119 protein-coding genes, 6 tRNA genes and 1 riboswitch (1 of these 126 only partly in view) are annotated in these 166,852 nt (G+C 44.1%); of the genes, 68 read left to right on the plus strand and 57 right to left on the minus strand.

Going from position 1 to position 166,852, the window contains the following annotated elements:
- From BSHG_RS15090 to ribD, 4 genes are all read right to left on the minus strand, one after another.
- Positions 1-635, minus strand: partial view of an outer membrane protein assembly factor gene (locus BSHG_RS15090; RefSeq protein ID WP_005784370.1) — the 5' portion only. It extends 2,002 nt beyond the left edge of the window; 635 of the gene's 2,637 nt are visible here — the first part of the coding sequence; it begins with the start codon at positions 633-635; its stop codon lies off the left edge, out of view.
- A gap of 23 nt (positions 636-658) precedes the next feature.
- Positions 659-1,393 carry an isoprenyl transferase gene (locus BSHG_RS15085; protein ID WP_005784372.1) on the minus strand — a complete coding sequence of 245 codons (735 nt, stop codon included), beginning with the start codon at positions 1,391-1,393 and terminating at the stop codon, positions 659-661.
- A 4-nt stretch (positions 1,394-1,397) separates the two neighbouring features.
- Positions 1,398-2,756: a DUF6242 domain-containing protein gene (locus BSHG_RS15080; protein ID WP_008658303.1), complete on the minus strand. Its 1,359-nt coding sequence runs from the start codon at positions 2,754-2,756 to the stop codon at positions 1,398-1,400.
- A 138-nt stretch (positions 2,757-2,894) separates the two neighbouring features.
- On the minus strand, positions 2,895-3,935 hold the full coding sequence (gene ribD / locus BSHG_RS15075; RefSeq protein ID WP_005801596.1) for a bifunctional diaminohydroxyphosphoribosylaminopyrimidine deaminase/5-amino-6-(5-phosphoribosylamino)uracil reductase RibD: 1,041 nt from the start codon (positions 3,933-3,935) through the stop codon (positions 2,895-2,897).
- A gap of 53 nt (positions 3,936-3,988) precedes the next feature.
- Here ribD and prmC point away from each other — a divergent pair, with 53 nt between their 5' ends.
- The 8 genes from prmC (at position 3,989) to BSHG_RS15035 (ending at position 11,433) form a co-directional block, all read left to right on the plus strand.
- Positions 3,989-4,825: a peptide chain release factor N(5)-glutamine methyltransferase gene (gene prmC / locus BSHG_RS15070; protein WP_008658304.1), complete on the plus strand. Its 837-nt coding sequence runs from the start codon at positions 3,989-3,991 to the stop codon at positions 4,823-4,825.
- Positions 4,822-5,286 (plus strand): regulatory protein RecX, encoded by a 465-nt coding sequence (locus tag BSHG_RS15065; RefSeq protein WP_005784379.1) that lies wholly within the window; start codon positions 4,822-4,824, stop codon positions 5,284-5,286. Before prmC ends, BSHG_RS15065 begins: the two co-directional genes overlap by 4 nt.
- A 95-nt stretch (positions 5,287-5,381) precedes the next feature.
- The gene (pyrE, locus tag BSHG_RS15060) at positions 5,382-6,020 is read left to right on the plus strand and encodes an orotate phosphoribosyltransferase (RefSeq protein WP_005784381.1); all 639 of its coding nucleotides are present in this window, start codon (positions 5,382-5,384) and stop codon (positions 6,018-6,020) included.
- Between the two features lie 99 nt (positions 6,021-6,119).
- Positions 6,120-6,530 carry an SRPBCC family protein gene (locus BSHG_RS15055; RefSeq protein WP_005796501.1) on the plus strand — a complete coding sequence of 137 codons (411 nt, stop codon included), beginning with the start codon at positions 6,120-6,122 and terminating at the stop codon, positions 6,528-6,530.
- Positions 6,531-6,535: 5 nt separating this feature from the next.
- Entirely contained in the window at positions 6,536-7,879 is a 1,344-nt protein-coding gene (gene argH, locus BSHG_RS15050; protein WP_008658306.1) for an argininosuccinate lyase, read from the plus strand.
- Positions 7,880-8,023: 144 nt separating this feature from the next.
- Positions 8,024-8,096 (plus strand) — tRNA-Gly (locus BSHG_RS15045).
- Positions 8,097-8,110: 14 nt separating this feature from the next.
- Positions 8,111-8,194: transfer RNA gene (locus BSHG_RS15040), tRNA-Leu, on the plus strand.
- 869 nt (positions 8,195-9,063) lie between these two features.
- Positions 9,064-11,433 (plus strand): glycosyl hydrolase family 95 catalytic domain-containing protein, encoded by a 2,370-nt coding sequence (locus BSHG_RS15035; RefSeq protein WP_008658307.1) that lies wholly within the window; start codon positions 9,064-9,066, stop codon positions 11,431-11,433.
- A 139-nt stretch (positions 11,434-11,572) separates the two neighbouring features.
- On the opposite strand, the gene BSHG_RS15030 is transcribed toward BSHG_RS15035, so the two are convergent.
- From BSHG_RS15030 to BSHG_RS14980, 11 genes are all read right to left on the minus strand, one after another.
- Entirely contained in the window at positions 11,573-11,773 is a 201-nt protein-coding gene (locus BSHG_RS15030; protein WP_008658309.1) for a DUF2007-related protein, read from the minus strand.
- A gap of 148 nt (positions 11,774-11,921) precedes the next feature.
- Positions 11,922-13,577, minus strand: a complete 1,656-nt coding sequence (locus BSHG_RS15025) for an AMP-binding protein (protein WP_005784390.1) — start codon at positions 13,575-13,577, stop codon at positions 11,922-11,924.
- Positions 13,578-13,594: 17 nt separating this feature from the next.
- Complete coding sequence (locus BSHG_RS15020; protein WP_005784392.1) at positions 13,595-14,149, minus strand: helix-turn-helix domain-containing protein; 555 nt, start codon at positions 14,147-14,149, stop codon at positions 13,595-13,597.
- Between the two features lie 59 nt (positions 14,150-14,208).
- Positions 14,209-14,982: a pyrroline-5-carboxylate reductase gene (proC, locus tag BSHG_RS15015; RefSeq protein WP_005796496.1), complete on the minus strand. Its 774-nt coding sequence runs from the start codon at positions 14,980-14,982 to the stop codon at positions 14,209-14,211.
- Positions 14,983-15,094: 112 nt separating this feature from the next.
- Positions 15,095-16,219: an aspartate aminotransferase family protein gene (locus tag BSHG_RS15010; RefSeq protein WP_008658315.1), complete on the minus strand. Its 1,125-nt coding sequence runs from the start codon at positions 16,217-16,219 to the stop codon at positions 15,095-15,097.
- A gap of 9 nt (positions 16,220-16,228) precedes the next feature.
- Positions 16,229-17,197 (minus strand): N-acetyl-gamma-glutamyl-phosphate reductase, encoded by a 969-nt coding sequence (gene argC, locus BSHG_RS15005; RefSeq protein ID WP_008658317.1) that lies wholly within the window; start codon positions 17,195-17,197, stop codon positions 16,229-16,231.
- Entirely contained in the window at positions 17,194-18,399 is a 1,206-nt protein-coding gene (locus BSHG_RS15000; RefSeq protein WP_008658319.1) for an argininosuccinate synthase, read from the minus strand. The genes argC and BSHG_RS15000 overlap by 4 nt, the downstream gene beginning before the upstream one ends.
- A 13-nt stretch (positions 18,400-18,412) precedes the next feature.
- A complete protein-coding gene (locus BSHG_RS14995) occupies positions 18,413-18,991 on the minus strand; it encodes a GNAT family N-acetyltransferase (RefSeq protein WP_005784400.1) in 579 nt (192 codons plus the stop codon).
- A 33-nt stretch (positions 18,992-19,024) separates the two neighbouring features.
- On the minus strand, positions 19,025-19,498 hold the full coding sequence (argR, locus tag BSHG_RS14990; RefSeq protein ID WP_005796492.1) for an arginine repressor: 474 nt from the start codon (positions 19,496-19,498) through the stop codon (positions 19,025-19,027).
- Positions 19,499-19,823: 325 nt separating this feature from the next.
- Positions 19,824-19,896 (minus strand) — tRNA-Pro (locus tag BSHG_RS14985).
- Between the two features lie 12 nt (positions 19,897-19,908).
- Positions 19,909-19,981 (minus strand) — tRNA-Phe (locus BSHG_RS14980).
- Positions 19,982-20,421: 440 nt separating this feature from the next.
- Between BSHG_RS14980 and BSHG_RS14975 the strand changes: the two genes are divergently transcribed.
- Complete coding sequence (locus tag BSHG_RS14975) at positions 20,422-21,657, plus strand: sensor histidine kinase (protein ID WP_014298213.1); 1,236 nt, start codon at positions 20,422-20,424, stop codon at positions 21,655-21,657.
- 92 nt (positions 21,658-21,749) lie between these two features.
- On the opposite strand, the gene gadC is transcribed toward BSHG_RS14975, so the two are convergent.
- Entirely contained in the window at positions 21,750-23,348 is a 1,599-nt protein-coding gene (gadC, locus tag BSHG_RS14970; RefSeq protein WP_005784405.1) for a putative glutamine/gamma-aminobutyrate antiporter GadC, read from the minus strand.
- A gap of 216 nt (positions 23,349-23,564) precedes the next feature.
- Here gadC and BSHG_RS14965 point away from each other — a divergent pair, with 216 nt between their 5' ends.
- A complete protein-coding gene (locus BSHG_RS14965) occupies positions 23,565-24,302 on the plus strand; it encodes a potassium channel family protein (protein WP_005784407.1) in 738 nt (245 codons plus the stop codon).
- A gap of 91 nt (positions 24,303-24,393) precedes the next feature.
- Here the strand turns inward: BSHG_RS14965 and BSHG_RS14960 are convergent, their stop codons facing one another.
- Positions 24,394-25,395: a malate dehydrogenase gene (locus BSHG_RS14960; RefSeq protein ID WP_008658324.1), complete on the minus strand. Its 1,002-nt coding sequence runs from the start codon at positions 25,393-25,395 to the stop codon at positions 24,394-24,396.
- 220 nt (positions 25,396-25,615) lie between these two features.
- On the opposite strand from BSHG_RS14960, the gene BSHG_RS14955 reads away from it, so the two are divergent.
- The 4 genes from BSHG_RS14955 to BSHG_RS14940 all read left to right on the plus strand — a co-directional run bounded on the left by BSHG_RS14955 (position 25,616) and on the right by BSHG_RS14940 (position 28,767).
- Positions 25,616-26,455 carry a S1 RNA-binding domain-containing protein gene (locus tag BSHG_RS14955; protein ID WP_005796486.1) on the plus strand — a complete coding sequence of 280 codons (840 nt, stop codon included), beginning with the start codon at positions 25,616-25,618 and terminating at the stop codon, positions 26,453-26,455.
- 102 nt (positions 26,456-26,557) lie between these two features.
- Positions 26,558-27,211, plus strand: a complete 654-nt coding sequence (locus tag BSHG_RS14950) for a DUF4476 domain-containing protein (RefSeq protein ID WP_005784413.1) — start codon at positions 26,558-26,560, stop codon at positions 27,209-27,211.
- Between the two features lie 14 nt (positions 27,212-27,225).
- Entirely contained in the window at positions 27,226-27,894 is a 669-nt protein-coding gene (locus BSHG_RS14945; RefSeq protein WP_005784415.1) for a DUF4476 domain-containing protein, read from the plus strand.
- A 9-nt stretch (positions 27,895-27,903) separates the two neighbouring features.
- On the plus strand, positions 27,904-28,767 hold the full coding sequence (locus tag BSHG_RS14940) for a hypothetical protein (protein ID WP_008658329.1): 864 nt from the start codon (positions 27,904-27,906) through the stop codon (positions 28,765-28,767).
- A gap of 119 nt (positions 28,768-28,886) precedes the next feature.
- Here the strand turns inward: BSHG_RS14940 and BSHG_RS14935 are convergent, their stop codons facing one another.
- Positions 28,887-30,809, minus strand: a complete 1,923-nt coding sequence (locus tag BSHG_RS14935) for a biosynthetic peptidoglycan transglycosylase (protein ID WP_008658331.1) — start codon at positions 30,807-30,809, stop codon at positions 28,887-28,889.
- 38 nt (positions 30,810-30,847) lie between these two features.
- Here BSHG_RS14935 and BSHG_RS14930 point away from each other — a divergent pair, with 38 nt between their 5' ends.
- On the plus strand, positions 30,848-32,200 hold the full coding sequence (locus tag BSHG_RS14930; protein ID WP_032497340.1) for a MutS family DNA mismatch repair protein: 1,353 nt from the start codon (positions 30,848-30,850) through the stop codon (positions 32,198-32,200).
- Positions 32,201-32,278: 78 nt separating this feature from the next.
- Positions 32,279-32,839 (plus strand): hypothetical protein, encoded by a 561-nt coding sequence (locus BSHG_RS14925; protein WP_005784421.1) that lies wholly within the window; start codon positions 32,279-32,281, stop codon positions 32,837-32,839.
- 173 nt (positions 32,840-33,012) lie between these two features.
- Here the strand turns inward: BSHG_RS14925 and BSHG_RS14920 are convergent, their stop codons facing one another.
- The 11 genes from BSHG_RS14920 to BSHG_RS14875 form a co-directional block, all read right to left on the minus strand.
- Positions 33,013-35,181 carry an alpha-galactosidase gene (locus tag BSHG_RS14920; RefSeq protein WP_008658340.1) on the minus strand — a complete coding sequence of 723 codons (2,169 nt, stop codon included), beginning with the start codon at positions 35,179-35,181 and terminating at the stop codon, positions 33,013-33,015.
- A gap of 113 nt (positions 35,182-35,294) precedes the next feature.
- Positions 35,295-37,532, minus strand: coding sequence for a glycoside hydrolase family 31 protein (locus BSHG_RS14915; protein WP_008658341.1), 2,238 nt, complete (start codon positions 37,530-37,532; stop codon positions 35,295-35,297).
- A 107-nt stretch (positions 37,533-37,639) separates the two neighbouring features.
- A complete protein-coding gene (locus tag BSHG_RS14910; RefSeq protein ID WP_005796471.1) occupies positions 37,640-39,355 on the minus strand; it encodes a RagB/SusD family nutrient uptake outer membrane protein in 1,716 nt (571 codons plus the stop codon).
- Between the two features lie 16 nt (positions 39,356-39,371).
- Positions 39,372-42,542: a TonB-dependent receptor gene (locus BSHG_RS14905; protein WP_008658344.1), complete on the minus strand. Its 3,171-nt coding sequence runs from the start codon at positions 42,540-42,542 to the stop codon at positions 39,372-39,374.
- Between the two features lie 208 nt (positions 42,543-42,750).
- Positions 42,751-43,680, minus strand: a complete 930-nt coding sequence (locus BSHG_RS14900) for a FecR family protein (protein ID WP_008658346.1) — start codon at positions 43,678-43,680, stop codon at positions 42,751-42,753.
- 94 nt (positions 43,681-43,774) lie between these two features.
- Positions 43,775-44,335, minus strand: coding sequence for an RNA polymerase sigma-70 factor (locus BSHG_RS0220165; protein WP_008769331.1), 561 nt, complete (start codon positions 44,333-44,335; stop codon positions 43,775-43,777).
- Between the two features lie 440 nt (positions 44,336-44,775).
- Positions 44,776-46,098 (minus strand): TolC family protein, encoded by a 1,323-nt coding sequence (locus tag BSHG_RS14895; RefSeq protein WP_005784436.1) that lies wholly within the window; start codon positions 46,096-46,098, stop codon positions 44,776-44,778.
- A 48-nt stretch (positions 46,099-46,146) separates the two neighbouring features.
- Positions 46,147-47,247: an efflux RND transporter periplasmic adaptor subunit gene (locus tag BSHG_RS14890; RefSeq protein WP_005801569.1), complete on the minus strand. Its 1,101-nt coding sequence runs from the start codon at positions 47,245-47,247 to the stop codon at positions 46,147-46,149.
- A 108-nt stretch (positions 47,248-47,355) separates the two neighbouring features.
- Positions 47,356-48,600, minus strand: a complete 1,245-nt coding sequence (locus BSHG_RS14885) for an ABC transporter permease (RefSeq protein ID WP_005784442.1) — start codon at positions 48,598-48,600, stop codon at positions 47,356-47,358.
- A gap of 2 nt (positions 48,601-48,602) precedes the next feature.
- Positions 48,603-49,862: an ABC transporter permease gene (locus tag BSHG_RS14880; protein ID WP_005784445.1), complete on the minus strand. Its 1,260-nt coding sequence runs from the start codon at positions 49,860-49,862 to the stop codon at positions 48,603-48,605.
- A gap of 14 nt (positions 49,863-49,876) precedes the next feature.
- Positions 49,877-50,593: an ABC transporter ATP-binding protein gene (locus BSHG_RS14875; protein WP_005796460.1), complete on the minus strand. Its 717-nt coding sequence runs from the start codon at positions 50,591-50,593 to the stop codon at positions 49,877-49,879.
- A gap of 178 nt (positions 50,594-50,771) precedes the next feature.
- On the opposite strand from BSHG_RS14875, the gene BSHG_RS14870 reads away from it, so the two are divergent.
- Entirely contained in the window at positions 50,772-51,752 is a 981-nt protein-coding gene (locus tag BSHG_RS14870) for an ROK family protein (RefSeq protein WP_005784451.1), read from the plus strand.
- A gap of 754 nt (positions 51,753-52,506) precedes the next feature.
- Here BSHG_RS14870 and rplS read toward each other — a convergent pair.
- Entirely contained in the window at positions 52,507-52,860 is a 354-nt protein-coding gene (gene rplS, locus BSHG_RS14865) for a 50S ribosomal protein L19 (RefSeq protein ID WP_005778830.1), read from the minus strand.
- Between the two features lie 156 nt (positions 52,861-53,016).
- On the opposite strand from rplS, the gene BSHG_RS14860 reads away from it, so the two are divergent.
- The 7 genes from BSHG_RS14860 (at position 53,017) to BSHG_RS14830 (ending at position 68,307) form a co-directional block, all read left to right on the plus strand.
- Positions 53,017-53,805: a 5'-nucleotidase C-terminal domain-containing protein gene (locus tag BSHG_RS14860; protein ID WP_005784454.1), complete on the plus strand. Its 789-nt coding sequence runs from the start codon at positions 53,017-53,019 to the stop codon at positions 53,803-53,805.
- 39 nt (positions 53,806-53,844) lie between these two features.
- On the plus strand, positions 53,845-54,717 hold the full coding sequence (locus BSHG_RS14855; protein WP_005801566.1) for a bifunctional metallophosphatase/5'-nucleotidase: 873 nt from the start codon (positions 53,845-53,847) through the stop codon (positions 54,715-54,717).
- Positions 54,718-54,784: 67 nt separating this feature from the next.
- Positions 54,785-57,775: a glycoside hydrolase family 3 N-terminal domain-containing protein gene (locus BSHG_RS14850; RefSeq protein ID WP_008658357.1), complete on the plus strand. Its 2,991-nt coding sequence runs from the start codon at positions 54,785-54,787 to the stop codon at positions 57,773-57,775.
- A gap of 29 nt (positions 57,776-57,804) precedes the next feature.
- Positions 57,805-60,858 carry a glycoside hydrolase family 3 N-terminal domain-containing protein gene (locus BSHG_RS14845; RefSeq protein WP_032497341.1) on the plus strand — a complete coding sequence of 1,018 codons (3,054 nt, stop codon included), beginning with the start codon at positions 57,805-57,807 and terminating at the stop codon, positions 60,856-60,858.
- A gap of 616 nt (positions 60,859-61,474) precedes the next feature.
- The gene (locus tag BSHG_RS14840; RefSeq protein ID WP_005813489.1) at positions 61,475-64,666 is read left to right on the plus strand and encodes a SusC/RagA family TonB-linked outer membrane protein; all 3,192 of its coding nucleotides are present in this window, start codon (positions 61,475-61,477) and stop codon (positions 64,664-64,666) included.
- 15 nt (positions 64,667-64,681) lie between these two features.
- Complete coding sequence (locus BSHG_RS14835) at positions 64,682-66,652, plus strand: RagB/SusD family nutrient uptake outer membrane protein (protein WP_005784466.1); 1,971 nt, start codon at positions 64,682-64,684, stop codon at positions 66,650-66,652.
- 194 nt (positions 66,653-66,846) lie between these two features.
- Complete coding sequence (locus tag BSHG_RS14830; protein WP_005784467.1) at positions 66,847-68,307, plus strand: arylsulfatase; 1,461 nt, start codon at positions 66,847-66,849, stop codon at positions 68,305-68,307.
- A gap of 123 nt (positions 68,308-68,430) precedes the next feature.
- Here the strand turns inward: BSHG_RS14830 and BSHG_RS14825 are convergent, their stop codons facing one another.
- Positions 68,431-69,057, minus strand: coding sequence for a porin family protein (locus tag BSHG_RS14825; RefSeq protein ID WP_005784469.1), 627 nt, complete (start codon positions 69,055-69,057; stop codon positions 68,431-68,433).
- A 17-nt stretch (positions 69,058-69,074) separates the two neighbouring features.
- Positions 69,075-69,707 (minus strand): DUF4136 domain-containing protein, encoded by a 633-nt coding sequence (locus BSHG_RS0220170; protein ID WP_005784472.1) that lies wholly within the window; start codon positions 69,705-69,707, stop codon positions 69,075-69,077.
- A gap of 177 nt (positions 69,708-69,884) precedes the next feature.
- Here BSHG_RS0220170 and BSHG_RS14820 point away from each other — a divergent pair, with 177 nt between their 5' ends.
- Entirely contained in the window at positions 69,885-71,183 is a 1,299-nt protein-coding gene (locus BSHG_RS14820) for a S28 family serine protease (protein ID WP_264758384.1), read from the plus strand.
- A gap of 158 nt (positions 71,184-71,341) precedes the next feature.
- Here the strand turns inward: BSHG_RS14820 and BSHG_RS14815 are convergent, their stop codons facing one another.
- Complete coding sequence (locus BSHG_RS14815; protein WP_005784476.1) at positions 71,342-71,692, minus strand: MarR family winged helix-turn-helix transcriptional regulator; 351 nt, start codon at positions 71,690-71,692, stop codon at positions 71,342-71,344.
- 9 nt (positions 71,693-71,701) lie between these two features.
- Positions 71,702-74,182 (minus strand): FAD-dependent oxidoreductase, encoded by a 2,481-nt coding sequence (locus tag BSHG_RS14810; protein WP_008658362.1) that lies wholly within the window; start codon positions 74,180-74,182, stop codon positions 71,702-71,704.
- 66 nt (positions 74,183-74,248) lie between these two features.
- On the opposite strand from BSHG_RS14810, the gene BSHG_RS22980 reads away from it, so the two are divergent.
- Positions 74,249-74,392, plus strand: a complete 144-nt coding sequence (locus tag BSHG_RS22980) for a hypothetical protein (RefSeq protein ID WP_005784480.1) — start codon at positions 74,249-74,251, stop codon at positions 74,390-74,392.
- 108 nt (positions 74,393-74,500) lie between these two features.
- Here BSHG_RS22980 and BSHG_RS14805 read toward each other — a convergent pair whose 3' ends face one another.
- Entirely contained in the window at positions 74,501-75,865 is a 1,365-nt protein-coding gene (locus BSHG_RS14805; RefSeq protein WP_008658364.1) for an ACT domain-containing protein, read from the minus strand.
- A gap of 304 nt (positions 75,866-76,169) precedes the next feature.
- Here BSHG_RS14805 and BSHG_RS14800 point away from each other — a divergent pair, with 304 nt between their 5' ends.
- The 15 genes from BSHG_RS14800 (at position 76,170) to BSHG_RS14735 (ending at position 99,095) form a co-directional block, all read left to right on the plus strand.
- Positions 76,170-77,513 carry a sigma-54-dependent transcriptional regulator gene (locus tag BSHG_RS14800; protein ID WP_005796447.1) on the plus strand — a complete coding sequence of 448 codons (1,344 nt, stop codon included), beginning with the start codon at positions 76,170-76,172 and terminating at the stop codon, positions 77,511-77,513.
- A gap of 344 nt (positions 77,514-77,857) precedes the next feature.
- Positions 77,858-77,938: a K(+)-transporting ATPase subunit F gene (gene kdpF, locus BSHG_RS23760; RefSeq protein WP_077687938.1), complete on the plus strand. Its 81-nt coding sequence runs from the start codon at positions 77,858-77,860 to the stop codon at positions 77,936-77,938.
- 15 nt (positions 77,939-77,953) lie between these two features.
- Positions 77,954-79,660 (plus strand): potassium-transporting ATPase subunit KdpA, encoded by a 1,707-nt coding sequence (gene kdpA / locus BSHG_RS14795; protein ID WP_008658368.1) that lies wholly within the window; start codon positions 77,954-77,956, stop codon positions 79,658-79,660.
- 21 nt (positions 79,661-79,681) lie between these two features.
- Positions 79,682-81,730 (plus strand): potassium-transporting ATPase subunit KdpB, encoded by a 2,049-nt coding sequence (gene kdpB, locus BSHG_RS14790; protein WP_005784488.1) that lies wholly within the window; start codon positions 79,682-79,684, stop codon positions 81,728-81,730.
- Between the two features lie 11 nt (positions 81,731-81,741).
- Positions 81,742-82,317, plus strand: coding sequence for a K(+)-transporting ATPase subunit C (locus BSHG_RS14785; protein WP_005784490.1), 576 nt, complete (start codon positions 81,742-81,744; stop codon positions 82,315-82,317).
- Between the two features lie 9 nt (positions 82,318-82,326).
- On the plus strand, positions 82,327-83,076 hold the full coding sequence (locus BSHG_RS14780) for a hypothetical protein (protein ID WP_008658370.1): 750 nt from the start codon (positions 82,327-82,329) through the stop codon (positions 83,074-83,076).
- A gap of 95 nt (positions 83,077-83,171) precedes the next feature.
- Positions 83,172-84,299 carry a sensor protein KdpD gene (locus BSHG_RS14775; RefSeq protein WP_005784495.1) on the plus strand — a complete coding sequence of 376 codons (1,128 nt, stop codon included), beginning with the start codon at positions 83,172-83,174 and terminating at the stop codon, positions 84,297-84,299.
- 28 nt (positions 84,300-84,327) lie between these two features.
- Positions 84,328-85,767: a sensor histidine kinase gene (locus BSHG_RS14770; protein ID WP_008658371.1), complete on the plus strand. Its 1,440-nt coding sequence runs from the start codon at positions 84,328-84,330 to the stop codon at positions 85,765-85,767.
- A 158-nt stretch (positions 85,768-85,925) separates the two neighbouring features.
- Positions 85,926-86,489: an RNA polymerase sigma-70 factor gene (locus BSHG_RS14765; RefSeq protein WP_005784499.1), complete on the plus strand. Its 564-nt coding sequence runs from the start codon at positions 85,926-85,928 to the stop codon at positions 86,487-86,489.
- Between the two features lie 53 nt (positions 86,490-86,542).
- Positions 86,543-87,553, plus strand: coding sequence for a FecR family protein (locus BSHG_RS14760; protein ID WP_008658372.1), 1,011 nt, complete (start codon positions 86,543-86,545; stop codon positions 87,551-87,553).
- A 118-nt stretch (positions 87,554-87,671) separates the two neighbouring features.
- Positions 87,672-91,085: a TonB-dependent receptor gene (locus BSHG_RS14755; protein ID WP_008658374.1), complete on the plus strand. Its 3,414-nt coding sequence runs from the start codon at positions 87,672-87,674 to the stop codon at positions 91,083-91,085.
- A gap of 23 nt (positions 91,086-91,108) precedes the next feature.
- A complete protein-coding gene (locus BSHG_RS14750) occupies positions 91,109-92,596 on the plus strand; it encodes a RagB/SusD family nutrient uptake outer membrane protein (protein WP_005784504.1) in 1,488 nt (495 codons plus the stop codon).
- Positions 92,597-92,719: 123 nt separating this feature from the next.
- On the plus strand, positions 92,720-95,113 hold the full coding sequence (locus BSHG_RS14745; protein WP_008658375.1) for a hypothetical protein: 2,394 nt from the start codon (positions 92,720-92,722) through the stop codon (positions 95,111-95,113).
- A gap of 172 nt (positions 95,114-95,285) precedes the next feature.
- Positions 95,286-98,234 (plus strand): glycosyl hydrolase 115 family protein, encoded by a 2,949-nt coding sequence (locus BSHG_RS14740; RefSeq protein WP_008658376.1) that lies wholly within the window; start codon positions 95,286-95,288, stop codon positions 98,232-98,234.
- Positions 98,235-98,339: 105 nt separating this feature from the next.
- Positions 98,340-99,095, plus strand: coding sequence for a NigD-like protein (locus BSHG_RS14735; RefSeq protein WP_005784510.1), 756 nt, complete (start codon positions 98,340-98,342; stop codon positions 99,093-99,095).
- A gap of 955 nt (positions 99,096-100,050) precedes the next feature.
- On the opposite strand, the gene BSHG_RS14730 is transcribed toward BSHG_RS14735, so the two are convergent.
- Positions 100,051-100,707, minus strand: a complete 657-nt coding sequence (locus BSHG_RS14730) for a lipocalin family protein (protein ID WP_005784511.1) — start codon at positions 100,705-100,707, stop codon at positions 100,051-100,053.
- 576 nt (positions 100,708-101,283) lie between these two features.
- Positions 101,284-101,357: transfer RNA gene (locus tag BSHG_RS14725), tRNA-Met, on the minus strand.
- A 224-nt stretch (positions 101,358-101,581) separates the two neighbouring features.
- Between BSHG_RS14725 and BSHG_RS14720 the strand changes: the two genes are divergently transcribed.
- The 5 genes from BSHG_RS14720 (at position 101,582) to BSHG_RS14700 (ending at position 109,315) form a co-directional block, all read left to right on the plus strand.
- On the plus strand, positions 101,582-101,968 hold the full coding sequence (locus BSHG_RS14720; RefSeq protein WP_008658377.1) for an START-like domain-containing protein: 387 nt from the start codon (positions 101,582-101,584) through the stop codon (positions 101,966-101,968).
- Positions 101,969-102,044: 76 nt separating this feature from the next.
- Positions 102,045-103,955, plus strand: coding sequence for an LptF/LptG family permease (locus tag BSHG_RS14715; RefSeq protein ID WP_005801540.1), 1,911 nt, complete (start codon positions 102,045-102,047; stop codon positions 103,953-103,955).
- 4 nt (positions 103,956-103,959) lie between these two features.
- Positions 103,960-105,174 (plus strand): bifunctional 3,4-dihydroxy-2-butanone-4-phosphate synthase/GTP cyclohydrolase II, encoded by a 1,215-nt coding sequence (locus BSHG_RS14710; protein WP_005784515.1) that lies wholly within the window; start codon positions 103,960-103,962, stop codon positions 105,172-105,174.
- A gap of 82 nt (positions 105,175-105,256) precedes the next feature.
- Positions 105,257-106,450 (plus strand): pyridoxal phosphate-dependent aminotransferase, encoded by a 1,194-nt coding sequence (locus BSHG_RS14705; protein WP_005796424.1) that lies wholly within the window; start codon positions 105,257-105,259, stop codon positions 106,448-106,450.
- A 129-nt stretch (positions 106,451-106,579) separates the two neighbouring features.
- Positions 106,580-109,315 (plus strand): glycoside hydrolase family 78 protein, encoded by a 2,736-nt coding sequence (locus tag BSHG_RS14700; RefSeq protein WP_008658379.1) that lies wholly within the window; start codon positions 106,580-106,582, stop codon positions 109,313-109,315.
- Positions 109,316-109,397: 82 nt separating this feature from the next.
- On the opposite strand, the gene BSHG_RS21415 is transcribed toward BSHG_RS14700, so the two are convergent.
- The gene (locus BSHG_RS21415) at positions 109,398-109,568 is read right to left on the minus strand and encodes a DUF362 domain-containing protein (protein ID WP_005784522.1); all 171 of its coding nucleotides are present in this window, start codon (positions 109,566-109,568) and stop codon (positions 109,398-109,400) included.
- A gap of 159 nt (positions 109,569-109,727) precedes the next feature.
- Between BSHG_RS21415 and metA the strand changes: the two genes are divergently transcribed.
- The 3 genes from metA to BSHG_RS14685 are packed head-to-tail and all read left to right on the plus strand — an operon-like array spanning position 109,728 to position 113,439.
- Entirely contained in the window at positions 109,728-110,645 is a 918-nt protein-coding gene (gene metA / locus BSHG_RS14695) for a homoserine O-succinyltransferase (protein ID WP_005796420.1), read from the plus strand.
- Positions 110,642-112,468 carry a peptidase U32 family protein gene (locus tag BSHG_RS14690; RefSeq protein WP_008658382.1) on the plus strand — a complete coding sequence of 609 codons (1,827 nt, stop codon included), beginning with the start codon at positions 110,642-110,644 and terminating at the stop codon, positions 112,466-112,468. The genes metA and BSHG_RS14690 overlap by 4 nt, the downstream gene beginning before the upstream one ends.
- Positions 112,465-113,439: a hypothetical protein gene (locus tag BSHG_RS14685; RefSeq protein WP_005784529.1), complete on the plus strand. Its 975-nt coding sequence runs from the start codon at positions 112,465-112,467 to the stop codon at positions 113,437-113,439. The genes BSHG_RS14690 and BSHG_RS14685 overlap by 4 nt, the downstream gene beginning before the upstream one ends.
- 152 nt (positions 113,440-113,591) lie before the next feature.
- Here the strand turns inward: BSHG_RS14685 and BSHG_RS14680 are convergent, their stop codons facing one another.
- From BSHG_RS14680 to BSHG_RS14655, 6 genes are all read right to left on the minus strand, one after another.
- Entirely contained in the window at positions 113,592-115,979 is a 2,388-nt protein-coding gene (locus BSHG_RS14680) for a TonB-dependent receptor (protein WP_008658383.1), read from the minus strand.
- 110 nt (positions 115,980-116,089) lie between these two features.
- Positions 116,090-116,686, minus strand: a complete 597-nt coding sequence (locus tag BSHG_RS14675; protein ID WP_032497444.1) for a response regulator transcription factor — start codon at positions 116,684-116,686, stop codon at positions 116,090-116,092.
- A 7-nt stretch (positions 116,687-116,693) separates the two neighbouring features.
- Positions 116,694-118,283 (minus strand): NAD(P)/FAD-dependent oxidoreductase, encoded by a 1,590-nt coding sequence (locus BSHG_RS14670; protein ID WP_008658385.1) that lies wholly within the window; start codon positions 118,281-118,283, stop codon positions 116,694-116,696.
- Positions 118,284-118,327: 44 nt separating this feature from the next.
- Positions 118,328-118,699, minus strand: a complete 372-nt coding sequence (locus BSHG_RS14665) for a GxxExxY protein (protein WP_005784536.1) — start codon at positions 118,697-118,699, stop codon at positions 118,328-118,330.
- A gap of 55 nt (positions 118,700-118,754) precedes the next feature.
- Entirely contained in the window at positions 118,755-120,122 is a 1,368-nt protein-coding gene (gene radA / locus BSHG_RS14660; RefSeq protein WP_008658386.1) for a DNA repair protein RadA, read from the minus strand.
- A 658-nt stretch (positions 120,123-120,780) separates the two neighbouring features.
- Positions 120,781-121,830 carry an asparaginase gene (locus tag BSHG_RS14655; protein ID WP_008658388.1) on the minus strand — a complete coding sequence of 350 codons (1,050 nt, stop codon included), beginning with the start codon at positions 121,828-121,830 and terminating at the stop codon, positions 120,781-120,783.
- 493 nt (positions 121,831-122,323) lie between these two features.
- Between BSHG_RS14655 and thrA the strand changes: the two genes are divergently transcribed.
- From thrA to BSHG_RS14635, 4 genes are all read left to right on the plus strand, one after another.
- Complete coding sequence (gene thrA / locus BSHG_RS14650; protein WP_005784545.1) at positions 122,324-124,759, plus strand: bifunctional aspartate kinase/homoserine dehydrogenase I; 2,436 nt, start codon at positions 122,324-122,326, stop codon at positions 124,757-124,759.
- A gap of 11 nt (positions 124,760-124,770) precedes the next feature.
- Positions 124,771-125,982 (plus strand): cofactor-independent phosphoglycerate mutase, encoded by a 1,212-nt coding sequence (locus BSHG_RS14645; protein WP_008658390.1) that lies wholly within the window; start codon positions 124,771-124,773, stop codon positions 125,980-125,982.
- A gap of 142 nt (positions 125,983-126,124) precedes the next feature.
- Entirely contained in the window at positions 126,125-127,426 is a 1,302-nt protein-coding gene (gene thrC / locus BSHG_RS14640) for a threonine synthase (protein ID WP_008658391.1), read from the plus strand.
- A 415-nt stretch (positions 127,427-127,841) separates the two neighbouring features.
- Positions 127,842-128,789, plus strand: a complete 948-nt coding sequence (locus BSHG_RS14635) for a DMT family transporter (RefSeq protein ID WP_032496653.1) — start codon at positions 127,842-127,844, stop codon at positions 128,787-128,789.
- On the opposite strand, the gene BSHG_RS14630 is transcribed toward BSHG_RS14635, so the two are convergent.
- From BSHG_RS14630 to BSHG_RS14620, 3 genes are all read right to left on the minus strand, one after another.
- Positions 128,743-129,366, minus strand: a complete 624-nt coding sequence (locus BSHG_RS14630; RefSeq protein ID WP_005796404.1) for a thiamine diphosphokinase — start codon at positions 129,364-129,366, stop codon at positions 128,743-128,745. The two genes, BSHG_RS14635 and BSHG_RS14630, sit on opposite strands and share 47 nt — an antisense overlap.
- Complete coding sequence (gene pnuC / locus BSHG_RS14625) at positions 129,353-129,925, minus strand: nicotinamide riboside transporter PnuC (RefSeq protein ID WP_008658392.1); 573 nt, start codon at positions 129,923-129,925, stop codon at positions 129,353-129,355. The genes BSHG_RS14630 and pnuC overlap by 14 nt, the downstream gene beginning before the upstream one ends.
- A 3-nt stretch (positions 129,926-129,928) precedes the next feature.
- Positions 129,929-132,148, minus strand: a complete 2,220-nt coding sequence (locus BSHG_RS14620) for a TonB-dependent receptor (protein WP_005801528.1) — start codon at positions 132,146-132,148, stop codon at positions 129,929-129,931.
- Positions 132,148-132,243: riboswitch (TPP riboswitch) on the minus strand. Its footprint overlaps the gene before it by 1 nt.
- A 117-nt stretch (positions 132,244-132,360) precedes the next feature.
- Between BSHG_RS14620 and BSHG_RS14615 the strand changes: the two genes are divergently transcribed.
- A complete protein-coding gene (locus BSHG_RS14615; protein ID WP_008658395.1) occupies positions 132,361-133,266 on the plus strand; it encodes a mechanosensitive ion channel family protein in 906 nt (301 codons plus the stop codon).
- A gap of 69 nt (positions 133,267-133,335) precedes the next feature.
- Here BSHG_RS14615 and BSHG_RS14610 read toward each other — a convergent pair whose 3' ends face one another.
- Positions 133,336-133,575 (minus strand): hypothetical protein, encoded by a 240-nt coding sequence (locus tag BSHG_RS14610; protein ID WP_005778611.1) that lies wholly within the window; start codon positions 133,573-133,575, stop codon positions 133,336-133,338.
- Between the two features lie 127 nt (positions 133,576-133,702).
- Here BSHG_RS14610 and BSHG_RS14605 point away from each other — a divergent pair, with 127 nt between their 5' ends.
- The 8 genes from BSHG_RS14605 (at position 133,703) to BSHG_RS14570 (ending at position 150,251) form a co-directional block, all read left to right on the plus strand.
- Positions 133,703-134,290, plus strand: a complete 588-nt coding sequence (locus BSHG_RS14605) for an RNA polymerase sigma-70 factor (RefSeq protein WP_005801526.1) — start codon at positions 133,703-133,705, stop codon at positions 134,288-134,290.
- A 61-nt stretch (positions 134,291-134,351) separates the two neighbouring features.
- Positions 134,352-135,350: a FecR family protein gene (locus BSHG_RS14600; protein WP_005813444.1), complete on the plus strand. Its 999-nt coding sequence runs from the start codon at positions 134,352-134,354 to the stop codon at positions 135,348-135,350.
- Between the two features lie 5 nt (positions 135,351-135,355).
- Complete coding sequence (locus BSHG_RS14595; protein WP_008658405.1) at positions 135,356-137,959, plus strand: glycosyl hydrolase family 95 catalytic domain-containing protein; 2,604 nt, start codon at positions 135,356-135,358, stop codon at positions 137,957-137,959.
- Between the two features lie 95 nt (positions 137,960-138,054).
- On the plus strand, positions 138,055-141,336 hold the full coding sequence (locus BSHG_RS14590; RefSeq protein ID WP_008658407.1) for a TonB-dependent receptor: 3,282 nt from the start codon (positions 138,055-138,057) through the stop codon (positions 141,334-141,336).
- A 12-nt stretch (positions 141,337-141,348) separates the two neighbouring features.
- The gene (locus BSHG_RS14585; protein WP_005801521.1) at positions 141,349-142,917 is read left to right on the plus strand and encodes a RagB/SusD family nutrient uptake outer membrane protein; all 1,569 of its coding nucleotides are present in this window, start codon (positions 141,349-141,351) and stop codon (positions 142,915-142,917) included.
- Between the two features lie 18 nt (positions 142,918-142,935).
- Positions 142,936-145,863, plus strand: a complete 2,928-nt coding sequence (locus tag BSHG_RS14580; RefSeq protein WP_008769358.1) for a glycoside hydrolase family 2 TIM barrel-domain containing protein — start codon at positions 142,936-142,938, stop codon at positions 145,861-145,863.
- Between the two features lie 12 nt (positions 145,864-145,875).
- Positions 145,876-148,659 carry a beta-galactosidase gene (locus BSHG_RS14575; RefSeq protein ID WP_008658411.1) on the plus strand — a complete coding sequence of 928 codons (2,784 nt, stop codon included), beginning with the start codon at positions 145,876-145,878 and terminating at the stop codon, positions 148,657-148,659.
- An 11-nt stretch (positions 148,660-148,670) separates the two neighbouring features.
- A complete protein-coding gene (locus tag BSHG_RS14570; RefSeq protein ID WP_008658413.1) occupies positions 148,671-150,251 on the plus strand; it encodes a glycoside hydrolase 43 family protein in 1,581 nt (526 codons plus the stop codon).
- A 195-nt stretch (positions 150,252-150,446) separates the two neighbouring features.
- Here BSHG_RS14570 and BSHG_RS14565 read toward each other — a convergent pair whose 3' ends face one another.
- The 4 genes from BSHG_RS14565 to BSHG_RS21430 form a co-directional block, all read right to left on the minus strand.
- Positions 150,447-150,623: a DUF4250 domain-containing protein gene (locus BSHG_RS14565; protein WP_005784603.1), complete on the minus strand. Its 177-nt coding sequence runs from the start codon at positions 150,621-150,623 to the stop codon at positions 150,447-150,449.
- A 95-nt stretch (positions 150,624-150,718) separates the two neighbouring features.
- Complete coding sequence (locus BSHG_RS14560) at positions 150,719-151,942, minus strand: hypothetical protein (protein WP_008658414.1); 1,224 nt, start codon at positions 151,940-151,942, stop codon at positions 150,719-150,721.
- A gap of 33 nt (positions 151,943-151,975) precedes the next feature.
- Positions 151,976-154,315, minus strand: a complete 2,340-nt coding sequence (locus BSHG_RS14555; RefSeq protein WP_008658415.1) for a TonB-dependent receptor — start codon at positions 154,313-154,315, stop codon at positions 151,976-151,978.
- Positions 154,305-154,463 (minus strand): hypothetical protein, encoded by a 159-nt coding sequence (locus BSHG_RS21430; protein WP_005796358.1) that lies wholly within the window; start codon positions 154,461-154,463, stop codon positions 154,305-154,307. The genes BSHG_RS14555 and BSHG_RS21430 overlap by 11 nt, the downstream gene beginning before the upstream one ends.
- A 182-nt stretch (positions 154,464-154,645) precedes the next feature.
- Between BSHG_RS21430 and BSHG_RS14550 the strand changes: the two genes are divergently transcribed.
- Positions 154,646-155,653 (plus strand): helix-turn-helix transcriptional regulator, encoded by a 1,008-nt coding sequence (locus tag BSHG_RS14550; RefSeq protein WP_008658416.1) that lies wholly within the window; start codon positions 154,646-154,648, stop codon positions 155,651-155,653.
- A 430-nt stretch (positions 155,654-156,083) separates the two neighbouring features.
- On the opposite strand, the gene BSHG_RS14545 is transcribed toward BSHG_RS14550, so the two are convergent.
- From BSHG_RS14545 to BSHG_RS14535, 3 genes are all read right to left on the minus strand, one after another.
- Positions 156,084-156,156: transfer RNA gene (locus tag BSHG_RS14545), tRNA-Lys, on the minus strand.
- 94 nt (positions 156,157-156,250) lie between these two features.
- The gene (locus BSHG_RS14540; protein WP_014298223.1) at positions 156,251-157,390 is read right to left on the minus strand and encodes an AI-2E family transporter; all 1,140 of its coding nucleotides are present in this window, start codon (positions 157,388-157,390) and stop codon (positions 156,251-156,253) included.
- A gap of 62 nt (positions 157,391-157,452) precedes the next feature.
- Positions 157,453-158,052: a thymidine kinase gene (locus BSHG_RS14535; RefSeq protein WP_005784663.1), complete on the minus strand. Its 600-nt coding sequence runs from the start codon at positions 158,050-158,052 to the stop codon at positions 157,453-157,455.
- Between the two features lie 4 nt (positions 158,053-158,056).
- Between BSHG_RS14535 and BSHG_RS14530 the strand changes: the two genes are divergently transcribed.
- The 5 genes from BSHG_RS14530 (at position 158,057) to BSHG_RS14510 (ending at position 161,966) form a co-directional block, all read left to right on the plus strand.
- Positions 158,057-158,896, plus strand: coding sequence for a hypothetical protein (locus BSHG_RS14530; RefSeq protein ID WP_005796354.1), 840 nt, complete (start codon positions 158,057-158,059; stop codon positions 158,894-158,896).
- Between the two features lie 19 nt (positions 158,897-158,915).
- Entirely contained in the window at positions 158,916-159,590 is a 675-nt protein-coding gene (gene rsmI / locus BSHG_RS14525; RefSeq protein ID WP_005784666.1) for a 16S rRNA (cytidine(1402)-2'-O)-methyltransferase, read from the plus strand.
- 35 nt (positions 159,591-159,625) lie between these two features.
- Positions 159,626-160,483 (plus strand): hypothetical protein, encoded by an 858-nt coding sequence (locus BSHG_RS14520; RefSeq protein WP_005784668.1) that lies wholly within the window; start codon positions 159,626-159,628, stop codon positions 160,481-160,483.
- A gap of 89 nt (positions 160,484-160,572) precedes the next feature.
- Positions 160,573-161,265, plus strand: a complete 693-nt coding sequence (locus BSHG_RS14515; RefSeq protein WP_005784670.1) for a YjjG family noncanonical pyrimidine nucleotidase — start codon at positions 160,573-160,575, stop codon at positions 161,263-161,265.
- 56 nt (positions 161,266-161,321) lie between these two features.
- Positions 161,322-161,966 (plus strand): MarC family protein, encoded by a 645-nt coding sequence (locus BSHG_RS14510; RefSeq protein ID WP_005778522.1) that lies wholly within the window; start codon positions 161,322-161,324, stop codon positions 161,964-161,966.
- A gap of 103 nt (positions 161,967-162,069) precedes the next feature.
- Here BSHG_RS14510 and BSHG_RS14505 read toward each other — a convergent pair whose 3' ends face one another.
- Positions 162,070-163,665: a SusD/RagB family nutrient-binding outer membrane lipoprotein gene (locus BSHG_RS14505; RefSeq protein ID WP_008658424.1), complete on the minus strand. Its 1,596-nt coding sequence runs from the start codon at positions 163,663-163,665 to the stop codon at positions 162,070-162,072.
- An 11-nt stretch (positions 163,666-163,676) separates the two neighbouring features.
- Entirely contained in the window at positions 163,677-166,643 is a 2,967-nt protein-coding gene (locus BSHG_RS14500; RefSeq protein WP_080559906.1) for a SusC/RagA family TonB-linked outer membrane protein, read from the minus strand.
- Positions 166,644-166,852: the final 209 nt, after the last annotated feature.

Below are 166,852 nucleotides of genomic sequence, written 5' to 3' on the forward strand. Positions count from 1 at the left end.
TTGCCGGCAAAAGTGATGGCATGTACTTTTACCTTTTCTTTCTTATCGATGTCAATATCGACTAATACCTGATTTTCATTGGCAGGATCATCTCTTTGGGTGATAGTGATTTCAGCATTCTTAAATCCCTTATCGTCGAAATAGCGTTTACTTAAAACTTTCGCACGGTCTACCAGGTTCGGAGTGATCTGACTACCCTTTATCATGCCCAGTTTGGTTTGCAGGTCTTCACGTTCCGACTTTTTCACACCGTGATAGCGTATATCGGAAATACGTGGGCGTTGGGCCAAAGTGATCTTTAACCATATTTTATTACCTTCTATTTTTTCAGCGGTAATCGATACATTAGAGAACAGACCATGACGCCAGTAGCGTTTGATTGCACCTGTGATTTCATCTCCCGGTACAGTAATGGTTTGTCCTACAGAGAGTCCGGACAGTCCGATAAGAACATAATCTTCGTAGTTCTTGACACCTTCGACTTTGATGTCGGCTATTTCATATTTTTTCGGTGTCCCGGAATACATGATAACGGGTTTTGATTCGTCAGTGTTAGCATCTTGTGCTACGCCCGGCAATGCAAAGCAAAACAGGCTGATAAACGTTACGAATATGAAGGAAATACGATAATGCATTTATGTTATAATTAAGTTTTGAGTTAACTGATTTGTTCGCTGGTTTTTCCGAATCTGCGTTCGCGTTTCTGGTAGTCACAGATAGCCTTGCACAATTCTTCTTCCTTAAAGTCGGGCCAGAAAGTTTCACAGAAATAGAGCTCCGAATAAGCACATTGCCAAAGCAGATAATTGCTTAAACGAACCTCTCCGCCTGTCCGGATCAGCAAATCCGGGTCGGGCATAAAGTTGGTTGTCAGATGTGTCCGAATACTTTCTGAAGTAATTTCTTCAGGGTTCATTTCTCCATTTTGTACCAATGTGGCAATCTGCCGTGTAGCTTCGGTTATTTCCCATCTGGCAGAATAACTGAGGGCAAGTATCAGGCACATACCTGTATTCTTGGAAGTATGTTCTACACAAGCATTCAGGCGCTCCCGTACATTCTCAGGTAGTTTGTTGATGTCTCCGATGATACGGAAACTGATATTGTTTTTCATAAATGTTTCCTCTTCGATAGAGTCGAAAAGGAGGCTCATCAATGCAGCGACTTCATCCGAAGGCCGGTTCCAGTTTTCTGTAGAAAAGGTATATAAAGTAAGGAATTTGATTCCTAACCTGGCCGCCTCTTCAGTAATGATATGCACAGTCTCGGCTCCGGCCTGATGTCCAAAACTCCGTTCGTGTCCGCGTAGTTTGGCCCACCGTCCGTTACCGTCCATGATAATTGCTACATGCTTAGGTATCCGGTTTAAATCTATTTGTTCTTTATAGGACATTTCGTTAGTTGTTGTTCTGTCTTTTAAAACCAAATTTATTGATTCGTCCGCGCCATACTTCGTTGGCACCACCGTTACTCCATATTACCCAGATAAAGTTATTTTTGTCTACTACGATTGAGTAATTGTTTTCTCTGTCTTTGAATTCGGCCGGCAGGAAGATTTTCTTGTTGGCTTTATACCAGGCAATACCTGCTTCCGATGTATAGATTGTTTCAAAATTTCCTCCGAATGCCAGAAAAGCATTATCATAATAGAAGAAAGACGGATTATCCAGTTTCGGACAATAGGCGGTACTCGAGGAAGTTTTTAGAGGTATCCAAAGCAAACCGTCTTGTGAGGTCCATGCGATGGAAGTTGTATCGTTTGCATTACGGTTGTTACCCATTACGGCTATTGTCTGGATTCCTGTTGCTGTCAGGTAAGAAGTTGCAGACAAATTCTCCAAGGGGAAGTCCGCACCTACTGTTTCGGAACCAATGTTCCACGCTGTTGCTTCAGGATTAGTTATGGCAAATGTAGATTGATCACCATTATTAATAATACCGGCAATTCCGGAGATACCCAGCAGATTACCTTCATTTTTCGGGAAAGGGGCGATCAGCATCTCTACTTTACCGTTTTTATTCAAATCGGTTGCAACATTCCATAATGCTCCATCAGATGAAACGTATGCACTTTCACCGTTTGTGGCATATAGTTTTCCGCCGAAAGAAATAATGGAGGAAAGCTTGATGTTGTCCGGAAGCCCTGTTATGGATACTGGTGTCCAGCTTCTTCCTTTACTGATAACATCTCCGGATGATTTGTATGCAGTCGTATTCGATGTATAGATCAAGAGATCTTCATTCAGGGTAACTGATTTCTGATATCCGCTATAGTTTGCGAAGTTATCTGTCATTTTGGTCCAGTTCATGGAATCCGGGTCCTGTTGATGTACGCGTACCGAAATAGTATACTCTTTGGTATATTGCATGTCGGCAGCCCACACTTTTATTCTCATCGGTTTTTGCATAGTGCCTCTGAAGTCGATAGAATCGGAATAGTTGAACAGAGTATCCTGACCCTCTGCGTTTTTGGCAGTGATTATTCCGGAAGTTGTGGTCAGTGTCTTGATAAGAATACGGTCAATAATTGTATCGGAACCTACAGGTAGTGAATCCTGGTTATAAATAAGTCCTACTCCATCGGGACCAAGTTGGTCAATTGTAAATTTATAGTTCACCCCATGTATGGTGTCAAGTGCAAATGCGTGTATGGTAGCATCCGGGCTATATTCAATTTCTTCTGTGTCAAGGCACGAAGTAACGGCAAACGATACAAGGAAGAAACTTACAATTACTGATAAAAACTTTATTCTCATTTGAAAGATTGTGTTTATTTACAAGTTGCAAAAATAGGAACATTTTTCTCTATATTGAACATTGAAGGGAAGTTTTATATAAAATTATAGATAATCTGCTCGATTTTGTCGATATAAAACTCCTTGAATGCAGCGAATTTAGGTATTTCTCTTCAAGTAATGCCTGAAGGTCGTACAGAAATGTTTTTCTTCCGAATAACTAATTTTATCGCTTATTTCAGGTGCTTTAACACCGGAATAAAGCAGTTTATCGCTCTTTTCTATGATGACTTCATCCCATATTCCGGAACGGATAAATGACTCCAGAAGAATCCTTCCTCCTTCTACCATCAGCGACTGTAGGTTGCGTTGATAGAGGGCAGACAATATTTGTGGCAGAATATCTGTCTGGTAATTGAGTGTGATGTATTCCAGGTTTTCTTTTCCGGAACGGGGATGTTCCGTAAAAACGAGCGTAGATACGCTGTTATCCGACAAATGGGAGGTTTGAGGGAGTGAATGATTACGGTCCATCACTATTCGCACCGGATTGTGTCCGTACCAGTTGCGTACCGTGAGTGCCGGATTGTCCAGTAGTGCGGTTCGCGTACCGACCATGATAGCGTCCGACTCTGCTCTTTTTTTGTGTACCAGCATGGAAGTGAGAGGAGTCGATAATATGACAGGTTGTCCTTCCGTACGTTCCAAGTCGATGAAACCATCGGCTGATTCTGCCCATTTCAAAACGATGTAAGGGCGGTGAAGGGTATGGAAAGTGATAAATTTCCGTATAAGTTCGCGACATTCCGGTTCCAGAACTCCGACAATGACTTCGCATCCGGCATCCCGTAACTTTTGGATTCCTTTGCCTGCTACTTTGGAAAATGGGTCTTGGCATCCGATTACAATCCTGGGAATTTGTTTCTCTATGATTAAATCAGCGCATGGGGGAGTTTTTCCATGGTGGGAGCAAGGCTCGAGACTTACATATATAGTACTGTGTTTCAGTAAAGACGGATCCTTTACAGAGCGGATCGCATTGACTTCGGCATGTGCTTCTCCGCAACGGATGTGATAGCCTTCACCGATTATTTGTCCCTCACATACGATGACAGCTCCTACCATTGGATTGGGAGATACGTTGCAAAGACCGTTTTTTGCCAGTTGGATGCAACGCCTCATGTATTTTTCTTCTTTCATCTTTTAGGCTGATAGCTATATTATTTGTACTTTTGCACCCCAAAATAAGGAGAATGAACCACGTCACCACTTATATCCGCCAGGCTTTACACGATATTTATCCACCGGGAGAACTCAGGAGTCTTACAAAAATCATTTGTTGTGATCTGCTGGGTCAGGATGCTATTGATTATTATCTGGGCAAAGATATAACATTATCTGTAAACGAGCAGTGTGATTTAGAAAGCATTGTCGAACGATTGAAGAAAAACGAGCCGATCCAATATATTCAGGGCGAAACCTGTTTTTATGGGTCTATGTTTCGGGTAGCTCCGGGTGTGTTGATTCCTCGTCCTGAAACTGAGGAGCTGGTTGATCTGATAGTGAAAGAAGCTGCAACCGGTACCCGTTTGCTGGATATAGGAACCGGTAGCGGGTGTATTGCCATCAGTCTGGCTAAACATATTCCGCAGGCTGTGGTCACCGCATGGGACGTATCGGAAGAGGCTCTTGCCATTGCCGGGGAGAATAATCGGGAATTGAAGGCCGGAGTGCATTTTGAGAAAATGGATGTTCTGTCTGCAGAACCTGTTGGTGATGATCAATATGATATGATTGTCAGTAATCCTCCTTATGTTACAGAGAGCGAAAAAAACGAAATGGAACCCAATGTGTTAGATTGGGAGCCCAGACTGGCCCTTTTTGTGCCGGACAATGATCCGTTGCGCTTTTATCGGCGTATCGCATCTTTAGGAAGAAAAATGTTACGCCTGCACGGCAGGCTCTATTTTGAGATCAATCGGGCTTATGGTGAAGAGGTTCTCCAAATGCTTCACGAACAAGGGTACGAAGAACTCCGTTTGATAAAAGATATATCGGGTAATGATCGAATTGTAACCGCCAAACGATGAATACAATAACAGAAGAAGAAGCGTTAAATCGCATGGCTGCCTATTGTTCCGCAGCCGAACATTGTAAAGCCGAAGTGAATGAAAAACTCCAGAAATGGGGCTTACCTTATGAAGTGATTAACCGAATCATCGATCGTCTTGTTGTCGAGAAGTTTATTGATGAAGAACGTTATTGCAGAGCGTTTGTCAACGATAAGTTCCGTTTTGCCAAATGGGGTAAAATGAAGATTACACAAGCTCTGTATATGAAAAAAATTCCTCGTGAGGTAACTTACAGGTATCTGAATGACATTGACCGGGAAGAATATCTTGCGATTTTAGGAGATCTGATAGCAGCAAAACGTAAAAGTATACATGCCAAAGATGAATTCGAGCTGAATGGGAAATTGATTCGTTTTGCCATGAGTAGAGGATTTGAAATGGACGATATCCGTCGCTGTGTGCAGGTAGAAGAAGAGTAAGTGACAAATAACAAAAAAATAATACGGATTCTTCTTTTTAGTCTCGTTCCATTTCCGTATTTTTGCATCCTGTAATTATCATAGTTAGTTTAGTTATGAAAAATTTAGAGAGATTATTCGCCGAGAAGTTGTTGAAGATTAAAGCTATTAAGCTTCAACCGGCAAATCCGTTTACATGGGCTTCCGGATGGAAATCACCGTTTTACTGCGACAATCGTAAAACCCTTTCTTATCCTTCTCTTCGTAGTTTTGTTAAGTTCGAGATTACACGTTTGGTTCTGGAACGTTTCGGACAGGTAGATGCTATTGCCGGAGTTGCGACGGGGGCTATCCCTCAAGGGGCTTTAGTGGCTGATGCATTGAATCTTCCGTTTGTGTATGTTCGCTCTACCCCGAAAGACCATGGTCTGGAAAATCTTATCGAAGGCGAACTTCGTCCGGGAATGAAAGTCGTTGTTGTGGAAGATTTAATCTCTACCGGTGGAAGCAGTTTAAAAGCTGTAGAAGCTATTCGTCGGGATGGTTGCGAAGTTATTGGTATGGTAGCTGCTTATACTTACGGATTTCCTGTTGCCGAACAGGCCTTTAAAGATGCTAAAGTGCCTTTGGTAACATTGACTAATTATGAAGCTGTGTTAGATGTTGCACTTCGTACCGGTTATATTGAAGAAGAAGACATTGCAACGTTAAACGAATGGCGCAAGGATCCGGCTCATTGGGAAACCGGAAAATAAAACTGATTTTTTTGATGATTAAAATATAGAAAGAAGAGCCATTCGGACAGAATCTGTTCGGATTGTTCTTCTTTTTTCTTTATAAGTAAGATAAATAAGATGACTAAATTTGAAAGTAGTGTCAAGGTGATACCTTATAGCCAGGAACGTGTGTACGAGAAACTTGCCGATCTTAGTAACCTGGAAGCTATTAAAGATCGTTTGCCCGAAGACAAAGTGAAAAATATGAGTTTCGATACTGATACACTTAGTTTCAATGTGGATCCTGTAGGACAACTGACCCTGAGAATTATTGAACGGGAACCCAGTAAATGTATTAAGTTTGAGACTACCAATTCGCCTCTACCTTTTAATATGTGGATTCAGCTTGTGGCTGTATCCGAAGAAGAATGTAAACTAAAGGTAACTATTGGGCTGGAAATCAATCCGTTTATGAAAGCGATGGTACAGAAACCTTTGAATGAAGGATTGGAAAAGATGGCTGATATGTTATCTATGATACAATATTAATAGCTATGGCACAGAAACTTTGGGAAAAATCAGTTGAGGTAAATAAGGATATAGAGCGATTTACCGTTGGACGTGACCGTGAGATGGATCTTTATCTTGCAAAGCATGATGTACTTGGTTCGATGGCTCATATCACGATGCTCGAAAGTATCGGATTGCTCACAAAGGAAGAATTAGCTCAGTTGCTGACCGAACTGAAAGATATATATGCTTCTACGGAGAGAGGCGAGTTTGTAATAGAAGAAGGAGTTGAAGACGTGCACTCGCAGGTAGAACTGATGCTTACGCGTCGTTTGGGTGATGTCGGTAAGAAGATTCATAGCGGGCGTTCTCGTAATGATCAGGTGTTGCTTGATCTGAAACTTTTCACTCGTACTCAGATCAGAGAAGTAGCAGAGGCTGTAGAGCAATTGTTTCATGTTCTGATTCGTCAAAGTGAGCGTTACAAGAATGTTCTGATGCCGGGTTATACTCATTTGCAAATTGCGATGCCTTCTTCGTTCGGGCTTTGGTTTGGAGCGTATGCTGAGAGTTTGGTAGATGATATGCTTTTCCTGCAGGCTGCTTTTAAGATGTGCAATAAGAATCCTTTGGGCTCCGCTGCCGGATATGGCTCTTCATTCCCGCTGAACCGCACGATGACTACGGAATTGCTGGGATTCGATTCTTTAAACTATAATGTAGTGTATGCCCAGATGGGACGTGGAAAGATGGAACGCAATGTCGCTTTTGCCTTGGCTACGCTTGCAGGAACGATTTCTAAATTGGCTTTTGATGCTTGTATATTCAATAGCCAGAATTTTGGTTTCGTGAAGTTGCCGGATGAATGTACAACCGGATCAAGCATTATGCCACATAAAAAGAATCCGGATGTGTTCGAACTGACACGTGCCAAATGTAATAAGTTACAATCGTTGCCGCAGCAGATTATGATGATTGCCAATAATCTGCCTTCCGGATATTTCCGTGATTTACAGATTATAAAGGAAGTCTTTTTACCGGCTTTTCAGGAGTTGAAAGATTGTCTGCAGATGACTACCTATATCATGAATGAAATTAAGGTGAATGAGCATATCCTCGATGATGATAAATACCTTTTTATTTTTAGTGTAGAAGAGGTGAATCGTCTGGCACGTGAAGGTATGCCATTCCGGGATGCTTATAAGAAAGTAGGGCTGGATATTGAAGCCGGTCACTTTTCGCATGACAAGCAAGTACATCACACCCATGAAGGAAGTATTGGCAATTTGTGTAATGATGAGATTTCCGCATTGATGCAACGTATCATCGAGGGTTTCAACTTTCAAGGTATGGAACAGGCGGAGAAGACCTTGTTGGGGCGTAAATGATCCATCCAGACCATGCATAGAGTTATCTCTTTTGCATGGTCTTTGATTATAAAATATCCTTTTCCACCTTTATTGAAATATTTTCATCGGAAAAAGTTTGGCAGAAAGGTAGAAACTACTTATCTTTGCACCCGTTGAAAAAATGCGGAAATAGCTCAGTTGGTAGAGCATAACCTTGCCAAGGTTAGGGTCGCGAGTTCGAGTCTCGTTTTCCGCTCTCTTTGAAAGGATGCTCGAATGGTGGAATGGTAGACACGAAGGACTTAAAATCCTTTGGCCATTGCGGCTGTGCGGGTTCAAGTCCCGCTTCGAGTACGAGCGTCTAGTCAGAAGCCTTGTAAGCCAAATGCTTACGAGGCTTTTTAAATTTATTACAGGCAATATATAGAAATAGTTCATGTTCTACGTGCGTATATTAGCTTCTCTTACAAACATACATTTCGATCTTCCATCTTTTACCTTTTTATACTTACTCCCTTAATAGTCAATGTGATGAATGGGTGGAAAATCGCGTTTTTAGTCCGTTTATCTTCTACTCGTATCTTCCATCTTCCACCTGAATATTAGAGAACCTTATAATCGATAATATGCTGATTTACAATATTAAGAAGCATGTTGATTAACTAAATACGTTGTTTAAAGCATCTTGTTTTCTTTTATTGTTTAGTCGAAAATACTCTGTTCTTTATCCTGTCCCTGCTGTCTGTGTTCACGAGCCCACGTATCTGTGCCCATAGGTCCGCATACCGGAGACCATGAGCTCGCGTACCAGGGCTGAGATAAAGATATTGAGATTCATTATAATAGACTTGAATACAATGTCTTAAGAGTAGGGGCAAATATAGTTGTTTGGTTTATGATTTGTAAAGAAGAAAAGAATCGTTATGCTCTATCGGGATGGTAATTGGGATAAGGTTATATTGATTAAGATCATTTTCTTTTTAATTCCGATCCATAAATTGAGACTGGGATTACGTATCACACTTCTAATGTGAATTACTTTAGTCGGGTTATTGTATTCTCTTTTGAAAATACTTCTGAGGATCTTTATGCTTTTAGGCTATTGCATGGACTTTCTTGAGATTCTTCTTCTTTTTTATACCTAAAAAAGTACTACTTTTGTAATAAGCCTTTGTCTTTTTGTAAAAAGGATATTGATACTTTTATATATGTTCTAATTATCAGTGATTTGTATTACTGAGAAGTATAATCGACTGTTAAACACACACGCATTAAATATGAAGTTAAAGTTTCTCTTTCTGTTTCTAAGCTATAGCTTATCGATACATTCGCAAAATAACTTATTGTATGCTGACTCGTCAAAAGATTCGCTTTTTTTTGAACAAAAAAAGGCACTGCTTACGGCAACATGGCATAAACCTTTCAGTTATAGCAGTATTCAGAGCAATCATGCTCCTTTAGGCCCCTATATGGGGAATGGAGATGTAGGGGTAGTGGCATTTACATCGGACAATAGTCAGACATTAAAGATATCGAAAGTGGATTTTGTTACGGATGGCTGGACAGACTGGGCAGGCAGTGGTCCGGCTGCTTTGCCCATTGGCGGGGTGAATATCACTGTAAACTCTCCGGTATATTCCGGCTTTGTCACAGTCAACCGGGCGGACCCTTCCGGATTTAGTTATCAGATGGACCAGTTAAATAGTGAGTTACGAATGACTACTGCTACTGCTCAGCAGGTTAAAATGGTCAGTTGGATGGGAGTGAATGAAAATATGATAATAACTGAGTTGACCACCTCTTCAAAAACTCCGGTTCCTATTTCGGTAGATACTTATGCTGATAATCAATCTGCTTCTTATACAACTACAGCACAGGTGAATGGACAAATAGCTCAAGTCACTCGGCAAACGAAGACTGATGCGGTGAGATGGATTTCCTGTGCCGGTATATCCACTAAAATAGTGGGAGTTATGTCTAAACCGGAATGCCTGTCCGAGTCGATGGTCCGATCAAATTTTCAGCTGACAGCTTCCGATACGGTTCTCGTTGTGGTATATGTTTCGGGAGGTGGAAAAGGAAATGATCCGCAACTGCCAACGGCCTATAACAAACTGTTGACTTTAAATAAAGCGGATGTGACTCAATTGAAAATGGCGAAAAAAGCATGGTGGAAAGATATGTGGACCCGTTCGTATGTGGAAACGAATGACGAGTTGTTGAATCGTCACTACTTGTCGTCCATTTATTTACTGGCTTCTGCCTATAACGAACATTCACCGGTATCCGGTGGCATGTATGGAGTCTGGAATATGGATGACAAAATGATGTACCATGGTGATATCCACCTGAACTATAACAGTCAGGCGGGATTCTATAGTGCTTTTTCATCCAATCGTCCGGAAATAGCCTTGCCTTTCTATAAAACGATAGAGTTGCTGATACCCGAAGGAAGACGGCGGGCAAAGGAAGAAATGGGAATTATGCATCCATCATGGGAAGGAAAGTCTTGCAGGGGAATACTATTTCCTGTGGGGGCCTTGGGTATCGGGGTATTTTATAATTATTATTGGCAACAAACCATGAATGCTCCGTTCAATGTTCCTCTGTTCAGTTGGTATTATGAATACACCGGTGATTTGAACTTTTTACGGTATCGGGCGTATCCTTATATTCGTCTTTGTGGCGATTTTTATGAAGACTATATGCAGAAGGAGACATACGGCAAATCATATCGTTATACCATAACGACAGGAGGACACGAGGATTCGTGGGATCTGAACCCTCCTTCCGATTTAGCTTTTGTGAAACAGACGTTCGGTTTGTTAGTGAGGTACAGTAAGTTGTTGGGAGTAGATCAAAAACGACGGAAGAAATGGAACGACATTTTGTCTCATCTTCCGGAGTATAAGGTGATAATGCCGACCAAAACACCTAATCAAGGCTTGCCTGTCTATGCGAAGAACGAGGCCGGATGGGATTTGCCAAGCCATGCCATACAGCTGCATGCTGCCTATCCCTGTGAAATACTGAATTTACATTCGGACTCTACAGCCTTGCAGATAGCCCGAAACACATTGTATTATTATGAGGTTTCTCAAAAGGGATTTACCAATACGATGAACGAATTGGGATTGAGTGCTTTTGTGATGGGGGCCCGTATCAGATTTGATCCCGATCTCTTATTGGAAAATATGAAGACTTTGATAAAAACGGCCGGAACTAATTTTCTGATTATCGACGGGCATCATTGTACTGAGAAAACTGCTGTTATAGAGACGGTAAACTCAATGATGCTCCAAACGGTGGAGGGTGTCATCTATCTTTTTCCATGTTGGACACAAACACCGGCTGCGTTTACGAGGCTTAGAGCAAAAGGAGCCTTTCTCGTTTCTGCCGATTATGACGGAACGTCAGTGGGCGGTCTGAAAATCTTTAGTGAGAAAGGAGGTATATGCAGACTGAGCAATCCTTGGAGGGGAAGAAAACTTCGGGTCACCGAGAATGGAAAACCCGTCTCCGTGAAAGAACAAAACAATGTCTGTTCATTTATTACCCGAAAAGGAAGCACTTATACGATAGTAGGTCTTTAACGGTACGAAGCGTCATTCTTTTGTGAGAACAAAAGTGGTACTAATGGAATATAAGTGCTGTCAATCAAAAAAAAAGCCGGAATGCAACACGATACATTCCGGCTTTACTTTCCTAATCAAACCTAATCTAACAAACCATTTATGAAGTTGTCCGGCCGCCGATTACCCGCATCGCTGCCGTGTAATATTCACATGGAACGGAAAGCAATATGCTGCCTATACCTTTGTCTTTCATAGCCACTTCGATAGATGCGGCTTTCAGGAGGCTTTTGACACTTGCTACTTCCCATGGACTGCCCGCGAACACTTCAATCTGAGAAATCTTTCTGCTTACTATCATTTGCTCTTAATTGTTTAATGGTTACGGATGCAAATATAGCAGGTTGTTTGTTCATTTAAGAACAATTTCTGTTCAGATTATAACACTTTTGTTGCAAACGTTTGCTCAATTTCGTATTTGATTGTTTTTTGTTGTTTTTGAGACATGATTATTTCTCGTCATTCTTCCGAATTTCCACTCGTCGGATTTTACCGCTAATGGTCTTAGGCAATTCGTCGACAAATTCGATGACGCGTGGATATTTATAAGGAGCTGTGACTTTTTTCACATGATTCTGGAGCTCTTTTACCAAGTCTTCCCCTTTGCGTTCACGATACTCTTTGGCCAGAACGATGGTAGCTTTCACTACCTGTCCGCGTATTTCGTCGGGAACGCCGGTTATGGCACATTCTACTACGGCGGGATGTGTCATCAATGCACTTTCCACTTCGAACGGACCAATACGGTAACCGGAACTTTTGATTACGTCATCGGCGCGTCCCACGAACCATAGATAACCGTCTTCATCTTTCCAGGCTACGTCGCCAGTGTAGTATATTCCGTCGTGCCATGCTTCGTGTGTACGCGAGGCGTCCCGATAGTATTCTTTGAACAGTCCCAGTGGCTTTCCTTTGTCAGTCCGGATTACGATCTGTCCTTGCTCTCCGGCTTCTACCGACCGTCCTTCGTAATCGATCAGATCAACATTGTATTGTGGATTGGGCACCCCCATACTTCCCGGTTTGGGTTCCATCCATGGGAAAGTGGCTACTGTCAGTGTAGTCTCGGTCTGCCCGAAGCCTTCCATCAGTTTGATGCCTGTTAACTTTTTGAATGTGTCGAAAACAGCCGGATTCAAGGCCTCACCTGCAATGGTGCAATATTCCAATGACGAAAGGTCATATTTCGTCAGGTCTTCGTGGATGAGGAAACGGAAAATGGTGGGAGGGGCACAGAGTGAAGTGACATGGTAATTTTGTATCTTTTCCAATATATCGGCAGGAGTGAACTTTTCATGATCATACACGAATACATTTGCTCCGGCAATCCATTGTCCGTAGAGCTTTCCCCACACTGCTTTTCCCCAGCCGGTGTCGGCAATGGTGAGATGGAGGCTGTTTTCTTTCAGATTGTGCCAGAAACTACCGGTTACGATATGCCCCAATGGATAAGTGAAGTCGTGTGCAACCATCTTAGGCTCTCCGGTTGTTCCGCTGGTGAAGTACATCAGTGAAATGTCATCGTTGGTGTTCGGATGTTCCGGCTTTACGAAAGGCGCCGCATGCTCGATGCCCTGATGGAAGTCATCAAATCCTTCGGGTATTTCGGGCCCTACGCTAACTAAATGCTTTACAGTAGGAGAGTCCGGCATAGCATCTATTATGTGTTTGGTGACCACTTCTTCTCCGGCAGCCACAATCATTTTTATGTCGGCTGCATTGCAACGGTATACAATGTCTTTCTTGGTTAGCAGGTGTGTAGCCGGAATAACGACTGCCCCTAGTTTGTGCAGGGCAATGATGCTGAACCAGAATTCATAGCGTCGTTTCAATATCAGCATGACCATATCACCATGTCCGATACCCAGGCTCTGAAAATAAGAGGCTGTCCGGTCAGTATATTGTTTCATATCCGCAAAAGAGAACTGGTGGTGTTCACCTTTGTCATTAGTCCATAATAAGGCCGGTTTGTCTGGTTGTTCGGCAGCCCAGGCATCCACTATGTCATATCCGAAGTTGAAGTTGTCCGGAACGTGTATCTTTAAGTTTTTCACAAAGTCTTCCTGTGAACTGAAGGAAGTTTGAGATAAAAATCTATCTATCATCTTGTTTATTTAAATAATTACATGATTACTGCCAGGAAACGTACTGTTTTCCCGTCGAGTGCTTTCATTCCATGAGGTAGTTTTGAATTGAAGTACAGGCTGTCCCCTTCGTTTAATATCAAGTCTTTTCCATCTATACTGATCATCATGCGGCCTTCAAGTACCAGGTTGAATTCCTGTCCGCTATGACTGTTATAGTGTATCGGCTCGATGTCGGGTTTGGGTTCGACAGTTACAATGAACGGGTCGGCATTCCGGTTCATAAAACCTGCTGCCAGTGACTGGTATTTATAAGCCTTTGTGCGCTCAATACTGGTTCCTTTTCCTGCACGGGTCAGGAAGTAACTACTCATCTTGGGCTCTTCGCCAAACATCAGAGCGTCGAGAGCGATTCCGTATTTACGTGCGATTTTTTGCAGCATACTCACTGAAATGTCGTAATCTCCCGTTTCCGCGAGGCGATATTCTTCCGCTGAAATCTCGCAATCACGGGCGATGTCTTCGGCCGTCAGTTCGAGTACGTCACGTAATCCGCGCAGACGTTCTGCTATTTGTTTAATTTGGTCGTCCATATCAATTTTAGTGTTTAGTGATTATTTGTTTTATATTTTGTGATTACAGTGTCCGGCCACTATCTTGATGCTTTCATTGCTTTAATGATGGCAGAGGTGAATCCATTATGCTCCAGTTCGTTGATGCCTTTAATGGTAATTCCGCCGGGTGTAGTCACTTTGTCGATCTCAACGCTTGGATGGGTGTCATTGTTCAGTATCAGTTCGGCGGCACCTTTTACAGATTGGGCAATCATATCCATGGCATCCGATGGCCGGATTCCCATTTCGATGCCCGCTTGCATGGCAGCCTGAATATATTTCAGTACGTAAGCGATACCGCAGGAAGTCAGGGCGGTAGCCGCTTCCAATTTGTCTTCAGGCAAAATCATTGCCATACCCATCTCGCTGAATAGATTGACCATCAGTGCTTCTAATTCTTGGCCGGCATTTCGCGAAGCAATCAGTGTCATGCTCTGTAATTCACTGATAGCTGTGTTGGGGACAATACGGAACATAGGCATTTCAGGTTCTACTACATCATGAGCCAATTGTTCGAAACTGATACCGGCAGCAACAGAGACCAGAATCTGTTTGCTTCTTAGTTTCATTTCTCGGAGTACACCTCTGATCAGCCAAGGTTTCACAGCTAGAATCACGATATCAGCACCAGTAGCAGCTTCAGCATTATTGCGAGTGATAGCAATAGAAGGAAATTCTTTCTTTAGTGCTTCCAGCTTTCCAATGCTGGGGTTGGATACTATTATATCGGAAGCCGGAATCAGCTTACCTTTTGCCAGTCCGCAGGCAATGGAGCCCCCCATATTTCCTGCACCAATGATAGCTACTTTCATATTATATAATTATTTAGTCTGTTTCTGACAAAGGTATAAGTAAAAAGTGAAAATACGAGCAAACGTGGCAGGTATTTTCACTTTTTCACTTTCCTTATAAGGATGCTGATTATTAACCGAGTACTTTTCTTAGCCGGGCGAGGAATTCATCGGCTTCCTCTTTGCTGAGGCAGAGAGGAGGCAACAATCGGATTACGTTCGTACCGCTGGCACCGGTAAATACTTTTTGTTCGTGGATCAGGCGGCTCCGGATTTCCTTTACCGGTTGGTCAAATTCCATTCCGATCATTAATCCGCATCCGCGCACTTCTTTGATTTCCTTGAATTTTTTCAGTTCTTCCAGCAGATAGGAGCCGATGTTGGCTGCATTTTCTACTAAATTCTCCTGTTCGATGACATCCATTACTGCCAATGCAGCCGAGCAAGCCAGATGATTGCCCCCGAAAGTTGTTCCAAGCATGCCATATACGGGTGTAAACATAGGACTGATCAGTACTCCGGCCATCGGGAATCCGTTTCCGATTCCTTTGGCAACTGTAATAATATCCGGTTTGATTCCGGCATATTGGTGAGCGAAGAATTTGCCACTACGTCCGTAACCGCTTTGTATTTCATCCAGAATCAGGATTGTTCCGTGTTCTGTACAGGCTTTGCGGAGCTCTTGCAGGAATTCGGGAGTCGGTATTTTGATACCGCCAACTCCCTGTATGCCTTCAATGATGACAGCACAAATATCTTCTTTTGCCAATTCGGCTTTCGCAGCCTCTATGTCATTTAGCGGAAGGTAGGTGATGTGTCCGTTGGCATTGATCGGAGCTATAATTTTAGGATTATCTGTGGCCTCGACTGCTAGTGAAGTGCGTCCGTGAAAAGCTTTCCCAAAAGAGATCACTTTGGTACGTCCGTTATGGAACGAAGCCAGTTTCAACGCGTTTTCATTTGCTTCGGCACCACTGTTTATCAGGAATAGGGAATAATCTTCATACCCGGATATTTTTCCGAGACGTTCGGCTACCTGTTGTTGCAGCTTGTTGATTACGGAGTTTGAATAGAAGCCCAGGGTTGCCACCTGCTTGCTAATCATGTCAACATAATGGGGATGAGCATGTCCGATAGAGATAACGGCATGGCCTCCATAAAGATCCAGGTATTCGGTTCCATTCTCGTCCCAGACGTGACAACCCTTTCCTTTTATTATGTTTATATCGAAAAGTGGATATACATCAAATAAGTTCATTGTTTCTTCTTAGAATGCAGAGGGCTTGAGGCGCAGGCCTACCGTTTCCTCCAGGTTAAACATCAGGTTCATGTTGTGGACAGCCTGTCCGGATGCACCTTTCAATAAATTGTCGATGCAAGAAATGATCAGTAATTTATCGCCGTGTTTTTCCAGGTGAATCAGACATTTATTGGTATTTACTACCTGTTTGAGGTCTATGTTTTTATCAACGATGTGGACAAACGAATCTTTGGCATAATATTCCTCATACATGCGTACGATCTCTTCCAATGCTACTTTTGTTTTCACTACCAAAGTGGCAAAGATGCCGCGGGGGAAATCGCCGCGATAAGGGATAAAATCAATTTCCGCATCAAAACTGTTCTGGAGTTGTTTCAGCGATTGCTTGATTTCAGGAATGTGCTGGTGTTCGAAAGCTTTGTATACACTCATATTGTTGTTACGCCAACTGAAATGACTGGTTGCACCGGGTTTTACTCCCGCTCCCGTGCTTCCTGTAATGGCGTTTACCATTACGTCCTCATTTAGCATCAGGTGTTTTGCCAGTGGGAGCAGTCCCAGCTGGATGCAAGTTGCGAAACATCCCGGATTAGCCACATGCTTTGCTGTGCAGGTTGCACGACGATTTAGTTCCGGCAGACCGTATATGAAGTCATGATCCGGTGAAGCTATGCGATAATCCATTGAAAGGTCTATAATTTTCAGTTCCTCCGGGATATTATGGCTTTCCATAAATTTCTTCGTATCCCCATGGGCTGTACAGAAGAACAGTACATCGATATCTTCCAACGGAAGTTCGTCTGTAAAAGTCAGGTCACACTCTCCGTAAAGTCCCTCGTGTACATCAGTAATTTTGTTTCCGGCGTTACTGGTACTGTTGATAAATACGATTTCAGTCTCGGGATGATTGATAAGCAGGCGGATAAGTTCGCCTGCTGTATATCCTGCTCCACCAATGATTCCTGCTTTTATCATACCTCTTCGTCCTTATGGTTAGCATAGTAAACACGTAGTGGGGTAGAAGTCACCTTGATGAAGCCTTTTGCATCTTCGGCCGTCCAACCCTTTTGCATTTCTCCATATTCACCAAACTTGGTCTTTACCAAGTCGTCTTGTGATTCTACACCGACAGTAGAGAATGACAACGGACGGAGCTCAAGGATGGCTGTACCGTTCACATTACGTTGTGATTCTTGAAGCATTGCTTCGATATCACGCATCACCGGTTCCAGGTATTGGCTTTCATGAAGGAACATACCATACCAGTTAGCTACCTGATCTTTCCAATATTGTTGCCATTTGCTCAATGTGTATTTCTCAAGGAAACGGTGTGCACCGATGATCAACATTGGAGCGGCGGCTTCGAATCCTACACGTCCTTTGATACCGATGATAGTATCACCTATATGCATATCACGGCCAATACCGTAAGCAGCACCTATCTCTTCCACTTTTTGGATGGCGGCAATTTTATCTTCGAACACTTCTCCATTCACGGCGTGAAGTTCACCATTCTTAAATTCAAGGCGCAGAAGTTCACTTCCCTCTTTCGTTACTTGCTTCAGGTAGGCCGTTTCGGGCAATCCTTGTGCACTGTCCAGAATTTCTCCGCCGCAGATTGAAGTCCCCCATAGTCCGACATTATAAGAGTATTTTAGTTTTGTAAAGTCTGCTTCGAAGCCATTTTTGTTCAAGTAGTCGATTTCTTCCTGACGGCTGAGTGCCATATCGCGGGTCAGCGTAATAATTTCTACGCCCGGAGTCATGACAAGGAATGTCATGTCGAAACGAATCTGGTCGTTACCGGCCCCTGTCGAACCGTGTGCAATGGCTTCCGCACCAATCTCTTTCGCATAGCGTGCGATGGCCAATGCCTGGAAAATACGTTCGGAGCTGACAGAAATAGGATAGGTACCGTTACGTAGTACGTTACCGAATATCATATACTTCAAACTTTTTTCGTAATATTCCTGAGTGACGTCGAGTGTGACATATTTCACAGCACCCAGTTTGTAGGCATTCTCTTCATTCTGTTTCAGTTGTTCTTCGCTGAAGCCACCTGTGTTGGCACACGCTGCATACACTTCATATCCTTTTTCCTTGGCCAGGTACATTACAGTGAAAGAGGTATCGAGACCTCCGCTGAATGCAACCACTACTTTCTTTTTCTGTTCCATAGTGCTGTATATTTTAAATGTTATTTCTTTCTTGTTCTTTTTTTATGTTATGCGGATCTGTCGGATCATATAGCATAGCGGTGCAGATGCAGAATTTACGGTCCTTCGCCATCAGTATTTCATGGTTTATGCACCCTTCACATCCTTTCCAAAAGGCTTCGTCGTCGGTCAGCTCGTTAAAAGTGACCGGTACATATCCCAATTCCGTATTCATTTTCATCACGGCTGCGCCGCTGGTCAGACTGAATATTTTAGCTCTGGGCCATCGTAAACGAGCCAATTGGAAAGAGGCTTGTTTGATACGTTTGGCCAGTCCTAATCCTCGGAAGTCAGGGTGTACGATCAATCCTGAAGTAGCAACGTATTGCTTGTTTCCCCATGATTCAATGTAGGTAAATCCGGCAAATACATCTCCGCAAAGAGCTATGATTGCTTTTCCTTCTTTCATCTTGGTGGCTACGTACTCGTGTGTACGTTCTGCTATTCCGGTTCCGCGTACTTTTGCTGCGTTTCTGATTGTCTCCAAAATAGTGTCAACGTAAACCTCATGCGAGGCGTCGGCTACCATAACATCTATTTGTTGAGTGTCCATTGTTGATTTAGTATAGAGTATAATTGTTGTTAGTTAGTTGATATTCGGAATAATGAGAGACAAGAAATGTCGTACGGCAGTGGGCGTTGCCCCTTCACGTAGTACCAACATAATGGTATCGTCTCCGGCAATTGTTCCCAAAATGGTGTCAGATTCACGGTTGTCGATGTCGTAAGCCATGCTGCTGGCATAGCCGGGGCGAGTTTTGATTACTGCGATATTTCCGGAAAACTGAAGGGAAATGAAGCCATTGTTCATCAACATTTCACTGGCACTCTGGTCGCCGACACGTTTGTACATGATGTCGTTGGGTAATACATATACATATTTTCCGTTCATGCTGGCGGCTTTGGCCACTTTCAGTTGTTTCAGGTCACGTGAAAGAGTAGCTTGTGTCAGTTCAAATCCTTCCTGACCTAATTCTTGCAAGAGTTCTTCCTGTGAACCTACTTCCTTACTGGAGATAATCATTTTGATGGCGTCTAACCGGTTTGCTTTCTTCTTCATCTTGTATAATTATTCTAAGAATGACGCAAAAGTATGCAATATTTTGGAAATAGTATGCATAAAAAGCTGTTTTTTTACTCTTTTTATACATAAAAATAGCATGTGATGTAGAAATATGCAGAATTTGGATTGGAAGTGATATATAATTTAGGGGGGAGTAATTTTTGGGGTGAAAGTAAAAAGAGGAATTTAGATTGATCCGGGAATTCTCTCAAAATTTAGGTATGATCCCAAATTTTCAAACTGAGCTACAATCCGTTAATTCCGATTCTTTTTCTTAAAAACAAACAAGCCACTCAAATAGAGTGGCTTGTTTGTGCGAATGTCGGAATGAGGCGACTCGAACGCCCGACCCCTACGTCCCGAACGTAGTGCGCTACCAACTGCGCTACATTCCGCTACTTGCAAAGTGGTGCCACCAGGAATCGAACCGGGGACACAAGGATTTTCAGTCCTTTGCTCTACCAACTGAGCTATGGCACCTTTGTGATTGCGGGTGCAAAGATAGGTATAATTTTTAATACTGCAATAGTTTGGCAAAGAAAATATGAAATATTTGTCCAAAGGGAGTGGAAATCTTTTTTCTTGTTTTGATTTTACGATGATCTTACGTCTTTCTTCAACGAAAATGATATTAATACGTTTCTGTCGGTGAATTAATGAAATTAGGAATGGACAGCAGACAAAGAAGATGTATGAAAATCTGTAAGACTTAGTATCTTTGGGTTAGAGACTGTATGAATATGCATAGATGCAACCGGAAGAAAAGGTTTCTTAAAATGTGGTCATCCTCAATAAAATAAACGTTTGTCTTTATTATATGTATAATGCTATTTCCTTATCTTTACCGCAAAATTATGTAGCGGGTAACTGCGGACATGTTCATAACAAACAAAACAAATAAGATTTTCAGTTAGAAGTATATGATGATCTACATTATCTTTAGCGTCTTTATAATCATTATTCTTTTTATTTGTGCCAGATATTGGTATTTGTGGAGAAAGATAAGTGTGCAAAAGAACGAATGGGTGGCTCAAACCAAGGAATCAGATACGATTTTACGTAGTATGAACGCTTGCTTTATCTTGATAAATAGTGACTTGGTGGTGATAAGGACCAATTATTATGATTTGAGTGGAATCTCAGAAGAGCCTGCGTCCTCCGGTAGAGTCGGTGATCTGCTGAATTGTAAAAACGCTGTTCGTAGTGGCGGAGGATGCGGGGCACATAAAAATTGCGAAAATTGCATGATTCGCCATACTATTGAGAATGCATTCTGCCATAAAAAGGGTTTCCATAAATTAGAAGCATCCATGAGGCTGCTCAGTTCGGATCATCAACAGATTATTCCTTGTGATGTTTCTGTCTCGGGTACTTACTTGAATAATGAAGGTCACGAACAGATGTTACTGACTGTCTATGATATTACTGAATTGAAGAATATGCAGCGGTTGCTGAATATTGAAAAAGAGAACGCTGTTTCTGCCGAAAAGTTGAAATCTGCTTTTATAGCTAATATGAGTCATGAAATTCGTACCCCACTGAATGCGATTGTCGGTTTTTCCGGTTTGCTGGCTTCTGCGGATGATGATACGGAAAAAAAGATGTATCTGGATATTGTAGCGGAAAACAATGATCGTTTATTGCAGATAGTGACGGATGTACTCGACCTTTCAAAAATAGAGTCGGGTAGCCTGGATTTCCATTATTCCGAATTTGATGTAAACGATTTGTTGTGTGGTCTGCATGGCATTTTAAACATACGTCTGAAAGACAAGCCCGAAATTAAACTGAATTGTGAGGCAGGAACAGATGAATGGATCATTTATTCCGAGCAACATCGTATCGTACAGATAATCACAAATCTGGTACATAATGCGATGAAGTTTACCCACAGTGGGGAGATTTGTTTCGGATGTCGTCCCCAAGGAGAGGACGAGATTTACTTTTATGTTTCTGATACAGGTATTGGCATTCCTGCCGGAGAACAGGATAAAATATTCGACCGATTTACCAAATTGGACCATGAAGTACCCGGAACAGGGCTGGGACTGACTCTTTCACAAACTATCGTACAGAATCTGGGGGGAGAAATGGGAGTCGAATCGGAAGTGACAAAAGGATCTACCTTCTGGTTTACCCTTCCTTTGAAATCCTGAGCAGATTTATGAAAAATAAGAGGTTGTATCCGGTAGAATATAGAATAAACTTTCGGATACAACCTCTTTCATTCAGGTAGATAGATACACTTTTAACTTTGTTTCTGTGGGGTGTCCTTATCGGATGAAACAGAGCCGGAACCTGTCGATGGGGCAGAAGTTGTACTACCGACAGTGGTAGTGCTGCTTGTTGCCGGACCGGCGGTAGTTGCTGTTGCCGGAGCAACTTGTGGTTTAGCTTGTGTTTCCCAGTGGAACGGTTCGAAAGTACTGTTCGGGTCAGCCCATGATGGCTTTTTAGCTGCATAAATGATAAACGGAGCAATCACAACAACCAAAGCACCGATAATCAATACAGAGAACCATACCGTGTTGCTACCTGTAGAAATCTGGCTGGGCGGGATAAAGCTGAGGATAAACGCCAGTAATGAACCGAGGAAACCGAGGCCGCCGACGATCCACATCAAGCCGTTACCTTTTTTACCGATACGGAACGGACGGTTAGCTTTCTTCATATTATAGCGCAGGTAGATGGCACCAGAGAACATGAGTAAGTACATCACCAGATAAAGAATAACTGTCAGCTGTGACAAGATCTGATAGAAGCTCTGTACGGAAGGCATAACCACAAACAGAAGGCTCAATACGGTAACAGCACCACCCTGAACGAACAGGATATTTTTCTGTACACCCAATTTATTGGTTTTCTGGAAGAACGGAGGCATATAACCGGCCTTACCTACGGCAAAGATACCTTTGGACGGACCGGCAACCCATGTCAATACACCTGCCAACACACCGAATGCAAGAGCAATGGCGATGATCGGTGATAACCAGGATGCATGGATATATCTAAAATAGTTGTCGAAGCCAACAAGTAAACTCTGTGTCAGGCTGATATCTTTGGCCGGGATAATGATACCTAGTGAGAATGTACCCAAGACGAAGATGATTACAGTAATAAGTGCACCGATAAATACTGCTTTCGGATAGTTCTTTGAAGGGTTTTGCATATCCTTTACGTGGATACCGCCCATTTCCATACCGGCATAAAAGAGGAAGATACTTGCCGCTAATACCACGTTATCGAAATTCGTAAGGTCGGGGAAGAAGCTGCTATGGAAGTCAAGGTTGGAATGCCCTCCGGATGCCAAGTAAACAATACCCAGGATAATCAGCAGGGCAGCGGGGATGATGGTTCCCACCATACCGCCTATTTTAGCTACTTTACCTACCCATCCCATTCCTTTCAGTGAGATGAAGGTAGCCAGCCAATAAATGATAAGCACAACGGCCAGTGTATAGTATTTGTTGCTGGCCAGTGTCATGTCGTGTGTATCATTCATTCCGATGAAAGCGATAGATACAGCACCGAATGTCAATACAGTCGGATACCAGATCGTACTTTCAATCCATTGTACCCAGATGGCAAGGAATCCCAATTTCTTTCCGTACGCTTCGCCTACCCAACGGAACACACCACCCTGTTTGTCCTGGAACATGGCAGCCAATTCCGCCGCAACGAGTGATGTCGGAATAAGGAATACGATAGCTGCGAAAAGATAATAGAAGGCCGAACTCATTCCATATACGGCCTCGGCAGGAAGTCCGCGTAGGGATACTACTGCCGTTACGTTCATGATCGCCAGGGTGAATACCCCTAGTTTCACTGCTTGTTTAATATTTGCCATAAGTTAAGGTTTTAAGTGAAAAATATTTTTAAGTCAGTGTCTATAACAACGTTTAACGTGAGATGTTTTAGTTTACTAACGTCAAACTTGGTTAATTAACATCGGTGAAGAGTGAAATCACCGGTTCCTCTATTGAATCCGGGTGGGTATCAAACAAATCGTGTAGGACTCTTGTTCCTTCTGCATAATAAAATAACCTATAAAATATCAGCGCTTATGAAAATGGCTCTTTCTGATTTTGCTTTGCGGAAGAAAGGGATTTACGGCATTTTACATGTCATCATCCTGCTGCTTTCCCTGTTTCTGGTCATCAGCATCTCGATAGATACGTTTAAGGGTATCCCTTTTTATACCCAATCGGTTTATATGAAAGTTCAGCTATGGATTTGTGTCTTATTTCTGTTCGATTTCATTCTCGAGTTGTTTCTTTCGAAAAATAAGTGGCACTATCTTAGTACGCATTTCATCTTTTTGTTGGTGGCGATACCTTACCAGAATATTATATCCTATATGGGATGGACTTTTTCACCCGAAGTGACTTATATGATTCGTTTTGTTCCTTTGGTTCGAGGCGGCTATGCGATGGCTATTGTGGTGGGGTGGCTTACTTATAATAAGGCTTCCGGACTGTTTGTTTCCTATCTGACTATGTTGCTTGCTACTGTTTACTTTTCAAGCCTGGCTTTTTTTGTACTCGAACACAAGGTCAATCCCCTGGTGACCGGTTACGGAGATGCGCTTTGGTGGGCGTTTATGGATGTGACTACGGTAGGTTCCAATATTATTGCTGTCACCGTGACGGGACGTGTACTTTCGGTGTTGCTGGCGGCACTGGGTATGATGATGTTCCCGATCTTTACGGTTTATGTCACCAGCCTGATTCAAAAAAAGAACAAAGAGAAAGAGGAGTATTATAAACAATTGGAGGCAGCTGACGAAAGTAAGCCAAAATAACTGTTCAGGAATAAGTATGCCTAAAAAATACTGCCCATCTGCACGTAGCAGACAGGCAGTATCCCAACTAATTAAACTTTGTATGATGTCATCAGTTAATATGCTTGTTCAGTTCATGCCATTTATTGATTTCCGGAAGGATACCCATAGCGATCACTTCATCACGTAATTTGCATAAGTGAGCGTAGCTCTCTTCCATTTCTTTTTGCTCTTCGGGAGTTCCCTGTATTTCCTTATAGCTCACACCTTCTTTCGTGATAGAAGTCTCCATTGCCATCAGGATATGATCGAACTTTTTGTCGGATACGTACGTTCCTGCCGGCCAGCGGAAAGGTTGTCCGCCCATGGCTGCTGCAATCATTTCGATAGACAGATAGGCCGGACTTTGGAATGAAGAGCGCCCGCGCAGGTCGATGATATGCTTTCCACCTTGGATGACGCGTACTTTCAGGTCTTCCCAATCCTGCATAGGCATACGTGGAGTATCTATAATTTTAGTAAGCGCTTCACCTTGTACTTTGGTGGTAGAAGCGAATACGGCCATCTGTTCTCCGTGTCCGCCATACGTACGGCAATTCACTATTTCAGATGCGGGAATATGAAGGTATTTCACTAGTTCGTTTTGCAGACGTGTACTGTCCAAAGCTGCTAATGTTGATACTTGTGACGGTTTCAGTCCGGCATAGAGTAAGACAATCAATCCGGTGATATCGGCAGGATTGAATACGACAACCACATGTTTTACGTCCGGGCAATATTGGCGGATATCTTTACCAAACTGGGCGGCGATTTCTGCATTACCTTTCAGTAAATCTTCACGGGTCATGCCTGCTTTACGGGCAGCACCACCGGAGGACACAATGTATTTGGCTCCCGACAAAGCTTCTTTGATGTCTGAAGTGTAGGTCAGGTTTACTCCCTCGAACGCACAGTGATACAACTCTTCAGCCACGCCTTCCAAAGCGGGTGCATAGGGGTCGTACAGGCAGATGTTCGGAGTCAGTTTCATCATTAAGGCAGTCTGTGCCATGTTAGAGCCAATCATTCCGGCAGCTCCTACAATCGTAAGTTTTTCGTTGGTTAAGAATTCCATAATTTATATCTTTTTTAATTCGACAATTGCTTTGTTTTTTTGTTTCCGATGCAAAGATAACTTGTTTATGTGCAGGTTGTTTATCGAAAAAAGTTTTGCGCTATAATGAAAAGTTATCATTTGCCAATGATAACAAGCAGATGCGGCAATATGTTTTTCGGCGGCTAATCATTCTTACGTCTGTTTTTTATTTATCTTTGCAGTAAACAGAATGAAGATTATGAGCATTGAATTAGGAAAATTCAACCAGCTTGAGGTAGTCAAGCAGGTCGATTTCGGTATGTATCTGGATGGGGGAGAAGAGGGAGAAATCCTGTTGCCCACCCGCTATGTACCCGAAGATTGTAAGTTGGGAGACTGGTTGAACGTCTTCCTTTATCTGGATAATGAAGAACGGTTAATAGCTACTACATTGACACCTTTGGTACAAGTAGGGGAGTTTGCCTGCCTGGAAGTATCGTGGGTCAACCAGTTCGGAGCTTTTCTTAACTGGGGATTGATGAAGGATCTGTTTGTCCCTTTCAGCGAGCAGAAGATGAAGATGCAGGTAGGGAATAAATACGTTATCCATGCCCATATTGATGATGAAAGTTTCCGGATCGTAGCTTCGGCCAAAGTAGACCGTTACTTATCTAAAGAGAAAGCTTCTTATCAGCCTGGTGAAGAAGTGAACATCCTTATATGGCAGAAGACAGACCTCGGGTTTAAGGCTATTATTGAGAATATGTATAGCGGCTTGCTGTATGATAGTGAAATATTTCAGACTTTACATACCGGCGATGTACTGAAAGCATACGTCAAGCAGGTACGCGAAGATGGCAAGATAGATCTGATTCTCCAGAAGCCGGGCTTTGAAAAGATAGATGATTTTTCAAAGACACTTCATCGCTACATCACAGAGCATGGGGGATGGATTGGACTTACAGATAAGAGTCCTGCCGAGGAGATTTATGACACGTTCGGTGTCAGTAAGAAGACATTCAAGAAGGCCGTTGGCGATTTGTACAAGAAGCGTCTGATTCTTCTTCATGAAGACGGCATCGAGTTGGTACGTCCCTAAGTTGAATAGGGAAAACCCTACGTATGAATAGATAGAATCATTAGGGTGGGGAGTTTCCTCACCCTATTTTTGTGATATTAGAAACAATAAAAACTAAACGACATGCGAAAAGTAATCATAACTCTTTGTTTCTTGTTTGTTGCATTTGTTGCACAAGCCGGAAGAATCAGTGGAATAAATATCCAAAGCTCAGGTGAGGCGATTCTTGTCTTTGTGGATGGCGAGCAAATCTGCACTCCGACGGAGACTTGTTTCATTGCTAACTATTCGGGCAGGCACCGGATAGAAGTATATGCAGTACGTTATATACCACGTACCGGACAAAGTGTGAAAGGCGACTTGCTGTTTCAGGAATGGGTCTCAAATCCCGGTATGAATATCAGGGATATTCGGGTGGGCTATAATGATCGTCCTGATTTCTGTCCCGATCGTCCGGTGCGTCCCGGCTATGATGTAGTGATGAACCGTACAGAGTTCGACCGTTTTCTGAGAACTGTGAAAGACAAACATTTCGACTCAGACCGTAACAAGCTGATTGAAACTACACTTGTTTCGACAGGCTTCACTTCCGACCAATGTCTCCAATTAGTAAATCTGTTCAGTTTCGATAGTGAAAAGATAAAACTGATGCAGGCTATGTATCCACGGATTGTTGATAAACCCAATTTCTATCTGGTCATCGAAAGCCTCACTTTTCAGTCGGATAAAAACAAGATGAACGAATTTGTGAGAAAATACCATAATCAACGTAACTAAAACCTATAAGAATTATGAAAAAAATACATGTTTCGGCGATATTAATCTTGCTTGTTGTTATGAGTAGTTGTGCAGGCTTGATCTTAAACTTCAAAAACAGTCAGCTAATGAGTATCCAGAAAGGAATGACACAACAGGAAGTGAAGGCGATTCTTGGAAAGCCCAATTACAGACGCTTTGATGGAGCAATGGAAGAGTGGGAATATCGCGGGTATCTTTCCAAAGCAGGGCATTCAGTGATTTGTGTTAACTTTATCGACAACCGTGTTGTTGGGTTGGATTCGTTTAGAGACGGTGCACCGACTGCTCCTCCTGCCCCTTCCTTTTCTTTAGGCATAGGCGGTACAGTCACTGCTTCGGACATAGCTCCCGCTTGTGACTATAGAGCCATGAGAAACGATGAGTTTGCCCGCTTTTTAAATGATGTAAAGAGTAAAACTTTTGATTCGGACCGGACAGATTTCATTGAGAAAGCAACCCGCTCTACCGGATTTACATCAGAGCAATGCTGCAGATTGATAAAACTTTATAGCTTTGATGATGATCGGACTAAGGTACTGAAGATACTTTATCCGAGCGTAGTGGATAAAGATAATTTTTCCGCAGCAATAGACGGATTGGATTTTCTGTCGAATCAGGATACGGTGAAGAACTTTGTGAGGAACTATAATAGAATTAAATAGACTTAAGATATGAAACGAATATTGATATTCTTTTTGGTCATAGGAATCACTGCTATAAGCAGTGTGAGTATGGCAGCCATGAGCAATAGCCGCATTCGCAAGGAGACTCGTTTCCTGACCGATAAGATGGCCTATGAACTGAACCTGAGCACAGGGCAATATAATGATGTATACGAAATCAATTACGATTTTATTTACTCCATTCGTTATCTGATGGACGATGTGATAAGGGGAGAAGAGTGGGCACTCGATAAATACTATCGTACCCTGGACATTCGTAATGATGATTTGCGTTGGGTGCTGACTGCTTCACAGTATCGCCGTTTTATAGGGGTCGATTATTTTTATCGACCGGTTTATGCCAGTGGTGGCAGTTGGAGTTTCCGTATCTATATTCGGTATACAAACCATAATCATTTCTACTTTGGCAAACCGTACCACTATAACAGCTATTGCGGTGGACACTATCGTACTCATTATCATAACAGCTATTATCGCGGACGCTATCGACATGATTTCTATTCGGGTTCGCACAGTATAAGAGATCATCGAAATTATAACACGCATCGCCGTTCCGATTTCGGATCGGTAACCATACGTTCCAATTCGGGACGGAGAGATGAGGTGAGAAGAGGAGTGTCCCAAAGAGAAAGCTCAGCTTCACGGGATAACAACAGAGTGACTCCTGGGAATGCTACCCGTACCGGCAGAGAAACCAGAAGTACGGAAAATAACCGGAGGACGAATACTGTCCGGAAGAGTGAAAACATATCTACTCCTCATAGAGTAACACCGGAGCGTACGGATAGCAAACGTAGCAATAGCCGTAGTACTTCATCCCGCTCTGCAGAGAGGGGGAACAGAGAAAGATAAGTGCTATTTGCCTTTCCTTTCTGTTTCCGTATTATTTCTTTAAAATTTCAGGAGTTGAACCAGTCAGGATAAGAGGTCAGAACATCTACCTCTTGTCTTGGCTTCGAGGCTTTGGTAAACTATTGTATGCTGTCTCTTTGCAGATCTTTCTTTGCCTCGCCGGTTACATTAATTTCCGGGCGGATGCTGTCGGCTGCCACTTCACTGATGATTCCTTTTTTCACTAATCGTTCGGTTATTAAACGGTAATAGCCTTCCAGGCTCTCCTTCAGTTGCATATCATTGTTAAACGAATTCCGGAAATGCTTCGGCTTTGGAATAATGGAAGCCAGAAAAATAGATTCTTCGGCTGTCAGTTGAGACGGTCGCTTTTTAAAATAATAGGTTGCTGCTTCCTGCACCCCATAAACGAGCGGTCCCCATTCTACTATATTCAGATATACTTCGTACATTCGTTCTTTGGAGGTAAGGCGTTCTGTTTCTATCAGCCAGACAATCAGAGCTTCTTCCAGTTTACGGGCTATGTTTTTGTTTCGATTCAGAAATACGTTTTTCACCAACTGCATGGTGATGGTACTCCCTCCGCGGGCAAAACGTTTCACTTTCAGATCTTGTATCAACGCTTCGCGCATGGCTTCAGGAAGGAATCCCCGGTGGAAGTAGAAAGCTCCGTCTTCACTTTGCATCACAGACATTTGCAACAACGGAGAGATGCTGTCCAATGGTGTGAAATGTTCCCAGGAAGGGCCGATTGGAAAAGTACGTACCGGTTGGCCGTTTTCGTAAGCCGTATAGATAAATTCTTCCGACATTTTACCAAGATCTGTGACCCCGTAGTTTACAATGCAGAAATTCCTTTCCTTCAGTTCCGATTCCAATTTCAGACTGTCCAACAGGGCAAAATTTGCATCTAGAAAAAAGTGATAGGCCAATTCGCCACTTGTCTTTATACCTTCCAGGTTACTGAATAATCCTTTGGGAAGTGAACCGAACAATTGGTCTGCCGGAAACCAGGGTTTGTCTACGGCTGCTGTGAAATGCCATTGCTGTTTTTTCTTTTCGGCTTTCAGGTAAGGGTGAAACTGCATTTGATTGAACCGTATCACAGTAGTACTATCCAGTTCGGCGGATTCTTTGCCTACAAGAATCCGGTAAGATACTTGACCACGATCCAAATTGACCGTTTCAGGAGAAAGAGCCTTGTGATATACTTCGAGTCCACTGACAGCCGCTTGCCCGGTCAACTGAACTTGTCCGCCATTCTTTTCCGATTTTGTCAGGCTATAAGTCAGGGTATCCAGACGAATATCGGCATCGAAACGGCGTTTGAGGTAGGGTAGGATGATTTTGTTGTTCTGTTGTGCATAGAGTTCTGCTTTCAGGGTATGGCTGCTTCGGTTTACTTTTCCGCAGGCGGTCCAATGTTGGGTTGTCGAGTCTTCATGTACTTCGATATCCGAGCGAAAATGATTTTGCCGGACCGTTAGTTTGGGAATATGGATGTTTACGAAGTTACGGTCTTTCCGTTCAGCAATGTCTATTTGACACAAGGTCCCGTTTTCCGGTAGGAAGCCATAGAAAAGATTCAGTATCCGGTTTATTCTGTGGGCATAGTCGGTCTGAACCTGACCGGATGAAGTCTCCCGTTTTCTTTTCAAGAAGAGAAAATCATAATTCGCCATGCTGTCTGCTTTTATAAATGAGGCCTTCAGTTGGTCGACGGTTACATTACGCACTTCAATTTTTCCCCGAATCAATTTCCAAAAGTTGAGGTGCATGTTCAAAGTATGCAGGGTGAGAAGGGTATCCCGGTTGCGGGGAACTATAGAGAGATTTTTCAGTTCGATTTCGTTTAATCCTTTCATTCGCAGGTCCTCATAGCAGATAGATAATCCGTATTTTTGTTCGGCATATAGTATTCGTTTGTCGGCCGTCCGGCAGAGAATTCCGTTACGTCCCAGATATAAACCTGCCAGTACGAGGATCAGGACACTTCCTGTAATGATGAGAGCAATGCTCCCTTTCGTGCGATATTTTCCCATTTCAATATGTAAACTATGGATTTATCGGCTGCAAAGTTATACAATTCCCGGAAAAATATTATATCTTTGGGAAATCTATCATAGGAGGTACCGTGAAAAAGTTGCGAACAGATCGACAGACCCTCAATGACTTAGGAATTGTGGAAAGTACGTATGGCGAGAAAACTCTTTTCTCGCTCTTTGACATGACGGAAAGTGATGGAGGAAAGAGGTGTCTGGAAGAGTGGCTGGTTCACCCTTTGTCTGATTGGAAAGCATTGCACGAAAGGCAGGAAGCGATCCGCTATCCGGACTTTCCGGAGATACGTATTTGTAGGGAAGAACTGGATTTCATTGAGTTTTATCTCAGCCAGGGAGATCGTCCGACGAGAGTGAGCTATTTGGAATCTGCCTTTTCATATATCTTCCGGCATTTCAGGGCTACTCCCGAGCGTTATGTCATCCGTAGGGGAACGAAGTTGCTTGAAAACGTTTTGTTGGAGCTGAAAACTTTTGCAGATCATGTGACGGAACTCTCTCCCCGGTTGATCCGTAACATTGCCGCCACTATCTCAGAGATCTATCAGGCTACAGAATTGGGAAAAATGGTTGATTCCTGCGGGCAGGAAGATAGCTTTTACCGGACCGACCGTTTGGATTACATTTTCCGTTATCGACGAAATCATACCATTGCAGCTCTTCTTTCTATTGTATATCAACTGGATGCCATTCGTACCGTGCATCGGACAGCAGTGATGAAAGGTTGGTGCTTTCCTTCTTTTACTAATGATAGCAAGTTTATGCTGTGCAATTTCTATCATCCGCAAGTGAAAGATGCTGTAGCGAACGATTGGGAGATGGAGAATGGGAATATCTGCATCTTTACCGGGTCGAATATGGCGGGTAAATCCACGACTTTGAAGGCAATAGCATCTGCTGTATGGTTGGCTCATGCCGGATTTCCGGTACCGGCTTCCTCGATGGTTTGTCCTATGTTCGATGGTATTTTTACTTCTATCAATCTGCCGGATTCTCTGAGAGATGGTCGCAGCCATTTCTATGCGGAAGTATTGAGAGTAAAAGAGGTGCTGGAACAGATTAACAAGGGGCATCACTGTTTTGTACTTTTCGATGAATTGTTTAGGGGAACCAATGCGCGGGATGCTTTTGAGGCATCGGTTGCCGTAGCAGAGGTGTTGAAAGCAAAGGCATATAGCCGTTTTTTGATATCTACACATATCATAGAATTGGCCCGTAAATTGGATGGAGATGACGCCTGTTGTTTTTATTATTTAGAATCTGCGATAGTGGATGACGAGTTGATATGTAACCATAAAGTGAAGCCGGGTATTTCAGAGTCAAGAGTTGGATATTGGATTGTGAAGAAAGAACTTGCCGGATTTGAGAAATAATGTAACTGACTCTTATAGGAAAAATTGTGAATAATAGATATATTTGTAGATTATTTTAATTTAAAAACAACGACAAGTATGAGAATTAAATTATTATTTTTGATAAGCATTCTGTTCTGTACAGGTAGTTATGCACAAGAGACGGTTACCGAACCTGATTTTATAGGTGAGGTGTTAGTGTTAAATCCGGATAACAGCACGACTCCGCTGGAAAAAGCTACTGTTAAAATCAAAACAAAAGCCAATGCTTCGATATATTTGGTAGGTATGGGTAAAGTGAAAACAAAGATAAATGTAGATGGTCCTAGCGCTCAGGTACGATTACATCAGGGAGATGATTTTAAGTTGATTGTGAGAGCTGTGGACAACAATACCGATCCAATGTCTATTATTAATATCTTTCAGTTTGAAACGGGTAAGAAAGTACGTAAGGCCGAGTTATCTTCTTTGAGTACATTTGGAGGAGCCTCTAGCAATAATCTGGAACTACTTCCGTATACAGCTAAAAAATATGGAGAAAGTTCTTATCTGATCACATTGAAAGAAAAGCCGGTGGGCGAATATGGGATAACGGTTCGTAATCCTAATTCTTTGGATGAAAAAAATATCATTGTGGCTTCATTTGGAATCGATCAATAATAAACACTTATAGCCGGATTGCTATTACTGCAAATGTAAATGTGTCAAAACTCGTATTCACCATAGATTACACCGATTTACACAAAACGATTTTAAATCTACTGATAACCAATAATATTTATCTATGTAAATCTGTGTAATCTGTGGTGAGTTATGAAACAACCTCTTGTCGGCTACTGCTGTTCCAACTCAATGACAGCGCTACTGTAATCACCGGATAAACCAATAGGCAAGCCTTGATTCATCAGGAAATCGCCACTGAAAGATTGTCCGTTGGCTGACCCTGTTGCAGCACGGCTTCCCGGATAGATGTTCAATTCTTTCACGTTGTATTTCTTGTCGGGAATCAGACCTTTGAAACGCATCGGAGCACTAACTTCACCGATATGTGATTTTAATTGGTAAGCATAGAATACGGCACGACTTTTGTCCGGCAATACATACATCATGGAGGTGCGGTTACCTTCGTAAGGAGATAAAATACGGTACAGGTCGCCTGTAAACACTATGTTACGGATACTTTCGTAAGTCTTGATAGCCTCTTTGGCAAAGATTACTTCTTTTTCATTCATGGTGGACGGTTGTAAATCCATTCCCAAAGCTCCCTGCATAGCTACGTCAAAGCGGAATTTCAGTGGAGTAGTGCGCCCGGTCTGATGATTCGGACTGGCAGAAACATGGCAACACATTGCTATCGAGGGAAAGAACTGTGAATTGCCCCATTGAATAAGGATACGTTGCAAGGCATCGGTATTATCGCTGGGCCAGTATTCCTCGAAGTAGCGCAGTGAACCGTAATCCAGACGGCCTCCTCCACCAGAGCAAAGCATAAAGTGTACGTCGGGATGTGAATCGCGTACTTTCTTAAAAACATTCAGTAATCCCCGTCCGTATTCGATCCATATGTGTGACTGTTCGTCGGCAGGTAAATAAGTGGATCCCGGGTTGGTTACAGCACGGTTACAGTCCCATTTCACAAAAGCTATCTGAGGGTTATCTTTCAGAATGTCGTGTACACTCTTATATACAAACTCTTGTACTTCGGGATTCGACAGGTCGAGTACCAGTTGCCGGCGAAAGAGAATATGTTCACGTCCCAGTTGCTGGATTACCCAGTCAGGATGTTTATCGAATAGTTCACTTTGGGGGTTTACCATTTCAGGTTCCACCCAGATACCGAACTTGATATCATTATCCGTACATTGTTTTACCAGCCATCCCAGTCCGTTGGGAAGTTTTTCTTTGTTTACCACCCAGTCGCCAAGTCCTGCGTCATCATTGTTGCGGGGATGTTTCTGTCCAAACCATCCGTCGTCCAGCAGGAAGAGTTCGAAGCCCATCCCTGCAGCATCTTCTATAATTGATTTCAGTTTGGGTTCGTTAAAGTTGAAGTAAGTGGCTTCCCAGTTGTTCATCAGGGTATAACGTGAATTTTCTCCGTGGCGTAAACCATATTTACGTGCCCAACGGTGGAAATTACGACTGACCTGTCCGTTTCCTTTTGTACTGTATGTGTAGAGGAACGAAGGAGTTTGGAATACATCGCCTTTTTTAAGTTTGTAGTGTGATGCGTACGGATTCATTCCGGCAAGTACACGGAGTTCCTGATTGTTGTTTTTTTCAAATTCCAACTTAAAGTTGGCAGGCCATGCCAGAGCCATCCCTATCACTTCTCCATTGTCTTCAGTCATCCGTCCGTTCAGGGATAGCAGACACATGGGATGAGCAAAGAATGTGGCACGGGTTCCTAATTTGGAATCTATCACTTTGATGCCTTCTGTCAGTTCTACTTCACTCATGTTGCATTCTCCGGCCCAGTCACCGGCAAAGTGAGTGAGTCGGTAGGAGGAAGATTTAAAGGAGAGCTGTGCGGAAGCAAACTGGTAAAGTGTTACCGGTTTCTTTTCAGTATGCTGATATATAGTCCATTGTTCTATAAGGTCGCTCTCTTCGTATGCCTTATAGAAAAGTTTCACTTGAAAAGGATATAGCGGGTCTTTCAGTGAAATCGTAGTCAGTGTTATGCCGGGTTCCGGAGACTCTTGTTTCACGTTTTCAAAGTTCAGTAGTGTAGAGGTATTACCGTCTGCATGTACTGCATGAAGGGCCACTTCGTTTTGTTCTCCCATTCCATAAGTCGAATATGCCGGAAAGTTATTGCCCTGTTTCTGTAATACATCGGTGTCTGCCAGGCGTGGGCCATAATAAACTTGTCTTAGTGATTGATTGGCAACCCTGAAAACAAGTGCTGTGTTGCGTGTCGTAATCTGAATCAGTTCTTGCGCTGGCAGTGAACAAAAACTCAGGACAAGGCCGATTAATATAAATGTTCTTTTTAGCATTGTACTTTATTTGAGGGCCTTATCCCGCTACTTTCCCAATTGGCGGGTAGGAATTACTATTGGTTTTTCCAATCTGCTTTGTGGGGGGAGGAGAGTGGGAAAAGGCCGTATTATTATTGTATTTTGATTACAATCGGTTTATGGATATCCATTACCTTAATAGGTACGATAACTCCGTTTAATTCTTGATTGGGAGTTGTTCGAGCCTTTTTGCCGTTTACCGATACACGGGCCTGTACCGGAATCCCCGGCAGTTCGATCCGGTAGGCACGTTTTCGGGGCTGTCCTTCATAAGTCCCTTCTACCGGAGATACAGTGATGATCGTCTGTCCCCCTGATTTCTGATAGTTGAGGCGTGTGGTGGCATACTTCCCTTGCAGGTAGTCTTGGGTCAGTCCGTCGTCTTCGTACAGGATATAAGTATTGTTTGCTCCTTCTTTGCCCGGATAACAACGTACGATCAATTCTGTGAGCGGGGTGGAACACATTCGTTCCGTATAAGGCTGCATCGGCAGAGGACAACCTCCCTTGATGAACAATGGAAATTGTTCCAGCGGGCTTTTCGTTTTGATCACTTGCCCGCCTTCTTGTCTTTCTCCGGTGAAGAAATTATACCAGTCGGTTCCACCGGGCAGCCAGACCTCTTGTGTGGCTATCTTTTTTTCTCCTTCTCCCTTGGCGGTGATGGGAGCACCCAACAAGAGGTCACCGAAGAGAAATTGTCCCGGATACTGATAGGCTTTTTCTTCGTCCGGATATTCAATGTACATTCCCCGGTTAAGTGGCAACATATCTGTATGGCATTGGCGGACGGAAGAGTAGATGTAGGGCATCAGTTGAGAGCGTAGGTGGTAAATCCGGTGCATTGCCTTTTCTGCTTCTACGCCCCAGAGCCAGGGACGGCGGTCGAGTTTTTCGTCGTACACCGAGTGGATGCGGAGTGAAGAATTCAGCAATCCGAACTGTGTCCAGCGAGTGTAAAGTTCCGGGTCGGTTCCGTCGTAGAATCCGCCAAGGTCATGTGCCCAGAAGAAACAACCTGCATTGCCGCTGGTGGTAGTCAGGTCGACCTCAAAGCGGAGTAAGTCCCAGTTGCCCACAGCATCACCGGAGAATTGAATCGGGTGACGATGGTCGCCCCATCCGGCCCAACGGCTGAAACCTGCACCGCGAAGGTGGTTACCGGACGAATAATTATAATAGATGTGATTCATCCAGGGAAGATGTTTCATATTTGTTCCCCGTACCAGAGGATATAGATAATCTTGTTGCCAGTCGAGCCACCAGAAGGCTACTCCCATGGAATCACTTTCCTGATGAGCATGTTTCATGAAAGCATTCATATAGTCACGGTCACCTGCGTCAAACAGGGGTACACCTGTTTGCTGGGTATCGACTCCCAAATCTCGTACAAAAGCTTGATAACTATCTTCGTGCGGACGGATGCCGTCGTGTGGATGTTCGTTCAGTACTACGTAGATATGATCGTCTTTGAAGTCTTTTATCAGTTTCTCCGGTTCGGGAATCAGTTTACGGTTCCAGCTATAGCCTGTCCAACCCCGTGTGCCGGCATGTCCGGTTCCGACTTTGGCATTTTGTGTATGCCATCCCATATCGAACACCATGATATCGAGGGGAAAGTCGTGTTCACGATATTCCCGTACCAACTGGCGATAATCTTCGTCTGTGTAGTTCCACCAGCGGCAATACCAAGATCCGTGTACATATTTGCGGGTCATCGGTGATGGTCCGCTGACTGCCTGAAGTGATTTCAAGGCTGCCTTGTAGTCATTGCCGTAAACAAACAAATACAGATCCTGAACATGGTTACGGTCACGTGTCGCCACCCATCCGTTTTTTAGGACTTCCTTACCGGTATCGTTAATCAGATACCAGCCGTCCCGGCTCAATAACCCTTCCTGGCGGTCGATGGGACCTTCTACGTCATCAAGCGTTGTCACTGCTCCCAATAGATTCCGGCTTTGGCGGCTGGCTATGTACCAACGTTTTTCTTTAGGGGAGTCTCCGTTTCGGAAATAGACAAACAAGTTGGTTTGTCCGAAGGGAAATCCGTCATTGTAATACTCGACACGCATGGCGGGAGTGGTCATGATGTAACGGTTGCCTTCTTTACGCTCTACTTTTACTTCGGTACATCTGGGGGTACGGTCTACAGCGAAGAGGGTAGAGTCGTTCAGGAACTTTCCCTGCTGTGCGTATTCCATACGTACCAGATGGTCGGTGATAAAGGTAAAACGGCTATTGCCTATGACTACTGGGTTTGAACTGGAGGATGGCAGGCAAAAGAGTAGCCCGGCTATCCAAAGGATGGTTCGTTGGATGTTTCTCATGTCGTTTTTATTTTTGTTAAATGAACTGTTCAGGTTATCTCTATATCTTCTTTTTATCCGGTAGACCCTCGTATATTCGGACAAGGGTCCACCGGATGTTTCTCCCTTTATGGATTCTGTTCCAAGACTCCCGGATATGAATCGATCTCACGTTGAGGGATGAATTCGATTGCTGCCGGATCGTCAGCTGAAATGGTCAGGCGGACCGAAGTTGCGGCTCCACGGTCGTGAGTGCCCGGATAGGTACGGTTCATGGTCAGTCCGTTGCGGAAGATGTCGAAGCGGCGATGCCCTTCGAAAGCCAACTCCTTGCGGCGTTCCTCCAATACATATTCCAACATGGTTTTACCGGGTTTCATGTCACCGGCCGAAAGTGCGGGTATGTGTGCCCGGGTACGGATTACGTTGAGGTCTGCCAAAGCATCACCCAATGCCGGTTCTTTGGCATAGGCTTCCGCACGGTTCAGGTACATTTCGCCCAGACGGAGAACAGTTGGTGACCACAGCTGGGGTTGGTTTTCTTGTTTGGAGCATTTGTATACGTAGTACTTCGGATAGTCATTGCGTTTTGCCATCAGATTTTGGATGGTCACGTAATGTTTTTCGTATGTGCCCGGGGTGGGATTGTCTTTACCCGATTTCAGTCTCGATTCTACGTAATAGCCTCCGGCATCCTGCTTCATGGTCAGTGTGTCTTTGTATTCATACTTCGACAAATAGGCATCTTTGATCCGGTAGTTTCCGTTTTCTTCTATGATTTCGTTCCAGCGGTAATACTTTCTGGGGACTCCATCTTCTTCGGAGGATTCGATATAGATAAATTCTTTACGATATTCACCTGTCTCGTCATCTTTCAGGTATTGCGGAACGATATATCGTGAGCGCAAGTCCTCCGGATATTCCGCATACGCATCCCGGAGTGGTTCGGAAGCATACAACTCTCCCCAGCCTACCCCATCGATATTGGCATAAAAGCCTCCGATAGAGTTCCAACCGTAGTCGTCTTTATCTTTAGTACAACGGATGGCAAAGATGATTTCCGGATTATCTTCCGGTACCAAAACATTGGCTGTAGCATACGCTTCTCCTTCCAGTAAAGTACGTCCTGAACTTTCGATTACTTCGGTAGCGTATTCGGCAGCCAGCTTATTGTTACCCATGTACAGATAGACGCGTGACAACAGAGCCTTGGCTGCACTGGGACCGGCGTAGATGTTCGACTCCGAATTCAGCAGTGTTTCTGCTTTCTTCAGGTCTTTCAGGATTTGCTCGTAAGATTCCTTTACGGTGGAGCGCATTGGATAGTCGTTTATGTCTGCCGTCAGTTTCAGGGGAATCCCGAGGTTGGTTTCCGGTGACTGATTGTAAGGACGACCGAAGACATTGACCAGTACAAATTCCAGCCATCCTCTGAGGAAGTAGTTTTCACCAATCAGCTGGTCCATCTCTTTGCTCTCTCCTTCCTGTGCTTTCTCAAGTATTTTGTTGGAGTTGATGATGGAGCGGTAGGCCCATCCCCACATGTTCGACATATGGTAGTTGTCCGTGATGCGCTGGTAGTTGTAGATATACATTAATGCATCCGACGACACTCCGCTCAACGAAACGTTATCACTGGCCAACTCGCCTGCATAGTGCCACCCCTGGTGGAAGGCTGTCTGTTTAAATACGGCATAGTTACCACGGGTGGCAGACAGCAGAGATTCATAACTGCCATCCAGCTCGTCCTCTGTCAGTTGGTTGTAGGGGAGTTCCTCTATGGAGCAAGCCGAAAGTCCGATCAGAGAAACGAAAAAGCAAGATACGATATGTTTGATTTTCATAATATGACGTGATTTTTTAGAATGAAACATTAAGGCCGAACACGATTCTTCTGCTCAACGGATAGATAGTACCTGCATAACCGTCGGTACTGCTGTCCGACAATTGGGGAGATACCCCCGAGAATGGGGTAAGCGTGAATAGATTATCAGCACTGCAAGAGACGTTGACCTGTTGCAAGCCCAGTTTCCCGCATAACTTCTCCGGTATGGAATACCCCAGTGATAAGTTGCGCAAGCTGAAGTAATTGCCTTTCTCCAAATAGCGTGAAGACGATTTGTTAGAGTTTTTGTTACCTCCGTTAATGGCTTTCGGATGCGTGGCGATGTCTCCTTCTTTTTCCCAGCGTTTCCAGCCGCTTTTCAGTTTCATTGAATTGTAGTCGGCATAAGCACCGTCGGAATCGAGCAATTCGCGGGATTGGTTATAAAGCAGGTTCCCGTATACAAAGTCGAAGTTGGCAGTCAGTGTAAAACCTTTATAGCTAAATGAATTCATCCATCCACCGGTAAACTTCGGCGCGGCAGAACCACAATATACACGGTCGGCTTTATTGTAAGAGTCGGTAGTTGTGCGTTTGCCATTCTCATCGGTGGTATACCACAATGGAGAACCGTTAGCAGGATCTACACCGGCCCATTCTCTCAGATACCATTCATCCATATCCCGTCCTTCTTCCAGGCGTTTCAATCCCTTCAGTTCCGGTTTCCCTCCATAAAGTTCGGTAACCCGGTTTCGGTTGAATCCAATGTTGAAGTCACTGGTCCACTGGAATTTTGAGGTACGGATGACATCTGCATTAAGACTGATTTCGAGGCCTTTATTATTGATGGCACCTACATTTTTATATTGTCCGGTGTAGCCTGATATATTGGGTAGCGGGGCATAGTACAGTAAGTCCGAGGTGTTTTTATTGTACAGGTCGATGGTGACTCCGAAGCGATCGAAGAACCGTGCGTCGATACCGATATTGGTGGTGTAACATTTCTCCCACGACAGGTCGGCATTCCCCATCTGTGAAGGGAAGTAAGCTACTTCGTCATTATACATCATTGAAGAATAGAGCGGGTAGTGTCCGTAGTATGCTCCGGGAGTGTTACCCAGAGAACCATAACTGACTCTCACTTTTAGTTGGTTGACAGACTCACGAAGAGATTCGAAAAAAGTTTCGTTCTGGATATTCCAGCCGCCACTGACTGTGAAGAAGTGTCCCATACGATTGTTTTTACCGAAACAAGATGATTCGTCCATGCGATACGATACTTGTCCCATGTAGCGGTTATCATAGTCGTAGTTGGCATTGAACAGTGCCGATTGGGTGGCAATGGCGTCTTTGTATCCACCGATGGATTTAATACCGGTTGTTACGTCCAGAATCTCTCTGCCGGGCTGTATGCCTCGTCCTTCGGCGGAAGTCGATTCGTAAAAGTGGCGGGTATATTCGTAAGCTCCCAGTGCGTTGACTTTGTGTTTGCCGAATGATTTCTCAAAACGTATCATTTGGTTGGTGAATTGCTTGGTCAGTAGTGAATTAGAGTTGGATAACGACCCTTTGTCCGATTGCCCCGAACGCGAACGCTTGTCCGTGTAGCTCTCGGAGCGGTTACTGATATAGCGAATATAGTTGTTTGACTCGAAACGCAACCAATCCGTAATCTGATAATTGAAATTAATGGTTCCGTCAACCGTCAGTTTTTTCGAACGGCTCCAGTTCCATTGCAGGTCATACATGTCGTTGATTCCGTCACGTCCTCTCCAGTCTTGTTCTTGTCCCGAGCGGATAGAACCGTCTTCATTGTAGGGGAAATCCCAAGGGAGGTAGAGATAAGTGTTGTACACGCTGCGTTGCTGACTGTCTGTACGTGAGAGCGAACCTGAAATCTTGGTTGACATGGTGAAGCGGTCTGTAAACTTCACATCATTGTTGGAACGGAAAGTGAAGCGGTCCAATGTAAAGTCCTTAATGGCTCCCTCTTCGCGGTAGTAGTCTGCCATAACAAAGGAACGCATACGACCGCTGCTTCCGGTATAGGTAATGTTTGCGTTGGTATATAATCCTGGTTTGGAAGCTTCTTTAAACCAGTCTGTGTTGTGTTTCAGAAGTTCTTCTGTGAACCACGACTGATTATTCCAGGATTTCTGATAGTCATAAAGTTCTTGTGAATTCATCATCTCAAGGCGCCCGGTCGATAGTAAGGATACACCGGCATTGACCGATACACTATATTTGTTGGCATCATATTCGCCTCTTTTGGTGGTTACTACAATAACACCGTTGGCGGCACGCGAACCGTACAATGCGGTAGCCGAACCATCTTTCAGCACACTGATATTGTCTATCTCGTTCGGGTTCAGTCCCGGATCCTCACCTACAATCACACCGTCGACTACCCAAAGTGGAGAGACAGACGAGTTCAGTGTGCCTTTACCACGAATACGGATTTTGCTGGCTTGGCCCGGTTCGCCGGATGAACCTGAGACATATACGCCGGATACTTTTCCTTGGAGCATACTTCCTACTTCCAGTGTGTTTACGTCTTTCAATTTATCGGCTTTCACTACGGCTACCGATCCGGTTACGGCCGACTTCGTCTGTACGGTGTAACCTACTACGACAACTTCTTCCAGTGTTTTAGTGTCTTCCAGTAATTTGATATTGAGCGTTTTTTGTGAATCGATTTTGATAGTTTGTGTCAGGTATCCGATGAAAGAAACAATCAGTTCGTCACCGGCAGCTGCTTCGATGGAAAATTCTCCGTCGATATTAGTACTCACACCTGTACCTGTGCCCTTTATCATGATGTTGGCTCCGATGATAGTTTCTCCTTTGATGTCTTTCACCACTCCTGTAATATGACGTTTTTGCTGTGCAGCGTCTGTTTGAGTTGTTTTTGCCATCAGCATGATGTTGTGTCCTTCCATGGCATAACCTACATTGGTGCTACGGAATAGAGAAGAAAGTACATCAGCTACCCGTTGCTGACTTACATTGACGGTTTTGCGTTGATTTACATCTACCTCCTTCTCGGAATATACGAACAGGTAATCTGTCTGGCGTTCGATTTCGCCCAGGATTTCCCGTATCGGTTTATTGTTTTTCGAGATAGATACCTTTGTTTCCTGAGAGTTCGCATTGCCGGCGAATACTCCCGAGATGAAAACGAAAAGGAATAAAACTATCATTTTCATAGTATGTGAAATTGATTTATTTACGATTTTACTTGTTTTTATCAGAGTGTTTTTCATACATTTGTACACTGTGTTAATTAATACTCACTAAGTTTTCGCAGACTGGGGTGTTGTTAACCCGGAGCCGGAAGTGTGCCACCACTTTCGGCTCTTTTTGTTCTTATGTTTTCATTGGTTCCTGTTTTTAGTTTAAAGTTAATACTTGTTTTTAATTTATAGTAATGGTATTACTGTCTTCATCCCGTTGATAGGTGAATTTACATTTCAGTTGAAGCACCTTTAATACGTGCTCTACACCGTCTCTGATACGAAATTTTCCGGTGAACCGTACATTTGCCAGGGACTCTTTTTCCAAAATGAATTTTACATCATAGTATAGACCTAACTGGCGGATAATTTCGTCCATGCGCGTATTGTCGAAATAAAGGATTCCTTGCATCCATAATGCCCGGTTCCACTCGCTGATACTCTCTTTCCGGAGTTGACCGGCTTTGCCGAATAACCGTTCGTTGGGTTGCAGTTTTACTTTCCTGCCGGTAGTGGTTTCGTTTACTTCTACCGAGCCTTTCAGCAAGACTGTTTCGAAAAAGTCCTGATCTTTATACATCATCACATTAAATTCGGTACCCAATACTCTTACTTCATATTCTTTGGCTTGTACGATGAAGGGTTTCTTTTCATTTTTTGCCACCTGGAAATAACCTTCACCGTCCAGTGTCACTCTACGCTCTTTCCGGTCGAAGTGGTCGGGAAACGTAAGTGTCGTATTTGAATTCAGGCATACTCGGGTTCCGTCACCTAATGTTAATTCTGCCCGTTGTCCTGATGGGACATGTATTGCTTTCAAATCAGGTGTATCTCTTCCTCTCTCCGGAGCCAGGAAATAAACAGAGGTAACTGCTATGAGGAAAATAGCGGCTATTTTAATGAACTCCCTGATGTAAGGAAGTGTCAGCCGTTTCTTTTTATCAACCGTTGCTGCCGGTTTCTCTTGCCAAAGGGTGATGTCGTGCAACTTTCTCAGGGCAAGATACTCACGCATATGTTGTGGATCGGTATCCAGCCACCGGACTACCATTTGCTTCTCTTCCGCACTGGCATCTCCTGTAAGATATCTGTTTAGTATCTCTTGATTCATAATTTATACGAGTTCTTGATGAACGTTTTTTGCTCCGTTACATCTATAAGACGATAGAAGTGAATACAACCCTAGTCTGTTTCTTGATTTTTTTTTAGTGGAAATAGAAAAAGAAGTAAAACAAGGGAAGATAATCTTTGAGTGAAATCCGGAATTCTTTAAGCGCCCTTGATATGTGATATTCCACTCCTTTGACTGTGATGCCCAGATTTTCAGCTATTTCCTTATTCATTTTATTCTCGAAACGACTCATTTTAAAGACTCTTCGGGTTTGTTCCGGGAGTGTGCGTAGGGTGGCTTGGATAATTTGGTTAACTTCTTCGGAAAAAATCTCTGACGGGTCACAAGCTTCCAGGCTGGATACACGAATGTCCAGTTCGCGAACATAAAGTTCACTCAACTCGGACATGGCATTCAGTTTGTTTTGTTCCAGACGTAAGTAATCCAGTGATTTATTTTTCAGAATGGTGAGTAACATGGCCTGAGGGGAATTTATGATATCAGTTTTCAGTTTTTCCCACAATTTGATCAGTGCTTCGGCCGCAATGTCTTCTGCTACCTGTTCGTCGTGTACATACGATTTGGCAAACAAGAAAGACTTCCTGTAATAAAGAGTATAGAGAGCGTTAAAACTGTTGATATTTAAGTCGTCCATTCTTGTATACTGTGTTCCGGGATATTTTTCTGTATGATCTAAAAGTGCCGCAAGGTATGAAAAAAAAAGCAAAAGAGGATTAATAGTTGTGAGTATTTCTGTTTTGCTTCTTTCCCGGGGATGTTGTCTGCTATCGTATGTTTTACTTGCTCTTCTTTTATAGTGTCCGCAAATGTAGGTGAGGTGTTCGTTGTCGAACATCTTTTTCCTTCTTAAAATCTTTGATTATTACGAGGTTATGTTTTTGGCACATTACTTGTATAACAATGAAGGAGTGAGTTGTCCGGTCGTGGTATAGCTCATTCTTAGATTGTAATTTTGATTGGTAAAGGGTGGAATGGGAATTTCGCCCTTTATTTTTTGTATGGCCTGAAAGGTGATAAAAAATAAGGGTAGAACCATTGTCCCACCCCTATCACTTACAATAATAATAACTTCTCTTACTCAATGGGCTGTCCTTTGTAAAAGTCCAGAATCTTTGTACGGAACAGATAGTCATATTTGGCCTGAATCCGGTCGGACAATGCTTTAGTCAGATTTAGTTTGGATTCATTGTACTCGACCGAGGTCGCTTTTCCATTGTCGAACTTTTCACTCATCAGGCGGAAGGACTCTTGGCTGGCTTCTACTGCCGACTCACTTGACTTAAACTTGCTCTCGGCAGCTATGGCATTGTACCATGCTTGTTGGATTTCTTTATATAATACCTTCTTGGTATTGTCCAGTTGCAATGCCAGATTGGTTTGTTGCAGGCGCGCAGTGCGTACACGGTTGCGAGTGGCCAGGCGATTGAATAAAGGTATGTTCAGACTGAATCCGGCATATTTATTCAGGTTGTTCTTCATTTGGTTGCCAAAATTTGAACCGGCGTTACCATTTACCGTATAGAAGTTTGTACCTAATCCTGCAGAGAAGGACAATTGCGGATAGTAACTGCTTTTTGCTATGCGGACATTCTTTTCGCTACCTTCAAGACGATATTCGGCTGCTTTGATGCCCGGTTTGTAGAGCATGGCCTGGTTATAGATTTCGTCGGGTGAAGTAAGGGGAGAGAATTCCAACTCCGTATCCGGTGTGGCAAGTGAGAAATTCTCCGGAGTCGGAAGTTCAAGCAATTGACTTAAATCGAGTAGAGCTAACCGGTAATTGTTGTCAGCCTGTACCGCACTCATCTCATCTTGTGCAACGCGAGCTTTGGCTTCGGCAACTTCGGCGGGAGAAGCTTTTCCTACTTCATGCAATCGTGTGATGCGGTTCAGTTGTTCTTTGCTGAGTCCTACCTGACTTTGTGCCACTTTGCTTAACTCTTGATTAAAAAGCACTTGCAGGTAAGCGGAAGTGACATTGATTGCCAAATCTTCTTTTGCTTTATTCAGGTCTTCGATTGCTGCTTTCAGGTTTAGTTTGGTAAGTGCATACTGGTTCGGTAATTCCAGACCGGTGAATAACGGAATATTTGTACCCAGGCTGAAGCTACTGCTACCGCTGTTGATATCATTATAGGTGTTATCTACCGGCGATGCTGTACGTCCCCAACTCCAATTTTGCGAAGCACTGCCGCTAAGGTTGGGTAAGCGTGCCCATTTGGCGGTATTCACCTCCACTTTACTCTGTTCGGCCGAGTTTGCCGTTTGTTGCACATTGATATTATGCTCAATGGCATAATCGATACACCGGCGTAAAGTCCATCCTTCCTGTGCCTGTGCAGTGTAAGCTGACAGTCCGGTCAGTATCAATAAGTTGATCAATATTTTATTTCTCATATTATGCATTGTTGGTGATTCATACTTTCCCTATATTATACGAGAGGTTTATTTGTCTTTCTTTTCCGAAGCTCTTACTTTTTCCTTTCCGGTCAGACCTTCCTTGATTTCCAGTTTGATACCGTCACTCATGCCGGTTTTGATCTGGCGGCGTTCAAACTTCTGTTCGGGTATACTATCGGTCATTACCCATACAAACGTACTGTCGCCACTGAATTCGATAATGCCTTCGGGAACTGCCAGAACTTTTTGCGCACGTTGAAGCACGATTTCTGCATTGGCGGAATATCCGGAACGGATTTGTACAGAGTCCGGTGCATGAACGGCCGCTTTAATTTCGAACTGATTGGCTCCGTTCTCTTCTACACCTTTCGGAGAAATATATTCCAGTTCGGCATCGAATGTAAGATTTTGTAAAGCTCCGATAGTCAGTTTCACCGGCATACCTTCATGGATACGTCCCACTTCTGTTTCGTCAATCTTGCCTTTGAAGATCAGATCGTTCATATTGGCTACTGTGGCAATAGTCGTACCGTCATTAAACGTATTACTCATGATTACCGAGTTACCTACTTTGATCGGTACGTCCAGAATCAATCCGTCGATGGTCGAACGAATCAGCGTACTGCTGAAGGAAGCGCTGTTTTTGGTGATACCTTCTTTGATAATCTCCAGTGCATCTTTTGCAGTTTGCAATTCTTCACGTGCTTTCTTTATTTCTACTTCGCTTTTTTCGTAATCTTCTCTGCTGATTAACTTGTCGTTATAAAGCTTCTTGATACGTTCATGATCTGTTTCGGCTTGCGCGGTACTGATCTCTGCCACACGTACACGGCTTTCGGCTGAGTTCAATTGTCCCAGTTCCGGGATGACTTTTACTTTAGCGATTACTTCACCTTGCTTAATGGTCTGCCCGGCCTCTTTGTATACTTCGGATATGATACCCGATATTTGCGGTTTAATGAGTACTTCGTCTCGCGGCTCTACTTTGCCGGTGGCAACCGTAGTCTTTTCCAGATCCGCAATCTCCGGGGTAACGGTTTCATATACGGTTGTTTTAGGCTTTGATTTCTGGTACAGGAAAATGAATGTCCCAATGAAGATGGCGGCTACCACTACCAGTAATGTAATTTTCAGATACTTTTTCATCTTGTTTTATATTTTGAATTATTATTTTCTATCTTGACTGTGTATTCTTTGTTAACCGATGCTGTCTTGTCGTCCTTTTTTGTGCGGGAGACAGAGAATGATCGTACTTTATTCATCCCTGATAGCTTCTATCGGTCGGATAGCCATTGCCCTATAAGCGGGTGCCAGTCCGGCGAGTAGTCCCAGCGTCACCAGTAACAGGCAGGTTCCGATAGCCATACCAAAAGACACCTGGAAGTGGGAATAATGGTCCTTACCGGAGTTGACGCCTATTTCCATTAATTGCAGGATCAGTACACCAAAAGAGATGCCGGCCATGCCTGCAATGGTAGTCAATACCATACTTTCTGATAAAATCTGTTGTAAAATGTCTTTCGGACGGGCACCGATGGCACGCCGGATACCTATTTCGGTGGTCCGTTCCTTCACGGTCACCATCATGATGTTCGATACACCGATAGCCCCTGCCAGCAGAGTGCCCAAGCCTACCATCCAGATCAATACATGGATACCGGTAAACAGATTATCCATCATTGAGAACATGGCCTCCGCATTCAGTTTCATAACTGCCTGTTTGTCATCCGGCGATATATAATGGGCCTCTTTAAGGATGGCTTCTATCTCCGGTTCAAGGTCGCTTACCTTTTTCCCCGGTTTCACGGTATAGCATATCACGTCGATACGTTTTCCCATGTTGTAGGCTTGCTGCATCGTACTGAAAGGTAGCACAACGGCTTCCGAAGCCCGGCCCTGGATGTTCATGTTTCCTTCGGACACACACATGCCTATCACCTGATAATAAATGCCGTCTACCCGTACATATTTACCACAAGGATCTTCGCCCGGGTTGAAAAGGCTCTCGTAAACACGTTTGCCGATAACGCACACTTTGCGTCCCTCGCGTACGTCTACGTCGTTGATAAATCTTCCGTAAGCCATATCCTGGTTTTCAATCTTTGCATAGTCCGGATAAAGCCCTTTCACGCTGCAATCGTACTTTTTCTCTCCATAAATGGCTGTCGATCCCCAGCGGGCTATCGATGGAGTGATTACATCGATGTCTTTTACTTTTTTGCGGATTCGTTCAATATCTGCGTTTTCAATATCCCAATAGCGTCCTTTGCGGAATCCCTTGTAAGCCTCTCCTGTCTTTTGTGAGGCCATGAAACCCGAGTTGGTTGCGAAGCCTTCAAATTCGGCTTGCATCATCTCCTGCATTCCTTGTCCGCCTCCCATCAGGGCCACCAGCATGAAGATGCCCCAGAATACTCCGAATGCCGTCAGCAGGCTTCGTGTTTTGTTTCTTGTTATCGTGACGAGGATTTCCTCGCACGTATCCATATCTACTCTCATAATCAATCTGCTCTAAGTGCTTCAATAGGTCTGATACTCACTGCTTTCTTTGCCGGGAAGAATCCTGCCAGTGTTCCTGCAACGACCAAGGTCAGTGTGGCTTGTATGGCAATGCTGATATCCACCGTCGGATTCAGGAATACGGTTTCCGAAAACATTCCTACATCTACGGTTTGTTCTCCGGCCACTTTATTCATCCATTCGGTAGCGGCGATTCCGGCTACCATCCCGATGTATCCGAATAGTGTTGTGATGGTCACGCTTTCCACGATTATCAACCACAGGATAGAGAATGGTTTGGCACCCAATGCTTTGCGGATACCGAACTCGCGTGTCCTCTCTTTTACTGTGATCAGCATAATGTTCGATACGCCTACGATACCACTCAGTAATGTGAAGATACCGATCACCCAGATGGCTGTACGCAAGATGCCCATAGCGTTTTGTGACTGTAGATAATTGGTAAAACGGTTCCATATCCACAGTGCGCTGTTATCCGATGGGTCAAAGCGGTGTTTGGCGCCCATTACTTTGCGATAGGCTGCCTCGAATGCTTCGTTTGTTTCAATGGTGGTGAGCCCTTTGGTGGTGAAAGTCAGGTTATTCAGTTTATCACCTTTGTTGTAGATTACCTGTAAGGTGGAGAAAGGAATATAAGCCTCGCTGCTTCCCTGATCGCCCGGATCGGTGTAAAGGCCTACGACTTGATAAGAGACTCCACCGGCATTTACAAACTTTCCGATAGGTTCTGTTTTGCTTTTTCCGAAAAGGATTTCAGCCGTTTTGGTATGCAGTACAATTACTTTCCGTCGTTCTTTGAGATCGATGTCATTGATGAACCGTCCGTCTGTCGATTTTACGGATTCCACTTCGGTAAAGTTCGGATACACACCTTCCAGTGAAAGGTTAACGTACTCCTGTCCGTAACTCAGGTTTACATTACTTTGCCATTGGCTGGCACCTACACTGATGATGTTGTCGCTGAAGTGCTCCATGGTGGCATCCAGGTCCTTATTGTCCAACTGGATGCGTCGTCCTTCTTTTAATCCGTCGTAAGGTTTCCCTGTCCATCCCGGATATATTTTTATGGAGTTCAGCGCCCGTGCCGATGATGACTTTTCAAAAGCATGGATCAGTCCGTTTCCGGCTCCCAACAGCACTATCAGCATGAAGATGCCCCATGCTACGGCGAATCCGGTCAGTAACGTACGGAGTTTGTTCCGCTTGATGGTACCGTATATTTCTTGCCAAATGTCAATCATATTTATATCTGTTTTTATTTCATGTATCCATCCTTGCCGAATGGTGAGGCATCATGATTCAGGTTCTCTTCAATCCGTTCGATTATACCATCCTTGATGTGGATAATTTTATCTGTCTGATTGGCAACTCCACTTTCGTGGGTGACTACGACAATGGTCATTCCGGTCTTGTGCAGGTCTTTCAGTATTTGCATCACCTCTACGGACGTCTTACTGTCCAATGCACCGGTAGGTTCGTCGGCCAGAATAATCTGAGGCTGTGTAATCAAGGCACGGGCAATGGCTACACGTTGTTTCTGACCTCCACTCATTTCATTGGGCATGTGATGTGCCCAATCCTTGAGTCCCAGCTTGTCGAGGTACTCCATGGCCATGGCATTACGTTTTTTCCGGCTTACTCCCTGGTAAAACAGAGGCAGTGCGACGTTTTCCACTGCATTTTTAAATGAAATCAGGTTGAATGACTGGAAGATGAAACCGATCATCCGGTTGCGGTATTCCGCGGATTTAGTTTCGCTCAGGTCCTTAATCAGCACGTTGTTGAGGTAATACTCTCCGTCATCGTAATTATCCAATATACCTAGTATATTGAGTAAAGTAGACTTGCCGGAACCTGATGCTCCCATGATGGAAACGAATTCACCCCGCTCGATGTCGAGATTGATGCCTTTGAGTACATGGAGTGGGGCTCCGTTGTTGTAGGTTTTGTTAATGTCTTTTAAGTGTATCACAGTTTCATCTATTTAGTTTCAAATTTCTTATGATTTGTTCTATTAGACGTACGGCTGATACGAAAAGTTGCAAACGAAGTGAACTTTTTTAAAAAAAGATTTTGTAGACTCAATCTTCTTTACGTAATTTGTGTGCAATAAACATTTAATATTAACTAACCCTTTAAATAAGAGTATCATGAATTCAAGCATGGAGAAGCCCTATGTGGTGGGTATTGACATTGGCGGAACAAACACTGTCTTTGGAATTGTTGACGCGCGCGGAACTATTATAGCAAGCGGTGCAGTGAAAACTCAAGTATATCCTACAGTAGAAGAATATGCAGATGAAGTATGCAAAAATCTTCTGCCGTTGATTATCGCAAATGGCGGGGTGGATAAAATAAAGGGTATCGGCATTGGCGCTCCTAATGGGAACTATTATACCGGAACCATTGAATTTGCTCCTAACTTGCCTTGGAAAGGTGTATTGCCGTTGGCTTCTATGTTCGAAGAACGCTTGGGTATACCGACTGCCTTGACAAACGATGCTAATGCTGCCGCAGTGGGCGAAATGACTTACGGAGCTGCCCGCGGTATGAAAGATTTTATCATGATTACTCTGGGAACAGGTGTCGGTAGTGGTATCGTTATCAACGGACAGGTGGTTTACGGTCATGACGGTTTTGCAGGCGAACTCGGTCACGTGATTGTTCGTCGTGACGGACGTATCTGTGGTTGCGGACGCAAGGGCTGTCTGGAAACTTACTGCTCGGCTACAGGTGTGGCACGCACTGCACGCGAATTCCTCGCTGCACGTACCGATGCCAGCTTGTTGCGTAATATCCCGGCTGAGAGCATTGTATCGAAAGACGTATACGATGCAGCCGTACAGGGAGATAAACTGGCTCAGGAGATTTTCGAATTTACAGGTAATATTCTGGGTGAAGCATTGGCAGACGCTATTGCTTTCTCGAGTCCGGAAGCTATTATCCTGTTCGGTGGTTTGGCAAAATCGGGTGATTACATTATGAAGCCGATTATGAAAGCCATGGAGAATAACCTTCTGAACATTTACAAAGGTAAAGCAAAATTGCTCGTTTCTGAGTTGAAGGACTCTGACGCTGCTGTGCTGGGTGCCAGTGCATTGGCTTGGGAACTGAAAGACTTGAGAGACTAAACGTCCTATTAAAGTGATTATTTAGCGAAAGCTCCGGAAGTCATTCCGGAGCTTTTTTTGTCTGTACGGGCGGGAGCTTCGGGATGTACTCCAATATCGTTTTGTCAAAGATGTCATTTTGTATTTTCTATCGTTTCAAGGAGGGCATATTCCGGTCTTTGGTTTGGGATCCGTGGAAAAAATGAATTTCAGCTGATTTCCGGCAGCTCAAAAAGATGTCTTATTGAGCTTAATTCTCACCGGAAGAAGGGAATATTCTTTTATTTTGTTTCGTGTGATAGCGAATCTTGTAACTGAACTTCGAAATGCTACTTAGGATACTTCTCTGTAACCGGAGCCAATAAGTGAAAAATAGCTTTGATTTTAGACTATTCATACCTCCTTTGGAGGAAGTTAATGATTCGTTTCGACTTTATTAATAAAAGACTCGGACGTTATTAACAAAAGACTTGGACGAAATTAATAATCTCTTTCGTCTTTTTCTGTATATATAGTCTCAAAGTGATCAAATTCTGCATGAATACTCTTTTCTTATTCTTTTTTTATGCAAAAAGATCCACAGAAGCTCTTTGTTTGAGAAAGGGGTGGTTAGCAAATTGTTTGAAAGGAGAGTATAATGATTCTATTTTATAAGATTTAGCGTCTTTTTGTCAGAAAAAGTAGGAGTGATACTTGTCTTGTGTTACGAATAAAAAAGAGGAAATCTTGCCGGAAGATTCCCTCTTTTTTATCTCGAATCGGAGAGCAGGGCTGATTAGCCGTTAACTCTTTTTTCTTTGATTCTAGCTTTTTTGCCGGTAAGAGCACGCAGGTAGTACAGTTTAGCGCGACGTACTTTACCAACCTTGTTCACTTCAATGCTGTCGATAGCCGGTGATTCGATCGGGAAAATTCTTTCTACGCCTACGGTTCCTGACATTTTACGTACAGTAAAACGTTTCTTTTCTCCGTGACCTGCAATTTTGATAACAACACCGCGGTACAACTGTACACGCTCTTTGTTACCTTCGATAATACGATATGCTACTGTTACAGTGTCTCCTGCTTTGAAGCTCGGGTGCTGTTTTCCGGTAGCGAATGCTTCTTCTGCAATTTTAATTAAATCCATTGTTGTTTATTATTAAATTGTTTTATCGTTACAACGCAACATACCAGGTAACTCTCTCCTGACAGCGATTGCGCGAAAGCGGTGCAAAGTAACGAATTATTTGCCGGATAGCCAAATGTTTTTGTATATTTGTAGCATTATTAAGTACTTAAGGATATGAAACAAAATTACGCAAAGATTATTTCAGGATTCATTCTGGCGGGGTTGCTGACATTTAGTTCTTGTCAGTCGACGCATGAGATGGCAAAAACCGATTACCAGATTGCCAAAGTAGAGGGAAGGATGATTGACATTGACGCCAAATGGGACACCCATCCCGATGCAGATGCCGTGGCAATATTAAAGCCTTATAAAGAAAAAATAGATAATATGATGTATGAGGTGATTGGCAGCAGCGAGCAGAAGATGGACAAAGGACATCCCGAGAGCTTGCTTTCCAATCTTGTAGCGGAAGTATTGCGTCAGGCTGCAACCAAGGTGCAGGACAAGCCGGCAGACATGGGACTGGTGAATATGGGAGGATTGCGTAATATTTTGCCTGCCGGAGATATTACGGTGGGAACGGTATATGAGATATTGCCATTCGAAAATTCGCTTTGTGTAATGAAGATGAAAGGAACACACCTGAAAGCATTGCTCACAAGCATTGCATCGTTGAAAGGAGAAGGGGTGAGCGGTATCCGGATGGAAATTACCAAGGATGGAAAATTACTGAATGCTACGGTGGGCGGCCAGCCGATCGATGACAATAAGCTGTATACCGTGGCGACAATCGATTATCTGGCTGACGGTAATGGAAGTATGGAGGCTTTCTTGCAGGCTGATGATCGTGTGTGTCCCGAGGGAGCCACGTTACGCGGGCTTTTTCTTGATTACGTGAGACAGCAGACTGCTGCCGGAAAGAAGATCACTTCGGCACTGGATGGCAGAATCACTGTGAAATAAAAACGTTATAGATTATAAAACGATAAAATCCAGTAAATTATGATATTCCCAATCAATAAAAAACATACGTTCTTTTCCAAGGAAAAGACACTTCTAACTTTCTTTTTTATTCTCTTTATTTCTTTTTCTGCATTTGGGCAGCAGGATAAAAAGCTGATTCTTCTGCAGACCAGTGATGTGCATAGCCGTCTGGAACCTATCAATCAGGAAGGTGACCGGAATTATGATAAAGGCGGATTCGTACGTCGTGCCACATTTGTGAAGGAGTTCCGCAAAGAGCATCCTGATATGTTATTGTTCGATTGCGGAGATATTTCGCAGGGGACACCTTATTATAATATGTTCCAGGGTGAAGTCGAAGTGAAGATGATGAACGAAATGAAGTATGATGCCATGACTATCGGTAATCACGAATTTGATTTTGATCTGGATAATATGGCCCGTTTATTCCGGATGGCTGATTTTCCGGTGGTTTGCGCTAATTATGATGTAAGTGCTACGGTGCTTAAAGACTTGGTGAAACCGTATGTCGTCTTTGAAAGAGACGGTGTCAAGATCGGAGTTTTGGGATTGGGTTGCCAGCTTGAAGGCATGGTACAAGCCAATAAGTGTGTAGGAGTGGTTTACAATGATCCGGTAACTGTAGCGAACGAAGTGGCTGCTGTCCTGAAAGAAAAAGAGGGATGTGACGTAGTGGTTTGTCTTTCTCATTTGGGTGTGCAGTATGACGAGAATCAGTTGATCCCTAAAACACGTAATATCGATGTTGTTCTCGGAGGCCATTCGCATACATTCATGAAAGGCCCCAAGACTCTCCTCAATATGGATGGCAAGAATGTGTCGCTGATGCATACCGGTAAGAGTGGTATCTATGTAGGGCAGATGGACTTAACACTTGAAAAAAAGAAATAAGAGGACGTTGTAAAAATCTGTAGCGGATTCCTGAAATACCGTCTATGAAATACCTCCCAGACAAACTATGCTAAAACAACTACTAACAGTTGTGTTTCTGCTGAGTGCAGGCACTTTGTGGGCACAACAAGCTGCAGGACTTCTGCCTGTACAGGAAGATACACATTGCAAAGAATGGGTAGAGCAGACGCTCTCCCGTATGAAACTGAAAGATAAAGTCGGGCAATTATTTGTTTATACCCTGGCTCCACGAGCAGATAAAGATACTGAAAAGTTAGTGGGCAAACTGACCCGCAAGTTCAAAGTCGGGGCCTTTCTGTACTCTGAAGGAACAGTAGAAGATCAGGCAAACCTGACCAACTATGCGCAACGCCAGTCGAAAATTCCATTAATGATTACCTTTGATGGTGAGTGGGGACTCGCCATGCGATTGGAAAATACACCGGTGTTTCCACGTAATGCGGCATTGGGCTGTATCAGCGACAATACCTTGATTGAGGCTTATGGGCAGGAAGTGGCGCGTGAGCTTCGTGAGATAGGTGCGCACGTTAATTTTGCTCCGGATGCGGATGTTAATACCAATCCTGAAAATCCGGTCATCCATGTCCGTTCGTTTGGTGAAAATCCGAAAACTGTGGCTGAGAAAGTAATAGCTTATGGGCGTGGATTGGAGACCGGTGGCATTTTGTCTGTCTCCAAGCATTTCCCGGGACATGGTGACACGGATGTCGACTCACACCAGGCATTGCCTGCCGTTTATTATAATCGTGCACGGCTGGACAGTGTGGAACTGTATCCTTTTAAAGAAGCCATTCAGGCAGGATTGGGAGGTGTGATGGTGGGACACTTACAAGTGCCGGCCTTAGAACCTGACCGGATTACCCCTTCTTCATTGTCACATAGCATTGTGACGGATCTATTGAGAGGAGAGTTGGGATTCAATGGATTGGTATTTACCGATGCGCTCGCCATGAAAGGAGTAGCTGCCGAATCGGATGTAACAGTGAAGGCTCTGAAGGCCGGTAATGATATGGTGCTGGTACAGCAAAATGTAGAAAAAGCACAAGAGAGTGTGGTGCAAGCCATAAAAGACGGACGTCTCACGATGGAAGAAATAGATGCGAAATGCCGTAGAATTCTGGCGTATAAATATCGTTTGGGATTAAGCAGGCGACCGATGATTCCGGTAGACGGATTGAGTGACCGTATTCATACTCCTGAAGCGCAGGCTTTGGTAACCAAGCTGCGTACGTCGGCAGTGACTGTACTTGGGAATTATTTTCAGATCCTTCCTCTTACTGCAACAAAGGGTGAGATAGCCGTATTAACAGTGGGAGATGAAGGCAGCGATGCTTCTTTCATCGAGGGGTTACGTAGTGAATTACCATTAAAAACATTCCGGATGGATAAAAATACCGGGGAAGAAGAGCGGCGGAAGATAGTGAAAGAACTGGGAAACTATCGGAGGGTGGTTGTCTGTATAACGGTGCAGGATAAAGAAGCGGGTGAATATCGTTCGTTTTTTGCCGGGTTCAGGCCCCAAGCTCCTGTGGTCTACGCTTTCTTTACTTCCTATCGGGCACTGGCGTCGCTTGAAGAGGCTGCCGCCCGTTCGGCTGCTGTTGTCCTGGCACATTCCGGTGAGGAGGATTTGCAACGCTATGTAGCCGATGTGATATTGGGCAAAGCTTCGGCAACGGGACGTTTATCCATGCGTATCGGCAATACATTTGCAGCCGGTTCCGGTGTAGATGTGATATCCGGTAGCCCAGCGGGTATAGCACCCGAAGATTATGGTTTGAAATCATACAGACTCCACCGGATAGACTCGGTGGTAGCTGCCGGGCTGGCGGCGAAAGCCTTTCCCGGATGCCAGGTGTTGGTATTGCGGCATGGACAACCGGTATATGATAAATGTTTCGGCACTCACTCTGTAACAGACACTACTCCGGTACGGGCGACCGACCTTTTCGATCTCGCTTCATTGACTAAAACCAGTGCCACACTGCTGGCCGTGATGAAACTCTATGATCAGGGACGGATCGAGTTGACAGATGCTGTCTCTAAATACGTGCCTGCTTTGCGGGCTACGAACAAAAAGAATATCACAATCAGGGAACTGTTGTTACATGAATCCGGACTGGTGCCTTATATTCGTTTTTATCGTGATGCAATCGATGAATACTCGGTGACCGGCCCTTTTACACAAGGATTTGTAGACGAGTGGCACCATACCCGTATGGGAGAATATACTTATGCCTGTTCCGATTTCAAGTTTAAGAAAGGATTGGTTTCTGCAACAAAAACCTCCGGGCATACGTTGCAGATAGCCGATGGATTGTGGCTGGACAAGAAATTTAAAGCTGCGATGATGAAGAGTATTGCGCAGTCGGAACTCGACCGTAAACGTTTTGTATATAGTGATATCGGATTTATCCTGTTGCAACAGGTGGTGGAAGCCGTTACCGGCAAGACACTCGATGCTTATTTAGTTTCAGAGTTTTATCGGCCTATGGGATTGGAACATACATTGTTCCAACCTTTAAACCGTTATAAGAAAGCGGATATTATGCCGACTGCTGCCAATGATTACTTACGTCGGCAGGATCTTTGCGGATATGTGCATGATGAAGCTGCCGCCTTTATGGGAGGCGTAAGTGGCAATGCCGGATTGTTTTCAACGGCCCAAGAGTTGGGAAAAATCTATCAGATGATTCTGAATGAGGGTGAACTGGATGGAAAACGCTATCTTCGGCCGGAAACCTGTCGTATATTTACTACGGAGAAATCAGCTGTCAGTCATCGTGGACTGGGGTATGACAAACCTAATCTGAAGGATCCGAAGGCAAATGCCTGTGCATCTTCGGCTCCGGCTTCTGTTTATGGGCATACCGGCTTTACGGGTACTTGTGCTTGGGTTGATCCGGAGAACGACCTGGTCTATATCTTCCTGAGTAATCGTCTTTGTCCCGATGCCTGGAATGGAAAGCTGAACAGCATGAAGATACGACAAGCAATCCAGGAAGTGATTTATCAGTCGTTATATACACCGGAATAGTGGAAGTGAATGGCTTTTTACAATATAAAATGAAAAGAAGATATTTATTGGCTGGTTTAGTTGTATCAGCGCTTTTGGGAGTAGGAGCGAAAGTTCCTGCTTCTATGGATGCCCCTGTCCGTGAGGTTTTTCATACTCCTCCCGGTATGTCTGCTCCTATAGAACCTTTGTTGCTTTATCAGGCTTCCCAGGACGAAAAGTGCCGTCACTGGGTAGATTCTGTCTACAATCGGATGAATCTGAGAGAGAAGGTGGGGCAATTGTTTATTTACACCATTGCGCCCGTGCAGACCAAGCGTAATATGCAGTTGTTGCGTGACGCGGTTCATACTTATAAAGTCGGTGGATTACTTTTTTCCGGCGGAAAGATACAGAATCAGGCTACATTGACCAACGAAGCGCAACGGATGGCCCGCTGTCCGCTGCTGATTACCTTTGATGGTGAATGGGGGCTTTCCATGCGTTTGCGTGGTACTCCTGTCTTTCCGAGAAACATGGTATTAGGATGTATCCAGGACAACCGTTTGATTTATGAATATGGGCGGGAGATGGCCCGACAGTGTCGTGAGATGGGAGTGCAAGTCAATTTTGCTCCGGTGGCAGATGTGAATATCAATCCGGACAATCCGGTCATCAATATCCGTTCGTTTGGTGAAGATCCGGTGAAAGTGGCCGATAAGGTGATTGCTTACGCTTCGGGGCTGGAGAGTGGTAAAGTCCTTTCTGTCTGCAAGCATTTTCCGGGACATGGTGATACGGACGTGGATTCTCATAAGGCACTGCCTGTGTTACCATTTACGCGCGAGCGCCTGGACAGTGTTGAACTGTATCCTTTTAAAGAAGCTATTCGTGCCGGGGTCAGTGGTATGATGGTAGGACACTTGCAGGTACCTGTCATCGAGCCTATAGGTGATTTGCCTTCATCCTTATCCCGTAATGTGGTTTATGGACTTCTGACCGAGGAATTGGCATTTAAGGGACTTATCTTTACCGATGCCCTTGCTATGAAGGGAGTTGCCGGCAATAAGAGCGTATGTTTGCAAGCTTTGCAAGCCGGGAATGATATGGTGCTGGCTCCCCGCAGGCTGAAAGAAGAAATGGACGCTGTATTGGAAGCGGTGGAAAAAGGAGAACTTCCGGAAGAAGAAATTAATGCAAAATGTCGGAAAGTACTCACTTACAAATATATTTTGGGGCTGGAACGTAAACCGTTTGTGAAACTATCGGGATTGGGAACCCGTATTAATACACCTCAGACACGTGATTTGATTAGCAGGCTGAATCTGGCTGCAATTACTGTGCTGAATAATAAAAATGATGTATTGCCTTTGCATCCCGATCTGAAAGAGGCGGCCATACTGAATGTAGGCAAACCGGAAGAGATTGAGCCTTTTGACCGCAAAATGAAAAAGTATACTTCATTTGCCCGTTTTCAATTGCGTAAAGATCTGCCGGAAGCCGAGCAACAAAAGTTGCGTGACTCTCTTGCCGCCTACCGGCGTGTTATCGTTACTGTGACAGAGCAGCGCCTTGCTCCCTATCAGTCGTTTTTCGCCAAGTTTGCTCCGGAATCTCCTGTAATATATGTATTCTATACGCCGGCTAAGTCGATGTTACAGATACAGCGGGCTGTATCGGCTGCTGAGGCTGTGGTATTGGCTCATGCCTCTCGTGACGACGTTCAGGAACGTGTGGCTGATTTACTTTTCGGTAAAGCAACGGCAGATGGAAGACTGTCGGCCAGTATTGGCGGATTGTTTCCTACCGGTTCGGGTGTTACGATTACTCCGCATACTCCTTTCCACTTTGTACCCGAAGAATATGGAATGAAATCGGAAGTGCTCCGCCGTATCGACACGATTGCTTTGGAGGGAATCAAGGAGGGAGCTTATCCCGGTTGTCAGGTTCTGGTGATGAAGGATGGCAAAGCTTTGTATGACCGGTGCTTCGGATACCATACAGATGCAAATAGCGAGAAAGTGAAGCCGACGGATATTTATGATTTGGCTTCTCTGTCTAAAACAACAGGAACGTTGTTGGCCATAATGAAGCTTTATGATAAAGGTCGTTTCAATCTGACCGATAAAGTTTCAGATTATCTGCCTTTCCTGCGCAAGACGAATAAAGAGAACCTGACCATTCGTGAATTGCTCATGCATCAGTCTGGCTTACCTTCCGGTCTGCTTTTCTATCAGGAGGCCATTGACGGGAAAAGCTATAAAGGTTCGCTGTTCAAGCAGTCGAAAGATGCCTTACATACGGTACGGTTGGGTGTCCGTACCTGGGGAAATCCAAGATTCCGGTTTAATAAGGGGATGGCGTCTAAAGAGAAGAACGGTGATTATACTCTTCAGGTTTGTGACAGTTTATGGTTGAACCGGTCGTTCCGTGAAGAGATACGGAAGAAAATAGCCGAAGCACCGTTAAAAGACAAGAGTTATCGTTATAGTGATGTCGGGTTTATCTTGTTGCAGATGCTTGCAGAAGAGCTTAGCGGAAAACCGATGGATGAATATTTATGGCAAGAGTTCTATCAGCCGATGGGATTGGAACATACTGCCTATCTGCCGTTGCGTTACTTCGATAAAAAAGAGGTAGTACCTTCTGCAGTAGACCGTTTCCTGCGTAAGACTACTTTGCAGGGATTTGTCCATGATGAGTCGGCTGCTTTCCAGGGGGGAATTTCGGGTAATGCGGGGCTTTTCTCTAATGCTCGTGAAGTCGGACGTATTTATCAGATGTTGCTCAATGGCGGTGAGTTGGATGGAAGACGTTATCTCAGCAAGGAAACTTGTGCTCTATTCACTACCGAAAAGTCTAAAATCAGCCGTCGCGGTTTAGGTTTTGATAAGCCGGATGTGGTGAATGAAAGTAAAAGTCCGTGCGCTGCTTCTGTTCCGGTTACTGTTTTTGGGCATACCGGATTTACAGGAACTTGTGCCTGGGTAGATCCTGACAATGGCTTGATTTATGTATTTCTTAGTAATCGTACCTATCCCGATGCTTGGGTGAACAAATTATCTAAACTTGAGATTAGGGAAAAAATTCAAGAAACGATTTACGAAGCGATGAAAGAAAAGTAATCATTACATATATAGGTCTATTATACATCAATTCCTGATAGAGCGTTGCTCCGTCAGGAATTTGTGTATAACGTCCTATGGTTCATGATGTTTGATATGCTGATATTTCTATTTAGTACTATTGATCCACCGGGATATTCAGGTTATAAATATGGGTTTCACTTTCTAAATGTAAAGAAATAAGTTTGAGAATAGTCAGGGATAGAGAAAAGTATTAAAATTAATAGTAAAATGAGTGCTCTACTCTAAGTTCTATCAGAACTTTCCGAAAGGAGTTAGGGGAAATTGGAGAGCATTTTCTCATAAGTATTAATATTTAATTGGTTTTTAGATAGTGGGATAGGACTAATTGAGAAGACTTCTATATGTGTCTGTTTACCCTCTTGATCCTACTTTTCTACCTGTATTAGATTTAACTTTCGAAGACAAAGTTAACTGTATTTTTTATAAATACAATAAACAATACTAAAAAATAATATAAAATAATTCTTTTATTGATTTGTTTTTCCGCCTAATATAAATGATAAAGTAATATAAAAAGAAAAGTAATCCTTTCATGTCATTTTAAGTTCTGATAGGACTTGGCATTTCTGCCGGCCTGCTCTCTCCGAACTATGTGTTCGCTACGTCTTTAGAGACTTATGAGAACCAGTCTGTAGCTGCTGTTCAGCAAGCAAGGAAGATTACCGGTACACTGACCGATGCTGTCGGTGAACCTATTATTGGTGCTACTGTTTTAGAAAAAGGAAACCCTTCCAATGGTACGATTACCGATATCAATGGTAAATTCTCTCTTTCGGTCCATCCTAATGCTGTGATCAGTATTTCGTATATAGGATACATAACACAAAATATTAAGATAACTAATCAAACCTCACTGAAAGTGGTTATGATGGATGATACCCAGGCGCTGGAAGAAGTAGTGGTAGTAGGTTATGGTTCGCAGAAGAAAGCGAATCTGACCGGAGCCGTATCTTCTGTGAAAATGGATGAGGTACTGGGTGACCGTCCTATCTTGAATGCATCTGATGCTCTTCAGGGAGCCGTGCCGGGACTGTTTGTATCTAATGGAGGTAATGCTCCCGGAACCAGCAAGTCGTTCCAGATTCGTGGAGCCTATTCGGTGGGTGTCAAGAACTCGGACGGTTCATACGGAAACACCATTAAGCCACTCGTATTGATTGATAATGTGGAAGGTGACCTCGATATGGTAAACCCCGAAGATATCGAGTCAATCAGTGTACTGAAGGATGCAGCTTCCGCAGCTATCTATGGTGCACGTGCAGCCGGTGGTGTAATTGTCGTTACGACTAAACGCCCTAAAGGTGCTGCTAAGTTCTCATTGAATTACAACAATAACTTTGCTTTCGGAACAGCTGTCAATCTGCCTAAACAGGCTCCGCTGATGGACTATCTGCAAGCTTATCTGGATTGTGGATATTCAGATGCCTATTGGTCGCTCGGTTCGCCAAGTGTCAGCAAATGGATGGAATATCTGAGTGAATACCAGAAGAACCCTTCTGCTTTCAATACGGTGGGAGACGGTATTTATATGGATGAATCCGGTGTACCATACTATTTGAATGAAAAAGATCTTTATAAGAACTTTATGGAGACCAGTTTCCAGATGACTCATAATATTTCCGCTTCAGGAGGTACGGACAAACTGCGTTATCGTATTTCGGGTGGATATACTTCGAATGACGGTGTATTGGTGTCCGATCGTGATAAGTTTGAACGTATGAATATCAATACCTTTATTTCGGCAGATGTAACTAACTGGTTCACTCAGGAAGTGACTATGAGCTATGCGCATAGTCTACAGACTTCACCCGGTGGAATGGGAGGTGTGTATAATACCCGTTTGGTTTCATATTATCCGGAAGGAGATCTGCCGGCATCAGTCAATACGTTGGCAAACGAGGATCTTCCTTTGTTCACTCCACGCAACCAGATCTTGTTGTCGAATCCGGTAAACAATAATAATGACAATCCGCGTATCTTCCTGAAATCTATATTGAAACCACTAAAGGGACTGGAAGCTGTATTTGAATATACATTTGATAAAAACATCTATGATTACCACTGGTATACAGGACAGTATGACTATACTACCATTCAGGGAGGAAGTTCAAAATCATTTGTAGACGATTATCTGAGAAAGTACAAACAGCATACGAATTATAACGCTATCAACGTTTACGCTACATATAGTAAGAAATTCGGTGACCATAATTTCAAAGTAATGGCAGGATTCAACCAGGAGTCGAGCTATCAGGAAACATTGGATGCTTATTCTTACAATCAGGCGGTGATAGACGTACCGGCCATGGGATCGGGAACCGGCACCATCAAGGCTACCGACTCATACAGTGAATATGCCGTACGTGGTGGATTCTTTAGAGTCAACTATAATTATCAGGACAAATATTTGCTGGAAGTGAACGGACGTTATGACGGTTCTTCTAAATTCCCGAAGAGCTCTCGTTTCGGTTTCTTCCCTTCTGTATCAGCCGGTTGGCAGATCGCTCAGGAGAAGTTTATGGAGTCTACCCGTAACTGGTTGGACGGATTGAAGATTCGCGCATCATATGGTGTGATCGGTAACCAGAATGTGAATCCGTATACTTTCACTCCGACAATGAGTGTCAGCAATAAATCTACTTCCTGGATTATCGACAATACGTATGTCACCTCTATCAGCTCGTTGCCGGCTTTGGTAAGCCAGAACTTTACATGGGAGAAAGTAGGTACGGTCAATGTCGGACTTGATATTAACTTATTCAACAATCGCCTGAATGGTGTATTTGAATGGTATCAGCGTAACACTAACGGCATGCTTGCTCCGGGTGTGCAGCTACCGGCTGTCGTAGGTGCAAGTGCTCCTTATCAGAATACTGCCGATATGCGTACACGGGGCTGGGAGTTGAGCTTGAACTGGCGTGACCAGATCGGTAAGGTGGGATATCGTTTGGGATTCAACTTGTCGGATTATAAATCGAAAATTACCAAATACGATGATAATGCAACCACCAAGTTGCTGAGCAGTTTCTATCCCGGACAGGTGATGGGAGAGATATGGGGATATATAGCCGATGGTTATTATTCTGTGGACGATTTCGAAGATACATCATCCTGGAAACTGAAAGAGGGAATAACCTCGATCAATGGTTATAACGTACGTCCGGGTGATGTGAAATTCAAAAACCTCCGTGATGATGAAAGTTCTACTAATGTAATTACCAGTGGTGACAATACATTCGACAATCCGGGTGACCGTAAAGTGATCGGTAATACGACTCCGCGTTATCAGTATGGTATCAATCTGGGAGCTAACTATGCCGGTTTCGACCTCAATGTTATCCTTCAGGGAACAGGAAAGCGTGATTACTGGATTTCGAATGTCTTGACTTTCCCGATGAATGGTGATAACTTCATTCCGTTGTTTGACGGTTTGAGTGATTACTGGATGCCTAAAGATCCTGACAACGGTGACTGGACGGCAGTCAATCCGAATGCGAAGTATCCCCGTCTGTATGGTAACCGAGGTAATTCCGGTTCAAACCTCCGTCAGAGCGACAAATACTTGTCTGATGCTTCTTATCTCCGTATTAAGAACATCACTTTGTCTTACAATTTACCAAAGAAGTGGTTGTCTCAGATCTTCCTTTCACAAATGAAGGCGTTTGTCAGTGTTGAAAACGTAGCTACTTTCACCTCTTTGCCTTCGGGTATCGACCCGGAGAGAATAGAATGGAACTATCCGGCATTCCGTACAGTTTCGTTCGGTATAAATATCACATTATAAACTCTAATCTGATACATGAATATGAAAAAGATATTATTGTTTTTAACCCTCTTTACAGGGATGATACTGGCGGGATGCAACGATAGCTTCCTTGAGAAATATCCTGTAACCAGCCTGACGGAAGAAAATGCATTCAAGTCGTATGACAATTTTAAGGCCTTTATGTGGCCATGTTATGAAATGTTCTCTAATACGAATATCGCCACTTCTACAACGGCAATCGGGCGTAACTCTCACTATATGGGTGATGTGTATGCCGGATACCTGAATCAGCGTGGAGCCAGCAGTCAGAATAAATATGCGTTTCAGACAGTGACCAATGCTACGTCGGGTAATGGATGGAACTTCTCTACATTCATTCGCCGTATCAACCTGATGCTTTCGCATGTGGATGATTCTGATATGACAGAAGCTGAAAAGAATCACTGGAAAGCTGTTGGATATTTCTTCCACTCATTTTGGTATATGGAGTTGATAGACCGTTTCGGTGATGTGCCTTGGATCGATAAACCACTGGACGAAACCTCTGAAGAAGCTTACGGAACGCGGATGCCTCGTCTGGAAGTGGCTGATAAAGTCCTGGAGCGCTTGCAATGGGCCGAACAAAATATCGGTGATGCGTCCGTTTACGAGAAAAAGGACGGTTCGAATACTATCAACCGTGATTGTGTACGTGCGGCTCTTTCACGTTTCACACTTCGCGAAGCAACTTGGCGCAAATATCATGAATTGGGTAGTTATGACAAATACTTCGATGAATGTATCCGTGTATCGAAGCTGTTGATGGCGGATTATCCTACATTATATTATGGTACCGACGGACAGCCGGCAGCCGGATATGGTGAAATGTGGACAACAGAGGATCTGAGTAAGGTACAGGGAGTCATTCTGTATCAGCAGTGGCTGGAAACCATTAAACCCGGACATTCGTGCTATTATGAACACACCTCTTCACATGATATAGAAATGCATCAGGGAACGGTAGACTTGTATTTGTGTAAGGATGGCAAGACTATTTCCCATTCAGACCAATATCAGGGAGATAAGGATATTTATGCTACTTTCCGCAATCGTGACCCGCGTATGTATCACACCATCATGCCGCCTTATAAGGTAAAAGATGGTAAGGGGGATTATTCTACATGGTCTTATACCAGTGATCCTGCTGATCGCGAATATATCGATATCATGGGAGCTAACGAGTCGTGCAGTAATCCGGGTATTGGCATGAAGCGCTTGCCGGGACAAAACTGGAGTGCTTCATTGGTACGTCGTGTTCCTAACCTGCAAGGGGGCGCACAATACACAATTGAAGGAAAGAAATATGGACCGCATGCCTATGTGGCTTCCCGTTCGGGATATTATGTATGGAAGAACTGGGATAATTGGGAGGAAAACTATAATAATGCCCAGGTGAATACTGCCGACAAACCTGTCTTTAAAATTGAAGAGGTCTTGTTGAACTATGCAGAGGCTATGTTCGAAACGAATCAATTTACACAAACCATTGCCGACGAGACGATCAACAAGTTGCGTAAACGTGCCGGTGTAGCCGATATGGTAGTAGCCCAGATTGATGGTAACTTTGACCCGAAACGTGGAAAATATTATCCGAAAGGAAATGATAACGGCATACTCGTTGATCCGGTATTATGGGAAATCCGTCGTGAACGTATTATCGAATTGATGGGCGAAGGATTTGGTTTTTATGATGTACGTCGCTGGAGAATGGCTCCTTGGTTCGTCAATATGCAGCAGAAAGGTATGTGGATTTCAAAGACGGAACTCAGCTCACTGACGTTGCTCAACGAAATGACCGGAACTTCAGACGGGGCGAACGGATCGATGACCGAAGGGTATATCTATCTATTCAACGATCCGTTGAAGGAAGGAAAAGGCTGGCTGGAGAAATATTATCTCTATCAGGTTCCGTTAGAAGAAATAGCTCTTAATCCTAACTTGACACAAAACCCGGGATGGGAATAAAAGGATCTGTAGCCGTTCTTTTTAATTAAATTTTGAGAAGAAGGGAATGTGTCAAAGGCACCACAGATTACACGGATGAAATAGTAAAATATAGGTTATCCGCATGGATAGTCTGTTATAATCTGAGTGATCTGTGGTAAGGAGGCTTTTGAAACATTCTCTTCTTTTTGTTTTGAAAACTTTAAATGAACATTATGAATCAGAAATTATTACTCGGAAGTGCACTGCTCGTGGGAATGGCTTCTACACAGCAGGCGTTGGCCCGGCAGAAGAAAGCAAAGGAACAAACCCGTCCGAATGTCGTTTTCATATTGGCTGACGATTTGGGATACGGAGACTTAAGCTGTTATGGGCAGGAAAAGTTTGAGACTCCTAATATCGACCGGTTGGCACAGAACGGAATGCGTTTTACCCAATGTTATTCGGGAACAACGGTTAGTGCTCCCTCACGTTCGTGTCTGATAACCGGAACCCATAGCGGGCATACGGCTATCCGTGGAAATAAAGAGCTTGCTCCGGAAGGACAATTCCCATTGCCGGAAAACTCACAGACTATTTTCAATGATTTCCGTAATGCCGGTTATCGTACAGGTGCCTTTGGTAAATGGGGGCTTGGCTATATCGGTTCCGCGGGGGACCCTTACAAACAGGGAATCGATCAGTTTTACGGATATAATTGCCAGTTGCTGGCACACAGCTATTATCCCGATCATTTGTGGGACAACGATAAACGGGTAGATTTGCCGGACAATAATCTCAATGTGCAATATGGGAAGGGTACTTATTCGCAGGACCTGATTCACTCTAAAGCATTGGCTTTTCTGGATGAAGCCGCTAAGGAGAAAGATCAACCTTTCTTTATGTGGTATCCTACCATTATTCCGCATGCCGAACTGATAGTACCTGAAGATAGTATTATTAAGAAGTTTCGTGGGAAGTACCCCGAGAAGCCTTATCGTGGAGTGGAGCCTGGAAGTCCTGCTTTCCGTAAAGGAGGGTATTGTACTCAGTTCTATCCGCACGCTACATTTGCTGCAATGGTCTATCGGTTGGATGTATATGTAGGGCAGATTGTACAGAAGTTGAAAGATATGGGAGTATACGATAATACCATTATCATCTTTTCGAGTGATAATGGTCCTCATATGGAGGGTGGTGCCGATCCGGACTTTTTCAACAGTAATGGCATATGGCGCGGGTATAAACGTGACGTGTACGAAGGTGGTATCCGTGTACCCATGATCATATCGTGGCCCGGACACGTACAACCCAGTACGGAAACCGATTTCATGTGTTCATTCTGGGACTTAATGCCCACTTTCAGGGAAGTATTGAATCCGAAAGCGGATACCCGGAATATGGATGGTGTCAGTATACTTCCTCTGTTACAAAACCGTAAAGGACAGAAAGAACATGAATATCTTTATTTCGAATTTCTTGAGATGAATGGGCGTCAGGCAGTCCGCAAAGGTGACTGGAAGCTTGTTCACATGAATATACGGGGAAATAAGCCCTATTACGAATTATACAACCTGGCTTCTGATCCGTCGGAGAAGTACAATGTGCTGAATCAATATCCCGAGAAAGCGGATGAATTGAAAGCGATTATGAAAGAAGCCCATATAGAAGATTCCAATTGGCCTTTATTTAGATAAATAGTGATTGATAAAGTTGTCAAATGAAAGGCAAGCATACTATGTATTGCTTTTAAAAAGGAAGAGGCTGTCATGTGATATAACAGCCTCTTTTGTATATATAGTCAGGTACCTCTGCTCTTTTTAGAAGGCAAGACCTACCCTGAAGCCGAAGTTGTTCAGCTTGTCTACATTGTAAGTCAGCACATTGGCCTTGTTGGTAGCATAGCTGTAGTAAACGGCGATATGCAGACCCGGACCGTAAGCCCAAGGGTATACGTTAAGACCGATTTCCGGTGATACGTAGAATCCCCAAGTATTATCGCGGGTTTCGAACATATTGTAGTTAGAACGTACTTTCGCATAATTGGCACCCAGCTTGACACCGAAATAAGGTTGCCATGCTCCGCCACGATTCATTTGATAACGTGCAGCGGCACCAAAAGGTAACTGGAAGATGGTATGTTGCTGGTCAGTATTCACGGTTCCTTCGCCAACAGGGAAAGTTGCGCGTGGGAAGTATTCGTGGTTACTGCTGTAGTTCATAAAAAGTCCGAGTCCGAGATTAGGAGTTACAAAGTAACCGCCTTCGAAGTTCATACCCCATCCGCTGGCTTTATCGGCAAAGTGATTCTTCAGTGGTGCGTTGAACTGCCAGTCCACGTTAGCGTATCCATTATCTGATAACTGTGCCTTGGCCGGCATGGCAAAGGCCAGAGCAAGGGCCGCTATGGCCAGTACTCTAAGAGAAATATATTTCATTGTTTTCATAACGGTTCTTGATTAAATTATTTGTTAGTGAGATAGGGTGACTGTGCAAACGACTGATTGATTGCGCGAACAACCAGAGTTTGGTTCACTTTACCGGAATAGCTTGCAGGTCCGCTCAGGAAGCTGCTCCACAAAACGGGGAGTTTTTGTTTTTCACCCTCAGGAGCTTTCAGGTTCATAATCTCAGTAAGGAATGAGTTGGTTGTAATGCTATAGTTTACAACATACGGATAATACCAGCCGCCCCAATTACCCCAGTAAGGTGCATCCCAGTATCCGGGATAGTTCCACCACCACTCAGGTTGTCCGTAATCGGTGAAGTAATAAGTACTTTGAACGTAACTTACCTGTATACCCAGGTCGGCAGCATCTTTATTGTCTGTATATGTAAAACCTTTGCTATTCAGGTTTTCTTTGTACGCATTGATGATAGCTTCTGCTGCTTCACCTTTCCAGTATTCCGGATCTTTTTTATCTCCGATGACGAGAACGCTGTCAGGGATGTAGTACGTGCTGAATTGTTTGAAGTCAGCTTTCTTGTCGTAGTTGGTGTAAACCAAATAGTCATTGTCCAATTTGTCCATGTCAGGGTCTTTTTCGCAGGCTGCGAATGCAAAGACCGCCAATAAGATGGGAATTAATCTCTTCATATCTTTATAATGTTTAGGTTAATTAAAAAAAACTTGCCCTGGTACCTTAAGGCGTTTGCAGAAAATAACAAGACTCTTGTTAAAAGGTTCGCAAAGAATAATGTTAAAATGCAGTATGATTACTTGGAGGCTTTGGTGAAAGATCTATCTTTGTACAAAATTAAAACCGAAATAAATATGAAGAACCTACGCATCTGGCAGACACTTTCCCTTTTCATTCTTTTGCTGTCCATAACTCTTCCTTTATCAGCAAAGTCGGATTTGCTGACGAAGTTGAATACAATTACCCTTATCATCCGTACCCAATCGTTAGAGACCTCTCTCTTTGCGGAAAAGTATTTGTTACGTTTCAAACAGCCATTAGATCATAGTCATCCCGAAAAAGGATCTTTCAGCCAGCGGGTTATCGTTGCGCATGTGGGATATGACCGGCCGACACTGATGGTAACTGAAGGCTACGGAGCTGCTCGTTCCCTGAATCCCGGATATTACGAGGAACTGTCTAAGCTGTTCAATACCAATATCATTGCAGTAGAACATCGCTATTTCCTTGAATCGACCCCTAAACCGAAAGACTGGAAGTATCTGACAGCCTGGAATTCTGCCAGGGATCTGCATGCTATTCGTGAGGCTTTTCGTTCCATTTATCCGGGAAAATGGATTGCTACCGGAATCAGTAAAGGAGGACAGACAGCGATGCTTTATCGTACTTACTTTCCGGATGATATAGATATTACGGTTCCTTATGTGGCTCCACTTTGCCGTTCGGTCGAAGATGGGCGTCATGAGCCTTTTCTGCGAACAGTAGCTATGCCCGATGATCGTCAAAAGGTGGAAGATTTCCAGATGGAGGTATTGAAGCGTAAAGCTGCTTTACTGCCTCACTTTAAAAAATACTGTTCGGTGAGGAAGTTGCAGTTCCGTGCGCCTGTAGAGGACATTTATGATTATACGGTGCTTGAGTATTCTTTTTCACTTTGGCAGTGGGGTATTCCGGTCAGCCGGATTCCGTCAGTTTCTGCTTCAGACAAGGAGCTGTTCGATCATTTGGTTGCTATCAGTGCACCGTCCTATTTTGTGAAAGAGGGATCTAATACTTCGTTCTTTGTCCAGGCGGCACGTGAATTGGGATATTATGGATATGATATTCGTCCGTTCCGGGAGTATCTTTCAATTGGAACAAGTAAAGATTATCTTCGCCGTTTGATGATCCCCGAAGAGCTTGCAGATATGGAATTTGACGAGACTCTGAGTTACAAGATAACCCGTTTTTTGAAAGAGAATGATCCGAAAATGATTTTTATTTATGGGCAGTATGATCCGTGGACAGCAGCCGGAGTCACCTGGCTGAAGGGAAAAAAGAATATTCATGTGTTTGTACAGCCGAAGGGTAGCCACATGGCTCGTATTCACACTTTGCCTCAAAAAGAGAAAGAAGAAGCCATCGGATTGATAAAGAAGTGGTTGGAAGAGTGACCCCATTCTTGCCCCTTTGTAGATGAATAGAAAAGTTACAGAGGTGTTTTCACCACAGATTACACAAACCTGTACAGATGAAGGTCAAATGGATGACTGTCTGTATGGGTGATCTGTGATAATCCGTGTAACCTGTGGTGACCTCTGATGTTACAAACTTATATCAGTGGTTTTAACATTTCCGGTATCTCTACTTTGTCCAGATCCAGTTCGTTTAAACGCTTCTTGCCTGCCTCTGTGAGGCTGAAGTACATCTGGCGTTTGTCTACTTCACCCAATGCCCGTCGGATGAGTCCTTTATCTTCTACCGCACGGATGACTTTCGACGTATGCGACGGAGCCATTTCCGTTCGTTCGGCTATAGCAGTCGAGGTAATTTCCTTTCCGGCTTCGCGCAACGCACATAGCACCATTGCTTCGTTCAGCGATATTCCATACACCTCTTCAAATGCCGTTTCGAAAATGGAGAGTGCTTTGTAGATATCGCGCATCTTACATATTGTATTCATACTTCCTTATTAAATAAACAGATTGATGTTAGCATTATCGGCACGTTCCATATAAGTGGCTACTCCGCCTACCGTAACTTTATCAAGCAACTCTTCACGTTTTACTCCCATCACATCCATCGACATTTGGCAAGCAATAAACTCCACCCCGTTCTCCAGAGCCTGCTGCCGCAGGGATTCCAGTGAGTCGATGCCTTTCCGGTGCATGATGTATCGCATCATCTTTCCACCCATACCTCCCATGCTCATTTTAGAAAGTTTCAGTTTCAGCGAACTGGATGGGAGCATTGTACCAAACATCTTGCCGAAAATGTCTTTCTCCACTTTGGGCTTATGCAATTTCTTAATCACATTCAGCCCCCAGAAAGTAAAGAAGATAGTTACTTTTTGTCCGGTGGCAGCTGCGCCGTTGGCCAGGACGAAAGTGGCAAGTGCCTTGTCCAAGTCGTCACTGAACATAATCAGAGTTTTACCTTTGCTGTCACATGTCGTAGTCAGGTTACAAGCCTGGGGTTCGCCTTTCTCAATGACTACTACCGATTTCCCTCCGGTACTATCCTTGGAGATAAATTTATTTCCGGTAGAGTTGCACCATGCGGCAGCATCCCGCGAGAATCCCGGGTCTGTAGCCACAATTTCAACTCTCTCGCCCGGAACAAGCGTATCCATTGTTTTCTTCATCTTTAGGACCGGGCCCGGACATTGTAATCCGCAGGCATCCACCCGGATTGTCTTAGGATTTGCAGCCGTTGTAGTTTGGGGTGCCTCAGCTGTCACAGAAGGTTTCGCCGGGCTGTCTTGCGCAGAAGGCGTGTCGTCTGTTTCTTCATTTTCGTGCAAGATGATGGGAGCGGTAGCAGCACGATAGGTCTTCAATCCGCCGGAGAGGTTATATACTTCTTTGAAACCGTGCTGGATCAGGATGCGGTAAGCAAGATATCCTCTCAGCCCTACGGCGCAGAAGGTGTAGATTGGTTTGTTCGAAGGAAGTTCAGCAATACGGTCACGTATTTCATCCAATGGTATATTTACTGCTCCGGGCAGTGAACCCAATGCAAATTCGTCCGGTGTACGCACATCCAGCAGGAACACATCTTTCAGTTCGATATCTCTCAGGTCACGCCAGTATACGGGTTTTACTCTGCCGAGGATGATGTTTTCGGCTACATAACCGGCGATGGCTACGGGGTCCTTTGCTGAAGAGAAAGGAGGCGCATACGCCTGCTCCACTTTCATCAGGTCATAGATCGTTCCCTCGTGTTTGATGACAAGAGAAAGTTCGTCAATTCGTTTGTCCACGCCATCATACCCCACAATTTGGCCGCCATACAACTTGCCTGTTTGGGGATCGAAGGTTATTTTGATACTCATCGGCATAGCGTCCGGATAGTATCCTGCATGCGAGGCCGGATGAGTGGTTGAAGATGCATATACAATGCCTGCCTGCTTTAACCGCTTTCCCGGAAGTCCGGTTGAGGCTACTGTCATGTCAAATACTTTTGCGATGGAGGTACCGATGGCTCCTTCATAAGGAATCTGTGCACCCAGCAGGTTGTCGGCAACAATACGTCCCTGTCGGTTAGCGGGTCCGGCAAGATAGTTCAGCCAAGGTTTGCCCGTAATGGGATGGCGGAATTCAATGGCATCACCGATGGCATAGATCGATTCGTCGGAAGTCTGCAAATAATCATTTACTGCGATACCTCCCGCTTCACCGATCGTAAGTTCGGCAGCTCTTGCCAGCGTTGTCTCCGGGCGCACGCCGATAGATAGAATCACGATATCCGCCAGGATGGATTGTCCGTTCTTGAAGACTACCTTCACTTCTTTGCCTGCTTGCTCAAACGATGCGACAGCTTGCTCCAGGTATAAGTTGACACCCTTCTCCATCAAATGTTGATGAACCAGTGCTGCCATTGAAAAGTCAATAGGTGCCATCACCTGGTTGCCCATCTCGACAATAGATACTTGCGCTCCCAGTGCGTGCAGGTTTTCTGCCATTTCCAGTCCGATGAATCCGGCCCCGATCACGACAGCCCGGCGGGGAGGCCGATTGTTGACATATGCTTTAATGCGGTCGGTGTCTGCTACATTCCGCAAAGTAAAGATGCCGGTTGAGTCAATGCCCGGTAATGGTGGGCGTACAGGAGATGCACCGGTGGATATTAACAGTTTGTCATAACTCTCCTCGTAAGTGTCTTCACTCTTAAGGCGGACGGTTACTGTCTTTTTCTTCCGGTCGATAAAAATAACTTCATTCTCGGTACGCACGTCTACCCTGAAACGTACTCCGAAAGCTTCGGGAGTCTGTACGAATAGTTTCTCACGCTCTTCGATAACGTCCCCTATATAATAGGGCAGTCCGCAGTTGGCATAAGATATGTACTTTCCTTTTTCCAACAAGATGATTTCCGCTGTTTCGTCCGAACGTCTGATACGGGCTGCAGTAGTAGCTCCTCCTGCTACGCCTCCAATAATAATAATCTTCATTTGAATATATTTTCGTTTTAAAATAGTTTCCTATGGAAATAAACGTTTGCCGACTTAAAAAGGTTCATGGAAAAGCTTAAAAAATTAACAAGTATGGGTTATCTTACTTACGGAAGTGCAGTTACACCAAAAGATATACTATTATCTCCTTATCGTTTGTGGAGTGATACAGGTATGTTAGATATTAAAACATGGGGATGTTGTGTGTGATAACATGGGGATGTTCTTATATACAACATGGGGATGTTTTGCACCAAAACATCCCCATGTTGTTCAATCTCCCATTAAAAGGAAAGACTGCCGGCCCATAGTGTTTTGCTAACTGTGTTTTAATGTCGGAACATGTATCTGAGAAGGATTTGCATGGCAGGGAGCGAACAGCGTGTCGTTCAGTCGTTGCAATGCCTCTCTCTTATCTTCTGCCCTGATGACAAGTGAAACATTGTTGTTATTACTGCCATAAGAGATCATTCGGATCGGGATGGTGGCCAAAGCATTTATGATTCGGGCTTCAAATCCGGCGCATTGCCACTGTATGTTACCTATGGCCGAAAGGATGCACATGTGGTCTTTTACCACCGTGGCTGCATATCGTGAGAGTTCGTGGAGTATATGCGATAAACGCTCTTTGTCGTTGATGGCAACAGATACATCAGAACCGGACGAGGCGAACAGGCACAGGGAAGTGTGGTATTTGGCAAAAGTATCGAATATTTTGCTGATGAACAGATAGGGGCGTAACGTTCGGTTCGATTGGAATTTAATGTAATAAATATTGTCTCTGGCGGTAATGGCCTTTATGTTTTCTCCGCTTTGTGAATTTGAAATCAAAGTTCCTCCTTCTGCAGGCTCCATCGAACATAGCAAACGTATCGGTATGTTGTTTTCTCTTGCGGGCAGGATGCAGTGAGGGTTGAATCCCGTCCAGCCGCAATAGGCCAGTTGCTCGGCTTCGTCGAAACTGAGCTGCTTCACCATTGCCGGATGCTTCACAAAGCGCGGGTCACAACTGTGCAACTCTTTGCTGTCTGTCCACAGACATACTTCTTGTGCCTGAAGAGCAGCTCCGATCAGTGTGGCTGAAACATCATCTCCGCCTTGTTTCAAGTAACAGGTTTCGTTGTAAGCATTCCGGCAAAGATGTCCTTGAGTAAGAAATACATTGGTCGACTTATGCTCTGCCAAGAGCAAGTGTAGCTTTGTACCGATGTATTCCATGTCCGGTTCTTCTTCCGGAGCCAGTCGCATGAAGTCGAGGCTGTTGAGTAGTCGGTTGTTGATTCCCTGCTCTTTCAGATAGAGGCTGACTAGTATACTGCTGATAAATTCTCCCTGTGCCAGTATGTCTTTCTCGTCGACAGATGTAAAACGTTGGCGGGTAAAGTTCCATAGAGTCCGGAAACGATCGATGATGGAATCGACCGCCTGTTGCTTGATCGATTCGTCATTGAATAGTTCGTTGGCGAAATCGATAAACCTGAATTCAAGCCTGCTTATCTCGTCATGCGCCTGTTCTGTATCTCTGTTGAAAAGATGGGCAGCTATTCCGGCCAGACGTTCCGTAGTCTCTGTAGTGGCGGACAGAACGATTATTTGGGGGATACTGTTGTCAATCAGGCGGAGCATTCCTTTCATTCCCTGTACTGAGCCTGTGGGAATCTTACCGAATTTGTAGATTTTCATTTCTCTATTTTTTTTAGTTATACGATTCTTTTTTCTTATCTGTCTCCTTTTCATTTTAGTTTGTTTTATCAAAATGAAAAGGTGGCACTTGCCTGTTCAGATGATCCCTTACCCGTTAAAAACCGCTTCTGAGCGATCAGAAAAGGGGTAGGGAAGATTATCGGGCGCTGGGTCATGAATAAAAGTTCAAAAGACATGCCATTCGGAATTTTATTTTTCAGCAGTCCGATCATTTGCGTTGTAGCAGAAAACCATTATATTTGCACGCCCTGTTTTTTACCATTCACATTTTAACTTATCAGATATGAGTAAAATTCTGATTATTGATGACGAAGTGCAGATTCGTGGTCTGCTGGCACGTATGATGGAACTTGAAGGTTACGAAGTGTGTCAGGCCGGCGATTGTAAGACAGCACTCAGACAATTGGAACTTCAAATGCCCGACGTGGCTTTGTGTGATGTATTTCTGCCGGATGGAAACGGGGTGGATCTGGTGACGGAGATGAAGAAAAAATCTCCGGGAGTGGAGATTATTCTGCTGACGGCACATGGAAACATACCTGATGGTGTGCAGGCAATCAAGAACGGAGCTTTCGATTACATAACGAAAGGGGATGATAACAATAAAATCATTCCCCTGATCAGTCGCGCTGTAGAAAAGGCACGGATGAATATCCGCCTGGACAAACTGGAGAAGAAGATGGGACTGATGTATTCGTTCGATTCCATACTCGGTGAATCGAAAGCATTGAAAGAAGCGGTTTCGTTAGCCCGTAAGGTATCGGTGACTGATGTACCTGTATTGCTGACGGGTGAGACGGGAACCGGAAAAGAGGTGTTTGCCCAGTCCATACATTATAGTAGTAAGCGTGCCCGGCAAAACTTTGTGGCAGTTAACTGCTCTTCGTTTAGTAAAGAGTTGCTGGAGAGCGAGATGTTCGGGCATAAGGCGGGTTCCTTTACCGGTGCGTTGAAAGATAAGAAGGGACTTTTTGAAGAAGCCAATAACGGAACAATCTTTTTGGATGAAATCGGTGAGATGGCTTTTGAGTTGCAAGCCAAGCTGTTGCGTATCCTCGAAACCGGCGAATACATCAAGATAGGTGACACGAAGCCGACCCACATTGATGTGCGTATCATTGCTGCTACAAACCGTAATTTACCTGCCGAGATAGCTGCGGGACGTTTTCGTGAAGATCTGTTCTATCGGCTCTCCGTGTTTCAGGTACATCTTCCGCCTTTGCGTGAACGTACGGGAGATATTAAGATACTGGCTGAATCGTTTGTCCGTTCCTTCTCCGAAAAACTTTCACATCCGGTCAATAGGATTGCTCCCGCTTATCTGGAGGCCCTATGCCAACAACCCTGGAAAGGAAATATCCGCGAATTACGTAATGTAATCGAACGCAGCCTGATCGTTTGTGAGGGCGACCGTCTGGATGTAGACGATCTCCCGTTGGAAATACAAAACAGCCACTACGAGAAATCCGACGAAGGAATGCCGGGCAGCTTTGAACTTTCGGCTATGGAACGCAGACATATAGCGAGGGTATTGGAGTATACTAAAGGCAATAAAACAGAAGCAGCACGTTTACTGAAAATCGGATTGACTACTTTATACCGAAAAATAGAAGAATATAAGCTCTGAGTCGCGCGTGAATATCGTTGCCTGAGTTTTATGCTTCTTTCCTTTTCAAAATAAAACGAACCTTTTCATAATGATAGGGTATCTTCGTCTTGTACGAAGATACCCTATTTGTTTTATATCTCTGTATGATAGTGACTTATCTTATCCTTGACTGTTTCTGGCACGCATTTGGCATGAAGAGTTACAGGTAAAAAACATAAGTATAAACATTTTAATTAAAAGGTAAAAAACATGGGAATAACAGTTTCATTTATTTTCTGCCTGTTGAGCGGGTTTGCCTGCTTCTGGCTATTTTGGAAATGCGTTGACTGGTTTGAAACAATTTAGAGAGGAGAATTTATTTTATGTACACAACACTATTTGTAGTAGGTATCATACTTTTCAGTTATTTGACGTATGTGCTCATTCGTCCAGAGAAGTTTTAATTTGAAAATAAAGCAATGAATACAGAAATTTTAGGAGTGGCGGTGCAGATTGTCCTGATGGTGGTATTAGCTTATCCGTTGGGACGTTACATAGCCCGGGTTTATAAGGGAGAGAAGACTTGGTCGGACTTCATGGCGCCTATAGAGCGAGTGATTTATAAGATATGTGGTATTAATCCGCAGGAGGAGATGAACTGGAAACAGTTCCTCAAGGCGTTACTGATCCTGAATGCATTTTGGTTTGTATGGGGAATGGTGTTACTGGTATCGCAAGGTTGGCTTCCGCTCAATCCCGACGGAAACGGGGCTCAAACACCTGACCAGGCATTCAATACTTGCATCAGTTTTATGGTAAACTGTAATTTGCAACACTACAGCGGTGAGAGTGGTCTGACTTATTTCACTCAATTGTTTGTCATCATGCTGTTCCAGTTTATCACTGCTGCCACAGGAATGGCTGCCATGGCCGGAGTTATGAAAAGTATGGCTGCCAAGAGCACTCAAACGATTGGTAACTTTTGGCACTTTCTGGTGATCAGTTGCACACGTATTCTGTTACCGCTTTCATTGGTGGTAGGTTTCATTCTGATTTTGCAGGGAACACCGATGGGCTTTGACGGTCGGATGCAACTGACTACACTCGAAGGACAGGAGCAGATGGTATCCCAGGGACCTACGGCTGCGATTGTTCCCATTAAGCAATTAGGAACCAATGGTGGTGGTTATTTTGGTGTCAATTCTTCGCATCCGTTGGAGAATCCTACCTATCTGACTAATATGGTAGAGTGTTGGTCGATCCTGATCATTCCGATGGCGATGGTATTGGCCTTGGGCTTTTATACCAATCGCAGGAAGTTGGGATATAGTATCTTTGGAGTGATGCTGTTTGCTTATCTGGCAGGTGTCTTTATCAATGTCGGTCAGGAGATGGGAGGTAATCCGCGTATCAGCGAAATGGGAATTGCCCAGGATCATGGTGCGATGGAAGGAAAAGAGGTACGGCTTGGAGCCGGAGCCACAGCCCTATGGAGTGTCACCACAACGGTTACTTCCAATGGTTCGGTCAATGGGATGCACGATTCGACTATGCCGCTCAGTGGAATGGTCGAGATGCTGAATATGCAGATCAATACTTGGTTTGGCGGTGTTGGTGTAGGATGGCTGAACTATTATACCTTTATTATCATGGCCGTTTTTATCAGCGGACTGATGGTGGGGCGTACGCCGGAATTTCTAGGTAAGAAGGTAGAAGCCCGGGAAATGAAAATAGCAACCTTCGTCGCTTTGTTGCATCCGTTTGTAATTCTGGTATTTACTGCCATCTCAAGTTATGTCTATACACATCACCCCGATTTTGTGGAGAGTGAGGGCGGATGGCTGAACAATCTCGGATTTCATGGTCTCAGCGAGCAGCTTTACGAATACACCTCATCGGCTGCCAACAATGGTTCGGGTTTCGAGGGACTGGGTGATAATACATATTTCTGGAACTGGACATGTGGCATTGTACTTATCCTGAGTCGGTTTATTCCGATCGTCGGACAGGTAGCCATTGCAGGACTATTGGCTCAAAAAAAGTTTATTCCCGAGAGTGCCGGTACCTTGAAAACGGATACTGTGACTTTTGCAGTAATGACTTTTGCCGTCATTTTCATTGTTGCAGCTTTGTCTTTCTTCCCTGTACATGCGTTGAGTACAATCGCCGAACATTTAAGTTTATAAGAATAGCAGGATAATAAAGTTATGAAAAATAAGATGTCAGCTTCTATGTTTCAAAAGGAGCAAGTAATAGAAAGTATCAGGCAGTCGTTTGTGAAGTTGAATCCGCGAATGATGATAAAGAACCCGATTATGTTTACGGTAGAAGTGGTTACCGTTATTATGCTGGTGGTAACGTTACTCTCTCTCTTCACTCCGGAATATGGTACTTTCGGATATAATTTGTGTGTGTTCTTAATTTTGTTTGTGACCTTGTTGTTTGCCAATTTTGCTGAAGCGATAGCCGAAGCCCGTGGTAAAGCACAAGCCGACAGCTTACGCAAAACGCGTGAAGAGACTCCTGCTAAACTGGTAATAGGAGACAAGGTTCAGACCGTAAGTAGTTCTAAACTGAAGAAGGGGGATGTTTTTGTTTGTGAAGCCGGTGATACGATCCCTGCCGATGGAGAGATTATTGAAGGATTGGCTTCCATTGACGAAAGTGCCATTACCGGTGAATCTGCTCCGGTGATCCGTGAGGCGGGTGGAGATAAAAGCTCTGTAACCGGTGGTACCAAAGTGCTTTCAGATCATATCAAGGTATTGGTCACACAGCAACCGGGCGAAAGCTTTCTTGACAAAATGATTGCGTTGGTCGAAGGCGCAAGCAGGCAGAAGACGCCGAACGAGATAGCCCTGACCATTTTGTTGGCAGGCTTTACACTGGTCTTTGTCATCGTATGTGTTACTCTGATCCCGTTTGCTGACTATACCAGTCTTGAACATCCGGGAACAGCTATCTCGATTGCAGCCATCCTCTCTCTGTTTGTCTGTTTGATTCCGACTACTATCGGAGGATTACTTTCTGCCATCGGTATTGCCGGTATGGATCGTGCATTGCGTGCCAATGTGATTACAAAGTCGGGTAAAGCGGTGGAGACGGCAGGAGATATCGATACACTGTTGCTTGATAAAACCGGTACTATTACGATTGGTAACCGCAGGGCAACGAAATTCCATTCGGCACCTGGAGTCGGTCCGCGGGAGTTTGTAACAACCTGTCTGTTGGCTTCGCTTTCGGACGAGACGCCCGAGGGTAAATCTATTGTAGAGTTAGGACGTGAATCGGGGGTACGGATGCGGAGTCTTCAGACGGCCGGTGCCCGGATGATTCAGTTTACGGCTGAAACCAAATGTTCGGGTGTTGATCTGGCCGATGGCACACAGATACGTAAAGGAGCGTTCGATGCGATCCGTAAGATTACGGAAGCAGCCGGGAATAAATTCCCGAAAGAAATAGAAGAAGTGATCAGTGAGATCTCTGGTAATGGAGGTACACCGCTGGTAGTGTGTGTCGACCGGAAGGTGACCGGAGTTATCGAGTTGCAGGATATTATAAAACCGGGCATTCAGGAACGTTTTGAACGTCTGCGCAAGATGGGAGTGAAGACAGTGATGGTAACCGGTGACAATCCTTTGACCGCCAAGTACATTGCCGAAAAGGCGGGAGTGGACGACTTTATAGCTGAGGCAAAGCCTGAAGACAAGATGGAATACATCCGTAAAGAACAACAGTCCGGTAAGTTGGTGGCGATGATGGGAGACGGAACGAATGATGCTCCTGCATTGGCGCAGGCAAATGTCGGTGTGGCAATGAATAGCGGTACGCAGGCAGCCAAGGAGGCCGGCAATATGGTCGACCTCGATAACGATCCGACTAAATTGATAGAGATTGTGGAAATCGGAAAGCAGTTGCTGATGACTCGTGGAACCCTGACTACTTTCTCTATTGCCAACGATGTGGCAAAATACTTTGCCATTGTACCTGCTTTGTTTATGGTGGCCATTCCAGAGTTGGGTGCGCTCAATATTATGAATCTGCATAGTCCGGAAAGTGCTATACTCTCTGCTGTCATATTCAATGCCATCATTATCCCTATCCTGATACCATTGGCGCTGAAAGGAGTACAATATAAACCGATCGGTGCATCGGCTTTGCTCCGTCGGAACCTTTTAATCTATGGGTTAGGAGGAGTGATCGTTCCCTTTGTCGGAATCAAGTTAATCGATTTGGTTGTCAGTTTATTCTTTTAAATATTCAAGCAATGAAAACATTATTAAAATCTATCAAGATAACTCTCGTCTTTTGTGTATTCTTCTCTGTATTTTATATCCTCGTGCTGTGGCTGTTTGCACAGGTAGCCGGTCCTAACCGGGGAAATGCAGAAGTTGTTACCTTAAACGGAAAAGTGGTAGGGGCTGCCAATGTAGGACAGACTTTTACGGAAGAAAAATATTTTTGGGGACGCCCCTCATGTGCCGGTGATGGCTATGATGCAACCAGTTCGGCAGGTAGCAATAAAGGGCCGACCAATCCTGAATATCTGGCAGAGGTGGAGGCACGCATCGATACTTTCCTCATTCATCATCCGTATCTGGCACGCAAGGATGTACCTGCCGAGATGGTGACAGCCAGTGCCTCGGGACTGGATCCGGACATCACTCCACAGAGTGCTTATGTACAAGTGAAAAGAGTGGCGCAGGCACGTGGCATGGATGTGGAAGAGGTGAGAAGAGTCGTAGATAAAGCTGTAGAGAAGCCGTTGCTGGGGATATTCGGAACCGAGAAAGTAAATGTATTAAAGTTGAATATAGCTCTGGAAGAGTTAAAAAACAGATAGAAAGTAAAGATGAAAAATGTCATAAATAAAAACACGATTTTAGCCTTGATGGTGATTGGAATGATGTGCTTCTGGGGAAGTATGAACGCGAATGCCCAACAGTTTAATGTTCAGGGAGATCTCGTAAGTTCATATGTCTGGCGCGGAATGTATCAGACAGGAGCGAGTATCCAGCCGACTTTGGGATTTAGTGTCGGAAACTTTTCATTGACCGCATGGGGCTCCACCGATTTTGACGGAACTTCTGCTTCGGCAGGAGCTGCCGCCAAGGAGATCGATCTGACGGCTGCATACACATTAGGTCGTTCCGGTCTGACCGTATCGGTTGCCGATTTGTGGTGGGCAGGACAGGGAGCACATAAATACTTTAATTTTAAGAGTCATGAAACGGCTCACCACTTTGAGGCAGGAGTGGCTTATACTGTGCAGTCCGAAACATTTCCTTTGTCTGTTGCATGGTATACCATGTTTGCAGGGCAAGATAAGAATGCGGAGGGAGACCAGAATTATTCGTCTTATGTTGAATTCAACTATCCCTTCAGAGTGAGAATGGTGGATTTAAACGTAACGTGTGGAATGGTTCCTTATGCCGCTCCCCAATACAATTGTGATGGGTTTGCCGTAACCAATGTTGCTTTGAAAGGAACTACTCAGATCAGGTTCACTGACAAGTTTGCTTTGCCTGTATTTGCACAGGCTGTTTGGAATCCCCGTATGGAAGATGCGCATTTAGTGTTTGGTATTACTTTAAAGCCATGAAATCAGATATAACTTAGGAATTTAAAAAGTGGTTAGTCAACCCGTGGCAGTAGCGATACTGTTACGGGTTATGCAGTATAAAAATTGAAGAAAAGATGGATAGAGAAGAAAGTGTACAGCATTTCCTCGACTTGATAAAAAAATCCCGTCGTGGCAAGTTTAAGGTTTATATCGGTATGATTGCCGGTGTAGGCAAATCGTACCGGATGCTCCAGGAAGCACATGATCTGATTGATAACGGGGTGGATGTCCGGATCGGATATATTGAGACACATGGTCGTGCCGGGACGGAAGCCCTGTTGAAAGGTTTACCTGTTATCCGGCGCAGGAAACTGTTTTATAAGGGGAAAGAGCTCGAGGAGATGGATCTGGAAGCGATTATCCGTATTCATCCCGAAATTGTAATTGTAGACGAACTGGCACATACCAATGTGGAAGGAAGCTTGAATGAGAAACGTTGGCAAGATGTGATGACACTGCTTGATGAAGGGATTAACGTGATTTCGGCAGTCAACATTCAGCACATCGAGAGTGTGAATGAAGAGGTGCAAGATATCGCAGGTATTGAAGTGAAGGAGCGTATTCCCGATAGCGTTCTTCAAGAGGCTGATGAGGTCGTAAATATTGATCTTACGGCCGAAGAACTGATAACCAGACTTAAAGCTGGAAAGATATATAAGCCGGAAAAAATACAGACTGCACTCAATAATTTCTTTAAGACCGAGAATATCCTGCAACTCCGTGAACTTGCACTGAAGGAGGTTGCCTTGCGAGTGGAAAAGAAAGTAGAGAATGAGGTTGTGATGGGTATTGGTTTGGGAGTTCGTCATGAAAAGTTTATGGCGTGCATCAGTAGCCAAGAGAAGACGCCCCGCCGTATTATAAGGAAAGTAGCCCGTTTGGCTACCCGATATAATACCTCGTTTGTCGCTCTTTACGTACAAGTTCCCAAAGAAAGCATGGAACGTATCGATTTGGCTAGCCAGAGACATCTGCTGAATCATTTTAAGTTGGTGACTGAGTTGGGTGGGGAAGTCGTCCAGGTACAGTCGAAAGATATATTAGGCAGCATTGTGCAGGTTTGTAAGGAGAAACAGATATCCACTGTTTGCATGGGTTCCCCAGGCCTTCGCCTGCCGGGAGCATTGTGTAGCGTGCTGAAATATCGCAGATTTTTAAATAATCTGGCACAAGCGAACATAGATTTGATTATACTTGCATAAAAAAATGATTTAGTCTTAGTTATCCATTATGAATATAAAAACCAAACTACTTTTCGGCATTGGAATATTGGCCGGAATGATTATTTTACTGGTAACACTTTCAGTAGTAAACCTTCAGATTCTAACGGCCACGGAACCTGATAGTCCGGTTGCCATGCCTGCTTTGGAGCGTGCGCTCTTATGGATCTCCGTAACAGGTGGCATTTGTATCCTCACGGGTTTGGTCCTGCTTATCTGGCTACCCCGTTCTATTAATAGGCCGGTAAAAGAACTGACTTGTGGTATCTTGGAAATAGCCAATCATAATTATGAAAAGAGATTGGATATGAGAGGATACGAAGAGTTCAGGGAAGTTTCGGATAGTTTTAACCGCATGGCTGAGAAACTGACAGAGTATCGTGACAGTACATTGGCTGATATTCTTTCTGCAAAAAAATTCCTTGAAGCCGTTGTTAACAGTATTCATGAGCCGATTATCGGCTTAAATACCGAACGGGAAATTCTTTTTGTCAATAATGAAGCATTGAATGTACTCAATATGAAGCGTGAGAATGTAATCCGGAAGTCCGCCGAAGAACTTTCTCTGAAGAATGATTTGCTTCGCAGGCTGATACGTGAGTTGGTGACTCCCGGTGAGAAGAATGAACCTTTAAAAATCTATGCGGACAATAAAGAAAGCTATTTCCAAGCCTCGTATATTCCGATTGAGAATGCGGCGGCAGAAGAAGGAGAGGCTCGAAACCTGGGAGACGTTATCTTGCTGAAAAATATTACAGAGTTCAAAGAACTCGATTCTGCAAAAACCACTTTTATCTCTACCATCTCCCACGAACTGAAGACTCCTATTTCTGCTATAATGATGAGTCTTCAATTGCTGGAGGACAAAAGAGTGGGCTCTTTGAATGGCGAACAAGAACAATTATCGAAGAATATAAGGGACAATAGCCAGCGCTTACTCGATATTACCGGAGAGTTACTGAACATGACGCAGGTGGAAGCCGGCAAGCTTCAAATGATGCCTAAAATTACGAAACCTATCGAACTGATTGAGTACGCCATCAAGGCCAATCAGGTACAGGCTGATAAGTTTAATATACAAATAGAAGTTGACTATCCTCAAGAGAAGATACCGAAACTATTTGTAGATAGTGAAAAAATAGCTTGGGTACTTACTAACCTTTTAAGCAATGCGATTCGCTATTCGAAAGAGAATGGCCGAGTAGTGATTGGCGTAAGGCATAAAAAAGAGTATATCGAGCTCTATGTGCAAGACTTTGGCAAAGGAATCGATCCAAGATATCACCAAAGCATTTTTGATCGTTATTTCCGTGTACCGGGAACTAAAGTTCAGGGTAGCGGTTTGGGATTGTCCATTTCGAAAGACTTTGTAGAAGCACATGGAGGGACATTGACCGTACAGAGCGAACCGGGTAAGGGGAGTTGCTTTGTGATAAGGTTGAAGGCATGATAATGCTGGAAATTATGGAGATAGACTTGTGATTCTGTGGGACTTTTTCCTAGAAAAACTACTTATGACATTATTATATTAAGGTTTTTTATTATTTTTGCCGACGTATTGATATATAATATGATACTTGTCTAAGTTAATCTTTTAAGTGGATAATAATGCATTCTGAAATCGCAGAAGAAAAATTACTGGTCTCCCAATTCTCCCAAGGAAGCCATATAGCGTTTAAGGCATTGTTTATGCGTTATTATCCGAAGGTGCGCTCTTTTATAATGGGATTGGTTAAATCGGAGAGTGAAGCCGAAGATTTGACACAAGAAGTTTTTCTCAAACTGTGGACGCACCGTGAGAAATTTTGTGAAGTAGAAGTGTTCGGAACCTATCTGTATGTCTTGACTAAAAATACAACTTTCAATTATTTGCGTTCCCGGCAGAATCGTCAGGATAGTCAGGGGACAGAATGGGTAGAAGAGTCTACAGACACGACTCCTTATGAAGAGTTGGTTGCTAAAGACTTGCAGCTATTGATTGATATGGTGGTGGAGAATATGCCTCCTCAACGGCAAATGATTTTTCGGTTGAATCGGGAGGCCGGACTGACCAATGCAGAAATAGCGGAGAAGCTGCAGATTAGTAAAAAAACTGTTGAGAACCATCTTAACTTAGCGTTGAAAGAACTGAAAAATGCTTTGTTATTCTTTATATTTCTCTATTTATGTTAATACGGTTGGGGATATATCCGGATTTATGCGTCCTATTATAAATTAGTGGTAGAATGGGTTATTTAAAAAATATAATTACTTACTTTTTTCATCATCCGGCATCGGACGGGGTGGTGGAAAGAGTACATCAACGACTGGCCGATACAAACAGCGGACAAGAGAAAGAAGAGGTCTTGTCCGGTATTTGGGAACAGATCGGTTTTCCACAGGCGGATGAACATCAAACGCTGAGAGCTTTTGAAAAGCTGGAACAACAGATTGGAGGAGATTCTTTAAAATCGGAATCTTCTTTTTCGCGTTTTCGTATTCCCCGATGGAGTTGGATTGCTGCTTCTATCATCGTCCCCTTATTACTATTGTTCGGTTCCGCTTACTTATACAAAGAAACTCTTATCATTAAGAACGAACTTAGCAATGTGACTTTCATTCAATATTATGTTAGTAATGGAAAACGGGAGCAAGTCACTTTACCCGATCGATCGAAAGTTTGGCTTAATTCCGGTTCTTTGCTGATCTATCCGTCTGCGTTTATAGGAAACGAACGTGAGGTCTATCTGGCTGGTGAAGGCTATTTCTCGGTGACAAAAGATAAAGAATGCCCATTTATTGTAAAAACGAACTCTGTTTCTGTAAGTGTACTTGGTACGGAATTCAATATAAACGCTTATCCGAATATAGATAAGGTAGTGACTACTTTGGAAGAAGGATCTATCCGTATGTCGCTGAATCGTTTCGATTCATCCTATTTGTTGGAGCCGGATGATCAGATTGTTTATATTCCGTCCACCGGACATATAGAGAGAAAACGCGTGAAGGCCTCTGATTATTCTGATTGGAGAGGTGGAGGTTTGTATTTCAGTAATAGTCCATTCAAAGAAGTGATACAGACTATAGAACGTACCTATTCGGTTCAGGTACATTTGCAGACTTCTATTTATCAATCCAATAATCTGACTATTCATTTCTATCCTAATGAGTCCATCGAGAATATTATGATGTTGATTAAAGAAATGATCCCTGGACTTGAATACCAGATAGAGGGGAAAGATATTTATATAGATTAAGGCTTGGCTTATATTATCATTTGTTAACATTATATCGTTGGGTGTAGTTAAACAACAGACTGTCCTATTGTAAAAGCCGCCAAAGGACGGCTATTGTTTAACTAAAAAAAATAATATTATGAACAAAAATCGATCAATCCGAGTGGCAGCTTTTTGCCTTGGTTTGATGTTGGCGGGTTCTCTGCAAGTACATGCCCAAAAAGTAACATTTCGGGATGGAACAGTGTCGTTGAAACAAGCGTTTGAAAAGATCGAAGCATCTTCGAAGTATAAAATCGCTTATAATGATTCACACCTGAATGTTTCTCGTAAAGTTTCGTTGAATCAAAAAGAAACCGAAGTACTGGAGATATTGGCAACTATCCTGAAAGATACGGGTTATACGTACAAAAAGAACGGTAACTACATTGTGATTGTTCCCGTGGAACAAAAGCCGGCTTCAAAAGTCAAAAAGGTAAAAGGAGTTGTGAAAGATGCCAGCGGTGAAGCGATTATCGGAGCAAACGTATTGGTAAAGGGTACGGCAACAGGCGTGATCACCGATATGAACGGAAGTTTTGAGTTGGAAGTGCCGGGTAACGCAGTATTGCAGATCACCTATATTGGATATGTACAGCAGGATGTTGCTGTAAAAAACCGGGACCAATTGGCTGTGTTACTGAAAGAAGATACTAAAACCTTGGATGAGGTTGTTGTCGTAGGTTATGGTACAATGAAGAAAAAGGACCTGACCGGTGCAGTAGCATCAGTGAAGATGGACGATACTCCCCTAAGTACGATATCTACAGTGAGCCATGCGTTAGCCGGAAAAGCAGCAGGTTTACAGGTAAATACAATCAGTGCCCAGCCTGGTGGCGGCACAACGTTTCGGATTCGTGGAGCTGCTTCGACCGGAGCAGGCAATGATCCGTTGATTATTGTGGATGGATTTCCTGTAAGTAATGCAGGTAATGTGAGTGTCGGTTATAACAGTGATAATGGTACGACTGACAATATATTGGCCTCGATCAACCCCAATGATATCGAATCAATTGAAGTATTGAAGGATGCCAGTTCTACTGCTATTTACGGTGCACGTGCGGGCAGTGGTGTTATTATCATTACAACCAAACGGGGAAAAGAGGGTAAACCGAAAGTTACCTATTCAGGATCTGCCACTGTGCAGACTATGGCTACTAAATATGAAATGCTGGATGCACAGGATTTTATGATTCAGTCTAACCGCTGGTTTAAAGAAAAGTGGATGTATGATAATAAAGTCGGCATTTATGGTGGTAAAAATGAATCGGAGGCCAGCAGTGCATATCATCCCAAATATTCGGATGCGGATATTGCGAATCCGGTAAATGATACAGATTGGTATGATCGTATTACTCGTACGGGTTTTCAGACACAGCATAATATCTCAATCAATGGAGGTACGGAGTATACCAAATATCTGATTTCTGGTAACTTCTTTAATCAAAAGGGCATTGTAAAGAATAATGGCATGTCGCGTTATACTGGCCGTGTAAATCTGGATCAGAAGCTCAGTAAATATGCAAAAGTAGGTATCAACCTGACAGTGAGTCGTAATACATTGGACAATGTTCCGTTGGGAGCAGGGCAAAATGAATATGCCAGTATTTTAGTGTCTGCTGCTCAGTTTAGTCCACTATTGTCTGTGAAAGATGAAAATGGTGATTACAGTCTGAACCAACAGGCTGCTTATATTCCAAATCCTGTTTCGCTACTTGAGATCAGTGATCAGACGACTAAAGAACGTTTCCTGGCCACTCCGTTTGTTGAAATCAAACCAATCAATGAGCTCACATTGAAAGCCAGTTTTGGTATCGATCGTAACTATCAGCGTCGTGAGGTATACATGCCTAAAACAACTCTTTACGGAGAAAAGGCTGATGGCCGTGCAGACATCGGGCAATATGACAGGTCTGATTATTTGTTAGAACTGACTGCCAATTATGCAAAACGTTTGGGTGATCATAATCTGAATGCTTTGGTTGGATACTCTTTTCAAAGATTCACCAGTAAGTATCTCAATGCGGGTAACCAAGGATTTCTGACAGATGCCTTTCTGTTTAATAATCTGGGTGCAGGTACTTATGAAAAACCATGGGTTGGTTCTTCCGCTTCTAAAAGTGAAATGGCCTCTTTCTTCGGTCGTGTAAATTATACCTATAAAGATCGTTACTTGGTGACCGCCACTCTTCGTGCTGATGGTGCCTCTAACTTTGCAAAAAATAACCGTTGGGGATATTTCCCTTCTGTGGCTCTGGGCTGGAGATTTACGGAGGAAAACTTTGCCCGGTCTTTGAATTTGGATAAAGTGCTCTCTAACGGTAAGTTAAGATTAAGTTACGGACAAACAGGTAACTCGAATATCGGAGATAAATCAGTCACTTATTATGGTACAGGATATAATAAAGTTTTCGGTAATAAAGAATATACAGGAGTCTATGTCAGTCAGATCGGTAATCCGGATTTAAAATGGGAGACTACAACCGAGTGGAATGTAGGATTGGATCTGGGGTTCTTAAACAATCGTTTTAATGTAACTGCAGAATACTTTCATAAGGTAGTTTCTGATTTGCTTAGTTCCCGTAGTGTACTTTCGTATAATGAAGTAGGTTCGATTGCTGCCAATATCGGTAAAACGCAGAGTCAGGGATTTGAGTTGACAATCAATACAAAGAATTTTGATACAAAAGATTTTAGTTGGAATACCGATTTTACTTTCTCGTTCTATCGTGATAAGTGGAAAGAACGTGATGAGAATTGGAGCCCGAATCCATACGATATGTATAATGCTCCGTTAAGAGGATACTATATGTATTTGTCTGACGGGTTGATTCAGCCGGGGGAGGAAGTATCCTGGATGCCGGGAGCTCTACCGGGACAGGTGAAATTAAAAGATATTGATGGATACGCATACAATGAAGACGGAACTTATAAGACCGATAAACATGGCATTCCATTGAGGACTGGAAAGCCCGATGGAAAGATAGATTATGCGGACGCTGTGTTTAAAGGTTGTAGTGATCCGGGTTATTTACTGGGATTGAATAATACTTTCCGTTATAAGAATTTCGACTTGAATGTTTATTTCTATGGTCAGTTGGATTTATTAAAGAGTGGTTCTTATAAAGATTATTGGATTGTCGGTTCAGGAACAATGACCGGGGTGAATAACTTATATCGCGGTTATAACATGCCTACTTCGGCCAAAGAAGTGTGGTCGCATGATAATACATCGGGTAAGATGCCGGGTTATTTTCAGTATATGAGTAATTATGGATATGGAGACTATTTCTTGGAAAAGAGCTGGTTTATTCGCTGTCGCAATATTACGCTGGGATATACATTGCCTGTTAAGTCGGCAAAGAAACTGGTTTCCAATGTACGTATCTACGCCGATGTGAACAACTTGTTTACTATTACTCCGTATGATGGTTTGGATGTGGAAACAGATGATTCTTATTGGGCATATCCCAATGTACGTAGTTTTAGTATTGGTCTGGATATTACTTTCTAAGCAATAAAAAAATAAAGAATGATATGAAAAAGATAATTTATATATTTTCCCTGTTTATCACAGTAATTGGTTTATTAGGCTCTTGCATTAACCTGGAATCCGAATCATATGACTCAATTAATACAACTATATTTCCTACTAATGCAGATGATGCTGATGCATTGGTTATTGCAGCAGCTTACGGTCCGTTCCGTGCAGATGGGTATAGCGGATTATTTCAATGTGCTAAAGGTGGTTTGGCCTCTAATACAGATATGTCTACCGACCTATTGGATTGTAAATGGGGAGATTCGTGGTGGCCGGCTGTATTACAGTTGAATTTCACTGCTACCTCTGATATTCCTACTTCTTTTTACGGAACATGGGCGAATCATATCGGAAAGATGACATTGACATTAGACCGTATCTCTGGTATTGATATGAAAGAAGAGGAAAAAACACGTTTAATTGCCGAAACACGTTGTGGGCGTGGATGGTTGGCATATATTCTTTACGACTTGTATGGCCCTATTCAGATTCCTTCATTAGAAGTTTTACAGAATCCTACCCAAAAGGTTATTGTACCCCGTTCTTCAAAAGAGGAAACAGTGAAGTTGATTGAAGATGACTTGAAAGCGGCAGCTGAGGTACTTCCTGCTAAATATAGTAAATCTGATGAGAACTTTGGACGGTTCACCAAAGGACTGGCATATACGGTGTTGATGAAACTTTATATGCATGAAAAAGAATGGGGCAAGGCTGTGGAATGTGGCAGAGAAGTCATGAAATGTGGATATTCGTTGGTTACTAATTATAAGGACATTTTTACTTTAGACAATGAGGGTAATGATGAAATGATCTTTTCATGCATTGAAACCAGAGGAGTAAACGAACAGATGTGGCATGCGCATGTGTTGCCAAGCAACTATCCTACAACTAATCCGAACATACAAAAATGGAATGGTTATCGTATGCCATGGCAGTTTTACCACAGTTTCGATCCTAAAGACAAGCGCCTGGAAGTTATCTGTAGTGAATATGTAGGAACAGATGGAGTGACATACAATGAAACTAATCCCGGTGAGTATTTGGATAAAGGGGCTTTACCCATCAAATATGGAGAAGATCCGACACAAACCAGTGAAAATAGTGAAGTCGATGTGGTTGTTTACCGTTATGCCGATGTATTGACTCTGATGGCTGAGGCATTGGCACGTAGTAATAATGCGGTTACTCAGGAAGCTGTGGACCGTCTGAATGATGTACATACACGTGCAGGACTGGCTGCTTATCAGTTGAGTGATTTTACCTCACTGGACGATTTTCTTGGAGCTGTTCTTAAAGAACGTGGGCATGAATTATGGGGTGAGGGTTGTCGTCGCAGTGATCTGATCCGCTATGGATTGTATATCGACTATGCTATCAAATACAAAGGATCGACTACCGCAAAAGAGTATATGAACCTGATGCCTTTGCCACAGAGTGTCATAACGGAAAGCAGTGGTCAGGTCATTCAGAATGAAGGATACTAATGCTTCTTAAGAGATTATTATAAATTAATTCAGAACGGATTTCGCAATGTGTCATGGAGACGTCTTATGATTTCTAAATTGCCGAAGTCCGTTCTTGCACAACTAGAATTGAAAAATTAAATCATGCTTTTTAAGAGAATACGTGTTACAATCTTATTGCTCGGACTGTTGAGCTTTAGCTTGAGGGTGTCGGCACAAATTGTTTTGAAGCACTCTGATTGGGAGTGGAAAATTTCAGAAACCGGATGTGCCGAACAACTAATATTTAAAGGTGGAAAACGAAATGATACCATACCTTTCTTTCGTGAAGGAGAACATGCCGGTCCATCCTTTTATGCAAAACGGGAAGGTAAAGAAGTGCGTGGATCCTGGATTCCGGATGGATACGCCTCCTATCGGAGCGAGATAGACGGAGTTCTTTGCCGGATATCATATATAAAAGATCATGGTCAACCTGCATTAAGGGTAAAGCTGACAAACAACTCACCGGTGCCTTATCAACCTCAGAAGGCCGGTCTGAAGTTGGGCATCGATACATATATGGATAAATTTCCGGATTGGTTTGGTAAATACTTTCCAACCTTGATGAGAAACGAAAAGACCCATTTTTATGGCTATCTTCAAACCCCTTCCGGACATACATTGGGACTTGTATCACAGCAGCCTGTAGCATCCTGGAGTGTAGATTATAATCTGGGCTATCAGGATCCGGCCCCATTTTGGTTTATGGGGCATCGCATCGAATCATTAAATCTCGATTTATTGAATGAATTGCCTTTGCCGGCACGTCATCCGCAGAATCTGTATGAACTGAAACAGGGGGAAAGTAAAGAGTGGATTTTTACATTTGTCAATGTGGGTAATTTGGACAATCTGGAACATGCCATTGCTCGAGTTTCGGATATTCCTTTGATTGATATCCGTCAGACTTCGCATGCTGCACGTGAGGAAGCATCGTTCACACTTACTGCCGATAATCCTAACGTAAAGGTGACCAATGATGCCGGAAAAGAACTGCCTGTCGTACTGACTAAAACCAAAGGGAATCGTTGGATAGGAAAAGTCCGGTTGGAAGATGCAGGTCTCTATACCCTTTCTGTCCGTTCGGGCAATAAAGTTGCCGAAGCGATATGGACAGTACATCATCCTTGGCAATGGGTGATGGAAAAGGCACGTGAGAATGCAGCCCGTTATCATCAGAAACCGACGTCACATGCTGAGAGTTGGTATGGGTTCTATTCGGCTTTTCTTGCTGCCCGTTATTTCCCGAATGAGTCATTGGATAAGCAATTGAGCAATTATTTTGATCGGCTTTACAACAAATTGCATGATTCGGTAAAAGTGGAACCGTTGTATTTTAAGACACGTATTCAAAATACCTCTACTACTATTGGAATGTTGGTAGATAAATATGAGGCACAGGGAGATTTGGAAGATCTGAAAAAGGCGTCGAAGTTGGCTGACTGGATGATCGCGACCTCCCAGCGCGAAAATGGTGCATATTATAATCATGGAACAGTCTATACCAGTGTGATCTATATCGCTAAAAGTGTTTTGGAACTGGCTGTCCTCGAACGTAAATTGGGTGAACAGGATTTGTTTTGGAGAACATGTGCCGACCGTCATTTCCTGTCTGCAAAAAAGGCGGTTGACCAACTGGTTGCGTCACAAGGAGATTTTCAGACAGAGGGAGAATTGACCTTTGAAGACGGCATGATTTCTTGTTCAGCTTTACAGATAGGTATGATGGGAGTCATCGAGCAAGATGCTGTTGCACGCAAATATTATACCGATGCAATGTTGAAGATACTGAACAGCCATGATTGCCTTACTCAACTCCGTGTACCCGATGGGCGCCGTCGGCAAGGAACTATGCGTTATTGGGAAGCGCAATACGATGTACAGATGCTTCCCAATATGTTTAATTCACCCCATGGCTGGAGCGGATGGCGTGCGTATGCTACTTATTATGCTTATCTGCTGACAGGCGACGAGAAATGGCTGGAACAAACATTTAATGCGATGGGAGCTTTTGCCAATTTGATTGATTATAAAACGGGGCAGTTGCGTTGGGCTTTTGTTGTCGATCCGCATCTTGAAGTAGAACAGGCGTGTAGCGCTGATACTAAACTGGATTTTTCTGATCTTAGTTTTGGTAATCCGCATCCGAAATTATATGATACCCGTAAGTTTGTTATTGGTGAGCAATATGTCAATATGATTAGCGATTGGCAGACGGTCAATACTCAGGATAATGATGTGCACGAATTATTTAAATGTATCGGTGAAGCTGTTCTGACTAACGCTTTTGTCATAGAACGTCCGAATGGAGAAGTCGTAGGATACAATTGCCGTGTAACCCGGAAGGGGAATACATTGACTGTAAAGGCAGACGAGAAACAGATCGTGAATCTACATTGCAACTTGAAGCATTCTTTCTCTGTGTCTTTCGATGGTAAAACCTGTTCTTTGCCTGAAGGATATTGCAATTGGGCTTTTGGGCAGTCCGGTTATTGACTTTACAATAACTCCTGTTAATCCCATACACTCACAAACTGAAACATACGATATGTTTCAGTTTGTGAGTGTATGGGATATTTTTATGAGAAACAGTTTCTGTAGTAAGCTTGAAAAATAGTAGGAATACGTATCTTTGCATAAAATGAAAAAACACTAACATAAACACAAAATGAGACATTTATTTTTATTGGCAGCACTATTTTGTGCCTGCATTTCTTATGCACAGATTCGTGTACAAGAACGACTTCCTAAAAGTAAAACCGGTTTTGCTTTGACTACTGCGAAAACACGGGCTAAGATTTATTACGATGTGAATGATGCGCTTGTTATCAAGAGATCGGCAGAATTGTTTGCCCGCGATATTCAAATGGTGACCGGTCAAAAGCCTGAACTGATCCCAAAAAGGGAAAGAGCCAAAGCTCTGGTTATTGTCGGAACCATTGAAAAGAATCAATGGATTTGTGAATTGGCGCAAAAAGGAAAAATTGATATCCGGCCATTGCAGGGTGCTTGGGAACGGTATTTGATTCAAACTGTCGACAACCCTTCTCCAGGAGTAGCCAAAGCATTGGTTATAGCAGGGAGTGATCGGCGGGGAGCGGCTTATGGCCTGTTCTCTATTTCCGAAATGATGGGAGTATCCCCTTGGTATTGGTGGGGTGATGTCCCGGTAAAAACGCACAAGGCTTTGTATGTAGATGCTCCGCCCACATATTCTAAAACACCTTCCGTGAAATATAGGGGTATTTTCCTGAACGATGAAGATTGGGGGCTGAAACCCTGGGCTGCTAAGACCTTTGAGAAAGAACGCGGTAATATTGGCCCCCGTACCTATGCGAAGATTTGTGAACTGTTACTGCGTTTGAAAGCTAATCATCTGGCTCCGGCAATGCATCCCGTATCTACCGCTTTTTATCAGATTCCCGAGAACAAGCTCGTAGCAGATACGTTTGCCATTGTTATGGGCTCCAGCCATTGTGAACCCTTATTGTTGAATACGGCCAGCGAGTGGCATAGCAAGACTATGGGACCCTGGGATTATAATGCTAATAAGGATAAGATTAATGAAGTTTTGGGCAATCGTGTGAAAGAAAATTGTGCTTATGAGAATGTATACACATTAGCCTTGAGAGGATTGCACGATGCTGCCATGGGTGGAGGAGACGTACCGATGAAAGAGAAAGTGAAAATGCTGGAGAATGCTTTGAAAGACCAGAGAAGCCTGCTAACCCGGCATATTGATAAGCCTGCCGAAACTATCCCGCAGGCATTCACCCCTTATAAAGAGGTGCTGGAAATCTACTCGAATGGATTGGAACTGCCGGATGATGTGACCATTATCTGGGCGGATGATAATTTTGGCTATATGAAGCGTTTGAGTGGCCCTCAAGAACAAAAACGTACAGGACGTGCAGGTGTATACTATCATATTTCTTACCTCGGTGTACCTCATAGCTATTTATGGTTTAGTACCACTCCTCCGGCATTAATGTATGAAGAGCTTCGCAAAGCGTATGATACTACGGCCGACCGTATCTGGTTGGCAAACTGTGGAGACCTGAAAGGGGCTGAGGCACAAGTATCGTTTTTTCTCGATATGGCTTATGATATCGACCAATTCAACGAAAATAATGTGCATACTTATCCTGCCCGTTGGTTGGCAAAAATCTTCGGAGAACAATATTACGATACATTGAAAGACATTACCTGCTCACATATAAATTTGGCTTTTTCCAGAAAACCGGAATACATGGGGTGGGGATACTGGAATAACTATTGGGGTGGAGGTGAAAAACGTACCGATACCGAGTTTTCTTTTATAAATTACAATGAAGCCGGGAGGCGTTTGGCTGAGTACCGGCGGATCGGTAAAAAAGCAGAGGAAATGTTGGCAACTGTAGATAAAAAGGCAAAACCGGCGCTGTATCAGTTGTTGTATTATCCGGTGAAAGGGGCCGAACTGATGAATCGTATGAATATGACCGGTCAGCTTTATCGGCAATATGTTCGTCAGAAACGTGCTGCTGCCGATGATCTGAAGAGAGAAACAACGACTTGTCACGATAGTTTGGAGATTATTACCGACGGATATAATTCGCTCTTGGACGGCAAATGGAAATACATGATGTCACTAAGACAAAATTATGATGGAAGCAGTTCCTATTTTATGCTTCCATTGATGGAAGAAAGTTATGTGGCAACGGGCGATCCGAAGTTGGCCGTTCAGGTAGAAAGTGAGCAATTGAATCGGGGAGGTTTTAGTTTCCGGGCTTTACCCGTGTTCAATACTTACTCCCGTAAAAGTCACTGGATCGATGTTTATAATCAGGGGGGAGGAATGTTGGACTGGAAATCGGAACTTTCTGACGAGTGGATCGTTTTGTCTCGTCAGTCGGGCAGTACTCGTACTGAAGATCGTATCCAAGTATCGATCGATTGGAATAAAGTACCATCAGGAGAGAAAGTCACAGGATTTATTGAGTTCTCTTCCGGAATGCAGAAAGAACGGGTGCTTGTTTCCGTATTCAATCCGAAGACTCCGGTACGCGACGAATTACAAGGACTTTTCATAGAGGAAAATGGCTACGTATCTCTGCCCGCTACAGCCTTCCACCGTAAGTTTGAGAGTGAAGATGTCAAGATGAGTGTACTTCCCGGTTTGGGCTTTGAAGGTGCTGCCTTGCAAATAGGAAGTCCGATAGCTCCCTTACAAATGTATCGTTCGTCCGAGGTGCCTAGAGTGGAATATGATTTTTATACTTTCAATGCTGGAATGGTTGATGTGTATACCTACGTGCTGCCCACTTTCCCTTTGCATGCTGATCGGGATTATAAACTACCGGAGCATACCAATTCGGATACCAAATATAGTGTCCGTATCGATGATGGATCTATTTCTACTCCATCCACTTCAGCCATAGAATATTCCCAGATCTGGTATGACAGTGTGCTGAAAAATTGTAGAGTGAATAAATCCACTCTTTATGTAAAGGCCCCTGGTAAGCATACATTGCAGATTCGCTGTGGAGATCCCGGAACTGTGATTCAGAAAATCGTTATTGATATGGGTGGGCTCAAAAGGTCATATTTAGGACCTGAAACAACTCTTTGCCGTTAATATTATTTTTAATTAACATTCTTGCATGCAGGCTTTCTATGAATATTCTATTTCTATAAATAGAGAGAACATATTTTGAATATCTAACGAAAAAAGAAATTTATTATGAAGATCTGTTCATGCTTGAATAAAGGAGTTATGATTGCAGTGGCAGTTGTTTGTTCTGCCGGTTTACAGTCTTGTCTGGATGACAATGATAAGTACTATTATGTGGAAGGATTTCCCAATGCTCTTGTTACGGTAAAAAATGCGACTGATGGTTCATTCTTCTTACAGCTGAATGATAGCACGACTTTGTTGCCGACCAATATGTCCTCTTCACCTTTTGGAGATAAAGAAGTCAGGGCATTGGTGAATTATGATGAAGTGAGTGAGTCTGGTGGCAGATATGATAAGGCGGTACAGGTGAACTGGATAGATAGTATTTTGACGAAATCGATTGCCCCGGATTTAGGATCAGAAAATGACGTTGTTTATGGAACAGATCCCGTGGAAATAGTAAACGATTGGGTGACTATTGCGGAAGATGGTTATTTGACCCTACGATTCAGAACAAAATGGGGTGATTATAATAAAGCCCATTTTGTAAATTTATTGTTGGGGCAAAATCCGTCTGACCCATATGAGGTTGAGTTTCGCCATAATGCATATGGCGATACATATGGTACGGTTGGTGATGGTTTGGTAGCCTTTAAACTGGTGGGACTTCCGGATACGAATGGAAAAACGGTTCCGTTGACTTTGAAATGGAAGTCATTTAGTGGAGATAAATCGGCTGTATTTGATTATTGTACTCAAAAAACCGTTACACCGGCTAAACCGGCCATTGTTTCTGTAAGGAGCAATTTAAATTTAAAATAGTTTTCTTGGGCATACTGCGTTTCTATTCTTTTTGAATTGAGATCGTATTACTTTCCGAATATTCAGAAGTGCATAGAAGCGCAGTATTGTTTTCATTAACATTGTTAATGGCATTTCTCTTTCATTCTTTTTTTACCGGCAAAAAACAAGTCTTTAGCATCTCAAAGACTTGTTTTCTATCATTAAAGAACTTATTTTAACATACTGTTAAATCAGGTGTTTTCCAAATACAAAAGGGAGAATGTTAACAGATTGATAATAAGTAATATATTGTAAGTTCAACTTCTTCTTCTTTATTTGTATCTTTTGAAGTCGAATCCGTATACTTGTTATATTAGTACATTCGTTTGGAGGTGGAAACTACTTTGTTGAAATTCTCTAGGATATCGACTGTTGTGTTGTTCCTTGACTGTTTCAAGCCAAGATACATTTAGATATGTCTTTTCCTGATGCTGAATTTAGTTTATCAGTAATTTGCTTAAAGGTCAAAGACGTGGTGAGAAGTACCTTTTTGATGAATGAGATCATATAGTAACCGCGATCTATAGTGTAGGTGTATTTGAAAAAAAACAATGTGTTAGGGTGAAACTATACATGGTGATGTTGTAGGTTGTATTTGGATTGCTAATTCATTGTTCAATAGTGAATTATCCTGTTGATAACTTCGGTTGGTATCTGTTGATAACTATGTTAATAACTTTGTTGACAACTGCGTGGGGGAATTAAGTGTCTGGAAATGTTAGGCAATAAAACAGCGTTTAAGAGTCTAAATTTCTTAAACGCTGATTTCTGGGTGTTAATGGAATTTGAGATTTGCCTAAGGCACTCGTAGGTATGAATTGGATACTAATCAATGATTTTCTATTTCTTTACGTTCCACGCATTTGCTTTTTTTTATCGACAATTAGGTTGTTTCCCCTTTTTTCCATGCTTTGTGCAATTTTGGTGTAAGATGTTATTTTACAGTTATTTTATTGATTTTCATGACATGATAAACACCGGCATAATCGGCGGCAAAGCCTTCGTCTGATTTACCCATATCAATAACTTCTAATTCCACATATACAGGTGTTCCATTTTTGATTCCTTTTGTTTCACCATCATACTTTTGTAGGAGTTCTCCTGTTTTATCAACAATCCAATAATCAGTGGAATCCCCTTCTGAAGTGAAAGAACGTGTTTCATGTCCGATGATCAATTTACCTTTTACGGACAAAAGTTTTTGGGTAGGAGTGTCCGGTGTCGGTATAGCTTCTTCGTCTGGTATTTCATTCGTCTTGGAATACCTCAAAACCAACTCGCCTTTTTTGAGAATCAAACTGTCCTGAGTCAATTGCTCTACTGTTAGTGTATCTGTAAAGGATATACTTTGGTGGTTGCCGATGCTTATACCGGAAAGGAGTAATAAGTTTCCTTCTTTCTTCCATTTCTCATATTTCAAAGTGGCCATATTGATGGAAGAAGCACTTCCGTTTGCTTCAAGCGTGAATCCTTGTTTTAAATTAGATATTCCGGGAACCGATTCCACCCAAGAGCCTTCTATCGTAACATCATTACAAGCCACCAAGGTAGTTATGGCAAGGACAACGGTTAAATTTCTAAATATCTCCATTTTTGTTATTCTTTAAATTATATCCCTAATACTATATTTACATCTATACTGGGTTTCAGGTTAATATCATAAATAACTCTCAAGGTTAGTTCACTATGTTACATCAGACGGCTGCTGACACGCAAAGAATGGCTCTCTGAAAGTACTTTTCTTTTTATTATTTTAAGCTGTTACACTTTTTAGCTTGGTCATGTGTCTCTATTTTTAGTATCTGTAGCATCATGATTTATGCAAAAATAAATGTTTTGTTTTGATATACAATATATTCTTTGGGATCTGTTAGTCACTTTTTTATTTCATAAGGTGAGCAACGGAGTTTGTAATGCTTTTGAATGTTGAAATGGAAAAATTGAGTATTTTCCAGCTTGTTGATAACCTTTTGAAAAGCTAGTTGATTGATATGGAGGTAAAATACTTAATTTATTGAATTGTAATCTGTTAACCTGTTAATAACTTTGGTGCATATCTGTTAATAACTATGTTGATAACTGTGTTAAGAATCTAACTATAGGAGAGTATGTGGCAATAAAAAAGCGCCCAAGAGTGGAAGCCTCCTAAACGCTAATTTTCTTTTAGTAGCGGGACCCGGGATTGAACCGGGGACCTCATGATTATGAATCATGCGCTCTAACCAGCTGAGCTATCCCGCCATTGTTTCTCGATTGCGGGTGCAAAGATAGAGCCTTTTTTTTAATCTCCAAAACATTTTCTATCTTTTTTGTGTTTAACTTAAAAAAAAGATCTTTGAAAGTACGATGGACAGGCTGTTCCTGACCCGGAAAGAAGAGATGTAATGAAGAAAGTGAATTAATTATGCCTTGTAATTAGAAAAAAGTATTTATCTTGGCACACACAATCAATAATGAATGAAGCTATGAAAAAAGAGAAAATACATTTGGAATACCTTCTGAATGCGACCTCTAAAAATATTCTTTGGTCAGCAATTAGCACACCTACCGGTTTGGAGGACTGGTTCGCAGACAAAGTAGTATCAGATGATAAAACGGTGACCTTTTGTTGGGGCAAAACCGAACAGCGTCAGGCTGGTATTGTTGCGATTCGGGCATATTCGTTCATTCGTTTCCACTGGCTTGATGACGAAAATGAAAGGGACTATTTTGAAATTAAGATGAGTTATAATGAATTGACGGGTGACTATGTGCTCGAAATTACTGACTTTTCTGAAGCGGATGAAGAGGATGATTTGAAGGAATTGTGGGATTCTCAGGTGAGTAAGTTACGGAGAACATGTGGTTTTTAGTTAACTTTCGACCAAAAATTTTTCGCACTCCTTTTTTTGTGCTAATTTTGTATCTTAATTGCATGAAACTATTAAGATGCTACGCATAAAAAGATTAGATATTTTTATAATAAAGAGTTTTTTATTACTCTTTGTCGGTACATTTTTCATCTGCCTCTTCATCTTCATGATGCAGTTTTTGTGGAAGTATGTAGACGAATTGGTGGGAAAAGGGTTGGAGATGAGTGTACTGGCTCAATTCTTCTTTTATTCTGCGTTGAGTCTGGTACCGATGTCACTACCCTTGGCAGTGTTGTTGGCTTCTTTGATAACGTTTGGTAATTTTGGTGAACGTTTTGAGTTGCTTGCCATGAAAGCGGCGGGGATTTCATTACTTAAAATCATGCGCCCGCTTATTGTTCTCGTCTTTGCCATTTGTTGTGTATCCTTTTATTTCCAGAACGTCATCGGTCCGCAGGCGCAAGCCAAGTTGGGAACCCTGCTTATTTCGATGAAGCAGAAATCTCCTGAAGTTGATATTCCCGAAGGAGTTTTCTATGATGAAATAGATGGTTATAACCTGAAAGTACAAAGGAAAGACCGTAAAACGGGTATGCTTTATGATGTGATCATTTATGATTTCTCCAACAACTTTGATAATGCTCGCATTATAGTTGCTGATTCGGGACGTTTGGAAATGACCGCTGATAAACAGCATCTCTACTTGCATCTGTACAGCGGCGAGATGTTTGAGAATCTGAAAGCACAGAGCATGAGTTCGAAGAATGTTCCTTACCGTCGTGAGTCTTTCCGGGAAAAGCATTCGATTATTCAGTTCGACTCAGATTTTAATATGGCTGATGCCAGCATCATGAGCAATCAGTCCACTACCAAAGATATGATAAAAATACAGGCATCTATCGATTCTATGACCGTATTGGCCGATAGTATCGGAAGACAGTATTTTGTTGAAGCAAGTAAGGGACCCTATCGTACAGCAGTCGGATTGACGAAAGAAGATACCTTGAAAATGCAGGAAGCGCAGATTCGTGACTATAATGTAGATAGTCTGTTTGAGGCTGCTACGTTGATGAATAAGCAGAAGATTATAGCATCAGCTGTTGGGCGTACAGAGAATCTGTCGAGTGACTGGGGATTTAAGAGCTTTACGATGACCCAGAATGACTTCAGTATAAGGAAACATAAAATAGAATGGCACCGGAAGATCACGATTTCTCTATCCTGTCTTTTATTCTTTTTCATTGGTGCACCTTTGGGAGGGATTATTCGTAAAGGTGGATTGGGAATGCCTGTTATTGTTTCCGTACTTACCTTTATTATTTACTATATAATAGACAACACGGGTTATAAAATGGCCCGTGATGGAAAGTGGATTGTGTGGATGGGGATGTGGATGAGTTCTGCCATTCTGGCTCCGCTTGGATATTTCCTGACTTATAAATCGAATAAAGACTCCGTTGTATTGAATACGGATGTATATATCTCTTGGTTCAAAAGAGTGTTTGGGGTACGTAGTGTCCGACATCTGTCCAAGAAGGAAGTTATTATTCATGATCCGGATTATCAACGTCTTCCGTTCGATTTGAATGGCCTTTCAGAGGAGTGTAGGGCTTATATGCAAAAGAACCGATTGGCCAAGGCACCCAATTATTTTAGCCTGTGGATGTCCGGCGGGCAAGATCAGGAAATTATCGCTATAAACAACCGTATGGAAGCATTGGTTGATGAGATGTCTAATACCCGTTCACTGATACTACTTCAGAAGTTGGAAAAATATCCGATTATCCCTGTAAATGCGCATGTGCGCCCATTCCATAATTATTGGCTTAATATGGCAATAGGAATTGTGATTCCTATTGGTCTGTTCTTTTATTTCCGGATCTGGGCTTTTCGTATACGTCTGAATAAAGACATGGAGCGGATTATCGCATTGAACCGGGATGTGGAATTGACAATAAAAGATATTAATAACGAAAACAAGATATAAAAGTATGGAACCAATCAGACTGAATACCATTGAAGAGGCGATAGCTGACTTCAAAGAAGGTAATTTTGTAATTGTGGTAGATGATGAAGATCGTGAAAATGAAGGTGATTTCATTATTGCTGCCGAGAAGATTACTCCGGAAAAAGTAAATTTCATGCTGACTCACGGTCGTGGAGTACTTTGTGCTCCAATCACAGAAGAACGTTGCGCTGAGTTGGAACTGGATATGCAGGTGTCGTCCAACACTTCAATTTACGAAACTCCGTTTACTGTTACTGTCGACTTGCTTGAGGGGTGTACAACCGGAGTTTCCATGCATGACCGTGCAATGACTATTCGCGCTTTGGCTGATCCGAAGACAAAACCTGCCGACCTGGGGCGTCCGGGACATATCAATCCTTTGCGTGCCCGCTCTCGCGGGGTACTTCGTCGTGCAGGTCATACCGAGGCAAGTGTTGATCTGGCTAAGCTTGCCGGATTATATCCTGCCGCTGCATTGATCGAAATTATCAATGAAGACGGCACCATGGCCCGTCTGCCTCAGTTGGTAGAAGTAGCCCGTCGCTTCGGATTGAAAATAATCTCCATTAAAGATCTGATTGCTTATCGTCTCCAGATGGAGTCTATTGTCGATAGAGGTGTTGAAGTGGATATGCCTACACAGTTCGGGCATTTCCGTCTGATACCTTTCCGCCAGAAATCAAATGGAATGGAACACATTGCATTGATAAAGGGAACCTGGGATACAGACGAACCGATTCTGGTGCGTGTGCACTCTTCTTGTATGACGGGTGATATCTTTGGTTCATGTCGTTGTGAGTGTGGTGAACAGCTTCACAAAGCTATGGAAATGATTGAGGCTGCCGGTAAAGGGGTGATCGTTTACATGAATCAGGAAGGTCGTGGCATCGGCCTGATGAATAAGATTGCTGCTTATAAACTTCAGGAAGAAGGTTATGACACGGTAGATGCCAATCTCCATTTGGGTTTTGATGCCGACGAACGTGATTATGGAGTCGGTGCACAGATTTTGCGTGAGATCGGAGTGAAGAAGATGAAACTGATGACTAACAATCCGGTGAAACGTATCGGTCTGGAAGCCTATGGGTTAGAGATTACCGAGAATGTGGGAATTGAGATTAAGCCGAATCCTTATAATGAACGCTACCTGAAGACTAAGAAAGATAGAATGGGTCATACGCTTCATTTTAATAAGTAAACTGTCTATTTGCTTTCATATATCAAATATTATAGTTTATTTTGCAATCAAATTCACTCAACAACAATAAAATAGATACGAAATGAACCAACTATCAGACCGTTTGAACAGCTTGTCGCCCTCGGCGACTCTTGCTATGTCGCAAAAAAGTGCTGAGCTGAAAGCTCAGGGTGTTGATGTAATTAACCTCAGTGTGGGAGAACCTGACTTCAATACTCCCGACCACATCAAAGAAGCTGCCAAGAAAGCGGTAGATGACAACTTCTCTCGCTACTCTCCGGTTCCGGGTTATCCGGCTTTGCGTAATGCTATCGTAGAGAAACTGAAGAAAGAAAACGGTCTGGAATATACAGCCGCTCAGATTTCTTGTGCAAATGGGGCAAAACAATCTGTATGTAACACTATTATGGTGTTGGTGAATCCGGGTGACGAGGTCATTGTACCTGCTCCTTATTGGGTAAGCTATCCTGAAATGGTGAAACTGGCAGAAGGTACACCGGTGATTGTGACTGCCGGTATCGAACAGGATTTCAAAATTACTCCTGCGCAACTGGAAGCTGCCATTACTCCCAAAACCAAAGCATTGATACTTTGCTCACCGTCTAACCCGACCGGTTCGGTTTACAGCAAAGAAGAATTGGCTGGTTTGGCTGCTGTGTTGGCAAAGTATCCACAAGTCATAGTCGTTGCCGACGAGATCTATGAACACATCAATTATATCGGAAAACATCAGAGCATTGCTCAGTTCCCCGAGATGAAAGACCGTACCGTGATTGTTAACGGTGTGTCAAAGGCGTATGCGATGACCGGATGGAGAATTGGGTTCATAGCCGGCCCGGAATGGATTGTGAAGGCTTGCAATAAACTTCAGGGACAGTATACTTCAGGCCCTTGTTCGGTATCTCAGAAGGCTGCCGAGGCTGCTTATACAGGTTCTCAGGCTCCGGTTGAGGAGATGCGTCAAGCCTTCGAACGTCGTCGTGACCTGATTGTAAAATTGGCAAAGGAAGTTCCCGGATTTGAGGTAAATGTACCGGAAGGTGCTTTCTACCTGTTCCCTAAATGCAGTTCTTTCTTTGGTAAATCAGCGGGTGACCGTAAGATTGAGAATTCGGATGATCTGGCGATGTATCTGCTTGAAGATGCTCACGTAGCATGTGTAGGCGGTACTTCTTTCGGAGCTCCTGAATGCATTCGCATGAGTTATGCTACCAGCGATGAAAATATCGTTGAAGCAATTCGCCGTATTAAAGAAGCATTGGCGAAGTTGAAATAAGATTCAGCCAATCAGATAAAAAAGGAGGGTGTTATCTGTGAAAAGGTGCATCCTTCTTTATTTTTAGAGTATTTGGTTTCGATACTCTGTTCTCTAAAGAGACATTACAACACAAAATATACACAACACATGAAGAACATTTTTTTTATCTGCTTATTCTTAAGCATGAGCCTCGCCGTATCCGGTAAGAAGGCTCAAGTGAGTATCTCCTGTCTGAAAACCGAGATGCTTGTAAATCCCCAAAACATTGATTGTCCCTCTCCCCGTTTGAGTTGGGAGATTTTATCTGATGTGAGAGATGTAAGACAAGTCTCCTACCATATCCTCGTATCCACTTCGTTGGAGAAATTAAACCGGGAAGAAGGTGATTTGTGGGATACGGGTGATGTGGCGTCCGATCAGTCCGCATATATTTCGTATGGCGGCGATATGCTCGATAGCCGTACCCAATGTTATTGGAAAGTGAGGGTAAAAACCAATAAAGGTATTTCCGCTTGGAGTGAACCTGCCAGTTGGGAGATGGGACTGTTGCATCCGTCGGACTGGCAGGCTGTGTGGATAGGGAGAGCTTTTCCACAAGATAAACTGGAGGGGAATACGCGAGTCCCTGCCCGTTATCTGCGCAAACCTTTCAATTTGAACTCGAAGAAAGTGAGAAAGGCTACCCTGTACATTTGCGGATTAGGATTTTATGAGGCCTATATTAACGGAAAGAAGATTGGAGATCAGGTATTGGCTCCTACGCCTACGGATTATTCCAAATCGGTGAAGTATAATCGGTTTGATGTGACCGGACAATTATTAAAGGGAGCTAATGCCATCGGTGTCATCTTGGGCAACGGACGGTATACTTCGATGCGTATGCCGGGAGTGCGGCATTTTGATGTACCTAAAATGATTGCCCAACTTGAGGTATACTATGAAGATGGAGAGAAACGGGTGATTGCGAGCGATGCTTCCTGGAAAATAACGGCCGAAGGTCCCATCGGAACAAATAATGAGTTTGACGGTGAAGAGTATGATGCAAGAAAAGAGATGCCGGGATGGAATACATATCCGTTTGATGATACGAAATGGCTTCAGGCAGAAGTTGTAAGCCTGCCGGGAGGAAAGTTGGAGGCCCAACTCAATCGTAATATGAAAGTGATGGATACCGTGAAACCTATCGGTATTACCGAATCGGCTCCCGGAGTATATATTCTGGATATGGGACAAAATATGGTCGGTTGGCTTCGCATGAAAGTAAAGGGGCAATCCGGCGATACGTTAAAACTGCGTTTTGCCGAGTTGTTGCAGAAAGACGGTTCTATTTATACGGCAAATCTGCGAACGGCACATTCGGCAGATACCTATATCTTAAAGGGAAATTCTATGGAAGAGTGGCAACCGATTTTTACTTATCATGGATTTCGTTTTGTTGAATTGACGGGTTTCAGGGAAAAACCTTCTCTATCCGACTTCGAGGGACAAGTGATTTATGATGAAATGGAGACTACGGGTAATCTGGAAACCTCCGACCCGATGATCAACCGGATTTACAAGAACGCTTATTGGGGTATACGTGGTAATTATCGCGGCATGCCTACCGACTGTCCGCAGCGTGACGAACGTATGGGGTGGCTGGGTGACCGTGCGGTTGGTTCGCAAGGAGAAAGTTATATTTTTAATAATCATCTTCTTTACGCCAAATGGCTCGATGATATTGAACAGGCGCAGAAAGAAAATGGAGCTGTACCCGATGTGGCTCCTAACTACTGGGACGTTTGCACTGACAATATGACCTGGCCCGGTGCCTATTTAATCATAGCAAATATGCTTTATGATCAGTTTGGCGATAAACAACCCATCATCAAACATTATCCTTCGATGAAGAAGTGGATGCGTTATATGAAAGATAAGTATATGGTAGATCATATTATGACGAAAGATAATTTTGGAGACTGGTGTATGCCTCCCGAATCTCCCGAACTGATCCACTCTAAAGATCCTTCACGTATCACGGAAGCTGCGGTGCTGGGAACAACCTTTTATTATTATTTGTCCAATTTGATGGTACGGTTTGCAGCGTTGGCCGGTTATCCGCAGGATGCTGAAGATTTTCGGAAAGAGAGTGAACTGGTTAAAGAAGCTTTTAATTCAAAATACCTTCATACGGAATTGGGGTATTATAGCAACAATACAGTTACTGCAAATATCCTTTCCCTGCGGTTCGGCATGGTTCCTAAGGCTTATAAGGAAGTCGTGTTCCGGAATATAGTTGAGAAAACAATGAAAGATTTCAATGGGCATGTCAGTACCGGCCTGGTCGGTATCCAGCAGTTGATGCGCGGACTATCGGATTATGGAAGAATTGACCTCGCCTATCGGATAGCGACTAACCGGACTTATCCGAGTTGGGGATATATGGTAGATAATGGAGCAACCACAATCTGGGAGCTGTGGAATGGTAATACAGCTGACCCGGCTATGAATTCTGCCAACCATGTGATGCTGTTGGGCGATCTGATTGTATGGGCATATGGCTATCTGGGAGGTATCAGCAATGCTCCCGGGAGTGTCGGTTTTAAACAGATACAGCTAAAGCCTTACCCGGTAGATGGCCTCGATTTTGTGAATACTTCGTTTCACTCTATCTACGGTGAGGTGAGAAGTCATTGGAAAAAAGAGGACGGTTCGTTCTGTTGGGATATCTCGGTGCCGTGCAATACTTCTGCTTTGGTTTATGTGCCGGTAGCAGATAAAAGTATTGATCCGAAAGAAAAGAAGCGGATCGTCGGAGAGGGGGGGACTTTTCTCCGGATGGAAGGTAGTTATGCTGTCTTTAGTTTTCCTTCGGGAAGTTATCGATTGAAGACGCGGTTATAATTTGCCAAACGTCTGAAAAGAAATAAATAAAGGCTGCTTTCCATTAGGAAGGCAGCCTTTATCTTTGTTGTTGGGGATTGTATTATTCAGCTGGGTGAATTGCTTCAGAAGGACATACATCTGCGCAAGTACCACAATCTGTACACTGCTCAGGATCAATTGAGTAAATATCACCTTCAGAGATAGCGCCAACCGGACACTCGTCAATACAAGTTCCGCAAGCAATACAATCTTCACTAATTACGTAAGCCATTTTGTTTGATATTTTAATTATTAGTACTAATTTGTAGGTACAAAAATAGAGTTTTTAATCATTAGTTGGTATCGTTTTTGATTAAAATGTTTTAATTTGTATATCTTCTAAATAAGGAAAACACTATTTTTGCATTGATTATTAAATACGTATGCAATTATGCCTTTAAATTTACCCGATAAGCTTCCTGCGATAGAACTATTAAAAGAGGAGAATATCTTTGTGATAGATAACTCCCGCGCAACACAACAAGATATCCGTCCGCTACGAATTGTTATCCTCAACCTGATGCCGTTGAAGATTACGACAGAAACAGACTTGGTGCGTTTACTCTCAAACACTCCGCTTCAGGTGGAAATTTCTTTTATGAAGATTAAAAGCCACACCTCGAAGAATACACCGATAGAGCACATGAAAACATTTTATACCGACTTCGACAAGATGAGAGAAGACAGGTATGACGGTATGATTATCACCGGTGCACCGGTAGAGCAAATGGATTTTGAGGAAGTGAACTATTGGGATGAAATAACGGAGATATTCGACTGGGCACGTACCCATGTCACCTCCACACTCTATATTTGTTGGGCAGCACAGGCGGGACTGTATCATCATTACGGTATCCCCAAGTATGCTTTGGATAAGAAAATGTTCGGCATTTTCAAGCATCGCACGCTGCTTCCGCTGCATCCCATCTTCCGTGGCTTCGATGATGAATTCTATGTGCCCCATAGCCGGCATACGGAAGTGCGAAAGGAAGATATACTGAAAGTACCGGAATTGACATTACTTTCCGAGTCGGATGATTCGGGGGTATATATGGTGGTAGCCCGTGGCGGGCGTGAGTTTTTTGTTACCGGGCACTCCGAGTACTCTCCACTGACACTGGATACGGAATATCGCCGGGATGTTTCGAAAGGGCTTCCCATCGAGATTCCCCGTAACTATTACGTGAATGATGATCCGGACAAAGGACCGCTGGTGCGTTGGCGCGGACATGCCAACCTGTTGTTCTCCAATTGGCTGAACTATTTCGTCTATCAGGAGACTCCTTATAATATTGAAGATATCCGATGATAAAACAACGTAAAATAGAATTGCTGGCTCCGGCCAAAAATCTGGAATGTGGCATAGCTGCTATTGATCATGGAGCGGATGCTGTGTATATCGGTGCGCCGAAGTTTGGTGCCCGCGCGGCGGCAGTCAATTCATTGGAGGACATAGCTGCTTTGGTAGAGTATGCCCATCTGTACAATGCCCGGATTTATGTGACAGTCAATACTATCTTGAAAGATGAAGAACTGCAAGAGACGGAGAAGATGATTTGGGCTTTGTTCCGTGCCGGTGTAGATGCACTGATTGTGCAGGATATGGGAATCACCGGCCTGAATCTGCCGCCTATTCCGCTGCACGCCAGTACCCAGATGGATAACCGTACGGTGGAGAAGGTGCGATTTCTGGCTGATGCCGGTTTCCGGCAAGTGGTGTTGGCGCGCGAACTTTCGCTGCGTGAGATCAGCAAGATACACGAAGCTTGTCCGGATGTACCTTTGGAAATATTCGTGCATGGAGCTCTCTGCGTCAGCTATAGCGGGCAGTGTTATGTCAGTCAGGCTTGTTTCGGGCGTAGCGCCAACCGGGGCGAATGTGCCCAGTTTTGCCGTTTGCCGTTCAGTCTGGTCGATGCTGAGGGACGGGTGATCGTGAAGGACAAGCACCTCCTTTCACTCAAAGACCTCAATCAGAGTGACGAATTGGAAGCACTGCTCGATGCCGGTGCCTCTTCTTTCAAGATAGAGGGACGACTGAAGGATGTCTCTTATGTAAAGAATGTGACGGCTGCCTATCGCCGGAAGCTGGATGCCATCTTTGCCCGCCGCAAAGAGTACGCGCGTGCCTCGTCCGGGAGTTGCCGTTATGCCTTTAACCCTCAGCTCGACAAGAGTTTCAGCCGGGGCTTTACCCATTATTACCTGCATGGACGTACCAAGGACGTTTTTTCGTTCGACACCCCTAAGTCGTTGGGCGAGGAGATGGGTACGATGAAAGAGGCAAGAGGAAACTATCTGACCGTAGCGGGATTGAAATCTTTTAATAACGGTGACGGGGTGTGCTACATCGATGAGCAAGGCAGGCTGCAAGGCTTCCGCATCAACCGGGTGGAGGGCAATAAGCTTTATCCGCAGGAGATGCCCCGTATCAAGCCCCGTACGGTGTTATATCGAAATTTCGATCAGGAGTTCGAAAAGATTCTGGCTCGTAAGTCGTCCGAGCGCAGGATAGCTGTGTCTGTCCGATTGACGGATACTCCTTTCGGATTCGCCCTGACACTGACAGATGAAGATGATAACAGTGTAACCCTGTCTCTGGCACGTGAGAAAGAGCCGGCACGTACACCACAGGAAGAGAATTTGAAAACACAGTTGGCTAAGTTTGGCAACACCCCTTTCGAAGCGGTACGCATCGATATCGATTTTGCCGGGAACTGGTTTCTACCTGCTTCGGTACTCGCCGATTTTCGCCGGCAGGCCGTTGAGAAACTGATTTCCGCCCGCCGTATCAATTATCGGAGGGAATTATTTGTACTGAAACCTACCGCTCATGCCTTTCCGCAAAGCACGCTTACCTATCTGGGAAATGTGATGAATGGGCAAGCCGTTTCTTTCTATGCCGGGCACGGCGTGGCAAGCATCGCTCCTGCTTTTGAGCGGGCACCGGCAGAAAAGGCGGTATTGATGTTTTGCAAACATTGCCTGCGCTACAGCATGGGATGGTGTCCTGTCCATCAACGGGAACGCTCTCCGTACCGTGAGCCTTATTACCTGGTGTCGACAGATGGTAAACGCTTCCGCCTGGAGTTTGACTGTAAGAACTGCCAAATGAAAGTGAATGCCGTATGAGAGAGAAGGTCCGGTTCTGCGTAGCCTTGTGTTGTTCGGTGGTCATGGTTCTGTTGGCCTCTTGCCGTTATTCCCTGCCCGATCTTCCGGCGGAGGGAATGAGCCGGAAGACCAAAGACTCTCTGACTTACCTTTCCAAGTATCATTATACGTGGAATACGAACCTGGAGGTGTTGGACGATTCGGTTCGTCTGGAATATCTTCCGTTGAAGGATGCCTATGTCAATCTGTATAAAGGTGACCGTGTGGTTGTGGCAGAGTTTTCTGTCCATCCGCAGGACAGTGTAGACAGTATCTGGGTAAAAGTAGCCCATTCTCAGGAAGTGCAGGGGTGGGTACGCAATAAAGAGTTGGTGCGTTCGTTCGTACCGACTGATAGTATTTCGCAGTTCATCCATCTGTTCAGCGATACCCACGCTTCATATTTCGTTTTCATATTCGCCTTGTTTGTCGGGGTCTATCTGCTCCGTGCTTTTATGAAGAAGCGGTTACAGATGGTTTACTTTAATGATATCGACAGCGTCTATCCGTTGTTTCTTTGCCTGTTGATGGCATTCAGCGCTACAGTCTACGAGACGATGCAGGTGTTTGTACCCGACACTTGGGAGCATTTTTACTTCAATCCCACCTTGTCTCCGTTCAAGGTACCTTTCATTCTTTCGGTATTCCTGACCGGCATTTGGCTGTTTATCATCGTCACTTTGGCCGTACTTGATGATCTGTTCCGTCAGCTTACTCCTGCCGCTGCTGTTTTCTACTTGCTGGGACTGATGTCGTGCTGCATTTTTTGTTACTTCTTCTTTATTCTCACCACACACATCTATATCGGCTATTTCTTTCTGGCCTGTTTCATCTGGCTTTTTGTAAAGAAAGTACGTAGAGGCTCCGGCTATAAATACCGTTGTGGAAACTGTGGACAAAAGCTTCGGGAGAAGGGTCAATGTCCTCACTGTGGGGCTGTTAACGAATAAATCGGGAATGTGGTATGAATGTTGGGGAGATCTCTCCGTTGGTTTAAAACCAAGAGGAGTTTACCCAGAGAGGTAAGGGGCATTGGTTTTAAACCAACGCCCCTTACCTTTTAAACTAAAAATTAGTCGATCTTATGTCTGGTTTTATTATATTAGAATCGGCATCTTATGTCTACCCCGAAGTGTACCGGACGTCCTTTCTGCATAAATCCGTTGCCCATTGATTCGAAGTAGAAAGTAGCATACTTCTTATCCAGCGCATTGCGAACCCAGAAGTCGATTTGTCCGTTCCCCTTCGCCAGGCTGACACGGCTATTCAGCGTTCCGTAGAATGACTGGCTTACATCGTTTTGCTCTGTCCAGTAGATGCGTCCGGCACCATTATAATTCACGTTCACCTGTACATGGTCCAGCCAGTGGCGGGGAGCAATGCGGAAGATGTATTGCCCACCCACGTTGAGAGTATGTTTCGGTACGAAAGGTACATAATTGCCGTCATAGCTGATTTCATTTTGTCCCCGGTCGATGGTTTTATAATCGGTGAACGTGGCATACGTATATCCGTAGCTTGCGTTCATGCTGAGAGCATCGGTCAGGTTAGCACGCAGTGCCGCTTCAGCCCCATAGCTCCGGCTTTTGCCGGCATTGACCGTAATACGCCCCAATCCGCTTTTGGCAAACTGGGCGATTTGCTGATCACGCGTATCCATCAGGAAGGCGGCAAGATCCATCCATAGCTTACCTTCCCACAGAGTGAGGTGACTGCCCACTTCGTAATTCCAGGAATATTCGGGCTTGTAGATGGTCGATGCTTTCGGATCCGCATTCTCACCCGCATCCGGAATATTCGACAAGATGCGGTCCGCGATGGCCTGTGGCATGCCTTGAGTCACGAGGCGGTCGAAGATCTGTTTCGTGCCTGCCTTGATCTGTCCCTGCATGTCGTTTTGCATATTACCCTGTATCAGATCCGAGAACATCTGTATATTGTATCCTCCCGAACGGTATCCGCGTGATACGGTGGCATATACGTTGTTACCCTTCTTCCATTCGTATTGCAGGGCGAACTTGGGTAATAGCTGCAGATAGTCGTTGCTGAACTTGCCGTTCAGGCGTGGTGAACTGGTCTGTTCCAGGCGAACAGGCATGAAAGGGCTTGTCATGTTGAACTGATAGTCAATGGTACTGCCCGAGTTGTATTTCATCCAGTTCTTTTCGTAGTCCAGACGCAGTCCTACGGTAGCTGAAAGCCCTTCTATCAGCAAGTCACGGAAGGTGGACTGATGATAGACTGCTCCACTGAGGATCGGTGTGTGGAAGCGTCCGTCCACCAACAACGTAGGGTTCGTGATGTTCAGGTTCATTTTCATTCCCATCGCCGAGAGATCGGGGAAGTGACTGTTGATGCCTTTCTCCAGCATTTCTGTCACCCCGTCTTCCTTGAATGTAACCGGTCCGTTGGTGGTGAGCCACTGATAGAACCCGAAGGCACCTGTGGTCCATTCCCAGCGTCGTCCGGATTTCGATTTGAGGACGATTTCTTCGGAGATCGTGGTCAGCTTCTGCTTCTGTTCCAGCACATAGATATTGGCAGGAGAGAAGTCTTGATCGATAAACATACGGTCACGCAAGTGTTGCAGTCCCGTTACCGAACTCAGTGTGAAGTGGTCTCCCTGATATTCCAGATTCAACCCTGCATTCAGCAGATTGCGATAGTAACTGCTGGGATCATTGTAGGCCGGTTTCAGGTAGGTTCCCGTGTGCTTGTCATAAGCTCCGTAAGCATATCCTCCCTGATCGCTGTACTCATAGCTGACGTTCAAGTCTAGCTTCATGTTCTCGCTGGGCAGGTAGATGCCTCGGAACCGTCCTCCGGCAGCTTGGCTTTTGTCTATCTTTTTGTTAAGGTAGGTATTCTTGAAAAAGCCTCCTCCGTATTCATAAAATGCTCCGGTGGAGAAGGCAAACTGATTCGACATGCGGTGATAGTGAGTCACGGAAGCATTGTAATTATCGTAAGTCCCGGCACTCAGTCGAAGGTCGGTGCCTTGATAACTGAAAGGCGATTTGGTGTGTACCTTGATCAGTCCTCCCATGGTGTTGCGTCCATAGAGGGTTCCCTGCGGACCGCGCAACACGTCGATGCGCTCAATGTCGGCATAGTTGAAGTCGAAAGCTGATTTGTCGATGTAAGGGACATTGTCTACGTACAAACCCACTGACGGTGTATTGATGCGTGAACCGATCCCACGGATGTAGATGGCGGAAGTCAGTTTCGAGCCATAGTCGGGGATGAAGATATTCGGAACAAGTGCCGTCAGGCTCTTGATGGAGTTCACCTGATTGGCTTGCATATCCTGTTGTGAGAGCATGGTTACCGCGGTTGGCTGTTCGCGTAGTTTGCGGTTTTCTTTCGGAGCTGCGATAACTACAATCTCTTCCACATCTATCACTTTCAGTGTGTCTTTCGGAAGCTCTTCAGCCCATGTGCCACCGGCAGAAAAGAGGGCAAGGGCAATAAGAATACTGTTTTTCTTCATGTGCTGTATCTTTTCATTGATTCGTTTGCAAAGATGCAGCAAAAAATGTTAAACGGCAATCCTCATTTATTAGGATATATGCTTTCACCATGGATTCACCACATAGTTCGCTATATGCGGTCTGCCTCCACATACCCGTTCATCACCGCATAGATGGTTAGGCCCGAAACCGATTTGATGCCCAGCTTTTCGGTAATGTTCTTCCGATGCGTGATTACGGTGGTCAGGCCGATATTCAGTTTGTCCGCGATCTCTTTGTTGATCAGTCCTTTGGTGATCAGGACCAGCACCTCGATTTCGCGTGCCGAGAGTTCATGTCCGGTGGTCGGCGGGGTAGGAGGCATGTCCTTTATCGGATAGCCGTCATGATGTGCATGCTGGTGGAGCTTCAGGATGTCTTTCACCAACTGTTCCTCTGCCTGGTAGATGTTGAGTATGGGGACGCCGGAGAGTTGGAACTGGTGGCTGTCTCCCGCCAACACGATGGTTTTCCGCTTTCGGGGGAGGAAGAAAGCGTTGTGCTCCACATAAATCTGTGCCGAGATGAAGTAGTGGGCATACATATCCGGGGTGTCATCTGTCAGTTCGCCGAAGCTATGGAACGTGCGGATGACTGCCATGGGGATCATTCTCTCCAGGATTGTTTTCAGTCCCAGGCTGGTGAGGGTGTTCGCCTCTACGATAGCTATTTCTGGTTGGTGATTCATCATAAGTCTATGGATTCATAAATTGTGCTACTGCTTCTGCGCAACGTTCTCCATCGATTCCTGCCGAGACGATGCCACCCGCATAACCGGCTCCTTCGCCACAGGGGAAGAGACCGCGTAAGGTGATGTGTTGCAGGGTATCCTTGTCTCGTACGATGCGGACCGGAGAAGAGGTACGGGTTTCTACCCCTATCATCACGGCTTCGTTGGTCAGGAAACCGTGGCTGCTGCGCCCGAACTGTTGGAAGCCTTGTGACAGTCGTCCGGCAATGAATTCCGGCATCCAGAAATGCAAGGGAGAGGATATCAATCCAGGGCTGTACGAAGACTCCGGCAAGTCGTAACTCAGTTTCTTGCGTGTAAAGTCCACCATGCGTTGTGCGGGTGCCGTTTGGCGTCTGCCTCCTTGCAACCAACACTGGCGTTCCAACTCTTCCTGGAAGTGCAGCACAGCCAGTTCGGGGAAGGTTTCTTCTGCTTCATTGTTTACCGTTAACCGTTTATCGTTGATGATGTCTTCCGGTTGTATCTCCACTACCATTCCCGAGTTACTCCACCGGGATCCGCGATTGGATGGCGACATTCCGTTGACTACCACTTGTTCGGGACCGCTGGCCGCCGGTACGATGAATCCCCCGGGACACATGCAGAAACTGTATACTCCGCGGCCGTCCACTTGTGTGACGAAACTGTATTCGGCAGCCGGCAGGTATTTACCTCTTCCGCTCCGGTTGTGGTATTGTATTTGGTCTATCAATCCTGCATGATGTTCCAGACGCACTCCGACGGCTATTCCTTTGGCTTCGATAGTCACGTTGTTGGCGGCCAGCCAGCGATATACATCTCTTGCCGAATGACCTGTTGCCAGGATGACCGGACCGAGGAATGTTTCGCCCGTATTCGTCTCTATTCCTTTCACTTCTCCCTGTTCGATGATCAATGCATCCATCCGTGTCTTGAAGTGTACCTCGCCTCCACATTCAATAATCGTATTGCGCATATTCTCTATCACCCGTGGCAGCTTGTCCGTGCCGATATGCGGATGGGCATCTACCAGAATGGCCGTAGAAGCACCATGTTGGCAGAATACATTGAGTATCTTGTCCACATTCCCGCGCTTCTTGCTTCGGGTATACAGCTTTCCGTCCGAGTATGCACCGGCTCCTCCTTCACCGAAACTGTAGTTCGATTCTGGGTCTACCCGATGCTCTCGGCTGATCTGTGCCAGGTCTTTCTTACGTTCGCGCACATCCTTACCACGCTCCACGACGACAGGACGCAGCCCCAGTTCTATCAGCCGTAATGCGGCAAACAGTCCTCCGGGGCCTGCACCTACCACAATAACCTGCGGTTTTCCTTCCACATTATTATATATAGTATGTTCGTACTCATCGTCCTTAGGCATTTCGTTCAGGTATACCCGAACTTTGAGATTGACGTAGATCGTGCGTTGGCGGGCATCGATACTCCGTTTCAGTGTACGCAGGGCGGTAATATCGCGCTGATTCAGTCCTTTCTCCTGTGAAAGGTATGCTTTGAGTTGCTGCTCGCTGGCGGCAATTTCGGGGAGGATGCGGAGTTGGTATTCTTGTATCATGGTTTACCACAGAGTGACACAGAGTTTCACTGAGTCTTTTTTAATTAAACAATATATCTTCTGATGCCTTCTTTGAGGCTTCTTACATTAAAATTGATAAGCAGGCCATATTTGATTCCTGATAGTTTTAAATAGGTTATTAGCTGTGCGGTGTGAACGGGATGTAATTCTTCTACAGCTTTTATCTCTATTATAACAGCATTGTTGACTACAATATCCAATCTGTAACCTGCATCTACTTTAATGTTTTTATATACTACGGGTAGTGCTTTCTGTTTTTCTACGTTTAATCCACATTGGATTAATTCGTAGCATAAGCATTCTTCATAAGCACTTTCTAGTAATCCGGGTCCTAAAACAGTATGTACTTCATAAGCTTTCTTTAGTATCAGTCCTGTTAATTCATTTATCTCCATGTTTTAATGTTTAATGGTAAGAACTCTGTGTGACTCCGTGTTCTCTGTGGTGAACTTACCCGAAGAGCGTCCGGAATGCTTCTTCCACCTTTCTTACCGGAACCAGTTCTATCCTCAGCTTCTTTGTATCGATGCCCTGCATGTTGTATTTAGGTAGGATGAACCGTTTGAACCCGAGCTTCTCAGCTTCACCGATACGTTGTTCGATCCGGTTTACCGGACGGATTTCACCGGATAATCCGATTTCTCCGGCCATGCAAACCTCAGGTTCGATGGCAGCATCCATATTGGATGAAAGGATGGCACTGATAACAGCCAGGTCGATGGCAGGGTCGTTAACCTTCAGTCCTCCGGCAATATTTAGAAAGACATCTTTTTGTGCCAGCTTAAATCCGACACGTTTCTCTAATACGGCCAGCAGCATGTTCATGCGGCGAATATCGAATCCCGTTGCCGAACGTTGCGGATTGCCGTAAACCGCAGAGCTGACAAGTGCTTGCGTCTCTATCAGGAAGGGTCTTACCCCTTCGATGGCAGATGCGATGGCTACCCCGCTCATGCCTTCGTGGTCCTGCGACAGTAACAATTCCGAAGGGTTGCTGACTTGGCGAAGCCCGTCTTGACGCATCTCATAGATGCCCAATTCAGCGGTACTTCCAAAGCGGTTCTTGATGCTGCGCAGAATACGGTACATATAATGCTGGTCTCCCTCGAATTGGAGTACGGTGTCTACGATGTGCTCTAGAACCTTCGGTCCGGCAATGCTGCCTTCTTTGTTGATATGCCCGATCAGCAACACCGGGGTATGCGTCTCTTTGGCAAAACGGAGGATGGATGCCGAGCACTCCCGGACTTGCGCGATGCTTCCCGGTGACGATTCGATGCTTTCGGTCGATATCGTCTGTATGGAGTCGATGATTACTAGGTCCGGACGTGTATTCTTGATATGTACATAGATCTGTTCCAACGATGTTTCGCAGACAATCAGACAGTCGCTCGAAGTTCGGGTTAACCGGTCGGCACGAAGTTTCAGTTGCCTTGCGCTCTCTTCTCCCGAGATGTAGAGTATCCTCCGCTCAGGCATGTGGAGCACGGTTTGGAGCACCAGTGTGGACTTCCCGATGCCGGGTTCGCCACCGATCAGTACCAGCGATCCGGGTACCAGCCCGCCTCCCAGCACCCGGTTCAGCTCCTCGTCGTGCATGTCGATGCGGGGTTCTTCATCTGCTTCGATCTCGCTCAGGGTGACGGGTTTGGCTTTGGGCGATTCGATGCCAGATACCGGACGTTTATTCGGAACTTCCTTGCGGACAATCTCTTCTACATAGGTATTCCATTCGCCACACGAAGGACATTTGCCCACCCATTTGGGTGATTCCTGTCTGCAGTTACTGCATACATAAACGGTTTTCTCTTTTGCCATTGATCTCTTGATAAATAGGTCTCAAAGTTACGCATTTCGTCTTTTTCTGCCAAACAGAATATAGCTTTTGACTCCCTGAACCCCGTGAAGTCGTTTTTCTTTTTGATAAAGCCTCTGACCGATTGTCAGTGAAATGGATGGATTACTGACTCTATGGAGCGTATCATGCGGTTTCGCTGACAAGCTCTGTGTAGAAAGACAGTGATCCGGAAATGGAATCCGGATAAATACTCCCGGATAACTGCATATCCGTCACTTCTGTTATCGGTTTATTGGGGTTTGGATCTCCGGATTATTAACTTCGTGCCGATAAACTGTTAACTTCATCGGAATACGATGTTAACTTCCTGCAAATAGAGTGTTAACTTCCTGTAGACAGAGGCTTCGTTTCTTGAAAGGAGAGCCTTGCCTTAAAGGATTTTCCGGTATCTTTCCGTCTGCTTTGTCCCTTGGCGGATACTGCCGCGAGATGGCATAAAGAATTTGTTTTTGCTTCCGGGCGTTGTCGGAGATAGTACGAAGAGATATTGTTTTGACTTTTGGTGAGAAATTCTGAATATACCTGTCAAACTGATAATTGCCCGAATGGCGTGGATGCGTTTTTTTCGTACTTCGTCGGCATCTGTTCGGAAAAACGGATTCTGAGGCCTCCTGAATATCATTTTGACAAATCGATACTAATCTCTCCTGCCATCGACTCGTTCATCCTCCGGCGTACTTCGTCCGGCGAATATCCGTGTCCTAACAGAAACATCAGTTTTGTTACGGCCGATTCGGTAGTACTGTCGTGTCCACTGACGATGCCCGCCTTCAGCAGATGATATCCCGTTTCGTAACGTTCCATCTCTACAGTACCGGCGCTACATTGGGTTACGTTGACAATGACAACACCCCGTTCGCTGGCATCACGAAGCCTCCGCAGAAACCACTCCTTGCGGGAAGCGTTGCCCGAACCATACGTTTCGAGTACCACTGCCTTCAATCCTTCGATGGCGAGTGTAGCGGCTACGACATTCTCTTGTATGCCCGGAAAGAGTTTGAGGATAGCTATATTGGTGTCCAGCAGATAGTGAGGATGCAGTTCGCGTTTCTCCCCTTCAATGTGAATCTGCACATTGTTATATTTAATATGTATCCCTGCTTCTGCCAGTACCGGATAATTGAACGAACGGAAGGCGTTGAAATTTTCCGCACTCATTTTGGTCGTACGATTGCCACGCATTAACCGGTTTTCGAAAAATATACATACTTCAGGAACCATGGGATTACCGCTTCTGTCGCGTGCCGATGCTATTTCGATGCTGGTCATCAGATTCTCCTTGCCATCGGTACGAAGCACTCCTATGGGCAGTTGTGAACCTGTCAGGATAACCGGTTTGTCGAGTCCTTCGAGCATGAAGCTGAGGGCTGAAGCGGTGAAGGCCATCGTATCCGTACCATGCAGGATGACAAAGCCGGTGTACTGGTGGTAGTGTTCACTGATGACGTGTACCAGTTTCCTCCAGGCTTCCGGTTCCATGTCCGAAGAGTCCATAGGCGGATCGAATTGGTAAGAGTCTATCGGGAAGGTAAACTTCTGAAGTTCGGGTACATGCTTCTGCAATTGCTCGAAATTGAAGTTTTCGAGTGCTCCGGTTTCAGGGTTTTCTATCATACCGATGGTTCCGCCCGTGTATATTAACAATATGGAAGTATCTGATGGGTTCATAGTCCTTAAATGAAGAATGTATTGTTGCAAAGATAATGATATATCTTGTAAATGGCAGCAAAGTGTCAAGAAAGTGATCCGCTTTATCCGGAGAAAAAGCAATGGGCACTATAAAAATATAATTGTCCTATGTTACATTTTTACCCCTCTTTCTGGGGCTTTCTGTGCTTTTATCGCAAAATAATCGCAAAAAGTGATAGATTGAATGAAATTATTCTTATTTTTGCAACATCTTATCAAAATCGAACGTAGAAACAGAAACAATGATGCAATGCTATCCACATACAGTCACATCGATGTGTACCATGATTGGGACACAGGGGACAATGGGGATGACCCCTAGGGGTTAATATATAGTATGATGTGTATCTACGTGATTCACGCTTACAGGAAGTAAGCAAAACTCAATTTTATATTTTATTATTCGTATCAACAAAGATGGTTTTGTATGCCTGAAAGAGCGTACAAGGCATTCCATTAAATAAGTATCTGCATGAAAGTAATGAAATTCGGCGGAACGTCCGTAGGTTCCGTGAACAGCATTTTAAGCGTAAAGAAAATCGTAGAGTCTGCCGGTGAACCGGTAATCGTAGTAGTGTCTGCATTGGGCGGGATCACTGACCAGTTGATCAGTACCTCCCGAATGGCCGCCATGGGCGATGCAGCTTACGAAGGGGCATACCGGGAAATAGTTCGCCGCCACGAAGAGATGGTGCAGGGAGTGATTCCTGCCGGAGAGACTCAGACCCTGTTGCACTATCAGGTGAATGAATTGCTCGACGAACTGAAAGATATCTTTCAGGGTATTTATCTGATTAAAGATCTTTCTCCGAAAACGTCCGATACCATTGTCAGTTATGGTGAACGTCTGTCTTCACTGATTGCGTCAAGACTGATCCAAGGGGCTGTATGGTTCGACTCACGTACTTTTATCAAGACAGAAAAGAAACATAATAAACATACACTGGACACGGAACTGACCAATCGGTTGGTGCGGGAAGCTTTCAAAGAAATCCCCCGGGTTTCGCTGGTACCCGGATTCATCTCTTCGGATAAGGTTTCGGGAGACGTAACGAATCTGGGCAGGGGCGGTTCCGACTATACCGCAGCTGTTATTGCCGCAGCTCTCGATGCCGATAGTCTGGAGATTTGGACGGATGTAGACGGCTTCATGACAGCCGACCCGCGTGTGATCAGTACGGCCTATACTATCAGCGAGCTGACTTATGTAGAGGCTACCGAACTTTGTAATTTCGGTGCAAAAGTGGTGTATCCGCCTACCATCTATCCGGTATGTCACAAAAACATACCGATCCTGATTAAGAATACTTTCAACCCGGATGCCCGGGGAACGGTGATCAAACAACACGTAGACCACACGAAGAGCAAAGCTATCAAAGGGATTTCGTCCATCAACGACACGAGCCTGATTACCGTACAGGGTTTAGGTATGGTGGGCGTGATCGGTGTCAACTACCGCATCTTTAAGGCGCTGGCAAAGAATGGAATCAGTGTGTTCCTCGTTTCGCAGGCTTCATCGGAGAACAGTACCTCTATCGGTGTGCGTAATGCCGATGCCGATCTGGCTTGCGAAGTGCTGAACGAAGAGTTTGCCAAAGAGATCGAAATGGGTGAGATTTCGCCTATCCAGGCAGAGAAGAACCTGGCTACGGTAGCTATCGTGGGTGAGAACATGAAACATACGCCGGGCATTGCCGGAAAGCTGTTCGGTACGCTGGGACGAAATGGCATCAATGTGATAGCCTGTGCACAGGGAGCTTCCGAGACCAACATCTCGTTTGTTGTCGATTCAAAGTCGTTGCGTAAATCGCTGAATGTGATTCACGACTCGTTCTTCCTCTCCGAATATCAGGTGCTCAACCTCTTTATCTGCGGTGTGGGCACGGTGGGAGGAAGTCTTGTCGAGCAGATCCGCCAGCAGCAGAAGAAGCTGATGGTGGAAAATGGCCTGAAACTCCATGTGGTAGGTATTATCGATGCGACGAAGGCGATGTTCAGCCGTGCCGGATTCGATCTGGCCAACTATCGCGAAGAGCTGAAAGAGAAGGGAGTGGACAGTTCGCTGGATACTATACGTGACGAGATTATCGGCATGAATATATTCAATTCGGTATTTGTGGATTGTACGGCCAGTCCGGACATAGCCTCTCTATATAAAGACTTCCTGCAACATAACATTTCTGTGGTGGCGGCCAATAAGATTGCTGCTTCATCGGCTTACGAGAATTACCGTGAACTGAAGCTGATAGCCCGTCAGCGTGGTGTGAAATATCTGTTTGAAACTAACGTGGGAGCCGGACTTCCGATTATCAATACCATCAATGACCTGATACATAGCGGTGATAAGATTCTGAAGATCGAGGCAGTGCTTTCGGGTACGCTGAACTATATTTTCAATAAGATCAGTGCCGATGTTCCCTTCAGCCGTACCATCAAGATGGCGCAGGAAGAGCGTTATTCGGAACCCGATCCGCGCATCGACCTGAGCGGTAAGGACGTGATCCGTAAGCTCGTGATCCTGGCGCGTGAGGCCGGATACAAGCTGGAACAGGAAGACGTGGAGAAGAATCTTTTCGTACCGAATGACTTCTTTGAAGGTTCGCTGGAAGACTTCTGGAAAAAAGTGCCTAGTCTGGATGCTGATTTCGAAGCTCGCCGCAAGGTGCTCGAGAGTGAGAATAAACATTGGCGTTTCGTTGCCAAGCTGGAGAACGGCAAAGCATCCGTCGGTTTGCAGGAAGTGGACCGCAACCATCCTTTCTACGGACTGGAAGGCAGCAATAACATCATTTTGCTCACCACCGAACGCTATAAAGAATATCCGATGATGATTCAGGGATACGGTGCGGGTGCCGGAGTGACGGCGGCCGGTGTATTTGCTGACATTATGAGCATTGCAAACGTATAAAAAAGAAGCTTATGAAACACATCATCATACTGGGTGACGGAATGGCCGACTGGGCTGTAAAGTCGTTGGGAGACAAGACGCTCCTGCAATATGCAAAAACGCCTTATATGGATAAACTGGCCCGTATGGGACGGAACGGACGGTTGATAACCGTAGCCGACGGGTTCCATCCGGGAAGTGAAGTAGCCAATATGTCGGTTCTGGGATACAATCTTCCGAAAGTATACGAAGGGCGCGGACCACTCGAGGCTGCCAGCATCGGTGTCGATTTGCAGCCGGGCGAGATGGCAATGCGTTGCAATCTGATTTGTACGAAAGGAGATATCCTGAAGAATCATTCGGCAGGGCATATCACAACAGAAGAGGCGGATGTGTTGATTCAATACCTTCAGGAGAAACTGGGGGACGACCGGGTGAGGTTTCATACCGGGGTGCAATACCGCCATCTGCTGGTGGTGAAAGGCGGAAACAAGCAACTCGACTGCACCCCTCCGCACGATGTGCCTTTGAAGCCTTTCCGTCCGCTGATGGTGAAACCTTTGGTACCGGAGGCCGAAGAGACTGCTAGCCTGCTCAATGAACTGATCCTGAAGTCTCAGGAACTGCTGAAAGATCATCCGCTGAACCTGAAGCGGATGGCTGAGGGGAAAGACCCTGCCAACAGCATCTGGCCGTGGAGCCCGGGTTACCGTCCGCAAATGGAACGTCTGTCCGACACCTTCCCGCAAGTGAAGAGGGGAGCTGTCATCTCGGCCGTCGATCTGATCAACGGTATCGGATATTATGCCGGGCTGCGCCGTATTGCGGTAGAAGGGGCAACGGGGCTGTACGATACCAATTACGAGAATAAAGTGGCCGCCGCACTGGAGGCCCTGAAAACGGACGACTTTGTCTATCTGCACATTGAAGCCAGTGACGAAGCCGGTCATGAGGGTGATGTGGCGCTGAAACTGAAAACGATTGAAAACCTGGATAGCCGTGCCGTAGGTCCTATCTACGAGGCTGTGAAGGAGTGGGAAGAGCCGGTAGCGATTGCCGTATTACCCGATCATCCTACTCCCTGCGAACTGCGTACGCATACCAACGAGCCGGTCCCGTTTTTTATCTGGTATCCGGGTATCGAGCCGGACAGCGTGCAGACCTTCGATGAAGTTGCAGCAGTGGAAGGCAGTTACGGATTGCTGAAAGAGGATGAATTTATTAAAGAGTTTATGAACCGTTAAGGAATAGGAACAGAGTTTGTTCACCACAGATTACACAGAGTTTCACAGAGAATTTTTTATCTCTTAAGCACATATAATAAGAACTTAAAACTCTGTGGGACTCTGTGGTGCACCGACTCCGAAACCATTTATAAAAATACCCATGAAATATTATAGTACTAACAAACAAGCTCCGCTTGCTTCGCTTGAAGAAGCGGTAGTCAAAGGACTTGCTTCTGATAAGGGGCTATTCATGCCCATGACCATCAAGCCCTTGCCCCAAGAGTTTTATGACGAGATAGAGAATCTTTCTTTCCGGGAAATCGCTTACCGGGTGGCAGATGTTTTCTTTGGAGAAGATGTTCCGGCAGAAACGCTGAAAGAGATTGTTTATGATACGTTGAATTTTGATGTCCCATTGGTGCCGGTGAAGGAGAACATCTATTCCCTGGAGCTTTTCCACGGTCCTACATTGGCTTTTAAAGATGTAGGTGGACGGTTTATGGCCCGTTTGTTGGGATACTTCATCCGGAAAGAGGGGCGGAAACAGGTGAATGTGCTCGTAGCCACTTCCGGAGATACCGGTAGTGCGGTAGCCAATGGCTTTTTGGGGGTAGAGGGTATTCATGTGTACGTGCTCTATCCGAAGGGAAAAGTCAGCGAGATACAGGAAAAACAGTTCACTACGCTGGGGCGGAATATTACAGCCCTGGAGGTGGATGGAACGTTTGACGACTGCCAGGCGCTGGTGAAAGCAGCCTTTATGGATCAGGAACTGAACGAACAGTTGTTGCTGACCTCGGCTAACTCTATCAACGTGGCACGTTTCCTGCCGCAGGCATTCTATTATTTTTATGCCTATGCGCAATTGAAGAAGGCCGGCCGGGCAGAGAATGTCGTCATCTGTGTGCCGAGCGGAAACTTTGGTAACATTACTGCAGGCTTGTTCGGCAAAAAGATGGGCTTGCCCGTCCGCCGTTTTATCGCCGCCAACAATAAGAATGATATTTTCTATCAATATTTGCAGACAGGACAGTACAATCCCCGTCCGTCCGTTGCCACCATTGCCAATGCGATGGATGTGGGTGATCCGAGCAACTTTGCCCGTGTGCTCGACCTGTATGGCGGTTCGCATGCAGCCATCGCTGCCGAGATATCCGGAACGACGTACACCGACGAGCAGATTCGTGAAAGCGTGAAAGCGTGCTGGCAGCAGACGGGTTATCTGCTCGATCCTCATGGAGCATGCGGTTACCGTGCATTGGAGGAAGGCTTGCAGCCGGGTGAGACAGGCGTATTCCTCGAAACGGCCCATCCGGCCAAATTCCTGCAAACGGTGGAGAGCATCATTGGTACCGAGGTCGAAATACCTGCTAAGCTCCGGGCTTTTATGAAAGGCGAAAAGAAAAGTTTGCCGATGACGAAGGAGTTTGCTGATTTCAAGAGCTATCTGTTGGGCAAGTAGAGACTCTCCCTTGAGGGCACAGGGTGATGTAGATGACTTTTGTTATGGATTATTAATGTGAATGCTTTGCGCTCTCTATGGTGAAATATGCTTTTCCCACAGCCGGCGGCTCTTTTCCCGGATGGAGATGCTGACGGGAAATTGTTTGTGAAAACGGTCTCAGAGATACTTCTGGGGGGGAGTGGCGGGACTTTTTTAAAAAACTCCCGCCACTTTTTTTGCCTGCAGGCATCTCCGGTTTCGCTTCCGCCCGCCCGCGGATTTTCTTCGTTCCGCATGCGGGTGAAAGTCTGTTTTTAGTGTAAAACTAAATAATCGTAATCTGCTTTCCGCTCCGGACTTTATCGTCCTTCTTTCTCCGAACTTTCCGTCTCCCTCTTTTGTTGTACGGGAATAAAAAAATAACCCTCGTATGATGAAGAATAAGAAAGTGGAGGCCAATCTGAGTATGGTGGTTTCCAAAACCTTTAGCGGATTGAACATGAATGCGTTGAAATATCTGCTTCCCGTATGGGTCAGTCCCCTTTCGGGAGTTACCCTCCGGTGCGTGTTTGCCGCCATTGCTTTCTGGATCATCGGGATGTTTGTCAAGCCCGAAATTTCCACCCGGAAAGAAAAAATATTCCTTTTTCTCCTGGGAGCCTTGGGCATCTATGGTTTCATGTTTCTTTATCTGATGGGGTTGAGTAAAACGACTCCGGTCTCGAGTTCCATTTTCACCAGTTTGCAGCCTATCTGGGTGTTTGTGATCGCCGTGGTCTTCTTCAAGGAGAAGATCAGTGCGATGAAGATAGCCGGTATCTCCCTCGGACTCGGCGGAGCCATTCTTTGCATTCTGGCTCAGAAGAGTGACGATCTGGCTTCGGACGCCCTGACAGGCAATATGCTCTGCCTGTTGAGTTCGATCGCCTATGCTGTCTATCTGGTGGCAAGTAACCGAATACTGAAGTCGGTCGGAATGTTTACAGTATTGAAGTATACCTTTGCCGGAGCGGCTTTTTCAAGCATCGTCGTTTCGGCTGTCACCGGTTTCCATGCTCCGGTATTTTCCGGGCCGTTACACTGGTTTCCGCTGTCGGTGCTCCTCTTTGTCCTGATATTCCCTACGGTTGTCAGCTACCTGTTGGTACCGATCGGACTGAAATATCTGAAGACTACCGTGGTGGCCATCTATGGGTATTTGATACTGATCGTGGCAACCATCGTCTCTCTACTCGTAGGACAGGACCGCTTCAGCTGGTCGCAGACCATTGCCATCGGCATGATCTGCGTCAGTGTCTATCTGGTCGAAGTGGCCGAGACGAAGGAGAAACCAGTCAGTAATTCAGATAAACCAAGTAGTCTCCCTCCGCATGGATCGTAAATTCGGTGCCTGTCGCTTCGTTCAGCGTACCCTGCCACCAGTTACTGAAGTCACTGAGCGGATATACCAGCCCATCGGCCCTCAGTCCGGTGGCGTTGAAGTTGAAGATGGAGATTTGCTGTCCGGGATATGACTTGAAACAGTTCCGCCCCGATGCCGGAATAAACATTCCGTGGTCCGTCAGCATCGTTACCTGCGCTCCTGCTTTCATATAGTCTATCAGCAGACTGATGTTTCCCAGGGTATGGTCTTCCCGTTTACCGGTTGCACCCACGAGGATGATTGTTTTTTTGCCTTGGTCGAGCAGGAAGTGTACCGCTTTGGTCTGATCGTTCGTCTCCTGGTCGTCTATCTGGTGGAAGATGGTCCTGAACCGTTCCTTGTTCTCCGGTGAGAGCGAGTCTCCGTCGCCGATGATGGCATCGGGTGTAAATCCCCTTCGGATGTGTTCGTCGGCGGACCCGTCGCAGCACACCACGTAAGGCGCCATAATCAGCATGGTTTCCGGCATTGAGTGGGTCGGATATTCGCCGTTGCCCAGTATGACGGCGTCCATATCGATATCATTTACTTTCATAATGCATCATTTGTTTCCATTTAAAGTAGCCAAAGATAGCGATTATTGAGTAAAGTCCGTAAAGAGCGGATGTGAAATAAAGCTCTTTATAGATGTAGAGTCCGCAACATACCACGTCGACCACGATCCATGCCCACCACTGTTCGACGTACTTGCGTGCCAGCATCCACATGCCGATGATGCTCAGCGCCGTGGTGAACGAGTCGAGCCAGGGGACGTTGCTGTCCGTAAACCAGATCAGTATCCAGGCGATGCCGAAGAAGGCTGCCAGGAATACCAGCAATAGGGGGAGGTATCTTTTCAAGGGTGTGTGCGTGATGGGCAGCTCGGCCCGGGTCTCTTTTTCGCTTCCCCGCATCCAGACCATCCAGCCGTAGGCGGCCGCGAGCAGATAGTAGATATTGATGCCGAAGTCGGCATACAATCCTGCTTGGTAGTATACAAATATATAGATGGCCGGCATGATGATGCCCGCTATCCAGAGATAAATGCTTGCCCGGTATTCCAGCCAAAGGTAAATCAGCCCGACAAGGGCACCTGTGATTTCGAGATAGTTCATGGCTTAGAAGCGGATCGAGATGTTACCCATTACATTTGTACCTGCCTGGGCGGCATAGCCGGCATAATTATAGCGTTCGGGCTTGCCGTCCTTCAGCGTATAGCCGCTTCCGGCATACCCGTTGTTTTCATACTTTTCGTTGAAGAGGTTGTAGATGGTGAATCCCACTGTAACCGACTTCACGTGTCGCAATTGGAATGTATATGCCAGATTGAGGTTGCTCACAAAATAAGCATCGAGTGTCTGCTCTGCTTGCTTGGCATTGCTCATATACTGCTTGCTGACGTACTGTGACTGGAGGGCGGCTTCGAATCCTTTGTGGCTGAACGAGAAACGATTATTCAGTATAAAGTCCGGAGAGAAAGCGATCGGGGTGTTACCATGTTCCACTTCGATCGGGTTCTTCCACTCGTCTTCGTACAGTTTTTCGGTGAAGTTTTTCACCCGGTTCTTGCTCAGCGTACCGTTGATGTCCCATTGGAACCATCGGCATGGCTTAACTCCTAGCATCAGTTCTACGCCCGTCCGGTAACTGTCCGGCACGTTGCGTGCCATGGCTTCGCCTATTTCGTTCAATTCTCCGGTCAGCACCAACTGGTCCTTGTAGTCCATATAGTAGAAGTTGACTCCGGCGCTCAACCATGTGTTTCGGTAGGTATACCCCAGTTCGTAGTCGTACAGTTTTTCCGCCTTCGGATATTCGTCTGCGTTACCATCGGTATAGTTGTTTCGTGTAGGTTCTTTCTGGGCAACGGAGAAAGAGGCATAAACCCGGTTGTTGGAGTCGATATCCCAGTTCAGTCCGGCTTTCGGGTTGAAAAAGTTGAAGTGATCGTTGACTGCGAGCTTTTGTAGTCCGTCAGTGTTGTAATCGTACTTGTCATTGTCACCGTGTATCTTATAGTTGATGTAGCGGTATTGCAGGTCGGCATACGCGTTGAGGCCTGCCACCAGATTGTAGTTGGCTTTCAGATAGAGGTTCCCGTCCGTCTTCTTGGCTTTGTTACGGTAATATTCGTGGTCGGGCAGCAACTCGCCGATATAGTTCTTCACCCAGATCACCCGTCCGAAGTGCCATCCGTCGTAGTAGTTCAGTGCGCCGCCCAGCGAAGCGTCCAGCTTCTCATTCCGGTAGTTCACCGAGAATACGCCGCCGCCAAAGTGATTGTCCATCTTCTTCTGCCGGATCAGGTCGCTTTTTTCCACTTCCTTTCCATCGTACATAAACGGATGCAGGCGATACTCTTTCAGGCTGCGATCCTCTTTATACTCCTGATAGTAGCCGTCCCCCTTTGTATAATGGAGTGCCGCATTCAGGTTCCATGCTGCCGAGAAAGTATGATTCAGCAAGAGCTGATAGTTCATTTGCAGGTAGTTGTCCGTCTGGTCTTTGTAAAAGCGGATGTGTCCGTCGTCATCTGTGTACATGCCGCATGAGTTGAAGCGTCGGCCATATTTCTTCATCTCTTCCTTAGTTGCATAATTCCAGGCATGATACGTCTTTTCTTTACCGCCGAAGGTGATGAACTTCACCGAAGTATTGTCGGCAAAATATCCACCCTGTGCGTAGAAAGAGTACAGGTCTACTGATGCCCGGTCTATGTATCCGTCCGTACCGATGTTGGACAGGCGGGCATCGAATGCCCAATGATCCTTCAGCAGTCCCGTCCCGAATTTTACTGTCTCTTTGTGAGCGTTGAAGCTACCGTACGAGGCGTTTATTTCGGCATAAGGTTGCATTGAAATACCTTCCGTCTGCATATTGACACTGGCTCCGAAAGCGCCTGCGCCGTTGGTCGATGTACCCGCACCGCGCTGCACCTGTATATCCTTTACGGACGAAGCAAAGTCGGGCATATTTACCCAGAAGAGTGTATGGCTTTCGGCATCATTCATCGGGATTCCGTTGGCTGTGATGTTGATGCGTGTCCCGTCTGTTCCCCGTACGCGCAGTGTGGTGTAACCGATACCTGCTCCGGCATCACTGGTGGTCAGTGCCGAAGGAGTCATACTGAGCAGAAAAGGGATGTCTTGCCCGAAGTTCTGCTTTTTGAGTTCTTCTTTCGAAACGTTGGTGAATGCCACCGGGGTTTTTGAAGTGGCACGTGTGGATACTATCTGCACCTCTTGCAGATTTACTACTTTCAAGCTGTCTGTCTCGCCCGCTTGCGCGAAGACACTTGCTCCGGCCATCAGACAGCCGGCAAAAATCATCTTTTTCATGTTGCTAATTTGTTTTTCTCTACGCCGGCATTACCCGGATCAGGTCAAAGGGTATGTTCTCAGCCCGTCATGTTAAGGCACCCCTACTAAGTGAATCGGCGGCAAATTTACGCTTTTTGCTTGTGTAAAGCAAGAAACACTTCGCTATTTGATAAAAACATTGTAGCTTTGTCCGCTGTTATTAAATGGACAAACTCTAAAATTGTATTATTATGCTACTATTCCAAACTACACAACAAGTCGCCGATTCCCTGCAAGTGGCGGCTGAGAAGCTGGACCAGGCTATAGCCCAGGCAGACGGGCTCGATAAGTTGGGACTGATCACCCAACAACTGATAGACTCGGGCATACAGGCCGGAGGACATATTCTGAAAGCGGTCATTGTATTTTTGGTCGGACGTTTTCTGATCCGGATGCTGAACCGTCTGGTCGGCCGGGTGATGGATAAGAGAAACGTGGATATCAGTATCAAGACTTTTGTAAAGAGTCTCGTTAATATCCTTCTTACCGTACTATTAATTGTTTCCGTGGTAGGCGCATTGGGCGTCGAGACGACTTCGTTTGCTGCTTTGCTGGCTTCTGCCGGTGTGGCTGTCGGTATGGCGCTTTCCGGTAATTTGCAAAATTTTGCCGGCGGACTGGTTATTTTACTGTTCAAACCCTATAAGGTAGGCGACTGGATCGAAGCACAAAGTGTTTCCGGTACGGTCAAGGAAATTCAGATATTCCATACAATCCTGACAACTGCCGACAACAAGCTCATCTATGTGCCCAACGGGGCTTTAAGCAGTGGAGTGGTGACTAACTATAGTAACCAGAAGACCCGCCGCGTTGAATGGATCTTTGGCGTCGATTATGGTGAAGACTATAATAAGGTGGAAAAAGTGGTACGTGAGGTGCTGACCGCCGATAAGCGTATTCTCAATGATCCTGCTCCGTTTATAGCTCTGCATGCGCTGGATGCCAGTAGTGTGAATGTTGTAGTCCGTGTTTGGGTGGAGAGTGGCGATTATTGGGGCGTTTATTTCGACATAAACAAGACGATTTATGCTATGTTCAATGAAAAAGGCATCAATTTTCCCTTCCCGCAACTTACGGTTCATCAGGCTCCGAATTGATGAATATTCAAAAAGGGTGGCTACTTCTGAAGAAGCAATCACCCTTTTTGCAAATTTATATTTAACCAATTAACACACTCCGAAATCTTCTGTAGGATCATACGTGTTGTCTGTGATGCCTAACAGATGGTTTATCTCTCTCCGTTTATCCAGATCCTTGAAATAGGTTTCCACCACTTTGTAAAGGTCAAAACTGAATGTAGATCCGGCGGCCATATCCAATGACTCTACCATCTGCTCTACTGCCTGGTGGATTCTTTCTTGATCGATCAGGTGCAGCTCATTACTGTGAATAAGATATTTCTCCATAACCGTTATTGTTTTAAGATTCTACAGTTAAAACATTCTCAAAGAGGATAAGGTTCAAACTGTTTTTTCTTATCTTTGCCATTTCTAAAAGCAGGACCTTAGATCACCAAGTGAGAAATATTCGATAATGAATCAATTTTTAGATTTTGACCAGAAACTGTATGCTGAACTCCGTAAAGGCAGCGAGCACGCTTTTGTTACTGTTTTCGAACGGTATAACCGCTTGTTGTATGCGCTGGCTTATCGGTATTTTAAATCAGGTGAAGAGGCTGAAGACGCAGTGCAATATACTTTTATGAAATTGTGGGAGCAACGTTCCAGTTTTGAATTTCAATCTGGCATCAGAAGCCTGTTGTTCACCATCCTGAAAAACTACATTATGAACGAGTTGAGACATCGGCAGATTGTCTTTGAAAAGCATTACGAGATGGCTCAACGGAACGAAGAAGCGGACGACAGTTTTCTGAAGAATTTTGAAGATAAAGATTTCAGGGAACATCTTCGGACTGCCATCGGTAAACTACCTCCTCAAAAACAGAAAATATGCCGCCTGAAAATAGAAAAAGGACTTTCTAACCAGGAAATAGCGGACGAGATGCATATCACGGTGCCTACCGTAAAGTCCCATTATACTCAGGCCATTAAGATACTCCGTGCGGAGATTGAATCGTTAATTGTATTACTTCATGTATTGTGGATTCATTTTTTAGAGTGAGCAGCAACTCATACTTTTAAGTTGATGAAGTGTTTTTATTATTAGATAAAGAAAAGTCGAAATGAAAATAGATGATGCGATTATAGATAAAGTGCTCAATAACGAAGCTTCTGTGGAAGAAGCGGGATTGGTTGCGGAATGGTTTGCTACAGAAGAGGGTAGCGAATATTTGTCGGGGCGTTTGGAGAGCGAGTCTGCACGGCTCACCGAAGAACGGGCCCGGGAATGGTTAGACCATCCGGTGCCGGAAGAACGGATGCGGGAACGCTTCATCGGGCAAATAAAACCTGAGAAAAAAATAGTTTCTTATCGTCGTGGACTGATAGCGGCAGCGGTATTGATTCCTTTTTTATTCCTTAGTATATCTCTTTGGTTTCTGGCTGACAGAACCGGAGTCTTTTCTGCCACAGAATATGCTGAATTAAAGGTTCCTTGCGGAGAGCAAATGCAGGTTGTTCTGCAAGATGGAACAGTTATACAGTTGAATTCGGATACCCGTTTGCGGTATCCCAAGAAGTTCGGTCTGTTCAGTCGGAGTGTGGAGTTATGGGGAGAAGGCTTTTTTGTGGTCGCTAAGGATAAGAAGCGTCCGTTTATCGTCGATTTGAAAGGTGTTGAAGTAAAGGTCACCGGAACTAAATTTAATGTAAAGGCATATCCGTCAGAACCCAATGTATGGGTCACCTTGGAAGAAGGAGGCGTGCTGTTGAAAGATACCAAGAACAAGGAATATCCTCTTGTACCGGGTGAAAGTGCCGAATACAACCGGACATCCGGAATTTGCCAGATAACCAAACCGGATGATATGAGCCAGATTTCATCCTGGCGTTCCAATAGCCTGAATTTTTATCTTACTCCGCTGAGAGATATTATAAAGGTCATGGAACGGCAGTATGATGTTCATTTTGTGGTGCGTGATTCCACCCTATTGAATAACAGGTTTACTCTATCTACCAGCAAAGTGAATGTGGACGATGTATTGCGTGATTTGGAAGCGGTTTCATGGATACGTTTCTTGCAAACGGAAGATGGGGTATTCGAAATTCAGAAGGAAAAATAGATTGATTGAATTATTATTCTATAGATAGATGCAGACCCTGTTCAGGAGCTGCATCTATTTTTTTAGATAAGCTCTTATATGGAAACTCATACTTTCTTTCGGATGGGGTGTTAGCTTATGTAGTAAAAGGGCCTTTAAGAATATTTAATTTCAAGTATGAACCGGATATCTATACACAAGAGATATCACAGCAAATATGTGTTTATATGAAATATCTGTTTACACTTTTGATGGCCTGTCTGTCATTGTCAACTACTTACGGTACGGTACATCATCCATCTTCTTCTGTTTCGTCCGGACGATGGGTGGTTTGGGCGGAGAAACCTGCCACATCATGGCAGGATGCATTTGTCACCGGCAATGGTCGCCACGGGACGATGGTGATGGGGCAACCGGGATCGGAACGAATAATCTGTGTCCACGAGGAATTGTTTATAAGAGGATGGGATCGTCATAAAGTAGCGGTTCCTTCAACAGCTTCGCTTCTTCCGGAAGTGCGCCGGTTGATAGAATCCGGGAGAAGCGATGCAGCAGATGAGTTGATGACCGGTGAAGCTGACCGGCAATTGGTTGCTATGGGAGCCGTACAGCGCTGGCCTCTTATACCCCATCCAGCTTTTGATCTGTGCATTCGGTATACCGATACCACTCTACAGGCAGGGAATGGCTATAGAAGACAACTTGATCTGGAAACGGGTGAGACTTCCGCCTTTTGGGGTGGAAGAGGAGGAGTGACGGAATCTGTATTCTCATCCAGAGAGCATAATGTCAATGTGCTCCGTCTGAAAGCAACCGGACAAAGAAAGATAAATTTAGTGTTGGGGCTTAAGGAGACTCCGGGACGTGAAGGAGTTCATTTTGAGCATAATCTGGATAGTGCTTTCTCATCGGTGAGTACAGAAGCATTTTCAGGATGGTTATCTTACCGTGCCGCTTACAAATATGATGCCGGTGGTTATGAGGGATTGGCCCGAGTGTCTCTTAAAGGGGGAAGTATGATTACCGAAGGTGATTCTTTGAGAATAGCAGACGCTGACGAGGTACTCGTTCTTGTGAGAATTACTCCGTTGGAGAATGCAAATTTGTCGGTACGCCCTTCCGTGCAAGGGGAATTGTCACGTTTACCGCTCGATTATAATACTCTGTTGTTACCTCACAGTCGGAAACATGCCGAAATGTTTCGCCGCATGCAATTGGATTTAGGCTGTTCTTCCGATTGGAAAACGACTTCGACAGAGAAAATGCTTTCCGATATTCATAAGCATGGGGTTACTCCTTTGTTTCTTGAGCAGATTCATGCTATGGGACGTTATTTGCTTATTTCTTCATCCGGCAAGTATCCTCCTCCTTTACAGGGAATCTGGGGAGGAGGATGGAAACCCGGATGGATCGGTGGCTTTGTATGGGATTCAAATATCAACTTGGCCGTCTCGGCAGCATCTATGGGCAATTTGCATGAATGTGCGGAATCTTATATTGGTTATGTGGAGAGTCTGCTTCCCGGATGGAGACTGAACGCGCGAAATTATCTGGGGTGCAGAGGCTTTATTGTTGCCCATTATAATGATCCGGAAAGTGGATATCTCACCCATTTCGGACGGTCTTTTCCCTGGATGTGCTGGCCCGGTGGTGCCGGCTGGAATATACGTCCTTTTTATGAGTATGCCATGCTGACCGGTAATGAGGCTTTTCTTAAGAAACATGTGTTCCCGCTATACAGGGAAATGGCCGACTTCTATGAAGACTACTTGACTATGGATGGTGATAGCTTATATCACATTTGCCCCAGTGTTTCTCCCGAGAATGCTCCTCCGGGGACTGACACCTGGTTGAGCAAAGATGCTACAATGGATGTTGCTATTGCTAAAGAAGTGTTCCGTTTGCTTCTTGAGATGGGGCGTACATTTCGTGCTGACAAAAAAGAATTGGCTAAATGGAATAATTACCTGCAACGGTTGCCTTCCTACCAGATTAATGACGAAGGGGCCTTGGCCGAATGGATTGATGAAGCTTATCAGGACGTATATAATCACAGACATCTTTCGCATCTCTATCCGGTTTTTCCCGGTTCGCAGTTGGGTAAGTCGGAGGGAGATCCTCGTCTTATACATGCAGCACGTATCGCATTAAACAAACGTTTTGCTTTCGATACCGGTTCTGCCCATGGATTAATTCATGTGGCTCTTCAGGCAGTGCGTCTGGGCGATATAGATAAGGTAAAAACAAATCTGGACCGTTTCAGTCGTCGTCATTATTTATATGACGGATTGGTCACTTCACATGATCCGGAACATCAAGTATACAATTTGGATGCAGTCTTGAGCATCCCACGCCTGCTAATGGAGATGCTGGTTTATACCGAGAAGGGAAAAATAGAACTTTTGCCGGCCTGGCCTTGTGATTATGCCGATGGTTCTATAAAAGGTATAAAAATCTATGGAGGACATACTTTGGACATTACCTGGAAAGCGGGAAAATTGATAGAAGCTGTTTTGTATGCACGGCAAAATGAACGGTACGAGGTGGTTTGTGGGGATGTTAGAAGGCATGTACAACTACATAAGGGCAAGACCTATCATTTCTCTGCATCTTTTTTTGCAGAAAAATAAAAATAGCACTCATACCTTCTTTTCGATGGTGTGTTAGCTTATATAGAAAGGCCTTTTTATAAACTATAAAAATAATTAATTTAATACTGTATGAAATGAAAACAAGAACCAGAACGAAAATGCTGTTGCTCTTAGGAGTTCTTTTATTTGGCTTCACTGTTTCGGCATGGTCACAAAAAGTTTCTTTGAATTTTAATAATGAGAAGGTAGAAAAAATACTGTCTTCTATAAAAGCACAAACAGGAATGGGGTTGGTATTCAGCGATCAGTTGATTGATGTGAATCGCAAAATTTCTATTCAAGTGAAAGATGCCAGTCTGGATGAAGCATTGTCTAAACTGTTGGCAGGAACGAAGGTAACTTTTGAAATAAAAAACAATAAGATTTATTTTATTGAAAAAAAAGCGGACCAACAGTCCGGTTCCCGAAAGAAAAAAGTATCCGGAGTGGTGAAGGATGCTACAGGCGAACCGATTATTGGTGCGAATGTCGTGGAAAAAGGAGTCGGTACCAATGGGGTGATAACAAATCTGGATGGGGAATTCACACTGGAAGTTCCGGAAAATGCTTCTTTGATTATCAGTTATATCGGTTATCTCCAACAAGATGTGTCGACAAAAGGAAAAGATGCGTTTAACATCATCATGAAGGAAGATACGAAGACCCTGGATGAGGTGGTTGTAGTAGGATATGGGGTTCAAAAGAAAGTAAACTTAACGGGAGCTGTCGCTGCTGTCGATTCCAAGTCGTTGCAGAATCGTCCGGTAACAAACGTTTCGAATGCGATTCAGGGACTTTTGCCCGGAGTAACGGTTATCTCCGGGACGGGGCAGCCGGGAAGTGATAATACAACCATACGGGTACGTGGTGTCGGGACTCTGAATAATTCTAATCCGATGTATGTGGTAGACGGTTTGCCGGTATCCAGCATAAATGAAGTGGATCCCAGCGATATCGAGAACATCTCGGTACTGAAAGATGCTTCTTCAGCTGCTATCTATGGTTCGCGTGCGGCAAATGGAGTAATCTTGATTACTACTAAAAAAGGAGGAGATAAAGTTCCCACGCTTCGTTATGATGGCTATGTGGGGTGGCAGAAACCTACGGCTCTTCCTGAATATCTGCACTCGTGGGAATATGCGAAGTTATATAACAAAGCTATGGTTAATGAAGGAAAGAATCCGATCTATACAGATGAAGAGATCGAAAAGTTCAGAAATGGTTCGGATCTTGACAATTATCCGGATACAGACTGGCAGGGATTATTTTATAAGACCGGTTTGCAGCATAGCCACCGCGCTGAAATTTCAGGTGGTACGGATAAAATGACCTATATGTTTTCTGCTGGTTACTTGGGACAGGACGGTATTATAGATATTGCTAAATATGACCGTTATTCGGTGCGAGGCAATATGAATGCCAAGATGGGCAAGTTCACGGCAGGTATGAATCTTTCTTTTACTTATGGGGAGGCACAAGAACCGGTGAGTGGTTTTACCGGTGAAATGTCTAACATCTTTTCGCAGATCAATCAGATAGCTCCTTTCATTCCTTATAAATATTCAAATGGATATTATGGATATGCCAATGATGGTAATCCACTTGCATTTATTGAAGAAGGTAATTTACGTACTACCAAACAGCATATTACCAGAGCCATCGGAAATGTAAGTTATGAACCGATTAAAGGGTTGAAAATTCAGGAAATCGTGGGTTACGAATATAAATCGATTTCTGATGAAAAATTCATTAAGGATATTCAATATTATAACTGGAAAACAGGTGAGCCTACAAAGTATCAGGGACCTAACAATCAAACTGATGAACGTAAAAATGGTCTGAAATTGAACTTACAGACTTTGGTCAGCTATAACAATACGTTTGGAAAACATACTGTAGGTGCATTGGCAGGATACGAACAGGAATATTATCGTGAAGACTGGACAAAAGGATATCGAAAAAACTTTCTGAACAATGATCTTTGGGAGTTGAATGCCGGTTCACCTGATGGTCAGACTGCAGATGGTTCGGCTAATGAATATGCTTTGCGTTCATTCTTCGGACGCTTGACTTACGACTATGATAATCGTTATTTGGTTGAGGCAAATATCCGTCGTGACGGAACTTCACGTATCTTTAAGGACTCACGTTGGGGAGTATTCCCATCTTTCTCTGGTGCATGGCGAATTATTAATGAGCCTTTCATGGAAGGAACCCGTAATGTGTTGTCAGATCTTAAGCTGAGAGGCGGCTGGGGAGTTTTGGGTAATCAGGCTATTTCTTACTATTCTTACCAATCTGTACTTGATCAGGCTAATTATTCGTTTGGCGGAACTGTTGTACAGGGGGTAGCACCGGTCGATGGAGCTAACCGCGATTTGATCTGGGAGACTACCGAGACTTTGAACTTTGGACTTGACATGGGGTTTCTGGGCAATCAATATACTTTATCTATCGAAGGATACCGCAAATTGACGTATGATATTCTGATGAAATTACCCGTAAGTACCTTATATGGTTTAAATGCACCTTATCAAAATGCAGGTAAAGTAAAGAATACCGGTTTGGAGATAACGGCAGGTTATAAATTGAATACTCATGGTTGGAATTTCCAGGTATCGGCAAATGCCGCATATAATAAGAATGAAGTGATGGACCTGAAGAATGGTGGTGCACGCATTTGGAGTGGTAAATATTTCAACCAGGAAGGATATGCCATCAACTCTATCGGAGGATACATTGCCGAAGGACTTTTTAAAACTGAAGAAGAGGTTGCTAATAGCGCAACGATTCCCGGCACTGATACAGCACCGGGCGACATCAAGTACCGTGATATTAATAACGATGGAAAAATCGATGGAGAAGACCGTGTCTACATTGGTAACACCATGCCTAAGTGGACATTTGGCTTGAATCTGTTTGCCGAATGGAAAGGACTCGATGCTACTTTTCTGTTCCAGGGAGCAGCTGATGTGCAAGGCTATCTTGCAGGTCCGGGTGTAGTAGGTGAAATGATTGGAGCTAAGGGAAAGCCTTCTTATATGTATCGTGATTGTTGGGATGCTGAAACCAATCCGAATGGTAAGTTTCCGAGAGCATTCTCTTCTTATCGCCAGAACAACAGTATTTATAATCCCTCTTCTTTCTGGATTGTCAACTCTTCATATTTACGTTTGAAGAACTTCCAGTTGGGATATACACTTCCAAAAGAGTGGTGTAATATGATGGGAATTTCACGAATCAGAGTTTATTATAGCGGGCAGAATCTGCTTACCTTTACCAAATTTGATAAAGGGTTCGATCCGGAATCACCCGAAGGAGGAAGCTCTTATCCTCAGGTCAAAACAAATACATTTGGTTTAAACATTACTTTCTGATAGATAATACATATGAAAAAGATAATATATAGTTTGTTGTTTGCCGCTTTGTTCTCGGCATGTAGTACCGATTTTTTAGATCGGAATCCTTTGGACAAACCTTCAAACGAAGCCTTTTGGAGAACTGAAAAAGATGCCATGGCCGCAGCTACAGGGTGTTATAATGGTTGGTTTTCTATGGATGAAGTGATTTATGCCGACTGTGCGTCGGATAATGCTTATAATCCTTTTACTTGGGAAGGCTGGGCAGTACAGGCTGCAGGTACAGCGACCCCGACCGATCCGGGTTATAGCTATATGGGGTATGGAAACATGGTTCGCTATAATAATTTCCTGGAGAATATCCATCGCCCCGAAATGAATGAAGATTTACGCAAACGCTTGACAGCCGAAGTACGTTTTCTGCGTGCATGGGATTATTTTCAGAAAGTGACGCATTATGGTGATGTGCCCTTGGTAACTTCCGTTCTTGAAATTAAAAACGCCAATTTGCCACGTACTGAGAAAGCGAAAGTGGTTGAGTTTATCTTGAATGAACTGAAAGAGATCGCTCCGCAACTTCCCGAATCTTACTCCGGAAGTGATGTCGGACGTATAACTCGTGGTGCAGCTTTGACACTGAAAGCTCGTCTGGAACTGTTCGAACATCAGTATGATGATTGTATGGCTACTTGTAGCGAAGTAATGGGATTGGGCTACGAACTGTTTCCTGATTATAAAGGTTTGTTTAAGATTGCGAATGAAAATAATTCGGAAGTTATTCTGGATGTACAATATGTAGAAAGCCTGTACGGTAACTGGGTTTTGGGAGTATTGCCTCCGGCCAGTGTGGGCGGATGGTGTTCTATCAATCCTACTCAATCACTGGTAGATGCTTTTGAGTGTGAAGATGGAAAAACAATCGAAGAGTCTGAGGTATATGATCCGAAAGAACCTTACCTGCACAGAGACCCTCGTTTGGCTGTTACCGTATTAGCTCCGGGAAATCTATACGAAGGAAAACGTTACGACCCAATCGATGTGAAAGATCCGAATGGAGATTATTATGCTCCCTACGGACGTTCTAAAACAGGATATCTAGTTCGTAAATATGTGGACGATTTGTCTGATTATGCAGATATGTGGGATTGTGGTATGAATGCCATTGTTATGCGTTATGCAGAAGTGCTGTTGATGTATGCCGAATGTAAAATAGAGCTGAATCAGATTGATAATTCCGTTTACGATATTTTGGACGACATACGTACCCGTGCTAAAATGCCGGTTGTAGACAGGACCCGATATACCGGTCAGGAGAAATTGCGTGAATTACTCAGAAGAGAAAGACGTGTGGAGCTTGCTATGGAAGGACTTCGGTGGTTCGATATTTGCCGTTGGAAAATCGGTGAACAAGTGTTGAACGGGAAGGTATATGGTTGTTTACTTGGAACGGTCGATCCTGTAACCGGTGCCCTTTCATTGACAAATGAACGAATTTTTGTTGAGAACCGGAAATTTGATCCGGCAAAGCATTATCTGTGGCCTATTCCGCAGACAGTGATTGATGCCACTCCGGCAATTGTACAAAATCCCCATTATTAATTTCTCTCTATTTGATATATGGTTAAGGTAACAGAGATGTTTTTCAGGATATTTTTTTTCTGTAGTATGCTTGTATTCTGCTCCTTCCCTGCATTGGCAGGGGAGGCAGAGGCAAGAGTGGTGTTGAACATGAATACCGGTTGGGCTTTTCATCGGGGAGAAGTTGAAAGCGGTGGGCAGCCCGGTTTGGATGATTCCGGTTGGATAGCAGCTATCATCCCTCATATTATGCAATTAGAGAAGAAGCATTGTGGAGGAGATATTATTTATGATGGAGTCGGGTGGTATCGACGTACTTTCAGAGTACCGTCACAATACAAAGACAAACAAATAAAAATTTCGTTTGAAGGAGTCATGAATGCTTGTGAAGTCTATTTGAACGGACAGAAGATTAGTGCTCATCGGGGAGGTTATGTCGGTTTTGTAACAGATATTACTACTCGGATAAACTGGGACCGGGACAATCTGCTGGCAGTTCGGGTTTCTGCCGAATATGATCCACTTACACCTCCTGGAAAACCACAGGCAGGTATGGACTTCTATTACTATAGCGGGATTTATAGAGATGTGGAAATGGTTATCAGTGATCCGTTACATATCACTCATGCTTTAGAAGAGGAAGAGGTAGCTGGAGGAGGCATCTTTGTTACTTATCCGGTAGTCGGAAAAGAAAAAGCCGTGACCCATGTTAAGGCTCATGTCAGAAACGAAGGGAAACGAAAGAGGAAAGCCCAACTTCGTACGCAACTGATAGATAAGAGTGGAAAAATAGTGGCCTGTCAATTGACTCCTTTTCGGTTGTCAGCCGGTGAGGCCATTCATCTGGAGCAAAATCTGGAAATAGTACATCCATCGTTATGGCATCCCTATGATCCAAACTTGTATACGTTGCAAAATGAGATTGTTGAAAACGGTAAGGTTGTAGATTGTCATACTGAATCCATAGGTATACGTACTATTGCTTATACCCGCGACGGAGGTTTCTATATTAATGGCGAATCACTTTATCTGCGTGGAGCCAATCGCCATCAGGCATTTGCACATATAGGAGATGCAGCTGCTAATTCTATGCAAGAAAGAGATGTGATCGATTTGAAGCGGGGCGGATGCAATGCCGTCAGAGCAGCTCATTATCCGCAGGATCCTGCATTTTTGGCTGCTTGTGATAAGTACGGGTTGCTGGTAGTGGAGTGTATCCCCGGATGGCAGTATTTCAAGAACGATTCTACATTCATTTCCCGTCTTTATGAAGTTGGGAAGCAAATGATTCGTCGGGATAGGAATCACCCTTCCGTCATACTATGGGAAACAGCGCTTAATGAAAGCCGCTATCCGGCAGAGATAGCCCGGAATCTATATGCTATAGCACATACCGAATATCCCGGAGATCAGATGTACACTGCCGGCGACTACTTTGGACATGCAGACCGGGTAGACTGTTTCGATGTTTTTTATAAACAGGTATCCCGTTTTCCAAAAGACGGTGATGTGATGAGTAATTATCCGGAGGACCAGATCGCAGTGAAACCTTTGTTTTGTCGTGAGTGGGGTGACGGAGTAGGAGAAAAACCTAGGGTAAGCCTGATGGAAAATGAAGAAGAGCAATTGAAACAGTGCAGAGGGCGTTTTTTGCAACTTAACGGGCATGGATATTTCGACTGGTGCATGCTTGATGCTAATCCCAGAATGGGAGGACATTTTTTGTGGAGTTATAATGATTATGCACGTGGAGCAGAGCAGGAAACCATGTTTTGTGGGATAGTCGATATAAACAGATATCCCAAGTTCAGTTACTATATGATGCAGAGCATGCGTGATAAAGAAATATCCCAACCGGGATTATATGATGGGCCGATGGTATTTATTGCATCACAAAACACTGCTTCACGTTATGTTTCGTCAGTAAATGAGATCACCGTATTTTCCAATTGTGACGAAGTACGCCTTTTCCGTAATCATCATTTGATTGGAAAACAGATGCGTAAGGAGCGTACTCCTCTCTATCGTTCCATTGTAGAAAAAGGTGGGAGTCCCTGTTATGTTTTTAATGCCGGTACTTATGAGGCCGGTGAATTAGTGGCAGAAGGGATAGTAGATGGAAAAGTCGTTGCTACCCACAGTGTACGCACTCCGGAACAACCTCGACAGGTCAAAATTTGGTTGAAGGAAGAGAATATACAACCTGTGGCGGACGGATCGGATATGATTCCTGTCTACTTTAAGGTCTGTGATTCAAATGGTACTCTTGTCAATACATCGGATGTCCGGATACATATTTCCGTATCCGGTGAGGGAAGTCTGATCGGGGATGGAATAGAGCGTATCGGGATTAATCCCCAGTTGGTGGAAGGCGGAGTAGGATATGCGCTGATACGAACGACTTGTCGTCCCGGTAAAATTCATATTTCGGTTACGGCAGACGGACTCCGGGGGGACACCCGGGAAATTGTAACCCGGAGATACGACGGGGTATTTGTACCTGAAGGGTATCACGTTCCCTATTCCGGAGATGAAGAAGAGGGAGTTGTTGTAAAGGCTACTGCCTGGGAAAACGTCATCTGTACAAAAACTCCGTTAAAAGTGGTTCGGGTTGAGGCTACTTCGGAACAGAAACGCTATGAGGCTTCTCATATTACAGATGGAGATGATTTTTCATGGTGGATTGCTGATGATGAATCTCAGCCCCAGATCGTTCTACTTGAATTGGAACGATCTGTGAATGTGTTTGCCAGTCGGATTCGTTTTCAGAAGGATAGTTCTACTTATACCCATAAGGTCGAAATTTCTATCGACGGAAAGAGTTGGGAGACTCTATACGAACGAGAATGTACCGGATGGGATTTTAAGCCTGTGCAGATCGGTAAGGAACTGAAATATATGCGCCTTACCATTGAGAAAAGCTCGGAGGGAGCAGCCGGATTGGCTGAAGTTACATTGTATCAATAAATGAAAAAAGTAATGAATATGAATTATCGAAGTTTGACTCTATCCATTCTGTTAGGAATGATAGTACATTTCGCTGTGGAGGCACAGACCTTGCCGGAGAAGCAATTTTTCCATCCCGACCGGGTGAAATATGATAAAGATTGTTTTACTATCGAAGGAAAGGATATTTTTATACTCAGTGCTGCGTTCCATTACTTCCGTTGCCCGCAGGAATTGTGGCGTGACCGCTTCCGGAAGATAAAAGAAGCCGGATTCAATACTGTGGAAACCTATGTCCCCTGGAATTGGCATGAACGGAATATGCCGAAGAGTGTGGACGACTATTCGCAATGCAATTTTGATGATCTGAAAGCATGGCTGCATATGGCACATGAAGAGTTCGGATTGTATACCATTGTTCGTCCCGGTCCTTTTATTTGTGCCGAGTGGGCCGGTGGTGCTTATCCGCGCTGGCTTGCCAAATTTTGCCCGGACAGCTATGATACCAGTTTCTGGCTTCGGAGCAACCATCCTGAGCACATGAAATGGTCGGAGCATTGGTACAATGCTGTTTGCCGGGTATTTAGTGAGGAACAACTCACTCGTAAGCAACCGGGTGAGAAGGGTATCATAATGGTACAATTGGAGAATGAATACATTTACTTTGATATGGAGTCCGAGAAAAAGGAAGAATTTCTGCGGGTACTTTCGGATGCTTGCATCCGAAATGGCATTGATGTCCCTCTTTTTACTTGTGTGACTCCCGAAGTGCGCGGTTCTCATGATCCGGTGATCAGCCAGCTGTTTGACATGGATAATCAATATGTATGGTGGAATATGCACGAGGCTAAATCACGTATAGAGAAGTTAAAGGCCGAACAATCCAATGCACCTGCATTTGTGTGCGAGTTGCAAGGTGGCTGGTTCTCTACCGTCGGTGGGCGTCTGAGTGAAGACAGTTATCTGGACGGACGTCATGCCCGGGGGATGGCCTTGATGGCTATGGCGGGTGGTTCTACCGGATTGAATTATTATATGTTCTTTGGCGGTACTCATTTTGCCGGATGGGGAGCCCGTCGTATGACTACTACTTATGATTATGGAGCTCCGCTAAAGGAAAACGGAGGGGTCGGTGAGAAATACGCTGCAGTGAAAGGAATTGGTGAGGTGGTCGATAAGTTCGGGGGACTGCTTGTCAGAAGCCGGCCTGTCCGGTTCGATGTGCAAGGAGCCGATAACCTGACTATTGGGATTCGCCGGGCTGCCGACGGAACTTTGTTTGTCTTTCTGTTGAATCGTGATAAAAAACAGGCATTCCGTCAATTAGTCAATTTGACTGTTGAAGGGAAACCCATGAGGATAGATTGTCAGTTGGCAGCTTTGGATAGTAAGTTGCTGGTGGTGCACGCCGGAACTGATACGGTGGAGTGGTATCCGCGTGAACAAACTTTGCCGGAACGTCCGGTCGCTTTACCTTTACCTATCACTATTACAGATGTCTGGCGGAAAGACGAAGACTTTCGTGGAGACTGGATACCGTTGCGTAAAGGTAAATCTCTTCCCGAGTTGGGAGTCAATGATTGCCGTTATTCAATGTATCGTAGTCAGGTGAATCTTACCCAGAAAGAAGTTGACCGCTATGGTTCGCTGGTTTTTGAACTCTTCACCGGTGATCCTGTTTACGTCCGCGTGAATGGGGAATTTGCTGAGCGTGTATCGAAGGACGAGCTGGACAATACTTTTATCGTATCCGGGCTTTTACACAAAGGCGTTAACGAGATCATTGCCATTTACGAGAACCGGGGGCATGCTCACGGATACCGTCCGATGGAGGAATTAAGCGGAGTCAAGCAGGCCGGTTTCGGACGCAGGCAGACAGGTATTCAGCCTATTGAAGAATGGTTTGTAAAATCTGTCGGAACGGACGAGCCCCGTTTGATGCCCGCTGTATTTGCTGAAGATGCGGGGTGGGAAAAAATTCTGCTCGATCAGCAAACGATTGATAACCTGGCTACCTTGCAAATTGCCGGATTGGAGAAACCGAAATGGCCTGCTGCCTGGATTTTACAGGAGAAAGCCGGTTGTGCCGTCTATCGTACATGTATCCGCTGGACACCAGAAATGATTCGTGAAGGGATGACTGTCCTTGAATTTGGTTGTATAGATGATGCCGGAACCTTATGGGTGAATGGTGTGGAAGTAGGTACGCACGAAGAGTGGGATAAACCTTATGTAATCAATGTGGCCCCTTTCATTCACGAGGGCGATAATGAGATAGCTATGGTGGTGAGTAACCGGAGCGGGGCAGGTGGTCTGCTCAAGGGAGTCCGTTTAAAACAGGAGTTCGAGGTGATCAAGAAGCTGAACTGGGAAGTTTCCACCGATCTCGGAGGAATCTGTCAGGACTGGAATTTGGGAACGGGAAGCACAGAGGGCTGGTCTGTTGTGAAGTTATCAGCCGATTATCCTTTGGTGCGTAAAGGAGAGCTAACCGGAACAGTCGATGGCGGACGGGATGCATTGCTTACCTGGTATCGTCTCGAATTCAATATGCCCCGGAAAAATCCTTCGGTATGGATTCCCTGGAAGCTGATTGTAAATGCTACCGGAACGGGATATATGTGGTTGAACGGACACAATATCGGACGCTATTGGGAAGAGGGGCCGCAACGAGAGTTCTATCTTCCGGAGTGTTGGTTACGTGCCGGAGAAAAGAATGTGATAATACTTGGATTACGTCAGTCCGAAACGAAAGGTGCCTGCCTGTTTGGTGCTGAGGTGGCTCCTTATACAGAGGATGTCGAATGTATGGAATAATAAGAGCTGTCATGAAAAAATATTTGTATGTATTGATTGCATGGATGTTGCCTTTATGTAGCATCCATGCACAAGCTCCGGTCTGGAATCCGGATAATGGAAATGGGACGTTTACTAATCCTATTATGTGGGGTGACTGGCCTGATCCGGATGTGATCCGGGTGGGCGATGACTTCTATTTTGTCTCCACAAGTATGCATTATGTTCCCGGTTGTCCCATTGCCACATCGAAAGATTTGGTGAATTGGAAGATGGCAGGATATGCTGTCGACCGATACGATGAAGATGCACGCTATGATTTGAAGGGGGGCGATCGTTATCTGCGTGGATCATGGGCTGCCACTATCCGTCATCATAACGGTAAATTCTATGTTGGCTTTTGCACTCCTTCTTGGGAAGGAGAGGGCCCCGGGCACTTTTCCATTTGCATTGCCGATGATGTGAAAGGCCCTTGGGAACGGACTATCTTTCCGGAATACCTGTATGATCCGGGATTACTGTTCGATGACGATGGCAAAGTATATGTTTTCCACGGACAAGGGACACTGTATGTTACAGAGCTGGCTTCCGATGCTAAATCTGTGAAGGGAGAGAAAGTGAAGATATGGGATAAGCGATTTAAGAATGCCCATGAATTCGGAGGAGGCTATGGCATGGAAGGTGCCCATGCTTATAAGATCAACGGGAAGTATTATCTCACTTGTCCGACCGGTGGAACCGAAGGCTGGCAAATATGTCTGCGTTCCGATAACATCTATGGACCCTACGAACATAAACTGATCATGAATGATTCCGGTTCTTATCCTCCCAACGGTTTGCATCAGGGGGGAATGGTGCAGTTGAAGAATGGTGACTGGTGGTTTATTATCATGCAAGACAGAGGCCCTATCGGGCGTGTACCTCATTTGGTACCGGTGAAATGGGTAGATGGATGGCCGATGCTTGGCAGTGGTGGTAAAGACATTATTACCTATCCGAAACCTGAGGTCGGAAAGACCTATCCGTTCGCTTCTCCTGCCACAACGGATGAATTCAATACATCTTCGCTCGGACTTCAATGGCAGTGGAACCATAATCCGGACAATAGCCGTTGGTCCCTGAAGGAACGGAAAGGACATATGCGACTGAAAGCCTCGTATGCCGAATCGTTGAAGACAGCCCGCAATACATTGACCCAGAGGGTACAGGGACCTTCTTCCGAAGCAACAGTCGAACTGGATGTCTCCGGACTGAAAGACGGAAATGTAGCCGGTTTCGGTGTATTTGAATTCCCCTATGCCTATGTGGCTGTAGAGCAGACTAATGGTGAAAAGAAAATTGTAATGTGTAATGATGGTCAAACGATTGAAACAATCGATCGTTTTGAAGGGAACAAAATATGGATACGTGCCCGTGTGATGGATGTAGGTTTCCGTGCCGTTTTCTATTACAGTACCGATGGCAAGTATTTCCTTCCCATCGGTAATGAACTTAGTATGGGGCTTGGGCTGGTCTGGACTGCCAATCGTTTTGCCTTATTCAATTTTAGTAAGGAGAAAGTGGGAGAAGACGGATATGCCGATTTTAATTGGTTCCGTTTCACCAATAAATAATAAAAGGCGGGGATAACCTTTTCGCCATAGATTGGGAGTGTGCCGAAACTCATTGCAGAGTAACATAGAGTTCCACAGAACGAATTTAACCTATTGATAGCTAATGATATTTATTAGTATAAATCCGTGTAAGCTGTGATGAGTGCGAGTTTCGACATACTTTCAATCTGTGGCGATTTCAGGTATATGGCACATTTACCAGAACTTATTTTGTTCGGCATTGTATTCGAACCCGATCGATTCCAGTTTTCCGATCAGTATGTCCTTGCTGATATTCATATCTTCACAGAGTTCGTCGAGCGATGCATAGCAATCGCGAAGTTTCATGTTGATGACGCTAAACAGCATCATCGGATCTTCAGGAAGTTCCATAATTATTCTTTTTTTAAAACGGCTGCAAAGATACGGTAACTCTGTGTATCCTGCAAGAGCACTTCTTTCTTAAAATCATCCAAAGGTGACTATCCTTATTTTTCAAAATAGTAACATAATATCGGATTGCCTACCGTGGTCAGTATCGGTTCTTTAGACACTTCACCTGTCTGTATATCCAGTGAGTAGATACCTTTTGCTTTAGCCGATGAGTTACCTATCAACATACTCCCTTTATAAAGGGAAAGCATAACCCCGAAACCGTTGGACAAGTCAAGTCCTTGCACTTTTTTCATGGTTTTATTGTACAGATCTATTTCCACTGCAAGATCGGCGATGGCTGTGTGTCCTTGTTCTCCCGGTTTGTAGTAACCCGGCATATTGATGTAAGCATACGCTTTTCCATTACCTACATACCGGATGGCGGAGATAAATCCGGCAGTCTTTTCTTCTCCGCCGATGGCGGCTCCTGTGATTGTCCATTGATAAGTCGGGTCGAACTCCGTTTCTCCGGCTTTGATACGCATAACTCCGGCATTATGCCCTTTGACCATACCAAAGCCTCCCATACACGAAATGTAGATGTCTTTCTTCTCGTCCATGAAGATGGAATAGCGGTCGATTGGGCGGGTTGGCATAGAGATGCCGCTGGTCTTGTCTGTTATCATTTTCAGCAACTTATCCGTTTGGGTGTCAATGATGGCAATGTCGCTGTACGGGCGATCCTGTGGGGGAATCCATCCACCCACCATCTGGCTGAGGCCTACGAATAGGAGTCCGTCGCGCAGTAACATGGCGGATGGATCCGGATTGCTGTCGGATACTCCTAATGAAGTCAGGTCTATCTCTCCTTGCTGTGTCATGGTAGTGGGATCGAAGATAGCGATCTTGCCTAATCCTGCCATGGATAGATAAGCTTTGCCGGTAGACGCAAAAACGATATTGGTGGCGGAAGAGTTGGGTGGCAATTTCATTGTTCCCGTTCTTGACAGCTGCCCGTTGTTCCGTGTATATTTCACTAACTCGTTCTTGCTATCGCCCATGTATCCCGGAAAAACGAAAATATCGTTCCCTTCGATAATCGGGTATGATCCTCCGTACGGAATGGGAATTCCGTTGTTGTTATTTGTATTTTGTGGAAACTCGTCACGGATCAGTTGCAGGTAAGCTGCTCCTGTCATTCCGTCGGGATTGGGCAGGATGGTTGCCAGAGCGATGTTGGCATCGGTGGTCGGGACTTTAGGGTTCGGATCTTTTTCGCATGCAGAAAATACGAGTGCAGTGCCGGCAAGTGCCAGCATCAAATTTCTAATCTTCATAGTTTTTGGGTTTTTAAAATAAATAATCTTGTTTCATTTCAATACATATCTTAACCTTACTTCCCAGTTACGTCCGGGTAGGGGACGATTGAACTCAGACATCATTCGGGCATCAGTCAGATTATTCATTCGTGCCGAAATGATGAACCGTCCGTTCATAAAGCTGTGTTCTATTCCGATATTGGCCGAGAAGGTGCGTGGAATTCTCCGTTCCTGAAACCGGCTTTGTTCAAAATCGTAGAAATATTCTTCAACAAAAGAACCGTCTGTAAAGATACGGGTGTTCTGTCCCTTGCCTCCGAACAGATTCTCTTTATGATATTCTAGTCCGGCATTTGCCAGAAGGTAGGGAATGTTAGGCATCCGACTACCTTTGGTCGGGTTGGTTATATGGGTATTCGGTTCAAATTTCCGCACATCCCGTAAGTCCTGGTAGGTCATGTTGCAGTAGCCGTAAAGCCAATGAGTCAAGTCCGCCTTGACCTCTACTTCAACTCCAAGGGTACGCATTTTTCCGAAGTTTTGATATTGAGACTGGAGATATCCTCCTGTAAACCGGATCATATTCTCAAGATATCCATAGAAGGTATTTACTTCTACCTGTAAGTTGCTGGCATCCTTTCCGGTGCGGTCTAAAAGAAAACCCAGGTTTACGCTTGTATTGCGTTCAGGAAGCAGGTTTCCGGAAGGGGCGACTGTATATCCGTCACCCAAAAGTTCGCTTTCGGCCGGCAGGCGTACGTCATATCCTACCGAGAGTTTACCCATGAAATCCGGAGTAAATCTATAGCGTAGAGCGTTGCTGATGCCAAAATCCCGTTTCAACATATCCACTTTCTCGGCTTCCGAAGACATGATACTGCTCATGTGAGTATTCATACCATACATATAATATTTCACGTTGAGCGAATTCAGGAAGATATCATTGTCGGTGCGGAAATCGTATCCCAGTCCGGCAATCCAGCTTGCCATCGTACTTCTGAAATTGGTTTTATAACCAACAACTTTATTTTTCAGGTCATCTTTCGGGTGTCCGGATGCGAAACTGAACAGTGAGTTCAAGTTGATAGAATGATTATTATTGATCACATAGTTCAGATGCAACTTGTGGGTGATGGTGTGTTTCTCGTTTCTGGCATTCGAGGCCCATTTGCCTATCTCTCCTCCATATTCGGATACAGCAGGATAAGTCGTACCGTCCCAGTTGTATCGGTAAGCAGCGGTATCCACCATGTGGAATACCGTGTAGGCATAGGCCAGATTCGATTCCATATCGAGCCCTTCTGTCAGGAAGTTTTCTTTTTCCAGTTTGTTGGCGAAAATGAAGGCGTCTGAGTAAGTGTGGGCTTTCTCAATATTATATTCAATACCTTGTATCTCTTTGAAAGTGTGTATAAAGACAGGTTCGAACTCTACTAAATCGAACCACCATTTACGAGCCTTCAGGCTACCTGCAACAGCCAGTTTCTTGAATTTGTCATGGTTGCGCTTAATGATAAGCCCTTCTTCAAAAGGAGATTCCATCTTGTAGTTATTGTCAGAGTAAGTATAAAATCCTCCGCCTCCGAATTCTAATCCTTTGGTAGCGATGTTGCGTTTGGTTACTAACGAAAGTTTGTGTGTGTTAAAACTTTCGATACTGTAACTGGCATCGAGGTATTTAGGCGGATACTCTCTGATGACAATATTTACGGCTCCCCCCACAGAAGAGCCGCCAAACCTGGCCGGTACCACTCCTTTGTAGATTTCGATTCGGTCGATCATGTCTACAGGTATGTCATTGATATCGATGAAGTCTGAATTGTCATTCATCGGGCTACCGTCTATGAAAAAGCCGATGCGTTTTCCCTCTAACCCACGTACGGAAACACGGGATGAACTGCCTACCCCTCCTGTGTTGCGGATAGTTACACCCACCGTTTTCGACAGAACATCCTGAACATTACTGACAGTTCCCTGCAACTGTTGCATACTTATCACTGACATGGGCATAGCCTGTTCGCGCAGTTGGCGGGCTTCGCTTTTGGCTGTGACGACAACTTCACCCAACGACTGAGTTTCCGGTTCTAGACGAATCACTAACTTCTTGGTTTTCAATTCGGAGATTCTGACCTCTTCTTGTCGGGTACGATATCCCATATAGGAGATAACAATTCGATAGTGTCCCGCAGGGACTTCTATTGAAAATTCACCGTTCTTATCGGTGGAAGTCCCTTTTTTCAGTGACTCTACGTATATATTGGCCCCCACCAGTGTTTCTTCATTATTGGCATCTATGATGACTCCGCTTAATTTTCCTGTCTGCACTTGTGCATGAAGTAAGTTGCATGCGGTAAACAGGATGGCGGTTAAAACAAGTATCCTATATTTCATGGCTTTCTCTCCTTATTTCGATAAATGTCGGTCGAACTTCAATGGTATAAGGGGCCCTGGTGCTACTGTTAGGCTTGGCGGTTTCGGCAGCCTGTACCCGTAAGGTGATAAACAGAGTTTCGGGAACTCCGGATAAATTTACTTTCATATTTAGTTTTTATGTTTTGGGTTGATGTTTATGATTTACTGTAATTTACCTATTAATGGGGATTGTACCGATGTATGGGTTATCGTAATTTTGTATCAGTTCTCCAATTGGGGACAAAAGTAGAGCCTTATCGGCTTTTACTGCTTACGCGAAAAGGAACTTGACTTTAACTTAAAGGAATAATGATGGTTACTCGGTTAATGAAACATGATTTGTGTGAAATGGTGTTGGAATGGCCCATGCCGAACATCGTAAAAGGAAAACGGACGGAAAAAAATAACTACCGGATTGACAATACGTATTTGAAAGCGACATTTGAAGAGATATCTACTCCGTTGTTTTCGATTATGGATCAACATATATCCAGTGAAGAACCTATTAAAATATATACTCGGGCTGACGACTATCATGCCGTTTGGTTTTGTGCCACTTTTGCAGGACATGCTACCTGTTGTTATAACTCTGTAATCCGAAGTGAGGAGTGGAATAAAGGAGATGCCAATTTGTTAAAATGTGACGGGGTAGACTCTTGTGTTCACTTTCCTAAAAACACGCCATTCCATATGATGGAAATCATGCTGTCACATGATTATCTCCGTGAACTTGCCATACACTATCCCGATTTGCTGGGCGGTAAAGATTTTGAAACCGTCCTTTGTAATGGTCTGTACAGGGCGTACCGGAAAAATCGTCCGTTTGGTCCGGGTGTTTATAAAGCGTTGCACGATATCAGACTTTCACAACTCAATGGCAATATGGCATCTATGTATGCAGATGCTAAGATACGGGAGATCCTTTCACTTTTTCTGGCCGGGCAGGAAGAAGAAAATTATCTTCATTGCTCATGTACTATCGGGATAACATGTGATAAAATTCATCATGCTAGGGCCATTATTGAGCAGGAATATCTAAATCCTCCGTCACTTCACCAGCTGGCATTGCGGGTGGGTACCAATGAATGTACGCTTAAGCGAGGATTTAAGACAGTATTTGGTACAACCGTATTTGGTCACATCTTTGAGTATCGCATGAAGATGGCTTGTCGCTATCTATTGGACAGCAGTAAGACGATACAGGAGATTGGGGCGTGTGTCGGTTATGAATATCATGCTCATTTCTCTACTGCTTTCAAGCGAAAGTTCGGACTTACTCCTTTGGAATACAGATGTAGCCGATTGTCCGGTTCTTGAATAGGCTGTCTCAACTCCTCCTTCACATTTGTTATTCTTTGCGATATTTTCTCCGTAGGCTGAGGTCTATCACATAAGTTGTGGTAAAGTTCGTCTATAAGAACTGTTATTTGTCCGGACTGAAAAGAGGATATTCCACTACTGTTTCCTTTTCGGAGATCAGTTTCTCTATTTCCTTTATGGATACTGAAATCTTTTTGTTGATTTTCGTGCAATTTGTTTAGAGTTCCGGTGAGATTGGAAAATACCTAAAAGGTACTGTTGTTGTTTTTTGTAATATTTTGAAAATCAGATTGCTGCAAGTCTTAATTTTGATTTTATCCACCGATAATATGCTTGAAACGGCTATTTTCTGCCACCTACCAGAAAAAAGAAATCCCTGATAATGCTTGATTATCAGGGATTTGATTGAATTTTCTTTTGTTCTCAGTGATCCGCCTGGGGCTCGAACCCAGGACCCCAACATTAAAAGTGTTGTGCTCTACCTGCTGAGCTAGCGAATCAATCCTTATTTGCGTATCAGTTATTTCCTGATTGCGGGTGCAAAGGTAGTGACTTTTTTTATATTTGCAAGCTTTTGGATGAAAAAAGTTTCATTTATTTTTTAGTATTTTCCTCTGCTGATTGATTATCAGTGACTTCGTGCCTGTCATATTTTATTTTTTCTTTGTTGATAATGAAACGCTGATAATAGGACAACATCAAAGTGGTGAGTGGGAGTGCTATGATCATACCTAGCATTCCGAGTAAAGATCCCCAAATGGAAAGGGATAAGAGAATAATAGCAGGGTTGAGTCCTGTGATCTTTCCCATAATTCGAGGGACAAGGAAACCGTCTTGAATGGCCTGGACAACGATGAATACAATAAGAGCACCTGCCAGAATTACCCAGAAGTTTTCACCGGTATCAGCAGCCTTAAGGATGGCAAGTACGATGGTGGGCAGGAAACCGATGATTTGTAGGTAGGGTACCATATTGAGTGCTCCGATAAATAGCCCTAAAGCAATGGCCATCGGGAAATCAATGATCAGGAATCCAATGCTGAACAAAATCCCTACACAAAAAGCAACAAAGGCTTGCCCACGGAAATAACGGTTCATGCCATCCTGAATATCATTCACCAGATTGGAAGCGAAAGTACGGTATTTACCCGGAAGCAAGTGTAGCCAGCCTTCGGCTATAGACTCATAGTCGAGCAGAATAAAAACTACATATAATAGAATAATGAAAGAAGCAAAGACACTAAACAGGATATTGATGGATTCCGCGACAAGGGCCCAGAGCTTAGGGACCGTTTCTTTAATGGTATTCATTATATTCTCTTCACTCAGGATACGGTTGAGTGCCTGAAGGTCAATGTGCTTGTGGATAAACTCCGAAAGAGTAGGAGGGACAGTGCCGGAACTGTAGGTACCATTGGTCAGATAGGTTACCAGTAGATCGTTCATGCGTCCCATTTCGGCAAGCATGGGAGGCACCAGCAGATAGAAAAGGGAAATACCCACTATGGTAATACTGAACAACGCGCAGAAAATAGAAATGATTCTACTTTTGAAACGTAATTTGTACTGGAAGAATTTGACGAGTGGGTAAATCATATAAGCGATGAGCCATGCTACGAAAAAAGGTAGCAATACACCGCTGAGCCTTTTAAAAAGTATGAGTAATCCCACAATGAGCGCACAGCAGATAGAACCGCGTATGAAACTATCAAATGTAATTTTTTTCCTTTCCATGATAACCTGATATTTGATGTGCGACCTCATCGGTATGACTTGGCTTTACTGCCGTGAGGTCCTTATGATTTTTCTCGATCTTCTTGTAAAGCGCGTTGGTAACATTCCCGACAGAGCGGCTCGTATTGGGCTGTTTCCCCCAGTAAAACTTGTTTGTCATTCTTTACGGTACGGTGTGAAAAAGAAGCCAACTGTCCGCATTTCACGCAGATGGCATGTACTTTCGAAACTTCGTCGGCAATAGCGCATAGAGCGGGCATCGGGCCAAAAGGAACTCCTTTGAAATCCATGTCCAATCCGGCTATAATGACACGCACTCCGTTATTGGCCAGTTGATTGCATACATCTATCAATCCACTGTCGAAGAACTGTGCCTCGTCGATGCCTACTACATCTATTTCGGATGTAAAGAGCAAAATGCTTGCAGAAGAGTCAATGGGTGTGGAGGAAATGGAATTACTGTCGTGTGAAACAACGTCGCCTTCCGAATAGCGGGTGTCAATGGCAGGTTTGAATATCTCTACACGTTGACGAGCGAACTTAGCCCGCTTCATGCGGCGAATCAACTCTTCCGTTTTTCCGGAAAACATAGAGCCGCAAATTACTTCGATTCTTCCTCTTCTTCTAGTCTCTTGTATATGATCTTCTGAAAATAATACCATGCTGATGTATGTTATAATTGCTTGCAAAAGTAATAGTTTTATTGGCTTCTCAGTGTTTTTTCATTATTTATTTCTACATTTGCCAAGTCATTCAAAGAGAAATTCAGATGTAGATATGCAAGCATTGCTGAACGACATAGAGCTGGATATTCAGGAGCTTAAGTACCTGATGGAAATCATTTCACGCGAACCGGATTCCGTTTTGCGCGGAGTGGCACGAAGAAATATTGTGCAAATGCGAGGACGACTGGATGCATTATTGGAGCTGTTGGATGCAAAGCCTGTGATAGCGGCCGACGCTTCTGAAAGTCCGGAGAACAGACCTGTAACGGAAACAATAGAGGTTGTGGAAATCCCGGCTTTAAAAGAAACTGTGGCTGACATTCCAGAAGAAAACGAAGAAGCCGCAGTAGCAGAAGACTCCCAGGAGGCAGTCGAGCCTGGGCCGTTGAGTTTGTCTGAAGCGGTTATCGAACAGGTACCTACTGTGGAACTTGATCCTGTGGCTGATGAAAAAGAAGAAGTATTCGAATCGGTATCGGTTCCACAATCAGAGGAACCGACTGTGAAAGTTGAGACTAGAGTGGCTTCTTCACCCATCTTGGCCGAACGTATCAAAACTGCAGGTGATTTGCGTCGTTCGATCAGCTTGAATGATTCGTTTCGCTTCTCCCGTGAATTGTTCGGAGGAAGTATGGAACAGATGAATAATGTGTTGCATCAGATTGGTGAAATGAGTTCATTGGATGCAGCTCTTGTTTTTCTGTCTTCAAAGATCAAGGTCGATGAAGAAAATGAAGCTATGAATGATTTTGTAGAGCTTCTCAGGAAACATTTTATATAATGAATATTTGAAGAGAGATATGGGAAAACTATATGTGGTACCGACACCGGTCGGAAATTTGGAGGATATGACATTCAGAGCTATTAAAGTTCTGAAGGAGGCCGACTTGATTCTGGCTGAAGATACCCGTACTTCCGGAATCTTGCTGAAACACTTTGAAATTAAAAATGTAATGCAATCCCACCATAAGTTTAATGAACATAAAACGGTGGAGAGTGTTGTTAATAGAATAAAGGCAGGCGAAACAATCGCTTTGATTTCGGATGCTGGAACGCCGGGAATCTCTGATCCGGGCTTTCTTGTGGTTCGTGAATGTGTACGTAACGGTATCGAGGTGCAATGTTTGCCGGGTGCTACAGCTTTTGTTCCGGCATTGGTTGCGTCGGGATTGCCAAACGAGAAATTTTGTTTCGAAGGCTTTTTGCCTCAGAAGAAGGGGCGCATGACAAAGTTAAAATCACTGGTAGATGAACACAGGACGATGGTATTTTATGAATCACCCCATCGTTTGTTGAAGACGTTGACACAGTTTGCCGAATATTTCGGGCCTGAGCGCCAAGTGTCTGTATCTCGTGAGATTTCAAAGATTCACGAAGAAACGGTTCGCGGCACTTTGAGTGAACTGATAGAACACTTTACCGCTACCGACCCTCGGGGCGAGATTGTGATTGTACTTGCAGGAATAGACGATTAATAATAACTTCATTTAAAAACGTAAAATGTAATCGTATGAAAAAGTTAGCAATTTTATTAGTATGCGCAGCTATGTTGGCTTCGTGTAACGGCCTGGGTGGTGGAAGTAAAGACCTGAAGGCAGAAAATGATTCTCTTTTGATGGAGTTGACCCAGAGGAACGCCGAATTGGATGAAATGATGGGTACTTTCAATGAGGTTCAGGAAGGATTCCGTAAAATAAATGCAGCCGAGAGTCGCGTAGATTTGACTCGTGGAACTATCTCTGAGAACTCTGCTACTGCAAAACAGCAAATAGCATCTGATATCGAATTCATCACAAAACAGATGGAAGAGAACAAGGCACAGATCGCTAAATTGCAGGCTATGTTGAAGAGTAGTAAGAATAATTCGGCACAGCTGAAGAAGGCCGTTGAGTCTTTGACTCAGGAATTGGTTGCCAAAACTCAACGTATTGAGGAACTTCAGGCTGAATTGGCTTCTAAGAATATCCGTATTCAGGAATTGGATGCCGCTGTAACCGGTCTGACTGCTGATAAAGAATCGTTGGCTGCCGAGAACGAAGCAAAAGCCAAGACCGTAGCTGAGCAGGATAAAGCAATTAATAGCGCATGGTTTGTGTTCGGTACCAAGTCGGAACTTAAGACTCAGAAGATTCTTGAAAAAGGAGATGTGCTGAAAAGTGCCGATTTTAACAAGGATTATTTTACTCAGATTGACATCCGTACTACTAAGGAGATTAAGTTATATTCAAAACGTGCTGAGTTACTCACCACTCATCCTGCCAAATCTTATGAACTGGTTAAAGATGATAAGGGCCAGTTGACTCTGAAGATCACAAACCCGAAAGAATTCTGGAGTGTATCTAAGTATTTGGTTATCCAAGTTAAGTAAATTGTATAAAATAATTATAGCTGATAAGGGCACGGATTGCACAGCAAGTAGTCCGTGCCTTCTTTTTGAACTGTACCCGATACTTTAATATGAAATATAAGAACCTGTTTTTTGATTTGGATGATACTCTTTGGGCCTTTTCCCAAAATGCGTATGATACGTTTGAGGAAGTTTATGACAAATATAGACTGGGACAGTATTTCGATTCGTTCTCTCATTTTTATTCTCTTTACCAAAGACGGAATACGGAGCTGTGGGTTGAGTACGGAAACGGACAGGTGACTAAAGAGGAACTGAACCGACAGCGTTTTTTATATCCTTTACAAGCTGTTGGTATAGATAATGAAATGCTTGCAAAACGTTATTCTGATGATTTTTTCTCGATCATTCCTACTAAAAGTCGGTTAATGCCGTATGCAGAAGAGGTACTTTCGTATTTGGCACCCAAATATAATCTATATATTCTTTCAAATGGCTTTAGAGAGTTGCAATCCCGCAAGATGCGTTCGTCAGGTATCGATACCTATTTTAATAAAATAATTCTTTCGGAGGATCTGGGGGTGATGAAGCCTTGGCCGGAAATATTTTATTTTGCTTTGTCGGCTACACAGTCCGAACTGCGTGAATCGCTAATGATAGGTGATAGTTGGGAAGCGGATATTACAGGTGCCAATGGCATAGGGATGCATCAGGCTTATTATAATGTGTCCGGGCGTGCCGATTTTCCGTTCCGTCCTACTTATTTAGTGACTGATTTGAAAGAGTTGATGGAACTATTGTAACATTTATAGATATATTGTATTTTTGCGTTCAATATAGAACGCATAAAAATACAACTATGGACACTCTCTTACCTTTCGCTTTACTCTGTTTTACCTCTTTCTTTACGTTGACTAACCCTTTGGGAACAATGCCTGTCTTTTTGACCATGACCCATGGTATGACTGATAAGGAGCGACAAGCTGTTGTTCGCCGTGCTACTTTCGTTTCGTTTATCACTTTAATGGTATTTGTTTTTGCAGGACAATTCCTTTTTAAGTTCTTTGGTATTTCTACCAATGGGTTCCGTATTGCAGGTGGGGTTATCATTTTTAAGATTGGTTTTGATATGTTGCAGGCCCGGTATACTCCAATGAAATTGAAAGACGAAGAGATTAAAACTTATGCGGATGATATTTCGATTACTCCACTTGCCATACCGATGCTTTGTGGTCCGGGCGCAATAGCAAATGCTATCGTGCTAATGGAAGATGCCCATACGATTGAGATGAAGGGAACGCTAATTGGCATTATTGCTTTGATTTATTTTATTACTTTTCTGATATTGCGCGCTTCTACCCGATTGGTCAAAGTGTTGGGCGAAACGGGAAACAATGTGATGATGCGTTTGATGGGGCTTATCCTGATGGTGATTGCAGTCGAGTGTTTTGTTAGTGGATTACACCCGATATTGGTAGGTATCTTGAAAGAGGGGCTGCTTTAAATAAAGAATTGGATATTATTTAAGGAATAAAATGCCCGGATTACATAGTGCAATCCGGGCATTCTTTTCGATTGGGTCAATACTTTAGAAAGTATTCTTTTAATTAGCGGCTACCACCGGCCCACCAAACTGGATCGGTATATACATACTGACCGTTTCCGAAGGCTACTTCTACGTTCGGGTTTGCACTTACGTCATCTGCTCCATAAGGTGCACGAAGCGGGAATTTATAGGGATTGTCTAGTTTGATGTACTCTTCACCCATTGCTTTCAAACGACGTACATCGTTGTAACATTCTGTTGTTTCGCCGAAAGCTCCAAGGAATGCAATATATTTCTGTACCATTACCTCTTTTACCGGATTGGCATCGAACAATGGTTTTACATTGTTTGTGAAATACTCTTCTGCTTCAGTAGCTGTAATCGCTTTAGTAGTTTCTTTAACACCTCCATAACTTTTTACTGTAGGGGCGTTGAATGCAGCTGAAACTCCTGTTTCGGCATTTGCAATGGCTGCTATTACAGCATCTTTTAAAGCATTGGCCGCCTCGTCCTTTCTATTTAACCGAGCTAATGCTTCAGCTTTCAGGAAGAGTAACTCATGATAGCTCATAAGTAAGGTCGGGCATGTTTGTGAGTATACGAAGATAGGAGTGTTATATTCGTATTTAACAGACTCTGCCGTACCATTGTCTGCCATCAGGAATCTCGGATCATCAGCACCTGTAACTTGGATAGATACAGCATTTTCGTTTTCAGTTAACTTACCTTGTCCGATACAGAAGATGCGGCGTAATCTCGGGTCATTGCGTTCTATTAGCTTGTCAGCGTAACTTTTACTTGCAGCCAATCCGTCGCGACTCCATTGGAAGTCAAATAGAGGATTTAAGTTTGTTGCACTATAGATAGAGAAAGCAGCCTGTTCTTCAATAGATGTATATGATTTGTCTACATATTCCAGAATTTTTTGCAAATCGGCATCTTTTGAGGAGGAACGGGCTAATAGTCGCATTGTATAACGTGCTTTCAATCCATAAGCGAGCTTTAGCCATGCCTCGCCATCACCTTTATATATAAAGTCATATTCTCCAATTTCATCACTTTTATCGCCTTTGGGAAGATCGGTAATTGCAGTATCCAGATATTCCATAATAGCAGTATAAATAGCTTCCTGTTTGTCTAATTCCGGAGTCAGAAACTGAGGTTGTCCGTTTGCTAATTCGGGAAGGGCAGCCTGGCTGAAAGGAGTGTCACCGAATGAGTCTGCGATCAGTCCGGCATTAATTGCTGCCAATACTTCACCGATACCTTTTGTCGTATAATTGCCCGTGACTTCATTAGAACTGATATTAATAGCGATACGTGCATTCTTCAGTGTAGAGTATAAATTACCCCATACATTGTTAAAAGTAGAGGATGCCGAGGGCTCTCCGTTACGTTTCTCCGCATTTGCCAATTGGTTATCCACTCCAACCATATGTTCTACATAAGTAGAATAATATGTATTAAAGTCACCTCCGATGTTGCTAAATGCGGTTGCTGTGATTACATCCGCCAAAATGAATTTGGCAGGAACACTGGTTGTATGGTCTTTGTCTTTATTGATGTTGTCCATTGTGTCTTCCGAGCAGGAAGCAAATGCAACGGAAATCAATGCCACAGACAAGATACCTTTTGATAAATTAAATATTGATTTCATTTTTGTCCTTTTTAGAATTTAACTGTAATACCAAAACCATAGCTTGATGTTCCCGGAAGAGAGAAACGCTCAAAGGCACCGGCCATGTTGTTGTTTCCCTGTGATGATTCGGGGTCAATACCATTATCCATTTCTGACCAGAGCAACAGGTTACGTGCAAAGACATTCACTGTAACTCCTAAATAAGATTTATTCAGTACCGGATAGCTGAGGGCGATTTCACGTAGTTTCAGGAATGAAGAACCATATACTCCGGCCTCAGAGATTGTACTCAGTCTGTCGAAATAGTTATAAGCATTTTCACCGCTGATTTTAATATCGTTGGGTGCATAAGAACCGTCGGCTAATTGTTTAACGGCCGGTTTCTCAAAGTAGAAGTGATCTGCTTTACGATAGTCTGCTGATTTCTGAGTAACACCGTAATAATCGAGTGTTGAAACGGATCCGGCATACATGCATCCACCTTGTTTCCAATCGAGTACGGCCGAAAGACGGAATTTGTAGAATTCAAATGTTGTATTGAAGCCCATTCTGAAGTCCGGAGATACATTTCCTAATACTCTGTTTTCACCTAATGTCGGCATACCGTTTTCATCTACGACAATCTGGCCTTCCTCGTTTCTTTGATAGCTTGTACCATAGATAACCGGGAATTTGTCTCCTGCGCTCAAACGTACCTGCGGATCAACAAAACCTCCTAACATGATGCTTGATACACCGGGCGCCAGTTTATCAACGTAGTTATCGATTTTTGAGAAGTTAAATGCGAAATCCCAGTTGAAGTTCTTTGTCTGAATTGGATTCACACTCAAAGTGATTTCGTGTGAATTGGTATGTACGGAACCACCATTGGTGATCAATTCGCTATATCCGGTAGAAGTAGCCAAGGGTACTTCGAAAATCTGATCTTTCACATTCTGGCGAGAATAGGTGTAATTCAGTGAGATCAAACCATTCCAGAAACTGAAGTCTGCACCGATTTCGTATGATTTGGTGTTTTGGGGTTTCAGATTCGGATCATAAATCTTGTAGTATGGGATATATGAGCTGATTGATCCGATAGGATATTGTATAGGAGTACCTGATGAGAATCCGCCGCCGTAAACCGGTGTTCTATAGTAAGAAGGATAATAGGTACCTGCCTGACCTACTTCTGCATAAGAAGCACGGATTTTACCATAAGTCAAAACATCGTTCTTCAATGCTTCCAGTTCGGTAAAAATGAAACCGAGTGAAACTGAAGGATAAGTGAATGAACGGTTGTTGCGTGGCATAGACGAAACAATATCATTGCGGACAGTTGCATTCAAATACAACATGTTACGGTATGCTAATGAAATGTTACCAAAATTACCAACGGTACGCTCGCGATGATAGGTTCCTGTAGATGAATAGATTGATGCGTTAGCTATATGGTTCCATCCCGGGAAATTGAAGTTACTTCCGAGATTGTATTTGTATTTTGAAGAATTATCGACTAATTCATTACCATATAACACGTTTAAATCAAGTTCCGGAGTGATTTTCCAGTCATAAGTAACAGTTAACAATGAATTTATTTCATTGTTTGTAACGCTTTGCTCTTCAATGCTACCTGTTCCGTTGGAGTGTCCATATCCCCATGTGTCGGTATAGTTAGTGGTATAAGCATCGGTACCTAACTGGTATTTTACATCCAGTTTATGATTTTCTGTACCGAAATCGGTAGAATACTTAGCGAACGCATTTCCGAAGAAACGTTGAGTACGTTCTTTAAAAGAGTTGTTTTCAACTGCCCAATAAGCACCGTCGAAACCGCCTGTAGAACGGTATGTATTTTGAGTATAAGGATCTCCGTCTATGTGTGAAGGAATACCGCCTAAATCATAGCTTGACGGTGCACCGTATACCGTTGCCATGATACCATTGTTGGCACCGGTCTGTTTTTTGATTTTAGAATAAACGAAGTTTCCGTTGAAACCAGTTGACCAATTCTTGCTCAGTTGAGCTTGTGCAGTCAGTTTTGCATTATAACGATCCATACCGGTTGAAGGTACAATACCGTTTGCTGTAGTGCTGCCTAATGACAAAGAATAACTTCCTTTATCAAGGCTTTGTGCTACGTTTGCACTGCTGTTCCAGGTAACACCTGTATTGAAGAAATCTTTAGCATTGTCGTATGCACGGGGAGTAGCCCATGGGTCCAGTCCTGCCTTGGCACGTTGGTCTACATAATATTGTCCCTGATGCTTTCCGAATTTCTGAGTGTAACTGTTGTCTGTGTTACCACCATATTTAGGGTCATTGGCAAGTTCTGAAATCAGAGGTCCCCATGAACGGGAGTCAGACGGGCTAAAAGCACCGTTGAATCCTTGTGCGAATTCTTTTTGGAAATCGGGCATGGTAGAGACCTTATCGAATGAAAGACCTGTATTGATTGTAACTTCCGGTTTACCTTTACGTGCGCCTTTACCGCTCTTGGTGGTGATTACTACCACACCGTTTGATGCACGCATACCATACAGAGCAGAAGCAGCCTGGCCTTTCAGGATGTTGATGCTCTCAATGTCATTCGGGTCGATATCTACCGCACGGTTCGCATAGTCGGAGCCTGTAACAGAGTTGAAAGTGTCCAAGTCAGTAGATGATGAGATAGGCATACCATCTACTACGTACAATGGAGTATTATCTCCTGTAAATGAACGTGAACCGCGAATAGTCATTTTAGAAGAAGCACCCGGCATACCTGATGACGGAGATATTTCCACTCCTGAAACCTTACCTTGCAAAGCGCTGGAAAGGTTGCTGCTTGAAGCCTGAGTCAGCTTATCTCCTTTAACATCCTGCACAGCATATCCTAACGCTTTTTTCTCTTTTGAGATACCCATTGCTGTTACTACAACTTCGTCAAGTGCCTTAGCATCAGTCTTTAATATCACTTTGATTACCGGTGCAATTGCTACCTCAGCAGTCTGCATTCCGATGTACGAAATCTGCAAAGTCTTTGCAGAACTGTAGTATGTGCTAACTATCTTATAATATGATTATTACAAATTCAGATTGAACTTAGTGTAGAAAGAAACTGTATTTAATAAATATCTTATTATCTGCATATTACAGATGATCTGTTTTTCTGAAAACCTCAATTAGTTGCACTTTATATATCTTATAAAAGTTACGTAATAATCTAATTATCAGAAGTAATAAG

The sequence above is a fragment of the Bacteroides sp. 3_2_5 genome, assembly GCF_000159855.2.
In the GTDB taxonomy this organism is placed as follows: Bacteria; Bacteroidota; Bacteroidia; order Bacteroidales; family Bacteroidaceae; genus Bacteroides; species Bacteroides fragilis.

Excerpts from the sequence above, each read along its gene's own strand:
- BSHG_RS15085 (WP_005784372.1), bottom strand. The coding sequence starts at position 1,393 with ATGTCCTATAAAGAACAAATAGATTTAAACCGGATACCTAAGCATGTA.
- BSHG_RS15080 (WP_008658303.1), bottom strand. The coding sequence starts at position 2,756 with ATGAGAATAAAGTTTTTATCAGTAATTGTAAGTTTCTTCCTTGTATCG.
- ribD (WP_005801596.1), bottom strand. The coding sequence starts at position 3,935 with ATGAAAGAAGAAAAATACATGAGGCGTTGCATCCAACTGGCAAAAAAC.
- prmC (WP_008658304.1), top strand. The coding sequence starts at position 3,989 with ATGAACCACGTCACCACTTATATCCGCCAGGCTTTACACGATATTTAT.
- BSHG_RS15065 (WP_005784379.1), top strand. The coding sequence starts at position 4,822 with ATGAATACAATAACAGAAGAAGAAGCGTTAAATCGCATGGCTGCCTAT.
- pyrE (WP_005784381.1), top strand. The coding sequence starts at position 5,382 with ATGAAAAATTTAGAGAGATTATTCGCCGAGAAGTTGTTGAAGATTAAA.
- BSHG_RS15055 (WP_005796501.1), top strand. The coding sequence starts at position 6,120 with ATGACTAAATTTGAAAGTAGTGTCAAGGTGATACCTTATAGCCAGGAA.
- argH (WP_008658306.1), top strand. The coding sequence starts at position 6,536 with ATGGCACAGAAACTTTGGGAAAAATCAGTTGAGGTAAATAAGGATATA.
- BSHG_RS15030 (WP_008658309.1), bottom strand. The coding sequence starts at position 11,773 with ATGATAGTAAGCAGAAAGATTTCTCAGATTGAAGTGTTCGCGGGCAGT.
- BSHG_RS15025 (WP_005784390.1), bottom strand. The coding sequence starts at position 13,577 with ATGATAGATAGATTTTTATCTCAAACTTCCTTCAGTTCACAGGAAGAC.
- BSHG_RS15020 (WP_005784392.1), bottom strand. The coding sequence starts at position 14,149 with ATGGACGACCAAATTAAACAAATAGCAGAACGTCTGCGCGGATTACGT.
- proC (WP_005796496.1), bottom strand. The coding sequence starts at position 14,982 with ATGAAAGTAGCTATCATTGGTGCAGGAAATATGGGGGGCTCCATTGCC.
- BSHG_RS15010 (WP_008658315.1), bottom strand. The coding sequence starts at position 16,219 with ATGAACTTATTTGATGTATATCCACTTTTCGATATAAACATAATAAAA.
- argC (WP_008658317.1), bottom strand. The coding sequence starts at position 17,197 with ATGATAAAAGCAGGAATCATTGGTGGAGCAGGATATACAGCAGGCGAA.
- BSHG_RS15000 (WP_008658319.1), bottom strand. The coding sequence starts at position 18,399 with ATGGAACAGAAAAAGAAAGTAGTGGTTGCATTCAGCGGAGGTCTCGAT.
- BSHG_RS14995 (WP_005784400.1), bottom strand. The coding sequence starts at position 18,991 with ATGGACACTCAACAAATAGATGTTATGGTAGCCGACGCCTCGCATGAG.
- argR (WP_005796492.1), bottom strand. The coding sequence starts at position 19,498 with ATGAAGAAGAAAGCAAACCGGTTAGACGCCATCAAAATGATTATCTCC.
- BSHG_RS14975 (WP_014298213.1), top strand. The coding sequence starts at position 20,422 with ATGATGATCTACATTATCTTTAGCGTCTTTATAATCATTATTCTTTTT.
- gadC (WP_005784405.1), bottom strand. The coding sequence starts at position 23,348 with ATGGCAAATATTAAACAAGCAGTGAAACTAGGGGTATTCACCCTGGCG.
- BSHG_RS14965 (WP_005784407.1), top strand. The coding sequence starts at position 23,565 with ATGAAAATGGCTCTTTCTGATTTTGCTTTGCGGAAGAAAGGGATTTAC.
- BSHG_RS14960 (WP_008658324.1), bottom strand. The coding sequence starts at position 25,395 with ATGGAATTCTTAACCAACGAAAAACTTACGATTGTAGGAGCTGCCGGA.
- BSHG_RS14955 (WP_005796486.1), top strand. The coding sequence starts at position 25,616 with ATGAGCATTGAATTAGGAAAATTCAACCAGCTTGAGGTAGTCAAGCAG.
- BSHG_RS14950 (WP_005784413.1), top strand. The coding sequence starts at position 26,558 with ATGCGAAAAGTAATCATAACTCTTTGTTTCTTGTTTGTTGCATTTGTT.
- BSHG_RS14945 (WP_005784415.1), top strand. The coding sequence starts at position 27,226 with ATGAAAAAAATACATGTTTCGGCGATATTAATCTTGCTTGTTGTTATG.
- BSHG_RS14940 (WP_008658329.1), top strand. The coding sequence starts at position 27,904 with ATGAAACGAATATTGATATTCTTTTTGGTCATAGGAATCACTGCTATA.
- BSHG_RS14935 (WP_008658331.1), bottom strand. The coding sequence starts at position 30,809 with ATGGGAAAATATCGCACGAAAGGGAGCATTGCTCTCATCATTACAGGA.
- BSHG_RS14925 (WP_005784421.1), top strand. The coding sequence starts at position 32,279 with ATGAGAATTAAATTATTATTTTTGATAAGCATTCTGTTCTGTACAGGT.
- BSHG_RS14920 (WP_008658340.1), bottom strand. The coding sequence starts at position 35,181 with ATGCTAAAAAGAACATTTATATTAATCGGCCTTGTCCTGAGTTTTTGT.
- BSHG_RS14915 (WP_008658341.1), bottom strand. The coding sequence starts at position 37,532 with ATGAGAAACATCCAACGAACCATCCTTTGGATAGCCGGGCTACTCTTT.
- BSHG_RS14910 (WP_005796471.1), bottom strand. The coding sequence starts at position 39,355 with ATGAAAATCAAACATATCGTATCTTGCTTTTTCGTTTCTCTGATCGGA.
- BSHG_RS14905 (WP_008658344.1), bottom strand. The coding sequence starts at position 42,542 with ATGAAAATGATAGTTTTATTCCTTTTCGTTTTCATCTCGGGAGTATTC.
- BSHG_RS14900 (WP_008658346.1), bottom strand. The coding sequence starts at position 43,680 with ATGAATCAAGAGATACTAAACAGATATCTTACAGGAGATGCCAGTGCG.
- BSHG_RS0220165 (WP_008769331.1), bottom strand. The coding sequence starts at position 44,335 with ATGGACGACTTAAATATCAACAGTTTTAACGCTCTCTATACTCTTTAT.
- BSHG_RS14895 (WP_005784436.1), bottom strand. The coding sequence starts at position 46,098 with ATGAGAAATAAAATATTGATCAACTTATTGATACTGACCGGACTGTCA.
- BSHG_RS14890 (WP_005801569.1), bottom strand. The coding sequence starts at position 47,247 with ATGAAAAAGTATCTGAAAATTACATTACTGGTAGTGGTAGCCGCCATC.
- BSHG_RS14885 (WP_005784442.1), bottom strand. The coding sequence starts at position 48,600 with ATGAGAGTAGATATGGATACGTGCGAGGAAATCCTCGTCACGATAACA.
- BSHG_RS14880 (WP_005784445.1), bottom strand. The coding sequence starts at position 49,862 with ATGATTGACATTTGGCAAGAAATATACGGTACCATCAAGCGGAACAAA.
- BSHG_RS14870 (WP_005784451.1), top strand. The coding sequence starts at position 50,772 with ATGAATTCAAGCATGGAGAAGCCCTATGTGGTGGGTATTGACATTGGC.
- rplS (WP_005778830.1), bottom strand. The coding sequence starts at position 52,860 with ATGGATTTAATTAAAATTGCAGAAGAAGCATTCGCTACCGGAAAACAG.
- BSHG_RS14860 (WP_005784454.1), top strand. The coding sequence starts at position 53,017 with ATGAAACAAAATTACGCAAAGATTATTTCAGGATTCATTCTGGCGGGG.
- BSHG_RS14855 (WP_005801566.1), top strand. The coding sequence starts at position 53,845 with ATGATATTCCCAATCAATAAAAAACATACGTTCTTTTCCAAGGAAAAG.
- BSHG_RS14850 (WP_008658357.1), top strand. The coding sequence starts at position 54,785 with ATGCTAAAACAACTACTAACAGTTGTGTTTCTGCTGAGTGCAGGCACT.
- BSHG_RS14845 (WP_032497341.1), top strand. The coding sequence starts at position 57,805 with ATGAAAAGAAGATATTTATTGGCTGGTTTAGTTGTATCAGCGCTTTTG.
- BSHG_RS14835 (WP_005784466.1), top strand. The coding sequence starts at position 64,682 with ATGAATATGAAAAAGATATTATTGTTTTTAACCCTCTTTACAGGGATG.
- BSHG_RS14830 (WP_005784467.1), top strand. The coding sequence starts at position 66,847 with ATGAATCAGAAATTATTACTCGGAAGTGCACTGCTCGTGGGAATGGCT.
- BSHG_RS14825 (WP_005784469.1), bottom strand. The coding sequence starts at position 69,057 with ATGAAAACAATGAAATATATTTCTCTTAGAGTACTGGCCATAGCGGCC.
- BSHG_RS0220170 (WP_005784472.1), bottom strand. The coding sequence starts at position 69,707 with ATGAAGAGATTAATTCCCATCTTATTGGCGGTCTTTGCATTCGCAGCC.
- BSHG_RS14820 (WP_264758384.1), top strand. The coding sequence starts at position 69,885 with ATGAAGAACCTACGCATCTGGCAGACACTTTCCCTTTTCATTCTTTTG.
- BSHG_RS14815 (WP_005784476.1), bottom strand. The coding sequence starts at position 71,692 with ATGAATACAATATGTAAGATGCGCGATATCTACAAAGCACTCTCCATT.
- BSHG_RS14810 (WP_008658362.1), bottom strand. The coding sequence starts at position 74,182 with ATGAAGATTATTATTATTGGAGGCGTAGCAGGAGGAGCTACTACTGCA.
- BSHG_RS22980 (WP_005784480.1), top strand. The coding sequence starts at position 74,249 with ATGGAAAAGCTTAAAAAATTAACAAGTATGGGTTATCTTACTTACGGA.
- BSHG_RS14805 (WP_008658364.1), bottom strand. The coding sequence starts at position 75,865 with ATGAAAATCTACAAATTCGGTAAGATTCCCACAGGCTCAGTACAGGGA.
- BSHG_RS14800 (WP_005796447.1), top strand. The coding sequence starts at position 76,170 with ATGAGTAAAATTCTGATTATTGATGACGAAGTGCAGATTCGTGGTCTG.
- kdpF (WP_077687938.1), top strand. The coding sequence starts at position 77,858 with ATGTACACAACACTATTTGTAGTAGGTATCATACTTTTCAGTTATTTG.
- kdpA (WP_008658368.1), top strand. The coding sequence starts at position 77,954 with ATGAATACAGAAATTTTAGGAGTGGCGGTGCAGATTGTCCTGATGGTG.
- kdpB (WP_005784488.1), top strand. The coding sequence starts at position 79,682 with ATGAAAAATAAGATGTCAGCTTCTATGTTTCAAAAGGAGCAAGTAATA.
- BSHG_RS14785 (WP_005784490.1), top strand. The coding sequence starts at position 81,742 with ATGAAAACATTATTAAAATCTATCAAGATAACTCTCGTCTTTTGTGTA.
- BSHG_RS14780 (WP_008658370.1), top strand. The coding sequence starts at position 82,327 with ATGAAAAATGTCATAAATAAAAACACGATTTTAGCCTTGATGGTGATT.
- BSHG_RS14775 (WP_005784495.1), top strand. The coding sequence starts at position 83,172 with ATGGATAGAGAAGAAAGTGTACAGCATTTCCTCGACTTGATAAAAAAA.
- BSHG_RS14770 (WP_008658371.1), top strand. The coding sequence starts at position 84,328 with ATGAATATAAAAACCAAACTACTTTTCGGCATTGGAATATTGGCCGGA.
- BSHG_RS14765 (WP_005784499.1), top strand. The coding sequence starts at position 85,926 with ATGCATTCTGAAATCGCAGAAGAAAAATTACTGGTCTCCCAATTCTCC.
- BSHG_RS14760 (WP_008658372.1), top strand. The coding sequence starts at position 86,543 with ATGGGTTATTTAAAAAATATAATTACTTACTTTTTTCATCATCCGGCA.
- BSHG_RS14755 (WP_008658374.1), top strand. The coding sequence starts at position 87,672 with ATGAACAAAAATCGATCAATCCGAGTGGCAGCTTTTTGCCTTGGTTTG.
- BSHG_RS14750 (WP_005784504.1), top strand. The coding sequence starts at position 91,109 with ATGAAAAAGATAATTTATATATTTTCCCTGTTTATCACAGTAATTGGT.
- BSHG_RS14745 (WP_008658375.1), top strand. The coding sequence starts at position 92,720 with ATGCTTTTTAAGAGAATACGTGTTACAATCTTATTGCTCGGACTGTTG.
- BSHG_RS14740 (WP_008658376.1), top strand. The coding sequence starts at position 95,286 with ATGAGACATTTATTTTTATTGGCAGCACTATTTTGTGCCTGCATTTCT.
- BSHG_RS14735 (WP_005784510.1), top strand. The coding sequence starts at position 98,340 with ATGAAGATCTGTTCATGCTTGAATAAAGGAGTTATGATTGCAGTGGCA.
- BSHG_RS14730 (WP_005784511.1), bottom strand. The coding sequence starts at position 100,707 with ATGGAGATATTTAGAAATTTAACCGTTGTCCTTGCCATAACTACCTTG.
- BSHG_RS14720 (WP_008658377.1), top strand. The coding sequence starts at position 101,582 with ATGAAAAAAGAGAAAATACATTTGGAATACCTTCTGAATGCGACCTCT.
- BSHG_RS14715 (WP_005801540.1), top strand. The coding sequence starts at position 102,045 with ATGCTACGCATAAAAAGATTAGATATTTTTATAATAAAGAGTTTTTTA.
- BSHG_RS14710 (WP_005784515.1), top strand. The coding sequence starts at position 103,960 with ATGGAACCAATCAGACTGAATACCATTGAAGAGGCGATAGCTGACTTC.
- BSHG_RS14705 (WP_005796424.1), top strand. The coding sequence starts at position 105,257 with ATGAACCAACTATCAGACCGTTTGAACAGCTTGTCGCCCTCGGCGACT.
- BSHG_RS14700 (WP_008658379.1), top strand. The coding sequence starts at position 106,580 with ATGAAGAACATTTTTTTTATCTGCTTATTCTTAAGCATGAGCCTCGCC.
- BSHG_RS21415 (WP_005784522.1), bottom strand. The coding sequence starts at position 109,568 with ATGGCTTACGTAATTAGTGAAGATTGTATTGCTTGCGGAACTTGTATT.
- metA (WP_005796420.1), top strand. The coding sequence starts at position 109,728 with ATGCCTTTAAATTTACCCGATAAGCTTCCTGCGATAGAACTATTAAAA.
- BSHG_RS14690 (WP_008658382.1), top strand. The coding sequence starts at position 110,642 with ATGATAAAACAACGTAAAATAGAATTGCTGGCTCCGGCCAAAAATCTG.
- BSHG_RS14685 (WP_005784529.1), top strand. The coding sequence starts at position 112,465 with ATGAGAGAGAAGGTCCGGTTCTGCGTAGCCTTGTGTTGTTCGGTGGTC.
- BSHG_RS14680 (WP_008658383.1), bottom strand. The coding sequence starts at position 115,979 with ATGAAGAAAAACAGTATTCTTATTGCCCTTGCCCTCTTTTCTGCCGGT.
- BSHG_RS14675 (WP_032497444.1), bottom strand. The coding sequence starts at position 116,686 with ATGAATCACCAACCAGAAATAGCTATCGTAGAGGCGAACACCCTCACC.
- BSHG_RS14670 (WP_008658385.1), bottom strand. The coding sequence starts at position 118,283 with ATGATACAAGAATACCAACTCCGCATCCTCCCCGAAATTGCCGCCAGC.
- BSHG_RS14665 (WP_005784536.1), bottom strand. The coding sequence starts at position 118,699 with ATGGAGATAAATGAATTAACAGGACTGATACTAAAGAAAGCTTATGAA.
- radA (WP_008658386.1), bottom strand. The coding sequence starts at position 120,122 with ATGGCAAAAGAGAAAACCGTTTATGTATGCAGTAACTGCAGACAGGAA.
- BSHG_RS14655 (WP_008658388.1), bottom strand. The coding sequence starts at position 121,830 with ATGAACCCATCAGATACTTCCATATTGTTAATATACACGGGCGGAACC.
- thrA (WP_005784545.1), top strand. The coding sequence starts at position 122,324 with ATGAAAGTAATGAAATTCGGCGGAACGTCCGTAGGTTCCGTGAACAGC.
- BSHG_RS14645 (WP_008658390.1), top strand. The coding sequence starts at position 124,771 with ATGAAACACATCATCATACTGGGTGACGGAATGGCCGACTGGGCTGTA.
- thrC (WP_008658391.1), top strand. The coding sequence starts at position 126,125 with ATGAAATATTATAGTACTAACAAACAAGCTCCGCTTGCTTCGCTTGAA.
- BSHG_RS14635 (WP_032496653.1), top strand. The coding sequence starts at position 127,842 with ATGAAGAATAAGAAAGTGGAGGCCAATCTGAGTATGGTGGTTTCCAAA.
- BSHG_RS14630 (WP_005796404.1), bottom strand. The coding sequence starts at position 129,366 with ATGAAAGTAAATGATATCGATATGGACGCCGTCATACTGGGCAACGGC.
- pnuC (WP_008658392.1), bottom strand. The coding sequence starts at position 129,925 with ATGAACTATCTCGAAATCACAGGTGCCCTTGTCGGGCTGATTTACCTT.
- BSHG_RS14620 (WP_005801528.1), bottom strand. The coding sequence starts at position 132,148 with ATGAAAAAGATGATTTTTGCCGGCTGTCTGATGGCCGGAGCAAGTGTC.
- BSHG_RS14615 (WP_008658395.1), top strand. The coding sequence starts at position 132,361 with ATGCTACTATTCCAAACTACACAACAAGTCGCCGATTCCCTGCAAGTG.
- BSHG_RS14610 (WP_005778611.1), bottom strand. The coding sequence starts at position 133,575 with ATGGAGAAATATCTTATTCACAGTAATGAGCTGCACCTGATCGATCAA.
- BSHG_RS14605 (WP_005801526.1), top strand. The coding sequence starts at position 133,703 with ATGAATCAATTTTTAGATTTTGACCAGAAACTGTATGCTGAACTCCGT.
- BSHG_RS14600 (WP_005813444.1), top strand. The coding sequence starts at position 134,352 with ATGAAAATAGATGATGCGATTATAGATAAAGTGCTCAATAACGAAGCT.
- BSHG_RS14590 (WP_008658407.1), top strand. The coding sequence starts at position 138,055 with ATGAAAACAAGAACCAGAACGAAAATGCTGTTGCTCTTAGGAGTTCTT.
- BSHG_RS14585 (WP_005801521.1), top strand. The coding sequence starts at position 141,349 with ATGAAAAAGATAATATATAGTTTGTTGTTTGCCGCTTTGTTCTCGGCA.
- BSHG_RS14580 (WP_008769358.1), top strand. The coding sequence starts at position 142,936 with ATGGTTAAGGTAACAGAGATGTTTTTCAGGATATTTTTTTTCTGTAGT.
- BSHG_RS14575 (WP_008658411.1), top strand. The coding sequence starts at position 145,876 with ATGAATATGAATTATCGAAGTTTGACTCTATCCATTCTGTTAGGAATG.
- BSHG_RS14570 (WP_008658413.1), top strand. The coding sequence starts at position 148,671 with ATGAAAAAATATTTGTATGTATTGATTGCATGGATGTTGCCTTTATGT.
- BSHG_RS14565 (WP_005784603.1), bottom strand. The coding sequence starts at position 150,623 with ATGGAACTTCCTGAAGATCCGATGATGCTGTTTAGCGTCATCAACATG.
- BSHG_RS14560 (WP_008658414.1), bottom strand. The coding sequence starts at position 151,942 with ATGAAGATTAGAAATTTGATGCTGGCACTTGCCGGCACTGCACTCGTA.
- BSHG_RS14555 (WP_008658415.1), bottom strand. The coding sequence starts at position 154,315 with ATGAAATATAGGATACTTGTTTTAACCGCCATCCTGTTTACCGCATGC.
- BSHG_RS21430 (WP_005796358.1), bottom strand. The coding sequence starts at position 154,463 with ATGAAAGTAAATTTATCCGGAGTTCCCGAAACTCTGTTTATCACCTTA.
- BSHG_RS14550 (WP_008658416.1), top strand. The coding sequence starts at position 154,646 with ATGATGGTTACTCGGTTAATGAAACATGATTTGTGTGAAATGGTGTTG.
- BSHG_RS14540 (WP_014298223.1), bottom strand. The coding sequence starts at position 157,390 with ATGGAAAGGAAAAAAATTACATTTGATAGTTTCATACGCGGTTCTATC.
- BSHG_RS14535 (WP_005784663.1), bottom strand. The coding sequence starts at position 158,052 with ATGGTATTATTTTCAGAAGATCATATACAAGAGACTAGAAGAAGAGGA.
- BSHG_RS14530 (WP_005796354.1), top strand. The coding sequence starts at position 158,057 with ATGTATGTTATAATTGCTTGCAAAAGTAATAGTTTTATTGGCTTCTCA.
- rsmI (WP_005784666.1), top strand. The coding sequence starts at position 158,916 with ATGGGAAAACTATATGTGGTACCGACACCGGTCGGAAATTTGGAGGAT.
- BSHG_RS14520 (WP_005784668.1), top strand. The coding sequence starts at position 159,626 with ATGAAAAAGTTAGCAATTTTATTAGTATGCGCAGCTATGTTGGCTTCG.
- BSHG_RS14515 (WP_005784670.1), top strand. The coding sequence starts at position 160,573 with ATGAAATATAAGAACCTGTTTTTTGATTTGGATGATACTCTTTGGGCC.
- BSHG_RS14510 (WP_005778522.1), top strand. The coding sequence starts at position 161,322 with ATGGACACTCTCTTACCTTTCGCTTTACTCTGTTTTACCTCTTTCTTT.
- BSHG_RS14505 (WP_008658424.1), bottom strand. The coding sequence starts at position 163,665 with ATGAAATCAATATTTAATTTATCAAAAGGTATCTTGTCTGTGGCATTG.